The organism is Microbacterium sp. 22242 (assembly GCF_052045495.1).
GTDB lineage: Bacteria > Actinomycetota > Actinomycetes > Actinomycetales > Microbacteriaceae > Microbacterium.
The window spans coordinates 171,591-353,104 of the sequence record NZ_JBQEOZ010000003.1 but is presented as its reverse complement, the minus strand read 5'-3'; the positions used below and the strand labels follow the sequence as shown (position 1 = coordinate 353,104).

The following is a 181,514-nucleotide window of genomic DNA, read 5'->3' as shown; positions in this document are numbered from 1 at the left end:
TCCCCCTGCGGCGGGAGGGCGGCGATGAGGGGGTGGTCGAACGAGTAGACGCCGACCTTGGCGGCACCGCCGGGGGATCCGATCTCGTCGAAGAACTCCACGTTCGCCTTGTAGTAGTCCGCCCACTCCTCGGGCAGGTCGTCCTCGTAGTAGATCGCCTCGACCGGGCACACCGGCTCGCACGCCCCGCAGTCCACGCACTCGTCCGGGTGGATGTACAGCGAACGCTCACCCTCGTAGATGCAGTCCACCGGGCACTCGTCGATGCAGGCACGATCCTTCACATCGACACAGGGAAGAGCGATCACGTACGTCATCGTGCCGTCGCCCCGGTGTTCGAAAGGGCGGAGCTGCGCGAGATCTCGACCTGCTCCTCGCGCGGCACGACCTTGACGCGCTCGCGGGTGTGCCGGTGCGCGGCACCGAGGGCGCGCTCGTGCGCGTCCAGCTCGAGCCAGCCGTCCCAGGTCGTGACCTCGACGCCGCGCTCGGTGAGCAGGGCGATGACGTCGTCCGTCTCGGTCGGGGCGGCGAGCAGGCCGGCGTCGAGATCGGCGAGGAGGTTCCCGATGGTCTCGGTCGCATCCGACTTGGTGTGCCCGATGAGGCCGACCGGGCCGCGCTTGATCCAGCCGGTCGCATACAGTCCGGCCACGCCGTCGACGCGACCGCCCTCGTTCGGGACGACGCCGCGGCGCTCGTCGAACGGCACGTCCACGATGGGCGATCCGAAGTAGCCGACCGCGCGGTAGACGCCGGTGATCGGGTACTCGACGAACTCCCCGGTGCCTCGCACGGATCCGTCCGGGTTCGGGGCGGTGCGCTCGAAGCGGATCGACTCGACGCGCCCCGCGCCGGTGATCTCGACCGGGGCGTGCCAGAAGTGCAGGTGCAGACGGCGGGTCGCGCCGGTCGCCTCGCCATTGTTCTCCGGGCGGTCGCGCCACGAGTTCAGGGTGCGCAGCATGATCTTGAGCTGGTTGTTCGGGGCAGCGGCCGGATCCACGCCCTCGAAGTCGGCGTCGTCGAGCAGGATGTCGACGCCGGCGACCTCGCCGAGCTCGCGCAGCTCGATCGGGGTGAACTTGATGTCCGCGGGTCCGCGGCGGCCGAACACGTGCACGTCGGTGACGGCGGAGGCCTCGAGGCCGGCGAGCACGTTGTCGGGCACCTCGGTGCTGCGCAGGTTCTCCGGCAGCTTGGCGAGGATCCTCGCGACGTCGAGCGCGACGTTGCCGTTGCCGATCACGGCGACCTGCTCGTCGTCGAGCGCCCAGGTGCGCGGCACGTCGGGGTGCCCGTCGAACCACGACACGAAGTCGGCGGCGCCGTGCGAGCCGGGCAGGTCGATGCCGGGGATGTCGAGGGCGGCGTCGCGGATCGCGCCGGTCGCGAGGATCACCGCGTGGTAGCGCGCCTGCAGCTCGTCGATCGAGACATCCCGGCCGACCTCGATGTTGCCGAGGAAGCGGATGGTGCGCCGGTCCGCGTCGACGCCCTGCGCGTCGAGCATCTCGTGCAGCGAGTTCACGATGCCCTTGATGCGCGGGTGGTCGGGCGCGACGCCGTAGCGGATCAGGCCGTAGGGCGCGGGCAGCGATTCGAACAGGTCGATCTCGACGGCGCCGTACCGGGCGCCGGCGGCGTCGAGGGGAGAACCGTCTTCGCGTCCGGCGATCGCGTTGGCGAGGATGTTGCCGGCGTAGATGCCCGCGGGTCCGGCGCCGACGATCGCGACGCGGAGCGGGGAGGTGAGGGTGTCGGTCACGGCTGCAGGGTCTTTCGGTCGGATCGGGAGGAGGTGAGGGCTGGTTGCGGGAACACGATCGGGGACGAGAGGCCGTCGGCGTCCTCGTGCGATGGCCAGGAGGAGGACAGCCGCACCACGTCGCCGACGACGACGACCGCGGGGTTGCGCACCTGCCGGCTCGCGGCCAGGGCGGCGATCGTGCCGAGCGTGCCGAGGGTGACCCGCTCGGCGGATCCGTACCCGTCCTCGACGATCGCGACCGGGCAGTCCGCGCCGCGGGCGCCGCGGGCCAGGATCCGCGCGGTGTGCGCGAGAGTGCCGATGCCCATGAGCAGCACCACGGTGTGGTCGGATCCGCCGGGCAGCTGCTCGATCGGGTCGTGCGCGCTCGCGACCGTGAACGCCGTCGCGACGCCGCGGTGGGTGAGCGGGATGCCGGCGACGGCGGGCACCGAGATCGCGCTCGTCACGCCCGGGATCACCCGGACGGCGATGCCCTCGGCCTCGCAGTACAGCGACTCCTCGCGGCCGCGCCCGAGCACGAACGGGTCGCCGCCCTTGAGGCGGACGACCTCGCGGCCGGCCCGCGCGTGCCGCACGAGCAGGGCGTTGATCTCGTCCTGCGGCACCGGGTGGTGGCCGGGCAGCTTGCCGACGTCGACGACCTCGGCGTGCAGGTGAACGCCCTCCGCTGCGAGCTGGTCGAGCACGGCACGGGCGCCGAGGCGGTCGGCGACGATGACATCCGCCCGCTCCAGGGCGCGCAGGCCGTGCAGCGTGAGCAGGCCGGCGTCGCCGGGGCCTGCGCCGACGAGCGTGACGGTTCCGAAGCGGTTCATGCGGCACCCCCGGCGAGCAGTCCGCGCCGGCGCAGCACGGCGCGTTCGAGCGGCGCGAACAGCACCAGCTCGATGAGGATGCCGATCGCCAGGATCAGGATGATCGTCGCCAGCACCGCCGGCAGATCCGCGAGGTCGCGCGACTGCTGCAGGACCGCCCCGAGCCCCAGGCCGATGGATCCCCCGGTCGCGATGATCTCCGCGGCCATGAGCGAGCGCCAGGAGAAGGCCCAGCCCTGCTTGAGGCCGGCGAGGTAGCCGGGCAGGGCCGCCGGCAGCACGATCGCCGTGGCCGCCTGCCAGCGGTTCGCGCCCAGCACGGTGCCGACCCGGCGCAGCTGCGGCTGAACCTGGTCGATCCCGGCGAGCAGCCCGTTCACGATCGACGGGATGGCGCCCATCAGGATCACGAAGTACACGGTGGCATCCGACAGGCCGAACCAGATGATCGCGGCCGGCACCCAGGCCACGCTGGGCAGCACCTGCAGGCCGGAGATGAGCGGACCGGCGGCACGGCGCAGCGGCTTCCACTCCGCCAGCAGCAGCCCGAGCGGGGTGCCGATCGCGATCGCGATGAGGAAGCCGATGCCGCCGCGCTCGAGGCTGGTCAGCACCGACTCCTGCAGGCGCCCGGCCTGCCAGGAGTCGCCGAGGGCCGCCAGGACCTGCAACGGGCTCGGCGCCTTGTCGGGGCGCGGGTGCGCGATGACGATGTAGAGCTGCCAGGCGGCGATCAGGAGGATCAGCAGGATGACGGGCGGCAAGACCGCGCGCAGGCGCTCGCGGGTGCGCGAAGCAGGCGCGGGCGCCGCGGTCTGCAGGCGGTCGAGGCCCGCCTCGAGGCGGGAGAGGTCGTCGTCCGCGCGTCGTCCGCTCCCTGAGCTGGTCGACGGGGCCTGGCCCACTCCCGTGGACGTCGCTTCGACAGGCTCAGCGACCGGATCAGTGGTCTCAAGCGGCATTGCGGCGGATCTCCTTCCGCAGCTCGACGGTGATCTCGGCGGCCAGGGCCGACACCTCGGGCGATTCGATCCTTCGCCCGCGGGTGCGGGTGACCCGCCACTCCCGGGTGATCCGGCCGGGCCGGCTGCCCAGCAGCACCACGCGCTGGCCGAGGCGGGCGGCCTCGCGCACGTTGTGCGTGACGAACACGATCGTGCGGCCGGTCTCGCGCCACACGTTCTCCAGCACCTCGTGCAGCAGGTCGCGGGTGATCGCGTCGAGCGCCGCGAACGGCTCGTCCATCAGCAGCACCGGACGGTCCTGGGCGAGGGCGCGGGCGAGCGCCACGCGCTGCCGCATGCCGCCGGAGAGCTCGTGCGGGCGCTTCTCCGCGGCATCGGCGAGGTTCACGACGCCCAGCAGGCGCAGGGCCTCGGATTTGCGCTCGGCCCGCGGCACCCCGCGCAGACGCAGGGCCAGCTCGACGTTGCGGCGGGCGCTCAGCCACGGCATGAGCGCCGCGTCCTGGAACATCATGGATGCGCCCTCCGCGGGCGTGCCGAGCGTCCCGGCCGTCACCGGCTCGAGTCCCGCGATGAGGTTCAGCAGGGTGGACTTGCCGCAGCCGCTCGCGCCGAGCAGGCACACGAACTCTCCCGGCGCGATGTCGAGCGACACGTCGTCGAGCACGACCGGCCCGGATCCGTAGCGCTTCGTGACGTGCGTGAGACGCACGGCAGGATCCACCGGATCCGGCACCGGGAGGACGGGCGCCACCCCGTCGAAGCTCGGCGCGAACGGGGCGGTCATTTCTTCCCGCCCAGTCCGCCGTCGTCGACGGCCGGCTCGCTGCGGGCCTTGAGGGCCGTGTTCAGCGCGGTCAGGTCGAACAGGCCGTCGATCGAGCCCTTCGTCTGCGTGCCCGCGGTCACCCCGTTTTTCACGAGGGTCGCGAAGGCGGTGGCGTGCGGATCGGCGGAGAACGACACGTTGCCCAGCGCGCGGGTGAGCACGTCCTCGGCCAGGGCCTTGCCCGTCGCCTTCTGCAGCGCCGCGTTCACGGTGCCGGCGAGCTCGGTCGGGTGGGCCTTGATCCAGTCGAGCGCGTCGAGGTGACCTGCCACCAGCTCCTTCACCGCGTCGGGGTGCTGGTCGGCGAAGTCCTTGCCGACCAGCAGCACGGTGGTGGGGAATGCGCCGTCGGGCCAGAGGTCGCGCTCGTCCTGCAGCACGTGCGCTCCGGCCTCGACGACCAGACGCGAGGCCCAGGGTTCGGGGAGCCATGCTCCGTCGAGCTGGCCGTTCTTGAACAGCGTCAGGGTCTGCGCGTTGTCGGTCGGGGTGATCTTCACGTCGCCGCCGCCGGACACGGTCGTCTTCAGGTTCTTGGAGGCGAGCCAGGTGCGCAGCGCCACGTCCTGGGTGTTGCCGAGCTGCGGCGTGGCGAGCGTCTTGCCCTTCAGATCCGAGGCGCTCGTGATGCCGTCGCGCACCACGAGCGATGCGCCACCGCTGGTGGCCCCCGCGATCACCCGCACCGAGGCGCCACCCGACTTGATGAACGTGTTGATGGCCGGGTTGGGGCCGATGTAAGCGGCGTCGATCGCGCCGGCCGAGAGGGCCTCGACCGCGGCGGGACCGGCATTGAACACCTCGGTGTGCAGCTTCGTGGAGCCGAGCTCCTTCTGGAGCAGGCCCTTCTCCACGCCGACCAGCGCCGGCGCGTGCGTGACGGTGGCGAAGTAGCCGAGCCGGATCGTGTCGAGCCTCTCCGTGGAGGCGGGCGAGGCGGCCTGGGCGGAGGCGCAGCCGGCGAGCATCGCCATCGCGAGTCCGATGGTGGTGAGGGCCGTGCTGATACGTGCCGTGGTGCGGGTCTTGCGATTCACTGTCGCCTCCTTCGTGGCGTTCGGGGTGGTGCTGGTCTGCCGTCGGTCCCTGGGGCTGTCGAAGGGACGTGGGTGGGGTGGGTGTTGTCGGTCCCTGAGCCTGTCGAAGGGCCGGGGGTCAGGCGGGGGTGACGACCGTCGCCGCGGCGAGCGTCGCGCCGTCGACCGGGTGGATGAGCAGCAGCGCACCGCCCTCGCGGTCGTCGACGTACGGCTCCAGGGGCAGGGGGGATGCGAAGCGGATCCGCACGCGGCCGATCTCGTTCACGGCCAGCTCTGCGGCGGGCTCGAGCGCGAGGGTGTCCAGGTCGCGCCGGGAGAGCACCTCGCTCACGATCGCCTGCACCGTGGAGGTGCCGTGCTTCGCGAGCACGCGGGCGCCGGGCGTGATCGGCCGCACGTCGAGCTGGAAGATCTCGACCTCGGCCTCCTGGTGGCCCTCGGGCATGGTGCCGGCGGCGGCGATGAGCGCGCCGCGGGCGGCGTCCACCTCGTCGGCGAGCGTCACCGCGATCGACTGGGCGGTGTGCGCGAACTCGGCAGGGCGGCCCGCGACGCGGATCCCGGTCACGGTCGTCTCGTGCCCGCCGGGGAACACCTGCACACGGTCGCCGACGCGCACGGATCCGCTCGAGACCCGGCCGGCGAAGCCGCGGTAGTCGCGCAGCTCGGCGGCCTCGGCCTCGTCGATCAGCGCCGAGAGGCCGCCCTGCGGACGGATCACGGTCTGCACCGGGAGGCGGAACGCGGCGCCCTCCTCGGCCTGCCGCGCCGGCAGCGTCTCGAGCAGCTCGCGCAGCGTCGGGCCGACATACCAGGGGGTGCGGGCGGAGGGATCCACGATGTTGTCGCCCTCGAGCGCCGACACCGGGATGACGTGCGCGTCGATCAGGCCGAGCTCGGCCGCGACCCGGTTCGCCTGGTCCTCGACGGCGCGGTAGTTCTCCTCGTCGAAGCCGGTGAGGTCGATCTTGTTCACCGCGATGATCACGTGCGGCACGCGCAGCAGCGACACCACGGCGAGGTGCCGTCGGGTCTGCTCGACGACGCCCTTGCGCGCGTCGATGAGCACGACCACGGCGTCGGCGGTCGCGGATCCGGTGACCATGTTGCGGGTGTACTGCACGTGCCCGGGGCAGTCGGCGAGGATGAAGCTGCGGGCGTCGGTGGAGAAGTAGCGGTACGCGACGTCGATCGTGATGCCCTGCTCGCGCTCGGCGCGCAGCCCGTCGGTGAGCAACGCGAAGTCGAACTCGCCGTGCGCGAAGCCGCGGTCGGCCGAGGTGCGCGCGACCTGCTCGAGCTGGTCGGCGAGGATCGCCTTGGCGTCGTGCAGCAGCCGGCCGACGAGCGTGGACTTGCCGTCGTCGACGGATCCCGCCGTCGCGAACCGGAACAGCGTCGTGTCGCGGAGGAACGCGGCGCCGCCCTCTGACCGCGAGACCGAATCTGCGTCCCGAGACCGCAGATCCGAAACGCCGTCTCGCGACGCAGGTTCGGTTTCGCGGGTCAGGGTGGTCGTCGGGGTCGTGCTCATCAGAAGTATCCGTTCTTCTTGCGGTCCTCCATGGCGGCCTCGCTGATCCGGTCGTCGGCGCGCGTGGCGCCGCGCTCGGTGAGGGTGGAGCGGGCGACCTCGGCGACGACCTGGTCGACCGTCGCGGCGTCGGACTCGACGGCGCCCGTGCAGCTGGCGTCGCCGACCGTGCGGTAGCGGACGGTGCGGCGCTCGACCTGCTCGCCCTCGCGGGGCTGGGCATGCTCGTTGACGGCCCACCACATGTTGTCGCGGCGGAACACGTCGCGCTCGTGTGCGAGGTACAGCGGCGGCAGTGCGATCCGCTCGCGCGCGATGTAGCGCCACACGTCCAGCTCGGTCCAGTTCGAGATCGGGAACGCGCGCACGTGCTTGCCCGGGGTGTGCCGGCCGTTGTACAGGCTCCACAGCTCGGGGCGCTGGTTGCGCGGATCCCACTGCCCGAACTCGTCGCGCAGGGAGATGATGCGCTCCTTCGCGCGCGCCTTGTCCTCGTCGCGGCGGGCACCGCCGAACACCGCGTCGTGCTTGCCCGCGGCGATCGCGTCGAGCAGCGGCTGCGTCTGCAGCACGTTGCGGGTGCCGTCGGGGCGTTCGGACAGCCGGCCGTCGTCGAGGTAGTCCTGCACGCGGGCGACCTCGAGCGTGAGGCCCAGGCGCGCGACCGTCTCGTCGCGGAACCGGATCACCTCGTCGAAGTTGTGGCCGGTGTCGACGTGCAGCACCGGGAACGGGATCCGGCCCGGCGCGAACGCGCGCGCAGCGAGGTGCAGCACGAGCACGGAGTCCTTGCCGCCGGAGAACAGCAGCACGGGCCGCTCGAACTCGGCGACGACCTCGCGGATGATGTGGATCGCCTCGGCCTCGAGCAGGTCGAGGCCGGTCAGGGATCCGGCGTCGGCGACGGCCGGGGCGGGCAGGGTCTCGATGGTGCTCATAGGTGCAGTCCGCATTCGGTCTTGGCGAGTCCGGCCCAGCGGCCGGAGCGGGGGTCTTCGCCCGGGGCGACGGGCTTGGTGCACGGCGCGCAGCCGATCGACGGGTACCCGTTCGCGACCAGGGGGTTCACGACCACCTCGTGCGCGGTCGCGTAGTCGATGAGGTCGTCGAACGACCAGGCCGCCACGGGGTTGACCTTGATCAGGCCGTTGCGCTCGTCGAACGCGATCAGCGGCGTGTTCGCCCGGGTGGGCGCCTCGTCGCGGCGCACGCCGGTGAACCACACCTCGTAGCCGCCGAGGGCCTGGTGCAGCGGGGCGACCTTGCGCATCTCGCAGCACAGGGCGGGGTCCCGGGCGAACAGGTCCTTGCCGAACTCGGCGTCCTGCTCGCGCACGGTCTTCTCGGGTTTGACGTCGACGATCCGCACGTCCAGCGTGCGGGCGACCTCGTCGCGCGTGAAGGTGGTCTCGAGGAAGTGGTACCCGGTGTCGAGGAACAGCACGTCCACACCCGGGAGTGCTTCGGCGACGAGGTGCGGCAGCGCGGCGTCGGCCATCGAGCAGGCGACGGCGGCGAGGCGGGGGGAGACATTGGCGGCGACCCAGGCGACCACTTCGGCGGGCGAGGCCTCGTCGGGCGCTCCGCTGCGCAACTCCTCCGCACCGCGCTCGGCGAGGGCCCGCAGTTCGTCGAGCGAGCGGCGGGCGGGGCGCAGGTCGAGGTCGACGGTCGTGCTCACTGCAGTGCCTCCTCGTCGGCGCGATGCGCCCATTCGGCGAACGTCTCCGTGGCCTCGCGATCGGCGAGGAACCGGCGCACGACCCGCTCGGCGTAGTCGGCGATGCCGTCGGCGGCTACCTTCAGCCCGCGCACGGTGCGGCCGAGGCCGGCCTCTTCGCGCAGGGTGGACGCCAGTCCGCCGCCGAGGTGCACCTGGTAGCCGGGCACCTGCTCTCCGTCGATCGTGACGAGCTGGCCCTTCAGGCCGATGTCGGCGGTCTGGATCCGCGCGCACGAGTTGGGGCAGCCGTTCACGTGCAGCGAGATGGGGTGCGGCAGCTCGATCCCGGCGAGGCGCTCTTCGAGCTGCTCCACGGCGGCCGCCGCGTTCACCTTGGTCTCCACGATCGCGAGCTTGCAGAACTCGATGCCGGTGCACGCGATGGTGCTGCGGCGGAACAGGTCGGGGCGCGACGACAGTCCGAGCGCGTCGAGGCCGGCGATCAGCGAGGGGAGCCGGTCCTCCTCGATGTCCAGGATCACCAGCTTCTGGTGCGGGGTGGTGCGCAGTCGTGCCGAGCCGTGCGCCTCGATGAGGTCGGCCAGCTTCGCGAGGTTCGGGCCGGAGACGCGGCCCACGAGCGGCGTGACGCCGACGTAGAACCGGCCGTCCTTCTGCCGGTGGATGCCGACGTGGTCGCCCTGGCTGGTCGGCTTCGGGGCGGCGGGGCCGTCCGGGAGGGGCGCCTCGAGATACTCCGTCTCCAGGACCCGGCGGAACTTCTCCGTGCCCCACTCGGCCAGCAGGAACTTCAGCCGGGCCTTGTTGCGCAGCCGGCGGTAGCCGTAGTCGCGGAAGATCCTGGTCACCCCGTGCCACACGTCGGCGACGAGCTCGGGTGCGACGAACACGCCGAGGCGCTCGCCGAGGCGAGGCGTGGTCGACAGGGCGCCGCCGATCCAGAGGTCATAGCCCGCCCCGAGCTCGGGGTGCACGACGCCGACGAACGCGACGTCGTTGATCTCGTGCACGACGTCCTGGCTGGGGTGTCCTGTGATGGCGGTCTTGAACTTGCGCGGCAGGTTCGCGAGCTCAGGGTCGCCGATGAACCGGTCCGTGATCTCGTCGATCTGCGGGGTCGGGTCGATGATCTCGTCCGCGGAGATGCCCGCCACGGGAGAGCCGAGCACGACGCGCGGCACGTCGCCGCAGGCCTCGGTGGTCTGCAGGCCGACGGCCTCCAGTCGCCGCCAGATCTCCGGCACGTCCTCGACGCGGACCCAGTGCAGCTGGATGTTCTGCCGATCGGTGACGTCCGCGGTGTCCCGCGCGAAGTCGACCGAGATGCCTGCGATAACGCGCAGCTGTTCGGTGGTCAGCTGCCCGCCGTCGATGCGCACGCGCAGCATGAAGTACTCGTCCTCGAGCTCCTCCGGGGTGAGCGTCGCGGTGCGCCCGCCGTCGATGCCGGGCTTGCGCTGCGTGTACAGGCCCCAGACGCGGAAGCGGCCGTGCAGATCCGTCGGGTCGATGCTCGAGAAGCCGCCCTTCGAGTAGATCTGCTCGATGCGCTCGCGGACGCTCAGGCCGTTGTCGACCTGCTTCCACTCCTCATTGCCGTTGAGCGGCGCGGGGCCGTCGATCTTCCACTGACCGTTGGGCTTGGACGACGGGCGCGGCGGGCGGGCGCGTTCGGTCGTCGGTCGTGCGCCGCGCACGGCAGCGGTCGGTTCGGGAGACATGCCGACAAGCTACGTGCGGATCCGCACGGACGCTCGTCTGTGTCATGCCCTCCGACACGGAGCGTCATTGTTCGACATGGTGCAGATTCCTCCGGGTTGCATGCGCTTCAATAGGGCGCCGCCGCATGCGCCGTTGTGCCGCGATCCGCGCGTCCCTGGAGCACGGCGGCGGCACGGAATCCCTCCCGCGGAGGGCCCGTGCCGCCGGCCGATCGTCAGGTCAGTGCGCCGCGTAGGGCACGCGTTCCCAGCTGATCACGTGGTCCGCGCCGGGGCGGTTGACCGTCACCCGCAGCCAGTCCTTGTTGTTCGAGGATCCGTCCACGGTCACCCGGGTGAGGTTGTCGGCGGATCCGGTCACGCCGTAGGTGCTGAGCCAGTGCGACCCGGCGGCGAGGGGCTTGTCGGCGTTGTAGACGTGGCTGTCGCCGTTGACCAGGTACACCTCGCCGTCGAACGCGCTCGCCTCGTCGACGAGCGTCTGCACGAGCCCCTGGAACGCCGAGATGTCGGTCGGCGCAGGGGTGTAGGTCGGGTCGAACATGTCGGCCTGCAGCAGCACCATCACGGCGCGGTCGTGCTTCTGCTTCGCCGTGGCGAAGCTGTCGTGCACGACGGAGATCGCGTTGGCCATGCGCGCCTGCTCGGCCGCGATCTGTTCGGGGCGGGCGGTGCTGTCGCCGAGCCCGGTCCACGGCTGCAGACCGTCGTTGCTGCCGACGACGTGGATCGCGGCGAAGTCGACGCCGTCGCGGCGCAGCGTCACGTTCTCGGGGAAGCCGGCGGCGGCCTGCGAGTCGAGCTTCACCGGGTTCTGGCCGAGCGACTGGCCAGGGGTGGCGAAGAACACCGAGCGGTCGTAGGCGAGGCGCTCGAGCGGGTTGTACGCGCCGTTGTTCGGCCGGTGGCAGTCGGTCCACTCGTTGTCCCCTGGCGTGTAGATCAGCGGGTTGCGGAACGTGTCGAAATCGCTCTTGATCTGCTGATACAACGCGTCGTCGCAGCGGGTCGAGCCGTTCTTGATGTCTCCGACGTGGAACGTCATGGCCGGGTTCGCGGCGTTGATCTCCTGGATCCACTGCGGGAACAGCGCCTGCTGCGCGCTGCCGTAGGGCACGTCGCCGATGACGGCGAAGGAGTAGTGGCCCGCCTTGTCCTGCCCCGGTGCGTTCTGGCCCGGTGTCTCGGCGGCGAGGGCGGGGGAGGTGCCGGCGACGACGAGGGCGGTGACCGCCAGGGCGACGGTCGAGAGTGATCGGGCGGCGTGCATGCGGTGCTCCTTCGGGATGCGTGCCCGGGAGACGGGCGTCGAGTCCACCTTCCCGACATCTGTGAGCGGTGGAGTTGCCGTGGAGTGAACGGCCGGAGAACAGCGCAGGTCAGGGAGCGTCCGTGGCGGCTCGGGACAGTGCCGCCTCGCCCGCCAGGTAGCGGTCGACGACCAGGTCGACGAGTTCGGCCGGAGGTTCCCCGGCGTCCAGCAGCGGCTCGGTCACGGGTGAGGACCCGGCGTCGCGGCGGGTCACGTCGAAGAAGTAGCCGTGCGCCAGCAGGTAGGTCGAGACGGCCGCAGCGGGGTGCGCCAGCACGGCGTCCGCGAGGCTCGGCTCCCGGGCCGCGAGGTAGGCCGGCACGGTGTCGCGGCCGAGGCGAGCGGCCAGCAGTGCGGCCATGTCCTCCGCGTCGGGGAGCGAACGCGGATCCCGCGAGCCGGCGACCGCGAGCACGACCGCCGCCTCGGACCGATCCGGATCGGTCCCCGCGTGGGTGGGCGTATCCGTGCGGGACGCGTTCAGCCCCGCCTCCTCGAGCCGGCGCGCCAGCACCTCCGCCAGCCGCGCATCGGGTCCGAGCGGTTCCGTGACCACTGCGTCGGCCCGCGCGGCCGCCGCCCTGCCCAGGTCCACACGCACGTGGAAGCCCTGGGAGAGCAGCAGCGGCACGATCACGACCGGCCCCTCCACCGAGGCCAGTGCCGTGGGGGCGTCCGGCTGCTGCACGTCGACGAATCCTTCGTGCACGGCGACGTCGGGGAGGCGCTCCGCGACCCGTCGCACCAGGAGAGCGATCGCGGCGGCACCGGCGGCGTCGGACGTGCCGTGCGAAACGGCCAGCAGGGCGGGACGGCGCATGCCCCGAGTGTAGGCCGGAGCTCCGTCGCAGGCGTCCTCGCGCTGTCATCTGGAGAAAGACGACGTTCGCGAACTTTTGGGATCCCACCCTTGACGGAACGGCGTCCGCGACCTACTCTGATTGGGATCCCACTTTGGGATCCCAATCTCCGACAGTCACAATCAGCATGCCGCTCCTCTTGGCGGCCCCACCCTTCCCAACGAAGAGAAGGAGGACCCCGATGTCCCTTCAGAACGAGGCCACGGCGGCGGCGACCGCTTCGGACGGCGCGGCGCCCGCGAGCGCGCGCAAGCCCACCAGGGTGAGGTGGCGGCTCTTCGTGCTGCTCCTGATCCTGGTGTCCGTCAACTACGTCGACCGCGGATCGATCTCGGTCGCCCTGCCGATCATCCAGAAGGACTTCCACCTGCCGCCGGAGCTCGTCGGCCTGCTGCTCTCCGCGTTCTTCTGGACATACGCGCTCATGCAGGTCCCGGTCGGCTACCTCATCGACCGGTTCGGCCCGCGCAAGGTCGTCACCGCCTCCTGCATCGGCTGGGGTGCGGCGACCGCCGCCTCGGGCCTCGCGGGCGGGTTCCTCAGCATGTTCATCACCCGCTCGGCGATCGGCGTCACTGAGGCCGGCGTCATGCCGGCCGGCGGCAAGCTGAACGCCCTGTGGATGCACACCAAGGAGCGCGGCCGCGGCGCCACGATCCTCGACGCGGGCGCACCGCTCGGCGCAGGCATCGGCGGCATCCTGATCACCTGGCTGATCGCGAGCACCGGATCCTGGCGCTGGGCGTTCATCATCGCCGGCGCGGCGACCGTCGTGCTCGGCCTGGTCATCTGGTGGTACGTCCGCGACAACCCCCGCGCGCACCGGGCCGTCAACGAGGCTGAGGCCGAGTACATCGAGGCCTCGCACCGCGAGGAGAGCGCGGCCGCCCCGGCATCCGACCGCCGCGGCCTGCTGCAGTACCTGCGCTTCCGCTCCTTCTGGGCCATGTGCCTGGGCTGGCTCGGCTTCAACGGCGTCTTCTACGGCCTGCTCACCTGGGGCCCGCTGTACCTCTCCGAGGCCAAGCACTTCGACCTGAAGACCGTGGGGTGGTCGACCTTCGTGATCTTCGGCGCCGGTTTCGTCGGCGAGATCCTGGGCGGCACGATCGCCGACAAGCTGCGCTCGCGCGGCCACGGCACGAACCTCGTGATGCGCTCGATGCTCGGTGCCGCCGCGCTGATCGTCACCCTGGGCCTGGTCGGCGTGACGCTCGTCGGCGACCCGATCACCGCCGTCGTGCTGCTGTCGGTCGTGCTCTTCTTCCTGCGCTGGGTCGGACTGTTCTGGGCCGTTCCCGCGACCCTCGGCGGCCGTGAGAACGCGGGCGTGCTCGGCGGCGCGATGAACCTGAGCGGCAACGTCGCAGGGTTCATCACCCCGATCGCCGTCGGCCTGATCGTGGGCGCCACCGGCAGCTACACCTGGGCGCTGCTCTACTTCGTGGGGTCGGCGATCGTCATGGGCGTCTCGGTGCTGGCGCTCGACTACAGCAAGAGGCTCGTCCGCGCATGATCGCCGCCGTCCGCGAATCGGACCTCGACCCGGTTCGCGGGCGGGGTGCATCACTAGGCTGGGATCCCACGACCGCAGAAGGTGGAGGACGGCATCGTGATGCAGGCAGTCGAAGAGAATCAGCGCGCTCAGCCGCTGCGCGAGGTGATCAGGGACGCCGTGCGCAACAGGATCTTCGAGGGCCAGTACGCGCCGGGGGCCCGCCTGGTGGAGCGCGACCTGGCGGCCGAGTTCAAGGTGTCCCGGCTGCCGGTGCGGGAAGCGCTCCGGATGCTGCAGCAGGAGGGCCTGGTCACCGAGCCGGCGACCAGGGGCTCCGTGGTGGCGACGCTGGACGCGGACCAGGTCGACGACCTGTTCAGCGTGCGCAGCGCCCTGGAGGTGCTGGCCTGCCGGCTGGCGGCGGAGCGGGCGACCGACGACGACATCGCGCGGCTGACCGGACTGGTCGACCGAGCGAGGGACGCGCTCGCCCGGGGGAGCCTGGGCGAGACCCACTCGCTGAACAGCGAGTTCCACGACGAGGTCACCCGGATCGCCGACAACGCGTTCCTGCGCAGCGCGCTGGAGCCGCTGCAGGGCCGGATGCACTGGCTGTTCCGCCACGTGCGCGACCTGCCGGAGCTCGTCGATGAGCACCGTCAGCTGCTCGACGCCATCGCCAGCGGCGACCCGGATCGCGCGGCCGAGCAGTCCGCGCGGCACATCGCGAAGTACCGCGAACAGTATCCAGAAACCGTGTGAGCTGCCGGAGGCAGCCCCGACTGCCGACGAAAGAACACCATGAGACTCCTGGTCGTCAACCCCAACATCAGCTCGGACGTGACCGAGCTCATCCGCTCCGAGGCCCTGCGTTCGGCCTGCCCCGGCACCGAGCTGCTCGTGGAGACGGCTCCGCACGGGTTCGAGTACATCGAGACCCGCTTCGAGTCGCTGATCGCGGCCGGCGCCGTCGCCGAGGTCATCGCCGCGTATGCGGGATCCGTGGACGGCGTCGTCGTCGCCGCGTTCGGGGATCCCGGCATGCCCGCGCTGAAGGAGCTCGTGGACGTGCCGGTCATCGGCATCACCGAGGCGGCTCTCTGCGCCGCAGCGCTGCAGGGGCACCGGTTCTCGATCATCGCGATCTCGGACCGGATCACCGCCTGGTACCGGGAGTGCGTGGAGGGCTTCGGCCTCTCCGGCCGGCTCGCGTCGATCCGCTCGCTCTCGCAGGCGCTCGCCGGGATCGGCAGCGTGCAGCAGGACTTCGGTCCCGCGCTGGTCGCCCTCGCGCAGCAGGCTGTCGCCGAGGACGGCGCCGACGTCATCATCCTCGCCGGGGCGCCGCTGGCGGGGCTCGCGCGCGAGGTCGCGGGGCAGATCCCCGTCCCGGTCGTCGACGGGATCGGCGCCGGCGTCCGCCTCGCCGAGGCCGTCATCGGCCTCGGGTCGGGAACCCATCGCGCCGGCGCCTTCGCGGCGCCGCCCCGCAAACCCCGCAAGGGGCTCTCCTCCGCCCTCGAGCGGGCGCTCGCCCGCGTGCAGGACGCCGACATCACCACGGAAGGGGCCGAGTGATCATGAACGACCTCGTCATCGCCAACGCCAGGATCGTCAACGCGGACGGCACCTCGTCCGGACACATCGTCATCGCGGAGGGACGGATCCAGGCGATCCTCGACCTCGCCGATCCGCTGCCCTCAGCCGCGCGCAGCATCGACGCCCAGGGCCGCGCCGTGATCCCGGGCGGCGTCGACGGGCACTGCCACGTCGCGCAGATCACCGGTCCGCACCGCACCCTGGACGACTACGCGATCGCCAGCGCTGCGGCGCTGTGGGGCGGCACCACCACGATCATGGACTTCGGCATCCCGCGCGATGCGACCGAGACGCCGCTCGAGGCGGTGCGGAACAAGCGCGAGCTCGCCCGCGCCGCGCGCTGCGACGTCGCGCTGCACGGATCCGTCGTGACGTGGGACGAGACCGTGCCCGCGCAGCTGCAAGAGCTCGCCGCGTCCGGGATCCCGTCGGTCAAGATGTACATGACCAACCGCGGCTCCACGATGAGCGACGGCGACACCGTGCTCAAGGTGATGCGGGAGCTGAAGCGGCTTGGGGGGTTGGCCATCATCCACGCCGAGCACGACGCGATCATCGTGGACTGCACGCAGGAGCACGCCGACACCGGCGAGATCGGCATCGAGCACCTGCACCGCACCCGTCCCGAGCTCGCCGAGGAGGCCTCGGTGCGCGAGGTGCTCGCGATGGCGGAGTACGTCGGCGTCCCGGTCTACTTCGTGCACCAGTCCACCCCCGGCGCGGTCGACCTGGTCGTCGAGGCCCGCGCCCGCGGCGTCGAGGCGTACTCGGAGACCTGCCCGCACTACCTGCTGCTGGACGACGGGGTGTACGCCTCGCGGTTTCCGGAGTGGTTCGCCTGCTGCCCGCCGATGCGGGACGCCGCCACGGTCGCGGCGCTGCGGGAGCGGTTCGCGGACGGCTCCGTCGACACGGTCGCGAGCGATCACTCCTGCTATGACCTGAGCCAGAAGCGCGAGCACAGCGACGACATCCGGCAGATGCCGCACGGGCTGCCCGGCGTCGAGACCCGGATGCCGTCCGCGTTCACCGCGCTCACCGAAGGCCTGCCGATCACCGACGCGCTGCTCGAGCGGTTCGTCGGCCTGTTCGCGGCCGCTCCCGCCCGGATCAACGCCCTGCCCGGCAAGGGCAGGATCGAGGTCGGCTGCGACGCCGATCTGGTCGTGTTCGACCCAGCCGAGGAGCGCCGGGTCGACGGGACGGCCCTGCACATGGGCACCGACTTCTCGCCGTTCGACGGGAAGACGCTGCGCGGCTGGCCGCAGGTCGTGGTGGCCGCCGGGCGGACCGTGCTCGACGAGAACGGCTTCCACGACCCGGGCCCGGTGGGCCGCTTCCTCGCCCGAGGGCCGCTGTCCTCGAGCGCTCCGGACGCCCTGGAGCCGGCTCTCCCGGGGATCCGGACATGAGCGTCGCGCCGGATGTCCTCGCCGAGGCGCGACCGACCAGGATCGGCATGATCGTGCCTTCGTCGAACACCTGCCTGGAGCCGATGACCTACCGGCTGCTCGAGGGACGCGACGACGTCACCGTGCATTCCGCGCGGATCCCGGTGACCCGCATCGCGCTCGACGACGGATCCGACCAGCAGTTCGACGCGGCCGGAATGCGGGCCGCCGCCGAGCTGCTCGCGACGGCCGACGTGGACGTGATCGCCTGGAACGGCACGTCGGGATCCTGGCTCGGCGCCGATCACGATCGCGCGATCGTCGCGGAGATCACCCGCGCGACCGGCATTCCCGCGACCACGTCGACGCTCGCGTACTTCGAGGCGTTCGCGCGGTTCGGCCTCGCCGACATCGGCCTGCTCACGCCGTACACGAGCGATGTCAACGAGCAGGTGCGCGTGCGCTACGCCGCCCAGGGGATCGCCGTCAGCGGGCACGCCGCGCTCGGGCTCAGCGACAACGAGTCGTTCGGCCGGGTGCGCCCGGACGCCCTGGTGGCGCCGTCGATCGCGCTCGCCGAGGCCGGCCCTGATGCCCTGGTCTATCTGTGCACGAACCTGTACGGCGCGCCGATCGTCGCCGAGGTCGAGGGCCGCACCGGCGTGCCGGTGCTCGACTCGGTGGCGGTCACGCTCTGGCACTGCCTGGACCTGGCCGGATCCGCGCTGCTCGACCCGCGCTGGGGTCGGCTGCTCGCCTGAGGCATCGGCCGGGCGGGGCGCGGAAGACCCATCGAAAGGTGGAGTCCGGCGGAGGGCGGGCGCCGACCCGTCTTCCTACGCTGGAAGGGTCCCGACCCGAGGAGAGCCGTGTTCACCACTCCCGCCCGCCTGTTCCGCGTGCTCGCGATCGCCGAGGCCGTCACCTGGACGCTGCTGATCGCCGCGCTGATCGGCCGCGCCACCGGGCTGCCGCCGGTGATCGTCACCGTCGCCGGATCCGTCCACGGGTTCGTGTTCCTCTCCTACGGCGCGACCGCCGTGCTGCTCGCGTTCCACCAGCGCTGGGGTGCGGGCGTGGCCGTGCTCGCCATCGCGAGCGCGATCGTGCCCTACGCCACGGTGCCCGCCGAGATCTGGCTGCACCGCACCGGACGGCTCGCCGGGGACTGGCGCCTCGAGCGCACCGAGGACCCGCGCGACGCGGCCTGGTACGACCGCACGATGCGCTGGTTCCTGCACCGCCCGTGGGTGCTCGCCGTGCTGATCCTGGTCGCGGTCGCCGCGCTGTTCGCCGCGCTGCTGCTGATCGGGCCGCCCGGCGGATCGCACTGACGGGCGCGGCGCTCCGGTGCGCACCCAGGTCAGTGGATGAGGATCGTGTCCTCGTCGAGCACGTCGTACGCGACCGAGCTCGCGGAATCGTCCGTGCAGGTCACCGCGACGTAGAAGCCGATGCGGGCGTCGAGGAAGCCGCGCGCGGCGGCGTAGCCGCTGCCCTTGCTGTCGGAATAGGTCAGAGTGCGGCTGGCGATGTCGGACGTCTGGCTGGTCGCGTTCGTCAGCACGTCGTCGGTCGCCTGTGCCGAGACCTTGTCCGGCGTGGTGCCGAGCACGGCTGCGAGCACGGCGTCCGATGCGGCGCGGTCGTCGCTCTGGCCCTTCCACGTCATCGTGCCCTGCCAGAACTTCGCGGTGCAGATCCCGTCCTTGCGGGTGAAGCCCCAGTTGCCCTTGCCGTCGTCGGGGGTCGTGTAGTCCCAGTCGGAGTCGCTGATCAGGCCGTCGGACCACTCCGCGGTGGTCCCGGCGGGCAGGGTCGGGTCCTCGAAGTACAGGGATCCGGCGGCGGAGTCCGTCGACGTGTCGCTCGGCTCATCCGTGGTGGTGCCCGCGTCGGGGTCGGGCGCAGACGTGGTCGGATGCGGCTCCGGATTCTTCCGGATCAGATCGAACGGGTTCAGGCAGGCGCTCAGCGGCAGCGCGGCGGCCAGCAGGAGTGCGGCGGCGCCGAGGCGGATCGCGGCCGATGCGGTGCGTGAGGTCATGGCCCGATCCTAGGGATCCGCTGAAGACAACCGCGATGGGGCGAACTGCCCATCCCGCACCGATTGAAAACTTGAGCCGACCCATATCAAGTTTATTTGACAAGTCTTCACGAGAGGCATATCCTTGAGCCATCGCGGCTCAGGTTTCTCGAAAGGATCCCGGGATCGCGCAGACTTCCCGTACTTCCGACTGAAGGAGAAAACAAATGGCACGTGCTGTCGGTATCGACCTCGGTACGACGAACTCCGTCGTCAGCGTCCTCGAGGGCGGCGAGCCCAAGGTCATCGCCAACGCAGAAGGCTTCCGCACCACCCCCTCGGTGGTCGCCTTCACCAAGGACGGGGAGGTGCTCGTCGGCGAGACCGCGAAGCGCCAGGCCGTCACCAACGTCGACCGCACGATCGCCTCGGTCAAGCGCCACATGGGCACCGACTGGTCGTTCGACGTGGACGGCAAGAAGTGGACGCCGCAGGAGATCTCCGCGCGCATCCTGCAGAAGCTCAAGCGCGACGCCGAGGCGTACCTGGGCGACACCGTGACCGACGCGGTCATCACCGTCCCCGCGTACTTCAACGACGCCGAGCGCCAGGCCACCAAGGAGGCCGGCGAGATCTCGGGCCTCAACGTCCTGCGCATCATCAACGAGCCGACCGCGGCCGCCCTCGCCTACGGCCTGGACAAGGGCAAGGAGGACGAGCTCATCCTCGTCTTCGACCTCGGCGGCGGAACCTTCGACGTCTCCCTGCTCGAGGTGGGCAAGGACGACGACTTCTCCACCATCCAGGTGCGCGCCACCGCCGGCGACAACCGCCTCGGCGGCGACGACTGGGACCAGCGCATCGTCGACTACCTGATCACCCAGTTCAAGAACGAGACCGGCGTCGACGTCTCCGGCGACAAGATCGCGCTGCAGCGACTCAAGGAGGCCGCGGAGCAGGCGAAGAAGGAGCTCAGCTCCTCCACGTCGGCCAGCGTCAACCTGCCGTACCTCTCGCTCACCGCGAACGGCCCCGTCTCGCTTTCCGAGACGATCACCCGCGCCAAGTTCGAGGACCTCACCAAGGACCTCCTGGACCGCACCAAGAAGCCCTTCGAGGACGTCATCCGCGAGGCCGGCATCAAGGTCGGCGACATCGCGCACGTGGTGCTCGTCGGCGGTTCCACCCGCATGCCCGCCGTGGCCGAGCTCGTCAAGCGCGAGACCGGCAAGGAGGCCAACAAGGGCGTGAACCCGGACGAGGTCGTCGCCGTCGGCGCCGCGCTCCAGGCCGGTGTCCTGAAGGGCGAGCGCAAGGACGTCCTGCTCATCGACGTCACCCCGCTGAGCCTCGGCATCGAGACCAAGGGCGGCATGATGACCAAGCTCATCGAGCGGAACACGGCCATCCCGACCAAGCGCAGCGAGACCTTCACCACCGCCGACGACAACCAGCCGTCGGTCGCGATCCAGGTCTTCCAGGGCGAGCGCGAGTTCACCCGCGACAACAAGCCGCTCGGCACCTTCGAGCTGCAGGGCATCGCGCCGGCCCCCCGCGGCATCCCGCAGATCGAGGTCACCTTCGACATCGACGCCAACGGCATCGTGCACGTGTCCGCCAAGGACAAGGGCACCGGCAAGGAGCAGTCGATGACCATCACCGGCGGATCCTCGCTCTCCAAGGAGGACATCGACCGCATGGTGCGCGAGGCCGAGGAGCACGCCGCCGAGGACAAGAAGCGCCGCGAGTCCGCCGAGACCCGCAACCAGGCCGAGACCCTGTCCTACTCGATCGAGAAGCTCATCTCGGAGAACGAGGACAAGCTGCCGGAGGACGTCAAGACCGAGGTCAAGGCCGACGTCGACGCGCTCAAGACGGCGCTGGCCGGCGACGACGACGAGGCAGTGAAGACCGCGTTCGAGAAGCTGAACCAGTCGCAGACCAAGCTCGGCGAGGCGATCTACGCCCAGTCCCAGGCCGACGCCGCCTCCGCCCCGCAGGGCGAGCCGGCCGGTGAGGGCGCCGCGTCCGATGAGGACGTCGTGGACGCCGAGGTCGTGGACGACGAGGAAGAGAAGAAGTGATGACGGATCCCAAGGACTTCGAAGAGCCCGAAGAGGGCCGCGAGGTCGGCGGTCAGGGGCCGGACGCGAGCGCGTNCCCCCGGCCGGATCCGGGCACCGGATCCGACTCCGCCGATGAGCTCACGGTCGACGACATCCTGAACATCGCGCAGAACGACGACGCCCTCGCTGAGGACGCCGTGGAGGACGCGGCTCTCGCCGACGCCGAGCACACCCTGCTGATCGATCTCAAGCGACTGCAGGCCGAGTACGCGAACTACCGCCGCCGCACCGAGGAGCAGCGCGCCGTGGACGCCGCACGCGCGAAGGGCGAGGCCGCCAAGGGCCTCATCCCCGTGCTCGACGACCTCGACCGCGCCGCGCAGCACGGCGACCTGGTGGAGGGATCCCCCTTCGCCGCGATCGCCGACAAGGTGCGGGCTGTCGTGGAGCGCCTCGGAGTGGTCTCGTACGGCGAGAAGGGCGAGGATTTCGACCCGCAGCAGCACGAGGCGATCTTCCAGCAGCCCACGCCGGGCATCGAGAAGGCCGTCGTGCTCGAGGTCGTCGAGGTGGGCTACCGCCTGGGTGACGTCGAGCTGCGCCCCGCCAAGGTCGTCGTCGCCGTCCCCGCGGAGTAGACGATGCAGACGCAGCAGCCGAGACGATCCGACAGGGGGTGAGGGATGGCTAGCCAGGACTGGTTCGACAAGGACTTCTACAAGACGCTCGGCGTGTCCAAGGACGTGTCCGACGCGGACTTGAAGAAGACCTATCGCAAGCTCGCACGCAAGTACCACCCCGACTCCAACCCGGGCGATGCCGCGGCGGAGGCGAAGTTCAAGGAGATCAGCGAGGCGTACTCGGTGCTGTCCGACACGGAGCAGCGCGCCGAGTACGACCAGATCCGCGCGATGGGTGCCGGAGGTGCGCGCTTCACCGCGCCGGGCAGCGCCGGCAACGGCGGATTCGAGGACGTGTTCAGCGCGTTCAGCCGGGGCCGCGGCGGCCAGTCCGCCGACTTCGAAGACATCTTCGCGATGTTCAACCAGGGCGGCGGCGGATCGTTCGGATCCGGCCGTTTCGGCCAGCCCTCCGGGGGCTTCCGCGGCTTCGGCGGCCCGCAGAAGGGCGCCGATGTCACGGCCCGCACGACGCTGTCGTTCGCGACCGCCGTGCAGGGCGACACGGTCACGCTGCAGGGCGACGACGGGCGTCCGTTCAAGGTGAAGATCCCGGCGGGCGTCAAGGACGGGCAGAAGATCCGTCTGCGCGGCAAGGGACGACCGTCGCCGGACGGCGGCGATCCCGGCGATCTCGTGGTCGCCGTCACGGTCAAGCCGCACCCGGTCTTCACCCGTGACGGGCTGAACCTGCGCGTGATCGTGCCGGTCACCTTCACCGAGGCGGCGCTCGGCGCCACCATCGAGGTGCCGACCCTCGGCGGCGACCCGGTCAAGCTCAAGGTCGCTCCCGGCACGCCGTCGGGACGCGTGCTGCGGGTCAAGGGCCGCGGCGTCACCACGCCGAAGGGCACCGGCGACCTGCTCGCCGAGGTGCAGGTGGCGGTGCCGTCGCACCTCGACGACGCGGCCCGCGAGGCGCTGGAGCGCTTCCGCGCCGCCGAGCCCGAGGAGAACCCGCGCGCCGAGCTGCTGGCGAAGGCGCGGGCGTGATGAACGCCTGGTCGTCGAGCGCTCTTCGACAGGCTCAGGGACCGGCGCACCGCGCGATCGGGACGGGACGCGGTCTCCTTCCAGGCCACCGCGCTCCGTCCCGCTTCGCTCGCTCGACGACCCCGAGGCAGGCGCGCCATGGGCGATGAGCGCATGGACGCGGACACCCCGGTCTTCGCGATCGCCGCGGCAGCCGAGCTGTCCGGCATGCACCCGCAGACGCTCCGCCAGTACGACCGGATCGGACTGGTCGTGCCCGGTCGCACGCGCGGCGGATCCCGCCGCTACTCCCTCCGCAACATCGAGCAGCTGCGCGAGGTCGCCCAGCTCTCCAGTGAGGGCATGAGCCTTCCCGCGATCGCCCGGCTGCTGGACCTCGAGAACCAGAACCGGGCTCTCCGCCGCCGCGTGGTCGAGCTCGAGCACGACCTCCGCGAGGAGCGCGCGAGCCGCCCCGGCGTGCGCGTCTTCGCCGCCGGCACGAGCGGATCCGTCATGGCCGTCCCGTCCGGGCGCCGGATCCGCCGCTCCACCGAGGTCGTGCTGTGGCGCCCCTGGCTCGGCGGCGCAGCGGGCGCGTCCGAGGATCCGGACGACAGCGAGCGCTGACGCCGCGGCCCGGCACTCGCTCATTCCCGAGGTCCGCTCTTGAACCGGCCGCACGGTCAGGGGAGGATCGGGGTCATGGCGACGATCGAGGACGTCAGGGCGCTCGCGCTCGCCCTGCCCGGGGTCGAGGAGCGCGTCGGCGGGCACACGGGAGAGCCGGCGTGGCGGTGCCACGGCGGGCAGATCGCCTGGGTGCGCAGCCCTCGCCAGACGGATCTGGCGCAGCTCGCCGAGCTGGGCCGCTCGTGGCCGCACGGGACCGTGCTCGCGGTGCGGACCGAGTCGGTCGCGCTCGCCGGAGGGCTCGTCGCGTCGGACCCGGCGATCTTCTTCACCATCCCGCACTTCGCCGGCTACCCGGCGGTCCTGCTGCGCCTCGACGCGATCGGGCGCGATCACCTGGGTGAGCTGATCGCCGACGCCTGGCTGCTGCGCGCGCCGAAGACCGTCGCCCGGACGTGGCTGGACGAGCGCGGGCTGGACTGAGCCCCTGCCCCTGCGAGCGGCAGTGCGCGTCAGGCCGGCGGCAGCCGCAGCACCGGTCCCGATTCGCCGACCGAGAGGTCGTCCGCGCTGCGGAGGGTGCGTGCGATCTCGTCCACGGCGGAGATCACCGTGCCGAACCGCTCCCGGTCCGCGCACACCGCCTGCAGCGTGATGAGGTGCGTGCCGGTGTCCCAGGTGTAGGTCGCGAACGGGGGAGCGGGCGCCTGTCCCGCCGCACCCGGCGGCGGCAGCGGCACCACGAGTTTCTCGCCGGAGCCGAGGTAGGGGTTGCGGAACTCCTCGGTGTCGTCGTACTCCATCGGCATCATGGCCCGGGCGGTGCGCAGCTCGGGGGTGAGCTCCTGCGCGCTCGCCATCGCGACGATGAGCTCGGGCTCGGCCTTCCACGTCCACACGAGCACCCGGCCGTCGGCCTTGCGCATGAGGAAGGGCGCGGCCTGGCTCAGGGCCCAGGCGCCGAAGCCGGAGCCGGGACGCGGCCCCGAGCCCGTCGCCGGCGCGCCGAATGCCGCACCGGCCTGCCCGAGCAGCATCCGGATGGCCGCCTTGCGGTGACGGCGGCCGCGCAGGCCGAGGGATCCGGTCACGGGGATCCAGCGTGCGGGGTCGGCGTCGGCGAGCAGGCGCATGTCCCGAGCGTAGGGGCCGAAGGTGGGCGCGAGCCGTGCGTTCCCGGGCGTCGTCATTATGTACACCCGCTCTACTATTTCGATGGGAAAGCGTATACCGTGTTGGTCGAATCCTTCCCCGAACGACCTGGAGGCCGATGATGTCCCCCGTTGAGATGAACCGCCGTGCACTTCTCGGACTGCTGGGAGCAGGCGCCCTCGTCGCCGTCGCCGGCGAGTCCGCCAGCGCCCGCTCGCTGCCCGCCGCCGTCGCGGCCACGACCGGCGATCCGCTCGCCGCCCTCATCGAGCGCCGTCGCATCATGCTCGCCGGCGATGGCAGCGCGACCGCTGTGCCCGAGCTCGCCGGCGTGCTGAGCACGATGAGCGCCAACGCGACGGCGTCATGGAACGCCATGGCGCGCCCGGCGGCGTCACCCGGCATCTGGGCCGACCTCCCCCTCGCGGGTCAGAGCGGTTCGATCCTGTCAGGGAACATGGGCGTCACGTTCAACCGCATCTTCGATCTCGCGCTGGCCTACTCGACCGCGGGCTGCGCGCAGTTCGGCGACAGCGCGCTCGCCGCGGATCTCGTCGACGCGCTGGGCTACCTCAGCGCGAACATCTACGCGGTGGGCAAGCCGCCGGCCGGCAACTGGTGGTTCTGGGAGATCGGCGTGCCGCGCAAGGCCGCGGACATCATCGTGCTGCTGCACGACTCGGTGCCCCCCGATCTGCGCACGGTGCTGATGGCCGCGGTCCGCTACTTCACCCCCGACCCGAACTGGCGGGGGCGCGGGACCAGCTTCGCCGAGACCGGCGCGAACCGCACCGACAAGGCCCTGTCCTGCGCCCTGCGCGGCATGCTCGACGGCCGGCCCGACGAGATCGCCCTCGCGCGCGACGCGCTCAGCGACACGGTGGGAGGCGGCGCGCACAGCGTGTTCGGCTACGTCACGAGCGGTGACGGCTTCTACGCCGACGGATCCTTCGTGCAGCACACTTACCTGCCCTACGTCGGCACGTACGGCGTGGTGACGCTGGGCGGGATCGCGGAGATCCTCGGCCTGCTGGGCGGCAGCGAGTGGGAGGTGACGGATCCGAAGAAGTCGGTGATCCTGGACGCGGTCGAGGCGGCGTACGCGCCGTTCATCTGGAACGGCCGGATGATGGAGACCGTCCGGGGCAGGGCCGTCTCACGCCAGGCCGAGCCCGACTTCGCCGATGGCGCCTCCGCGATCTGCGCGATCCTGCTGCTCGCGCAGGGTGCCGGCGAGCCCTACCGCAGCCGCTACCTGTCGCTCGTGAAGGGCTGGCTCACGCGCTGCACAGACCAGAAGCTGTACGGGCTGCCCACGCAGACGGTGGCGAAATCGCTGCTCGTGACCTCGGTGCTCGCCGACTCCTCGGTGAGCGCGGCCGACGCCCCCGTCGTGACGACGGCGTTCGGGGATCAGGACCGCCTGGTGCATCACCGGCCCGGATTCAGCGCCGTGGTCAACGTCTCGTCGAAGCGGATCGGCCGCTACGAGTGGGGCAACCGCGAGAACAACCTCGGCTGGTACCAGGGCGACGGCATGACCTTCTTCTACAACCCGGCGGACCCGGACCAGTACAGTGCCGACTTCTGGCCGACGGTCGATCCGTACCGGCTGCCGGGCACCACCGTGACGGCCGCGCCGCGCGCGAACGGCGCCGCCGACGGCACCGGCATCCCGCGGGCTTTCCAGGCGTTCGGCGGCGGTCTCGCGCTCGACGGGCGCTGGGGGATCCAGGGCATGGATCACCTCAACTTCGACAGGTCCCTGAGCGCGCGGAAGTCGTGGTTCTTCCTCGACGACAAGGTCGTGTGCCTCGGATCCGCGATCGCCTCGGCCTCCGGGTTCGAGGTGATCACCACGATCGACAACCGGTCGTTCACCCCCGGAACGGTGCCGCACGTGCGCACCGACAACCGCGACAGGGTGCTCACCGCGTCCGACGGCGCGATCCGGGTCACGCGCAACGTGCACATCATGGGCCACGGCGGGTACGTGTTCCTGCCGGGGGAGAACGTCTCCGGCGACATCGACGTGCAGGTCGTGCGGCGCACCGGGGACTGGAAGACGATCAACTCGGGATCCGACACCGGTGGCACCGCCGACGTGAAGACACGCGACTTCGTGACGGTGACGCACCACCATGGCACGAACCCGTCCGCCGGCGGCTACGCGTACATGGTGCTGCCGAACGTCGAGCACTCGGTGACCTTCACCGAGTCGGACGCGCCCACGGTCGAGGTCGTCGCGAACAACGCCCAGGCGCAGCTGATCCGGGTGGAGGGTCAGGGTCTGACCCTCGCCAACTTCTTCGCAGCGACGCCGGCAGGGCAGGCACCCGTCCACGGGGTGACCGTCAGCGGTCCGTGCTCCCTCGCCGTGCGGACGGACGGAGGCCGGGCCACGGTCGTGCTGTCCGACCCGAGCCGCACCCAGAAGACAGCGCGTGTCGTGCTCGCCGGCGTCTCGGCGTCGGCCGTGGTCGAGGGCGATGACGGGGTCCGGGTCGTGGCGACCTCCCCGCTCACGCTCGAGTTCGATCTCGACGGTCACGGGCACGCCAAGCGGATCGTGCTCGGATCCTGACCCGCGCGGTCGCGGAGCGGCGCACGCGACGCCGCGACCGTTCTCAGGAGCGATTCGCGGGATCCGCGGAACGCCGACCCCGGTCGGGCCGGGAAGCAGAATCCCTCCTGAGAACGGTGCGCCGACGGCTCCTCGGGCAGCGGCCGGATCCGCCTCCCGAGGATGTCCAGGGCCCTCGGGTAGAGTGGCGTGCGCCCGATCCAGGCCACCTCCGCGGCGTTCGAGCGAGCGACCAGCGGCCGAGCAAAAGGCAGCAACCACGTGACATCCCCCGGCGATCATCGCCCCTCGGACGCCCCTGAGCCTTCGGAGAACGGCCCGTCTTCGGAGCGCGGCCCGTCTTCGGAGAGCGCCGCGGCTGCCGGGAGCACGCCGGCCGACGCCGCAACCCCGGTGCGCCGGCCGCTCACGATCCTGATGGGCGCCGACACCTTCTCGCCCGACGTGAACGGCGCCGCGCGCTTCACCGAGCGGCTCGCGGCCGGGCTCGTGCAGCGCGGGCACGACGTGCACGTCGTCGCGCCGAATCAGGCGTACCGCACCGCGAAGCCGCGCACCGAGGTGATCGAGGGCGAGGCGATGACCCTGCACCGTCTGCCGTCGGTGCGCTGGACGCCGCACGACTGGCTGCGGTTCGTCTGGCCGTGGCGCGCCAAGCACTACGCCCGGCAGGTACTCGACGAGGTCGAGCCGGACGTCGTGCACATCCAGTCGCACATCGTGATCGGCCGGGGTCTGGCTCGCATCGCGCATGAGCGGAAGATCCCCGTCATCGCGACGAACCACGTGATGGCCGAGAACATCCTCGACCACACGACCATGCCGAAGTTCGTCGACGACATCGTGCTGAAGTTCGCCTGGGCCGACGCCCGCCGCACCCTCGGCCTCACCCGCGCGGTGACCACGCCCACGCGGCGCGCGGCCGACTTCCTCGAGCGCACGATCAACATCGAGGGAGTGATCCCGGTCAGTTGCGGCATCGACCGCACCCAGTACACCCCCGTCATCGCGCCGCGCGAGAAGAACCGCATGGTGTTCGTGGGCCGGCTCACCGCCGAGAAGCAGGTGGAGGTGATCCTCAAGGCGATGGCGAAGCTGGATCCCGCGCTCGACGCGACGTTCGACATCGTCGGCGGCGGCGACCAGCGCAGGAGCCTGGAGCACCTCGCGCGCGAGCTCGGGATCGGCGATCGCGTCGTTTTCCACGGGCGCACCACCGACGAGCAGCTGCGAGCGCTGCTCAGCCGCGCCTCGCTGTTCGTGATCGCCTCGATCGCCGAGCTGCAGTCCATCGCGACCATGGAGGCGATGGCCTCGGCGCTGCCGGTCGTCGCGGCCGACGCCGTCGCGCTGCCGCATCTCGTGCACCACGGGGAGAACGGCTACCTGTTCGAGCCGGGCAACATCGCCGAGCTGGCCGCGCGCCTCACTGACGTGCTCACCGCGGACCCCGAGGAGTACGCCCGGATGCAGCAGGCCTCGCTCGACGGCGTCCTGGTGCATGACATCAACCGCACCCTGGACACCTTCGAGGCGCTGTACCGCGACGAGCCGCTGCCCGAGTAGCCGGATGCACATCGTCTTCTTCGGCGACCAGCACCCGTCGTCGCTCGGCGGGGCCCAGGTCTCGATGCGCCTGCAGCGGAAGTACCTCGAGCGGGCGGGCCACACCGTGACGATCGTCGCGCCGCGGATGCACTCGTCCCGGGCCGCGCTGCACGCGGTCGGTCCCGCCGACCCCGGCTGCCTCGACCTGCCGTCGATCCCGATCACGGCCGACCGGGAGTACGCAATGACCTGGCCGGGCCGGGGCACCGACCGGTACCTCGACCGCGCCCTCACCCGCCGGCCCCCCGTCGACCTGGTGCACGTGCAGGCCGACTTCTGGGGCGCCTTCATCGGGCACCGTTTCGCGCACCGGCACGGGATTCCGGCCGTGCACACCATGCACAACCGGGTGGACGTGGGCATCGCCGCGGTGACCCCGCTGCATCGGCCCGCGCTCGGCGCGCTGAACCTGTGGCGCCGTGCGGCGCTGCGCGGGATCGGGTCGCAGCCGCGCGGCGCCGACGGCTGGGCGTACCTGGCCGGGATCGCCGCGGAGTCGCGCGCGGTGACGGCGCCCTCCGGCCATTTCGCGCGGCGGCTCGAGCAGCACGGGATCTTCGGATCCGTGGACGTGATCTGGAACGGCATCGACGACGAGGTGCGCGAGGACGTGCTCGCCAGCGCTCCCGCGGAGCGCGCTCCGGGCCGCCCGCGGCTCATCTGGCTCGGCCGGATGAGCCCGGAGAAGCGCCTCCTGCCGTTCCTGGAGGCCGTCGTCGCGAGCGATGTGGACGCGGACGTCGAGATCGTCGGGGGCGGAGGAGAGCGGCGCGCCGCGGAGCGCATCGCCGCACGCGCGGGGCGACCCGGCATCCACTTCGCCGGGCGGATCGGCTATGCCGACGTGCTCGCGCGGATCGCCGCGGCGGATGCCGTCGTGCAGACCTCGATCGGCTTCGAGACGCAGGGGATGACCCCGTTCGAGGCGGCGACCCTCGGCACGCCGACGGTCGTGAGCGACCCGGACATCGCGGCGGAGCTGCGCGGCGGGCTGTGGGCCGTGCCTGCTGCCGCGGACGAGCCGGGTCGCGTCGCCGCCCTCGCCGAGACGCTGCGCCGCGCCGTCGCCGACATCGCGGCCGGGCGTGCGCCGACGCCGGATGCCCAGGTCGCCACCGACTTCCGGCAGTCCTCGCGCACCGCGGCGATGCTCGAGGTCTACGGGCGCGCGATCGCCGGCTGAGCCCGGCGCAACGCGGATCCGTTCTTAGCCGTAGAGCAGCGGCGTCAGTGTCGACAGCAGGAAGCCGACGACGAGGTTCACCACGCCCGCGCCGCCGACGCCGATCGCGATTCCCGCCATCAGTTTGCGCTCTCCGCGCGCGGCGACGATTCCCAGAGCGAGCGCAGCGGCGCAGCAGAGGAAGATAACGATGTTGGATCCGATGTTGAACCCTTCGACGACGTGCATCGACAGGTGGAACCGGTTTATCTGGGAGTACATGACGCCCCGGACGATCGATGTCACGGCTGAAAGCGCGACACTGACGATCGCCAGGATGAACGCGACGCGAGCGAGACCGCCGGGGCCACGGGTCGCCGGTGCTGCGGAGTAACCGGCTTGCGCGGCGCCTGCGGGGTCGGAGGGCCAGTTCTGCGCCTCGGCCGGGTGCCCGCTCTGCACCTCGGCGGGATAGCCGTGCTGCGCAGTGGCCCCGGGGTACGCCTGCTGGTAGGCGGGCGCGGATCCGTAGGGCGGCTGCGGGGGAGTCGACGCGGTCGCGGGCGGCTGCGCGCCGGATGCGGGCGGGAACTGCTGCTGGGGATCGCTCATGCCGCTGACGCTACCGGCACCGACGCATTCGCGACATGGGCAGTGCTGCCCATGTCGGTCAGGCGATCAGCGCCGCCGCCAGCGCGTCCTCGACCTCTTTGCGCGAGACCGTCGGTGCCTCGGCGCGCAGGGAGCCGAAGGTCTGCGGGTCCCACTCGAGCCCCAGTGCGGCGTTGGCGTCCGTGAGCACCGCGACGAAGCGGCCGACGCGACCGAACGCGAGCATGCCGCTGAGCAGGCGTGCGCCGCGCACACCGCGCTGCGAGGTGCCGACGAGCTTCACGGCGCCGCGGGCGTTGATGCTGTACTCGCCGGGACAGTACTCGCCGGCCACCTCGCCCAGCCGGGCGTCGACACCGAGCCTGCGCAGCACGTCGACGATCGTCCCGCCCGCCTGTGCGAACAGGGCGGTGGGGTCGGCATGCGACTCCTCGCGCTCGACGAGGTCGAAGACGAGGCAGGTCTCGTCGTAGGCAGCGGCGCGGCCCCCGGTCGGGCGGATCGCCGGCGTGAATCCGAGGCGCTCGGCCGCGGACACGGCGACGTCGTAGCCGGGCATGAGGCTCTCCCGCCGCGTCAGCGCGAGCGTCGGCGCCGGCGTGTACAGGCGGAGCAGCCGCTGAGGACCCTCTCCGGACGCGACCTGACGCAGCAGTTCGACCGACCGCTCGAGGTCGTCCGCGCGGGGGGACGCCTGCCGGATCACGTCCCCGGCAACGGGGACGAGGCGACCGGAGGATGCCGTCGGCATCGTCACGTCCAATGCGCCGGCGCCGGCAGGGCGTGGTCGCGCACCTCCACGCCGTCGGGGCCGACCGATGCCGTGCAGTAGAGCAGCGACTGCGTGGGGTAGCCGTGGGGACGGTTGTCCCGGATGATCGCGCGGTCGTCGGCCGGATCCAGCTCCGCCGTCGTCGCGAGCAGCCGGATCCAGGACTCCGGCCACTCCTCGTCGCGGGTCGGATGCGCGCGGAACTCCGGCAGCCAGCGCGCGATGCGCGCGGTCTCGGGATCGTCGAGGTCCGAGTGCGCGATCATATGCACGCCGGGCGGCACCGGGGTCTCGCGGAGCTCTGTGCCGTCCCAGGACAGCACGCGGGCGCCGTCGGGGGAGACCTCGAGGAGGTTGAAGCCGTGCATGCGCTCCGAGCCGGTGGGCGAGACGCCGGCCACGGACGCCAGCGCGAGGGTGCCGCGGGAGACGGCCAGGTCGTCGGGCAGGTCGAGCACGTCGGCGCGGTTCAGCAGCACGGCCAGCCGGTGCGACGCCGGGTCGACGGCGAGCCAGGCTCCGCCGGCGCGGCGGTCGCGGATCCCGATGACGCCGGGGTGCTCGGGCCACCACTCGCCGAGCGCATCCCACTCGCGCAGCGGATCCTCGTCCCGCACGGCCAGCAGCCGCACCATCGGTCCCTGCGCCCCTCCAAGGGCGTCGACCTCGATCACGACCGTGCACACGCGCCTCAGTCTAGGCACGTCGACGCCCCCTCGCGGCGTCCACGCCCCCTCGTGTGAACGGCCACCGAAGGGGGCGTCGATCGCGCGAGGGGGCGTCGACGTGGAGGGGACGCACGGCGACGGGCGCGCCCCTGCGCCCCGCTCCCCGCCCGCTCCCTCGGCATGTCGGGCAGAATCGAGGGATGGACATCGTGGTGGGGGTCTCCGGCGGCATCGCGGCGTACAAGTCCGTGCAGCTGGTGCGGCTTCTGATCAAGGCCGGTCATGACGTCACGGTCGTCCTCACCGAGGACGCGCTGCGCTTCGTCGGCGCACCCACGTGGGAGGCGATCAGCCGCAACCCCGTGACCACGAGCGTGCACGACGACGTCGCCCGCGTGCGGCACGTCGCGCTCGGCCAGGGCGCAGATCTCGTGGTCGTGGCGCCGGCCACCGCCAACACGATCGCCCGGATGGCCGCGGGGATCGCCGACAACCTGCTCGGCACGACGCTGCTGGCCACCACCGCTCCGGTGCTGATCGCCCCGGCCATGCACGCGGAGATGTGGGCGCATCCGGCGACCAGGGCGAACATCCGCACGCTCGTGGAGCGCGGCGTGCAGCTGATCGGCCCGGACGACGGCGAGCTCGCGGGCGGCGACAGCGGACCCGGCCGGATGAGCGAGCCGGAGAGCATCGCCCAGGCCGCGCTCCGCCTGCTCGCCCCCCAGGATCTGACCGGGATGCGCGTGGCGGTGTCGGCGGGCGGCACGCGCGAGCCGATCGATCCCGTGCGTTATCTCGGCAACCGCTCCAGCGGCCGGCAGGGTGTCGCGATCGCCCGCGCCGCCGCGGATCGCGGGGCCGAGGTCGAGCTTGTCGCCGCGGGCGTCGCGCGCGACGTGCTCGAGGCGGCGCGGCATCCGCGCATCGGGATCCGCCCTGTCGCGACCGCCGCGGAGCTCGCGGCCGCGATGAAGGATGCGGCCTCGGCCGCGGACGTCGTGGTCATGGCCGCCGCGGTCGCGGACTACCGGCCGGCGCAGGAGTCCCCGCACAAGCTCACCAAGGAGGACGGGATCCTCGAGCGGATCGAGCTCGTGGAGAACGAGGACGTGCTGGCAGCGCTCGCCGCGGCGCGCGCCGCCGGGCGGGCGCCGCAGGGGCAGATCCTCGTCGGCTTCGCTGCAGAGACCCTCGCGGATCCGGCCGCCCGGCGTGATCGCGCCCGCCGCAAGCGCGAGCGCAAGGGGGCCGATCTGCTCGCGGTGAACCTGGCCGACGCGGAGCACGGCTTCGAACGCGCCGAGAACGCGGTGGAGATCATCGGCCCCGAGGGCTCGGTCGTGGCCACGGCCGCCGGTACGAAGGGCGAAGTCGCTACTGCGCTGTGGGATGCGGTGGCAGCTGTGCGAGGCTGAGAACGGCCCTCGCCGAGGGCTGGCGACGGTTCGGATGCAGGAGTAGACTTTTCGGACTGTAGAATTCAAGTTCCATAGGATGGAAGAACATGAACGCTCCTCTGCCCACCCGTGGCCCGCGCGACATCGCGCCGGAGCTGGCGCGATCGTGGCTCCTCGTCGCGGCGACGCGGCCGGAGACGTTCGACGACGCCGCGCGCTCGCACGCTGACGCGATCGTGCTGGACGTGGAGGACGCCGTCGACGCGAGTCGCAAGGACTCGGCGCGTGAGGACGTGGTGCGCTGGCTGCACGGGAACAGCTCCGACTCCGAGAACGGCAACCGGGCCTGGGTGCGCATCAACGACGCCACCAGCGAGCACTGGTCGCCCGACCTGGACGGCCTGCGCGACGCGCCCGGTCTGCAGGGCGTGATGCTCGCGAAGACCGAGTTCGGCGGCCAGGTCATGGACACGTTCAACCGCCTCGGAGCGCGGGTGCCCGTGGTCGCGCTCGTCGAGTCCGCCGTCGGCATCGAGAACGCGACCGAGATCGCCCGGGCCAAGGGCGTGTTCCGGCTCGCCTTCGGCAGCGGCGACTTCCGCCGCGACACCGGCATGTCCGCCGACCGCGAGGCCATGGCGTACCCGCGGGCGCGTCTGGTCATCTCCAGCCGCGCGGGCGGGCTTCCCGGCCCGATCGACGGTCCGACGGTCGGATCCAGCCACCCGATCCTGCGCGAGCAGTCCGCGATCACGGTCGCGATGGGCATGACCGGCAAGCTCTGCCTGCAGGCGGACCAGACGCCGGTCGTGAACGAGGTCATCAGCCCCACCCGCACCGACGTGGAGTGGGCGTACGAGTTCCTCGCGGACTTCGACGCCCGCGGCCGCATCGTCCGCGACGGCAGCGACCTGCCGCGTCTCGGCCGTGCCCGCAAGATCATGCAGCTCGCCGAGGCCTTCGGCGTGCTCCCCGTCACCCCTTGACCCCCGGTCGCTGAGCTTGTCGAAGTGCCCGGCCCGTCCATCCGGCCCTTCGACAGGCTCAGGGACCGGATCCACCGAACCCCACTGAACGGAGACCCCATGAGCACGCGCCTGAGCCCCGGCGACACCGCCCCCGCCTTCACCCTCGAGGACGCCGACGGCGTCCGCACCTCGCTCGACGACTACCGCGGCAAGAACGTCGTCGTGTACTTCTACCCGAAGGCCGCGACGCCGGGCTGCACCACCGAGGCCTGCGACTTCCGCGACAACCTGTCGTCCCTGGACGCCGCCGGCTACTCCGTGATCGGCATCTCGCCCGACGAGGTCGCGGACATCCGCGCCTTCGCCGAGGCGGAGGGCCTCACCTTCCCGCTCCTCGCGGACACCGATGGCGCCACGGCGCGCGCCTGGGGCGTCTGGGGCGAGAAGACGATCGACGGGCGCACCTTCGAGGGCGTCATCCGCTCGACCTTCGTGCTGGACGGCGAGGGCGTGGTGCAGCGTGCGGAGTACGGCGTCGACGCCACCGGACACGTCGCACGCCTGCGCGAGGAGCTCGCCGTCTGACCACCGCTTTCCGGCCGCTCCGCCGGGAGCCGGAACGCACGCCCGAGAGGATCCGGGCGTGCGTTCTCGGCGTTCGGGGGGCAGGATCGGGGCAGGAGAGCGGGCGCGGACCGCACCGCTACGCGCCGGCCCTCCTTCCGCCGGGGAAGTTCGCCGGAGGGCTTGACATTCCCTGACCCGGCGGGCACACTACTTACACATGCTGAAATAACAGTTCCGGCATACGGAAGGCAAGTCTCTTTCTGAGAACGCAGCCGTATCGCTCTTACACGCCGGATGCCAGCCATGTTTGAGGATCGAAGATGTTGCTCGAGGAGTTCAACTCCACCGGCCGCACTGAGGCCGTCGCTGCGGTGAAGCCCGCACTGGACATCCCCCGCTGGATCGACGCGATCGTCGACGGGCGTCCCTACGCCTCCGTCGAGGAGCTCTCCGCCGCCGCGCTCGCCGCCGCCGCCCCGCTCTCCGAGGCGGAGCTCGACGGAGCGCTGGCGCACCACCCGCGGATCGGCGCCAAGGTCGACGGCACCAGCGCCGAGGCCGCGCACTCGCGCCGAGAGCAGCCGAGCGTCGATGACGCCACGGCGGCCGCGCTGGCCGAGGGCAACCGGGCCTATGAGGAGCGCTTCGACCGCGTCTTCCTCGTCCGCGCCGCCGGCCGCAGCGCCGAGGAGATCCTCGCACTGCTGCAGGAGCGGCTCGGCAACACCGAAGAAGAAGAGCTCGCCGTCGTCGACCAGCAGCTGCGCGAGATCGCGGCGCTGCGCCTGAAGGCGGCCATCGAAACCGAAGGAGCGAGCGCATGAGCGTCTCCCACGTGACCACCCACATCCTGGACACATCGATCGGGCGCCCCGCGCCCGGCGTCGCCGTCGTACTCGAGGCCCGAGTCGGCGACGGATGGTCGGGGATCGGTACGGGCCTCACCGATGCTGACGGGCGGGTGAAAGAGCTGGGCCCGGAGCGGCTGGAGAGCGGCGCATACCGCCTCCGGTTCGACACCGCGGCCTACTTCGCCGGCATCGAGACGGACACCTTCTTCCCGGAGGTGGTGCTGACCTTCCAGGTCGACGCCGAGCAGGCGCACTATCACGTGCCGCTTCTGCTCAGTCCGTTCGCCTATTCCACCTACCGAGGAAGCTAAGAGGAATCCGAAATGAGCAACATTATCCTGGGCAAGAACCAGTACGGCAAGGCCGAGGTGCGGGTCGTCCGCATCACGCGCGACTCCGCCCGCCACGAGATCGAGGATCTGAACGTCAGCTCGCAGCTGCGCGGTGACTTCGACAGCGCCCACTTCGACGGCAACAACGAGCACGTCGTCGCGACCGACACGCAGAAGAACACGGTCTACGCCTTCGCCAAGGACGGCGTCGGCAGCCCGGAGGAGTTCCTGGTGCGCCTCGGCGAGCACTTCACCGGCGAGTTCGACTGGGTCACCGGCGGGCGCTGGGAGGCCGAGCAGTACACCTGGCAGCGCATCGAGGGCGTCGACGGCACCGAGCACGACCACTCGTTCGTGCGAGGCGGCACCGAGACGCGCACCGCGCTCGTGCAGATCGAGGGCGACGAGACCACGATCATCGCGGGACTGCAGGACCTCAAGGTCCTCAAGTCCACCGCGAGCGGCTTCGTCGGCTACCCGAAGGACAAGTACACGACCCTCGGGGAGACCGAGGACCGCATCCTCGCGACCTCGGTGACCGCGAAGTGGCGCTACAACCGCAACGACCTCGACTTCAACGAGGTGTTCGCGGACGTCCGCCGCCTGCTGCTCGCAGGGTTCTCGAAGAACTACTCCTATGCCCTGCAGCACACGCTGAAGGAGATGGCCGAGGCCGTGCTCGAGGCGCACCCGGAGATCGACGAGATCCGCTTCTCCACCCCGAACAGCCACCACTTCGTCGTGGACCTGTCGCCGTTCGGCCTGGAGAACCCGAACGAGGTGTTCTACGCCGCCGACCGTCCGTACGGCCTGATCGAGGCGTCGTTCCTGCGCGAGGGCGCGGACGAGGACCACTGGGCGTGGGCCACCGCCGCCGGCTTCTGCTGAGGCGTTCCACCGGAGGGTGACGATGCGGGGTCCGGTGCGCCGGACCCCGCATTTTCGATCCCTCCGCGAAGCCGGCGGTGTCGTCAGCGTCTGCTTCCTTGACAAGTGCGCCTTCCGAGGAGCACACTTGAATTACACATACTGAAATAGTTCTTCCGCAATGCGAGAAGCAAGAGCACAGGGTGTCTCGGACCGACCGGCACGCCCGCCGGACGAGGAGGTCACGTGTCGCGGAGCACCCGCCTCGGATCAGCCCCGTCCTCCGAACGGCATCCCGCTCGCGGTGATCGTGAGCGCGGCGATGTTCGCCTCGGGCGGCAGATCCGCCATGAGCAGCACCGTGCGGGCCGCGGCCTCGACGTCGAACGTGGGCTCGATCTTCCGGCTGCCGTCGGGCTGCAGGGCGCCCGATCCCACGCCGAGCTCGTCCATGATCTCGGTGCGGGTGTTGCCGATGTCGATCTGGCCGCAGGAGATCCGGTAGGGCCGGCCGTCCAGGTCGATCGACTTCGTCAGCCCGGTGATCGCATGCTTGCTGACCGAGTACGCCACGGAGAGGGGGCGGGGCACATGGGCCGAGATGGATCCGTTGTTGATGATGCGGCCGCCCTGCGGGCTCTGCGCGCGCATCGCGCGCATCGCGCCGCGGGCGCACAGCAGCGCCCCGGTGACGTTCACGGCGAAGGTCTGCTCCCAGTCCTCGAGCGCGATGTCCGCCGCCGACACGGCGGGGCCGAACGCGCCGGCGTTGTTGAACAGCACGTCCACGCGACCCCACTCGCGCACCACCCGGTCGAAGAGGGCGTCCACCTCGGCCTCGACCGTCACGTCGGTCGGCACCACGAGGGCATCCGGACTCCCCGCGGCGGTCTCCCGCAGCGCCTCCTCGCGCCGCCCGGCCAGCGCCACCCGAAAACCCGCTTGCAGCATCGCGCGCGCCACGGCACGCCCGATCCCCGATCCGGCACCCGTCACCACGGCAGAGCGTGCGCTCATCGTCACTCCTCGACATTCCGACCCGCTGCCAGACCGGCAGCCCCCTACATCTAACAGACAACTCCGTCTTCTCACAGAAAGGCCGAAGATGCACGAACAGAGCAGCTCCGCCGCCACAGGATCCGAGACCCTGGATCACGACCCCGAAGAGACCGCCGAATGGCTCGAGTCGCTCGACGCCCTGGTCGCCCAGCGCGGGCCCGAGCGCGGTGAGCACATCGTGCGCTCGCTCGCCGCCCGCGCCGGCATCGTCGACGAGCCGAACGCGACGACGGACTACGTCAACACGATCGCCGCCGCCGACGAGCCCGCCTATCCGGGTGACGAGGAGCTGGAGCGCCGCTACCGCGCCTGGATGCGCTGGAACGCGGCGATCCTGGTGCACCGGGCGCAGCGGCCCGGGATCGGGGTCGGCGGTCACATCTCCACCTACGCCGGTGCGGCGACCCTGTACGAGGTCGGCTTCAACCACTTCTTCCGCGGCAAGGACCACCCCGGCGGCGGCGACCAGATCTACTTCCAGGGCCACGCCTCGCCCGGCATGTACGCGCGCGCCTTCATGGAGGGGCGCCTCAGCGAGGAGGACCTCGACGGCTTCCGCCAGGAGAAGTCCCGCGAGGGGCACGCCCTGAGCTCGTACCCGCACCCGCGGCTCATGCCGGAGTTCTGGGAGTTCCCGACCGTGTCGATGGGCATCGGCCCGATGAACGCGATCTACCAGGCCCAGTCCAACCGCTACCTGCACAACCGCGGCCTCAAGGACACCAGCGACCAGCACGTCTGGGCGTTCCTCGGCGACGGCGAGATGGACGAGCCGGAGAGCCGCGGCCTGCTGCAGCTCGCCGCCAACGACGGCCTGGACAACCTCACCTTCGTGATCAACTGCAACCTGCAGCGCCTCGACGGCCCGGTGCGCGGCAACGGCAAGATCATCCAGGAGCTCGAGGGCTTCTTCCGCGGCGCGGGCTGGAACGTCATCAAGGTCGTCTGGGGCCGGGAGTGGGACGACCTGCTCGAGCGCGACACCGAGGGCGCGCTGCTGAACGTCATGAACACGACGGTGGACGGCGACTACCAGACCTACAAGGGCGAGTCCGGCGGGTTCATCCGGGAGCACTTCTTCGGTCGCGACCCGCGGGCGCTCGCGCTCGCCGAGAACCTCACCGACGAGCAGATCTGGGGTCTCAAGCGCGGCGGCCACGACTACAAGAAGGTGTTCGCGGCCTATCAGAAGTCGATGGAGCACAACGGCAAGCCCACGGCCATCCTGGTCAAGACGGTCAAGGGCTACGGCCTGGGCCCCCGCTTCGAGGCGCGCAACGCCACGCACCAGATGAAGAAGCTCACGCTGCAGGACCTCAAGGACTTCCGCGACCACCTGCGCGTGCCGATCAGCGACGAGCAGCTCGAGGCGAACCCCTACGAGCCGCCGTACTACCACCCCGGCCAGGACGCCCCGGAGATCCAGTACCTGCAGGAGCGCCGCCGCGCCCTCGGCGGGTACCTGCCCGAGCGCCGCCCGAACGCGTCCGGCGAGATCGCCCTCCCCGACGCCAAGGCGTACGAGGTGGCGGCCCGAGGATCCGGCAAGCAGCAGGCCGCGACCACCATGGCGTTCGTGCGCGTGCTGAAGGACCTCATGCGCGACCCCGAGTTCGGCAAGCGGATCGTGCCGATCATCCCGGACGAGGCGCGCACGTTCGGCATGGACGCGTTCTTCCCGACCGCGAAGATCTACAACCCGAACGGGCAGAACTACCTCGCCGTCGACCGTGACATCGTGCTCTCGTACAAGGAGTCGACCGCAGGCCAGATCCTGCACGTCGGCATCAACGAGGCCGGATCCATCGCCGCGTTCACCGCGGCGGGCACCGCCTACGCCACGCACGGCGTGCCGCTCGTGCCGGTGTACGTGTTCTACTCGATGTTCGGCTTCCAGCGCACCGGCGACTCGCTGTGGGCCGCGGCCGACCAGATGACCCGGGGGTTCCTGATCTCGGCGACCGCTGGCCGCACCACGCTCACCGGTGAGGGGCTGCAGCACGCCGACGGGCACTCGCCGCTGCTCGCCGCGACGAACGCCGCCGTGGTCACCTACGACCCGGCGTTCGGCTATGAGATCGGCCACATCGTGCGCGCCGGCATCGAGCGCATGTACGGGCCGGACTCGACCGACCGCAACCACATCTACAACCTCATGGTCTACAACGAGCCGATCGTGCAGCCGGCCGAGCCGTCCGATGTGGATGTCGCGGGCATTCTCGGCGGCATCCACCGGATCGCCCCGGTCGAGGCCCCGAAGGCGCACCTTCTCGCGTCGGGCATCGGCGTGACCTGGGCGCAGGAGGCGCAGCAGCTGCTGCGCGACGACTGGGGCGTGGACGCCGACGTGTGGTCGGTCACCTCGTGGACCGAGCTGCGCCGTGACGCGGTCGCCGCCGAGGAGGACGAGTTCCTCGGGCGCGGATCCCGTACGCCGTTCGTGCGGCAGCAGCTCGCGGACGCGCACGGCCCGATCGTCGCCGTCAGCGACTACGCGAAGGACCTGCCGGACCAGATCCGCCAGTTCGTGCCGAACGACTGGGCCACCCTGGGCGCCGACGGCTTCGGCTTCTCCGACACCCGTGCGGCCGCCCGCCGGTACTTCAAGATCGACGGCCCCTCGGTCGTGGTGCGCACGCTGCAGCTGCTCGCCAAGCGCGGCGAGATCGACGCGTCGATCCCCGCGCAGGCCGCCGAGAAGTACCGCCTGCTCGACGTGAACGCCGGCACGAGCGGCACCGACGCGGAGTAGTCCACGGCCGGGCCGTCTTCCGGGCCATAGAGCCGGCCATAGAGCTGGAAAACGTCGCCCCCAACTCAGCGGGGGCGACGTTTTCCATCTCGTCGGTCGCGGTTCGAACTCGACAAGATGGATTTCGTCGCTCGGATGAGGCGGGGAGCGACGTTTTCCATCTCCCTGAGGCACGGACCGCGGTCGGGGCTTGGCGGCGTGCTTCGTCCTCCACCGCGAGGCCCTCGGACCTGCTGTCCACGGCATGCGCCGCAGGCGGCACCAGGGTCCGCGACATCGGCGAGCATCAGGAGGTGCACCACAGGATCCCGCTCCCGCCGTCGCTCGGAACGGCCTTCACCCTGCGCGAAGCAGCCGCGGCCGGGATCGGGCGCGCCCGGTCCGACGCGCGTGACCTGCACCGTCCGTTCTGCGGCGTCCGTGCCTCGTCGTCGCCGGAGAGCTTCGCGGATCTCGTGGCCTGCGGAGCCCGCCGGCTGAAGCCGCGGCAGCGCTTCGTCGGCGTGACCGCCGCACGGCTCTGGGGGTTGCCGCATCCCCGGCGGTGGGATCCGACAGAACCGCTCGAGATCGTCGTACCGCCGGACGCGACGCCGCCGAAGAGCCGGGGAATCCGAGGTCGTCGTCTGATCGAGGACCGTGCGCGCACCTGGCGGATCGGATCCCTGCCGGTCGTGGATCCCGTCGCCGCCGTGCTGAGCTGCGCCGAGGACCTCGACCTCATGCAGGCCGTGGTCCTGCTCGACGCACTGCTCACGCGGGCGGACGACTATCCCGGGCTGCTGACGGGGCGGCCGGTCATCAGCTGCGACGAGATCGACGACCGTGTGCGCCGGTGGGCGCGATTTCCCGGACGGTCCACGATGCTGTCGGCACTGCCGCTGGCGCGGGTCGGAGTGGAATCGCCGAAGGAGACCGAGAGTCGTCTGCTCCTGGTCGGCGCCGGGCTTCCCGAGCCCGTCGTCCAGCACGAGGTCCGCGACGGCCGGCGCCTTGTCGCACGCGTCGACCTGGCGTATCCGCAATGGAAGATCGCGATCGAGTACGAGGGCGACGGGCACCGCACCGATGTCATGCAGTGGCGGCGCGACATCCGACGCCAGCGGGATCTCGAAGATCGGGGGTGGCTGGTGATCCGGATCACTCAGCTCGATCTGACCGAGGGGCTCGGGGCGCTCGTCGCACGGATCCGTCGCGCCATCGCCCTCCGTCAGGCATGATCGCGTCCCGTCGCCACGGACGATGACGGCGTCCTGCGGCTCACCGTGTGTGTGGCCCTTCGCTTACCGGAAGATGGAAAACGTCGCTCCCGCCATCGTCGGGGCGACGTTTTCCATCTCGCGGAGGTGCGGGTGGGGCGTAGAAGATGGATCTCGTCGCTGCAGGTGGGCCCGGGGCGACGTTTTCCATCTCATAACCGCGTTGCACCGTGCTGCCGCTCCGCGCAGCGACTTCTCGCCGAGGTGCCCGCGGACGCGGATCCGACTACGCCTCGAGGTCGGCGGCGATGGCCGCGGCGGCCTCGCGCAGGCGGGGGACGGCGCGCGCGGCGAACTCCTCGGTGACGCGGGCGATCGGTCCGGAGACCGACACGGCGGTCGGTGTCGGCGCGTTCGGAACGGCCATCGCGTAGCAGCGCACCCCGATCTCCTGCTCCTGCTCGTCGATCGAGTAGCCGCGCTCGCGGATCCGGTCCAGCTCGGCGAGCAGGTCGTCGATCGTGCCGAGACTGAACGGAGTCGGGGTGGTCATGCCGGTACGGCCGATGATGCCGCGCACCGTGTCGTCGTCGAGCTGGGCGAGGATCGCCTTGCCCACGCCGGTGTCGTGCACGTTCGCGCGGCGGCCGACCTCGGTGAACATCCGCATCGAGTGCTGCGAGGGCACCTGGGCGACGTAGACGACCATGTCGCCGTCGAGGACCGCCATGTTGGCGCTCTCTCCGAGCGCGTCCACGAGGCTCTTCAGCTGCGGGCGGGCGAGCGCGCCGAACTGGCGGGACGCGCCCTCGCCGATGCGGATCAGCCGCGGGCCGAGTGCGTAGCGGCGGTTCGGCAGCTGGCGTGCATAGCCGAGCGAGACGAGCGTCCGCAGCAGACGGTGGATGGTCGGCAGCGGGAGATCGGTGGAGGCGGAGAGCTCGCTGAGCGTGACATCACCGCCGGCATCCGTCACCAGCTCGAGCAGCTCGAACACGCGCTCGACCGACTGCACGCCCGATCCTGCGCCCTTGGTGGTCTTCGTGATCTCCGCCATCTCAGCTCCCGTCGTTGTGGTAATTCCATCATGCGAGAGCCGCGCTCCGGAAATCCGAGTGGTTTTGAATCTCACCTTGCGCGAAACTTCCACGATAGAGATAATAGTGTCCACAATACGAAAGTTGTAAAGAGTTTCATCAAAAAGCAACCAGCGCCCGAGCCCTTCCGCCCGGACGCCTCGATGAGGAGGAATCATGGCGAACCCCGGCCCCGGGAATTCGATCACGCTGCGCATCGACGCGCCGTCCAACTTCAACGTCACCAGCGAGCTCGCCGCAGCGGCGGCCGCTGCCGGTGCCGCGGTGACCGCGCTCGACGTGGTGGAGTCGCACCCGACCACGATCGTCGTCGACCTCACCTGCAACACCACGGGCGAGGAGCACGCCGACCAGGTCCGCGACGCGATCGACGCCCTCGACGGGGTCACGGTCCGCCAGGTCAGCGACCGCACGTTCCTGATGCACCTGGGTGGCAAGCTCGAGGTCGTCCCGCGCGTTCCGCTGCGCAACCGCGACGACCTGTCCCGGGCGTACACGCCCGGCGTCGCGCGCGTCTGCATGGCGATCGCCGAGGACAAGAGCAAGGCTCGCAAGCTCACCGTCAAGCGCAACACGATCGCGGTCGTCACGGACGGCACCGCGGTGCTCGGCCTCGGCGACATCGGGCCCGAGGCCGCGCTCCCGGTCATGGAGGGCAAGGCCGCGCTGTTCAAGCAGTTCGCGAACGTCGACGCGTGGCCGGTCTGCCTCGACACCAAGGACACCGAGGAGATCATCTCGATCGTCAAGGCGATCGCCCCGGTCTACGGCGGAGTCAACCTCGAGGACATCGCCGCCCCGCGCTGCTTCGAGATCGAGGCCCGCCTGCGCGAGGAGCTCGACATCCCGGTCTTCCACGACGACCAGCACGGCACCGCGATCGTCACCCTCGCCGCCCTGCGCAACGCCCTCAAGGTCGTCGGCAAGGCGATCGGCGACGTCCGGATCGTCGTCTCGGGCGTGGGAGCTGCCGGCAACGCGATCGTGCAGCTGCTGCTCGCCGAGGGCGCCGTCGACATCGTGGCCTGCGGCCGCAACGGCGCGATCAACCGCGACGAGGAGTACACCGACGCGCACCGCATCGAGCTCGCGGCGACCACGAACCCGCGCAACGTCAAGGGCACCCTCAAGGAGGTGCTCGTCGGCGCCGACGTGTTCATCGGCGTGAGTGCTCCGAACGTGCTCGACGAGAACGACATCGCCGGCATGGCCGACGATGCGATCGTGTTCGCGATGGCGAACCCGACCCCCGAGATCGACCCGATCGTCGCGTCGAAGCACGCCGCGGTCGTCGCCACCGGGCGCAGCGACTTCCCGAACCAGATCAACAACGTGCTCGCCTTCCCGGGCTTCTTCCGCGGCCTGCTCGATGCGGGCGTGTCGGACATCACTCCGCCTATGCTGGTCGCAGCCGCTGAGGCGATCGCGAACCGCGTCGGAGATGACGAGCTCAACGCGAGCTTCATCATCCCGAGCGTCTTCGACCCGCTGGTGGCCGGTGCGGTCGCCGAGGCGATCGTGCGCGTGGTGGAGTCCAGCGCCTCGAGCAAGGAGTGAGCCCTATGGCCGCAGGCACCCTGGGCGAGGCCGACCTCGCCGACGTCGACGCGCGGCTCTCCGGCACGGACGAGCTGCTCGCCACCGAGTACCCGGGTGACGACGGCAGCCGCCAGCCGGTGCACACGCTGTACGTGCCGGCCGACCGGTACCGTCCCGACCTGCCGGCGTCGTTCGGCGCCACGGCGGGGGAGGCGGTGGCCGCGTTCGGCGGCACCGTCGCCCTCGCGCAGGCGGTCGGGCTGGGTCACCTCGCCGAGCAGCTCGCGCCCCTCGTGGACGCGAAGCTCGAGCGTGAGCCGATCGAGGACCTGCGGCTGGACTTCGAGGACGGCTACGGCGCCCGGCCGGACGACGAGGAGGACGCGGATGCGATCCTCGCCGCCGAACGGGTCGCCGCTGCCGTCGCGGAGGGCTCCGCGCCCCCGTTCATCGGCATCAGGTTCAAGTGCTTCGAGGCGCCCACGCGCCGGCGGGGGATCCGCACGCTCGATCTGTTCCTGACCACGCTCGCCGCTTCCGGCCCCCTGCCGGACGGCCTCGTGCTCACGCTGCCCAAGGTCACCACGGTCGCTCAGGTCGAGGCGATGGTCGCGCTCTGCGAGCGGTTCGAGGAGCGCCTCGGTCTCCCCGCGGGCCGGCTGCGCTTCGAGGTGCAGATGGAGACGCCGCAGCTCATCATCGCGGCCGACGGATCCGTCCCGGTCGCGACGCTGCTGCACAGTGCGCGTGGAAAGGGGGCAGTCGGGCGCATCTCCGCGCTGCACTACGGCACCTACGACTACAGCGCCTCGCTGCAGATCGCGGCGGCGTACCAGTCGATGGAGCACCCCGCGGCGGACTACGCCAAGCAGGTCATGCAGGTGGCCGTCGCCGAGACAGGCGTGCGGATCTCCGACGGATCCACGAACGTGATCCCCGTCGGCGAGGCCGACCACGTCCGCGAGGCGTGGCAGCTGCATGCCCGCCTGGTGCGACGCTCCCTCGAGCGCGGCTACTACCAGGGCTGGGACCTGCACGCCGCGCAGCTGCCGACCCGGTATCTGGCGACCTACGCGTTCTACCGCGAGGGCTTCGCCGCAGCGGCGAAGCGCCTGGACAACTACCTGCACGGCAGCGACGCCACGATCATGGACGAGCCGGCCACGGCCCGCGCTCTCGCCCGCTTCGTGGTGCGCGGCCTGGAGTGCGGCGCGCTCACTGCCGAGGAGGTCCGCTCCGCCACCGGCTCCGAGCCCGCGGAGCTCGTCCGTCTCGCCCATCCGAAACTCGCCCTCAAGGAGGCCGCTTCATGAACTCTGCCGCTCGCACCTACTACACCCCGGCCGGCGGCCTGCCCCCGCAGTCGGACCTGCTGACCGATCGCGCGGTCGTGAAGCTCGCGTACACGTTCATCCCGAAGGGCGTGATGCGCGACATCGTCACGAGCAGCCTCCCCGGATTCTCGAACACCCGCGCGTGGATCCTCGCGCGCCCGACCCCGAGCTCGGCGCAGACGTTCTCGCAGCTGATCGTCGAGATCTCCCCCGGGGGCTCGGCCGCGAAGCCCGAGCCCGAGGCCGGCGTGGAGAGCGTGCTCTTCGTCACGACCGGGGAGCTCACGCTGACCCTCGAGGGGGAGCGGCACGTGCTCGAGGCGGGCGGGTACGCGTTCATCACGCCGGGCGCCGAGTGGTCGCTCGCGAACGAGGGATCCGAGATCACCAGCTTCCACTGGATCCGCAAGGCGTACGAGTACCTCGAGGGCGTGGACGCCCCGGCGTCCTTCGTCACCAGCGACCAGGAGATCGAGCCGGTCTCCATGCCCGACACGGACGACGTGTGGGCGACCACGCGCTTCTCGGACGCGAGCGACATGGCGCACGACATGCAGGTGAACATCGTCACCTTCAAGCCGGGCGGATCCATCCCCTTCGCCGAGACGCACATCATGGAGCACGGCCTGTTCGTGCTGCAGGGCAAGGCGGTCTACCGCCTGAACGACGACTGGGTGGAGTGCGAGGCCGGCGACTACATGCTGCTGCGCGCGTTCTGCCCGCAGGCCTGCTACGCGGGCGGTCCCGAGGACTTCCGCTACCTCCTGTACAAGGACATGAACCGCCAGATCACGCTGACCTGACGCGGGTCCCGAGCCTGTCGCAGGGCCCCGATCGAACGCCGCTCACCCTTCGGGGTGGGCGGCGTTCGGCGTCCCCGCGAGAGGCCGGCCGAGCGGGGGAAGGAACCGCTTCCCCGCGGGCCCCTTTGAGGTCGAGGTCATGCGTCTCGCACCGATGGATCCGAACGCTGAGAGATGGAGAACGTCGCGGTGCGAGGGCTGTGGGCGACGTTTTCCATCTTCGTGCCGGCTGTGAGGGGACGGGGGCGAGGACGGATCCGGCCGCCGCGCCCGCACGCGGAAGCGGGGCCCGCCGTGTGGCGAGCCCCGCTTCGGGGGAGGAACGGACCGGATCCGGTCAGACCTTCAGGCCGGCGGCCCTGGCGGCCGCGCGCTCCTCGGGGGTCGGGATCTGCTCGATCCGGCCGAGCACCACGATGTAGAAGAACAGGCCGATCACCAGCATGATGCCGGCGGTGATGAACGCCCACGCGAAGCTGCCGGTGAACTGCACGATGAACCCGGTGACGATCGGAGCGGTCGTGCCGATGATGTTGTTCACCGTGTTCATGACGGCGCCGGTCGCGCCGACCGCGCCCTCGGGGGCGATCAGGGCGGGGAGGGAGTTCGTCACGCTGAAGGCGATCGTGATGCCGGTCGTTCCCAGCGTGATCCAGACGAGCGACCAGATCAGGTCGTGCGTGAACGCGGTCCCGACGATGGCGATCGCGAGGATCATGCCGGCGGTGATGAACACCCTCCGGACGAGCGTGCTGGACTTTCCGTTCCGGATCAGGCGATCCAGCCAGAACCCCGGCAGCAGGTACTGGACGATGACGGCGACGAGCCACGGCACCGCGGTGACGAGACCCGAGTTGGCGACGTTCATGTGCATCTGGGACTGCAGGAAGCCCGGAAGCCAGGTGAGCAGCATCCACTGCACGTAGCCGGCGCAGCCGAGGCCCAGGGACATGCCCCAGACCTTGCGCTGGCGCAGGATGTAGCCGAGGTTGGCGAACGGGTTCGGCCGCGGAGCGTCCTCGTGCTGCGCGCCTCCGGACAGGATGTGGTCCAGTTCCGCGTCGCCGAGCTTGCCCCTGCGGTTCATCTCCTTGGGGTCGCGATAGCGGATGAAGAAGACGATCGTGTAGATGACGCTGAGCACGCCGATGGTGATGAACGCTCCGCGCCATCCGAACACGGCGACGGCGGCGCCGACGATCGGGAAGCCGATCACGTTGGACAGCCGCTGGCCGCTGTCGAAGATCACCGTGGCGAGGCCTCGCTCCGAGCGCGGGAACCAGTAGCCGGTGACCTTCATCGCGCCGGGGAAGATCGGCGCCTCGGCGAAGCCGAGGATCAGCCGGGCGATGAGGAGCAGGCCCATGCCGCTGACCATCGCGGTGAGGAAGCAGGAGATCGCCCAGAGCGTGGTCGCGGCCCGCATCACCCACTTGATGCCGATCTTGTCCAGCAGCATTCCCATGGGGATCTGCATCAGGGCGTACGACCAGCCGAAGCTGCCCAGGATGATGCCCATCTCGCCCGGTGTGAGGCCGAACTCGGTCTGCATGCCGTGCTCGGCCACGGACATGGAGCTGCGGTCGATGTAGTTGATCAGCACCGCGAAGAAGAGCAGGATGCCGATTGACCAGCGTACCCACCCGACCTTCCCGGCGCGGGGGACGATGAGCCCAGTCTTGGGGATCAGGGCCGCATCCCCGGAGGGGGAGGCGGCGGGATCGGGGGAAGCAACGGACGACATGATGTGGAGACCTCTCTTGCTCGTCATCGAGTTGAGTCTGGACGCGTCTTCAGTGGAAGGGCGTGTTGAGACTCTAACTCCAGAGTGCTGAATTCCGCAATAGAAGATTAAATCTCCACATCGTGGAAGAGAGGGAGGATAGACCCCGAGGCGGAAGCCGTTGACAGGAGTCGTCATCTCTCGTATTCTTTCATCACAAGGAAATTGTCTTCCACAATCCGAAATCAAGGACGATCCCATGAGCTATACCGTCAACGCCTCGATCCTGCTGACCGACCTGCCGATCCTGCAGCGTCCGGCTGCCGCGAAGGCCGCCGGTTTCGACGCTGTGGAGTTCTGGTGGCCCTTCTCCGTCGCCGTCCCCGCCCAGGACGAGGTCGACGCCTTCGTGGCCGCGATCCAGGACGCGGGCGTGCAGCTCACCGGCCTGAACTTCTTCGCCGGCGACATGCCCGGCGGCGACCGCGGCCTGGTCTCGTGGGTCGGCCGCGAGGACGAGTTCGCCGGCAACATCGACGTCGTCGTCGAGATCGGCCGGCGTCTGGGCACCAAGGCCTTCAACGCGCTCTACGGCAACCGCCTCGAGGGCGTCGACCCGAAGGCGCAGGACGACCTCGCCGTGAAGAACCTCGCCGCCGCCGGACGCGCGGTCGCCGAGCTCGGCGGCGTCGTGCTGCTCGAGCCGGTGAGCGGCACCCCCGCCTACCCACTGAAGACCGCGGCCGACGCGCTCGCGATCATCGAGCGCGTGAAGGACGAGGAGGGCGTGGACAACGTCAAGCTCCTCGCCGACTTCTACCACCTCGCCGTCAACGGCGACGACGTCCCCGCGGTCATCGCGGGCCATGCGGCCGAGTTCGGCCACATCCAGATCGCCGACGCCCCTGGCCGCGGCGAGCCCGGCACCGGCGAGCTGCCGCTCGCGCAGTGGATCGCCGACGCGCAGGCCGGCGGCTACGACGGCGTCATCGGACTCGAGTACAAGGCGACCCAGGCCGACCCGTTCGCCTGGATCCGCCAGTCCACGGGCGCGAACGCCTGAACCTCACAGACATCCCGCGAAGGAGCGAAGACATGACCAGCATCGCATTCATCGGCCTCGGCATCATGGGCCTGCCGATGGCCACCAACCTCGTCAAGGCCGGCTACGACGTGACCGGCTTCAACCGCAGCCCCGAGGCGATCGAGAAGCTCGTCGCGGCGGGCGGCACCGGTGCGAAGAGCATCGCGGACGCCGTCAAGGACGCCGACGTCGTCATCACGATGGTGCCGGACTCCCCGGACGTCGCGGGCGTCGTGCAGGGCGAGGACGGCGTTTTCGCCCACGCCAAGGCCGGCGCGCTCTGGATCGACAACTCCTCGATCCGTCCCGACGTCGCCAAGGAGCTCGCCGAGGAGGCCGTGGCCGCGGGTCTGGGCGTCGTCGACGCCCCCGTCTCCGGCGGCGAGCAGGGCGCGATCGACGGCGTCCTCTCGATCATGGTCGGCGGATCCGCGGACGACTTCGCCAAGGCGGAGCCGGTCCTCAACGCGATCGGCAAGACCATCGTGCACGTCGGCCCCGCGGGCGCCGGTCAGACCGTGAAGGCGGCCAACCAGCTCATCGTCGCCGTGAACATCCAGGCGCTCGCCGAGGCCGTCACGTTCCTCGAGGCGTTCGGCGTCGACACCGACGCCGCCCTCAAGGTCCTCGGCGGCGGTCTCGCCGGATCCAAGGTCCTCGACCAGAAGGGCCAGAAGATGCTGAACCGCGACTTCGCGCCCGGCTTCCGTCTCGCCCTCCACAACAAGGATCTGGGCATCGTCACCTCCGCGGCGCGCTCGGTCGGGGTCACCGTCCCGCTCGGCGCCGCGGTCGCACAGCTCGTGAACGCCCTCGTCGCCCGCGGCGACGGCGGCCTGGACCACTCGGGCCTGTTCAAGCTCACCACCGAGCTCTCCGGCCGCGACTGACGCGGCACGCCGGCCGCTGAGCCTGTCGAAGCGCCCGGTTCGTATCCGGACCTTCGACGAGCTCGAGGACCGGATACCCCCTTCGAAACTTCTCTCCCAAGGAGCACTCCATGACCCGCATGCGCGCAGTTGACGCCATCGTCCAGATCCTGATCAAGGAAGGCGCGGACGAGGCGTTCGGCCTCCCCGGCGCCGCCATCAACCCCCTCTACTCCGCGATGCGCGCCCACGGCGGCATCCGGCACACCCTCGCCCGCCACGTCGAGGGCGCCTCGCACATGGCCGACGGCTACAGCCGCACCGGCGACGGCCGGATCGGCGTGTGCCTGGGCACCTCGGGCCCCGCCGGCACGGACATGATCACCGGCCTCTACGCCGCGATCGCCGACTCCATCCCGATGCTCTGCATCACCGGCCAGGCGCCGGTCGCGAAGCTCGACAAGGAGGACTTCCAGGCCGTCGACATCGCCTCCATCGCGAAGCCGGTCACGAAGTTCGCGAAGACCGTGCTCGAGGGCGCGCAGGTTCCCGGCGTCTTCCAGAGCGCGTTCCAGATCATGCGCTCCGGCCGTCCCGGCCCGGTCCTGATCGACCTGCCGTTCGACGTGCAGATGACGGAGATCGAGTTCGACATCGACACCTACGAGCCGCTCCCGGTGGCCAAGCCCGTCGCGACCCGCGCGCAGGCCGACAAGGTGCTCGACATGCTGGTCGCCTCGAAGCACCCGGCGATCATCGCCGGCGGCGGGATCGTGAACTCCGGAGCCTCCGCCAAGCTCGTCGAGCTCGCCGAGACCCTGGGCGTGCCCGTGTTCCCGACCCTGATGGGCTGGGGCGTGCTGCCCGACGACCACCCGCTCGCCGCGGGCCTGGTCGGGATCCAGACCTCGCAGCGCTACGGCAACGCGAGCTTCCTGGAGAGCGACTTCGTGCTGGGCATCGGCAACCGCTGGGCCAACCGCCACACCGGCGGCCTGGACACCTACCGCAAGGGCCGCACCTTCGTGCACGTCGACATCGAGCCCACCCAGATCGGCCGCGTGTTCGCGCCGGACTACGGCGTGGTGTCGGACGCCGGCGAGTTCATCGACGCCCTGCTGGAGGCCGCGCGCGAGCGCGTCGCCGAGCTGCCCGACTACAACACCTGGGCCCAGGAGTGCCGCGACCGCAAGGCGCGTCTGCAGCGCAAGACGAATTTCGACAACGTGCCGATGAAGCCGCACCGCGTCTACCAGGAGATGCTGACCGCGTTCGACCGCGACACCACCTACGTCACCACGATCGGCCTCTCGCAGATCGCCGGCGCGCAGCTGCTGCACGCCTACGGCCCGCGCAAGTGGATCAACGCCGGCCAGGCCGGCCCGCTGGGCTGGACCGGTCCCGCCGCCCTCGGCGTCGTGCGCGGCAAGCCGGGCGAGCAGGTGGTCGCGCTCTCCGGCGACTACGACTTCCAGTTCATGATCGAGGAGCTCGCCGTGGGCGCGCAGCACAAGCTGCCGTACATCCACGTCGTGGTGAACAACAGCTACCTGGGCCTGATCCGTCAGTCGCAGCGCGGCTTCGAGATGGACTACGAGGTGTCGCTGGCGTTCGACAACGTGAACACCCCGCAGGACTCGTCCAGCATCGCGACCGGCTACGGCGTGGACCACGTCAAGGTGGCGGAGGGCCTGGGCGCCAAGGCGCTGCGCGTCGAGCGCCCCGAGGACCTCGCTGCCGGCTTCGCCGAGGCGCAGCGCCTGCGCGACGAGTTCCAGGTGCCCGTGGTCGTCGAGGTCATCCTCGAGCGCGTCACCAACATCGCGATGGGTGCCGACCTCGACACCATGAACGAGTTCGAGGACCTCGCCACGTCGCCCGCCGACGCGCCCGAGGCGATCTACGCGCTCCTCGACTGAGTCGTCCGGCAGAGTAGAGCCATGCGCATCCTGATCGCCTCGGACAAGTTCAAGGGCTCCGCGACCGGCCCCGAGGTCGCCGCGGCGCTCGCAGAGGGGATCCGCTCCTCCGCGCCGGGGACCGTGATCGACACGGTCCCCGTCGCGGACGGCGGCGAGGGGACGGTCGACGCCGCCCTCGACGCCGGGTTCGAGGCGATCACGGCGACCGTGACCGGCCCCACCGGCCAGCCGGTCGAAGCCCGGTTCGCCGTGCGCGGCGACCAGGCGATCATCGAGATGGCCGCCGCGAGCGGCCTGGATGCGCTGCCGGGCGGCGTCAAGGACGCGCTCGGAGCCACGAGCCGGGGGACCGGGGAGCTGATCCTCGCCGCCCTGGACCGCGGCTGCACGCACATCGCTCTCGGCGTGGGCGGGAGCGCCAACACCGATGGCGGGGCGGGCATGCTGCAGGCGCTCGGCCTCGTGCTGCAGGACGCCGAGGGCCGCGACCTGGCCGGGGGCGGCGGAGCTCTCGCTTCCCTCGCGACCGTGGACGCCGCAGCCCTGGATCCGCGCCTGGCGGACACCGACATCGTGCTCGCGAGCGACGTCGACAATCCGCTGCTCGGCCGTCGCGGCGCCGCCGCCGTGTTCGGACCGCAGAAGGGCGCGAGCACCGAGGACGTCGGCGCGCTCGACGCGGCCCTCGCCCGCTTCGCCGCGCTCCTCGAGCAGCAGCCGGGGATCCGGCCCGCCGCGGACCTGCCCGGTGCGGGCGCCGCCGGTGGTGTCGGCTACGCGGCACTCGCCGCGCTCGGCGCCCACCGCGAGCCCGGGGTGGAGGTCGTGCAGCGCCTCACCGGCCTCGCTGAGCGCATCGCCGGCGCGGACCTCGTCATCACCGGCGAAGGCAGCCTCGACGACCAGAGCCTCGGCGGCAAGACGCCGCTCGGCGTCGCCGCCGCCGCCGGTGCGGCCGGCATTCCCGTCGTCGCCGTGTGCGGCCGCTCCACCCTCTCTCCCGAGGCGGCCAGGACCGCCGGGTTCGAGCGGGTCTACGCGCTGAGCGAGCTGGAACCGGATCCGGCGGCGAGCATGGCCAACGCGAAGACGCTGCTCGCCGAGGTGGGCCGTCGGCTCGGCGCCGATTTCGTCCCGCAGCCCTGATCTCGGCCCTCAGGAGCCAGTTCGTCAGACGGCCGAGCATCGTCGCTGTCGAGAGGGGTTCACATCACACATGGAACGCGTTCCTCCTGGTGCCGGCTCCACTCGCACTGGTGATCGCCGGCACGCTGTCGCTGCTGTTCACGTTCCTGCCCGTGTTCGCCGCGATCAGCGACTTCTCCTGGTTCGTCGCCGCCGGGTCCGGTGCCATCATCTACGCCATCATCGCGGACCGCCGCGGACCGTTCCACGACCTCGACGGCGCCGAGATCGCGGTCGACGCCACACATTGAGAGCAGGAGGACGAATCATGCGCATTCTCGTCGCGAACGTGAACACGACTCAGACCATGACGGACGGCATCGCCGAAGCCGCCAGGGCGGTGGCCTCGCCGGGCACCGAGATCGTCGGACTCACGCCCGACTTCGGCGCCGAATCCTGCGAGGGCAACTTCGAGAGCTACCTCGCGGCGATCGCCGTGATGGACAAGGTCGTCCGTTTCGAGGGCGAGTACGACGCGGTGATCCAGGCCGGCTACGGCGAACACGGCAGGGAGGGGCTGCAGGAGCTGCTCGCCGTCCCGGTCGTGGACATCACCGAGGCCGCGGCTTCGACCGCCATGTATCTGGGGCGGTCCTACTCGGTCGTCACCACGCTGGACCGCACGGTGCCGCTCATCGAGGATCGGCTGATCCTCGCCGGCCTGCATGACCGCTGCGCGTCGGTCCGCTCCTCGGGGCTGGGGGTGCTCGAGCTCGAGTCGGATCCCGAGCGCGCCATCGAGGCCATCGCCGCCGAGGCGCAGCGGGCCGTCGAGATCGACCGCGCCGAGGTCATCGTGCTCGGCTGCGGCGGCATGGCCGAGCTGAAGGATCGCGTCGTCGAGCTCTGCGGCGTGCCGGTCGTGGACGGGGTGCAGGCGGCGGTGGCTGTCGCCGAAGGACTCGTCCGCCTCGGTCTGACCACCTCCAAGGTGCGCACGTACGCGACGCCACGGCCGAAGCGGGTCACCGGCTTCGGCGGCACGCGCTGAGGTCGGCGCACAATCGAATCACTGCCCGATAACACTGAACAGCCGGCCAGGCAGCCGGCAGAAGGGAACCGCGACATGTCGCAGGAGACCGAACAGCACTACGACCTGGTCCTGCGCGGCGAGCGCGTGCTGACCCCCGAGGGCGTCGCGGCCCGCGAGGTGGGCGTGCGCGACGGCGCGATCGTCGCCGTCGAGCCGCTCGGCGCGGGCTTGACGGCCGAGCGCATCGTGGAGATCGGATCCGACGAGATCCTGCTCCCCGGGCTCGTCGACTCGCACGTGCACGTGAACGAGCCCGGTCGCACGGAGTGGGAGGGCTTCGCTTCTGCCACCCGCGCCGCCGCAGCAGGCGGCGTCACGACGATCGTCGACATGCCCCTGAACAGCATCCCGCCCACGGTCGACGTGGACGCCCTGGAGGTCAAGCGGAGCGTCGCCCGCGACCAGGCGCACGTCGACGTGGGCTTCTGGGGCGGTGCCGTGCCCGGCAACACGGCCCAGCTGCGCCCGCTGCACGAGGCCGGCGTGTTCGGCTTCAAGTGCTTCCTGCTGGACAGCGGGGTGCCGGAGTTCCCGCCGCTCGGCCTCGACGAGATCGAGACCGACCTCGCCGAGCTCAAGACGTTCGACTCGCTGCTCATCGTGCACGCCGAGGACCCGCATGTGATCGAAGACGCACCGCACCGGGAGGGACCGGTCTATGCGGACTTCCTCGCGTCCCGGCCGCGGGCCGCGGAGGACATCGGGATCAAGGATGTGATCGATCGCGCCCGCCGCACGGGAGCGCGGGCGCACATCCTGCACCTGTCCTCGGCCGACGCGCTCCCGGAGATCCGCGACGCCAAGGCGGAGGGCGTTCGCCTCACGGTGGAGACCTGCCCGCACTACCTGGTGGTCAACGCGGAGGAGATCCCCGACGGTGCCACCGCGTTCAAGTGCTGCCCGCCGATCCGCGAGGCGTACAACCAGGACCGGCTCTGGGACGCCGTCGCCGACGGCACGATCGACCTGATCGTGTCCGACCACTCCCCGGCCACCGTCGAGCTCAAGAAGCCGGAAGGCGGCGGCTTCGACGTGGCCTGGGGCGGGATCTCCTCGCTGCAGCTGGGGCTGTCGCTGGTGTGGACCGAGGCGCGCGAGCGCGGGATCGCGCTGGAGCGGATCGTCGAGCTGATGTCGGCGAAGCCGGCCGCGCTCGTCGGCCTGCAGCGCAAGGGCAGCGTCGCGGTCGGCCAGGACGCGGACTTCGCCGTGTTCGCCCCCGACGAGACGTTCACCGTCGACGTCGCGAACCTGCGCCACAAGAACCCGGTCTCGGCCTACGCCGGCCGTGAGCTGACCGGGGCGGTGCGCGCGGCGTACCTGCGCGGGGAGATCGTCGACGGCGAGCAGCCGCGCGGGCGCCTGCTCTCGCACGGCGTCGACTGACAGGCGCCGTCGGATCCGATCGCGAGAACTGCCGCTCCGACTGGTTCGNTCGGAGCGGCAGTTCTGGCACCGGGCCTCGTCCGGCGCGCGACGGCGCCATACTCAGGTCTCGTGCTGGTCCGGACCTTGTTCTGAGGGGAAGTTGCTGGTGATGGCCTCGCGGGTGCGGCGCACATGCGAGGCGGCCAGCGTCGCCGCGAGATCCGGGTCATGACCGGCGACCGCATCCAGCAGCGCCTGGTGCTCCGAGAGCACGGCCAGCGGATCCCGATCCTGCGAGAAGTGCCAGCGGAGCCGGACGCCGATCGGTTCGAGCATCGACATGAGCGCGGGATTCGACGCGGCACGGGCGATCTCGAGATGGAACGAATGGTTCAGCTCCATGGCGGCCTCGTGATCGGACGCGTCGAAGGCGAATCGCACCTCGTCGAGGAGGGCTTGGATCCGGCGGGCTTCTCGTGGGGTCACCCTCGTCGCTGCGAGCCGGGCGACCAGGGCCTCCAGGGCCTCGCGGATATCGAAGAGGTCATGCACGTCCTTCAGGCTGAGGCTGGTGACCATGACACCTCCTCGGGGGGCCGCGGAGACGGTCCCCTCGGCCTCGAGCATCCGGATCGCCTCTCGCACCGGCACCCGGGACACCCCCAGCTGCTTCGCGAGATCGCCTTCATGGAGCCGGACGCCTGCCGCGAGCCGTCCCGAGACGATCCACGCTCTCAGCGTCTCGCGCACCTGATCGCGCAAGGGCCGCAGATCGCCGTCGGCCAGGCCTGTCCGCTCGTCAGTCACGAATTCTCCCTCTTCAGCACCCACGACCGCGTTCGGCGGAAAGCACTTGACGCTCCGATCAGTGTATGCGAGTATCCACGGAGCAACGTGTATACACGTATACGAAGGGATCGAAGATGAACCCATCCGTCGGCAGGGATCTTCTGGGATACGGGAAGAACCCGCCGCGCGTCGAGTGGCCGGGTTCGGCCCGTCTCGCGGTGAACATCGCCATCAACTACGAAGAGGGCACCGAAGGCAGCCCGCTGATGGGCGATGAGGTCCGGGACGAACGCGCGTGGGTTCCGTCGAAGCTGCCCGCCCACGAGCGGGATCTGCTGCAGGAAGCCGAGTTCGAGTACGGAAGCCGGGTAGGGATGTGGCGGCTGCTGCGCCTCCTCCAGGACCGCGGCATGAAGTTCAGCGCGTTCGTCTCCGCCCAGGCGCTGGAACTGCATCCGGAGCTGACACGCGTTCTGGCGGAGGCGGACTGCGATTTCGTGGGGCACAGCTACCGCTCGGTGGCCCGGCTCGCCAAGACGCCCGACGACGAGCGCGAGGACATTCGCAGGGTGCGAGAGACAGTCCGGAGGTTGACCGGCAAGGAGGTGCGGGGGAGCTTCCCGCGGCCGCCGATCACGGTGCACACCCGCCGGATCCTGGCGGAAGAGGGCCTCCTCTACGACTCCGGGACGACGAACGACGACCTCCCGTACTACGCCCCGGTCGACGGACGGCCCATGCTCGTGCTCCCCTACGCCACGGACACCAATGACGCACGCTTCTGGGGCGGCTCGTCCGGCCCCGGGTTCAGCACCGGAGCGCAGTTCTTCGAGTACCTCCGGGACGCCTTCGACCTGCTGTACGAGGAGTCGGCCACCACTCCGCGCATGATGTCGGTCGGGATCCACCCCCGCATCATGAGGCCGGGCCGGGCGATGGGGCTGGTCCGCTTCCTCGACTACATCCAGAGCTTCGACGACGTCTGGATCGCCCGGCGCGACGAGATCGCCCACTGCTTCGCCGGCCAGTTCGCCCCTGACGACGCGTGGAACTGGTCGCCAGCCGAATCGCACCTCTCATGACTCTCTGGCCCATCCCTCCGCACCCGACTCACCATCTCGCCCACTGAAAGGCATCTCGTGAAGACATCGCTCAAGGCCGCCCTCGGGGCCGCCGCTGTCCTCTCTCTCGGACTGTCGCTCGCCGGCTGCTCCGAACCGGTGTCCGGCGGAGGCCAGGCCTCCTCGACCCCCAAGGCCAGCTCCACCATCAGCGTCGCGTTCGATCAGAAGCTGCACGACATGCTGCCGAAGGCGATGCAGGACGCCAAGGTCGTCAAGGTCGGCACCACCGCCTACACTCCTCCGATCGTCTACCTCGACACCAACAACAAGGACATCATCGGAATCGACGCGGACCTGATGTCGGCGATGAGCACGATGTTCGGGGTGCGCTTCGAGATGACGGACCTCGGCACGTTCGACGCGCTGATCCCCAGCATGCAGTCGAACCGGTTTGACATGTCGATCTCCGGAATGGGGGACACCGTCGAGCGCGAGAAGATCATGGACCTGATCGACTACATGTACGACGGAAAGACGATCATGGTGCAGAAGGGCAACCCGAAGCACGTCAAGACCATGAAGGACCTGTGCGGCCTCAAGGTCGCCGTCGCCGTCGGCACGGCGCAGGAGGCCCTGGTACAGGCGCAGTCGGCCAAGTGCGTCACGCCGATCGACGTCATGAGCATCCCCAAGCAGCCCGATGTCCTCGTCGCCGTGCAGACCGGGCGAGCGGACGCGACCGTCGGAGGCTACGCCACCGGCGTCTACACCACCCAGCACCAGATCGGCAACGGGGTGGGCCTGGAGGCTATCGCCAGCGTCCGCGAGCAGGTCGGCTACAACAGCATCGCTTTCACGAAGACCAACGCCCAGCTCCGGGATGCGGTGCTCAAGGGCTTCCAGAAGCTCATCGACTCCGGCAAGTACAAGGAGATCATGACGCGCTACGAACTGGGAAACCTGGCCGTCACCTCCGCGAAGCTCAATGACGCGGCCAACGTAGCGAAGTCCGGAAGCTAGACATGTCCATCGCGCTTTCGGCACAAGGTCCCCCTCGAACCGACGTGGATCGTCTGCCCGAGGTGGTGCCCGCCCGGCACCCCGGGCGGATCATCGGCGGCGCCGCAGCCCTTCTGGTCCTGGCTGCGATCGCGTACGTGATCGGCAGCAGCCAGCACGTCAAGTGGGAGGTGATCATCCCGTACGTCTTCACGGCCACGCTGATCAGCGGACTGCTGGAGACGATCAAGCTCACCGTGCTGTCCATGGTGCTGGGGGTCTCGCTCGGGACCGTCCTCGCCGTGATGCGGATGAGTCAGAACCCGGTGCTGCGCGCGATCAGCAGCGCGTACGTCTGGTTCTTCCGAGCCACTCCGCTGATGGTGCAGATCTTCTTCTGGTTCAACATCGCCCTGTTCCTGCCGCGGGTGGATCTGGGCTTCGTCAGCATCGACACGAACACCATCGTGACGGTCGAGGTCGCAGCTCTCTTGGCACTGGTCCTGCACGAGGCCGCGAACATGGCGGAGATCGTCCGCGGCGGCATCATGTCCGTCGATCCCGGTCAGTCCGAGGCGGCGACGGCGCTCGGTCTGCGAAGGATCCAGGCGCTGCGCCGGGTGATCCTGCCCCAGGCGGTCCGCGTGATCATCCCCGCCACGGGCAACCAGACCATCGGCATGCTCAAGGCAACGGCAATGGTGTCGGTCATCGGGGCCCATGACCTGCTGACACAGGCGCAGAACATCTACGCGCGGAACTTCCTCGTCGTGGAGCTTCTGATGTCCGCGACCATCTGGTACCTCGTCCTCACCACCGTGGCGACATGGGGGCAGCAGCGACTCGAGAAGCACTACAGCAAGGGTTTCGACCGCGGCTACGGAACGCGGAGGCGGGCGCGCGTCAAGGATGCGACCGGCGGCCCGTCGGGCAGCGGCCGCGCGTCGGATCGAGAGGAAACGTCATGAACCAGCCCGTGGTGCACGCGCGCGGCGTCTGGAAGAGCTTCGGCGAGAACTCGGTGCTGCGCGGCATCGACTTCGAGGTCGGAAAAGGGGAGGTGGTCTGCATCATCGGCCCCAGTGGTTCAGGCAAGAGCACCTTCCTGCGCTGCATCAACCACCTGGAGCGAATCGACCAGGGAGTCATCCAGGTCGAAGGCGATTACGTCGGCTACGAGGAGAAGAACGGCAAGCTCTACGAGGCCAAGGAGAAGTACCTGGCGGCGAAGCGATCCACGATCGGCATGGTCTTCCAGCGCTTCAACCTATTCCCGCACATGACCGTGCTGGAGAACATCACGGAGGCTCCGGTCCTGCTGCGCCGGCTCACCAAGGTCCAGGCCCGGCAGGAAGCCAACCGTCTGCTCGAATCCGTCGGGCTCGCGGAGAAGGCGGACGCCTACCCGGCCATGCTCTCCGGGGGGCAACAGCAGCGCGTTGCCATCGCGCGGGCGCTGGCGATGTCTCCCGCCCTGCTGCTCTTCGACGAGCCCACCTCGGCTCTGGATCCCGAACTGGTCGGAGAAGTCCTCGCGGTCATGAAGACGCTGGCCAAAGAGGGCCGGACCATGATCGTGGTCACGCACGAGATCGGCTTCGCCCAGGAGGTGGCGGACACCCTCGTGGTCATGGACGGCGGCGTGATCGTCGAGACCGGCCCGCCGCGGGAACTGGTCAGAAACCCCCAGCACGAACGCACGGCTGCCTTCGTCAGCAGCCTGCGCTCGGACAACTCTCATCAAGGAACCCCATGACACTGGCCGTCCGCCTGACCGAGTCCTCCACCGCACTGAAGTTCGCGCCGCAGTACATCGCGCGCGAACTCGGGATGTTCGCCGACCACGGCATCGGCATCAGCGAGGAGGTCGACGCCGGCCCCGCCGGCTCCTGGCTCGTGCGCAACCTGCATCGCGAGGCCGCCGATGTCGCCCTCGGCGGCGTGTGGCTGCCCTACGTCTACAACGAGGTCAGCGAGGTGCCGCTACGGCCGTTCCTTGTCGGATGCCGGATCAACCCGGCCGTGATCCTGGCCCGCCCGGGCAGCGTCTCCGGCCCGTTCCAGTGGGAGCACTTCTACGAGAAGCGGGTGCTGCTCTCTCTCGCGGCGACCAGTCAGTGGATGTTCCTGGAGGGTGTGCTGAAGGAGCATCAGCTGGATCTGAATCGGATCCGGTTCGTCCGCGACCTGCATACCCTCACCATTCAGGACCTCTGGCGATCCGGTTACGGGGACTACCTCCTTGCGGAAGCGGCTACGGCCCTGTCTCTCGTTGAAGAAGGCGCGGCGCAGATCGCATCGACGATGGCCGAAGCTGCGGGGCCCGTCCCGTGGAGCGTCTACTACGCGCGGGAAGACTTCATCCGGGCCAACCCTGCCGCGATCGATGGATTCCGCGCGGCCATCTCCCAAGCGGTCCGCTGGCTCTACGCGCAGTCCTCCGACGAGTCCGCGAAAGTGCTGCAGCCCTACTTCGCAGGCATGCCGGAGAGCCGGATGGTCACGAGTATCGATCTCCTGAAGGCCATCGGAACCTGGCCGGAGGACGGGGAGTTCGAGTCGGCCGCCCTCGACCGCTACCAGCGGATCATGGTCGACTACGGGCTCCTGGACGCGATACCCGAACCGCTCGACGGGCCGGTCAGTCCCTGTTGCGGGTGATCATGTGCAGATCGGGCTGCCGAGGTCGATGCTCTGGCCGTCGAGGGTCATCGAGCCCACGGCGCATAGCCGGGTCTGCGGTGACGGGCGTACGACGAGCGTCGTGTAGGCGCTCTGCACTCCCGGCTCGGTCGCGCTCTGCCGGTCCGGCCCGTAGGGGGCCGTCTCCGGATAGATCGCGATCGTCACGGAGTTGCCTTCGGCCTTGCCGTCGTACCGGGTCACGCGGCCCCAGCCGGCATAGCACTTGTTCGACCAGATGATCTCGAGCTTCGTGTTGTCGGGGCGGTTCTCCGCGGCCACCACCTTGGCGTCGTTCACGCACGGAGTCTGTGCCGGATCCACTCCGTTCGTGACGTTGATCTGCGCATGCGGGCTGGCCGGCGCGTCGAGGATCTCCTTCTTCGTCTGCGCGACCGCGTCGGCGCGGACCTCGCTCATGAGAGTGCCGGCGATGGCGTAGCTGATTCCGCCGCTGAGGAGAATTCCGAGGAGGAAGGTGGACGCTGCGAGCAGGATCACGGTGCGTGGTCGGATCCGTCGGCCGGCCGCGGCCGCCACAGAGGAGTCGTGATCCTCCGTCGACGTCTCGGCGATCGGCCCCATCAGGTGCGCGAGGCGATCCCGTCGCGCGACCCACGCGGCGGGGTCGTCGTCGAGCGCCCGGACGATCCTGTTCACGGTGCGGGCGGTCGGCAGCCGCTGGCCTCGGAGCGCGTCGGAGATCACTGTCTTCGATATCGATGTCGCGTGCTGAAGGCTGAACAGCGTCGGGCTCCCGGCGCGGAGCCGCAGCGATCGAAGGTCTGCAGCGAGCCGCTCGGCGGAGTCGGGTTCGGCCTGCCGGCCCGTCTCGTCGGCTGCGGGCGAGGCGTCTGAGTCGTGAGTTCTGGTCATCGAACTCTCCTGGGGAAGGTGCGGGAAGCGGCCGGGGGCGCGGGGAAGAGCGGATAACCATGTTGTACCACTCGTGCGCGGAGGCGTTCTGTCTCGTTTCACGCCCGATGCCCCGGATATCAGGGGCTTGCATTCTGCCGCGTGGTCGATGACGGATGACGCGCCGTCGTCCTCAGTGGCCAGGTCATGCGTTCCGGAGGCTCCGATCCGGATGTTCCGGATCGGAAATTCCGCGTGTTTCCGCACATTCTTCGCGGTCGCGGGGCACCCGCGTGCGGATAGTCTGCGGCGCAGAAGTACCGGGGACGCGATTCGGCGCCAAAGGGATGGGGACGCGTGCGCTTCGCGCATGGGGGATATTCCCCATCGCGGTCGAACGGCCGTTCCGGTTCTGTCAGAGGGGACGAGCCGCATGCGCGGCGTCGCAGGAAGATCGGAGCGTGGGATGGCATCGTTGCCGAAGTTGTTCGGTGCGCTCCGTGAGCGTCGTGCTGCCTTGGCGTCCGGTGCGACCCTCACTGTGGCGGCCGTCACGATCTCGGCACTCGCAGTGCTCTACCAGGGCATTCCGACAGCGGACCTGAAGCTCGACGATGGCGGCGTCTGGGTGACCAAGTCGAACGACCTGCTGGTCGGTCACCTGAACTACCCCTCGCGCCTGCTCGACGGCGCGCTGCGCACGACCGCGCCCGACTACGACGTGCTGCAGGACGGCGATCGGGTCGTCGTGTTCGACCAGGCGAACGGGGTGCTCGCGCCGATCGATCCGGCCTCGAACGAGTTCACCGGCCAGCAGGCGCTGCCGGCCGGGGCGAAAGCCGTGCTCGGCGGCGGGGAGATGGGCGTGCTCGGCGGAGGACGGCTCTACGCCGTGCCGAGCGATCGGATCGTCGGCGCGCGGTTCGAGAAGAAGGGTGCGCTCGCGACCGTCGGCCAAGGCGGCGCGGTCGCGATCTCGCGCGACGGATCGACGCTGTTCGCGGTCTCGCCGGCCAAGAAGAAGCTCATCAGCGTCGACACGGCGTCCGGCGCCGTGCGCACCGACGCGCTGGACGGCCTGGCCTCGGATCCCCAGGTGCAGCTCGCCGCGGTGGGCGGTACCCCGGTGGTGTTCGACAGCCGCAACGGCGTGCTCATCGCGAACGGACGGACGATCACGATTCCGCGGGCGTCCGGCGCGCGCCTGCAGCAGACGTCCGCCGATGGCGACGCGGCGTACCTGACGGCGGGATCCGCGCTGATCCGGCAGCCGCTCGACGGCTCCGCGGCCCAGACCGTCCGTGCCGCAGACGCGGGCGGCGCACCCGCGCAGCCGGTATGGCTGAACGGGTGCGCCTACGCGGTGTGGAGCAACGGTGCCTACCTGCGCCGCTGCGACGGGCAGGCGACCGTGCAGGCCAAGCTCGACGTGCCGGCGAACGCGACCCCCGTGCTGCGAGTCAACCGACGCGTCGTCGTCGTGAACGACACCCGCGGCGGCATGGTCTGGGTCGTCACGAACAAGGCCGAGATCGTGCAGAACTGGGACGACGTCATCCCGCCGCCGGACGAGACGCAGCAGCAGGACCAGAGCGACCAGCAGCAGCAACAGCTGGAGCTGCCGAAGCGCGACGCCGAGGACCACAAGCCGATCGCGGTCGACGACTCGTACGGCGTGCGGCCCGGTCGCGCCTCCGTGCTGCGCGTCACCGAGAACGACAGCGATCCGGACGGCGATCTGCTCTCCGCGTCGCTCGTCGGCGATCCGCCCGCCGGCATGACGGTGACCCCGGTCCTCGGCGGCGCCGCCCTCCAGGTCGCGGTCCCCGCGGCAGCCACGGGCACCGCCGGCTTCCGATACCAGGTCGACGACGGCCGAGGCGGGACCGCTCAGGCGACCGTGACCCTCACGATCCACCCCCTCTCCGAGAACTCCGCGCCGGTCCTCGAGCGCTCGCAGACCATCCAGGTCGAGACCGGTGCGAGCATCACGTACGACGCGCTGCAGGGCTGGAAGGACCCGGACGGCGACGACCTGTTCCTGCAGCACGCCGAGGTCGCCGGCGGCGACGTCGTCACCACGCGCACCAACGGCATGATGGAGTTCCGGGCTGCGAGCGGGGCGACCGGGATCAAGGACGTCTCGCTCACCGTGTCGGACGGCCAAGCCACGGCGACGGGCGTGCTCAAGGTCGACGTGCGCCCCAAAGGCTCCCTCGCCCCGGTCGCGAACGCCGACCACTACTCGGCCACCGCGGGAGTGCCGATCACGCTCTCCCCGCTCGAGAACGACATCAGCCGGTCGGGGGAGCCGCTGCGCCTCGCCCGCAACGACTATGCGCCCGGCGCGAAGATCACTCCCAACTACAGCGCGAACACCCTGTCGTTCGAGGCGGACGCGCCTGACACGTATTACGTGCAGTACCTGGTCACCTCGGGAGCACAGTCCGCCGCGGGCCTCATCCGCATCGACGTCGCGCCCGCGAGCGGGAACGGGCACCCGCCGATCGCGGTCCGGGACACGGCTCTGCTGCCCACGGGGCGCAACGTGCTCGTCGACGTGCTCGCGAATGACGAGGATCCGGGCGGCGGGGTGCTCGTGGTGCAGAGCGTGCACCTGCCGCAGGGCTCGCCGGTGTCCGCCGAGGTGCTCGACCACTCCGTCGTGCGGGTGACCGACGTCGGCGGGCTGCGCCAGCCGATCACGATCGGCTACACGGTCTCGGACGGTCTGCAGAGTGCGGACGGCGAGATCCTCGTCGTGCCCGTGCCGCTGCCCGCCACCCTGCGTCCGCCGGTGACCGTGCCCGACACCGCGGTGGTCCGGGTCGGCGACGTGGTCTCGGTCGACGTGCTCGCCAACGACTACTCGCCCGACAACGACACGCTCAACCTGCTGCCGGACCTCGTCGACGCGAAGATCGGCGACGGAGCCGCGTTCGTCGACGGCAGCCGGGTGCGCTTCCAGGCCGGATCCAAGCCCGGCCCCGCTTACATCACCTACGAGGTGACGGACAGCCAGGGCAACCGGGTCGCCGGCTACCTGACGATCCAGGTGCTCGCGGTCGACGCCGCGGCGAACTCCGCACCGCTCCCCAAACCGGTGATCGCCCGCGTGATCGCCGGGACGACGACGAGGATCCCGATCCCGCTCGACGGCATCGATCCGGACGGAGACTCCGTCGAACTCGTCGGCACGTCGTCGAGTCCTGCCCTCGGACGAGTGGCCGTCGGCGATGCCTGGCTGACCTACACCGCCTATGACACCTCGGAGGGAAGGGACACGTTCACGTACGTGGTGCGCGACCGGCTGGGCGCCACGGCGGAGAGCACGGTCACCGTGGGTGTCGCTCCTCCGGGCGCCGACAACCAGGCGCCGTACGCCGTGAAGGACATCGTGCAGGTGCGCCCCGGGCGAACGGTCGCGGTTCCCGTGACGGCGAACGACAGCGATCCCGACGGCGACCAGATCGCCCTCGTGAAGAGCGGACTCACCGTCCCTGTGGGGATCAAGGCCTCGGTGAGCGGCGGCCGCGTGGTCGTCACCACGCCGGACAAGCCGGGGCAGTACACACTGACCTACACGATCGCCGACACCTACGGGGCGACGGCGCAAGCGCCGCTGCTGGTGGACGTCTCGAACGACGCACCGCTCAAGGCCCCGATCGCCCGCGACGACCACGTGCCGGCCTCGGCCGTGGCCCGCACGGACAGCGTCAAGGTCTCGGTGCTCGAGAACGACGAGGATCCCGACGGGACGACCGGCCGGCTGACGGTCAAGACGTTCTCGCCGAACGCGAAGGTGCTCGCCGGCGGGATGGTGCAGGTGAAGGTCACGCCGGATCCGCAGGTGATCCGCTACGAGGACACCGACCCGGACGGCCTCACCGCGCAGGCGTTCCTCTTCGTGCCCGGCACGAAGGATGCGGTGCCGAGCGTCGTCGACACGACTCCGATCGTCGTGAAGAGCGGCGAGAGCGTGTCGATCGCGCTCGCCGACCACGTCGTCGTGCGCGGCGGGCGGACCCCGCGCATCGCGGTCGCCGACTCGCTCCGTGCCGGGCACGCGGACGGGGCGCCGCTCATGAAGGACGCGGAGCACCTGCAGTACACCTCCGCGAAGGGTTACTTCGGCCCCGACGCCGTGGGCGTCCGCGTCACGGACGGCACGGGCCCCGACGACCCGCAGGGGCTGTCGGCGTACGTGACGATCCCGATCCTGGTGCAGCCGCTGGAGAACCAGTCGCCGGCGCTGCGCAACGCGGCGATCAGTCTGGCTCCGGGCGAGGCGGGCGTGACGCTCGACCTGAAGCGGCTGACGACCGATCCCGACGAGGGCGATCTCGATCGCATGCGCTATGCGGTGGACGGTTCGGCGCCGAACGGCATCGACGTCTCGATCTCGGGCGGCTCGCTGACCGTGAAGGCGGCCTCCGACCTGAAGCCCGGCGCGACGCTGTCGCTCAAGGTCAGCGCCGACGACGGCAAGAGCAAGCCCGGCCAGGGACTGGTGACGATCTCGATCATCACCACGCAGAGGCCGATGCCGGTGGCGAACGACGACCTCGTGCCCGACGCCAAGCAGGGCGTCGCGAGCGTCGTGGACGTGCTCGCGAACGACGTCAACCCGTTCCAGGGCGAGAAGCCGCTGAAGGTCGTCTCGGTGCACGTCGACACCCCTGGATCCCACCAGGCGGTGATCCAGGGCGACAAGGTGTCGGTGACCCCCGCGTCCGACTTCTTCGGCACGCTCATCGTCACCTACCGGATCGCCGACGCGACGAACTCCCCGGACCGGCAGGCCGAGGCGAAGATCGTGCTCACGGTGCGCGGCAAGCCGGGCGTGCCCGGCGTGCCGACGGTCACCTCGATCCAGGACCGCACGGTCGTGCTGTCGTGGACCCCGCCGTCGAACAACGGCTCGCCGATCACCGGCTACGAGGTGACCTCGCAGAACGGGTACTCGAAGCAGTGCGCCTCGACGACCTGCACGCTCGACGGGCTCACGAACAACGTCGTCTACCGGTTCCAGGTGGTCTCGGTGAACGCGATCGGGAAGTCGGATCCCTCTCCGATGTCCGCGGACGCCCGGCCCGATGCCAGGCCCGACATGCCGGCGGCGCCGAACCTCGTCTTCGGTGACAAGAAGCTCATGGTCTCGTGGGCGACGCCGAACTCGAACGGCTCGCCCGTCACGAACTACGACCTGCAGATCACTCCGCAACTGGGCGCGGCCGCGGACAAGCTCGGCGTCTCCGGGAACAGCCTCACCTGGGACGGCCTGCAGAACGGGGTCTCGTACCAGGTGCGGATCCGCGCGCACAACCTCGCACCCGATCCGTCGGACTGGAGCGCCTGGTCGGCGCCGATGGTGCCGGCCGGCGTGCCGGACGCGCCGGGTCAGCCGCAGACGTCGCCTGCCACACCTGTGGGCTCCCAGGCGCAGATCGCAGTCAGCTGGGCCGTGCCCGCGAACAACAACGGCGATGCGGTTTCGGGCTACACCCTGACCGTCAAACAGGGCGGATCCGTCGTGCAGACCATCTCGGTATCCGGCACCTCGCAGAATGTCGTCGTAGACACGAGTCAGACCGACTACACGTTCTCCGTGACTGCACACAACAAGGCCGGTGACTCGGTGCCGAGCACTGACTCGAGCCCGCGGCGCGCCGCGAACGCTCCTGGCGCCCCGACCGGGGTGACGCTCAGCCCGGCCGACAGCAGCGCCGTGCTCGCCTTCACTCCGGGCGCGCTGAACGGCAACCGCGACTCGGAGATCACCTACAACTACCGGGTGAACCAGACGGGCGCCGTCGGCACCGTGCCTGCGGGCGGCGGGACCATCGGCGGGCTCTCGAACGGTACGTCGTACACGGTGAACGTCTGGGAGACATCGTCAGTGCAGGGCGTCTCACCGGGCCCGGAGGCGACGTCGACTGCGGCGGTGCCGTTCGGCAAGCCGATCGTGAACTTCACCCAGGTCTCGAGCCAGGACAACGCCGTGTACTTCGTCTGGACGGTGAACTCGAACGGCCGCCCGATCACCTCGGCGTCTGCGCCCGACGGCAACAGCACCGCCGACGGCACGCATACGTATACACAGGGCGGACTCGCACCGAACCAGAGCACGACCATCAACGTCAGTTACACGAATGCTGCGGGCACGACCTCCGCTTCTGTGAGCGGCACTGCCAACCCGCCGCCGCAGGCACATTACTGGGTCACGCGCAACGGTGACGCCCTCACTTATCACTGGGATAACCAGGTCAGGAACAACTTCCCGCAGGTATCCAAGTTCCGCGCCTACACGCGCAGCTCGTCGCCTATTGGCAACAGCGGCCCGTGGGCGACGTACGGATGCGGGGCTGAAGTCGCCGGCGACTTCAGCCAGCCATCAGGTTCGATCACCATCACGTGTCCAGGCGCAACAGATGCGTACTCCATCGAACCGTGGGCATACGGACCATGGCTCCAAGTCGGAACCGAACAGTACGTCGCTCAGTGAGCAGAAAGAACGCAACATGACACTCACTCAAGAACAGGCCACCTGGTTCTCCCAGACGTTCGCGCAGCTCGCGGAGAACGTCGGGCAGGCCGTGCTCGGCAAGCAGGAGGTGATCCGGCTCGTGCTGACCGCGCTCGCCGCCGAAGGGCACGTGCTCCTCGAGGACGCCCCCGGCACGGGCAAGACCCAGCTTGCGAAGGCGCTCGCGGCGACCGTGCAGGGCACGCACGCGCGGATCCAGTTCACCCCCGACCTGCTGCCCAGCGACGTGACCGGCATCACGATCTACGACCAGCAGCAGCACCGGTTCGAGTTCCACAAGGGCCCGATCTTCGCATCGATCGTGCTCGCGGACGAGATCAACCGAGCCTCGCCGAAGACGCAGTCGGCGCTGCTCGAGGTGATGGAGGAGGGGCGGATCACGGTCGACGGCACCTCGCACGAGGTCGGCCGGCCGTTCATGGTGATCGCGACGCAGAACCCGATCGAGCAGGCGGGCACCTACAAGCTGCCCGAGGCGCAGCTCGACCGCTTCCTGATCAAGACCTCGATCGGCTACCCCGATCTCGCGGCGGCCGCCGAGGTGCTGCGCGGATCCTCCACGAAGAACCGGGCCGCCGCGCTCAAGCCGATGATCACCACGAGCGCGATCACTGACCTCGCCGAGCTGCTGTCGACCGTGCATGTCGACGACGCCGTGCTGCACTACGTCGCCCAGCTCGCCGAGGAGACCCGGCGCGACCCGAACACCCGCCTCGGTGTCTCGGTGCGCGGCGCCGTCGCCATGATGCGTGCAGCCAAGGTCTGGGCCGCCGCCGAGGGCCGCACGTACGTCATCCCCGACGACATCAAGGCACTCGCCGCGCCGGTGTGGGCTCACCGCATCGTGATGGATCCCGACGCCGAGTTCGCGGGGGCGAGCGCGGGAGAGGTCATCGCACGGGTGCTCGCCGACGTCGCCGCTCCGCAGTCCCGGGCGACTGCGGCATGATCGCCGACGCTCCCGCCGCCCTGGGGACGGCGCACCCCGGCACCAGGGGAGGCCGGGTGATCGCGCGTGCGCTCTCCCTGGCGGGGGCGTCGGCCGGGCCGATCCGCGCGGTGCTCGCCGGCATCGGCCGACGGCTGCGCGTCGTGACCGCGCTGGGGGCGGCGCTCGTGGTCGTCGCCGTCGTCGCGCTCGCCGCGGGTCTCGTCTGGGGCTGGGCGGAGCTCATCGCCGTGGGTGTCGCCGCCGCGCTCGTGCTCGTGCTCGCGATTACGTTCGTCGTCGTCCGGCCGCAGTACGCCGTCGCCGTCGAACTGGCCTCGTCGCGTGTGGTGGTGGGGGAGGCCGCGGTCGGCCGGGTCGTCGTGCGCGGCGCCGCCCGGCGCGGATCCCCCTCGGCCTGGATCGTACTGCCGGTGGGGCAGGCGAAGGCGCAGTTCCGGGTTCCGCGGCTGGCGGCCGGCGCCGTGCACGACGAGCTCTTCCAGATCCCGACCCAGCGCCGCGCGGTGCTCACCCTCGGCCCGGTCTCCTCGGAGCGCACGGATCCGGTCGGCGTCCTCCGTCGCGAGGTCGCCTGGACCGAGCCGACCGAGTTGTACGTGCACCCGCGGACGGTGACGCTGGGCGGCGACACGACCGGTCTGCTGCGCGACCTGGAGGGACTGCCGACGCGCGACCTCGCGGACGACGACGTGTCGTTCCACGCACTGCGCGAGTACGTGCCCGGCGACGACCTGCGCTACGTGCACTGGAAGTCGACCGCCCGCACCCAGAAGCTGATGATCCGCCAGTTCGAGCAGACCCGGCGCTCGCAGCTCGTGATCGCGCTCTCGACCCGTGCCGACGAATACGCCGACGACGACGAGTTCGAGCTCGCCGTGTCGATCGCCGGATCCGTCGCGGTCAGCGCGATGCGGGACGGGAAGGACGTGCGCGTCGCCGTGTCCGAGCGGCTGCTGCACGCGCCCACCCCCACCGCCCTGCTCGACCTGCTCTCCGGCGTCGAGCGGAGCCCGGACTCCGCCGCGGTCGCCGCGACCGCGCGCACCGTCGCGACCAAGGCGCCGGCCGTGTCGGTCGTCGCCTTCGTCGCCGGATCCCCGGTACTGCTGCAGCAGCTGCGTCAGGCCGCGACCCGGATCCCCCCGGCGGCGCAGGCGCTCGCACTGCGGGCGACCTCGGGCGAGGGCGTCGCGCGCCACGTCGTGGGAGACCTCGTGACCGTGGATGTGCCGGGCCTCGGCGACCTGCGCCGTGCGATGACGGCGGTGGCGGCGTGAAGCCCCGGGCGTGGGTCGACCTCGCGGTCGTGGTCGCCCTGCTCGGCCTCTCCCTGATGCCGCTGTCCTCGGCATTCCAGAGCGCGGAGTTCTGGGTGGCCGGGGGCGCGGGGATCCTGCTGGGCGCCCTGATCGCGGCGCTCGGCGCCTGGCGTCGCTGGGGCGTGCTCGTCGTCGCGGCCGTGGTGGTGGTCGCGTACTTCCTCGTCGGCGGGGCGATCGGGCACCGCGACATCGCCCTGTTCGGGGTCGTCCCCACTCTGGACGTGCTCAGCGCGCTCGCGACCGACGCCGTACAGGTGTGGCGGCAGCTGCTCACCCTGCCCGCACCGTTCGAGGGCTTCGCCTCGCTCGTGGTCGGGCCGTTCCTCGCCGCGCTCGTCGCATCGACGGTCGCGGTCGGCCTGGTGCTGCGGGCGCGCCGACCCCTGTTCGCGCTGATCCCTGCCGGGCTGCTGCTCGTGTTCGCGATCGTGTTCGGCACCTACCTGGGGGCATTCCCGATCGCGGTCGGGGTCGCGTTCGCGGTGCTCTCCGTCGGCTGGGCGGCGTGGTGCGTGCAGCGCGCCCGGCGAACCAATCAGCTGGCGGTCGGGGGCGGCGACGCCGTGCCATGGGCCGGACGCGCGGCGGCGGCCGTCCTCGCCGGCGCGATCGTGGTCGCGGCAGCGGCCGGCGGCGGCGCCGTGGCCGCGATCGCCGCGCCGAGCCGCGACGTGCTGCGCGATCACGTCGTCCCGCCGCTCGAGCTCCATGACTACGCCTCGCCGCTGATGAGCTTCCGCAAGTGGACGAGGGACGGATCCGACTCCACCCTCTTCGACGTCACCGGGCTGCCTGAAGGGACTCCCGTGCGCTTGGCGACCCTCGACCTGTACGACGGGATCGTCTACAAGGTCTCCGGCAGCGGGGGACCCGGATCCGGTGTGTTCAGCCGCCTCGGACGCTCCGTCGACGATCCTCTCCAGGGAACCCGTGCACGGATCGGGATCACGGTCGACGACCTCGGCGGCGTGTGGATGCCGACGGTGGGCTATCTCGACGACTTCACGGCCGCGCGGAAGGTCGACGCCGAGGCGGTGAACTACAACGCGGCGACCGGCACCGCGGTCGTGACCACGGGGCTGAGCCGGGGGTCGCACTACACGCTCGACGTGACCGTTCCCACGGCGCCCACCGACGCGCAGCTCGCGAAGGCCCAGATCGCGAAGATCAGCATGCCGGCGCCGGCCAAGATCCCTGACGCGATCGCGGGGATCATCGGCGACGCCGTGCCGTCGACCGGAACTCCGATCGAGCAGGTCAAGGCGCTGGAGGCCTTCTTCCGGAAGGGATACTTCAGCCACGGTCTGGCCGGACAGGCCGCGTCGCGTTCCGGGCACTCGCTCAATCGTGAGCAGGCGCTCGTCGGGCAGCAGCAGATGATCGGCGACGACGAGCAGTACTCCGTCGCGATGGCGCTGGCGCTCGCGCAGATGAGCGTGCCCTCGCGCGTCGTGCTGGGCTTCACGCCCGAGGCGGGCAGGACCGCCGTGACGGGCAAGGACGTGCACGCGTGGGTCGAGGTGCCCTTCGACGGCATCGGCTGGGTGGCCTTCCACCCGACCCCGCCTGAGGATCGGATCCCCACCGAGCAGACGCCCAAGCCCCGGCAGAAGCCGCGCGCGGTGGTCGCCCAGCCGCCGCAGCAGCCGCAGGAGCCGGCTCAGCTGCCGCCCGCCCCGCCAGTCGAGGACTCGAAGAAGGGCGACCAGCCCCTCGACCTCGGCTGGCTGTGGACCTCGCTTCAGATCGCAGGGCTGTCGCTGCTCGTGCTGCTGGTGCTGTGCGGCCCGTCGCTCACCCTGGTGACCCTGCGGGCGCGTCGCCGCCGCGAGCGGGGCGAGAGCGGAAGCAGCGTGGGTCGCGTCGACGGAGGGTGGGCGGAGCTCGTCGACGCCGCCGGCGACGTCGGATACGCCCTGCCGAGAGGAGGGACCCGCCGTGAGCAGGGCCATGCGCTCGACGCGCTCGTGCCCGTGGCCGGCGCCGTGGCCCTCGCACAGCGGGCCGATGCGGCCGTGTTCGGTGCGGGCGAGCCAGCAGAGGCCGAGGCCCGGCAGTACTGGGCCGATGCGGAGCACGCCCGTGCACTCCTCGCCCGCGCGATGCCGTGGCATCGTCGCCTGCGCGCGCGTCTCTTCCCGGCCTCTGTGCTGAGGGGGATCCGGCTTCGCGGGCTGGTCGGGCGGCTGCGGCTGCGGCGACGTCTGCGGCCTCCCCGGCGATCGGAGCGGCCATGATCCGGGTGGACGGCGTCGAGCTCACCTGGGGCGCCGCGTCGGATCGAGGGCTTCGTCGTCAGAAGAACGAGGACTCCCACCTCGCCGACGCGCCACTGTTCCTCGTGGCCGACGGGATGGGAGGACACGAGGGCGGCGCGGAGGCGAGCGCCCGCGCGATCGACGAGTTCCGCCGACTCGTCGGCCTGTCCCTGAATCCCGACGCCGTGCACGAGGCCTTCGCGCGCGCCGTCCGCAGTGTCGATGAACTGGGTATCGGGTCCTTCCCTCCCGGTACGACGCTCTCCGGTGCCGTGCTCTGCGCACAGGCGGGAGAACCGTACTGGGTGATCCTCAACGTCGGCGACTCCCGCACCTACCGCCTGTACGGCGGCGCGCTCGCCCAGATCAGCGTCGACCACTCCTCGGTGCAGCAGCTCGTCGACAGCGGCACGATCTCACCCGCCGAGGCCGAGCGGCATCCGCAGCGGAGCGTCATCACCCGTGCTCTGGGCGCCGGATCCACCGCGATGCCGGACTACTGGCTGCTGCCGGTCGCAGCGGGGGAGCGACTGCTGGTCTGCTCCGACGGTCTCACCAAGGAGCTCGCCGCCGACGACATCGCGCGCGTGCTGCGTACCGAGCTGTCCCCGCAGGCCGCCGCGACCCGGCTCGTCCACGAGGCCTTGCTCCACGGCGGCCGCGACAACGTGACGGTCGTCGTCGTGGACGTGGTCGGAGCGGTCGTCGACCGCGACGACGAGGAAGACACCGCGGGGGCGACCCTACCCCGGGCGGGTGAGACGGAGAGGGATGCGCATGGTCACCTATAGCAGGGGGGATTGGAACGCGGTCGTCGGTGTGGACGTCGCCGGGCTGTTCTCGGCCGAGCTGCCCGCCGAATCGGTGCGCGCGATGTGGGATGCGCTGTCGGCCGAACCCGGCCCGGGCGCGGTGATCCAGGTGCTCGTGGGCTCCTTCGGCTCGTCGCTCGGTGCGCTGCCATCATTCGCCGTGGCATTCCGCGATCCGGACATAGGCGAGGTCAGGCTCATGGTGCGCGGCACCGCACGTGCCCGGCTGACCCGCGCCGACGGGGCGATCGATGAGGTCGCCGGTCTGGGCGTCGCCACGTGGAGCGAGCGCACGGCGACCGGGGTGGTGGCGGTCGAGCTCGCCGGTGCCGGGGTCGAGCCGCTGCTCTACCCGCTCGCCGACGGTGTCGCCGGGGCCGGCCGGGTGCTCTGGGAACTCACGCCGAGCGCCGTGCGCGACGCCCTCCGGCCGACCGAGGACGCCGCGGAGAGCCTCCTCTCGTCCACGACGCCGGACCCCGCCGAGTTGAGCGCCTTCCCGAAGTCGGCGGAGGACGCGGAAGTCGTTCTCCCGGGGCCGTTGCGCGACGATGCCCCCGGCGACCGAAACGGATCTCCGCAGTCGGAAGAGGCCGATGTCTCGTCTCGTTCCGCCTCCTCGGCATCGTCATCCACGTTCCGCGCGGACGAGACTCTCGGCTCAGCGCTGGGTGAGACCTACGTCGCCGCACTGGACGAGACGTTCGCGGAGGACGTGGAAGCCGATCCTGCCGAAGAAGCGGATGATCCCGAGCTGACCAGGGGGTACGACCATCTGCTCTGGGGTGAGACCCGGATCCAGTCGGTCGAGGCGGCGGCGGTGCGCTCGGAGAATGGTGCGTCCGGCCCCGTGATGATCACCGGCATCCCTGCAGCCTCTTCCGGAACGTCGGCGCCGCCGTCTCCGGGGAGTCCTGTCGGCGAGCGGCACGGCGACCATGACGGCGAGACGGTGCTCGGCGAGCACGTGACCGCGCTGCGGGAGCGGCTGGCACAGGGAGGCGCCGCGATGCAGGAGACCCGCACGGAAGGCGCCGCGCGCGCCGCGGCGGTGCTCGTGGTGTCGAGCGGGGAGCGGGTCGTGCTGGACCGGAGTGCCGTCGTCGGCCGCCGTCCGCGCGCCGTGCGCGCGACCGGACTCATCCCGCATCTGGTCACGGTCGACAGTCCGGATCACGACATCTCCCGCAGCCACGTCGAGCTGCGGGTGGAAGGATCCGACGTCGTCGCGACCGATCTCAATACGACGAACGGAACCCGGCTGTTGCGCGTCGGCGCAGAACCGGTGCGGCTGCATCCCGGCGAGGCGACCCTGCTGGTCGGCGGCGACCGGCTCGACCTGGGCGACGACATCGTGCTCTCTTTCGAGGGGCTGTGATGGCGACTCGACCCCCCTCCGCGCCGCCCGTGATCGCGGGCTTCGAGAGCATCCGGCTGCTCGGCTCCGGCGGCTTCGCCGACGTGTTCCTGTACCAGCAGTCGCATCCGCGTCGGCAGGTCGCGGTGAAAGTGCTCCTCAAGGAGCACCTGGCCGCGTCGACGATCGCCGGGTTCGCGGAAGAGGCGAACCTGATGGCGCAGTTCGCGAACCACCCGTCGATCGTCGCCGTGTACCAGGCAGGCGTCGCGGACGACGGTCGTCCGTACCTCGTGATGGAGTACTGCTCGAAGCCGAACCTGCAATTGCGCCATCGGGCGGAGAGGTTCAGCGAAGCGGACACGCTCCGCATCGGGATCCAGATCGCGGGAGCGATCGAGACCACGCACAAGGCCGGGATCCTGCATCGCGACATCAAGCCCGCGAACATCCTCGTCACGGAGTACGGCAAACCCAAGCTCACCGACTTCGGCATCTCCGCCGCGACCGGCGGGAAAGAGCTGGTCGGGATGAGCATCCCGTGGTCGCCGCCGGAGTCGCTCGCGGTGCCGCCGACCGGCACGGCGGCGTCGGACGTGTACTCGCTCGCGGCGACCCTGTACACGCTCCTCGTGAACCGCACCCCGTTCCAGATCCCCGGTGGCTCGAACACGGAGATCGACGTGATGTCGCGCATCCAGAACGCGCCGTTGCCGCCGCTCGGACGCCCCGGCGTGTCCGAGGAGTTCGAGGCCGTGCTCCGCCGAGCGATGGCCAAGCGCCCTGAGGATCGCTATGCGAGCGCTCTCGAGTTCGCGCGCGCCCTGCAGCGTGTGCAGATCGGTCTGGGCATGCAGCCGACCACGATCGACGTGGTCGAGGAGGAGCTCTCCTCTGCGCTGCACGACGACGGCGAGGAGGAGACGCGCTTCCGCGGCATCGTCCGGATCGACGCACAGACCGGCCCGACCGCGCCGACTCCGGTGCTCGCCCCGACCGGCACCACGATCCCGCAGGATCCGACGGTCCCCGACCGGCACCTGACCGTCTCCGCCTCCGCCGTGCCGGGCACCGACGACACGTTGCGACGCCCGACCGGATCCGTCTCCGGGTCGGGATCGAGCCCGAGCCGGTCGCCGCTCGGCGATCCGGCGGCGTTCGCTGCGCCGGCCGCTCCCGCGGTCGACGAGACGATCGTGAGGGAGGCCGCCCCGGAGCTCGTGCCCCCGCCCGAGACCGCGCCGAAACGAGGCCGCGGCCTGCGCATCGGCCTGTTGGCCGGCGGCATAGCGCTGCTCGCCGCGGTGGTCACGACCGCGCTGGTGCTCGTGCCGCCCGGGTCCGCTGCGCCGAAGGCGACCTCCTCGCCCGATCCGATCGACGTCGGCAGCGACCAGCCGGTCGACGTCAAGGACCTCAGGGGCGTCGTGACAGGCGATCAGGTCGTCTTCACCTGGACGGATCCGGATCCGGAGAAGGGCGACACGTACCGCTGGCGTCCGGTGGTCGCGGGGCAGGAGAGCACGTTCCAGACCGCGACCGACTCGACCGTCTCGGTGCCCGCGGCGGCAGGGGGGCGCACCTGCATCCAGGTGCTGCTCGTCCGCGCGTCCGGTGTGGCCTCATCCGACGGCGTGCAGGGGTGCGCGCCATGACCGGTCCGATCGCCGTCGTCGCCGGCATCGCCCCCGATCCGGACGAACCCGCGCTGCACGTCGAATACTGCGGGGAGTGGCACGCGCTGCGCCAGGGCGGCAGCATGAGCATCGGCCGCGAGGCCGACCTCGTCATCGACGACAATCCGTTCCTGCACCGGCATCTGCTCGACGTGCGTCAGGTCGAGGGGCTGTGGGTGCTGTCGAACGTCGGATCCCGGCTCGCCGTGACGGTCACCGACGGCGCCGGCCGGCTGCAGTCGTGGCTCGGCCCCGGTGCACGGCTGCCGCTCGTGTTCGGGCTGACCACGATCGTCTTCACGGCGGGTCCCACGACCTATGAGCTCTCGGTGCACATGACCGAGCCGGCGTTCGCAGAGGCGGCGCCGAGCGCTCTGCACGGCATCACCACGGTCGGCGACGTCACGCTCACGCCGTCGCAGAAACTCGTGATCCTCGCACTCGCCGAGTCGATGCTGCTTCGCGACGGTGTCGGGATGGGCGAGATCCCCACGGGCGCCAGGGCCGCGGCACGCCTCGGCTGGAGTGTCACCCGCTTCAATCGCAAGCTCGACAACGTCTGCGACAAGTTCGACAGGCTCGGCGTACGGGGCCTGCGCGGCGGCATGCGCTCCTACGCGACCAACCGGAGGATCCGTCTCGTCGAGTATGCGATCGCGGCCCGGATCGTCACCCGCGCCGACCTTCCGCTCCTCGACCTGACCCCGGAGGACACGGAATGAAGCTGAAGGTCACGCTGCATTCGGGCGGGACCCGGACCGATCTGGCGATCACGGTCGACGCCACGGCGACCGTCGGCGACGTCGCCGACTGCCTGGTTCGTTCGGATCCCCGGGGGCCTCGAACCGCGTCGGCAGGGGAGATGTCGCTCCGGATCCTCGATGCAGCAGCGCCGCAGGGGGCGCGGCCGCTGCCGGCCGAAACCACGATCGCGGAGGCCGGGCTGCTCTCCGGCATGCACGTCGAAGCGGTGCCGGTGCCGGGACAGGATCGCTTCGCCCTCCGGGACCGCGGTCCGGCGACGGCGCGGCTGCGGGTTCTGGCGGGTCCTGACGCCGGTGCCGAGTTCGCGATCCCGGAGGGCGCGACGGTGGTCGGGCGCGACCGCGACGTCGACGTGCGCCTCGGCGATCCGCTCGTCTCGAAGCGTCACGCGAGGATCAACGTCTCCGACCAGATCGAGATCGTCGACCTCGGCTCGGCGAACGGCGTCATCGTGCAGGGCGCGCGCGTCGGCCGGGTCGCGGTCGGACCGACGGACACGGTCACGGTCGGCGACTCGGTGCTGTCGCTCTCCCGTCTGCAGCAGAGCGGAGCCGCGACCGCCCCGCAGATCGACCACATCCGCTCCCCCCGGGTGGTTCCGCGGTTCCCGGGCGAGAAGGTGGCTGCGCCTGCGCCGCCCCAACTGCCGCCGCGGCAGCGCTTCCCGTACATCGCGCTGGCCGCTCCGCTCGTGATGGGTGCGGTGATGTGGGCGCTGACCGGGCAGCTGCTCGGTGTCATCATGATGGCGATGAGCCCGCTCCTGCTCGTGGGCGCGTTCATCGACCAGGCGCTCGTCGGCCGGCGCACGCTCAAAGGGCAGAAGAAGGCGTTCGCGGGGGCGATGCAGCTCACCCGAGAGCGGCTCGACGAGCTGCAGACGCGCGAACGGGCCGTGCGCGAGGACGAACTGCCGCCGCTGTCCGCTCTGCAGCAGGATGCGCTGCGGCTCGGTCCGCTGCTGTGGACCGAACGGGCGGAGTCCGGTACGTTCCTCGCGGTGCGCACCGGCACGGGTTCCGACCGCTCCCGCACCGAGGTCGAGCTGCCACCCGTGCAGCAGACGCTGCCGGAGAGCATCCGCGAGCTGCACGACCTCCGCGACCGCTACGCGACGATCGCCGACGTGCCCGTGCCGGTGGCTCTTCGCGAGTCGGGATCCCTCGGGGTCGCCGGATCCCTCGCCCGCGACGTCGCGCGCGGGCTTCTGGCGCAGCTCGCGATCCGGCACGCCCCGACCGAAGTGGCGATCGCCGCGCTCGTCTCTCCGAACGCGGCGCCGGAGTGGCAGTGGCTGGCGTGGCTGCCGCACACCAGCACGGCGCACAGCCCCCTCGCGGGTGTGCATCTGGCCGACAACCGGGGGGCGCTCGGCGGCGTGCTCTCGCGGATCGAGGAGGCCATCGACGCGCGGATCGAGCAGGTCGCACTGCGCGGCGCGATCGACGAGTCGAAGCAGTCCGAGCTGCCCGAGCCCCGTGTGCCGGCGCTGGTCGTGTTCGTCGAGCACGGGGTCCCCGCCGACCGGGCGCGGCTGACGCGCATCGCCGAGCGCGGCCCGGACGCCGGGGTGCACCTGGTGTGGTGCGCACCGCGGGCCGAGCAGCTGCCGGCCGCCTGCCGGGCGGTGCTGCTCGTCGACGACCACGGCACCGCGGCGACCGGGCAGGTGCGTCGCGGCGCGTTCGCGGCATCGATCGTCCCGGAGCGGCTCGACATCGCCGGCGCCGAGTACCTCGCCCGCCAGCTCGCCCCCGTGGTCGACATCGGCACGCCCGACGTCGACGACTCCGACCTGCCGCGATCCATCGGCCTGCCCGCGCTGCTCGGCGACGACGTGCTCGACGAGGCCGACGCGGTCATCGACCGCTGGCGCCAGAGCGGATCCATCACCGTCCGCGACGCGCCACCGGTGCCGCGCCGGCGGGAGGGCACGCTGCGGGCGGTGTTCGGGCACGCCGGATCCGAGCCGTTCTCGCTCGACCTGCGCGGCGACGGTCCGCACGCGCTCGTCGGTGGCACGACGGGTGCGGGCAAGAGCGAGTTCCTGCAGTCGTGGGTGCTCGCGATGGCCGCGGCGCACAGCCCCGACCGGCTCACGTTCCTGTTCGTCGACTACAAGGGCGGCGCCGCGTTCGCCGACTGCGTGCAATTGCCGCACACGGTGGGCCTCGTGACGGACCTGTCACCGCACCTCGTGCGCCGGGCGCTCGAATCCCTGCGCGCGGAGCTGCGGCACCGCGAGCACGTGCTGAACGCGGCCGGCGCGAAGGATCTCGCGACGATGGAGAAGAGCGGGGATCCGGCATGCCCGCCGAGTCTCGTGATCGTCGTCGACGAGTTCGCCGCGCTCGTGCAGGAGGTGCCGGAGTTCGTCGACGGGATGGTCGACGTCGCCCAGCGCGGACGCTCGCTCGGCCTGCATCTGGTGCTCGCGACCCAACGACCGGCGGGGGTGATCAAAGACAACCTGCGGGCCAACACGAACCTGCGTATCGCGCTGCGGATGGCCGACGCCGAGGATTCGACCGACATCCTCGGCGACAGGATGGCGGCGTTCTTCGATCCGTCGGTCCCCGGCCGCGGGGCGGCGAAGATCGGCCCGGGGAGGCTCATCCCGTTCCAGACCGGATACGCGGGCGGGCACACGAGCGGCGAGCCGCCGAAGCCGCGGATCGACGTGGCGGGGCTCGGCTTCGGCGTGCACGCCGAGTGGGAGGAGCCGCAGGTCGAGCAGGTCGTGGTGGACCGGGGGCCGAGCGACATCGCCCGGATCGTGCGCACGACCGGCGAGGCCGCCGCCCGCGCCGGCATCCCCGCGCCGCGGCGGCCCTGGCTCGACGAGCTCGCGGCGGTGTACCGCTTCGACCGGCTGCCGAACCCGCGCACCGACACGACACTGCCCCTCGGAGTGATCGACGAGCCGGCGCGGCAGGCGCAGCCCGCGTTCTTCTTCGAGCCCGACGACGGCAACCTCGTCATCTTCGGCGCGGGCGGATCCGGCAAGAGCACCGCGCTGCGCACGATCGCGGTCGCGGCCGCGGCCACCGCCCGGCACGGCGGCCCGACGCACGTCTACGGCCTCGACTTCGGCTCGCGCGGCCTCAGCATGCTCGACGGGCTCCCGCACGTCGGCGCGGTCATCCAGGGCGACGACGAGGAGCGGGTCGTGCGCCTGCTGCGGCTCCTCCGCGACGTGGTGGACGAGCGCGCCACCCGGTACGCGGCGGTGAACGCCGGATCCGTGTCCGAGTACCGCACCCTCAAGCAGGCGCCAGAGGAGCCGCGGATCCTGCTGATCGTCGACGGGATCGGCGCGTTCAAGGAGCAGTACGAGTTCGGGCCCGCGCACCTGAGCCCGTGGTTCAGCGCCTTCGCGCAGATCGCCTCGGACGGTCGCGCCCTCGGCGTGCACGTCGTGGCCACCGCCGACCGGCCCAATGCGCTGCCCACCTCGATCGCCTCGACCATGCAGCAGCGCATCGTGCTGCGGCTCGCCCACGAGGACGACTACCTCATGCTGGGCGCGCCCCGTGACGTGCTGAGCCCCGTCTCGCCGCCAGGCCGGGGGATCGTCCGCGGGCTCGAGGTGCAGATCGCCGTGCTCGGCGCGAGCGGGAACATCGCCGAACAGGCCCGCGAGATGGAGCGGCTGGGCCGCAGCCTCGGCCGCAGCACCGGGCCCCGGCCCACGGCGGTCGGAAGGCTCCCGGAGCACGTGCTGCTGGCGGATCTTCCGGTGGGGCCGGCTGAGACTCCTGTGATCGGGATCGACGATGTCACTCTCGCCGCCGCCGTCGTGCGGGCGAACGGGCTGCTGCTGCTCGCCGGTCCTCCTGGCAGCGGACGCACCACCGCTGTCGCGACGCTGGGTGCGGCGGTGCGCCGCGCGGCCCCGTCCTTGCCGACGGTGTTGCTGTCGGCTCGGCGCAGCGCGCTGGCCGGCGCCGGCTGGAGTCGCCAGGTGGAGGGTGCGGAGGCGGTATCCGCGCTGGCGTCCGAGCTCGTCCCGCGGATCGAGGCGGGGGAGCGCTTCGCCTTGTTCGTCGAGGGACTGCCCGAGTTCACCGGCACGGAGGCGGAGTACGAGCTGGATCGACTGGTGAAGGCCGCGGCTCGCGAGGAGCTGTTCGTGGTCGGCGAGGGCGAGTCGTCCACCTGGTCTCAGGCGTACACGCTCGGCCAGCCGTTCAAGGCATCGCGACGGGGCCTGATCCTGGTCCCGGGGGAGATGGACGGGGACATGCTGCTGGGCACGCCCCTGGGGCGGATCCGTCGTGCGGATTTCCCCGCGGGCCGGGGATTCCTCATTGCGGGTGGCCGCGCGGCGAAGGTGCAGGTTGCGCATGTCTAGGGCGCTGCGGATGGGGGATGTTCTCCATCGACAGCCTCGCCGAGCCGCCCCTAGCTTGTGGGTATCGCAGGAGCGAGAGGACGTCGGATCGGGATCCTCCGGTCCGCAGACACCGCAGATCTCTGGATCCGCAGACGAAAGGAAATGATCATGGCCGTATGGGGTCTTGACGTACAGCAGGTCCGGCAGCTGAGCACCCAGCTCAGCCAGAAGGCGTCGGACATCGACGGGATCCTGAGCACCCTCACCGGCGCGCTCAGCAACACCCAGTGGGAGGGTCCCGATGCGACCAAGTTCCGCAACGACTGGTCGGGGCAGCACACCTCGGCGCTGAAGCAGGTCGCCCAGGCACTTCGCGAGGCGTCTCAGAACGCCCAGCAGAATGCCGCCCAGCAGGAGAGCGCCTCCCAGTAGTCCGCCGTCCCCGGCCCGTCGAGTCTGATCCCGGTAGGCCGGACCCGAGAGAAAGGAACGCCCATGGGCACGTACGGCGCCGACGTCGCGCAGCTGCGCTCGCTGGCCGCCCAGTTCGATCGCCAGGCGAGCCAGCTTGACGCGCATCGGATGACGGTGGGCAACGCGATCCGGATCTCCGCATGGATGGGCCCGGTCGCCGTGCGGTTCCGCGCGCAGTGGGACTCGGACTACAGTCGGCGTGTTCACGGAGCGGCCGGGCGCCTGCGGGCCGCAGCGATCGATCTCCGCCGGAACGCCGACGAGCAGGACAGGGCGAGTGCGGTGGGCGGAGGAGCGGCGGGCGGGCTCAGCGGATGGGTGGGCGCGACGCCGGAGCCGTCGGCACGGACAATGCCGGCGTTCGTGGAGCCTTCCTGGCAGCTTGACCCGCATTCGCTGATCGACGGAGTCGAGAACATTGTCAGCGGTGCCGGCGCTGTCGACGCGTTGAACGAGGTCTACAAATGGGGGGTGAAGGTACCTAAAATTCTTGGGCCGATCGGTGTGATGTTCGACACGGCCACCGCCGTGGATGCGCTGAACGACCGCGACAGCGTGGGTGCGTTCCTGAATGGGACCTCTGCGGTGTTCGGCGGCATCGGCGTCGTCGCCTCGAAGGTCAGCCCGCTCGCTTTCGGCGTCAGCGTTGCCAAGACCTTCGTGGACTGGACGATTCCGTACAACGAGCACTCGCAGGACGAAACGTACGCGAAAGGCGTGGAGAACGTGTTCGGCCGCGACGTCGACCCGTCGAACCTCACGGGGGAGCAGAGTCAGGTCATGACGAAGCGATACGACGGCGTGCTCGGCGTCATGAATATGATCAGCGATCGCATGGACGCGACCGCGGATCAGATCTTTCCCTGGAACTGGGGGAAGAAGAAATGACCATCTCGAGAGAGCTGACCGCGCCTGAAGTAGTCGCGGCGTGGGACGGACTCGTCGAGCAACAGGATGTCTCTCCCCTTGCAGAACAGAAGCTGGAGTTCGACCGGTTTCGACGCAGCTCGGAGTATCTGGACCTGGGGTGGCGGTTCCTCGCTGTCCGCGCCGCGGTCGTCGGGGACGATGATCTCTTCAACGACCTCGCCGCGATCTTCTCGACCATATCGTCCAGCCTGACCGCGACCACTCTCTATAGAGACGGAGCGGGCACGCGGAAGCAGATCCTCTTTACATCTGAGCTCGCTTGTGTGGCCGCCGATGTCAAGGAGACCGGCTTCGAATTCGTCCAGACTCCGAATCTGGATGCGGACAGCCGGGCGCGAGAGTTCTTCGCCGGGCTGGTCACTACCGATCGTGCATTCATCGAAACAGCCGGGATAGACGGCACCCGGGCGGGCTTGGCCTGGTCAGGGGGAAACATCCGGGTGCTCATCGATGGCGAATGGTGCGACGATGACAGCGCCGCCGCCGCGGCGACTGTCGCCGGGTTGTGCGGTGAAGTCGGAATCCGAGAGCCGGGATGAGCGGCATATACGGCGCGGACGTCGCGCAGCTGCGCGCGCTGGCGCACCAGCTCGACCAGCATGCGCAGGAGCTCGACGCGCATCGGATGACCGTGGGGAACGGGATCCGGATCTCGGCCTGGATCGGCCCGGTCGCGGTGCGGTTCCGGCACCAGTGGGACTCCGACTACAGCCGACGCGTGCACACCGCAGCGGCGACGCTGCGCGCTGCGGCCCGAGCGCTCCGCCGTGACGCCGATGAGCAGGACCGGGCGAGCGCGGCCGAGGGGGGAGCTACCGTCGGCCGCGCAACTTCACACGGCGCCGGGACGGCCAGTTCCCTGCAGGCCAAGTGGGAGGCCATGACGCCGGAGCAACGGCGGGCACTCCCGACGGCGCAGTTGCGGGATGTCTACGGCTATACGCCGACGCTGCCCGGCGCGGTCAGGGACGAGGCGAACCGGATCCTCCTCGAGCGCTATCTGAGTCAGCCCTGCCCGGCAGGTCCGCCGGACGCCGTGGCGGAGTATGCCCGCAAGGAGCAGGCGTACGTGCAGATCGAGCAGACTCTGAGGAATCATCCCGACGCGCAGTTGCTCGTGCTCGATCCCGACTCGGGTTCGAGCGTGCACGTCGCGCTCAGCCTCGGCGATGTCGACCATGCCGACCATGTCGCGGTCTACACACAGGGCTGGACCTCGCGCGCAGACAAGCCCGGCGGCCTGTCCGACCCGGTTGCGGAGATGAGCAATCTGCGGGCGGCAACGCATGGCGACTTGCAGGCTCGCGGTGCCGCCGGCTCCTCCACGGCATTCGTGACCTGGATGGACTACGACGCGCCTCAGGGCGAGTGGAACAAGGAGTGGATCCTGAATGCGACGCAGCGCCAATACGCGGAGGCGGGTTCCTCAAAGCTCGCGGCGTTCGCGGACGGGATCCGTGCGAACAACCCTGGCGCAGACATCATCGGGATCGCACATTCCTACGGGTCGACCGTGCTCGGACTTGCAGCCCAGCAGAGCTCGGCCTTCGACTCTCTGGTCGTGCTCGGATCTCCGGGGCTCGGCACTGACGACCTTTCGCAGCTTAACGTCGGTGGGAATGTGTTCGTCGGGGCGGCGCCGGGCGATCTGGTCGCGATCAGCGGACAGTTCGGAACCCGGCCTCAAGATCTGCCGGGCGTTCACCACCTTGATACCGGAACCATGCCGCGCGTCGACGCGCACACGAGCTATCTGGTCGATGGCAGTACGGGCCAGCGGAGCGTCGCTGACGTGATCGCGAGCACTCAGCACGGCGGTTCTGGTGGTGAGGGATGGTGAGTGCTGCGGTGCGTTCAGTCGATCCCGAGAACTGCCAGGATCTGAGGGAAGCGCGAGGCGAGCACTTCCCAGAGGACCTCGTCGTCGGTGCCCTGGTAGTCATGCGCGATCACGTTCCGCAGACCTCGCACACCACGCCAGTTGATCTCGGGGTGGGCGTCGCGGAATGTCTCGGGGAGACGGTCGGCGGCGGTCGAGAGATCGACGGCGAGGGATCGGGCGATCCGGCGCTGATCGTCGTCGTCGGGGTCGAAGAAGGGCTCCCGGCCTCGGGCGACGACGCGAGCGGCGGACACGCCGAAGCGGGCGATGTCGTCCAGGATCGCAAGGATCCGCTCGGGGTCTTCCCGTCTCACAGCGGCACGGCTTCCTCCGCGATCTGGCTCACGGCCGGCGCCGTGCTCCGATCGGAGACCACGTCGACCCTGACGCCGAGGATCTCACCGACTTCGGCGGCGAACGCCGCGAACTCGATGAGCGAGGCTCCGTGCAGTGGGCGCACGAGCAGATCGAGATCGGAGTCCTCATCGGCGTCGCCGCGGGCAACGGATCCGAACACCCGCACGTTCTCGACCATGCCGCGTTCGGCGGCGGCGAGGATGGCGTCGCGCTCGTGCCGCACACGTGCCAGAGTCGGAACGCGCAGCGCTCGCCGCAATCGTTCCTCCGTGATCACACTCGGCATGCGGCGTCCGCTCTCGTATGCGGCGATGTTCGGCTGCGAGATGCCCGTCCGCGCCGCGAGCGCGCGCTGCGACAGGCCGGAGGCGTTCCGCAGTCGACGCAGCTCGTCGGCGGGAACCATCGTCTTTTCCATGTCTGTGATGATATCGCTGCGCTATCGCCCGGAGGGCGATGTCGGGATGTCCGGCGGGCGCCGAGCACGAACCGTCTCCACCACAGCACCCAGACCGCGCCTCAGCGACCAAGGAAGCTCCGAATGACAACGCAACGCTTCGCCTCCGAGCCGCCGCTCGATCAGCCGTACTACGGGATACCGTTCCTGAAGGCCGGCCAGCGCATGGTGCAGAAGGCCTTCGTGTACACCGGGCGGGCGAGTCCGTCGGAGTACTGGTTCGGAGTGCTCTGGTTCGTCGCCGGCTATTTCGCAGGATTGATCCTGCTGGGGCTGATGAGTGTCCTGCTGACGCAGGTCGCCGATTCCTCGACATACGGGATCATCAGCCTGATCATCGGATTCCTGTACCTCGTGTTCTGGGTCGCGGTCCTCGCGTTCAGCCTCGCGACCATCGCGCTCTCCGTGCGCCGCCTGCACGACGCCGGGGATCCGGGCACCTATTACCTCTTCTCGTTGATCCCGTTCGCGGGCGGGATCGTCCTGCTGGTGTTCCTGCTGAAGGCTCCGAGCCCGCTCGGCCTGAGGTTCGATCTGCCGCCGGGTATCACCCGCGGCTACCTGTTCGTGCCTGCGGGTACCAACTCGTCCCCGGGCGCGGCGCCGGGATCTGGCTTCACGGCGCCGACGGCACTCGGGTATCCGGCACCCGATGCCGGTTTCGTGACGACGGCCGCCCCCGGCTACGCGGCCCCTGTCTCCGGTTTCGCTGCTCCGACGATTCCCGGCTACGCCGCTCCGTCCGCGCCGGGAAAGCCTGCATCGGCCCCGGGCTTCGCACCCGGCGCGGTGCCTGCGGTTCCTGCCATGCCCGCCGCCCCTGTCGTCGTGCCCCCGGTGCCAGCCGCACCTGCCCTCTCCGTTCCGCCCGTCCCCGCGGCCCCGGTTCCGCCCGTGCCCGCAGCCCCGGTTCCGCCCGTCCCCGCCGTGGGACCGATCCAGTCCATCCCGGGGGCTGTTCTGAGCGTGCCGCCTGTGCCCTCGGTCGCTCCGGCTGCTGTCGTGGTCCCGGCGAACGTCGCCGCGACCCTCCCGTCCGCGGCGGACGATGACCTCGACTCGACACGTCTCACCGCGCGCCCGACGGGATCCTGGCGGGTCCTGCTTGCCGACGGACGGCAGATCGCGCTCGGATCCTCGGCGCGGCTCGGGCGCGATCCCGCGGCTGATCCGGCCGACCCCTCCGCGTTGCTGATCCCGGTGGACGACCCGGCCAAATCCATCTCGAAGACGCATGTCGCTCTGTCGGTCGCGTCCGACGGGATCCTGATCACCGACGTGCACTCGACGAACGGCTCGGTGGTGCGCACTGCGGACGGCGCTCAGACGGTCCTGACGCCTGACGCGCCGTACCGGGTCTCCGCCGATGCGGAGCTGCGCATCGGCGATTACGTGATGCACCTGCAGCGCAAGGGGGACTGATGGCCAAGCAGCACAAGCTCGCGAACGCGCGGATCGAGATCGATACCGCTCTCTCGATCGGCCGGGTCATCGAGGTGGCGGTGCACGCTGTCGGCACGCAGCGGAGCCTCCGTGTCATCGGGGAGAGCGAGAACGGCATCCGCGTCGCTCTGAACGGCCTGCTCGGCGGTGCGCTCATGCATTTCACAGTGACCGCCGACATCGTCGACGGTCGCACCCACGCCGTCAGCGAGATCGAGCAGTACCGCACCTCGCAGACCACCGTGTACTTCATTCCCGTCGGCCCGAAGTCGATGGAGGGGATCGGGATCTACCGGCGATTCATGGCGACCTTCGGACAGGCGATGCAGGCCGCGGATCCGTCGGCGAAGATCCGGATGATCGAGCGCGAAGACAGGGCTCCGGCCGTCTCGGCGGTCGCGGGCGAGTCGTCGAGTTCGTCAGCAACCGCCGTGCCTGCTGTGCCTGCTGTGGTCGAGGTGCCCGCGGCACCCGCCTCCGCTGCGGTGCCCGCGCTGCCTGCCGCGCCGGCCGTCCCTGAACCGGTGGCGCCGATGCCCCCGGCCGAGAGCGCCGCCGCGTCGCTGAACACCGCAGTGGCGTACCCGGATCCAGCGCCCCCGGCAGATCTTGCGCCGTCGGATGCCCCGCCCGCCGCCCCGAAGGCGTACCCGAGTCAGTCGGCGGGAGCGACCACTCCGGGAGGCGTCAGTGAATCGACGGCCCGGACGGTGCAGATCGTCGGCGGAGTCGTCGTCGCCGGAGGCCTGATCTTCTGGTACACGACGCCCAGCAACGTCACGGTCGGCCCGATCATGGTCATCGTGCTGGGGGCTGTCATCGCGGGCGTCGGGTTCCTTCTCGGGCGCAGGGCGAACTCGGCAGCCGCCGACGAGCTGGCCGCCAAGCTCCGCCGGGAGCGTGCGCTGAACGCCGCGGATGTACCCGCGACGGCCGCTCCGCACGGCGTCGAGGTGCCGGCCGCCCCGACGTCGCCGTCGGCGGTTCCTCCCGTCCCCGCTGCGCCTGCCGGGTTCGCACCTTCGACGTCCGCGGACACGGTGCCTCCGATGCCCGCTCCCACGGGAGCACCTGCCGCCTTCCCGGTGAGCTCGATCCCGCCCGTCCCGCTGCCGCCGGTTTCAGCGGGTCCGACCCCAGAGGGCCCGGTGTTGCGGGTGCCGGCGGAGGCGGGTCCGGTGGTTCCACTGCCTCCGATGTCGCAGCCGGCCGTTCCCGTCGTGCTCCCGCCGATCGGGTCAGCGCCGCCGACCCCTGTGCCGCCATCGTCCGAGGTTCCGGAGGGGACGCCGATCGCCTCCGTCCCCGGGTTCGTCCCGTCCGCGCCGACCGCGGATGCTGTGCCGGTCCCCGAACCTGCAACGACAGATGCAGATGCAGATGCGGACGACGACCTCGACGTCACCAGGGTCGCTCCTGCCGGCGGGCGCAGCGGCTGGCAGGTCGTTCTCAACGACGGGCGCACATTGACCGTCGATTCCGCTCTGCGCTTCGGCCGCGACCCCCTTGTGGACGCGACGGATCCGACCGTCGTGCTGGTTTCCCTCCAGGATCCGGCCAAGTCGATCTCCAAGACGCACGCGCAGGTGCAGTTCCGCGATGGCGAGCTGTTCGTGATCGATCTCCGCTCCACCAACGGCACGGTTGTCATCGCCGACGGCTCGCGGATCCAGGTCTCCCCCGAGCGACCGCAGGTCGTGAGCGGCGATGCCGAGCTTCATCTGGGCGACTGCGTCGTCCGGATACGGAGGTCCGCAGCGGGCGAGAGCTCGCGATGACGAACGTTCCCTGCAATGGGCCCGCGACGACGCAGGAAACGGCGACTGAGGAGGTCGGAGATGCCGATGGAGCGTGAGGCGGCCTGGGCCGCCCTGCATGACCCGGCGACGGGCGGGGGCGTACTCGCGGAAATCGCCCAGCAGCACCCCGAGTTCGCGGACGCGATCCGTCGTCACCCGAACTGTTACGACGAGTTGCGGAACTGGGTCGACGTGTACGCGGCCTCTACCGCGCAGCCCGCGTCGTCGCCCATGACGGCTGATGTCCTCTCCGCTGCGCAGGCGGTGTCGGCGCCGACGCCGGCTGCCGTGGCATCCACCGCTCCGGCGGACTCGGGCGCTCTTGCCGGGCACGGCTCGCCATCGGTGAGGCGGCCGATCCCGGGCACCCGGAGGAACATCGTGATCGCGGCCGCGATCGCCGGGGTGCTGATCCTCGGCGGCGGAGCATGGGCGATCGCGGCGGCTTCGGGCGGAACGACGGGGCAGGCCACAGGATCTGCTCCGGGCGCTTCCGTCCCGAAGACGACGCCGACGCCGACGGACGCTCCGATCGTGTGCCCTACGATGGCGCCGGACCCAGGCGCGGGGAGCAGTTCCGCGGCGACGACCTCGCCGGCGGTGGTCGCGATCTCGTCCACCACGTCTCGCGCAGACATGATCCAGATCCTGGGTTCGCTGTCGCCGCAGGGCGCGGGACTCGCGACGAAGGCCGGTGCGCTGCCAGCCGGAATCACGGGGGGCCTCGATGCCCTGCGCGCGACCGTGTTCACCGCGCCCGACGCCGCAAAGGCACTGCGCACCCTCGACCGTGGGCTCGTTGCGCAGTGCGGCGGGCGCCTCATCGCGGATCCGGAGGCGCTGATCGCGCAGGTCCCGACGAAGACCGGCGACCGGATCACGCACGCAGACGACACGTTCGACGCGTGCGGCACGGCGTCGCCGCGGGAGCTCGGCTGGACCGGGGCCGTCCGCGTGGTGTCCTGCGGCGACGCCCTGATCTCCTTCGACTACGGGAAGGGCGCCGTGTCGACCACCCCGATCTCAACGAGCGGCGACGCGGACGGTGAGACCCCGCCGTACCCGTATCTCACGGGCGACCACATCGTGTGGACCCAGACCACGGAGAAGAAGCAGGCGGGCCTCACCCAGCCGCTGTTCACCGGCACGCTCTTCTCGGTCGACGCGACGCTGTCGCACGTGCAGACGACGGTGGTGTTCGCGGACCAGCCGGCCGCGGCGACGCCGGAGTTCATGGCGATGGCCGCCGGGGGCGGGTTCGCCGTCGTAGGCGGAAGGGCTTCCGGCTCGCAGTTCTACACAAACAGTGCAACCGCGCCCAGCGTGCTCTACGACCTTCGCGGTGACAAGCCCAAGAAGGCGGACACCGTGCTGCCCCCGTATGTCGACGGACTCGGTCGCACGCCCGATTTCGATTCGGCTCTCGCCCCGCTCTGGCAGACGACCGAGGGCAAGCCGGTCTATCTCGACCTGCTCAGCGGATCGCTCACGGCAGGGTATCCCGGTGATTTCAGGTATGACGACGGCGGGTGCCAGGCGGTGTCAGCCGGAGAGGATCCCGCTCATTCGGGCGACTTCAGCCTCAGTGACACGTCGACCGCGTACTACATCGTCGCCGTGCGGGGGGCGTCCGGACTGACGACGGGCAATCTGTCCGTCCAGGAGTCCCGCTCGATGGATGTGCAAGGGTTCGGCTCCTCCGGGATCCTCTACAGCGACGACGGCGGCCTCACCCTGATCGGCTACGACGGCGGGAAGAAGTGGAACATCCCGGGCACCGTCGCCAAGATGAACGCACGACTGCTCGGCCGGCTCCTGATGACGAACGCGTCGGGCCAGGCGGTGGTCGTGAGCGAAGCGACCGGCAAGGAGATCACGGATCCGAAGGATGAGGTCGCGGGCCTGATGACCTCGATCGTCGCCGAGACGCAGAGCACCGACGGGGATCGCTTCTCCGTGATCCAGGACGGCGATCACGTGATCTTCACGGGACGCAGCGACAAGGACGGTCAGGTGGCGCTGCTGCTCGACCGCAGCTCCGCGTGCCAGAACGTGACGGTACCGGGGGCGACCGCGTCGTTCGACCAGCAGTATCCGGTGACGCCGTGAGGCTCGAGTTCGATGGACGCGATGGGTCCCGATATGCAGCCGACCGAGGACTGTCCGTTCGGCCGATGGAAATGTGATGTGTCCCCGAGCGTGCGGACCGCGGTGCCCCGAGCTGGTGCACCGTGCTGTGGAACGCACCGTGAGCGACGCATCCGCGATGGAGGATTTTCCCCATCGCGCGACTCGTGCGGGTGCGATGGGATCAAAGCGGAACCGCGCGGAACCGTTCGGCGGCATCATGAGCTTCGGGAGGCGGACGCATGGCCTTGACGCGCAAGGCATGGATCTGGACGTTGTCGGTGGTGATCACCGCGGGCGCGGTTGCGACCGCGGGCGCCGCCTGGGCGATCACGGCTTCGCACAACGCCGCCGCGCCCGGTGGGCAGACCGGCTCGGGAGCGGCCGAGAGCACCCCGAGGACGGTCCCGGCGCTCTACACGGGCGACGAGCTCACCTGGCTGATGCTGCCCGACGACACGCTCTCGACCTTGCTCGGGGCGAGCGACATCCAGCCCGTGAAGGCGGAGTACCACACGGTCGGCGAGAGCGAGGGCGTCCACGCGGAACCGGAGCAGTGCACTGACGTCGCATACCGCGATGACGACGGCATGATCGGGATACGCGCGACCTCCTGGTCGCAGGGCGGGCTCGGCGGGAGCATGACGGTGCGGCAGTTCGCCAGCGCCGAGCAGGCGTCGGCAAACTTCGACAAGGTGCCCGCCGCGCTCCCATCGTGCTCCGCATTCGAGATCAAGCAGATCGACAGGCTGCAATCATCCGAGACGATCTCCGAGCCGGTCAGCAAGGAGAGCGCCGAGGCGAAGGTCGTGGTCTTCGACGACACTACTGCGCCGCACGACCAGTACAACCACGATCACCTGCAGGCCGTGCTGCTGCACGGCAACCTCGTGCTGAACCTGTACGTCGGCCACGATGGCCCGCTCCCTCTCGACCAGGGCAAGCTGGTTGAGGCCCTGCTCGACCAGGCCCGCACGGCGCAGGAGAAACTCACCCAGGAACTCGGCTGACGCCGTGCAGCGCCCTGCATTCTGCCCCCGAACTCGCGCGGCGGATCCGTCGGCTACTTCGGCGATCTCGTCCATCGGTCACCAGACAGGGCGTAGCGGAACCAGCCCGAGATCGCGGCGGCGTCTGAGGGATCGACGTCTCCATAGACCGGCACCTCGTAGGTCACGATCGTCCCGCTGTCGAGTTCCACCGGGTGCTTCCCCTCCGCGATCGCGAGCGGTTCGCTGCCCTTGGACGTTCGCCCTTCTCCCCCGAAGATCGGCTCACCGATCCGTTGCGGAGTCCCGGTGCTGAGGTCCAGGACGACGACGGCGTATGCCACGGCCCCGGCCCCGGCGCAGCACAGTTCCTTCGGTGTGCCGGTGCAATCGATCACCATGACCGCGTCATCGATTCCGTCGCCGTTGAAATCGTTCACGCCGACCAGTCGGCTGTCGAGGACCCCGGCCCCCTTGCCATCGGCGTCGAAGCTCTCGCCGGCTCCGCCGGACAGCTGGATCGAGGCAGGTTGATCCCAGCCGGCAGCGTTGGGGAGACCGCAGGAGCCCGCAGGGATCAGCAGCTGCGCGGCGGAGTCCGCCGTGATCTCGACCTTCTTCTGCTTCGCAGGCGACGAGGGGGTCGGCTTCGCGGCGGGTGCTGCCTTCTTCGCCGGCGTGTTCCACGGGTAGTCCAGCGTGGTCGAGTCGGTCAGTGTGAATCCCGAGATCACGCCGCCGGACGACCCAGAGCTGCTCGAGCCGCGCCCCGCCCCGCGGAACGTCAGGGTGGCGCCTTCACGGGTCGCGATGACGTAGTCGTGGATGCCACCGGCTCTGTTGTCGTAGGTTGTGCCCTGCGGCATGATGTTGACCGCCGTCGCCCCGGTATCGCCGAGCCGGATGCCGCGCAGCTGAGGCATCCGACTCCCGAGCGCGGCGAGCTGCTCGGCTGTCAGCGGGGACCAGCTGCTGTCGCTTCCGACCTGGATCGACGCGATCTTCCCCCGATAGATCAGCACGCTCAGATCCTTGACGTCCGGCAGCGGGTTCACCGTGGCGGGCTTGTCGTTCCCGGGATCGGATCCCGTGACGGATCCGGGAAGCGCGGCGAGCATCTCCTTGGTCGTCATACCGAGGCGCAGCGGGCCGACGCCCGCGAAGGTGATCTCCCAGTCTGCGAGGGAGGCGGATGCGGCGATGCCCGTGCAACGGCACAATACGATGCGCTTGATCGTGCCGTCGCCGTAGACCGCGTAGCCGTAAGGGCTGCCGGCCGAGACGGCGTAGACCTGGTAGTTGCCGAGGTCGTCCTTGCCGTGAGCGACGGGCTCGCCGTAGACCTCCGCCGCGTGCGAGGTCTTGTCGCCGACCGCCAGACCGTCGAGCGTGGGTGCCTCGCCGGAGGGGCGGATCGCGGAGGCGAGCCCGCCCCGGAACTCGATCGTGCCCCACCCGCAGTCGACGTAGACGATCTCCATGCCGTCCACGGTCTGCCGCTTGGTGACCTTGAAATCGGTGGAGCGGGCGCGCACCTCGTCCAGGGTCATGCCCAGGCGCACGTCGTGGAAGCCGTCGGCCGAGATCGTCTTCGCGGTGTCGGTGCCGTTGGTCGCGGCGGTGATGCGCGAGCCCAGCTGCGTGACGTTGCTCGCGGGAAGATAGCTACCGCCGCCGACCCGGCCGATGCACTCCAGCTGCTGCTGCGCCTGCTCGTCCTTGTCGACGCCGAACCCGACGGCGTGGATCGCGAGGGCGTCGTTCGCGCCGTGCAGCTCGGACGCGACCTCGCAGGCCGGCGGCGGCGAGCACGTGTCGACGCCGTCGGAGACCAGCACGATCGTGCCGGCGCCATGCTCCGGCAGCATCTTGGCAGCCGTGCGCAGCGCCGGGCCGATCGGAGTGTATCCGGAGGCCTTGACGCCCCTGATGCTGTTACCGAGCGCGGTGCGGTCGATCGGACCCAGCGCTGCCACCGTCTTCACGTCGGTGCATCCGGCGGCCCGCTCGGCGTCGGAGTTGCCGGTGCCAGTGCCGAACACCAACAGGGCCACCTGAGCGTTGTCGGGCAGCTCGCCGACGGCCTTGAGCATGGCATCGCGGGCATCGTCCATCCGGGTGCGACCTTTGGTCGTCTCGCGGACCATGGATCCGGAGGCGTCCAGGATCAGCACGACCGGCGCAGGGCCGTCGCCCTTCGAGACCACCGGGGCCTTGCCGGTGTCCTCGGTGGGAGCGGCCGATCCGCTCCCCGTCGGGCCCGTCGCGGCGGGGCCCGACCCGGATCCGGTCGCCGCCGATCCGCTATTCGAGGGGGCTGACCCGGAGTGCGGGCCCGATGCCGAGGCAGGATCCGCAGCGCGGTCGGCCGAGTCGGCTGCGGACTGCGCCGCGGACTTCACCTGGTTCGCCTGCGTCACGGCGACGACGGTGGTGATGCCCGCGGTGACCAGCAGGAGCGCAGCGACGCCCGCGAGCACGGGGAGGAGCAGGCGGCGGCCCGGGCCGGCATTCGCGGCAGTAGGGTGCGAGGGGACCGTTCCCGCCGAGGCGGCGGGTGCCGGCTGAGCGGCGCCGATCGCGGATCCGGCGGCACGGGGAGCGGCGGCGCGCAACGACTCCTGCACGCGGTGCAGGGTGAGGGCCTCGGCGTACTGTTCGATCCAGGCGACAAGCTCGGGATAGGCGTTCGGGTGTGCGGCGGCCTCCGGCCCGAGCTGCGGGAACGCCTGCGTGATATGCGCGAGCGTGGTCGGATCGGTACGCGGATCGGCGAGCGCCCGGCGTGCGGCATCGAGGTCGTCGGTCATGGAACCCTCCTCAGCCCAGCTTATGGATCCGCTGAATCCCCGCGATGGGGGATATTGCCCATCGCGCGCATCGGCCGGGTGCGATGAGATTCGGGCACGGACGGCACGATGCGGAGGACGGACATGACCACGATCGACGACGCAGCCCGCGAGGCGGCGGATCCGGCGACTCCGCCGGCGCGGCTCGCGGAGCTGCTGACGGCCAGACCGGATCTGGGCGCGATGATCGCGCGGCATCCGCAGGCGTACCCGGAGATGCTGGCGTGGATAGGCCGGCACGGCGACACGGCCGCCCAGGCGGCCGTGCTCGAGCGGCTGGCTCCTCCGACGCAGAGCGCCACGGCGGCGGCGTTCGTTCCCGCGGCGCCCGTGGTTCCACCGCCGGCGGCGCCCGTGGGTGCGACGCCCGCGCTCCCGGGCGCGCCGATCGTGCCCGCTGTCGTGCTTGCGGCCTCCGCGCCGGCGCGCCGTAAGCTCAAGCGCCCGGCGATCGTCGGCATCGTCGCAGGCGTTGCGGCGCTCGCCCTCGCGGGCGGCGCGTTCGCGGTGGTCAAGACGCTGACCGGCGGCGCCCCGTCGCCGGAAGCCGCCGCGCAGCGTCTTGTCGACGGCGTGCTCGGCGGCAACCTGCTTTCGCTCGCCACCGCCTTCGCTCCGAGCGAGGCGGCCTACGTGACGCCGTTGATCGACGCGGCATCCAAGATCCCCGTGGATGGCAAGGACAACGGAGCGGCCGATGCCGTCGCGCGCCTGCATGACGCCCTGAAGATCACGACGAAGGACGTCGAGTTCACGAGTGAGAAGATCGCCGAGGGTGTGGCGATCGTGGAACTGGCATCCGGATCCGTGCACATCGACGGCGACGCTCAGAAGGTGGCCGATGCATCGGTCGACCTCACCTATGCGTCGAATCCCTACCTCGCATACGGACGCACCAGCGCGGACCTCGAGCAGGCCAAGGCCGACGCGAAACGGTCGATGGCGGAGTCGCTGAAGTTCCCGATCGACTGGAAGGCGAAGGATCAGATCGCGCAGGCGACGCAAGCCGGGCGGGACAACCCGTTCCGCATCGTCACCGTCGACGAAGGCGGGTGGTATGTGAGCCCGCTCATGAGCACGGCCGAGCTCGGATTCATCGCCGGACGCCCAGGTCCGCAGAGCGCCCTGCAGCGGGGCAGCACGATCGTTCCCGCGGTCCACTTCGACACCCCGGAGGCGGCGCTCGACGGCACCGCACAGGCCGTGGCGCAAGCATACGAGACGGGCAGATGGCAGCCGCTGGCGGCGACGCTTCCGCTCCCGGAGCGGCGTGTGCTGTCGATCTACGGGCCTGCGCTGCCCGCGACGATGGAGCAGCAGGCGCTGCAGCAGCAGGGCACGGCGAAGATCACGGTGCAGGCGCACCACGAGAGCGAGAACGGCGACACCGTCGTCATCCCCGACAAGCTCTCCGTGGCTGTGACCGGATCGGGCCGGCCGTTGTTCGACGCGACCATGACCGACGAGTGCATGGCGAGCCGCGTCACCGGGTACACCTCGGGTTACGACTCCAGCAATGGCTCCAACGGATCCTCCTCGTTCTGCCCGAAGAGCATCCCCGCGCTGAGCAAGCTCGGACTGACGCGGTTCCAGCTGGTGGCCGTGCAGGAGAACGGCGGCTGGCTGATCGACCCGCTCGCCAGCGTGACGCACGAGGGCGTCATCGCGCTCCGCGGTTACGCCCATTACGCGAAGGACGGCAAGCTCGACGAGCTGTTCGGCACGAGCGGCGGTGAATGAGGTGGCAGAGGGGGACAGGATCCCTTCCTGCGCTCTCCGTCGCCGCGCAGCCGAGCAGACCGGCTTCGCTCACGGCGGACCGCTTCGAAAGCGAAGCCGCGACGATCGTGACCCCGGCGAACACCCGGGTCGGATGCACGCCGCCGCCGAAGCGGGTCTCGTTCGCGTTCTCCGGCAGCATCTCATGGCGGGGCGGTGAGCCGGAGGTCTCGTTCGACGCGCAGTGAGGAGGGCCGGCGAAGACGGTTGCGATGGACACTGGGGATGCGGGCGCCGGGGTGGACGGATCACCCGGCGCCCTTTTTCGTGTGCTTGTCTCCCGGGAGTGGATCCGCTAAACTTGAGTCTAATCAACTCAACTTTGGGACGCGGACCGGATCCGATCGTCCCGCGACGGACGCAAGGAGACCCCAGGAGGACGAATGGCCACCCCCCAGACGGCACAGCAGGACGAGCAGCAGAGCGCGCTCGAGCAGTTCGGCATCAACCTCACCGACCGCGCCCGGCAGGGCAAGCTCGACCCGGTGATCGGACGGGACAGCGAGATCCGCCGCGTGAGCCAGGTGCTCACCCGGCGCACCAAGAACAACCCGGTGCTGATCGGCGAGCCCGGCGTCGGCAAGACCGCCGTCGTGGAGGGCCTCGCACAGCGCATCGTCGCGGGAGACGTGGCCGAGTCGCTCAAGGACAAGGAGCTGGTCGCCCTCGACATCTCCGCCCTCGTCGCGGGTGCGATGTACCGCGGCCAGTTCGAGGAGCGCCTGAAGAGCGTCCTGAAGGAGATCACCGAGTCGGACGGGCGGGTCATCACCTTCATCGACGAGCTGCACGTGCTCATGGGCGCGGGCGGGGGAGAGGGATCCGTCGCCGCCTCCAACATGCTCAAGCCGATGCTCGCCCGTGGCGAGCTGCGGCTCATCGGCGCGACCACGCTCAACGAGTACCGCGAGTTCATCGAGAAGGACGCGGCGCTCGAGCGCCGGTTCCAGCAGGTCTACGTGGGCGAGCCCTCGGTCGAGGACACCATCGCGATCCTGCGCGGCCTCAAGGGGCGCTACGAGGCGCACCACGGGGTGACCATCAGCGACTCCGCGCTCGTCGCCGCCGCATCGCTCTCGAACCGCTACCTGCCCAGCCGTCAGCTGCCGGACAAGGCCATCGACCTCATCGACGAGGCCATGAGCCGGCTCAAGATGGAGATCGACTCGAGCCCCGTCGAGATCGACCAGCTCAAGCGCTCGGTCGATCGGATGCGGCTCGAGGAGCTCGCGCTGAAGAAGGAGAAGGACGCCGCCTCGAAGGAGCGCCTCGCGAAGCTGCGCGAGCAGATGGGCGAGGCGGAAGCCGAGCTGGCGGGCCTCGAGGCGCGCTGGGAGCGCGAGCGCAGCGGCCTGAACCGGGTCGGCGAGCTGAAGAAGCGCCTCGACGAGGCCATCACGGAGCGCGACCGGGCCCTCCGCGACGCCGACTACACGAAGGCGTCGAGGCTCGAGTACGAGACGATCAAGCAGCTGCAGGCGCAGCTCGCCGACGCGGAGCGGCAGGCGGAGGAGCAGGGCGACGAACCCCGCATGGTGAACGAGCAGGTCACCGACGAGGACATCGCCGGCGTCATCGCGGCGTGGACCGGCATCCCGGTCGGCCGCCTGCTGCAGGGCGAGACCGAGAAGCTGCTGCACCTCGAGCGCGAGCTCGGCAAGCGACTGATCGGCCAGAGGGAGGCGGTCGCCGCGGTCTCCGACGCCGTGCGCCGCTCCCGCGCCGGGATCAGCGACCCCGGCCGTCCGACCGGATCGTTCCTGTTCGTCGGCCCGACCGGCGTCGGCAAGACCGAGCTCGCCAAGGCGCTCGCCGAGTTCCTCTTCGACGACGAGCACGCCATGGTGCGCATCGACATGTCGGAGTACGGCGAGAAGCACTCGGTCTCCCGGCTCGTCGGCGCCCCTCCGGGCTACATCGGCTACGAGCAGGGCGGCCAGCTCACCGAGGCCGTGCGCCGGCGTCCGTACAGCGTGGTGCTGCTGGACGAGGTCGAGAAGGCGCATCCCGAGGTGTTCGACGTGCTGCTGCAGGTCATGGACGACGGCCGGCTCACCGACGGCCAGGGCCGCACGGTGGACTTCTCGAACGTGATCCTTATCCTGACCAGCAACATCGGCTCGCCGATCCTGATCGACCCCACCCTCTCGGCGGACGACAAGCGCGACGCCGTCATGGCATTGGTGCGGCAGGCGTTCAAGCCGGAGTTCGTGAACCGTCTCGACGACATCGTGATGTTCCAGGCGCTCACCGAGGACGACCTCGCGCAGATCGTCGAGCTCGCGATCGACCAGCTGCAGCGCCGCCTCGCCGAGCGCCGGCTGACCCTCGCGGTCACCCCGGACGCGCGGTCCTGGCTCGCCGAGCGCGGCTACGACCCGGTGTTCGGCGCGCGGCCGCTGCGCCGCCTCATCCAGACCGAGGTGCAGAACAGGCTCGCGACCGCCCTGCTGAGCGGCCGGGTGCGCGACGGCGACGTGGTGCGGGCGGACGTGTCCGCGGACGGATCCGGTCTCGTGCTGACCAGCGACGGGCCGGCGTCGGCGGGGCGCGAATCGGCCGACGACGCCGCCGATGACGTGATCGAGGCGGAGCTGCTCGACGACTGATCGCGCGGGTCGCTCGCGCACGGAGACGAGGCGCCTCTCCTGGCTTTCGAGCCCGGGGAGGCGCCTCTCCCGTTGCAGCTATATCCGTATTGCGGAAGCATCCGTCCGAGATTCGGAAAAAATCCTTGACTCCCCCCCTGACCTCTGGCTACCCTGAAGGTGTCTCCAGAGCCGGAGATGTCCGCTGGATCAGCAGACGGGTCGACACCGAGCCGACCGGCAGGGCCGCTTCCGGCTCGCCGATCCGGCTCCCTCCGCCGGTCCGCCACCACCCCGATCCACCACCGGTCGAGAGACCCCGATCCAATCCCGACGAAGAGGTCGAAATGACGAGCAAGACCAGAGAGAAGAAGAAGGCCGCACGGCCGGAGGATGAGCGCCTCCCGATCGGCGCCACCATCGGCTACGGCATCCAGCACGTGCTCACGATGTACGGCGGCATCATCGCCCCGCCGCTCATCGTCGGGCAGATCGCGGGCCTCAAGCCGGGCGAGATCGGCGTTCTGATCGCCGCCTGCCTGTTCATGGGCGGTCTCGCCACGATCCTGCAGACCGTCGGCGTGCCGTTCTTCGGCTCGCAGCTGCCCCTCGTGCAGGGCGTGTCGTTCGCCGGCGTCGCGACCATGGGCGCGATCGTGACGAGCGGCGGCGGACTGCCTGCCGTGTTCGGATCCGTGATCGCAGCCTCCGTCATCGGTCTGCTCATCGCCCCGGTGTTCGCCACCGTCATCCGGTTCTTCCCGCCGGTCGTGACCGGAACGGTGATCACGACCATCGGACTCACGCTCCTCCCGGTCGCCGCCGGCTGGATCATCGGCACGGGCGAAGGCGGGGACGCCGCGAAGGGCGCCCCGGCGGGCAACCTGCTGCTTGCGGCGATCACCCTCGTGATCGTGCTGGTCCTCAGCAAGGTGCCGGTGGGAGCCATCTCGCGCCTCGCGATCCTGCTCTCCATCGTGCTCGGCACGATCATCTCGATCTTCCTCGGCATGGCCGACTTCAGCAAGGTGGGCGACGGCCCGATCTTCGCCTTCCCGACCCCGTTCGCCTTCGGAATGCCCACGTTCCAGATCGCCGGCATCATCTCGATGTTCATCGTGATCCTGGTCACCCTGACCGAGACCACGGCCGACATCCTCGCGGTGAGCGAGATCGTCGGCACCAAGGTCGACTCGAAGCGGATCGCCGCGGGTCTGCGCGCCGACATGCTCTCCAGCGCGGTCTCGCCGATCTTCGGCAGCTTCACCCAGTCCGCGTTCGCGCAGAACGTCGGCCTGGTCGCCATCACCGGCGTGAAGAGCCGCTTCGTGGTCACCGCCGGCGGTGGCGTGCTCGTCGTCCTCGGTCTGCTGCCGGTGCTCGGCCGCGTCGTCGGTGCGATCCCGTCGCCGGTCCTCGGCGGCGCCGGCCTGGTGCTGTTCGGTTCGGTCGCGGCGTCCGGTATCCGCACCCTGTCCAAGGTCGACTACAAGGACAACATGAACCTGGTGATCGTCGCCTCGTCGATCGCGATCGGCATGCTGCCCATCGCCGTGCCGAACATCTACGCGCAGATGCCGGCCTGGTTCGTGACGATCTTCCACTCGGGCATCAGCTCGGCTGCGGTCAGCGCGATCCTGCTGAACCTGCTGTTCAACCACCTGGGCAACGCGAACCGCAAGAACGCCTTCGTGTCGGCGCCGACGCGCAGCATCCCGGTGGCGTACCTCGACGCGTTCGAGGACGGCGACTCGGTCGTCGACGGCAAGATCGTCGACCGCGACGGCAACGAGGTGCCGGTCGTACCGCACCACGAGCACTGACCCGGATCCTCATCGAAAGGACGCCGTCCCGTCTCCGGGGCGGCGTCCTTTCGCGTGCGCGGGCCTGCTCGGAGCGGCGTCGGCTCATTCCGCATCTCGGAAACCAGTCCCCGTCTCTCGGAAAATCATTGACGGCCACGGGCGGTCCGTGGTAGATCTGGGATGACCTCCCGCGGGGAGGCGCGCCTGGATCAGCAGACAGGTCAACACTGAGCTGGCCCCACGGGGCCGCCTTCCGGCTCCGCACGTCGAACGAGGGAGTCTGCTCAATGTCCGAATCAGCGCGCACCGTCTGGCTGAAGAACCCGCTCGGAATCCACACCGGCGACGACGCCGACGCCCGAGGCGGGCTCGTCGTCGCGGGCAGCCGGATCCTCGAGGCAGTGCCGGGCGGCGGCGCTCCGTCGAGGCCCGTCGACGAGGTCTTCGACGCGTCGCGGCACGTGATCATCCCCGGCCTGATCAACACGCACCACCACTTCTACCAGACCCTCACCCGAGCCTGGAGGCCCGTGGTCAGCGCAGAGCTGTTCCCGTGGCTGAAGGGCCTGTACGGGGTCTGGGCGGGGCTCACCCCGCGCGACCTCGAGCTGGCGACCACCGCGGCGCTCGCCGAGCTGCTGCTGAGCGGGTGCACCACCGCCGCCGACCACCACTATCTGTTCCCGAACGGGCTGGAGGAGGGGATCGACGTGCAGGTCGAGGTCGCCAGGCGGCTCGGCATGCGCGTGACCCTGACCCGCGGATCCATGTCGCTCGGCGAGAAGGACGGCGGCCTGCCGCCGCAGAGCACGGTGCAGGACGCGGACGTGATCCTCGCGGACAGCGAGCGCCTCGTCGGCAGCTACCACGAGCGCGGCGAAGGGGCCTTCGTGCAGATCGGGCTCGCGCCCTGCTCGCCGTTCTCGGTCACCACCGGCCTCATGCGCGACACCGCAGGCCTCGCCGAGCGCCTCGACGTCCGGCTGCACACGCATCTCGCCGAGACCATCGACGAGGAGGACTTCTGCCGGGAGATGTTCGGGCTGCGCACCGTCGACTACCTGGAGAGCGTCGGCTGGCTGAGCGACCGCACCTGGCTCGCCCACGGCATCCACTTCGACGACGCCGAGATCGCCCGCCTGGGCGCCGCCGGCACCGCGGTCTCGCACTGCGCCACCTCGAACATGCGGCTCGCCAGCGGCATCGCCCGCGCCGTGGAGCTGCAGGAGGCCGGCGTCCCGGTCGGACTGGGGGTGGACGGATCCGCGTCGAACGACGGGTCCAACATGATGATGGAGGTGCGCCAGGCCCTGTATCTGCAGCGCCTGCGCTACGGCGCCTCGGCGGTCACCCCCGAGCGGGCCCTCGACTGGGCCACCCAGGGATCCGCCCGCGCCCTCGGACGCGCCGACATCGGCGTGCTGAGCCCGGGCAAGCAGGCGGACCTCGCGATGTTCACCCTCGACGAGCTGCGCTTCTCCGGCAGCCACGACCCGATCGCCGCCCTGCTGCTGTGCGGCGCCGAGCGGGCGGATCGGGTCATGGTCGCCGGCGACTGGCGCGTGCGGGACGGGCAGATCGTCGGGCTCGACGTGCCGCAGCTCATCGCCGAGCACAGCGAGGCGGCCCGCCGCCTGCTCTCCCGGCACGGCTGACGGCTGACGTCGCAGGGGTTCAGACCGACGTCGCCCAGTCCACGGGCCCCAGGGATCCCGCCGGGTACTCCTCGAGCGGCACGTCGCCGCGGTGCCAGGCGTCCAGGGCGGGCTGGATGATCCGCCAGCACTGCTCGGCGGCGTCGCAGCGCACCGACAGCGCGACATCGCCGTCCAGGATCTCGCTGAGCACCTCGGTGTAGGCCAGCAGCGTGCCCTTGCCGAGCGGGGTGGAGAGCACGTCGCGGCGCAGGGCGAAGGGGTCGTCCCCGCCGTTCACGTTCAGCTCGAGATCGATCTGGTCGGGCCCGAGAGTGAAGCGCAGCACCCCTCCGTCGGCGGGCTTGCCGGTGAGGCCCTCGGGGATGTGCCGCACCGGACGGAACGTGACCACGATCTCCGCATGCCGGGCGGCGAGGGCCTTGCCGCTGCGCAGCGTGAACGGCACGCCGGCCCACCGCGCGGTCTGCACCTCGCAGGTGATCTCGGCGAGGGTCTCGGTGTCGCGGGACGGATCCACGCCCTCCTCGTCGGTGTATGACGGCACAGGGCGCTCGCCGCTCGTCCCCGCCGTGTAGCGCGCGCGGCGGGTCGAGCGGACCGGGTCGTCGCCGGCGATCCGGGTGGCGCGCAGGGCGGCCGCCATCGCGTCGCGCAGATCGACCTCGTCGAGGTCCGCTGGCTGCTCCATCGCGAGGATCGCGAGCACCTGCAGCAGGTGGCTCTGGATCATGTCGACCAGCGCCCCGGCCTTGTCGTAGTACCGGGCGCGGTTCTCGAGCGCCAGCGCCTCGTCATAGCGCACCAGCACGGACTCCACGTGGTCGGCCGACCAGACCGGCTCGACCAGGCGGTTCGCGAACCGCACGCCCATGATGTTCAGGATCGTGGAGCGGCCGAGGAAGTGGTCGACGCGGAACACCCGGTTCTCCGGCACGATCCGGCTCAGCAGGACGTTGAGCGCCGCCGCGCTCTTCTCGTCGTTGCCGAACGGCTTCTCCAGGGCGAGGACGGTGTTCTCCGGCAGCGGGATGTCGACGAGCTTCTCGCACGCCGCGACCGTCACCGCGGGTGGCAGCGCGAAGTAGATCACGAGCGGGCCTTCGACCCCGGTCACCAGAGCGGCCAGGGCGTCATGATCGGTGACGTCGGCCTTCACATAGCTCGTCCCCTCGATCCTCGGGATCTCGTCCTCCGCGTCGACCGTCGCGAAGGCCGTGCGCACGGCCTCGTGCCAGTGCTCGTCCGTCCAGTCGTCGGATCCCGCCCCGTGCAGCACGAGCTCGCGCTCCGGCTGCCGTTGCAGCAGCTGGGCGATCGCGGGCAGCAGGAGCCGGGAGGTGAGGTCGCCGGAAGCACCGAGGATGAGCAGCGTCGTCGGGGTCGTCATGTGCCCACGATAGGCCGCGTTCCCGTCGCGGAGCGAGTGCCCTTCCGGCCCCTGAGCCTGTCGGCGCGGCGGAAGGGGCGGGACGGTGCGAGACTGCGGAGGATGAGTGTTCCGATCGAGGATTACGCGCTGCTGAGCGATGGGCGGACGGCCGCCCTCGTCTCGCGCGAGGGGAGCATCGACTGGCTCTGCGCGCCGCGACTGGACTCGGCGTCGCTGTTCGGGGCGCTGCTCGGGGACGTCGAACACGGGCACTGGAGCGTGCGGCCGGCGGATCCGGAGGCGACCGCGACCCGCCATTACGACGGCGACACGTTCTGCCTGATCACCCGGTGGGAGACCGCGGACGGCGTCGCCGAGGTGCGCGACTGGCTGTCCGTCGAGCCCGTGCTCAGGAAGCACCCGGGGCCGGGGCCGGGCGCGGCGGCCGGCGTCGAGCGCACCGACCTGATCCGCCGGGTCACCGGCATCAGCGGCACGGTGACGTTCGAGCAGCGGCTGCGGATGCGCTTCGACTACGCCAGGGCCGTGCCCTGGGTGCGCCAGACCGGCACGGCGCAGGAGCCCGAGCTGACCGCCACCGCGGGCCCCGACGCCCTGGTCATCCGCGGCGACGGTGCGCTGCGCCCGCAGGGGAGGAGCCACGGCGGCACCTTCGACGTGGTCGCGGAACAGACCGTCGACCTGACGCTCACCTGGTTCCCGTCCTATCGTCCCGTGCCCGGGCCGCTCGACGTCGACGCCTCCGACCGCGCGACGACGAAGTGGTGGCAGGACTGGGCCGACGGGATCGCGCACGAGGGACCGCAGCAGGACGCGGTGCGGCGGTCGCTGATGATCCTCCGCGCGCTCACGAACCGCGAGACGGGCGGGATCGCGGCCGCGGCGACGACCTCGCTGCCCGAGGACTTCGGCGGCGAGCGCAACTGGGACTACCGCTACGTGTGGCTGCGCGACGCCGCGCTCACCCTCGAGGCGCTGATCGCGCACGGTCTCGCCGATGAGGCGGAGGCGTGGCGGGACTGGCTGCTGCGGGCCGTCGCCGGGGATCCGGCCGACCTGCAGATCATGTACGGGCTGGCGGGCGAGCGCGACCTCCTCGAGCGCGAGATGCGATCTCTGCCCGGCTATGCCGGATCCGCCCCCGTGCGCATCGGCAACGGTGCGTCCGAGCAGTTCCAGGCAGACGTGTTCGGCGAGGTGATGGTGACGCTGGCCGCGGCGCGCCGGGCTGGACTGGCGGAGTCGTCGCGTTCCTGGTCGCTGCAGCGCGTGCTGCTCAGCCAGGCCGAGGAGCAGCTGGACAAGCCCGACAACGGCATGTGGGAGATCCGCGGCGAACCGCAGTTCTTCACGCACTCGCGGGTCATGCTGTGGGCCGCGTTCGACCGCGGCGTGCGCGCGATCGAGGAGGACGGCCTGCACGGCGGACCGGTGGACCGCTGGCGCGAGGTGCGCGACCGGCTGCGCGCCGAGATCGACGGGCGCGGCGTCCGCGGCGGGCACTTCGTGCAGCACCAGGGCACGGACGAGGTCGATGCGTCTCTCCTGCTCATCCCGCGCACCGGGTTCTGCGCGCCGGACGATCCGCGGATGCTCGCGACCGTCGAGCAGATCGAGCGCACGCTGATGCACGACGGCCTGGTGAACCGATACCGGACCGCGACCGGCGTCGACGGGCTGCCCGGCGGCGAGCACACCTTCCTGGCCTGCTCGTTCTGGCTCGTCGAGCAGTACGCGGTGACCGGACGCGTCGCCGAGGCGCGGAGGCTGATGGACCGGCTGTGCGGGCTGCGCAACGACGTCGGCATGCTGAGCGAGGAGTACGACCCGGTCGGCCGCCGCCATGTCGGCAACACCCCGCAGGCGTTCTCGCACCTGTCGCTCGTGCGTGCCGCGGACGCGCTCGCCGCCCGCCGTCACCGGAAGCGCTGACTGCCGCGCGCACGAGGACGCCCTCCCCGCCGGTGGCGGGAAGGGCGTCCGGAGCCGTGCGGGATCAGTCGTTCACGATCACGGTGTCGGCGATCGGGCGACGCACGCGCGGCGCGTTCTCGCGCTGCTGCATCTCCTCGGAGGCGGTGCGGATGTCGCCGAGCTCGCCCACGGCCATGACGGAGATCGGGGTGAAGTCGCTGCTCAGCTCGAACGCGCTGGCGATGGCGTCGCGATCGAAGCCGCCCATCTGGTGGGTGGACAGGCCGTTCGCGTGCGCCTGCACGGTGAAGTGCGCGGCGGCCTGGCCGGTGTCGTACAGGGCCCACGTCATCGGCTCGCCGTCGCGGGTGGTCTCCGCGACGAACACGACGAGCACGGCGGCATCGCCGGCCCACGCCGCGTTGAAGCCCATCAGGGTGGAGAGGATCTTGGCGTGCGACTCGGTTCCGCGGCGGGCCACGATCGCGCGCCAGGGCTGGGTGTTCGCGGCGGTCGGCGCCCAGCGGGCGGCCTCGAGCGCGCTGGCGAGGGCGGCCTCGTCGATCGTCGCGGCGGGGTCGAAGATCCGCGTGCTCCAGCGCTCGGCGAGGATGTCGAGGATCGGGGCGTCGGTGATCGCGGTGCGGTCGAGGGCGGGAATGCTCATCGTGATGAGGCCTTTCGGATCGGTTCGTGTGCTGCCGGACCTCATCGTCCGTACGACAGGCGCAACCGTTCCATGCGCGTGAATATTCCCACCGAGTCGGAGAAAGCACGAGGGCCGGTCCCGAGCGGGACCGGCCCTCCGGCGTCGAGCCGGGATCCTGCGCTGATCAGCCGCGCAGAGCCTCCCGCAGCTTGACGCGCGCCCCCATGCGCAGCAGGGAGTTCTCGTAGATCTTCGACGCGACCAGGATCGCGGCGACGCACGAGACGAGCAGGATCACGAGCGACAGCAGCGGCTCCCACCACTGCGCGGCGCCGACGAACAGGCGCACCGGCATCGCGACCGGTGCGGAGAACGGCACGTACGACAGGATCGTCATCGCGAGCGGGTTGTCGTTGAAGACGATCACCAGGATGTACGGCGCCATCACCAGCATCGTGATCGGCATGGTGGTGGATCCGATGTCCTCCTGCCGGGAGACCATCGCGGCGGCCGCGGCGAACAGCGAGGCGAGCAGCACGAATCCGAACAGGAAGAACACGGCGAACCACACCAGCGGTGATCCCAGTCCCTCCAGCACCGCGTTCTGCCCCGTCACGATCAGGCCGACCACGGCGATCGCGGCGAGCAGCAGTATCTGCGCCATGGCCAGCACGGTGTTGCCGATGACCTTGCCGGCGAGCAGCACGCGGGCCGGGATGGCGGCCAGCAGCAGCTCGACCACGCCGGTCTGCTTCTCCTCGACCACGCTCTGCGCCATGGTCGCGCCGAACGTCGACGCGGCCATGAGGAACACCACGCCGAAGCCGATGGCGACGAGATACCGCAGCAGCGGGTTGGTCGCGTCGGGCTCGAGGATCGTGACCTTCGGCGTCTTCGCGAGCATGCTCTGCAGGCCGCTCGGCGCGCTGTGCAGGGCGACGACCGTGTACCCGAAGGCGGTGTCGGCGGGGGCGGGGACCAGGGCGGCCTCGACCGTTCCGTCGCGCACGAGCTTCTCCGCGGCCGTGCGGTCGGCGGCCTCGGTCACGGCGAACCCGGGGATCCCGTGCACGGCCTGGGCGGTCTCCGCGGTGACCGCGATCTTCGTCTCGGAGGCGTGCTTGCTCATGAACCCGCCGACGAGCACGCCGACGAGTGCGATCAGCAGCAGGATCCCGGTCGAGACCAGGAAGGCCTTGCTGCGCAGCTTGGACCCGATCTCGCGCTCGGCGACGAGGAAGATGCCGTTGCCGACGGAGAGTCCGGTCGCGGTCCGGTCGGGGGCGCTGGTGCTCACTGGATGACCTCCTTGAAGATCTGGGCGAGGGAGGGGCGCTGCGGCGTGAACGAGCGCACAGCGCCGTGGCCGAGCGCGGTGCGCAGCACGCGCTGCGCATCCTCCGCGGAGCCGGCGTCGAACACGGCCGTGCCGCCCTCGAAGTCGACCACCGAGATGCCGGGTTCGGCGCGGATCCAGCCGGCGTCCGCGTCGGAGACGAGCTCGTACCGCGGGCTGGAGTACCTCTCGCGCAGCTCCTCGCGGGATCCGCAGGCGCGGATCGTGCCCCCGGCGATGATCACGAGGTCGTCGCAGAGGCGCTCCACGACGTCGAGCTGATGCGACGAGAACAGGATCGAGCAGCCCTGCGCCGCCCTGGCCTGCAGCACGCCGGCCACGACGTCGACGGCGAGGGGGTCGAGACCGGAGAACGGCTCGTCGAGGATGAGCACCTCGGGGTCGTGCACCAGGGCCGCCGCGATCTGCGCGCGCTGCTGGTTGCCGAGCGACAGCGATTCGATCGTGTCGTGCAGGCGCTCGCCGAGGCCGAGCTCGGTGAGCAGCGCCTCGCCCCGCAGGGCGGCGTCGGCCTTGCCGAACCCGTGCAGCCGGGCCAGGTAGCTCACCTGCTCGAGCACCTTCATCTTCGGGTAGAGCCCGCGCTCCTCGGGCATGTAGCCGAAGTGCCGGCGGTCGGCGTCGGACACGGGGCTGCCGTCGAGCCGCACGGTGCCGCCGTCCGAGGCGAGCACACCGAGCACGATCCGCATCGTGGTGGTCTTGCCTGCGCCGTTGCCGCCGACGAAGCCGGTGAGCCGGCCGGGGGCGACCCGGAACGAGACGTCGTCGAGGACGCGCCGCGAGCCGTAGCTCTTGGTGACGCCGGAGAGGTCCAGCAGGCCCGTGGTCCTGGTCTCGGAGAGGATGGCGGTCACTTTCGTCTCACTTCGTCCGGTCGGTGCATGGCATGCTTCCACGCTAGGGATCCGCCGGGCAGCGAGCATCCCCCGCGCGGCGGATCCTGCCTCGTACAGGATGTCCGTCCGGCGCCGGACCCGGATCGGCGCGGTCAGCGCCTGCCGAGGTGCAGCACGCCGCGCACGAGGAGGCCGCCGAGCAGCGCCCAGAAGGCGGCGCTCACGCCCCAGAACGTGACGCCCGACGCGGCGACGAGGAAGGTGGCGACGGCCGGGGTGCGCTCGCCCGGGTCGTCGATCGCCTGCTGCACCGCGGATCCGAACGCGCCGAGCAGCGCGAGACCGGCGACCGCGGGGATCACCGCGGCGGGCGCGAGGACCACGAGGGCGGCGAACGCGGCGGAGAAGCCGCCGAGCACGAGATACGAGACGCCGGTGGAGACGCCGGCGACCCAGCGCCGTTTCGGATCCGGTTCCGCGTCGGGCGACGCGGCGAGGGCGGCGCTGATCGCGGCGAGGTTGATCGCGTGCCCGCCGGCGACGGCGCCGAGCGCGGTGCCGGCTCCGGTCACGAGCATCGCCGGCCGCCACGGGACCTCGTAGCCGAAGCTGCGCATCACGGCGACGCCCGGCACGTTCTGCGACGCCATCGTGACGATGAACAGCGGCAGCGCGATCCCGACCAGGGATCCCACGGTGATCGTGGGCGCGGTGAGCTCGATGTGCGGGATCAGGAGCGATGCGTCCACCGCGGCGCCGCTCGTCACCAGGCCGGCGACGATCACGATCGTGGCCGCGGCGAACGCGAGCGGCACCGCCCAGCGCGGCGCGAGCCGGGCGAACACGAGCCAGGTGAGCACGACCGGGATCACCGCCCACGGGTTCTTGGCGAGGCCGGTGACCGGCGCGAGGCAGAGCGGCAGCAGCACGCCGGCGAGCATCGCCTGCGCGATCGAGGGCGGGATGGCCGCGATCACGGATCCGATCCAGGGCACCAGGGCGGTGAGCAGGATCAGCGCGGCGACGACGAGGAACGCGCCGACGGCCGCAGACCAGCCCCCCGCCGAGTGACCGGCTCCGCTCGTGGCGGCGAGCAGGGCCGCCCCCGGGGTCGACCAGGCCGCGGTGATCGGCATGCGGTAGCGCCAGGCGAGCACGATGCACGCGACGCCCATCGTGAGGCTGAGCGCGAGCAGACCGCTCGCCGCCTGTGCGTGCGAGGCGCCGACCGCCGCGAGCCCGGTGAGCACCACGGCGAACGAGCTCGTGAATCCGACGAGGGCCGTGACCACGCCCGCCATGATCGGGCGGGACGGTGACGCTCGACGGGTCGCGATTTCGGCCATGAGGAAGAGGCTAGTGGGCGGCCGGCATAGTGCCCCGCGCATGCCCGCCCGCCGCCGGCTAGGTCAGCCCGAGCCGGTGCGCGAGCACGACCGCCTGCACGCGGTCGCGGGCGCCGAGCTTCTGCAGGATCCGGGACACGTGCGTCTTCACGGTCGCCTCGCCGATGAACAGCTCGGTCGCGATCTCGGCATTGCTCCAGGCCTCGGCGACCAGCCGCAGCACCTCCGTCTCCCTGTCGGTGAGCGGCTCGGGGAGGTCCGCCCGGGGGAGCGGGGCGGGCGCCGTGCGCTCCGCCGCCTCAGAGCCGGTCGCTGCGACCACGGCCCGCGTGGCGACGAAGCGCTGGAGCACGCGCCGGGTCACCTCGGGGGCGAGCATCCCGTCGCCCGCGGCGAGGGCGCGCACCGCGGCCACCAGTTCCTCCGGACCCGCGTTCTTCAGCAGGAAGCCGCTCGCGCCGGCGTCGAGGGCGGCGAACAGGTAGTCGTCGCGGTCGAAGGTCGTCACGATGGCGATGGATGCCAGGATCCGCTCGTCCGCGCGGATCCTGCGGGTCGCCTCGAGCCCGTCCATGTCGGGCATCTGCACGTCCATCGTGATGACGTCGGGCCGCAGCGATCCCGCCAGCTCGACCGCTTCGGCGCCGTTCGCGGCCTCGCCGACGACCGTGATGTCCGGCTGCATGTCGAGGATCGTGCGGAAGCCGGCGCGGAGCATGGCGTGATCGTCGACGAGGAGCACGCGGATCGGGCCGGTCACGGCATGGCCCCCGGCGGGAGCGGCAGCGTGGCCCGCACCCGGAACCCGCCGGCGGAGCGCGGCACGAGTTCGACGGTCCCGCCCGAGGCGGCGGCGCGCTCGCGCATCCCGAGCTGTCCCAGACCCGGACGCGTCGCGGGAACGATCCGGCCCGAGTTCACGACCTCGAGCTCCACCGCGCCCTGCCCGTGCGGGTCGCGCCGGTAGCGGATCCGCACGTCCGCCTCGGCGTCGGGGCCGGCGTGCCGGCGGGCGTTGGTGAGCGCCTCCTGGGCGATGCGGTACAGATTCACGGCGGTCACGCGGGGCACCGGCAAGGGCTCGCCGACGACGTGCAGGCGCGCGGGCAGTCCCGCGGCCGCGGACGCCTCGACGAGGTCGGCGATGTCGTCCACGCCGACGGTCGACGCCACGTCCTCACTGTCGCCGGGCGCGCGCAGGGTGTCGAGCAGCTGGCGGAAGTCACGGATCGCCTCGCGCGCCGCCGTCTCGATTCCCGCCACGATCGCGGCCGCGGCCTGCGGATCCTGCGGGATCATCATCCGTGCGGCCCCGGCCTGCACGCCCATCACCGACACGTGATGCGCGACCACGTCGTGCAGCTCTCGCGCGATCCTGACCCGGTCCAGGGCGACGGCCTGGGCGCCGCTGAGCTCGCGCTCGCGCTCGAGCTCGGCGGTGCGCTGCTCGAGCGCTGCGCGCTGCGCGGCGGCGTTCCAGCTGCGCTCGCCGAAGTAGTAGGCGCCGCCGAAGTACAGCACGTTCAGCAGCACCTGCAGCATGAGGAACGCGACGAGCGGCGAGAAAGCGCCGGCCGCCACGTGCGCCTTCGCAGACTGCTCGATCGCCTGGCGGTACATCTCGACGACGAGCCAGACGGCCATCACCGCGATGATGCCGGCGCGGACCGCGAAGGCCCTGCGTCGCGAATTCGTCCAGGCGCCGACCGTGTACAGCGCGATGAACATCGCGATGTTGCCGGCGTAGATCTCGGGGACCTTCAGCGAGGCGGCGGCCACGAACGCGAGGGACACGACGATCGCGACCGACGCGGGCCGGCGCCGGCGCACCGCGAGCGCCGCGGAGATCACGACGACGTACGGGATCGCCGTCCACAGCTCGTTCTGCTCGGCGCCGTAGACCTTCGCGATCGAGGACAGCGCGGCGCTGAGGATCCCGCCGACCAGCAGGACGCCCGCCAGCAGCACGTCCTGACGCAGATCGCGCGGCGTCGGGGTGCGGGTGAACGGCATCCCCCCACCGTAGGACGGAGGATCCGCGGCGGCATCCCCCGTGCGGCGGATCCGAGTTTCTACTTGCTATTGACAAGCTTGGTTGCTTTTTGCAAGTCTTGGTGTGAGGATCCGGCCATCGGATCCGGTCCGGCGGCAGGCCGACGGACCGTCACCACCGCCGAAGGAGTCATCGTGACCAGTACCAACGTCTTCATCAGCCTCCCCAGCACCGATCTCGAGCGCAGCAAGGAGTTCTACACCGCGCTCGGCTGCGAGCTCCGGCCCGAGTTGTCCGACGCGAACGGCACCTGTTTCGCGTGGGACGAGAACATCTTCCTCATGCTGATCACCCGCGAGTTCTTCGCGACCTTCACGGACAAGCCGATCGCGGATCCGAAGACCGTGGTGCAGGTGTCGCTCAACTTCAGCAGGGACTCCCGCGAGGAGGTCGACGCCGTCGTCGCCAAGGGCCTCGCGGCCGGCGGTGCCGAGCCCCAGCCCGCGCAGGACTACGGCTTCATGTACATGCGCGACCTCGAGGATCCGGACGGCAACTCCCTCGGCTTCCTCTACTCGGTGCCGGATGGCGCGGAGCAGGATCCCCGGACCGACCGGTCGGCCGACTCGGTCGGGGCCTGATGCGGATCGGCTTCTGACATGGCTGCGCGCAGCTACGGCCAGTACTGCGGCGTCACCACCGCCGTCGAGCTGATCGGGGAGCGCTGGGCGATGCTGATCGTGCGCGATCTGCTCGTCGGCCCGCGCCGGTACACGGATCTCAAGCAGGGGCTGCCGCGGATCCCGACGAACATCCTCTCCGGCAGACTCAAGGAGCTGCAGGAGGGCGGAGTGGTGCGCCGGGTCCCGATCCGCAACTGCGGCCTGGTCTACGAGCTCACGCCGTACGGGCGGGCGCTGGAGCCGATCCTGCTCGCACTCGGCCGTTGGGGGTTCCAGGCCATGGGCGATCCGGACGAGGGGGACGTCGTCACGCCGGACTCGCTCACGATGGCGCTGCGCACCTCGTTCCAGCCTGCGACCCGCGAGGCGCTCGACATCGAGCTGCACGTCGGCGAGGTGGCGCTGCGGGCGATCGTCCGCGACGGCGTGCTGGCGGTCGCCCAGCTCGCCCCGGCTGCCCCGCCCGTGGGCGGGGCGCTCCCGCCCGGCGAGCCGGACGCCGTGATCGTCGCCGGTCCCGGGATCCGTCGCCTCATCGGCGGCGAGGTCACCCCCGCGGAAGCGATCGCTCAGGATCTCGCCGCCGTCGTGCGCGGGGACGTGGGGATCCTCGACGTCTTCGCCCGCACATTCCACATCGATCCGGTCGCCCCGGCTGTCGAGGCGCCGGAATACGCAGACACCGCAACAACACGAAGGAGTGCATCATGACCGGACGCATCATCATCGACCTGTTCACCACGCTCGACGGCGTCGCCCAGGCGCCGGGCGGTCCCGAGGAGGACACCAGCGACGGCTTCCGCTTCGGCGGCTGGCAGGCGCCGCTGTCGAGCGAGGCCGTCATGCGCAGCGTGATGGCGGGCATGGAGACGCTCGACGCCCTGCTGCTGGGGCGGCGCACCTACGACATCTTCGCCCGGTATTGGCCGCACCACACGACCGGGCCGGAGGGGCCGATCGGGCAGCTCTTCGACCGGGTGCCGAAGTACGTCGCGTCGCGCGACGCCGACATCGAGCTGGGCTGGCAGGGCAGCACCAGGGTCGGCGCGGACCTCGCCGCCGAGCTCGCGGGGCTTCGCGAGAAGCACCAGGACGTGCATGTGATCGGCAGCGTCGACTTCGTGCAGACGCTGCTCGCCGAGCAGCTCTACGACGAGCTGCAGCTGTGGGTGTATCCGATCGTGCTCGGCCAGGGCAAGAAGGTGTTCCCCGACGGTGCCACGCCGCACAACCTGCGCCTCGTGCACGCCGAATCCGGCGACGGCGGGACGCTGCTGCTGCGCTACGCGCCGCTGCCCGGTGAGCCGGCCACCGGGACGATGTGACGGCTGGGAACAGGCGGATCGGGACCGTGGCGAATCCGTGACCGGAATATCGCGGATGGCCCTACCTGGGGGTTCGCTGGATAACTAGAGTCATCCCTGACGCCTGGGGACGTCATCGTGAACGGCCGCACTTCTGCTGGGGACAGAACAGAAGGGCGGCCGTTCCGCGTGCCGGGGGCTCGGAGTCGTCCGGGCGCGATTCAGAGACTCCAGATCGCGCTCAGAGGCATCGCCACCTTCTGTCCGCCGAACGGGAGCGTGTTCTCGCCGAGATACAGCACGATGCCGGCAACGAGGTCGACACCGAGGCGGGCGGCAAGGTGATCGATTCCGCGGAAGTGCTCGGCTTTCGCCGTGGCGGATGCCTTCACTTCGATCGCGATGACCTCGCCTCGACGGTTCTCCAGCACGATGTCGACCTCGACACCGTCCTTGGTGCGGTAATGGGACAAGTCGGCAGAGGTCTGCGACCACGTCAGCTGGCGAGCCAGCTCCATCATGGTGAACCCCTCCAGCAGATTTCCGAGGGCGTCGTCGCGGCGTCGGAGTCCCGCGGCATCCTGCCCCAGCAGGTTCGCAGCGATTCCGGAGTCCACCATCGCAACCTTTGCCGTCGCCACCGCGCGACTGCTGAGATTACGGGACCAGGCCGGAATGCGTTTGATGAGGAAGACCTCCTCGAGCAGGCCGAGATACCGGGAGATCGTCGATTGCGGCAGTCCGAGTTCACCGGCGAGCCGTCCCGGTACGAGCAACTGCCCGGATCTTGCGGCGAGCATCCGGATCAAGGCGCGCAGCTGCGGCACGCGTTCGATCTCGGACAGCTGAATGACGTCGCGATTCACGATGTCGCTCACGTAGTTGTCCAGGAAGGCCGACCGGCGTCGTCCTGCCCGCGCAACGGCTTCGGGGAAGCCCCCGCGCACGATCCGTTCGATGTAGTCGACTCGGCGGTCGGCGCTGGAATGACGCGCGGCTGCTCCTTCAGCGAAGACGGTGTCGATGAAGCCGTCAGAGGTGCCGTCGATCTCTCCCTGTGACAGCGGCCACAACTCGATCGTCTCCATTCGTCCGGGAAGCGCATCGGGAACCGCTCGCATGCTCAAGAGGCGCGCAGAACCCGTCAGCAGGAACTGCCCCGGATGGGGATCGACGTCGACTGCTTCTTTGATCGCGAGCATGAGCTCTGGCGCGCGCTGGACCTCGTCGATGATGGTCAGCGGTCGGTCACGGTCCACGAAGCCCGTGGGGTCGGCGAGCGCGGACTGGCGGGTCGTCCCGTTGTCGAGGCTCAGCCACTCGGCGTCCCGTTCGCGACCGACTTGGGAGACGAGGGTGCTCTTGCCGCACTGGCGAGCGCCGTTCACGAGTACCACTCGGGTGTCATCGAGTGCCTCGTCGATCGAGCGCCGCGCCCGGCGAGGGTAGAGTCCTCGGGCTTCCGACATGCTCCGATGATGTCATGGATGCAAGTTTGGTCGCAACGCGTGTGCAAGTCTGGCCGCTGATCGTGCGCAAGTTCAGACGCTAGTCAGACGCAAGTTTCGTCGCTCGGAACGCGGTCGATGTCCCGGCGGCCGCGACACCCGGCCTCGCCGTCCATCAGCCGGCGAGCATCCGCTCCAGGAGCATCGCCACGCCGTCCTCCGTGTTCGACGCGGTGATCTCGTCGGCGGCGGCGAGGGCCTCGGGCTCTGCGTTCGCCATGGCAACACCGCGGCCGGCCCAGCGCAGCATCTCCACGTCGTTGAGGGCGTCGCCGAAGGCGAGCACCTCGGTGCGGTCGATGCCGAGCCCGGCACACAGTCGTGCGAGGCCCGTCGCCTTGGTCACGCCCTCGGCCATGACCTCGACGAACGGCGCGCCCGACAGCGTCGCCGCGAACCCCGCCTGATCCAGGGTGCCCAGCACGGCGAAGACGTCGGCGGGCGGCATGGCGGCGTGCCGGATCACGAGCTTCAGACTCGGCGCCGCGAGCACCTCGGCGAGCGGGAACGCGCCCATCGTCGCGGGATCGCGCTTGTGGTCGCCGTGCACAGCGACCACGGCGTAGCCGGCCTGGGCGACGAACACCTCACCGGCCGCACGCACGCTCGCGAACAGCGGCTCCGGGATCCGCTCGCCCAACTCGTGCGCGATCCGACGCTGCACCGCAGGATCGATCTCCGTGGCGAAGAGCTGCTCACTCGTGGTGAGGTGCACCCCGTAGGCGCCGTTCCCGCACAGCGCCCAGCCGTCGAATCCGGCCTGCGCCGCGATCGCGCGCAACCCGATCGGCTGGCGCGCCGTGACCGGCACCACGACGATCCCCGCCGCCCGTGCCGCGTCGAGGGCGGCGCGGGTGCGTGCGCTGACGCGGCCGGTGGGATCCAGCAGGGTGCCGTCGAGATCGGTGGCGATCAGGCGGATCCGGGAAGGGGTCGCGGTGCCCGCCGGGGAGCCGAGGGCGCTCGAAGGCCCCGGTACCGGGGTTCCCGCCGAGACGCCCGTCACCATCAGGCGAAGATCATCGGGAGGTCGTCGTCCTCCTCGGCGGCACCGAGATCGAGATCGACGACCACGGGGACGTGATCGCTGGGCTGCTCACCCTTGCGCTCGTTGCGGTGGATCGCGGCGCCGGACACCTTGTCGGCGAAGGCGGCGGATCCGAGCACGAAGTCGATCCGGATCCCCTCGTTGCGCGGGAACTTCAGCCGCTGGTAGTCCCAGTAGGTGTAGCCCTCGGGCAGGATCGGACGCACCACGTCCTGCACGCCCGCGGACTCGAGGGCGAAGAACGCGGCGCGCTCCTCGGGCGAGACATGGGTCGAGCGCCCGACGACGATGTCCGGATCCCCGTTGTCGTGGTCGAACGGGATGATGTTGAAGTCGCCGACCAGCGCGAGCGGCAGATCGGGCGTGGCAGCGATCTCGGCGGCGGTCGCGGCGCGCAGCGCGTCGAGCCACTGCAGTTTGTAGTCCAGGTGCGGGTCGGCGAGGGAGCGGCCGTTCGGTACGTACAGGCTCCACACGCGCACGCCGTTCACGATCGCGCCGAGGGCTCGCGCCTCGAGCGGTGCGTCCGTGCCGATGTGCACCGGCGCGGTTGCGGTGGCCTTCGCGAAACCGGGCATGCCGTCGAAGCCGGTGCGGACGTCGGTCATCGGCTCACGGCTCGCGATCGCGACGCCGTTCCACTGGTTCAGGCCGTGCACCTCGACGTGGTAGCCGGCGTCCTCGAACGGCGCGTACGGGAACTGCTCCGGCTTGCACTTGACCTCCTGCATCGCGAGCACGTCGATGTCCTCGCGCACGGCGAACTCGACCGTGCGGGCGACGCGGGTGCGGATGGAGTTGACGTTCCAGGTGGCCAGGCGCATGGATCCAGCCTACGGGCGGGCACGGACACCTCCGACCCCAGGGCCGAGCCTCGACGGATCCGCTTCGAGGGACGCAAATGGCTGCATCCACGGTGGGAATGCAGCCATTTGCGTACTTCGAAACGGGAGGCAGCCCCTCCCGGGCGAACGAGAGCCGGGTCAGGCGCGCGCGGCCTGCTCGGCCTTCTTCTCGCGGCGCAGGCCGTGCAGCAGCGGCTCGGTGTAGCCGCTGGGCTGTGCGGCGCCCTCGGTGATGAGGCGGCGGGCGGCAGTGAACGCGATGCCGGGCTCCTCGCCGTCGGCGAACGCGAGCGGCTCGTAGTTCGGGTCCCCGGCGTTCTGCGCGTCCACGACCACCGCGAGGCGGCGCAGGCTGTCATCGACCTGCTCCTCGGTGATCACGCCGTGCAGCAGCCAGTTCGCCAGTAGCTGGCTCGAGATGCGCAGCGTCGCGCGGTCCTCCATGAGGCCGATGTCGTGGATGTCGGGCACCTTCGAGACGCCGACGCCCTGGTCGATCCAGCGCACCACGTAGCCGAGGATGGACTGCACGTTGTTGTCGACCTCGGTCGCGACGACCTCGTCCGTCAGCACGCCCTCGGGGGCGAGCGGCGGCACCAGCAGGCGCTCCAGGGCGCTGTCGTCGACCGGCGGCAGAGCGGCCCGCGCGGCGAACGCGTCGACCTGGTGGTAGTGCAGGGCGTGCAGCGTGGCGGCTGTGGGCGAGGGCACCCACGCGGTCGACGCACCGGCGCGCGGGTGCGCGATCTTCTTCTTCAGCATGTCGTGCATGAGATCCGGCTCGGCCCACATGCCCTTGCCGATCTGAGCGTGGCCGGTCAGGCCGCTTGCGACGCCGATCGCCACGTTGCGGTCCTCGTACGCCTGCATGAACGGCTGCGCCTTGATCTCCGCCTTCGGCAGGAACGGTCCCGCATGCATCGACGTGTGGATCTCATCGCCGGTGCGGTCGAGGAAGCCGGTGTTGATGAACACGACCCGGTCGCTCGCGGCGGCGATCGCGGCGGCGAGGTTCGCCGAGGTGCGGCGCTCCTCGTCCATGATGCCGACCTTCATGGTGCGCGCGGGCAGGCCCAGCAGCTGCTCGACGCGGCCGAACAGCTCGGCCGCGAACGCGACCTCCTCCGGGCCGTGCATCTTCGGCTTCACGATGTACATCGATCCGGTACGCGAGTTCGTGCCCTTGTTCGGCCCCTCGAGCTCGGGGAGGGATCCGAGGGCTGTCATGATCGCGTCCACGATGCCCTCGAAGACCTCGTCGCCGTTGCGGTCGAGCACGGCGGGGGTGCGCATGAGGTGGCCGACGTTGCGGACGAACAGCACGGCGCGGCCGGGCAGGGTCACCTCGCCGCCGTCGGCCGTGCGATAGGTGCGGTCGGGGTTCAGCGCACGGGTGAAGGTCTTGCCGCCCTTGGTCACGGTCTCGGTGAGCGTGCCGTCCATGAAGCCGCGCCAGTTGCGGTAGCCGAGGGCCTTGTCCTCGCCGTCGACCGCGGCGACGGAGTCCTCGAGGTCGAGGATCGTGGTGACCGCCGATTCCAGGATGATGTCCTGCACGCCGGCGGCGTCGGTGCGGCCGATGGGGCCTTCGCGGTCGATCAGGATCTCCGCGTGCAGGCCGTTCTGCACGAGCAGCACGGTGGCGGGGGCGTCGGCCTCCCCGGTGTAGCCGACGAAGCGGCCGGCGTCCGCCAGGCGGCGCTCGCCGGTCGCGGTCGAGACCACCAGGCGGTCGGCGTCGACGCGGTAGCCGGTGGCGTCGCGGTGCGAGCCCTCGGCGAGCGGGGCGATCTCGTCGAGCAGCTCGCGTCCGAAGGCCACCACGGCCTCGGCACGCTTCGGGTTGAACTCCTTGCCCGGGGCGAGGTCGCCGGTGCGGTCGATCGCGTCGGTGCCGTAGAGCGCGTCGTACAGCGAACCCCAGCGGGCGTTCGCCGCGTTCAGGGCGAAGCGCGCGTTCAGCAGCGGCACCACGAGCTGCGGACCGGCCATGGTGGCGATCTCGGGGTCGACGTTCTCGGTGGTCACGGCGACCGACTCGGGCACGGGGACCAGGTAGCCGATCTCGGTGAGCAGTGCGCGGTAGGCGGCCGGATCCGGCTGGCCCGGGTTCTGGCGGTGGAACTCGTCGATCTTCTGCTGCAGCTCGTCGCGCTTCGCGAGCAGCGCGGCGTTGCGGGGCACGAGGTCGTGCACGATCGCGCTCACGCCGCTCCAGAACGCCGTGGCGTCGCGGCCGGAATCGGCAAGCGACGCTTCAGCGAACTCGACGATCGGCGCGGCGACCGACAGGTCTGCGCGGGTGAGGTACGAGGTCATAGTTCCATTCCTTCTGTGCGGGCGCCGAGGCGCTTCAGGGTCTCGAGGGCGATCTCGGCGTCCAGCCCGGGCGGGCCGCCGGCGATGCCGAGGCCGCCGACGTGGAGGTCGCCGAAGACGATCGGCACGCCTCCGTCGATCGTGGTCATGGTCCCGCCCGTGCCGAGCGGGAGGGTCGCGGCGAGCGCCTCGGGGATCTGGCCGGTGCGGCGGCGGATCGAGGCGCTGCTCTTCGCCTTGCGCTGGGCGGTCTCCGCGCTGTGCGGGGTGGAGCCGTCGGCCATGCCGTAGGCGATGAGCGTCATCGACGGGTCGGCGACGGCGGCGACCGTGGGCAGGCCGCGTTCCGCGCCGATCTCGAGGGCCAGCGCCACGGCGCGCGCGGCCGTCTCGTAGGTGATCGTGACGGTCTGTCGGTGCGTGGACATCGGCGTCTCCTCGGCGTGATTTATCTCGATGTCGAGATTACCCTCGCAGGGAGATTACCACAATGTGAAGCTTAAGTTCCACATCTCGAAAGTAGTTGATTCGAGGATCCGCGAGCGCACGCATCCGCTCAGCGCTCCGCCGGATCCGCCGTACCGACGAGGATCCCCCGCGCGAGCACGTGGAAGTGCCGGTTGAAACCGAGGTACGCCGGCGTCTCATCGCCGTCGAGGGCGATCTCCTCGATGTCCAGGGCGTCGACCGTGAAGAAGTAGCGGTGCACGCCCGTGCCCGCGGGCGGGGCGGCGCCGATGTAGCGCTGCAGCCGGGCCTCGTTCGGCAGCGTGATCGCCGCCGCCGGCAGCGAGCCGGGCTCCCCGTCGCCCGCGCCCGCGGGCAGGGAGCGCACGTCGGCCGGGAGGTTCGCGACCGCCCAGTGCCAGAAGCCGGATCCCGTCGGCGCGTCCGGATCGAACACGCTCAGCGCGAAGCTCTTGGTGCCTGCAGGCGGCTCTCCCCAGATCAGTGCCGGGGAGCGGTCGTCGCCACCACGGGACTCGGACCACGCCCAGGCGGGGAGGGGGCCGCCGGCGTCGAAGTCGGGGCTGGCGAGCTCCAGCGGCGGGACCGGCTTCAGCCGGGCCAGGGCGGCGTACGGGTCGAGGTCGAGCATGGCATCCTCCTTCGTCGCGGACCCCGCCAGTCTCGCACCGGGCCGCGCGGCGGGCCAGACCCGCCTCGCCCTCGACCCTTCGACGGCTCGGACGGCATCGTGCGCTCGATCCGATGCCCCCAGCCGGCCGTCGGGGACGCGGATCCGCCGTCCTAGACTGAAGCCGTGACGCTCAGCACCCCCGAACTCGAAGCCGACCGCCAGGCGCTCATCGCCCTCATCAAGGACGAGGCGGTGTTCCACGGAGACTTCACGCTGTCCAGCGGCAAGAAGGCGACCTACTACGTCGACATGCGCAAGCTCACGCTCGACCACCGCGCCGCGCCCGCGATCGGCCGCATCGTGCTCGACCTCATGCAGGGCCTGGATGGCATCGAGGCCGTCGGCGGCCTCACCCTGGGCGCCGATCCGATCGCCAACGCCGTCATGCACGAGTCCGTGCGCGCGGGCACCCCGGTCGACGCGTTCGTCGTCCGCAAGGAGCCGAAGGATCACGGGCGCGGGCGCCAGATCGAGGGCGCCGACGTCACGGGCAAGCGCGTCGTCGTCGTCGAGGACACGTCGACGACGGGCGGATCGCCGCTGAAGGCCGTCGAGGTGCTGCGCAAGGCCGGCGCCGAGCCGGTCGCCGTGATCTCGATCGTCGACCGCAAGACCGGCGCGCAGGCCGCGATCGAGGCGGAGGGCCTGCAGTGGCTCGCCGCGATCGACCTCGCCGACCTCGGCCTCGCCCCGCAGTGAGCGGCACGGAAGCCCCCGTGAGCGGATCCGCGGAACGCATGATCGCGCTCGCCGTCGACGTCGGCGGCACCAAGCTCGAGGCCGCTCTCGTGCGCGCCGACGGGACCGTCGTCGCCGGCACCCGCAGCCGCCGCGACACCGGACCGTCGGCGACCTTCGGGTCGCTGCGCGCGGCGATCGGCGAGGTCGTCGCGCACGCCCTGGCCGGCCGCGGCGCCGACGACCAGGTGATCGGCGCCGGCATCGGCAGCGCGGGCCCGGTCGACCGGGAGCAGGGCACCATCGCCCCGGTGAACATGCCGGACGCGCGCGGATTCGACCTGCGCGGCGCGGTCCGCGAGGCGGCGTCGGCCGCCCTCGGCGCGCCGGTGCCCACCGTGCTCGCGCACGACGGCGGTTGTCTCGCGCTCGCCGAGTCGTGGCTCGGCGCCACCCGCGGGGCGGCGGCGTCGCTGTCGATCGTGGTGTCGACCGGCGTCGGCGGAGGCTTCGTCGTAGGGGGCAGCTACCTACCCGGATCCTCGGGCAACGCCGGGCATCTCGGCCAGGTGCACGCGACTCCCGAGCTGACCGTCGAGCAGGTCGCGTCGGGGCCGGCGAGCGTCGCCTGGGCGCGCGAGCAGGGCTGGTCGGGGGAGCGCGGGGAGGACCTCGCGCGGGACGCCGCTGCGGGAGACGGGATCGCGCGCGCTGCGATCGAGCGCTCCGCCCGCACCGTCGGCGCGGCTCTCGCGGACGCCTCGACCCTGGTCGATCTGGAGGTCGTCGCGATCGGCGGCGGCTTCTCCCGCGTCGCCGAGGACTACATCGAGCTGGTGCAGGCCGCGCTGACCGAGACCGCGGCGCACGACTACTCCCGCCGCACCCGGGTGGTGCGCTCGGGGCTCGGCGACGAAGGGCCGCTCATCGGCGCCGCCGCCCTCGTGCTCCGGTAGGGGGAGAGCGCCCCCGGGTCGCCCGGCGCCGACGTGGAGATGGAAAACGCCGCTCCCGCGGGCCTGGGAGCGGCGAAATCCATCTCCGCGAGGTCGGAGTTCGAGGCTGGAGATGGAAAACGTCGCTCGCGCGGGCCTGGGAGCAGCGAAATCCATCTCTGCGAGGCCGACGTTCGAGGCTGGAGATGGAAAACGTCGCTCCCGCGGGCCTGGGAGCAGCGAAATCCATCTCCGACGCGCGGGCACCACGGCTCTCAGCGATCCCGGGGAGGATCGTCGTCCTCGTCCCACGGGCCTTCCCACCAGGCGCCGCGATCGCGGGCGGAGCCGCCACCGCGGCGGCTCTGCAGGAACCGCACGATCCAGACGACGAGCGCCGTCACCGCGATCAGCAGCAACACCCACAGCAGCAGCTGGTTCTGGCTCATGGCCGCTTTCCCACGGCGGCATCGGCGACGATCTTCGCGATGCGGGCCGCCCGGGTCTCCGGCCGCTTCGCCATCGCGATCCGGGTCAGGCCGACCTTCTTCGCCGACGGCGGGAAGGCGTCCCAGCCGGCGCGGCCCGCGGGCGAGGCCTCGAGGGCAGCGGTGAGGTCCTCGGGCTCGATGCCGGCCTCCGGACCGTCCAGCACGGTCCAGGCGCCGTTCGTCTTGGCGATCTCGATCGCCCGGATCCCGGCCTCCTCGAGCAGCCCGGCGGCCTCGAGCGCGGCGACCCTGGCCTTGTTCGTGGCGGCCCAGCCGCTCGCGGAGCGGCGCGGCGCGAACCACAGACCGCCGATCCGCTCGTCGAAGCTGCGCACCGGGCCATCGATCCAGCCGAAGCAGAGGGCCTGCAGGATCGCGTCCTCATAGCCGACGTGCACGTCGTCGTTGCCGGGGCGCGGACGCACGAGCCAGGCGCCCGCGGCGGTCGCATGGTTCGCCTGCAGCCACGCGCGCCAGGTGGCGGCATCGGCCGCGGTGACCCGCTCGCCCTCGTCGAGTGCGCCCATCGATCAGCCCTTCGCGGTCTTCGGCGCCTTCTGCGGGATCGTACGGATCGTCTCGGTGATGCGCGGCAGCAGATCCGCGACCGACTGCACGACCTCATCCGGCCGGAAGGGATACTTCTCGATCTCGGCGGTGTCGCTGATCCCGGTGAGGACGAGGATCGTGTGCAGCCCGGCTTCGATCCCGGCGACGACGTCGGTGTCCATCCGGTCGCCGATCATGCCGGTGCGCTTGGAGTGCGCGCCGATCTTGTTCAGCGCCGAGCGGAACATCATCGGGTTCGGCTTCCCGACGACGTACGGCTCCTTGCCGGTCGCCTTCGTGATGAGGGCGGCGATCGCACCGGTCGCGGGCAGCGGGCCGTCGGCGCTCGGCCCCGTGGCGTCCGGGTTGGTGACGATGAACCGCGCGCCGTCGTTGATCAGGCGGATGGCCTTCGTGATCGCCTCGAAGGAGTAGTTGCGCGTCTCGCCGACCACGACGAAGTCGGGGTTGGTCTCGGTCATGATGAAGCCGGAATCGTGCAGCGCCGTGAGGATCCCCGCCTCGCCGATGACGAAGGCAGATCCGCCAGGGAGCTGCTGCTTGAGGAAGTCCGCGGTCGCGAGTGCGGAGGTCCAGATGCGCTCTTCGGGAACGTTCAGGCCGCTCGTGCGCAGCCGCGCGGACAGGTCGCGCGCCGTGAAGATCGAGTTGTTCGTGAGCACGAGGTACGGGATCCCGCTGCTCTCCCACCCGGCGAGCAGCTCGGAGGCTCCGGGGATGGCGTCGTTCTCATGAACCAGCACGCCGTCCATGTCGGTCAGCCAGCATTCGATGTCATCGCGTTGTGCCATGCGCTCAGCCTAGGACCGCGGGGTTACGGCCGCATGACGAAGGCCGGCGGCATCGCGCGCACCGTTCTCAGGCTGGAAATGAATCAGAGACCCCGAATCGACCGTGTTCACGTCATCACGCGCATTCGATCCTGAGAACGGTCGGATCGGCCGCTGTGCGCGGTCAGGCCGAGAGCCAGATCACGTCGGCGGCGCCATCCGGCAGTGCGGTGTCGAGGCCGCCGATCCGCAGACCGTGCGGCACCACCACGACCTCGCCTCCGATCGCCACGCCGGCCGACTCGAGCGAGCGCAGCAGCTCCGGATCGCGGTCGTCCACCCGCAGCACGCGGCCGCTGTGCCCCGGATCCGCATCCGCCAGCAGCACGAACGGATCGCGCGCCACGGAGCCGGACGCATCCGGGATCGCGTCGCCGTGCGGGTCGAACCGGGGACGGCCGAGGCGCTCGTCGATGCCCTCCAGCAGCCGGTCGCTGATCGTGTGCTCGAGGATCTCCGCCTCGTCGTGCACCTCGTCCCAGGCGTAGCCGAACTCGCGCACCAGCCAGGTCTCGATGAGGCGGTGCCGGCGCAGCATGGCCAGAGCGCGGTGCTCGCCCTGCTCGGTCAGGCGCACCGCGCCGTACGGCACGTGCGAGACCAGGCCGGACGCGGCGAGCTTCTTCACCATCTCGGTCACGCTGGAGGGCGCGATGCCGAGCTTCGCCGCCAGCTGAGACGGGGTGATCGGGTTCGGCTGCCACTCCGTGTGCGCGTACACCGTCTTCAGGTAGTCGTCGGCTGCGGGGGATGCCACAGAGTCAGCCTAGCCGGGCGTCGCAGCGGCTCAGTGGCCGAGTGCGGAGATCACTGAGAACGCGGCCTGACCCGCGAAGAACATGATCCCGAAGCCGGCCAGGGCGCCGAGCAGCGACAGCCGGCCGTCGAAGTCCTCGACGCCTCGCATGCCGATCGCGCGGGCGCGGAACGACAGGATCAGCGTGAGCGCGCCGAGCACGAGCTGCACCCACGGGCCGCCGAACGGCAGCAGCTTCGGCACGGCGAGCAGCAGGATCCCGAGCACGGCGGTGACGAGCGACGCCCACGTGCAGATCCGCACGCCCCGGCGGGCTGCGGCCTGCGCCTCGGCCTTCTCGGCGGCGCGCTGCGCGGCGGACGGGCGGCGTGATCGGGCCATCCCTCGAGCCTACCCGCGACGGTTGTGCCTCAGCCTCCGCAGGGATGCAGCCGGCAGGATCCGAGGCCGCGCTCGAACCGCGAGCCGTCGCGATGCGGCACTCGTGGGCGGGAGACTGGAGGCAGCCGGCCGCTTCGCGATGGCGGCTGCATGACGGGAGCAGACGATGTCCACAGAGAGCTTCGACGCGTTCCTCCACCGCCTGCCGTCGGGCAGCGCCCGGCCGTCTCCCGAAGGCACGTGGCATCAGCGCGCCCGCGGGCAGCTCACGCTCGGGGAGCGCTCGGCCGACCGGTTGCGCAACGTGATGGGCAGCTGGGGGTTCGTCGGCGGGTTCCTCGTCTTCATGGCGGGCTGGTGGCTTCTCAATTCCGTCAAGACCACGACCTGGGATCCGTATCCGTTCATCCTGCTGAACCTGTTCCTCAGCATGCTGGCGGGGTTGCAGTGCGCGATCCTGCTCATCGCGGCCAAGCGGCAGGACTCGATCTCGGAGGCGCTCGCCCAGCACGACTTCGACACGAACGTCGCGGCGAAGGTCGACATCGAGGCGCTGCTGGAGATCAACAGGCGTCAGCTCGAGATGATCGCCGAGCTGCAGGGCATCGCCCGGGCGGTGCTGCCCGCGCAGACCAGGCGGGATCTGGAAGTGCAGGAGGTCGACGCGCAGCGGGTCGAGGAGCGCGTGTCCGAAGCGCACGCGGAGGTCCGCACGATCGAGGAGCAGCTGATGGAGCAGAGCGAGTCCGCATCGCTGGACGCCGACCCTCCGGAAGCGTCGTAGCGGGCCGGATCAAGATCCGGTGAGCAGCAGCCAGAGGAGCACGGCGTTGAGCGCGATGAGCAGCGCGGCGGCGACGACGCCGGCCGCGGTCGTCCAGAGCCGGTTCGCGTGCCGCCCCAGCGTGCTGCGCTGGGCGGTGAGCACGACCAGCGGGATGAGCGCGAACGGGATCCCGAACGACAGCGCCACCTGGCTGAGCACCAGCGCGAACGTCGGGTCGACGCCGAGCCCGAGGACGACCAGCGCGGGGATCAGCGTGACCAGCCGCCGCACCGGCATCGCGATCCGCACCCGCAGCAGGCCCTGCATGATCTCGGCGCCCGCGTAGGCCCCGACCGCGGTGGAGGCGAGCCCGGAGGCGAGCAGGCCCACCGCGAACAGCGTGCCGATCAGCGGGCCGAGCTGGGCGCTGATCGCCGCGTGCGCTCCCTCGAGAGAATCGGTGCCGGAGACGCCGGGCAGCGTCCTCGCGGCCAGCAGCAGCATGCCCAGGTTCACCGCCCCGGCGATGACCATCGCGAGGGTCACGTCCCAGCGGGTGACCGTGAGCAGTCGCGCGATCGGCGTCCTCGTCCGCGGCTCGGGATCCCCGCCGAGGCGGAGCGGCGCGGATCCGAAGCGGTCGCGGGCGAGCGCGGAGTGCGCGTAGATCGCGTGCGGCATGATCGTCGCGCCCAGGATCGACGCGGCCAGCAGCACGGAGCCGGAGCCGGTGAAGCGCGGAACCAGGCCGCCGAGAGCGGCGGAGGGATCCGGCGGCGCGACGAGGAGCCCGGCGAGGAACCCGACCGTGACGAGCAGGAGGAGGCCGATCACGAGGAACTCGAACGGCCTCGCGCCGCGCCGCCCCTGCACGGCCAGCAGCACCATCGAGACCGCGCCGGTGAGCAGGCCGCCGAGCACCAGCGGCACGCCGAACAGCAGCTGCAGCGCGACCGCGCCGCCGATGACCTCGGCGATGTCGGTGGCCATCGCGACCAGCTCCGCCTGCAGCCAGTACGCGCGACGGGCCGCGCGGTGCTGCAGCCGGTCTCCGAGCAGCTCGGGGAGGCTGCGGCCCGTGACCACGCCGAGCTTGGCGGACAGGTACTGCACCAGCCAGGCGATCACGTTCGCCATCACGACCACCCACACGAGCAGGTATCCGTACCCGGCGCCGGCGGTCATGTTGCTGGCGACGTTGCCCGGATCGACGTAGGCGACGCCGGCCACGAGGGCGGGTCCGAGCAGTGCCACGCCGCGGGTCGAGCCCGCCGCGCGGGAGCGCGGAGGGCTGACCGGCAGCGAGGTTTTCGGCATGCCGAAAAATCTACTCCTTCTTTCGGGTCACCGAAATATCCGAGCCGGGGATCGTGCCGAGTCCGGAGCCGGGAGCCGAGAGCCGGGAGCCGGGAGCCGGGAGCCGAGGCCGGAGCCGGACCCGGATCCCGTGGCCGGATACGCTGGCGGGATGCAGGATCCGCCCTCGCCCGCAGAGCCGAACCCGATCGCCGCGGAGGCGTCAGGGGCATCCGCCGGCGCCGACGGCGGCCTCCCGGCCGGGTCGCCCGCTCCCGCCGGCGCCGCGGCCGAACCGGTCCCGCACGGCGTCGGACCCTGGGCCGGGGCGTGGCCGACGGATCCGCGCTACGACCCCGAACTGCTCGCGCACGGCGACACCCGCAACGTGATCGACCGCTACCGCTACTGGCGGATGGAGGAGATCGTCGCCGATCTCGACACCCGCCGGCATCCGTTCCACGTCGCCATCGAGAACTGGCAGCACGACATGAACATCGGCTCGATCGTGCGCAGCGCCAACGCGTTCCTCGCCGACACCGTGCACATCGTCGGACGGCGGCGGTGGAACCGGCGCGGCGCGATGGTCACCGATCGCTATCAGCACGTGGTGCATCACGAGACGGTCGAGGCGTTCGCCGTGTGGGCGCACGAGGCAGGGATCCCGATCATCGCGGTGGACAACGTGCCCGGTGCGGTGCCGGTCGATCGCGCCGAGCTGCCGGAGCGCTGCGTGCTGCTGTTCGGTCAGGAGGGGCCGGGGCTCTCCGCGGAGGCGATCGCCGCGGCTGCGGGGCACGTGGAGATCACGCAGTACGGATCCACCCGCTCGATCAACGCCAGCGCCGCCGCCGCCGTGATCATGTACGAGTGGTGCCGCAGGCACGCGGCCTGAGAGCCGCCGGTTCCCGTCGTCGAGGGGCCCGGCAGGAACCGTCCCGCGCTCAGCCGAGCCGGGCGGACACCGAGATCTCCTCGCCCGCCGTCACCCGGACATCGCGCAGTCTCGGGAGAGCGGCGTCCTTCGCGAGGTCGCCGTTCAGGTCGTAACTGCGGCCCTCGGCGTCGCGGAGCTCGGCGCGGGCGAAGCGCAGCAGCACGGCCACCAGGATGTTGCGGCTGGAGACGTGCAGTCGTTCCACCGTCACGACCGCGTCCGGCGCGACGCGTACGGTGATCCCGGCTCTGACCCTCGCCGCCAGGAGCTTCCACCGCGCCGAGCCGCGCAGGTCGATGAGGATCCGGCCCTCGGCGTCCTGCGACGCGGCGATGTCGAGCCGGTGCAGCCGGAGACCCTGGGCGGCGACCGCCGGTCTCATCATGGTCAGCAGCAGCGGGCCGACGTCGGACGTGCGCATCGTCGCGGACAGAGAGCCGACGGTGTCGCGCGCGGGGTCCGAGGCGTCGATGGTGAACGCGGTCTCGGGGCGATGAGGGTCGAGGGGGCGCTCGTAGCGGACCCACGCGATCGGCAGGCGGTCCAGTGTCGCGTCGATCCGGATCGGGATCCGGTGCACGCGCACGGGATCGGCGGAGAGCCGTCCGTGACGGAGCACGGCCGGCCGGCGCTCGATCTCCGCCGGCTTCGAGGGGCGAGCCGCCCCGTCGCCCGGGGACGAGGACTCGTCGACGAGCTCGGGGCGCAGGTTCACCCTGGTCGCGATCAGGTCGAGCGTCTCGATGTCGTCGCCGTCGAGGGCGACGTCGATGCGGATCCGGTCCGACCCGTCCATGCGGAAGCCGTCACCCGCGCTGAGCATCGCCCGCAGCCAGCGCTCGACCGTGCTCGCGTCACCGGGCCAGGAGCTGAGGATCATCGTGTCAGTCACAGGAAGGGGGTTCAGACGCCGACGCTCAGCCAGCGTCCGGTGCGCACGCGCAGGCCGAGCGTCGCGAGCCGGGCGCAGAGGTAGATGCCGAAGAAGGCGACCGCGAGCCAGACCAGCCCGGGCAGCCCGCTGACCCCGGTGACCGAGATGACGGCCAGGGCGGGCAGGAACGGCACCAGGTTCAGCCCGCCGGCGATCGCGAGATAGCGGGCGTCGCCGGCGCCCATCAGCACGCCGTCGAGCACGAACACGACGCCCGCGACCGGCTGGGCCACGGCCAGCACGATCAGCGCCGGCTGGATCAGCGCGGCCAGCGTCGGATCGCCCGTGAAAGCGAGCCCGATCACCCCGGAGAGCGCGGCGATGAGGACGCCGACGATCACGCCGAACCACGCGCCCCACGCGACGGTGCGGGCGAGCACGTGGCGTGCGCCGTCCGCATCCTGGGCCCCCAGGTTCTTGCCGATCAGCGCCTGCGCGGCGATCGCGAGGGCGTCGAGCGCGAAGGCCGCCGCGGAGAAGACGGTGAACACGACCTGCCAGCCGGCCAGCTCGCGCGTGCCGATCCCGGTCGCGACGCCGACCGTGGTCAGCAGAGCGATGCGCAGGCTCACCGTGCGCAGGAACAGCCACCCTCCCGAGCGGGCGGATCCGCGGATCCCGGACAGCTCCGGGGCGACGGATGCCTCGTGGCGCTTCGCCAGCCGGCCGATCACGAGCGCGTAGGCGCCCACCATGGCCCACTGTGCGACCACGGTGCCGAAGGCGGAGCCGGCGATGCCCCAGCCGAAGCCGTAGATGAACAGCGCGTTCAGCAGCGCGTTCGCCGCGAAGCCGGCGCCGGCGATCCACAGCGGCGTCACGGTGTCCTGCATGCCGCGCAGCAGGCCCGTCGCCGCGTAGACGACGAGCATCGCCGGGAGGCCCCACATCGAGGGCGTGAGATACGCGGAGGCCTGGGCGGCGACGGCCTCGCTCGCGCCGAACAGCGGGATGACGACGGGGGTGAGGAAGGATCCGATGACCGCGAGCACCGCGCCGAGCCCGAGGGCGAGCCACATCCCGTCGATCCCGACCGAGACCGCGCCGCCGTGCTCGCCGGCCCCGAACCGCCGGGCGACGGCGGGGGTCGTGGAGTAGGCCAGGAAGATCATCAGCCCGACGACGGTCTGCAGGATCGCGGACGCGATCCCGAGCCCCGCGAGCGGCACCGTGCCGAGGTGCCCGACGAGAGCCGCGTCGACCATGAGGAACGCCGGCTCCGCGACGAGCGCGCCGAGCGCCGGCACGGCGAGCCGGACGATCTCGCGGTTCAGGGTCGAGGCGGAGGCAGACACCCCACCGAGCCTAGAGGCGGGCGGGGACATGCCCGACCCGGCTCCGGTTCATCAGGCGACGCCGCCGGGAGCCGCGCCGCGGGGAGCGGGGTGAACCAGAGAGTGTGCCGTGCGGGCACCCCGGCTTAGGCTGGAGAAGACCCGACGTGAACGTGACGAACGGGAGGAGACGTCATGACGGATCCGGACAGGATGCGCCGAGCACGCGACGCCGCGCACCGCGCGCACGAGATCGCGCAGGAGGCTCGGCACGGCGGGCGCTCCGACGGCCAGGCGCGGCTGGACGAGGCGCAGCCCATCGCACCGCCCGCGGTCCTGAACGCCGAGACCATGCCCGCGATCGTCGAGACCGCGATCCAGGTGGCGATCCGTCGCGGCGACTTCGACGATCTGCCCGGCGCGGGCAGGCCGATCCCCGGCCTCGGCGCTCATCACGACCCGGACTGGTGGATCCGCCGAAAGATCGAGCGGGAGAGCCTGACCGGCCTCGGACCGCCCGCGCTCATGCTGCGGGTCGAGGATCGCGAGCTCGACGGGCAGCTCGACGCGATCCCGCGCGAGAGCGACGTGCGCGCCGTGCTGGAGGACTTCAACCGCCGGGTCATCGAGGCGCGGCGGCAACTGCTCGGCGGGCCTCCCGTCGTCACCCGGCCCCGTGACGTCGAGGCCGAGATCGAGGCCTGGCGGGCGCGGAGGGCGGCCGCGCAGCCGGCTGCGGCGGATCCTCCCGCTGAGCCTCGCCGCCGCTGGCTGCGCCGCCGCTGAGCCGAGAGCACTGAGCCGAGAGCACTGAGCCGGGAGCGCTGAGCCGACGGCGCCCGTCGACTTCGCGTGTGCGGAGGAGACGGGCGCTCGCGGGGTGGTCAGCGCTCGAATCGCTCCGACCGGCGCTTCCGCCACGACGACCACCCGGCCACCCCGATCCATCCCGATCGCGGCAGCGCGAGGACCAGCGCCGACAGCAGCACCAGGATCGGATACTGTGCGATGAGCTGATCCGACGACCAGTACAGCATCAGCGTCGCGACGGATCCGAGCGCCACCAGCGTGGTCAGCGTCCGGCCGAGGCCGAGCACGAGCAGCACGCCGAGCGTCACCTCGAGCGCCGGGATCGCGATGCCGAACAGCGCCGGCGCGCCCTGCATGAGCGCACCCAGTGGACGGAAGTAGAACGGCACCCGGCTGTTGCCCGCGGTGCCCTGCGCCACGAGCAGGATGTCGGCGGAGCCGAACCCCGCACGGTACTTCAGGATCCCCTCGGCGAGCCAGAGCACTCCTGCGGCGACCCGTGCAGACCCGCCCAGCAGAGCCGAGGCGAGGAGCCATCGTTGCGGAGACCCCACCAGGGCCGACGTGACGCCGCCGGCCCTCGCACTGATGGCGGTCATGACAGCGCAGCGGCGCCGAAGACCGCCTTGGCCTTGTCGCAGTGGATCACGACGTCGGTGTAGGTGGACGCGTCGACGCCGTTCAGCATGAACGACTGCGTGTCCTTGTCGAACGCGACGGGGTCGATCTGCTTTCCGGCCGCGACGGCGGCCTCGTCTGTGCCGTTGGTCAGGTAGACGTGCAGGTCGGGTCCCTCGTCCGAGGAGAACCCGGTGAGCTTGAGGTCGGATCCGGAGATGGTCACGGTGCCCTTGACGTTCTTGCCGTTCAGGCCCATGAACGTGCCGGTCTTCTGCATGTCCGAGTGCATCGTGTCGGACGGCATCGGCGACGACGAGCTGGTCGGCATCGCGTCGGAGGAGGATGCGGATCCGGCGGGGGTCGAGCTGCACCCGGCGAGGGTCAGGCCCAGGGCGAGGACGGCGACGCCGACGGACGTGGGGATGAGTGCGGTCTTGCGCATGATTGCTCCATTTCCGGCGAGGATCCGCCGTGGGTTTCGAGGACACTGGCGACGCTAGGTCGGCCCGGATCCGTGCGGTGGAGTTCTTTCGAGGCCGTAAGGAACTCGGGTCGGTCCGGGCGCCGGGGCTAGCCTCTGAGCATGGAGAAGCCCGGAGCCGTCGAGGACGCGAACACCCTCGACGGGCGCGCCGAGACGGTCGAGCCCCGCGTCGTGATCGTCGAGGACGATCCGACCGTGCGCGCCGCCGTCGAGCGCTATCTCGGCGCGAGCGGGTACCGCGTCGAGGGCTTCGGCGACGGCGTCTCGGCCCAGCGGGCCGTGCGGGCGGATCCGCCTGATCTGCTCATCCTCGATCGGATGCTGCCCGGCCTCAGCGGCGACGAGCTGGCGCGCGACGCGCGGGCGCGATCGGCCGTGCCGATCATCATGCTGACCGCGCTCGGCGAGGTGGAGCAGCGGATCGAGGGGCTCGAGACCGGCGCCGACGACTACCTCGTGAAGCCGTTCGCGCTGCGCGAGCTGCTGCTGCGGGTCGGGGCGCTGCTGCGTCGCTCCCGTGCGGCGGCGGCTCCGACCCGGGAGGTCACCCGCGGCGACTTCCGGCTGGATCCCGCGCGTCGCCGCGTGCACGTGCGCGGCGAGGAGGTGGTGCTGGCGGCGCGCGAGTACGAGCTTCTCGCCCACCTGGTGCAGCACGACGGCGAGGTGCTCTCCCGCGACGACATCCTGCGCGAGGTGTGGGGCTGGTCGTTCGGCGAGGCGAGCACCGTCACCGTGCACGTGCGCCGGCTGCGGGAGAAGATCGAGCAGGATCCGCGTCACCCGAGGCACCTGCTCACGGAGTGGGGCGCCGGGTACCGGTTCTCGGCGGACGGATCCGGCTCGTGATGCCCCTCGGCGCGCTCGACGTGCTGCTGATCGTGCTCACGGTGCTCGGCTGCGCGGGCGTGGTGACGCTCGTCGCGCTGCTCGTGCTGCGGCGCGCGCGCCGCGCCGGGCTGACCTTCCGGCTCGTCGTCGTGGGGGCGGCGTCGGTGCTCGCGCTCGCGACGGGCGTGCTCGCGATATCCGCGGAGATGTATCTCTCCGTGCACGATTTCACCGTGCTGATCTGGGTGCTCGGTGCGGCTCTGCTGTGCGCGCTCGCGACGGCGTGGATCACGGCGAGGGCGGCCAGGGCGTCCGTGCGGGAGCTCACGGCCTCGGTGCGCCGCGTCGGCGAGGGCGACGTCGTGGACGGCGGGCGCAGCGGCTGGCGCGAGTTCGACGAGCTGTCGGCCGAGCTGGCCGAGGTGTCGGCCCGGCTCAGCGAGGCACGGGCCGAGCTGGAGCGGGCGGATTCGGACCGGCGCCGGTTCCTGGCCTGGATGTCGCACGACCTGCGCACGCCGCTCACCGCGATCCGCGCCCTCGCCGAGTCGGCGGAGGCGGGCCTGGCGGATCCCGAGGAGCTCCCCGGGCAGGTGCGCGCTCACATCGAGACGATGAGCCGCATGGTCGACGACCTGTTCGAGCTGTCCCGCATCACGTCCGGCTCGCTGCGGCTGCGCACCGAGCAGGTCGAGCTGCTCGACATCGTCTCCGATGCGGTGGCCGACGTCATCGCGGCGGTGGGCGATCACCGGGTGCGGATCGTGCAGCGCGACATCGACGGGCATGTGCTGTGGGCGGATCCGCATCAGCTCACCCGGGTGATCGTCAACCTGCTCACCAACGCCGTGCGGCACGCGCCGGAGGGATCAGAGGTGCTGGTGTTCGCGGAGTCGCCGTCGCCGCATCGGCTCGTGCTCGCGGTGCTGGACCACGGCAGCGGCGTGGCGGTCGAGGATCTGGGCCGCATGTTCGAGGTGGGCTGGCGGTCGGATCCGGCCCGTGGCGCGGCGGCACCGGACGCGGTGGCCTCGGGTGCCGGGCTGGGACTGGCGATCGCGCGCGGACTGGCGAGGGCGCACGGCGGCGACGTCTTCGCCGAGCACACCGACGACGGCTTCTGCGTGAAGGTGGAGCTCCCCGTGGGCGGACGTGATGCGGCTTAGAGCGCCGAGAGCAGCGCGGTGACGAGCGCGGCGAACGACGGGGGAATCGTCGGATCGTCTTGGGCGGCCGTTGCGGCGAGCCGCACGATAGAGCCTCCGGGCGATGCGGCATGTTCTCGATAAATCTCGATGGCTTCGGCGGAGACGGCGCGAGCCTCGCTCTCGACTTGATGCGAGGCGAACCCTGCGACCAGGTCGTTCGTCTCGATCGCCTGGAAGAGCCGGAATGCGTCGAGAGCGTCTTTTGCTTGCAGTCGCCCGGGCTGTCGCTCAGCCTGTTGCAGTCGTTCGCTGATCTTCACTGCTTTCGCGGTGAGCAGCGCTGCCGGGCCGGCGACTCTGAGCCTGAACTCACGATCATCGTTCGGGTCGAGGGCGCTGATAGACACGTATGCGTTGTCGATGAGCGCGGGTTCCAGGCCTCGCGCGATCCGTGCGGTCAGCTTCTCGTGCGGCGGCATCCGTGCCGCGCGAGCGGTCGAGCTGGTCGTTCCCGCCTGATGCGGAACGACCATGAGGTCGACAGCGATGTCTCCGGTGTTCACCCAGTGCCCAGGATTGACCCCGGGGGTGAACCCTGCGCGGCGCAGGAGGCTGCCGATCTCGGGAGAGTCCTGGAGGTTTGCCGTGTTGACGGCGAAGTCGGCATCAGTGGTCAGCAGCGGCACGTTCAGATCAGCATCACCGGTGTGGTGATAGACCGCTTGAGCGCCGACGAGCACCAGGGTGTCGCGATGCTCACCCAGCGCAGCGACGGCGTCGAGAAGCACTCGACGGGCTGCGACGTATTCGGGTGAGATGCTCATCAGCGGCTCCAAGCGTCGTCGGCGCGGGCGAATGCGTCCATGAGTTGCTCGGCTTCCGCATCGCCTCGACCAGGCAGGGTCAGCAGGTCCGCGAGTACTAGTGCGTCGGGGGCGATGTCGTTCTCCAAGATGGCTGCGTCTTGAGGCGCAGCGATCACGACATTCCCCGTGACGGCGTCAGCGGGAATCAGTTCGAGGTGTTCGGCGAGCACTGCGGGACGAGCCGCATAGAGCGCGACGACGCGCAGAGGAACCACGGGGACGACTCCGTCAGGAAGAAGCCGACGAGCGGCCGCGGCCCCTGTCATCGTCACGTTCTCCTCGGAATCGACGAGTCGTGCGAGCATGCGATCGACTCCACGAGGGGCTATGAAGAAGGCGTTGGGGCGATTGGCTCGCGTGAAGGAATAGTCCCTGACCCAGCGGCGGATCAGTTCCCGCCGACGCACTGCGGTCACCTGGCCGGCATCGTTACGGTCCACGATGCCCTCGGTTGTCAATGTCGGAAGCAACTTGGAAACGGAGCCGGGCGACACGTCCGCTCGTTCTGCCAGTGCGCGGACCCCCAGCGGAAGCTCGGTGGTGCACAGCGCACGGATGATCCGGCTCGCGGCGACTCCATTGAGCCTGGCAACGGCACTTGTACCCGTCGTCCGCGGCGCCCGGTCTGCCCCATGTCCGGTCACGAGCACGAGCGGAGATTCAGACGTGAGGCGGACCCATCCGGTTGCGTCGGCGTAACTGACCCCTTCCGCCGTGAGCTGTGACCGCAACCCGGCACCGATGTAGTCGGAGACGTAGAGGAGCGGCACTTCGACTTGGCGTGACATGTCGCGAAGGAAGGCCATCAGCACGTTGTGCGGAGTCCCGGAGCGTTTGGCCTCGACGGCGAAGGTTGTCCGCTCCTTGTTGGGACCGATGAGCGCGACGAGCGCGTCGATTGCACGGTCGGGCCGGTTCGTTCCGTGCGCGGATTCCAAGCGCCACGACCGGGGCAATAGCCGCTCGATGCTGGCGAGCGCATCGTTCAGCAGCGTCGTTTCTCGAATCTCCTCGTTTCCCATGATGGGAAACAGCCTATTTTAGGAAACGCGGGAAGGCAAGCCTGAGCGTTGTTCAGGAGGATGACCGGAGGTCGCTTCCGCGTCGTTCGTCGGCGACACCGGACGCGGGACGATGCCGTGCCGCGCGGCGGAGCGGACCGCGCGATTAAGCCGGCGCTGCGCGCGCTCGGCACGACAGACCCGGCGAGTTGCACGATCGCGTTCACGACGACGAGCACGGCGAGTGTGAGCAGCGCGCCGAGCACCGCTCCGGCGTACTAGCCGGCTTCGGCCCGTGCGGAGAACTCCCCAGAAGACCATGAGGAGCACCTAACGGGAAGTGGCGGCGGGCGCGCTCCTCGAGGTCCGCGGTGACCCGAGGAGCGATCGTCGGTATCCCGGAATGGCGGTTTCAACATTTCTCTTGCGCGGAGGTGAAGTTAGGTCCATCCTGATCCCAGGATGAGAGCTCTGGGACAGCTCGACTCCGAATCTGGGGACCGGAACCATCCGGCTTTTTGGCGCAGGGGACGCGCCGGTTCGCAGAGTGCGTTTTCACCCGAAACGACTCTCTGAAATGGGGACATGTAATGCTCAATATTCGTCGCGCCCTCGAGGCGAAAAAGGCGGCACGCGAGAACGGCGACGAAGCCGGTTTCTCACTGATCGAACTGATCATCGTGGTCGTGATCATCGGAATCCTGGTGGCGATCGCCATCCCGCTATTCGGCTTCATTCAGAAGACGTCCGTCGACGGCGCTACGCAGTCGAGCACAAAGAATGCATCAACCACTGCGGTAGCGGATTTCGCTTCGGCCGCGACCGCGGCCGCGGGCGCGACTAAGGCAAACACTGACCTCGGGACGATGATGAGCGGAAACTTCGTGCTGAAGCTGGAAACGGGCGGTACGGCCGGCGTTGGGGACTCGAGTTCTGCGGCGTCAGTTTGCGTCTCCGGTTATGACCCTGACGGCCAGAAGTACATCGCGGCTGCCAGTGCGTTCTTCTCTGGCCCGGGGGCAAAGACCGACGGCAGCGGTTGTAGGTAAACCCGGGGGCTTCGCGCGTCCGGGGCTGTCTGAGTCGGCCCCGGACGGAGTGCGCGCCGACGGCCTAATCATGGGAAGGAACGCCGATGCGTGACCTGCCTGGTGTACACGATCAAGGCTTCGGCCTCGTCGAACTCATCATCGCGATGTTCCTGCTTGCGATCATCACGGTTGCGTTGATCCCCGCGCTATACAACGGCATCGTTTACTCGTCGCAACAGTCCACCACCGCGACCGCGACTCGTGCCATCAACGGACTTGTCGAACAGGTCAGGCAGTCGCCGAACTGCGCCACCATCGCCGCGGCGGTCGGCGCCCACTCGTATTCGGACGGTGTTGGCAAGCCGATCGCGACGTCCGGCGTCTCGGCTGTTGCGCCCCAATCTCCCTTCTTCACCGATTCGACTGGTGCAAACGTCGCGTGCGGGACCGGCACCCTCGCGACGCTCGTCCTGACGGCGAAGGACTCCAGCGGAGTTCTCCTAGCTACCGTCACAGCAAAGGTCTATCTCCCATGAACAGTTCAACGGACCGTGCTGAGGATGGATTCTCGCTGATCGAGCTCATCTTCTTCGTGGTGATCCTCGGGTTGATCACCACAGGGATCGCGGTGGTGTTCTTCAACATGTGGAAGGCGCAGGCGAGCGTCAGCGGCCAGGTCGATGCGACGGAACGAGGCCAACTGATTGCGTCGCAGGTCGAGCGTGCGATGCGCGATGGTATTGCGTTCTCGGTGCCATCCGGATCGACGCTCTTGGTGGCCACATCTTCGGCCTCCAACGCGTGCATGGGCTTCTCCTTCGTCGACGGGACTATGACGCCGCCCGGCACCGCGAATCTCGCGATCACGTCGGGGACATCGCTGAGCACCGCCTCGTGGCCGGCTTGGCAATCCGGAATCGTTGCGCACCCGCTCAGCGGCGGCGGATTCGATCCGTTCTTCGCCATTGTGAGCCCCAACACGATCCGATACTCGTTCGACGTGAAGAGCGCGAACGGCCCGACCGTGCATTTCGAAGGAACGGGCTATCTCCGCAGCGCCTCGGCGCCCACGGACGCGAATTGGGGCGTCCGCCCGGGAGGGGGTGCGCAGACATGCTTCTGATTCATGAACTGGCCGAGCGCTGGAGGAAGCATCCTGGAGACGATCAGGGCGTTGCGCTCGTTCTCGTGGTCTTTGTAGCGCTCGTCGGCGCTATAGCCACGGCAACGATTGCAGCCGCGGTGTTCTTCGTCATCAACGGGAACGCGTCGAACAAGAGCAACACTCAGTCGTACGTGGCAGCCGAGTCCGGGCGAGATGTGGCTCTGAGCACGATCATCGCGGGTATCAAGGCGGGCGACGGCACGTTGGCTTGCAGCAGCGGTATCGCGGTGACGCCGGACACCACCGTTGCGCACGGTTACGCGGCAACCATCCGGTGGGCCACATCCACGAGCGCACCCCGTGCGTGGTCCTCCATCGCCAGTGGTGCCGATTCCTACTCCGCGTGCCCCACCGCGTCATCCACCGCTGTTGTGATCCACGCCGTCGGTACGGCGAACGGGCAGACGAGCACGATCGACTCGGCATACGCGTGGTCTATCTCGCCAGACACCCGGCCGGCGGGAACTCTGGCTTATTTCGATACCCAGTTCACTGCCACCAAGTCCACGTATCAGGGTGACCTGGTCATCCGTGGCTCAGGAAACTATTCCTGCAACAACGGGGCGAGCAACGAGATTCAGGGTGACCTCTGGGTCACGAACGCGAGCGTCGATGTCACGGGCGACTGCTATGTGACCGGGAGTATCTACGCGTACGGATACGTCAATGCCAGTAACAAGAACCTGCATGTCGGTGGAAGCATCATCACCCAGACCGGCGACGTGAGTCTCACCACGGCATCTTCGGGAACGGTGATCGTAGGCGGACAGATCTACGCGGGCAACAATGTCTCACTGACAAAGACCGGAACTGTCGGGCACCTCGGCACCGCTGCAGAGTGCGGCGCCCTCACTCCGGCCCAGCCAGCCGGGTGCCCTATCGGAGGAACGGTCAAAGCAGTTGGAACCGTGCCCTCACCGATGCCGGTCGGGTGGAAGGACGCCAACGGTGCGACTCTCGTCGGGCAGGGCGGACAGCCGGCACCTACGATCTCGCCGACCCTTCAAGCAGTCCATGATGCGACGGCGTGGCTCGAACTCGACGCGTCCAAGAACCTGTCTCAGAGCTCAATCACCTATCCCAATGCGGCGACCCCTGACGTCTGCAGCGGTGGGACGTTGGCGTCCATCCTGGCGACGACTGGGACGCGCGCGTACATCGATATGAGCGGATGCGTCTCGGGTAACGCGGTCACGGTCCAGCCCGACACAGCCAGCGTCGCGAGGGACGCTCTGATCTATGTGCCTCCGACGACCAAGATGAACTTGAACTTGACCAACAACCTATCCAATGGAAATGCGGCCCTGAACAGCGGTGCAGGACCCGAATTGCTCATCATCCACGGCGACGCGAATGTTGCCGACAGTCAGCCGACGTGCCGATCCGACGGCAGCACTCCGGCGGACAGCATCAGCGTCACAGGCACAGACTCGGTGCGGACCATGATGTACAGCGCCTGCGGGATCAACAACACGATCGCCCTGACGATGACGGGCCAGATCTATGCCGGCGTCAACGGAGTGCACCTAAATGGCGGAACATTCACCTGCGCGCCGATGGGATGGGATCCCGCTTTCAAGAACCTGGCATGCGGCGTCAGCGGCAACGGGGGGATATTCGACCCGAACAAGACGACCCAGACGATCGGCACCACGGTGTCGGCGCAGAGCGAACAATGATCGTGCTGGAGGAAGGCATCGTGCTCGTCTTTTCCGGCGTCTTCGGACTGGTCATCGGATCCTTCCTCAACGTCGTCGCCTACCGCGTCCCGGCGGGAGTCTCGCTCCTGCGGGAGAGCCGGTGCCCGGAGTGCGATGCTCCGATCCGGTGGTGGCAGAACGTTCCGGTGGTGTCGTGGCTGGCGTTGCGGGGACGATGTGCGAACTGCTCCGTCCCGATCAGCGGACGGTATCCCTTGGTCGAGGCGGTCACCGGGGTTTCGTTCGTGGCGGTCACGTCGTGGGCATTGACCGCGGCGGCACCGCGCTTCATCTCCGGTGGTCTTCCTCCCGGAGCTACGGTGCCCGGCCCGACGGCGTATCGGGTGTTCTGGGTCGTGCTGGTCGCCTTCCTGTACTTCGCTGCCGTGTCGGTCGTGCTCACGCTGATCGATCTCGACACGAAACGGCTGCCGGATGCGATCGTGCTGCCGAGCATCGTCGTGGGAATGGTGCTGCTCGCCCTTGCGGCGGAAGCGGGGGAATCAGCCGGCTCCATGACGGGCTGGATGACGTTCCTTCGCGCCGCGGCTGGAGCGGCGATCCTCTACGCCTTCTACTGGATCGTGCGCTTCATCAGCCCGCGAGGGATGGGCGGCGGCGACGTCAAGCTGGCCGCCCTCGCGGGCCTGTATCTCGGCTGGTGCGGCTGGGCGACGCTGGCCGTCGGCGCGTTCGCCGCGTTCGTGTTCGGCGGGCTGTACAGCCTCGCCCTGGTCCTGTTGCGCCGAGCGAAACGCAAGACGGCGATCCCGTTCGGGCCGTGGATGATCCTGGGTGCCTGGGCTGGGATCGCGGTGGGCGAGCCGGTCGGGCGCTGGTATGTCGGAATTCTGGGACTGAACTGAACCCGCCTGGGGCGGGTAAGGGGGACGTGGGGAGAGAACATGGCGAGATCGCATGTCGGTGTGGAGATCACCGAAGAGAGCGTGCGCGCGGTAGAGGTGTCCGTCGAGCGTCAACCGCAGGTCGTCGCGTACGGCGAGGTGGCACTGCCGCCGGATGCAGCACACGACTCCGAAGTGCTCGATCAGGGCGCAGTCGCCACCGCGATCCGCGACCTGTGGAGCACGGCGAAGATCCGTGCCAAGTCGGCGACTCTCGGCATCGCCAATCGGCGCGTGCTCGTGCGGGAGCACAGCACGGTGGCGATCGCGCCCGAACTGCTGCGCCAGGCGCTGCCGTTCCAGGTGCAGGATCTGCTGCCGGTGCCCGTCGCCCAGGCTGTGCTCGACTACTACCCGACCGCACAGCACGGCGACCAGCTGCACGGGCTGCTCGTGGCTGCCGTCTCCTCGACGATCGAGGACATGATCACCGCGTTCGGGCGGGCCAAGATCCGCATCGATGGCGTCGACCTCGCCACGTTCGGGCTCGCCCGTGCCGCCGCGCTCGTCGCGCCCGAAGGAACCGCGGCGGTGATCCATATCGGCGACCACACGACGCAGATCGTCATCCTGCGCAACGGCATCCCCGACTTCGTGCGGATCACGCCGGTCGACCTGGAGACCGTCGCCGTGCGTCGCCGCAACACCCGGATCGCCCCGGAGGACGGCACGTTCGCCGCGGCCCGGGTGGATCCGACCCGCGTCGCCGCGGCCGAACTCGTCGGCGCCGCGGGCATCGTGCCGATGGGTGCGCTGCGCTCCGATGCGAGCACCAGGCCGGTCGCGGACGTGATCGGGCGGATCCGCAGCACCTTGGCCTTCTACCTGAACAAGGACGGCGTGCCGCCGATCACCCAGGTGCTGATCACCGGCGCAGGCGCCGCCGTGGACGGCGTCGCCCCGGGACTCGCGGCAACCCTCGACGCCCCGCTCCGGACCGTCGTGCTGCACGATGTGCTGCCGCTTCATGTCGCCGATCCGACCGGTGATCTCGCCCTCAACCTGGTGAGCACTGCGGGGCTCGCCCTCGGAAAGGACCGCTGATGACACGCATCACCGTCGCGACCCCCGGCGGTACGCCGCGGGTCGATCTGCTGCCCCGCTCCGAGGTCGAGCGTCGCGAACGCGACGCGCTCGGGCGCACGTGGGTGCGGGCGGGACTGCTCGCGATCCTGCTCGCCATCGTGCTCATCGCCGCGGCGTTCGCCGTGAACCTGTTCGCGCAGCAGCGCCTCGCCGCCGAGCAGGCCCGCTCGAGCCAGCTGATCGGACAGATCGCGGGCCTCTCCGACGTCAGCAACGCGCTGAAGACGGAGGCCGACCTCACCCGGTTCCGTGCCGACGCGATGGGATCCGATCTGTCGTGGACGGCGATCCTGAACCGGATCCGCGGCACGTTGCCGGCTGGCACGAGCCTGGTCGGCTTCGAGCTCACGACCGGCGCCGCTCCTGCGACCGCCGGCGATGGGAAAGCCGACGAGAAGGCCGCGAAGACCGCCGTCGGACTCACCGGAACACTCACGCTCGACAGCGGCACCGCGCTCGATCTCGGTGCCTACGTGCGGAGCCTGCGCACCGTCGACGGCGTGCTCACCGCCGATGCCAACTCCACCACGTCGGGTGCGACGGCGGCCGGCCGATTCACCTACAAGGTGGACATCACCTTCGATCAGACCGTCTATTCCGGCAGCTACACCAAGGCGGTGGAGAAGTGACCAAGTCGCTCATCAATCTCATCGGTGCTCTCATCACCGTCGCCGTCGTGGCGCTCGCCGTCGTCTTCGGGGCCCTGCCCCTGCTCGGGCAGACGTTCACCGCGTTCGGCGACACCGCTCAGGCGGGCGCCACCAACACGGCCTACGAGGCGCAGATCTCGACCCTGCAGAAGCAGAAGGCGCGCAAGGGCGAGATCGACGCGGCGGTGCAGGACTTGCGGGCGCAGATCCCCGCGGTGCCGGACCTGGATCGCGCGTTCGACCTCATTGCCGAATCGGCCCAGGGCTCCGGAGTGGTGATCACCTCGATCGTCCGGGAAGGACTCGCACCCTACGCGCCGCGGACCGCTCCCGTGCCGGCCGGACCGGCGGCCGCAGCAGCCAAGGCGCAGACCGCCCCGCAGCCCACGCCGCAGCCGACGAGCGGGTCGGATCCGGTGGGGCAGGCGAAGAGCACGGCCGCGCAGGCGAGTGCCGACGCGAGCCAGGCTTCGCCGGCTGCGGGTGCCAACGGGGGCAGCGCCGCCGGTGGCTCCGCCGGGTCGGGCGCAACCGCGGTCGACGGGCGGGAGCAGATCCCCCTGACCGTCACGGCCACGGCCGCCGACCTGACTGCCGTGCAGAGCTTCCTCGACGGACTCCGCGGATCCGGTCGCCTCCTCGGCGTCGACAAGGTGACGGTGCAGGGTGCGAACGGCAGCCTCACCGTCAACCTGGCGCTGCTCGCCTTCGTCGCCCCAGGGCCCGCGACGGGACCGGCGAAATGAGCGCCGCGGAGCTCACGGGCATCCTCGGGGTCGGGGCCCGCGCGGGGGCGAGCGACGTGCACGTCACCGCCGGCTTCCCACCTCTCATGCGCGTCGACGGCGACCTCGTCGAGGTGCCGGGACACGCGGGGCGGCTCAGCCACGACTGGGTCGAGCAGGCCGCGTACGACCTCATGACCGACCCGCAGCGCGAGGAGTTCGCCACGAACCACGAGGTCGACCTCGCACACGCGGTCGACGGGATCGGACGCTTCCGCGTGAACGTGTTCCGTCAGCTGGGCGACATCGCCATGGCGCTGCGGTACATCCCCGACCGGGTGTTCACGCTCGAGGAGCTCGGCGCCCCGGCGATCGCCCGCGACCTGGCCCTGCGCCCGCGCGGCCTCGTGCTGCTCACCGGCCCGACCGGATCCGGCAAGTCCACCACCCTCACCGCCATGGTCGACATCGTCAACAACACGCGGCCGGTGCACATCGTCACGATCGAGGATCCGATCGAGTTCCACCACACCAGCAGTCGCGCGCTCATCCATCAGCGCGAGGTCGGATCCGACACCGCCTCGTTCGCCGAGGCTCTGCGCCGGGTGCTGCGGCAGGACCCCGACGTGATCCTGGTCGGCGAGCTGCGGGATCCGGAATCCATCTCCACCGCCCTGTCGGCTGCGGAGACCGGCCACCTCGTGCTGTCCACTCTGCACACCCAAGGCGCGGCCAAGTCGGTGAACCGCATCGTCGACGTGTTCCCCGCCGATCAGCAGCACCAGATCCGCACCCAGCTGGGCGACACCCTGCAGGGCATCATCAGCCAGACGCTGCTGCCGCGCGCGCAGACCGCGGGCCGCACGATCGCGACCGAGGTGCTCATCAACACCCCCGCGGTCGCGAATCTCATCCGGGAGGGCCAGGTGTCGCAGCTCTACTCCACGATGCAGGCGAGCCAGTCGGCCGGCATGCACACCCTCGACCAGGACCTGCGCCGGCTCGTCGGGGAGGGCCTCATCGCGCCGCACGTGGCGCGCACGTTCGCCGTCGACCCGAAGTCGATCGACGGCGTGCACGTGCAGCCCCGCGACATCGACGCCGAATCGTGGTCGACGTTCGCCGCAGGAGCGCAGCTCGAGGAGTGGGGATCGTGATGGCCGGCGTGCAGGAATACGAGTACCAGGCGCTGAATCCGGCGACGGCGCAGACGGTCAAGGGGTCGATGGACGCGTCCAGCGACAGCGTCGTCGCCGCCAAGCTCAAGGCACAGGGCCTCACCCCGCTGCGGGTGGCGCCCGTCGCGAAGACGGGCCTCCATCGCGAGATCACCCTGCCGTCGTTCCGTCGCGGAGTGTCGGCGAAGACGCTGGCGATCTTCTCGAGGCAGATGGCGGCGCTCATCAACGCAGGCCTGCCGTTGCTGCGCACCCTCACCGTGCTCGCCGAGCAGGCCGATGACAAGAAGCTGCAGCAGGTGCTCGTGACCGTGCAGACCGACGTCGAGTCGGGATCCTCGTTGTCGGCCTCGATGGCACGGCACCCGCAGGTGTTCCCGCCGCTCATGGTGTCGATCATCCGGGTCGGCGAGGCCGGCGGCTTCCTCGGCAAGGCGCTCACCTCGATCGCCGAGACCTATCAGAAGCAGGCCGACCTGCATGCCAAGATCCGCGCCGCCACGACCTATCCGCTCGTGGTGCTGATCATCGCGATCCTCGGCGTCACCGCGATGCTGATCTTCGTCGTGCCGGTGTTCAAGAGCATGTTCGAAGGCCTCGGCACCGGCCTGCCGCTGCCGACGCAGATCCTCGTCACGGTCTCCGAGAACATGAGATGGATCGCTCCTGTCGTCGCCGTCATCGTGATCATCGTGTGGATCTGGTGGGCGCGCAATCGCTACACCGACGCCTACCGCAAGGTGGTGGATCCGTTCCTGCTGAAGCTTCCGATCTTCGGCAAGCTGCTGACCAAGATGGCCGTGGCGCGCTTCACCCGGAATCTGTCGATGATGCTCGACGCCGGCGTTCCGATCATCCAGGCGCTGTCGATCGTGGGGCAGGCGTCGAACAACTGGAAGATCGAACAGACGGTGCGCGACATCCAGGAGTCGATCCGCAGCGGCCGCTCGTTCGCCGCCCCGCTCGCCAAGGCCGCGGTGTTCCCGTCGATGGTGTCGCAGATGGTCGCGGTGGGCGAGGAGTCCGGCACCCTCGCGGCGATGCTCGCCAGCATCGCCGACTTCTACGAGGACGAGGTGGAGACCGCGACCGAGCAGCTGTCGTCGCTCATCGAGCCCGTGCTGATCGTCGGCCTCGGCGTGGTCATCGGCGCCATGGTGATCTCGCTCTACCTGCCGATCTTCACGCTCTACGGCGATCTCGCGAAGCAGCACTGAGGCGTCGAGCGCGGACCGTACCCGATCAGGGCGGCCCTGGACAAGGACCGTGCGGGCGTCGTCGGAGAGGTCCACAGTCCCGCGGAGGAAGCGCGTTGCAGGGACCCGCGTAATGAACTCGCGACTCCCGCGTCTCATCGACAGGTCCATCTTCAACGCCGCAGATAGTCCAGGAGGAAGACAATGCAACTCTCCACAGGTTCGATCGACTGGCTGTCGATCGGTTTGAAGGTACTCATCGCCATCGTGATCCTGCTGGTCACGTGGTTGATCGCCTGGGTCGTGCGCTGGGTCTTCGCGCGTCTCGTGGGCAGGATCGGCTTCCTGCGCAGACAGGGAGCGGACGGAGCACAGGTCGGTGAATCGATCGGGAAGATCGCGAGCCTACTGGTCTGGCTCCTCGGCCTCATCGCCGTGCTGCAGGTGTTCTCGCTCACTCAGGTGCTCGCCCCGCTGCAGGGACTCGTGGACGGCGTCCTCGGCTACCTGCCGAACATCATCGGCGCCGGTGTGGTGTTCTTCATCGGCTTCGTGCTCGCGAAGATCGCCCGGCAGCTGGTGGTGACCGCCCTCGGGACGGTGGACTTCAGCAGGCTCGGCCACCGCATCCGCACCTCGGCCGACTCGGCGACCGGAACCGCCGACGCGTCGTCGGCCACGGCTCCGCTGGCCGAGAACAAGGGCAGGATCGTCCCGCTCGTCGGCAACCTGGTCTTCGGCGTCATCGTGATCGTCGTCTCCATCGCGGCCTTGCAGGTGCTCGGCATCGCCGCCATCTCGCGGCCCGCCGAGCAGATGCTGACGATGTTCCTTGCGGCGCTGCCGTCCATCATCGCGGCCCTGATCCTGCTCGGGATCGGGTACGTGATCGCGCGCTTCCTCGGCGAGCTCCTCGAAGGGGTGCTGCGCGCAGGCGGCACCGACAGGGCGCTGACGAGTGCAGGCGTGGTGCCGGAGGGCACCAGCGCGTCGACGATCATCACGCGCATCGTGCAGACCGCGATCATGATCTTCTTCGCGATCATGGCGACGCGGCTGCTCGGCTTCCCGGAGGTGACGCGGATCCTCGACCAGGTGCTCTCGATCGGCGGGAAGGTGCTGATGGGCGGGATCGTGATCGCCGCCGGCTTCCTGATCGCGTCGGTGCTCGCACGCGTCCTCGGCGACGGGACCATGGTGAAGGTTCTGCGCTACGCCACGATCGCCCTGTTCGCGGCCATGGGGCTCAAGGCCATGGGGATCGCGGACTCGATCATCAACCTCGCCTTCGGCGCGATCGTGATCGCCGCCGGCCTGGCGGCCGCGCTCGCCTTCGGCCTGGGCGGTCGCGAGGCGGCCGGCCGCACGCTGAACCGCCTCGCCGCGCAGGCCGAGACGGCGATGCCGCCGCACCCGGAGCCTCCCGCGCCCGCGGCGGCGACGCCGCGTCGCCCGGCTGCAGGCACCACGCCCCCCACGACGGACGGGGACGGGACCGGCGCCCAGAGCTGAGCTCGGCCGAACCCGCGACCGCGTCGCACCAGGCTCATCGGCCGGTGCGACGCGGTCTTTTGGGCGCCGACCGGTCACACTGTGACGCGCAGCACCTCTTCGATCGTGGTGATGCCCTGCGCGACCTTCGCCCAGCCGTCGTCGCGCAGCGGGATCATGCCCTGCTCCAGGGCGATCTCGCGCAGCTCGCCGCCGGTCGCGCGGCCCACGAGCGACTGCTCGATCCGGTCCGTGACCTCCATGGCCTCGTGCAGCGCGATGCGTCCGCGGTAGCCGGTGTTCGAGCAGGCCGAGCAGCCCACCGCACGGTGAACCTCCGCCCCGTCGATCAGGGGTTGCGGCATGCCGACCGCCTCGAGCATCGCGCGGTCGTCGTCGATCGGCAGGCGGCACTTCACGCACAGCCGCCTGGCCAGCCGCTGCGCGACCACGGCGCTCAGCGCGGTCGCCACCAGAAACGGCTCCGTGCCGATCTCGACCAGACGGGTCAGTGCGCTGGGCGCGTCGTTCGTGTGCAGCGTCGACAGCACCAGGTGGCCGGTCAGCGCGGCCTCGATCGAGATCAGCGCGGTCTCGCGGTCGCGGATCTCGCCGACCAGCACCACGTCCGGATCCGCCCGCAGGATCGAGCGCAGCGCGGTCGCGAAGGTCAGGCCCGCACGCGGGTTCACCTGGATCTGGTTGACGTCCGCGATCCGGTACTCCACGGGATCCTCGACCGTGATCACATTCACCCGCGGGTTCGCCACCGTGCGCAGCGCCGTGTAGAGCGTCGTCGACTTGCCGGATCCGGTCGGGCCCGTCACCAGCACCATGCCGTGCGGGCGTGTGATCGCCTGGGTGAAACGCAGCTCGTTGGGCTCCGAGAACCGCAGATCGGACATCGCCATGAGCTGGCCGCTGTTGTCCAGGATCCGCATGACGATCTTCTCGCCCCACACGGTCGGCAGGGTCGCCACCCGCAGGTCGATGCTGCGCCCCTCGTGCAGTACCGAGATGCGGCCGTCCTGCGGTACGCGCTTCTCGGCGATGTCGATCGACGACATGATCTTCAGGCGCGAGATCACGCCGTCCTGGATGCTCCGGTCCGCACGCTGCATCTCGTGCAGCACGCCGTCGATGCGGAACCGCACCGCGAGGCGGTGCTCCCCGGGCTCGATGTGGATGTCGCTCGCGCGGTCGTTGATCGCCTGCGTGATCAGCAGGTTCACGAACCGCACCACGGGAGCGTCCGCATCCTGGTCGTCGAGCTGCTCGGTGAACACGATCGTCGAGCTCGACGACGACTCGCCGATCTGCTCGGACAGGTCGGTGAGCTCCTCGTCCGACCGCAGGAACCGCTCGAACGCCTGGTCCAGCGCCTCGCCGGTGACCACCACGGGCGACACCCGCAGGTCGGTGATGCTGGCGATGTCGTCGAGCGCGATGATGTCGGTCGGGTCGAGCATCGCGACGGTGAGCTGGTCGCGCATCCGGCGCAGCGGCAGCAGCCGGTACCGCCGACACAGGTTGCCGGGCACGAGCGAGATCACCTCGGGATCCAGCGGGTAGCCGGTGAGGTCGACGTACGGCATCCCGGTGCTGACCGACACCGCCTCGGCGAGGCCGGCCTCCGTGACGAGCCCCTGCCGCAGAAGATACGGCGAGAGCTGGTCGCCGTCTCCGACGACGCCGATCGCCGCCGTGACGTCGTCGGCGCGCGCCGCGCCGGTCAGCACGAGCATCTGCCCCAAGCCGCGCATGGGATCCCCATCCCGCGGCGCCCCACACGCCGCTCCACTGCTCATCCTAGATCCGCGCGGGCCGTCGTGGACGATCGATATTCCGGTCGCCGGACGCCCCGTCCCGCCCGCGCGAGGGGAATCCCGCCCGAACCTTCTTCCGCGGCGCACTGAGCGGGATAATCGCGTCATGCCCACCGCATCCCGGACGATCCGGATCGCCGCGCCCATCGAGTCGGTCTTCGCGTTCTTCACCGACCCCGCTAACGATCCGAAGTGGAGGAGCGGCATCATCGAGATGCGCGCGAACGGCGAGTCCGCCGTCGGCGCGACCGTGCATCAGGTGATCGCCGGTCCCGGCGGGCGCTCGATCGACGCGGACATCCGGATCACCGAGCGCTCCGCGCCGACCCGTTACGCCTTCGCCACGATCAGCGGCCCCGTGCGGCCTATCGGCGGCTACACGTTCGCTCCGGACGAGGGCGGCACGACGGTCGAGTTCGTGCTGTCCGCAGAGCTGAGCGGTGTGAAGAAGCTGCTGAGCGGGCCGGTGCAGAAGAGCATGACGGCCGAGATGGCCGCGCTCGACAAGGCGAAGGCGCTGCTGGAGCGGTGAGGCCCGGCGGTCGGCTGATCCTCGGCGCGGCGCGGCGTCCGGAGACCCTGCGATGCCCGGTACGGCCGCATAGGCTGAGCGCATGACCGACGTTCTCCCCTCCGGACTCGCCATCGGCGACTTCGACCCCGCGATCCGCCCCCAGGACGACCTCTACCGGCACGTGAACCACACGTTCCTCGAGAACACCGAGATCCCCGCCGACAAAGCGCGCTGGGGATCCTTCCACATGCTCGCCGAGCAGGCCGAGAAGGACGTCCGCGCGATCATCGAGGACTCGCAGGGCGCGGATCCGGGCACCGAGACCCGGAAGATCGGCGACCTGTTCGCGAGCTTCATGGACACCGAGCGCATCGCCGCGCTCGGCACGGCCCCGCTCGCCGACCCGCTTGCCGCGGTCGACGCCGTCCAGTCCATCCCGGAGTTCCTGGCGCTCACCGGGGCTCTCGACCGGCAGGGGATCGCGGCGCTGATCGGGGTGTTCGTGGAGCCGGATCCGGGCGACCCGGAGCGCTACGTGCCGTTCGTCGTGCAGGCCGGGCTGTCCCTGCCGGACGAGAGCTACTACCGCCTGGACAACTTCGCGGGCACCCGCGCCGCCTACCGTGCGCACGCGGAGCGGATCCTCACCCTCGCCGGTGTCGTGGACGCCGCAGACCAGGCGGAGCGGGCGTTCGCGCTCGAGCACGAGATCGCCGGATACCACTGGGACAACGTGGCCAGCCGCGACGCGGTGAAGACGTACAACCTGAAGAGCTGGGCCGAGCTGCAGGAGCTCGTCGGCGTCGACCTCGCGCCGTGGCGCGACACGGTGGCCGCCGTGCACCCCGAGGCCTTCGCCGAGGTCGTCGTCTACCAGCCGAGCTTCTTCGAGGGGCTGGGCTCGCTGCTCGTGCCCGAGCGGCTGGACGACTGGAAGGCCTGGCTGCGCGCGAAGGTCGTGCACGGCCTCGCCGCCTACCTCACCGACGACATCGTCCAGGAGAACTTCTCGTTCTACGGCACCGAGCTCACCGGCGTCCCCACGATCCGCGAGCGCTGGAAGCGCGGCGTCGCGTTCGTCGAGGGATCGCTCGGCGACGCGGTCGGCAAGGTCTACGTCGAGCGGCACTACCCGCCGGAGGCGCAAGCCGCGATGGACGAGCTGATCGGCAACCTGCTCGAGGCGTACCGGCAGAGCATCGCCACACTCGAGTGGATGAGCCCCGCGACCCGCGAGCGCGCCCTGGAGAAGCTGGCGACCTTCACGCCCAAGATCGGGCATCCGAAGGTGTGGCGCGACTACTCCACGGTCACCGTCGACGCCGCCGACCTGGTCGGCAATGCCGGGCGGGCCGCCGAGTTCGAGCACGACCGCACGATCCGCAAGGTCGGCCGGCCGATCGACCGGGAGGAGTGGTTCATGTCGCCGCAGATGGTGAACGCCTACTACAACCCGCTCATGAACGAGATCGTGTTCCCCGCGGCGATCCTGCAGTACCCGTTCTTCGATGCGGGGCGCGACGCCGCCGCGAACTACGGCGGGATCGGCTCCGTGATCGGTCATGAGATCGGGCACGGCTTCGACGACCAGGGCAGCCGCTACGACGGCGACGGCAAGCTGCAGGACTGGTGGACCGACGAGGACCGCGCCGCCTTCGAGCAGCGCACCGCATCGCTCATCGCGCAGTACGACGTGCTCGTCCCGGAGGGGCTGTCTCCCGAGCATCACGTGAACGGCGCCCTCACGATCGGCGAGAACATCGGCGACCTGGGCGGCCTCGGCATCGCGCTGAAGGCGTACGAGATCGCGCTCCGCTCCGACCCGTCGGTTCCCGAGCCTGTCGAAGGACCCGAGATCGACGGCTACACCGGCGTGCAGCGCCTCCTCCTGTCGTGGGCACAGGTGTGGCAGCAGAAGAGCCGCGAGGCCGAGACGATCCGCCTGCTCACGATCGACCCGCACGCGCCGAACGAGTTCCGCTGCAACCAGATCCTGCGCAACATCGACGCGTTCTACGAGGCGTTCCACGTGACCGAGTCGGATCGCCTGTGGCTGGCCCCCGAGGAGCGCGTCACGATCTGGTGACGCCGTGACCTCACGCCCGCCCCGGCTCACCCCGGGGCGGGCGTTCGCCGTCTCCCGGGGTCGTTGAGCGAGCCGCAGGCGAGGCGATCCGCGACGCCCCGCGGAGATGGATTTCGCTGCTGCGGCGCGCTGCTGGGCGGCGTTTTCCATCTCTGAGGGAGGGTCGGCCGGGAGTGGAGATGGATTTCGCTGCTGCGGGGCGCTTCCCGGCGACGTTTTCCATCTCTGAGGACCGATGGCGGCGCTGGGTCGTGCCGGGCGTCCTCGCTCGACGACCCCGGCGGGTTAGGCTCGCGGGATGATCCCCGCAGACTGGACGCCGCATCGCCGGGACGACCGAGAGCTCCTCGGCTGGATCCGCCCTGAGGGCGACGACTGGCTGGCCGTCGACGTGCTCGGGCGCGAGCTGACCGGACCGATCGACTGGCTCGACGCCGAGGCGGCACTCGAAGAGCACGGCATCGGCTGGCTCGCGGATCCGTGGATCCTCGAAGGCGAGGGGGATCCGCTGCGCGTGCGGATCGTGGAGGTCGTGCCGGAGGGCGACGGCCGGATCACCGTGAAGGTCGACGACTTCGGCGACATGCAGCGCCCGCCCGCGCAACGTCACGACCTGACCTGGCCGCTGCCCGCGCGCCTGCGTCCGCTCGCTCCCGGCGATCCCGACGGGCGCACCATCACGCGGTAGCGTCCGCCGTCGTCGCATCAGGACGGACCCGCCGCGCGGAACGTCCGCGGGAATACCGGCACGGATCCGGCGTTCGCGAAAGGCATGAAGGTTCTTCTCACCGGCGCGACCGGTTACATCGGCACATCCGTCCTGGCTCGTCTTCTCGCGGAGGGCCACAGCGTGACCGCGCTCGTCCGCGATACGGCGAAGGCTCGCAGCGTCGAGGAGGCGGGCGCGACCGCGCTCGTCGGCGAGGTCGGCGACACCGCGCTCGTGGCCGAAGCGGCTGCAGCCGCCGACGGGGTGATCCACACCGCGTCCACCGCCGAGGGCGATGCGGCGTTCATCGACGCCGTGCTCGGTGCGCTCGACGGCACCGGCAAGCCGTTCGTGCACACCGGCGGCATCTGGAGCTACGGGTCGTCCGACGACATCACCGAGCAGAGCCCGATCGCCCGGCCGGCGCTCACCGCATGGCGCGGAGCGGGCGAGGACAGGGTGCTGGGCGCGGCCGGTGTGCGCGGCATCGTCGTGGCGCCCGCCGTGGTGCACGGGCGCGGCGCCGGCCTGGTGCGGCTGCTCACGGACCAGACCGACGGCGGTGTGCGCTTGATCGGCGACGGCAGCCAGCACTGGACCACCGTGGACGTCGACGACCTCGCGGCGCTCTACGTGCTCGCGCTCGAGAAGGGCCGCGCCGGCCAGACCTACATCGGCGCCTCCGGGCAGAACCCCACGGTGCGCGAGCTCGGCGAGGCGATCGCGAGCGGATACGGCGTCCCCGAGGGCGTCCGGCCCGAGAGCGCGCAGGAGACCCGCGCCCGCCTCGGTGAGGCGTTCGCCGACGCGCTGCTGCTCGACGAGCAGGCAACCGGGGCGAAGGCGCGCACCGAGCTGGGCTGGGAGCCGATCGGGCGACCGCTCGTGGAGCAGCTCGCCGCCGGCGTGTACCTCGGCGAGGCTGCGACGACGCGGGCCTGAGGAAGCAGGCCGGATCCGCTCGGCACCCTCCGCAGCGGATCCGGCCGCACGCCGTCGGCCGCACCGGGCCCGCGGTGTCGCACCGACGGCACGCCGGCACGGAGCATCCCGCCCTGGATCCGATCAAGCGTGCGGCGCCGCGCCGATAGGATTGTCGGGTGCGTGATCACGCACGGATCCCCGCATCATCGCGACCATTGGAGCCACCGTGGCCGAACAGTCCCGTCTTGACAAGGTCATCGCCCTCGCCCGCCACCGCGGGTTCGTGTTCCAAGCGGGTGAGATCTACGGCGGTTCCCGGTCGGCCTGGGACTACGGCCCCCTCGGCACCGAGCTGAAGGAGAACATCCGCCGGCAGTGGTGGCAGACCTTCGTGCGCGGCCGCGGCGACATGGTCGGCCTGGACTCCTCGATCATCCTGCCCAAGCGCGTGTGGGAGGCGTCCGGTCACGTCGCGACGTTCACGGATCCGCTCGTCGAGTGCCTGCAGTGCCATAAGCGGTTCCGTGCCGACAACCTCATCGAGGACTTCGAGGCGCGCAAGGGCCGCCCCGCAGAGAACGGCCTGGCCGACGTGCCCTGCCCGAACTGCGGCACCAAGGGCCAGTACACCGAGCCGAAGGCGTTCTCGGGCCTCGTGAAGACCTACCTCGGCGTCGTCGACGACGAGTCCGGCCTGTACTACCTGCGTCCGGAGACCGCGCAGGGCATCTTCGTGAACTTCTCGAACGTGCTCACCGCCAGCCGTAAGAAGCCGCCGTTCGGCATCGGCCAGGTCGGCAAGGCGTTCCGCAACGAGATCACCCCCGGCAACTTCATCTTCCGCACCCGCGAGTTCGAGCAGATGGAGATCGAGTACTTCACGCCGCCCGCCGAGGCGCAGGAGTGGTTCGAGCACTGGGTCGAGGAGTGCTGGAACTGGTTCATCGACCTCGGGATCCACCCCGACAACATGCGCCGCTTCGACGTTCCGGAGGAGGACCGTGCGCACTACTCCGCCGGCACCATCGACGTGGAGTACCGCTTCGGCTTCCCGGGCAAGGAGTGGGGCGAGCTCATGGGCGTCGCCAACCGCACCGACTACGACCTGTCCAGCCACACCGAGGCGTCGGGGCAGAGCCTGAGCTACTTCGACCAGGCCTCGGGCGAGCGCTACACGCCGTACGTGATCGAGCCCTCGTTCGGACTCACCCGCTCGATGATGGCGTTCCTCGTCGACGCGTACGTCGAGGAGGAGGTGCCGAACGCAAAGGGCGGCACCGACGTGCGCACCGTGCTGCGCCTCGACCCTCGCCTCGCCCCGGTCAAGGTGGCGGTGCTGCCGCTCAGCCGGAACGAGCGACTGTCGCCGCTCGCCCGCAAGGTCGCCGACGATCTGCGCGGCCACTGGGCGATCGACTTCGACGACGCCGGCGCGATCGGCCGCCGCTACCGCCGTCAGGACGAGATCGGCACGCCGTTCTGCGTCACGATCGACTTCGACTCGCTCGAGGACGACGCCGTGACCGTGCGCGACCGCGACACCATGGCGCAGGAGCGCGTGCCGCTGGCCGAGCTCGACGCCTACCTGTCCGAGCGGCTCAAGGGCGCCTGAGACCCCTGTCGCCGAAGCGCGGTTCCCTTCCGGGAGCCGCGCTTCGTGCTTCCCGGATCCGATAGCGTGCCGGTTCCGGATCCCGTCCGCTACCGGGCGAGGGGTGCCTCGGCGTCGAGAGCGGCGAGCTTGCCGGGGTTCGCGACCGAGAACACCTGCACGATCCGGCCGTCCTCGACCGCGAAGCTCACCGCCGCGAGCAGCACGCCGCCGACCCGGACGCCCGCGGCGAGGGTGCCGTTGACCCGCATCGGGACCACCGCGAAGGCCGTGTCGAGCTTGGCGATGCTGCCCTGCAGGAACGCCACGACCCGGCCGGCGCCGTGCAGCGGCCGCCGCGCCGCGTGCCGCACGAGACCGCCGCTGTCGGTGACCGACACCACGTCGGGAGCCAGCACGTCCATGAGCCCCTGCACATCGCCCGAGTTCATCACGGCGATGAAGCGCTCCACGACGCGGTCGTGCTCCGAGGCGTCGACCGGGATGCGGGGCCGCCGGGCGGCGACGTGGTCACGGGCGCGGTGCGCGATCTGGCGCACGGCGGCGGGGGTCTTGCCCACCGCGGCGGCGATCTCGTCGAACGGCACGTCGAACACCTCGCGCAGCACGAACACCGCGCGCTCGGTCGGGCCCAGGGTCTCGAGCACCGTGAGCATCGCGACGGACACGCTCTCCGCGAGCACCACGTCGTCGGCGACGTCCGCCGCCGTCAGCAGCGGTTCGGGCAGCCACGGCCCGACGTACTCCTCGCGTCGGCGGGAGACCGTCCGCAGCTGGTTCAGCGCCTGCCGCGTGATGATCCGCACGAGGTAGGCGCGCGGATCGCGCACGTCGTCGCGATCCGCCGCCGCCCAGCGCAGCCAGGATTCCTGCAGCACGTCCTCGGCGTCGGCCGCGGATCCGAGCATCTCGTACGCGACCGTGAACAGCAGGCCGCGATGCGCGACGAAGGGATCCTCCGGCTCCGGTTCGTTCGCGTCGCTCACGAGTCCGACGCTACGCGGGTCGCGGCCGGGGTTGCCAGCGGCGCCAGTCCGCAGGCGTCCGCGAAGCCGTCCGAGTGGATCCCGAGGGCGATGTTCATGCGGGCGGTCGCGTTGAGGTAGCCGACCTTCGCGGCGAGCTCCAGCAGCGCAGGTGCCCCGATCTCCTCGCGCAGGTCGTCGGAAAGGTCGTCGGTGACGGCGGGCGGCGTCTGGCTCATCGCCTCCGCGTACTCCATCACCAGGCGCTCCAGGTGCGTGAACCGGGTCGACTCCCGCCAGATCGGCACCTCGCGGGCCTTCCCCTCGTCGAGGCCGTGGTCGTGCGCCATGAAGTAGTGCAGGTCGAGGCAGAAGCTGCACCCGACCGTCGCGGCCGCCGCCATGGTCGCCAGCGTCGACAGGCTCTTGTCGAGCTCGCCCCACTTCTCGGTCTTCCCGCCGAAGCGCATCATGTCCATCATCACGGGTCGGTGCTGCCACATCACGCCGAGCGAGTCGGGAACGAGGCCGAGCTTGCGCCGCGCCACGGTCTTCACGACGGCGCCGAGCGGGCCGGTGACCTCGACGGCGGGGATCCTGGTCTGGTTCGTCATGATCTGCTCCTTCTGCGGCACGGTTCTCGTGCCTTCGACATGGAGACACCGCCCGGGGCGGATCCGTGACATCCGGATCCGAAGGCGGCTCATGGGACGATGGATCCGTGCAGACGACGACCTTCGCCGCGACCGACGGCTTCCCGCACACCGCCCTGGTCGGGGTCACCGGCCCCGATGCGACGCGGGCCGTGCAGGGGGATCCGCAGGCGGTGCTGCCGCTCGCCTCGGTCACCAAGCCGCTCACGGCATGGGGCGCGCTCGTCGCCGTCGAGCGCGGGCTCATCGATCTGGACGAGCCGGCCGGGCCCCCGGGGGCGACGGTGCTGAACCTGCTCGACCACACGAGCGGGCTGCCGATGGAGGGATCCGAGCCGCAGAAGGCTCCGGGCGAGCGCCGCGTCTACTCGAACGCCGGCTTCGACGCCCTTGCGGAACACGTCGCCGATGCGGTCGGGATGGACTTCGCGGACTGGATGCTGCGCGAGGTCATCCTCCCGCTCGGCATGGAGCACACCGACGTCACCGGCCGCCCGTCGGCGGGCGCGCTCTCCTCGGTCGAGGACCTGCTGCGCTTCGGTCGCGAGGTGCTCCGCCCCGTGCTCATCCCGGTCGCCCTGCGCGATCTCGCGCTCACCGTCTCGCGGCCGGGCCTGCGCGGCCTCGTGCCCGGCTACGGCTCGTACCTCGATAACCAGTGGGGCCTGGGCTTCGAGCTCAAGGGCGCCAAGAGCCCGCACTGGCTGAGCGACACGTTCCCGCCCGAGACCGCCGGCCATTTCGGCGCGCTCGGCAGCTTCCTGTTCATCGACCGGTCGCGGGACATCGCCGCGGCGTTCCTCTCCGGCGTCCCCTTCGGCGAAGAGCACAAGCGGATCTGGCCCGCCCTCACCGAGGAGATCGCGGCCCGCTACGGGTCCTGACCCCCGGGCGTGCGTCGCGGCGCGGGTGGCGCGGAGCGGTGCGGTGGCGCGGTGCGGGTGAGGGATGGTGCGGCGGTGCGGGGCAGGCCCGGAGCGAGATGAAAAACGTTGCCGCGGACGCCCTCGCAGCGTCGTTTTCCATCTTCTGGACGCGTGCCGTGGCGGTGGGAGATGGAAAACGCCGCCGGGGCCGTGCGCGCCGCGACGTTTTCCATCTTCAGGACGCGCCATGCCCGTGGGAGATGGAAAACGTTGCCGGGGCCGTGTGCGCGCGACGTTTCCATCTTCAGGACGCGCCATGCCCGCGGGGATGGAAAACGCCGCTGGGAACGCGCGCGCGGCGTCGTTTTCCATCTTCAGGACGCGCCACGCCATGGGAGATGGAAAACGTTGCCGGGAACGTGCGCGCAGCGTCGTTATCCATCTTCAGGATCCCGGCCCTCGGATCCCCGCCGCCCGGATCCCAGCCCCCGTATCCCGGCCCCGCCCCAGCAGAACCCGTCCGTGTTGCAGACTTCGGCGTATTGCGGGCTCGGGCCCTCGTCGGCGGCGAGCGGAGTACCCTCGGATCCGGGCCGGATCCGGCCTGCCATTCATCGCCCACCGAAGGAGATCCGCCATGGCCGAGGTCGAGAGCTTCACCCTGGACCACACCGCCGTCAAGGCGCCCTATGTGCGCCTGATCGGCGTCGAGCGGGGGCCCCGCGGCGACGAGATCTCGAACTTCGACGTGCGCTTCGTGCAGCCCAACGAGGGCGAGATCCCCACCGCCGGCCTGCACACGGTCGAGCATCTGCTGGCCTCGCTGCTGCGCGACCGCGTGGACGGCGTCATCGACGTCTCGCCGTTCGGCTGCCGCACCGGCTTCCACCTCATCATGTGGGGCCGGCCCGAGGTGCCCGCGCTCGTGGACGCGATCACGGACAGCCTGCGCTTCATCGCCGAGAAGGCGGAGTGGAGCGACGTGCCCGGCGTCAGCGCCGTGGAGTGCGGCAACTACCGCGACCACAGCCTGCACAGCGCGCGGGAGTGGTCCGCGCGGATCCTGGAGCAGGGCATCAGCCGCGACGCCTTCGCCCGCGTCCTGGGCTGAGCCGCACTGCTTGCGCCCCCGCAACCATCGACGCCCCCTCTGCGCATCGACGCCCCCTCTGGGGTGCGTCAGCGGGAGGGGGCGTCGGTGCTGCGAGGGGGCCTCGGTGGGAGTGGGCTCGCTGGGCGCCGCGCGCGAGCCGACCCGCGCGAGCCGACCCGCACGAGCCGACCCGCGCGAGCCGACCCGCGCGAGCCGACCCGTACGTGCCGGAGCGCGTCAGGCCCGGGCGATGCGGAGCGTGCGCACCTCGAACGGGCGCAGCGACAGGGTCTCGCCGGTGCGGGGCGCGTCCAGCTCGTCCTCGATGAGCGACACTTCGCGGATTCCGGCGTGCTCGAAACCGACGGAGAGCGTTCCGGTCGTGCGGCGGCCGAGGGCCTCATAGAGGCGCACGATCACGTCGCCCGAGCGGTCGTCGGCGAGCTTCACGCTCGACACCACGATGCCTTCGCCGGACACGGCGACCAGCGGCTCGACCTCGTTCGCGCCCCGGACGACGCTCGCCGGGGCGTTCAGCGCGATGCCCTCCGCCGTGGCGATCGCGGCATCGGCGCCGATCACGAGACCGACGGCGATCTCGTGCACGCCGTGGTCGGTCTCCGGATCCGGGAAGCGGGGGGCGCGCAGCAGTGAGAGCCGCACGGTCGTCGAGGCCTCATCCCCGGTCGACTCCCGGCTGGTGTCGTAGCCGTAGACCGAGTCGTTGACGAGGGCGACGCCGAACCCGTCGTCCTCGGCTGCGAGCACGAAACGGTGCATCGACGTCTCGAACTTGGCCGCCTCCCAGCTCGTGTTCACGTGGGTGACGCGGCGCTGGAAGCCGAACTGGGTCTCGGCGAGCGTCTCGCGGGCGAAGACGTCCAGCGGGAAGGCGAGCTTGAGCAGCTTCTCCGCCTCGTTCCAGTCGATCCGGTTGTGCAGCATCACGGTGCGTGAGCCGGGAGCCAGGGAGATCGTCTGGCGGATCGAGGAGACCGAGAAGGACCGCTCCACGACGATGCTCGCCACGCCGTTCTCGATCGATGCCGCGATCGACGAGACCGCCGTGAGATCGTCCACCCGGTTGCGGTAGTACCGGTCGATGTCCCACGCGTCCCACATGTTCGGGAAGTCCTGGTGCAGCTGGAACAGATTCGCGGGCTTCCCGGCCGGGATCGCCTCACGGCCCGAGGCCTTGTCCACAGCGGAGACGATGAGGCCTTCGGGAGAGACCACGACGGCGATGAGGTCGTTCTCCAGGCGGAAGCCGGAGGCGGTCTCTTCCAGGTCGACGGATCCGGTCGATGAGCTCGTCGAAGCGCCCGGGCCTGTGGCAGTCCCTTCGACAAGCTCAGGGACCGGGCGCAGCGCCGTCGCACCGAGCGCCTGGGCGCCGGATCCGACGCCGACCGACGTCGGCGTGAACACGAGCTCCACGTCTCCGGATCCCGCGAGCGCCGCGCGGGCCTCAGCCGCGAGCGCGGACGCGTCCGCGACGACGCCGGACAGCACGGCCACGGCCTCGCGGTGCACCCACGCGATCGAGGTGCCGGGAAGGATGTCGTGGAACTCGTGCAGCAGCACCTGCTGCCAGAGCTCCTCCAGCTCGTCGTAGGGGTACTCGGCGCCGAGACGCACGGACGCGGTCGCGGTCCACAGCTCGGCTTCGAGCAGCGCCTGCTCCGCCCGGCGGTGCGTGGCCTTGGTCGCGTGCTGGCTGGTCAGAGTGCCTCGGTGCAGCTCGAGGTAGAGCTCGCCGACCCAGACCGCCGGGTCCGGCAGCTCGGCCTTCGCCGCGTCGAAGAACTCGTCGGGATGGATCCACTCCACCTGGGCGGATCCCTCGAGCGACGCGAGACGCGACGCCTTGCCCGTCATCTCGCGCGTCGTGCCGCCACCGCCGTCGCCCCAGCCGACCGGTGCGATCGAGCGGGTGGCGAGGCGGTTCTCCTTGAACTGGCGGGACGCCTTGGCGACCTCCATGCCGGACAGCTGCGAGTTGTAGGTGTCCATCGGCGGGAAGTGCGTGAAGATGCGGGATCCGTCGATGCCCTCCCAGTCGAACGTGTGGTGCGGGAAGACGTTGCGCTGGTTCCACGAGATCTTCTGCGTGAAGAACCACTCGAAGCCGGCCCGGCGCATGAGCTGGGGCAGGGCGGGGGAGTAGCCGAAGCTGTCCGGCAGCCAGACGCCCTTCGAGCGGATCCCGAACTCGCGCTCGAAGAACCGCTGCCCGTGCGAGAACTGCCGCACGAGCGACTCCCCGGTGGGCATCACGGTGTCGGACTCCACCCACATCCCGCCGAGCGGCAGGAACCGGCCCTCGGCGACGGCGGCCTTGATCCGCTCCCACACCTCCGGACGGTGCTCCTTCATCCACGCGTACTGCTGCGCGCTGGACATGCCGTAGCGGAACTGAGGCTGCTCCTCGAGCAGCGTGGTCATCGACGAGGTGGTGCGGGCGACCTTGCGGATCGTCTCGCGCACGGGCCACAGCCAGGCGGAGTCGATGTGCGCGTGGCCGACGGCGGCGATCCGGTGCGCGCTCGCGTCGGCGGGTGCGGCGAGCACCTCGGCCAGCTCGGCGCGGGCGTCGGCGGCGGTCTCGACGATCCGCTGCAGGTCGAGCACGTCGAGCGCGTCATCGAGCGCCTGCAGGATCCGCATCCGCCGCGGGCTGGTCTCGGGCAGCTCTGCCTGCAGCTCGAGCAGCACCTCGAGATCGAGGGAGAGGTCGAACACCTCCGGCTCGAAGACCGCGAGGTCCATGTGCCGCACGCGGTACAACGGCTCGGGCGAGGCGGTGAGGATGTCCCCCTCCTGCGTGGGCAGGAACGGGTGGTAGTCGAGCAGCACCGGGTTGGAGGCGCCCTCGAGGTAGAACTCCACGGCGCCGCCCGCCGCGACGTCGACCGGCAGCCACTGGTTGCGCGGGTTCAGGCTCTTCACCGGGATCGGCTCGGATCCGCCGGCGCCGGCCCGGTAGGCGAGCGCCTCGCACTGGAAGCCCGTCATGTTCACGTCGAAGCCGAGGTCGATGAGCGCCTCGACCTGCTTGCCCGCCCAGGCCGCGGGCACCTCGCCGCGGATCCGGAACCAGGTGGTGCCCCAGGCGGGACCCCACGCCTGCCCCGCCTGGAACGGGGAGTACTCCAGGGCGAGCCCTTCGGCGGCCGGGATCGGCTCGCCGGGCAGCGCGTGCACCCCGATCTCGAGCGGGATCCGGGCGGAATGGACGGCGGGACGGACGCGCTCGCCGAGCACGCGGGCGACGCGGCCGAGGGTGAGGGAGGTCTCTTCGTGCACGGGGCGCTCCTTCGCGGTGCGAAAATCAGAGGATGCATCTGTCGCGCTCGGCGAGATGCTCAACTAAAACGATCTAGTACGGTGAGTCTATGTCACAGGCGAAGCGCACCACCATCGCCGATATCGCCCGGCTCGCGGGCGTGTCACCCGGGGCGGTGTCCTTCGCGCTGAACGGACGGCCCGGCGTCAGCGAGCAGACCCGGCAGCGCATCCTCGAGATCGCCGAAGAGCATCAGTGGCAGCCCAGTTCCGCGGCACGCGCCCTGGTCGGATCCCGTGCCGGCGTGGTCGGCTTCGCGGTGAACCGGCCCGCCCGCACCCTCGGCACCGAGGCGTTCTTCACCGACCTGATCGCCGGCGTGCAGTCGGCGCTCGCCGGGCACGGGATCGCCCTGCAGCTCGTGGTCGTCTCGTCGATCGAGGAGGAGATCGCGACCTATCGCCGCTGGCGCAGCGCCAACCAGGTCGACGGCGTCATCGTGATCGACCCCCGTGACGAGGATCCCCGGCTGTCGCTGCTGCCGTCGCTGCCGCTGCCCGCCGTGGTCATCGGCAGCCAGGAGTCGGCCGGCGATCCGCCCTCGATCTGGCTCGACGACGAGGCGGCGGCGCACTCGCTGTTCGACTACCTCGCCGCGATCGGCCACCGCGAGATCGCCTACGTCTCGGGCCCCGCCGAGTTCCAGCACACCCGGATCCGTGCCGACGTGCTCTCCGCTCTCGCGCCGCGTGCGGTCCTCGGCGAGACGCTCGTCACGGACTTCTCGCCGGCCGCGGCCACGGCGGCCACGCGCGCTCTGCTGAGCCGGGCCGCCCGGCCGAGCGCGATCGTGTACGACAACGACGTGATGGCGATCGCAGGTCTCAGGGTCGCGCAGGAGATGGGCGTGCCGGTGCCAGCGGCGCTGTCCGTCGCGTCCTTCGACGACTCCGTGGTGACCGGCCTGGTGCACCCCTCGATCACCTGCCTGACCCGCGACACCTTCGCGCTCGGCGAGCAGGCGGCGGTCTTCCTGCTCGAAGCGATCGATGATCCCGGCCCGCTGCCGGCGCGGCGGGGTCCCACGCCCGTGCTGACCATCAGGGAGAGCACGGCGGCGCCGCGGACGTGACCGGGAACGGGCCGCTCTCTGCGGTCCGCAACCGAAATACTGCTTGCCTCGTCCCATCGGCCGGGTGATGATGGGCGAGGTCGCCGAGCGGCCGTCCGGAACAATTTCGTCCCAGGAAGGTCGCGATGAGACTTCGTGCAATCGGCGCCACACTGCTGGCCCTCGGAGGACTCACCGTCCTCCCTGCTCAGGCTGCCGCTGCGGCTGCTCAGGACTGCGGCGCGCCGGTCCTCTCGATCCTCGGCGTGGAGGCGGGGTGCGTCGCCGATTCGGGCAGCGTCCAGCTCCCGGACGGGCGCGAGTTCCCCATCCCGCAACCGGGCGAGTCCGTCGTCGCGACCTCCTCGGACGACGGCAGCGGGGCGTCTCTCGCCGACGTGTCGATCCGCAACTTCGGCGCGGCGGGCCTCGCCGTCGGCCTCGACGGCGTCTGGCACGGCTCACCGGGCGCGCTCCAGGCGCAGAGCGACTCCGCCCCGGCGGCCGCGAGCGGTCAGGCCGACGGCGCGCAGCTGCTCGGTCTCGACCTGGCCGGTCTCGGTCTCGGCGGGCTGAACCTGGGCGGCCTCTTCGGATCCGCGCCGACCGCTCCCGCCCCTGCTCCCGCGCCGACCGCTCCCGCGCCCGCGAAGTGCTCGGACTCGTCCTACACGCTGATGGGCTACGCCTGGGCGAAGCCGATCGACTGGAGCTACGACCCGGCGGGGGAGCGCGCCGACGCGTCGGCGGCCATCGAGCGCGCCGCGTCCGCCTGGACCGGCGATATCACGGCCTGCGGGACGTCCGTGCACACCACCGCGCAGCAGTCGTATCTCGGCACGACGCCCGCCGCACCCGCCGTCACCGATGCCGGATCGTGCGGATCCAGCGACGGCGCGAACGTGGTCGGATGGGGATCGCTGCCCACGGGAACGCTCGCGGTCACCTGCACGTGGTCCACGAACGCGGGTGAGGCGATCTCCTCGGACATCCGCCTCTCGACGTCGTACGCGTGGAGCGCAGCCGACACCTGCACCGGTTCGGCCTTCGACGTCCAGGGCGTCGCGACCCACGAGTTCGGCCACGTCTTCGGGCTGAACCACGTCGCGCAGTCGAGCGGTCAGGTGATGAAGCCCTCATCCCTCGCGTGCGAGACCAGTCAGCGGTCGCTCGGGCTCGGTGATCTGACCGGGATCCACCACCTGTACTGAGGGCTGGGGAGCGCGAGCAGCGCGTCGGACGGCGTGACTCCGGCTTCCTGACGGCCCGATCAGGGTCGGCCTTCCGGCGTTCGATAGAGTCGTTCCGGCTCACGAGAGGAACGCCGATGACGTTGGAAGCAGTGACGAAGCATCAGGACTACAACCCGGGACCGCGGGTGGGAATCACCTTCTCCACCTTCGATCTGCTGCACGCGGGGCACATCATGATGCTCGCCGAGGCCAAGCGGCAGTGCGACTACCTGATCTGCGGGCTGCAGATGGACCCCACGCTGGACCGCCCGGAGAAGAACGCCCCGACCCAGACGGTCGTCGAGCGCTACATCCAGCTGCGCGGCTGCTCCTACGTCGACGAGATCGTGCCGTACTCGACCGAGCAGGACCTGGAAGACATCCTCCGCTCGTTCAAGCTCGACGTCCGCATCGTCGGCGACGAGTACGAGCACCGGGACTTCACGGGACGCTCGTACTGCGAGGAGGCGGGCATCGAGCTGTACTTCAACAGCCGCGACCACCGTTTCTCCAGCTCCGGCCTGCGCAAGATCGTCGCGGCCAAGGAGGCCGAACGGGTCAACGGCCTGGCCTGAGTCCCGACCGGCTGGCGGACGGGATCAGTCCACGACGGTGTTGCTCGACGAGTAGACCCCGATGCCGCGGCTGAGATCGGGGCGGATCAGGTCGGCGATCCCGCGGGCGGCGAGGGCGGCGGGATCGTCCGCCGTCAGCGAGGTCGCGAACGCCACGTCGGCGCCGCTCTCGCAGGCGTCGACCCAGGCCTGGAAGATCGCTCCGCCGGGGCTCATCGCCGCACGGCTGACCGGGATCTCGTCCCGGTCGACCTCGATCACGATCGCGGTGGTGCGCGCGGGCACCGGCCGGCGGACGCGCAGCTCGGGGACGATCTCGGCGAAGCGGCGGCCGATCGGCTTGGCGGATCCGCTCTGGTCGATCAGGCCCAGCGAGTACTCCAGCTCCGGGAAGTCCGCGAGCTCGCGGCTGACGTCGTGCGAGCACCACCAGGTCACCCCCCAGAGGCTCTCCGTGCGGGCGGCGGCGCGGACCGTCGCCTCCAGGAAGCCCGGAGTCTGCTCCGGCTCGAGGCAGTTCGACGGCGCGCCGACCTCCTGCAGCCAGACCGGACGGGCCGGATCCGCCGCGAACGCGCGCGACAGTTCGATCATGTACTCGGCGTGCCGGTCGCTCGCGACGCTCCGGCCGCCGTAACGCTGCGCCGTGCCGTTGAAGATCCAGGAGTGCACGGTCGTCATCGCGCCGATCCGGCTGGCGTGCGCCGGCACGAAGCCGTGACCGTCCATGTACCAGGCGGCGTCGTACTCGCTGTGCACGTGCGGCCGGCCGGGAGCGGAACGGTCGGCGGCGTCGAGCAGCGTGGTCAGCCAGGTGGCCGCCTCGCCGGGGGTGACCGGCCAGGGCGAGGGGTGCACGGCCGCCGAGAACTGGTTCACCTCGTTGCCCAGCGTGAAGCCGAGGAAGTTCGGCGCCTCCCGCAGCGCTGCCCCGAGCCGCTCGATGAGCGCGACCTGACCGCTCAGGGCCTGCGGGTGCGTGAACATGCTCTTGTCGTGCCAGGTGGACAGCCACGAGGGGATGAAGTCGAAGCTGGAGAGGTGCCCCTGGATCACGTCGACGCTCGCGTCCATCCCGAACTCCGCGGCCACGTCCACCACCGCGCGCACGTCGGCGAGCGCGCTGTCGCGGATCAGCGTGCGGTTCGGCTGCAGCACCGGCCACAGCGGGAAGATCCGCACATGGTCCAGCCCGAGGGCCGCGAGGCCCGCGAAGTCGCGGCGCACGTCGTCGAGGTCCAGGTCGAGCCAGGCGTGCATCCACCCCCGCGACGGGGTGTAGTTCGCGCCGAACCGCAGCGGTGCGTCCTGGCTGAGGGTCATCGGGTACGTCCTTCCGGAACGGGCTGGCGCGGGTGGGGCGGGTCGCCGAGCTCCTGCGGGAGATCCCACGGCGTCGGGATCGGCTCGCTCCGGTTGCCGGCGTACGCGGGATCGAGCTGCACGCGGGTGAGCTCGTCCGGATCCTTCCCCGGATCGAACAGCTCCCACTCCGGAGGATAGGTCGTGTCGCCGGTGTCCGGGAATCCCCTCGCGTCGGCGCCGCCGGCGTTCGAGCCGCGGTCGTCGGCCGGTGCGAACGCGACGTTCGGGCGACGGGGGCTGCTCATCGCGTTCCTCCTGGAGTCGCTGAAGGGATTTGGTGGATCCGTCGGCGGTCTGCGGCGCTGTTGGACGAGATCGGGCCGGTGTGGCATGCTTGGCACACTATATCGTTTTAGTGACGGGATGCGAGCGCCGGCCGGCGATGCGCCCTGGACCACTTCGAAGGAGAAAGTCCATGAAATTCCGAGCAACCATGGCCGTCGGCATCGCCGCGGCCGCAGCCCTCGCCCTCACCGCGTGCACGGGCGGCGGTGGCGGAGGCGCCGCGAGCGGGGGCGCCGTCGACACCTCGGGCGAACTCAGCGGCACGATCAAGTTCCAGACCTGGTCGCTGAAGAACGAGAAGTTCACGCCGTACTTCGAGAACCTCATCAAGGACTTCGAGAAGGAGCACCCGAAGGTGAAGGTCGAGTGGCTCGACCAGCCCGGGGACGGCTACCAGGACAAGATCCTCAGCCAGGCCAACTCGAACACCCTGCCCGACGTGCTGAACCTGCCGCCGGACATCGGCTATCCGCTGGTCGCCGCGCACAAGCTCCTCGATCTCGCCGAGGCGGATCCGAAGCTCGAGACCCAGTACAACAAGGGCGGCTGGGAGGCCTACAGCAGCTACACCGGGATCAAAGGCACCTACGGCCTGCCCTGGTACATCGGCAGCGACGAGTCCTGGTGGAACCTCGACCAGCTGAAGCCCTACGGCGTCACCAAGGAGAACCTCCCCACCACGACCGACGCCTGGCTGGACCTGGCCAAGAAGGTCGCGACCGACTCGCAGGGCAAGGTCATGCTGGTCTCCTCGATGCCGGGGCTGGACACCTTCGTCTCGGCGGGCATCAAGATCATGGACGACAAGGGCGACTTCACGTTCAACACCCCCGAGGCGGAGAAGATCGTGCAGAAGTACGCCGACGCGTACAAGGCCGGGGCCATGCCGCCGGAGGCGCTGAGCGGCACCTACTCGGGCAACGCCGAGATGTATCTGCAGGGCAAGGTCGCCTACTCCACCGGCGGATCCGGGTTCGCGGGCGACCTGCGCACCAAGGCCCCGACGCTGGTCGACGTGACCGCCGCATCGGCCCGCCCCGGGGTCCCGCCGCTGTTCGTGCAGGGCCTGAACGTCTCGGCCGACTCGAAGAACAAGGCCGCGGCGCTCGCGTTCGCGGAGTTCGCCACGAACGAGAAGAACCAGGTCGCGTTCGTCAAGCTCGCGATCGGCTTCGCGCCGGGCACCGCGAACGGCGCGGACGAGGTCGTCAAGGCCGTCGAGAGCGACCCGAACGTGCCGCCGTCGCAGGCCGAGGCCATGAAGATCATGTTCGACGCGCTCCCCAAGGCCAAGGCGACGCCGTACCAGTGGACCGGCGCCGACACCACGTTCCTCAACCAGCAGATGGCGCTCGCCGTGCGCGGCGACATCACGCCCAAAGCGGCGCTGGACAAGATCGTGAAGAACGCCAATGACAACCGCATCGACAAGTGAGCGCGCGCTGACATCGAAGGGGGCCGGCGTCGNGTCGCGAACGCCGGCCCCCGGGGGCGCGGGCCGGTGCAGTCGCACCGCTGGTACACACCCTGGCTGCTGGTCGGCCCGGCCGTGGTCTGGGTGGCCGTGTTCTCGCTGTGGCCGTTCCTGAACACGGTCGTGCTGAGCTTCACGAACGCCAAGCCCCTGCGCACGCCGCAGTTCGTCGGACTCGCGCAGTACACGAAGCTGCTCGGAGACGACCAGTTCAAGTACGCGCTGCTCACCTGCCTGATCTACGTGGTCGTCTGCGTCCCGCTGCTGACGATCCTGCCGCTGCTGCTGGCGCTGCTCGTGGAGAAGACGATCCCCGGCATCGCGCTGTTCCGCACCACGTTCTACTTCCCCGTGATCGCCTCGGTCGTCGTCGTCGCGCTCATCTGGAGCTGGCTGTTCGACAGCAAGGGGATCATCAACCAGGCGCTGCAGTTCATGGGCGTCGCCGACAAGCCGATCGCCTTCCTCGTCGATCGCTGGTGGCTGCTGGCCTGTGCGATCCTGTTGACGGTCTGGAAGGGCCTGGGGTACTACATGGTCGTGTACCTCGCCGCTCTGGGCAACGTCGGCAAAGACCTGCACGAGGCGGCCATGCTCGACGGAGCGGGTGCGTTCCGTCGCTTCCTGAGCGTCACGATCCCGAGCGTGCGCGGAGCGATGCTGCTCATCGCCGTGCTCATCGCGGTCTCCGCCATGAGGATCTTCACCGAGCTCGACGTGCTCTCCCACCACACCGGCGGACCGGGCGGCTACGACATGTCGATCGTCATGCTGATCCGCCAGGCCGGAGCCGGGCTGAACGGCAACCTCGGCTACGCGGCCGCGGTCTCCGTCGCGCTGTTCCTGCTCACCCTGATCCCGCTCGTCGGAATCGCGCTGCTGAACCGCGAGAAGAAGGTGAAGTCATGAGCGCCACCGCAGCCATCGTGCAGGAGGGTTCTCGGAAGCCGGCGAAGGAGAAGCTGTTCCGCAGCGGCGGAGCGGGCGACATCAGCAAGCCGACCGTCGGCGGACTGGTCTTCCGCTACATCCTGCTCGTGATCGTGCTGATCCTCGTGATCGGGCCGTTCCTGTGGCAGCTCTCCACCTCGTTCAAGGGGCCCGGCGAGAACCTCTACACGTTCCCGCCGAACCTGATCCCGACCCAGCCGACGCTGGAGAACTACACGAAGGTCACCGACTTCATCCCGGTGTACCAGTATGCGTGGCACTCTCTCTTCGTCGCCGTGGTGCAGGTCGTCACGAACGTGATCTTCGCGGTCTTCGGAGGCTACGCGCTGGCCTGCATGAAGTTCCGCGGCAAGGGGATCGCGCTGGGCATCCTGTTCTCCACGATGCTGCTGCCCGGCGAGGTCACGGTCACGTCCAACCTGCTCACGATCAACGGCCTCGGGCTCGCCAACACGCTCTGGGGCGTGATCCTGCCCGGCGCGATCGGGGCGATGAACGTGCTGCTTGTCGCCACGGCGTGCCGGATGATCCCCTCGGAAGTGCTGGATGCGGCGACCGTGGACGGAGCCACGACCTGGCAGCGGATCCGGCACATCGTCTGGCCGAACGTGCGGGGCATGGTCAGCGTGGTCGCGATCTTCACCTTCATCGGCGCCTGGGACGACTACCTCTGGCCGCTCATGGTGATCACGGATCCGAACAACTACACGCTGACGGTGGGCATGGCATACCTGAACAGCAACTTCTCGCCGGATCCGCGACTCATCGCCGCCGGGACCATCATCGCGCTGGTGCCGATCATCGTCCTGTTCTCCGTGACGCAGCGGTTCTTCTTCTCCGGCGTGCAGGAGGGCGCCGTCAAGGGATGAGCAGCCCCGCACTGGCGGCGGCCGCCGGACCCGCCGATCCCCCCTCGTCCCGTCCGTTCGCGGGGGTGCTCGGGGGCGAGGTCCTCGCCTACCGGTTCGAGGCGGGGCAGGGCGAGCAGNCCTGCCCCGCCTCGGCGACGTCGCCGTCACCGCGGACACGATCGTGCACTGGGCGTTCTACGCGGACGGCGAGGACGCGGTCCGCACGCCGCACGCCGCGCTCGCGGTGACCGTGGATGCGGTGTTCGACGACGGATCCCGGCTGAGCGAGGATCCGCGCGTGCGGGACCGGTACGGCTTCGGTCTCGGCGCCGCCGCGCAGTTCGCGGCGCGCTGGTCGATGCCCGAGCAGTGGAACGCGGACTCCGTGTCGCTCGCACCGTGGCGGGGCCGGACGGCCGCTCTCGAGGTGGTCCTCGGAGCGCCATCCTTGCACGGGGTGTCCGGCACGGCTTCGGGGTTCGTCGAGGTGGTCGTCGCGGAGGGCGCCGACGGCGGCAGGGAAGGGGCCGAGACCCCGACCGCCGCGGACCGGGTGGACACGCGCCGCGGCAGCCACGCGGGCCCGCGCTTCTCCCGCGGGAACACGATCCCGATCGTGGCCGTGCCGCACGGCTTCTGCTTCCTCACACCGGCGACCGACGCGGCGGAGTCGCGCTGGCCGTACCGCTGGTCCGTCCACGACGACGAGGAGGGACGGGCCCTGGAGGCGCTGCAGTTCTCGCATCAGCCGAGTCCGTGGATCGGCGACCGCGGCGTGCTGCAGGTGATGCCGTTCCTGGGCGCGCCGGCGTCGGATCACGCGGCACGCAGGATGCGGATCCTGCCCGGCGGGGAGACCGCCCGCCCGTTCGAGTATCGCGCGCAGCTGCGCGAAGGGCTGCGCGTGGAGATGACAGCGACCTCGCACGGCGGGGCCTTCCGGGTGACGGCGGAGGATCCGCACGCCGTCGTCGGATTCGTCATCGACCAGCTCGCGAACGAGGGCAGGCTCCGGTTGTCGCCCGAAGGCGCTTTCGAGGGCTGGATCCCCGAGGGGCCCGCGCACGGCGGCGACCTCGGCTGGGGCAGCGCCCCGCGCACGTTCTTCGCGGGGTGCGTCGTCGGATCGGTGCAGGACGCCGGCATGCTCGCCGACGCCGGCAGGGACCGCGTGGCGGGGCACCTCACGGGCCGGGGCGCGCTGGAGATCCGGATCGCGCAGTCTTTCCTCTCCGTCGCGCAGGCGGGGCGGAACCTGGCGGAGGAGCTCGGCCCCGAGCGCGGCTTCGCGGCGATCCGAGCCGGGCTGCGCGACGAGTGGAACGGCCTCCTCGAGGCCGTCGAGCTCCCGCCGCTCCCCGACGAGGATCGCGCGTATCACGGGCTTGCGGACCGGGAGGCGAGGGAACAGATCGCGAGCGCCCTGTACCGCCTGCACCTCTATCCGAACACGGCGTCCGAGCAGACCGGTTCCGGGCGGCGCTTCGCGGATCCGATGACGGCTCCCGCACCGCACGGGGAGGAGCGCACCGGCGCGCCGGTCGGCGACGGCGAGCTGTTCGTGAACAACGGCTACTGGGACACCTACCGCACGGCGTGGCCCGCGCTCGCACTGCTCGACCCAGCGGGCACCGGCTCCCTGCTCGACGGGCTGCTGCAGCAGTGGCGGCGCGGCGGGTGGATGGCGCGCTGGAGCGCCCCCGGCTACGTCGACTCGATGGTCGGCACCTCCAGCGACCAGATCTTCGCGGACGGCGAGCGCTGGGGGATCCCGTTCGACCACGCCGCCGCGTTCGGGAGCGCGTGGCGCAACGCCTGCGAGCCCGCTCCAGATCCGCGCACGGGCAGGAAGGGCATCGCGCGGGGGCGCTTCGCGGGCTACGTCTCGACCGATACGCACGAGGGCATGAGCTGGAGCCTGGAGAACGCGATCGCCGATGCGGGGATCGCACACCTGGCCCAGCGGCTGGCGGAGCGCAGCGCCGGCCGCGACGCGGAGCCGGCGGCGCGCTACCGGGCGCTCGCGCGATACTTCCGCAACAGGTCCCTGTCGTACCGGCAGCTCTTCGACGCCGGCCACGGCTTCTTCCGGGGGAGGGATGCGGACGGATCCTTCCGCCGTGAGCACTTCGAGCCGAGGACCTGGGGCGGCGACTACGTCGAGACGAACGCCTGGGGGATGTCGGTCAGCGCCGTGCACGACGGCGCCGGCGTCGCCGCGCTGTACGGCGGACCCTCCGGCCTCGGGGCGCACCTGGACCGGCTGATCGCCGAGCCGGAGACCGCCGACGAGCGCTTCGGCGGCGCATACGGCACGGTGATCCACGAGCAGCGCGAGGCCCGCGCGCTGCGCAGCGGCATGTGCGCGATCTCCAACCAGCCCGCGCACCACATCCCGTGGATGTACGTGCACAGCGATCGCCCCTGGCTGGCCGGCGCGACCGTGCATGCGCTGGCGGAGCGGCTGTTCGCCGGCGGGATGATCGGCCAGGGATTCCCCGGCGACGAGGACAACGGCGAGATGAGCATGTGGTGGCTGTGGGCGGCGCTCGGCCTCTACCCGCTCGAACCGGCCTCGGGAGAGCTGCGGATCGGATCCCCGCTGCAGGACGACATCGTCGTGCGGAGGTCGGGCGGATCGCTGCTGCGGATCCGGTCCATCCGTGCGGGCGCGGGAGCCCGGCTGCTCGTGCGCGCGACCCTGAACGGCGTCGAGCTGGAGCGGCCGGTGCTGCCGATCGACGCGCTCGCGGCCGACGCGGAGCTGGAGCTGCGGTTCAGCGCCGACCCTGTCGAGGCGGCGCAGAGCCGGCTCTGGCGGCGCTCGCGCCGCGTCCCCGGGGAGCATCGTCCGGACCTGACGTCGGCACAGCGCGGGGCCCCGTTCCTGCTCCGGCCGGATGAGCGCATGCCGCACGCCCTGCCCGGCGGCGGAGTCCGCGGCTCGGGCGCGGCTGGGATCTTCGACGACGGCCGATCGGCCCAGGACCTGCCCCTCGTTCCTGGCGCCGGCGTCGGCTGGTGCTTCGACGCGCCGCGGATCGTGACCGATGTCACGATCACGGCGGCGGACCCCGCACCGGCAGGAGGCTGGGTCTGGGAGGCGAGCGATGACGGATCCGTCTGGATCCCCGCTCCGACGACCCACGCGGAGCCGCTCCTCGCGGACCGCACGACGCCGTTCTCGTTCTCCGGTCCGGTGCGGGCGCGGATGCTGCGCCTGCGCGCGCTCGCGCCGCTCTCGCTGCGCCAGCTGGAGCTCTTCGATCTCACAGACCTCGATGATCTCCCGATCGTCGGGCAGGGCGCGCCGGCCGGCGCCGCCTGAACGCAAGGACACGGAGGAAACACATGAGCAGCAGTCATCGTCGCCGCGCTGCCGGGGGCGTCGTCGCGCTGGGGCTGGCCCTGGCCGGATCCCTCGTCGCCGGAACCGCCGCGCACGCGACAGCCCCGGACGCGCACAGCGACCCGAAACGGGTGGTCTACGTCGAGGTGAACGGCAACGACCTGTCCCACGTCGCCGACTACACCCTGGCGGGCACGGATCGGCCGGCCTTCGACGCGGCGATGATCTTCGCCGCCAACATCGACTACGACACGGAGAAGGCACAGGCCTATCTGTCTCTGAACGACCGGGTCACCTGGACACTGCAGAACGCGGACACGCAGATCCGGCCGCTGCAGAAGCGTGGCACCAAGGTGCTGCTGTCGATCCTCGGCAACCACCAGGGGGCGGGACTGGCGAACTTCGGGTCGCGGAAGGAGGCCGGCGCCTTCGCGCAGCAGCTCGCCGACGTCGTGCAGAAGTACGGGCTCGACGGGATCGACTTCGACGACGAGTGGTCGGAGTACGGCAAGAACGGCACGGGACAGCCGAACGCGAGTTCGTTCCCGTACCTGGTCAAGGAGCTGAGGACGAAGATGGGTCCGCACAAGCTCATCACCCTCTACAACATCGGCCCGGCGTCCGAGACCACCGAGTACCAGGGGATCAGCGTCGGCCAGCTCGTCGACTACGTGCTCAACCCCTGGTACGGATCGTGGGAGGTGCCGCAGCTCAGCCGTATCGACGCGTCGAAGCTCGGTCCGGCCGCGGTCGATCTGAACCGCACGCCGGTGGACACCGCGGCGGAGTTCGCCGTGCGCACCAAGGCGGAAGGCTACGGCGCGTACGTCACCTACGACCTCCGCGCGGGCGACCACTCCGCGTACGTCTCGGCGATCACCGAACCGCTGACCGGGTTGGCGACGGTCTACACACCGGTGCCGTGAGCGGCAGCGAGGGGGCGGGCCGGCCGCGCTGGCTCGCCCTCCCGCAGCCCACGCGGTTCGCGCCCTCTCCGGGGCGGTGGAAGCCGCAGCGGGTGCGCGTGATCGCGGCGAGCCCAGGGCTGCACCGCGAGGCCGTGCGGCTCGAGACCGAGCTCCGGGCGTATGGGATCGCGGGGACCGGCGACGCCGCGGATCCGGCGATCCGGCTGCGGCTGCGTCCGCCGAGCATTCCGGGCCCGCCGGCCCCGGGGGCATCGGGCGGGCACGGACGCGGCGGGAGCGAGACCGGACGCGGCGCCCGCACCGACCCGGCCCGGCCGGACGAGTCGTTCACGATCGACGTCGCCGACGACATCGTCGTCACCGCGGCCTCTGCGGCCGGGGTGTTCCGGGCCACACGGCAGCTGCTGCACAACCTGCGCGCGCAGGGCGCCATCCCGCGGGGGAGCGTGCGGTCTGCGCCGGCGGTCGCCGAGCGCGGCCTGCATCTCGACGCGGCGCGCAAGCACTATCCGGCGGAGTGGATCCGCGCGCAGCTGCACGCCGCGGCGGATGTCGGCGTCAACGTCTTCCAGTGGCACTTCTCCGAGAACGAGGGATTCCGGCTCGAGTCGGAGGTCTTCCCCGAGATCGTTTCGGACGAGCGGATCAGCCGGGCCGAGGCCGCGCTGATCGTCGCGACCGCGCGGGATCTGCACATCGACCTGGTCCCGTCGCTGGACATGCCGGGCCACCTTCGGCACGCGCTGGGCGCACGCCCGGAGCTGCGCCTGCCGGTGTCGCCCGGACTCGCGACCGACCACGCGCTGGACATCACGCGGGAGGATCCGATCCGCTTCGCCCTCGCGCTCGTGGACGACATGATCCCGGTGTTCCCGCACAGCACCCGCTGGAACCTGGGCGGCGACGAGTTCGTCGACTTCGACCGGATCGACGCCTTCCCGGCGCTGGCGGCCGCGGCGGCCGAGCGGTACGGGGCAGAGGGAACCGGTTTCGATCTGCTCACCGCGTTCGTGAACCGCGTCGCCGCGCATCTCCGGGCCCGCGGCTTCGAGGCCAGGGCCTGGAACGACGGACTGCTCCGCAGCATGCACGAACGGCTGGATCCTGAGGTCGTGCTGACCTGGTGGACCAACTGGAACGCCGCCATGCGGCCGGTCGCCGAGGCCGTCGCCGCGGGCCACCGGCTGGTCAACGTCAACGACGCGCTGTTCTACTACGTGCTCGGCGAGAACGCGGGCTACCGCTACCCGACGGCGGCGCGGATCTGGGACGCCGATTGGCACCCGGGTCTGTTCCCCGCCCTGTGGGGTCCCGAGGGGCAGAGCACCGTGCGGCAGGAGCTGTCGCGGCCATACCCGGCGCTGCTGCTCGGCGCGTGCTTCGCCGTGTGGGCGGACCGGCCAGAGGCGCAGACGCCCGCCGAGGTCGCGGCGGGGATCCGTGCGCCGCTACGGGCGATGGCAGAGCGGGCCTGGAACGCGGGATCCGCCCTGACGCTTTCGGAGTTCGAGGAGCTGGACGCCGCGATCGGGGAAGTCCTGACCTGAATCGACGCGACCGTATTCAGGACGGATTCGCTGAGAAGCGCCTCAGCGGGTCGATTCGACGGGCTTCCCCGGAATTCATCCTGAATTGCGAACGGTCGGAGCCGGTGAGCGCCCTTCCTCGGTGCACCCCGGTCAGCCCTTGGCGGCGGCCTTCATCGCGCGCTTGTGCTCACGGACCTTGGCGAGCGACTCGGGCGAGACGATGTCGGCGACCGAGCGGAAGGACCCCTCCTCGCCGTACGGGGCCGAAGCCTCGCGCCAGCCGGCGCCGGTGAAGCCGCACTGCTTGCCGAGCAGCGCCAGGAAGATCTTCGCCTTCTGCTCGCCGAAGCCAGGGAGCTTCTTCAGCCGGCGCAGCACCTCGGCCCCGTCCGGAGCGGATCCGGTCGCATCGGGCGCCGTCCACAGCTGCGCGGCGTCGCCGTCCCAGTCGTCCACGAGCGTCTGGCAGAGCGCCTGCACCCGTGCGGCCATCGAGCCCGGGAACCGGTGCACCGACGGCGACTGCTGGAACGCCGCGATGAACTCGTCGGGGTCGTAGGACGCGATCCGGGCCGCATCGACCGCGCCGGTGCGCTGCTCGATCTTGAGCGGGCCGGCGAACGCGGTCTCCATCGCGACCTGCTGATCCAGCAGCATGCCCACCAGCAGCGCCAGCGGGTTGTCGGACAGCAGGGCGTCGGCGGCGGTGTCTCCGGTGATGTGCAGGGCCATGGGACCAGTGTGGCATCCGAGCCGATGCCGCGGGAATGGTGGCCCAGGATCGTTCGATGCACTGCACATGCAGAATGCATGTGGTATATGCTTGTTGCATGACGACGATCCAGGTTCGAAATGTCTCCGACGAGACGAGTCGTGCACTCAAGGCGAAGGCTGCACTCGAGGGTCGCTCGCTGAGTGACTACCTGCTGCGCGAGCTCGACCGCCTCGCGACGCGTCCGAGTCGGGCTGAATTGCTGGAACGGATCGCGAGTCGTGGCGTCACCACGCTCGAACCTGCAGCACAGGTGCTCGCCGAGCAGCGGCCCGGTCGATGACACTCGTCATCGACGCATCCGCGGTCGCCGAGATCCTGTTCGGCACCGAGGCAGGCCGAAGGGCGGCCGCGTTGATCGACGGGCATGAGCTGCTGGCGCCGCAGCACCTCACGGCTGAAGTCGCCTCCGTCATCCGGGGATGGTCTCTCAGCCAACAGATCACGGATGAGCAGGCGCTGCGCGCGTTCGGTGAGTTCGACGCGCTCGGAGTCGAGCAGATGCCGATGATGTCGATGCTCCCAGCCGTCTACGCGCTGCGGCACAACGTCAGCGCGTATGACGCGATGTACGTCGTGCTCGCACGCGCGGCGCAGTGCTCGTTGCTGACTCTCGATGCTCGTCTCGCGGCATCCGCTCCGGACTGCGCACTGCTGCCGTAGTTCTTCGTGCATGACTGGCGTCGCTGCCCTCCGGCTGAGCGGTTACACGCTGAGGTGCTCGTGGAGCATGAACCACTGACCGCCCCTGCTCACCGCGACGTTCGTTCCGCGCCCGCTTCCCGACCGTGGGGATCCTTCCACGAGACCCGACCAGTGGAACGTATAGCGGAGAACGGCGAGTTCCGGCCCTTCCGCGATGACTTCGACGTCCGCGATCGAATACGCCTCATCCTGGATGGTCTCAAAGGTCTCGCCGATCGCAGCCAGGATCGCTGCTCGTCCGACGTGCGAGCCGTCCGAGAACCAGTACGTCGCATCCTCCGCGATGAGCGGGGCGAGCTGTTCGAGATCATGACTGTTCGTACGGCGCTCATACTCGCGGATGAAGTGGAGAGCCGTTGATCCGCCCTCGCCCATAGTCAACGCGCTCGCTGGTCCAGCAGCATGCCCACCAGCGGCGCCAGCGGGTTGTCGGTGAGGAGGGCGTCGTCGGCGGTGTCTCCGGTGATGTGCAGGGCCATGGGACCAGTGTGGCACCGGGCGGACTGCGCCACCACGCGCCCGGAGCGCCGCGCTCGGAGAGCTCAGTTGATGATCTCGCCGCGTTCGTCGGCGCGGAGGGCGGCGAGGCGATCGCGCCACTCCTGCAGGGCTTCCGGCGTGAGACGCGTCCAGTCGTGGTCTTCCTCGATCACGCGCAGCGGATCCGTGCTGCGGTAGGAGCGGGTCGGGTTGCCGGGGAACTTCTTGTCGGTGACGTTCGGGTCGTCCTCGTACGCGCCGGTCGGCTCGACGAGGTACACGTGCGGGGATCCGTCCCCGGCGGCGAGTTCGGCCGCGAGCCCGGCGCCGTCGCGCAGGGCGGTGAAGTAGATGTGGTTCATCACGACCTCCGGCCGGTAGTTGGACCGGAACCCGGCGCTGAGGAGGTCCCCCGGCTGCAGGGCGGCCTTGGTGCCGTGGAAGAACGGGCCGGCGTCGTCCGCATCGCTCACCCCCTCAGACTAGCCGGGGAGCACTGTGGCTCCGCCCGCCCAGAAAGATGGAAAACGCCGCCCGGCAAGGCCGGAGAGCGGCGAAATGCATCTCTGGAGACCCGGGCGGGGGCGGGGGAGATGGATAACGCTGCTCCCGGCCCGTCCGGAGCGGCGGAATCCATCCCGCAGAAGCGGGCCACGCACGACGCACCGTGCGCGACGGACCATGCGCGACGACGGGACTTGCACGAGGGCTGTGCATGAGGGCCGTGCACCCAGGGACCGTGCACGACGCACCGTGCGCGCCGGGCCGAGGCTCAGGCCGAGGCGGCGTCCGGTTCCTGGGCGGCGGGAGTCTCGGCCGTCAGGCCGTACAGGGTCTCGACGGCGGCGATGAACTCGGACCCGCGTCCCTGCGCGGCGAGCTCGTGCGCGCGGCTCGTGGGGGTGTGCAGCAGCACGCCGGCGAGGTGGCGCATCGCCTGCTCGACCTGGCCGTCGTCGCCGCGGCGGCGGGCGCGGTCGATCTCGGACTCGAGCAGCTCGAAGATGTGCGCGCGCAGGGCGACGACCGCCGGCGTGACGCTCTCGCGGGCGCCGACCTCGTGGAAGGTGGCCGCGGCGGCGCGCACGATCGACCGCGCGGCATCGGTCGCCTGCAGCTCCTCGAGCGGCGCGTGCAGGCGGATCGTCTCCAGGTCGAGCAGCGCGACCCCTTCGACGCCTGCGACGTCGGGGGAGACGTTGCGGGGCATGCCCAGATCGATGATGAGCTGCGAGGGTGCGGATCCGGAGCCGGCCGCATGGCCGGGAACGGGGCACCCCGCGGTCTCGACGGGTGCGAGCGCGGGGCCGCGCCCTGCACGCAGGATCGCCGCGTCGAGCACCTCCTCGGCGCTCGTGCAGGTGATCACGATCGAGGCGTTCGCGGCTGCGCGCGGGTACTCGGCGGCAGGCAGCGAACGGATCCCGTGCTTGGCGGCGAAGGCGGCGCCCCGGCCGGAGGGGGAGTGCACGCTGACGTCCTGCGCGCCGCGCTCGCGGAGCGTGGCCAGGGTGACCGCGGCGTACGCGCCGGTGCCGACGAGCAGCACGCGGGCGGCGCTCCAGTCGGCGATCCGACTGTCCGCGAGCTCGAGGGCCAGCCGCACCAGCGAGCGCCCCGCGCGTCCTAGTGCGGTGTCGTTCTTGACCTTGCGCTGCGCCTCGCTCGCGCGCTGGAAGAGGCGCTCGAGCTCGGGGGAGGTGGTGCCGTGCTTCCGGGCAGAGGACAGCGCGCGGCGCACCTGGCCGGCGATCTCGCCCTCGCCCGAGACGACCGACTCGAGGCCGGACGCGACGGAGAAGAGATGCTCGACGACCCGGGGGCCGGAGTGCACCGTCGAAGAGGCGTGCAGGATGTCCGCCTCGATGCCGCTGCGCTCGGCGACGATGTCGAGGATCCGCCGCACGTCGGCGTCGGCTGAGGGACCGTCCACGTCGACGTAGGCCTCGAAGCGATTGCAGGTCGCGAGCACGACGGCACCGCGGGAGGTCTCGGACAGGGATCCGGCGAGGTCCTCCGGGGTGCGGCTGAGTCGCTCGAGGAGGTCGAAGGGGGCGGTCTTGTGGTTCGCCGTGACGCAGAGCAGCACTCTGGAAGTTTACGCGCGCCGGGCTTTGCGGATCCTGGAAGCCGTCACGAGCCGACACGCCGTCGAGATCCGCCGATCGGCGCCGCCTCGGCTCGCATCCGTCGCAGAGCTTCGTCGGCGAGAATGGACCCATGCCCCTCATCGATGCCCCCCTGCTGCGCGCCCTCGCCGGCGACCGTCCCGACCGCACCCCGGTCTGGTTCATGCGTCAGGCCGGGCGCTCGCTGCCCGAGTACCGCGAGCTGCGGGTGGGCACGCGCATGCTGGACGCCTGCCTCACGCCCGACCTCGCGGCCGAGATCACGCTGCAGCCGGTGCGTCGCCACGGGGTCGACGCGGGCATCTTCTTCAGCGACATCGTGGTGCCGCTGCGCCTCGCGGGCGTCGACGTGCATATCGAGCCCGGCCGCGGCCCGGTGTTCGCCGAGCCGGTGCGCACCGCCGCCGACGTCGACCGGATCACCGCGATCGACCCCTCATCCCTCGACACGACGGCGATCGCGGAGGCCGTGCGGCTCGTGGTCTCCGAGCTCGGCGACACCACGCCGCTGATCGGCTTCGCGGGCGCGCCGTTCACGCTCGCCGCCTACCTCGTCGAAGGCGGGCCGTCCAAGGAGCACCTGCGCGCCAGGGCCATGATGCACACGGATCCGGACTCGTGGAACCGGCTCGCAGGCTGGCTCGCGCGCATCTCGCGCACGTTCCTCGACGCCCAGCGCACGGCCGGCGCGAGCGCCGTGCAGCTGTTCG

161 protein-coding genes (1 of these 161 only partly in view) are annotated in these 181,514 nt (G+C 70.4%); 100 read left to right on the top strand and 61 right to left on the bottom strand.

The window, feature by feature from the left end; translation table 11 throughout:
* The 12 genes from fdxA to ACTJJZ_RS04850 all read right to left on the bottom strand — a co-directional run.
* The coding region (fdxA, locus tag ACTJJZ_RS04905) for a ferredoxin (protein ID WP_440720057.1) at positions 1-317 on the bottom strand (317 nt) is incomplete at its 3' end.
* The gene (locus ACTJJZ_RS04900; RefSeq protein WP_440720056.1) at positions 314-1,768 is read right to left on the bottom strand and encodes an FAD-dependent oxidoreductase; all 1,455 of its coding nucleotides are present in this window, start codon (positions 1,766-1,768) and stop codon (positions 314-316) included. The genes ACTJJZ_RS04900 and fdxA, both read right to left, overlap by 4 nt.
* Positions 1,765-2,589 carry a uroporphyrinogen-III C-methyltransferase gene (gene cobA / locus ACTJJZ_RS04895; protein WP_440720055.1) on the bottom strand — a complete coding sequence of 275 codons (825 nt, stop codon included), beginning with the start codon at positions 2,587-2,589 and terminating at the stop codon, positions 1,765-1,767. Before cobA ends, ACTJJZ_RS04900 begins: the two co-directional genes overlap by 4 nt.
* On the bottom strand, positions 2,586-3,551 hold the full coding sequence (locus tag ACTJJZ_RS04890) for an ABC transporter permease (RefSeq protein WP_440720054.1): 966 nt from the start codon (positions 3,549-3,551) through the stop codon (positions 2,586-2,588). Before ACTJJZ_RS04890 ends, cobA begins: the two co-directional genes overlap by 4 nt.
* The gene (locus tag ACTJJZ_RS04885; protein WP_440720053.1) at positions 3,541-4,341 is read right to left on the bottom strand and encodes an ABC transporter ATP-binding protein; all 801 of its coding nucleotides are present in this window, start codon (positions 4,339-4,341) and stop codon (positions 3,541-3,543) included. Before ACTJJZ_RS04885 ends, ACTJJZ_RS04890 begins: the two co-directional genes overlap by 11 nt.
* Entirely contained in the window at positions 4,338-5,420 is a 1,083-nt protein-coding gene (locus ACTJJZ_RS04880) for an ABC transporter substrate-binding protein (protein WP_440720052.1), read from the bottom strand. Before ACTJJZ_RS04880 ends, ACTJJZ_RS04885 begins: the two co-directional genes overlap by 4 nt.
* A gap of 118 nt (positions 5,421-5,538) precedes the next feature.
* The gene (locus ACTJJZ_RS04875) at positions 5,539-6,957 is read right to left on the bottom strand and encodes a sulfate adenylyltransferase subunit 1 (RefSeq protein WP_440720051.1); all 1,419 of its coding nucleotides are present in this window, start codon (positions 6,955-6,957) and stop codon (positions 5,539-5,541) included.
* Positions 6,957-7,895: a sulfate adenylyltransferase subunit CysD gene (cysD, locus tag ACTJJZ_RS04870; protein WP_440720050.1), complete on the bottom strand. Its 939-nt coding sequence runs from the start codon at positions 7,893-7,895 to the stop codon at positions 6,957-6,959. The genes ACTJJZ_RS04875 and cysD overlap by 1 nt, the downstream gene beginning before the upstream one ends.
* Complete coding sequence (locus ACTJJZ_RS04865; RefSeq protein ID WP_440720049.1) at positions 7,892-8,671, bottom strand: phosphoadenylyl-sulfate reductase; 780 nt, start codon at positions 8,669-8,671, stop codon at positions 7,892-7,894. Before ACTJJZ_RS04865 ends, cysD begins: the two co-directional genes overlap by 4 nt.
* Entirely contained in the window at positions 8,635-10,362 is a 1,728-nt protein-coding gene (locus ACTJJZ_RS04860; RefSeq protein WP_440720048.1) for a nitrite/sulfite reductase, read from the bottom strand. Before ACTJJZ_RS04860 ends, ACTJJZ_RS04865 begins: the two co-directional genes overlap by 37 nt.
* 220 nt (positions 10,363-10,582) lie before the next feature.
* Positions 10,583-11,632 (bottom strand): hypothetical protein, encoded by a 1,050-nt coding sequence (locus ACTJJZ_RS04855; RefSeq protein ID WP_440720047.1) that lies wholly within the window; start codon positions 11,630-11,632, stop codon positions 10,583-10,585.
* 109 nt (positions 11,633-11,741) lie between these two features.
* Positions 11,742-12,494, bottom strand: coding sequence for a sirohydrochlorin chelatase (locus tag ACTJJZ_RS04850; protein ID WP_440720046.1), 753 nt, complete (start codon positions 12,492-12,494; stop codon positions 11,742-11,744).
* A gap of 221 nt (positions 12,495-12,715) precedes the next feature.
* Between ACTJJZ_RS04850 and ACTJJZ_RS04845 the strand changes: the two genes are divergently transcribed.
* The 6 genes from ACTJJZ_RS04845 (at position 12,716) to ACTJJZ_RS04820 (ending at position 18,356) form a co-directional block, all read left to right on the top strand.
* Positions 12,716-14,050, top strand: coding sequence for an MFS transporter (locus tag ACTJJZ_RS04845; protein ID WP_440720045.1), 1,335 nt, complete (start codon positions 12,716-12,718; stop codon positions 14,048-14,050).
* 99 nt (positions 14,051-14,149) lie between these two features.
* Positions 14,150-14,794, top strand: coding sequence for a GntR family transcriptional regulator (locus tag ACTJJZ_RS04840; protein ID WP_440720069.1), 645 nt, complete (start codon positions 14,150-14,152; stop codon positions 14,792-14,794).
* 39 nt (positions 14,795-14,833) lie between these two features.
* Positions 14,834-15,610, top strand: a complete 777-nt coding sequence (locus ACTJJZ_RS04835; RefSeq protein ID WP_440720044.1) for an aspartate/glutamate racemase family protein — start codon at positions 14,834-14,836, stop codon at positions 15,608-15,610.
* Positions 15,611-15,612: 2 nt separating this feature from the next.
* A complete protein-coding gene (locus tag ACTJJZ_RS04830; protein ID WP_440720043.1) occupies positions 15,613-17,043 on the top strand; it encodes a dihydroorotase in 1,431 nt (476 codons plus the stop codon).
* Positions 17,040-17,783 carry a maleate cis-trans isomerase family protein gene (locus ACTJJZ_RS04825; protein ID WP_440720042.1) on the top strand — a complete coding sequence of 248 codons (744 nt, stop codon included), beginning with the start codon at positions 17,040-17,042 and terminating at the stop codon, positions 17,781-17,783. The genes ACTJJZ_RS04830 and ACTJJZ_RS04825 overlap by 4 nt, the downstream gene beginning before the upstream one ends.
* A gap of 108 nt (positions 17,784-17,891) precedes the next feature.
* Positions 17,892-18,356 (top strand): DUF3817 domain-containing protein, encoded by a 465-nt coding sequence (locus ACTJJZ_RS04820; protein ID WP_440720041.1) that lies wholly within the window; start codon positions 17,892-17,894, stop codon positions 18,354-18,356.
* A 29-nt stretch (positions 18,357-18,385) separates the two neighbouring features.
* On the opposite strand, the gene ACTJJZ_RS04815 is transcribed toward ACTJJZ_RS04820, so the two are convergent.
* The gene (locus ACTJJZ_RS04815) at positions 18,386-19,069 is read right to left on the bottom strand and encodes a hypothetical protein (RefSeq protein WP_440720040.1); all 684 of its coding nucleotides are present in this window, start codon (positions 19,067-19,069) and stop codon (positions 18,386-18,388) included.
* 206 nt (positions 19,070-19,275) lie between these two features.
* Here ACTJJZ_RS04815 and dnaK point away from each other — a divergent pair, with 206 nt between their 5' ends.
* From dnaK to ACTJJZ_RS04790, 5 genes are all read left to right on the top strand, one after another.
* On the top strand, positions 19,276-21,132 hold the full coding sequence (gene dnaK, locus ACTJJZ_RS04810; protein WP_440720039.1) for a molecular chaperone DnaK: 1,857 nt from the start codon (positions 19,276-19,278) through the stop codon (positions 21,130-21,132).
* Positions 21,132-21,752 (top strand): nucleotide exchange factor GrpE, encoded by a 621-nt coding sequence (locus tag ACTJJZ_RS04805; RefSeq protein ID WP_440720038.1) that lies wholly within the window; start codon positions 21,132-21,134, stop codon positions 21,750-21,752. Before dnaK ends, ACTJJZ_RS04805 begins: the two co-directional genes overlap by 1 nt.
* Positions 21,753-21,797: 45 nt before the next feature.
* Complete coding sequence (locus ACTJJZ_RS04800; protein ID WP_440720037.1) at positions 21,798-22,787, top strand: DnaJ C-terminal domain-containing protein; 990 nt, start codon at positions 21,798-21,800, stop codon at positions 22,785-22,787.
* Positions 22,788-22,925: 138 nt separating this feature from the next.
* Positions 22,926-23,396, top strand: coding sequence for a heat shock protein transcriptional repressor HspR (locus tag ACTJJZ_RS04795; protein WP_440720036.1), 471 nt, complete (start codon positions 22,926-22,928; stop codon positions 23,394-23,396).
* A gap of 75 nt (positions 23,397-23,471) precedes the next feature.
* Positions 23,472-23,882 carry an MmcQ/YjbR family DNA-binding protein gene (locus tag ACTJJZ_RS04790; RefSeq protein ID WP_440720035.1) on the top strand — a complete coding sequence of 137 codons (411 nt, stop codon included), beginning with the start codon at positions 23,472-23,474 and terminating at the stop codon, positions 23,880-23,882.
* A 29-nt stretch (positions 23,883-23,911) separates the two neighbouring features.
* On the opposite strand, the gene ACTJJZ_RS04785 is transcribed toward ACTJJZ_RS04790, so the two are convergent.
* Positions 23,912-24,532 (bottom strand): hypothetical protein, encoded by a 621-nt coding sequence (locus ACTJJZ_RS04785; protein WP_440720034.1) that lies wholly within the window; start codon positions 24,530-24,532, stop codon positions 23,912-23,914.
* Positions 24,533-24,687: 155 nt separating this feature from the next.
* On the opposite strand from ACTJJZ_RS04785, the gene ACTJJZ_RS04780 reads away from it, so the two are divergent.
* From ACTJJZ_RS04780 to ACTJJZ_RS04770, 3 genes are all read left to right on the top strand, one after another.
* Positions 24,688-27,135 (top strand): polysaccharide lyase 8 family protein, encoded by a 2,448-nt coding sequence (locus tag ACTJJZ_RS04780; protein ID WP_440720033.1) that lies wholly within the window; start codon positions 24,688-24,690, stop codon positions 27,133-27,135.
* A gap of 417 nt (positions 27,136-27,552) precedes the next feature.
* Positions 27,553-28,701, top strand: a complete 1,149-nt coding sequence (locus ACTJJZ_RS04775) for a glycosyltransferase (RefSeq protein ID WP_440720068.1) — start codon at positions 27,553-27,555, stop codon at positions 28,699-28,701.
* A 4-nt stretch (positions 28,702-28,705) separates the two neighbouring features.
* Complete coding sequence (locus ACTJJZ_RS04770) at positions 28,706-29,926, top strand: glycosyltransferase family 4 protein (protein ID WP_440720032.1); 1,221 nt, start codon at positions 28,706-28,708, stop codon at positions 29,924-29,926.
* Positions 29,927-29,950: 24 nt separating this feature from the next.
* On the opposite strand, the gene ACTJJZ_RS04765 is transcribed toward ACTJJZ_RS04770, so the two are convergent.
* Genes ACTJJZ_RS04765 through ACTJJZ_RS04755 form a run of 3 tightly spaced genes read right to left on the bottom strand, consistent with a single transcriptional unit; the run spans position 29,951 to position 31,975 of the window.
* The gene (locus ACTJJZ_RS04765) at positions 29,951-30,517 is read right to left on the bottom strand and encodes a hypothetical protein (RefSeq protein WP_440720031.1); all 567 of its coding nucleotides are present in this window, start codon (positions 30,515-30,517) and stop codon (positions 29,951-29,953) included.
* Positions 30,518-30,575: 58 nt separating this feature from the next.
* A complete protein-coding gene (locus ACTJJZ_RS04760; RefSeq protein ID WP_440720030.1) occupies positions 30,576-31,268 on the bottom strand; it encodes a lipoate--protein ligase family protein in 693 nt (230 codons plus the stop codon).
* A gap of 2 nt (positions 31,269-31,270) precedes the next feature.
* Entirely contained in the window at positions 31,271-31,975 is a 705-nt protein-coding gene (locus tag ACTJJZ_RS04755; protein ID WP_440720029.1) for an NRDE family protein, read from the bottom strand.
* Between the two features lie 182 nt (positions 31,976-32,157).
* Here ACTJJZ_RS04755 and coaBC point away from each other — a divergent pair, with 182 nt between their 5' ends.
* From coaBC to pucL, 6 genes are all read left to right on the top strand, one after another.
* Positions 32,158-33,375 carry a bifunctional phosphopantothenoylcysteine decarboxylase/phosphopantothenate--cysteine ligase CoaBC gene (gene coaBC / locus ACTJJZ_RS04750; protein ID WP_440720028.1) on the top strand — a complete coding sequence of 406 codons (1,218 nt, stop codon included), beginning with the start codon at positions 32,158-32,160 and terminating at the stop codon, positions 33,373-33,375.
* An 89-nt stretch (positions 33,376-33,464) separates the two neighbouring features.
* Positions 33,465-34,343 carry an HpcH/HpaI aldolase/citrate lyase family protein gene (locus ACTJJZ_RS04745; RefSeq protein ID WP_440720027.1) on the top strand — a complete coding sequence of 293 codons (879 nt, stop codon included), beginning with the start codon at positions 33,465-33,467 and terminating at the stop codon, positions 34,341-34,343.
* A 99-nt stretch (positions 34,344-34,442) separates the two neighbouring features.
* Positions 34,443-34,910: a thioredoxin-dependent thiol peroxidase gene (gene bcp / locus ACTJJZ_RS04740; protein WP_440720026.1), complete on the top strand. Its 468-nt coding sequence runs from the start codon at positions 34,443-34,445 to the stop codon at positions 34,908-34,910.
* A 302-nt stretch (positions 34,911-35,212) separates the two neighbouring features.
* Positions 35,213-35,716, top strand: coding sequence for a 2-oxo-4-hydroxy-4-carboxy-5-ureidoimidazoline decarboxylase (gene uraD, locus ACTJJZ_RS04735; protein ID WP_440720025.1), 504 nt, complete (start codon positions 35,213-35,215; stop codon positions 35,714-35,716).
* The gene (gene uraH / locus ACTJJZ_RS04730; RefSeq protein ID WP_440720024.1) at positions 35,713-36,054 is read left to right on the top strand and encodes a hydroxyisourate hydrolase; all 342 of its coding nucleotides are present in this window, start codon (positions 35,713-35,715) and stop codon (positions 36,052-36,054) included. The genes uraD and uraH overlap by 4 nt, the downstream gene beginning before the upstream one ends.
* A gap of 12 nt (positions 36,055-36,066) precedes the next feature.
* Positions 36,067-36,963, top strand: coding sequence for a factor-independent urate hydroxylase (gene pucL, locus ACTJJZ_RS04725; protein ID WP_440720023.1), 897 nt, complete (start codon positions 36,067-36,069; stop codon positions 36,961-36,963).
* A gap of 249 nt (positions 36,964-37,212) precedes the next feature.
* Here the strand turns inward: pucL and ACTJJZ_RS04720 are convergent, their stop codons facing one another.
* The gene (locus ACTJJZ_RS04720; RefSeq protein ID WP_440720022.1) at positions 37,213-37,959 is read right to left on the bottom strand and encodes an SDR family oxidoreductase; all 747 of its coding nucleotides are present in this window, start codon (positions 37,957-37,959) and stop codon (positions 37,213-37,215) included.
* 88 nt (positions 37,960-38,047) lie between these two features.
* Here ACTJJZ_RS04720 and aceE point away from each other — a divergent pair, with 88 nt between their 5' ends.
* Both aceE and ACTJJZ_RS04710 read left to right on the top strand, forming a co-directional pair.
* Positions 38,048-40,753 (top strand): pyruvate dehydrogenase (acetyl-transferring), homodimeric type, encoded by a 2,706-nt coding sequence (gene aceE / locus ACTJJZ_RS04715; protein WP_440720021.1) that lies wholly within the window; start codon positions 38,048-38,050, stop codon positions 40,751-40,753.
* A gap of 293 nt (positions 40,754-41,046) precedes the next feature.
* Complete coding sequence (locus tag ACTJJZ_RS04710) at positions 41,047-41,973, top strand: endonuclease domain-containing protein (RefSeq protein WP_440720020.1); 927 nt, start codon at positions 41,047-41,049, stop codon at positions 41,971-41,973.
* 265 nt (positions 41,974-42,238) lie between these two features.
* On the opposite strand, the gene ACTJJZ_RS04705 is transcribed toward ACTJJZ_RS04710, so the two are convergent.
* Positions 42,239-43,009 carry an IclR family transcriptional regulator gene (locus tag ACTJJZ_RS04705; RefSeq protein WP_440720019.1) on the bottom strand — a complete coding sequence of 257 codons (771 nt, stop codon included), beginning with the start codon at positions 43,007-43,009 and terminating at the stop codon, positions 42,239-42,241.
* Between the two features lie 196 nt (positions 43,010-43,205).
* Here ACTJJZ_RS04705 and ACTJJZ_RS04700 point away from each other — a divergent pair, with 196 nt between their 5' ends.
* The 3 genes from ACTJJZ_RS04700 to ACTJJZ_RS04690 are packed head-to-tail and all read left to right on the top strand — an operon-like array spanning position 43,206 to position 46,725.
* Complete coding sequence (locus ACTJJZ_RS04700; protein WP_440720018.1) at positions 43,206-44,606, top strand: NAD-dependent malic enzyme; 1,401 nt, start codon at positions 43,206-43,208, stop codon at positions 44,604-44,606.
* A 5-nt stretch (positions 44,607-44,611) separates the two neighbouring features.
* Positions 44,612-45,901: a DUF6986 family protein gene (locus ACTJJZ_RS04695; protein ID WP_440720017.1), complete on the top strand. Its 1,290-nt coding sequence runs from the start codon at positions 44,612-44,614 to the stop codon at positions 45,899-45,901.
* Positions 45,898-46,725, top strand: a complete 828-nt coding sequence (locus ACTJJZ_RS04690; RefSeq protein WP_440720016.1) for a bifunctional allantoicase/(S)-ureidoglycine aminohydrolase — start codon at positions 45,898-45,900, stop codon at positions 46,723-46,725. The genes ACTJJZ_RS04695 and ACTJJZ_RS04690 overlap by 4 nt, the downstream gene beginning before the upstream one ends.
* A 337-nt stretch (positions 46,726-47,062) precedes the next feature.
* On the opposite strand, the gene ACTJJZ_RS04685 is transcribed toward ACTJJZ_RS04690, so the two are convergent.
* Entirely contained in the window at positions 47,063-48,496 is a 1,434-nt protein-coding gene (locus tag ACTJJZ_RS04685; RefSeq protein ID WP_440720015.1) for an MFS transporter, read from the bottom strand.
* Positions 48,497-48,707: 211 nt separating this feature from the next.
* On the opposite strand from ACTJJZ_RS04685, the gene ACTJJZ_RS04680 reads away from it, so the two are divergent.
* From ACTJJZ_RS04680 to allB, 7 genes are all read left to right on the top strand, one after another.
* Positions 48,708-49,511 (top strand): hydroxypyruvate isomerase family protein, encoded by an 804-nt coding sequence (locus ACTJJZ_RS04680; RefSeq protein ID WP_440720014.1) that lies wholly within the window; start codon positions 48,708-48,710, stop codon positions 49,509-49,511.
* Between the two features lie 32 nt (positions 49,512-49,543).
* Positions 49,544-50,422, top strand: a complete 879-nt coding sequence (locus ACTJJZ_RS04675) for a 2-hydroxy-3-oxopropionate reductase (RefSeq protein WP_440720013.1) — start codon at positions 49,544-49,546, stop codon at positions 50,420-50,422.
* Between the two features lie 110 nt (positions 50,423-50,532).
* A complete protein-coding gene (gene gcl, locus ACTJJZ_RS04670) occupies positions 50,533-52,320 on the top strand; it encodes a glyoxylate carboligase (RefSeq protein WP_440720012.1) in 1,788 nt (595 codons plus the stop codon).
* A 21-nt stretch (positions 52,321-52,341) separates the two neighbouring features.
* Positions 52,342-53,469, top strand: a complete 1,128-nt coding sequence (locus ACTJJZ_RS04665; RefSeq protein ID WP_440720011.1) for a glycerate kinase — start codon at positions 52,342-52,344, stop codon at positions 53,467-53,469.
* A gap of 110 nt (positions 53,470-53,579) precedes the next feature.
* Positions 53,580-53,759 (top strand): hypothetical protein, encoded by a 180-nt coding sequence (locus tag ACTJJZ_RS04660; RefSeq protein WP_440720010.1) that lies wholly within the window; start codon positions 53,580-53,582, stop codon positions 53,757-53,759.
* A 17-nt stretch (positions 53,760-53,776) separates the two neighbouring features.
* A complete protein-coding gene (locus ACTJJZ_RS04655) occupies positions 53,777-54,499 on the top strand; it encodes an aspartate/glutamate racemase family protein (protein ID WP_440720009.1) in 723 nt (240 codons plus the stop codon).
* A gap of 75 nt (positions 54,500-54,574) precedes the next feature.
* A complete protein-coding gene (gene allB, locus ACTJJZ_RS04650) occupies positions 54,575-55,927 on the top strand; it encodes an allantoinase AllB (RefSeq protein WP_440720008.1) in 1,353 nt (450 codons plus the stop codon).
* 102 nt (positions 55,928-56,029) lie between these two features.
* Here allB and ACTJJZ_RS04645 read toward each other — a convergent pair whose 3' ends face one another.
* Positions 56,030-56,716 (bottom strand): GntR family transcriptional regulator, encoded by a 687-nt coding sequence (locus ACTJJZ_RS04645; RefSeq protein WP_440720007.1) that lies wholly within the window; start codon positions 56,714-56,716, stop codon positions 56,030-56,032.
* A 116-nt stretch (positions 56,717-56,832) separates the two neighbouring features.
* Between ACTJJZ_RS04645 and ACTJJZ_RS04640 the strand changes: the two genes are divergently transcribed.
* Genes ACTJJZ_RS04640 through ACTJJZ_RS04620 form a run of 5 tightly spaced genes read left to right on the top strand, consistent with a single transcriptional unit; the run spans position 56,833 to position 61,422 of the window.
* Positions 56,833-57,780: a polysaccharide deacetylase family protein gene (locus tag ACTJJZ_RS04640; protein WP_440720006.1), complete on the top strand. Its 948-nt coding sequence runs from the start codon at positions 56,833-56,835 to the stop codon at positions 57,778-57,780.
* 57 nt (positions 57,781-57,837) lie between these two features.
* Positions 57,838-58,782 (top strand): ABC transporter substrate-binding protein, encoded by a 945-nt coding sequence (locus ACTJJZ_RS04635; RefSeq protein ID WP_440720005.1) that lies wholly within the window; start codon positions 57,838-57,840, stop codon positions 58,780-58,782.
* Positions 58,783-58,826: 44 nt separating this feature from the next.
* Positions 58,827-59,729 carry an amino acid ABC transporter permease gene (locus ACTJJZ_RS04630; RefSeq protein ID WP_440720004.1) on the top strand — a complete coding sequence of 301 codons (903 nt, stop codon included), beginning with the start codon at positions 58,827-58,829 and terminating at the stop codon, positions 59,727-59,729.
* A complete protein-coding gene (locus tag ACTJJZ_RS04625) occupies positions 59,726-60,517 on the top strand; it encodes an amino acid ABC transporter ATP-binding protein (protein ID WP_440720003.1) in 792 nt (263 codons plus the stop codon). Before ACTJJZ_RS04630 ends, ACTJJZ_RS04625 begins: the two co-directional genes overlap by 4 nt.
* Entirely contained in the window at positions 60,514-61,422 is a 909-nt protein-coding gene (locus ACTJJZ_RS04620; protein ID WP_440720002.1) for an ABC transporter substrate-binding protein, read from the top strand. Before ACTJJZ_RS04625 ends, ACTJJZ_RS04620 begins: the two co-directional genes overlap by 4 nt.
* Here the strand turns inward: ACTJJZ_RS04620 and ACTJJZ_RS04615 are convergent, their stop codons facing one another.
* Positions 61,423-62,319, bottom strand: a complete 897-nt coding sequence (locus tag ACTJJZ_RS04615) for a DUF2690 domain-containing protein (protein WP_440720001.1) — start codon at positions 62,317-62,319, stop codon at positions 61,423-61,425.
* A 445-nt stretch (positions 62,320-62,764) separates the two neighbouring features.
* Here ACTJJZ_RS04615 and ACTJJZ_RS04610 point away from each other — a divergent pair, with 445 nt between their 5' ends.
* The 13 genes from ACTJJZ_RS04610 (at position 62,765) to ACTJJZ_RS04550 (ending at position 85,567) form a co-directional block, all read left to right on the top strand.
* Positions 62,765-68,803 (top strand): Ig-like domain-containing protein, encoded by a 6,039-nt coding sequence (locus ACTJJZ_RS04610; RefSeq protein WP_440720000.1) that lies wholly within the window; start codon positions 62,765-62,767, stop codon positions 68,801-68,803.
* Positions 68,804-68,819: 16 nt separating this feature from the next.
* On the top strand, positions 68,820-69,794 hold the full coding sequence (locus tag ACTJJZ_RS04605; RefSeq protein WP_440719999.1) for an AAA family ATPase: 975 nt from the start codon (positions 68,820-68,822) through the stop codon (positions 69,792-69,794).
* The gene (locus ACTJJZ_RS04600) at positions 69,791-71,074 is read left to right on the top strand and encodes a DUF58 domain-containing protein (RefSeq protein WP_440719998.1); all 1,284 of its coding nucleotides are present in this window, start codon (positions 69,791-69,793) and stop codon (positions 71,072-71,074) included. Before ACTJJZ_RS04605 ends, ACTJJZ_RS04600 begins: the two co-directional genes overlap by 4 nt.
* Positions 71,071-73,356: a transglutaminase family protein gene (locus ACTJJZ_RS04595; protein WP_440719997.1), complete on the top strand. Its 2,286-nt coding sequence runs from the start codon at positions 71,071-71,073 to the stop codon at positions 73,354-73,356. The genes ACTJJZ_RS04600 and ACTJJZ_RS04595 overlap by 4 nt, the downstream gene beginning before the upstream one ends.
* Positions 73,353-74,168 (top strand): PP2C family protein-serine/threonine phosphatase, encoded by an 816-nt coding sequence (locus tag ACTJJZ_RS04590; protein ID WP_440719996.1) that lies wholly within the window; start codon positions 73,353-73,355, stop codon positions 74,166-74,168. Before ACTJJZ_RS04595 ends, ACTJJZ_RS04590 begins: the two co-directional genes overlap by 4 nt.
* Positions 74,149-75,567: an FHA domain-containing protein gene (locus ACTJJZ_RS04585; protein ID WP_440719995.1), complete on the top strand. Its 1,419-nt coding sequence runs from the start codon at positions 74,149-74,151 to the stop codon at positions 75,565-75,567. Before ACTJJZ_RS04590 ends, ACTJJZ_RS04585 begins: the two co-directional genes overlap by 20 nt.
* Entirely contained in the window at positions 75,567-77,201 is a 1,635-nt protein-coding gene (locus tag ACTJJZ_RS04580; protein WP_440719994.1) for a serine/threonine-protein kinase, read from the top strand. Before ACTJJZ_RS04585 ends, ACTJJZ_RS04580 begins: the two co-directional genes overlap by 1 nt.
* Positions 77,198-77,944, top strand: a complete 747-nt coding sequence (locus ACTJJZ_RS04575; RefSeq protein ID WP_440719993.1) for a hypothetical protein — start codon at positions 77,198-77,200, stop codon at positions 77,942-77,944. Before ACTJJZ_RS04580 ends, ACTJJZ_RS04575 begins: the two co-directional genes overlap by 4 nt.
* Positions 77,941-82,341 (top strand): FtsK/SpoIIIE domain-containing protein, encoded by a 4,401-nt coding sequence (locus tag ACTJJZ_RS04570; protein ID WP_440719992.1) that lies wholly within the window; start codon positions 77,941-77,943, stop codon positions 82,339-82,341. Before ACTJJZ_RS04575 ends, ACTJJZ_RS04570 begins: the two co-directional genes overlap by 4 nt.
* A gap of 150 nt (positions 82,342-82,491) precedes the next feature.
* Positions 82,492-82,755, top strand: coding sequence for a WXG100 family type VII secretion target (locus ACTJJZ_RS04565; protein ID WP_440719991.1), 264 nt, complete (start codon positions 82,492-82,494; stop codon positions 82,753-82,755).
* A 63-nt stretch (positions 82,756-82,818) separates the two neighbouring features.
* A complete protein-coding gene (locus ACTJJZ_RS04560; protein WP_440719990.1) occupies positions 82,819-83,685 on the top strand; it encodes a hypothetical protein in 867 nt (288 codons plus the stop codon).
* A complete protein-coding gene (locus ACTJJZ_RS04555; protein ID WP_440719989.1) occupies positions 83,682-84,266 on the top strand; it encodes a hypothetical protein in 585 nt (194 codons plus the stop codon). Before ACTJJZ_RS04560 ends, ACTJJZ_RS04555 begins: the two co-directional genes overlap by 4 nt.
* A complete protein-coding gene (locus ACTJJZ_RS04550; RefSeq protein ID WP_440719988.1) occupies positions 84,263-85,567 on the top strand; it encodes an alpha/beta hydrolase in 1,305 nt (434 codons plus the stop codon). Before ACTJJZ_RS04555 ends, ACTJJZ_RS04550 begins: the two co-directional genes overlap by 4 nt.
* Positions 85,568-85,581: 14 nt before the next feature.
* Here the strand turns inward: ACTJJZ_RS04550 and ACTJJZ_RS04545 are convergent, their stop codons facing one another.
* Together ACTJJZ_RS04545 and ACTJJZ_RS04540 are read right to left on the bottom strand one after the other, a co-directional pair.
* The gene (locus tag ACTJJZ_RS04545; protein WP_440719987.1) at positions 85,582-85,923 is read right to left on the bottom strand and encodes a HepT-like ribonuclease domain-containing protein; all 342 of its coding nucleotides are present in this window, start codon (positions 85,921-85,923) and stop codon (positions 85,582-85,584) included.
* Positions 85,920-86,384 carry a helix-turn-helix domain-containing protein gene (locus tag ACTJJZ_RS04540; protein ID WP_440719986.1) on the bottom strand — a complete coding sequence of 155 codons (465 nt, stop codon included), beginning with the start codon at positions 86,382-86,384 and terminating at the stop codon, positions 85,920-85,922. Before ACTJJZ_RS04540 ends, ACTJJZ_RS04545 begins: the two co-directional genes overlap by 4 nt.
* Positions 86,385-86,507: 123 nt before the next feature.
* On the opposite strand from ACTJJZ_RS04540, the gene ACTJJZ_RS04535 reads away from it, so the two are divergent.
* Positions 86,508-87,845, top strand: a complete 1,338-nt coding sequence (locus ACTJJZ_RS04535) for a DUF805 domain-containing protein (protein WP_440719985.1) — start codon at positions 86,508-86,510, stop codon at positions 87,843-87,845.
* Positions 87,845-89,644, top strand: coding sequence for an FHA domain-containing protein (locus ACTJJZ_RS04530; RefSeq protein ID WP_440719984.1), 1,800 nt, complete (start codon positions 87,845-87,847; stop codon positions 89,642-89,644). The genes ACTJJZ_RS04535 and ACTJJZ_RS04530 overlap by 1 nt, the downstream gene beginning before the upstream one ends.
* A gap of 185 nt (positions 89,645-89,829) precedes the next feature.
* Here the strand turns inward: ACTJJZ_RS04530 and ACTJJZ_RS04525 are convergent, their stop codons facing one another.
* The gene (locus ACTJJZ_RS04525; protein ID WP_440719983.1) at positions 89,830-90,303 is read right to left on the bottom strand and encodes a hypothetical protein; all 474 of its coding nucleotides are present in this window, start codon (positions 90,301-90,303) and stop codon (positions 89,830-89,832) included.
* On the opposite strand from ACTJJZ_RS04525, the gene ACTJJZ_RS04520 reads away from it, so the two are divergent.
* Both ACTJJZ_RS04520 and ACTJJZ_RS04515 read left to right on the top strand, forming a co-directional pair.
* Positions 90,302-91,774 carry a hypothetical protein gene (locus ACTJJZ_RS04520; protein WP_440719982.1) on the top strand — a complete coding sequence of 491 codons (1,473 nt, stop codon included), beginning with the start codon at positions 90,302-90,304 and terminating at the stop codon, positions 91,772-91,774. The genes ACTJJZ_RS04525 and ACTJJZ_RS04520 overlap by 2 nt on opposite strands.
* A 260-nt stretch (positions 91,775-92,034) precedes the next feature.
* On the top strand, positions 92,035-92,802 hold the full coding sequence (locus ACTJJZ_RS04515; RefSeq protein ID WP_440719981.1) for a sensor domain-containing protein: 768 nt from the start codon (positions 92,035-92,037) through the stop codon (positions 92,800-92,802).
* A gap of 53 nt (positions 92,803-92,855) precedes the next feature.
* Here the strand turns inward: ACTJJZ_RS04515 and ACTJJZ_RS04510 are convergent, their stop codons facing one another.
* Positions 92,856-95,591 carry a vWA domain-containing protein gene (locus ACTJJZ_RS04510; RefSeq protein WP_440719980.1) on the bottom strand — a complete coding sequence of 912 codons (2,736 nt, stop codon included), beginning with the start codon at positions 95,589-95,591 and terminating at the stop codon, positions 92,856-92,858.
* 123 nt (positions 95,592-95,714) lie between these two features.
* On the opposite strand from ACTJJZ_RS04510, the gene ACTJJZ_RS04505 reads away from it, so the two are divergent.
* The 5 genes from ACTJJZ_RS04505 (at position 95,715) to ACTJJZ_RS04485 (ending at position 103,457) form a co-directional block, all read left to right on the top strand.
* Positions 95,715-97,370: a hypothetical protein gene (locus ACTJJZ_RS04505; protein ID WP_440719979.1), complete on the top strand. Its 1,656-nt coding sequence runs from the start codon at positions 95,715-95,717 to the stop codon at positions 97,368-97,370.
* On the top strand, positions 97,367-97,597 hold the full coding sequence (locus tag ACTJJZ_RS04500; protein ID WP_440719978.1) for a hypothetical protein: 231 nt from the start codon (positions 97,367-97,369) through the stop codon (positions 97,595-97,597). The genes ACTJJZ_RS04505 and ACTJJZ_RS04500 overlap by 4 nt, the downstream gene beginning before the upstream one ends.
* Positions 97,598-97,792: 195 nt before the next feature.
* Positions 97,793-100,018, top strand: coding sequence for an ATP-dependent Clp protease ATP-binding subunit (locus ACTJJZ_RS04495; protein ID WP_440719977.1), 2,226 nt, complete (start codon positions 97,793-97,795; stop codon positions 100,016-100,018).
* A gap of 326 nt (positions 100,019-100,344) precedes the next feature.
* Complete coding sequence (locus ACTJJZ_RS04490) at positions 100,345-101,820, top strand: nucleobase:cation symporter-2 family protein (RefSeq protein WP_440719976.1); 1,476 nt, start codon at positions 100,345-100,347, stop codon at positions 101,818-101,820.
* A gap of 269 nt (positions 101,821-102,089) precedes the next feature.
* On the top strand, positions 102,090-103,457 hold the full coding sequence (locus tag ACTJJZ_RS04485; RefSeq protein WP_440719975.1) for an 8-oxoguanine deaminase: 1,368 nt from the start codon (positions 102,090-102,092) through the stop codon (positions 103,455-103,457).
* A gap of 19 nt (positions 103,458-103,476) precedes the next feature.
* On the opposite strand, the gene ACTJJZ_RS04480 is transcribed toward ACTJJZ_RS04485, so the two are convergent.
* Entirely contained in the window at positions 103,477-104,847 is a 1,371-nt protein-coding gene (locus ACTJJZ_RS04480; RefSeq protein ID WP_440719974.1) for a glucose-6-phosphate dehydrogenase, read from the bottom strand.
* A gap of 102 nt (positions 104,848-104,949) precedes the next feature.
* On the opposite strand from ACTJJZ_RS04480, the gene ACTJJZ_RS04475 reads away from it, so the two are divergent.
* Positions 104,950-106,782 (top strand): glycoside hydrolase family 15 protein, encoded by a 1,833-nt coding sequence (locus ACTJJZ_RS04475; protein WP_440719973.1) that lies wholly within the window; start codon positions 104,950-104,952, stop codon positions 106,780-106,782.
* Positions 106,783-106,846: 64 nt separating this feature from the next.
* Here the strand turns inward: ACTJJZ_RS04475 and ACTJJZ_RS04470 are convergent, their stop codons facing one another.
* The 6 genes from ACTJJZ_RS04470 to ACTJJZ_RS04445 form a co-directional block, all read right to left on the bottom strand.
* Positions 106,847-107,431, bottom strand: a complete 585-nt coding sequence (locus ACTJJZ_RS04470) for a nitroreductase family protein (RefSeq protein WP_440719972.1) — start codon at positions 107,429-107,431, stop codon at positions 106,847-106,849.
* A 166-nt stretch (positions 107,432-107,597) separates the two neighbouring features.
* Positions 107,598-108,710 (bottom strand): ABC transporter permease, encoded by a 1,113-nt coding sequence (locus tag ACTJJZ_RS04465; RefSeq protein WP_440719971.1) that lies wholly within the window; start codon positions 108,708-108,710, stop codon positions 107,598-107,600.
* Positions 108,707-109,591, bottom strand: a complete 885-nt coding sequence (locus ACTJJZ_RS04460) for an ABC transporter ATP-binding protein (RefSeq protein ID WP_440720067.1) — start codon at positions 109,589-109,591, stop codon at positions 108,707-108,709. Before ACTJJZ_RS04460 ends, ACTJJZ_RS04465 begins: the two co-directional genes overlap by 4 nt.
* Before the next feature lie 170 nt (positions 109,592-109,761).
* Complete coding sequence (locus tag ACTJJZ_RS04455) at positions 109,762-110,955, bottom strand: benzoate/H(+) symporter BenE family transporter (RefSeq protein ID WP_440719970.1); 1,194 nt, start codon at positions 110,953-110,955, stop codon at positions 109,762-109,764.
* Positions 110,956-111,013: 58 nt separating this feature from the next.
* Entirely contained in the window at positions 111,014-111,715 is a 702-nt protein-coding gene (locus ACTJJZ_RS04450) for a response regulator (RefSeq protein ID WP_440719969.1), read from the bottom strand.
* Complete coding sequence (locus ACTJJZ_RS04445; protein ID WP_440719968.1) at positions 111,712-112,968, bottom strand: sensor histidine kinase; 1,257 nt, start codon at positions 112,966-112,968, stop codon at positions 111,712-111,714. Before ACTJJZ_RS04445 ends, ACTJJZ_RS04450 begins: the two co-directional genes overlap by 4 nt.
* A 174-nt stretch (positions 112,969-113,142) precedes the next feature.
* Here ACTJJZ_RS04445 and ACTJJZ_RS04440 point away from each other — a divergent pair, with 174 nt between their 5' ends.
* Genes ACTJJZ_RS04440 through ACTJJZ_RS04430 form a run of 3 tightly spaced genes read left to right on the top strand, consistent with a single transcriptional unit; the run spans position 113,143 to position 114,956 of the window.
* A complete protein-coding gene (locus ACTJJZ_RS04440) occupies positions 113,143-113,589 on the top strand; it encodes a VOC family protein (RefSeq protein WP_440719967.1) in 447 nt (148 codons plus the stop codon).
* A gap of 18 nt (positions 113,590-113,607) precedes the next feature.
* The gene (locus tag ACTJJZ_RS04435) at positions 113,608-114,342 is read left to right on the top strand and encodes a winged helix-turn-helix transcriptional regulator (protein ID WP_440719966.1); all 735 of its coding nucleotides are present in this window, start codon (positions 113,608-113,610) and stop codon (positions 114,340-114,342) included.
* Positions 114,339-114,956, top strand: coding sequence for a dihydrofolate reductase family protein (locus tag ACTJJZ_RS04430; protein ID WP_440719965.1), 618 nt, complete (start codon positions 114,339-114,341; stop codon positions 114,954-114,956). The genes ACTJJZ_RS04435 and ACTJJZ_RS04430 overlap by 4 nt, the downstream gene beginning before the upstream one ends.
* Before the next feature lie 200 nt (positions 114,957-115,156).
* Here ACTJJZ_RS04430 and ACTJJZ_RS04425 read toward each other — a convergent pair whose 3' ends face one another.
* The 6 genes from ACTJJZ_RS04425 to ACTJJZ_RS04400 all read right to left on the bottom strand — a co-directional run bounded on the left by ACTJJZ_RS04425 (position 115,157) and on the right by ACTJJZ_RS04400 (position 121,754).
* The gene (locus ACTJJZ_RS04425) at positions 115,157-116,404 is read right to left on the bottom strand and encodes an ATP-binding protein (protein WP_440719964.1); all 1,248 of its coding nucleotides are present in this window, start codon (positions 116,402-116,404) and stop codon (positions 115,157-115,159) included.
* A gap of 154 nt (positions 116,405-116,558) precedes the next feature.
* Entirely contained in the window at positions 116,559-117,452 is an 894-nt protein-coding gene (locus ACTJJZ_RS04420; RefSeq protein WP_440719963.1) for a Cof-type HAD-IIB family hydrolase, read from the bottom strand.
* Positions 117,452-118,315, bottom strand: a complete 864-nt coding sequence (locus ACTJJZ_RS04415) for an exodeoxyribonuclease III (protein WP_440719962.1) — start codon at positions 118,313-118,315, stop codon at positions 117,452-117,454. Before ACTJJZ_RS04415 ends, ACTJJZ_RS04420 begins: the two co-directional genes overlap by 1 nt.
* A 159-nt stretch (positions 118,316-118,474) precedes the next feature.
* Positions 118,475-120,655: a malate synthase G gene (locus tag ACTJJZ_RS04410; protein WP_440719961.1), complete on the bottom strand. Its 2,181-nt coding sequence runs from the start codon at positions 120,653-120,655 to the stop codon at positions 118,475-118,477.
* Entirely contained in the window at positions 120,652-121,083 is a 432-nt protein-coding gene (locus ACTJJZ_RS04405; RefSeq protein ID WP_440719960.1) for a GlcG/HbpS family heme-binding protein, read from the bottom strand. The genes ACTJJZ_RS04410 and ACTJJZ_RS04405 overlap by 4 nt, the downstream gene beginning before the upstream one ends.
* Before the next feature lie 128 nt (positions 121,084-121,211).
* Positions 121,212-121,754 carry a YbhB/YbcL family Raf kinase inhibitor-like protein gene (locus ACTJJZ_RS04400; RefSeq protein ID WP_440719959.1) on the bottom strand — a complete coding sequence of 181 codons (543 nt, stop codon included), beginning with the start codon at positions 121,752-121,754 and terminating at the stop codon, positions 121,212-121,214.
* A gap of 165 nt (positions 121,755-121,919) precedes the next feature.
* Here ACTJJZ_RS04400 and pyrE point away from each other — a divergent pair, with 165 nt between their 5' ends.
* Positions 121,920-122,495: an orotate phosphoribosyltransferase gene (gene pyrE, locus ACTJJZ_RS04395; RefSeq protein ID WP_440719958.1), complete on the top strand. Its 576-nt coding sequence runs from the start codon at positions 121,920-121,922 to the stop codon at positions 122,493-122,495.
* Positions 122,496-122,512: 17 nt separating this feature from the next.
* Positions 122,513-123,430: an ROK family protein gene (locus tag ACTJJZ_RS04390; RefSeq protein WP_440719957.1), complete on the top strand. Its 918-nt coding sequence runs from the start codon at positions 122,513-122,515 to the stop codon at positions 123,428-123,430.
* A gap of 254 nt (positions 123,431-123,684) precedes the next feature.
* On the opposite strand, the gene ACTJJZ_RS04385 is transcribed toward ACTJJZ_RS04390, so the two are convergent.
* From ACTJJZ_RS04385 to ACTJJZ_RS04365, 5 genes are all read right to left on the bottom strand, one after another.
* Positions 123,685-123,858 (bottom strand): hypothetical protein, encoded by a 174-nt coding sequence (locus tag ACTJJZ_RS04385; RefSeq protein WP_440719956.1) that lies wholly within the window; start codon positions 123,856-123,858, stop codon positions 123,685-123,687.
* Positions 123,855-124,427, bottom strand: coding sequence for a YdeI/OmpD-associated family protein (locus tag ACTJJZ_RS04380; RefSeq protein ID WP_440719955.1), 573 nt, complete (start codon positions 124,425-124,427; stop codon positions 123,855-123,857). The genes ACTJJZ_RS04385 and ACTJJZ_RS04380 overlap by 4 nt, the downstream gene beginning before the upstream one ends.
* 3 nt (positions 124,428-124,430) lie before the next feature.
* Positions 124,431-125,261: an HAD-IIA family hydrolase gene (locus tag ACTJJZ_RS04375; protein WP_440719954.1), complete on the bottom strand. Its 831-nt coding sequence runs from the start codon at positions 125,259-125,261 to the stop codon at positions 124,431-124,433.
* A gap of 163 nt (positions 125,262-125,424) precedes the next feature.
* Positions 125,425-126,057, bottom strand: a complete 633-nt coding sequence (locus tag ACTJJZ_RS04370; RefSeq protein WP_440719953.1) for a metal-dependent transcriptional regulator — start codon at positions 126,055-126,057, stop codon at positions 125,425-125,427.
* Positions 126,058-126,087: 30 nt separating this feature from the next.
* On the bottom strand, positions 126,088-126,438 hold the full coding sequence (locus tag ACTJJZ_RS04365) for a hypothetical protein (RefSeq protein WP_440719952.1): 351 nt from the start codon (positions 126,436-126,438) through the stop codon (positions 126,088-126,090).
* A 166-nt stretch (positions 126,439-126,604) separates the two neighbouring features.
* On the opposite strand from ACTJJZ_RS04365, the gene ACTJJZ_RS04360 reads away from it, so the two are divergent.
* Positions 126,605-127,222, top strand: a complete 618-nt coding sequence (locus ACTJJZ_RS04360; protein ID WP_440719951.1) for a DUF1003 domain-containing protein — start codon at positions 126,605-126,607, stop codon at positions 127,220-127,222.
* A 9-nt stretch (positions 127,223-127,231) separates the two neighbouring features.
* Here the strand turns inward: ACTJJZ_RS04360 and ACTJJZ_RS04355 are convergent, their stop codons facing one another.
* The gene (locus tag ACTJJZ_RS04355; RefSeq protein WP_440719950.1) at positions 127,232-128,521 is read right to left on the bottom strand and encodes an Nramp family divalent metal transporter; all 1,290 of its coding nucleotides are present in this window, start codon (positions 128,519-128,521) and stop codon (positions 127,232-127,234) included.
* A 151-nt stretch (positions 128,522-128,672) separates the two neighbouring features.
* Between ACTJJZ_RS04355 and ACTJJZ_RS04350 the strand changes: the two genes are divergently transcribed.
* Positions 128,673-129,395: a TrmH family RNA methyltransferase gene (locus tag ACTJJZ_RS04350; RefSeq protein WP_440719949.1), complete on the top strand. Its 723-nt coding sequence runs from the start codon at positions 128,673-128,675 to the stop codon at positions 129,393-129,395.
* 49 nt (positions 129,396-129,444) lie between these two features.
* Here the strand turns inward: ACTJJZ_RS04350 and ACTJJZ_RS04345 are convergent, their stop codons facing one another.
* Together ACTJJZ_RS04345 and ACTJJZ_RS04340 are read right to left on the bottom strand one after the other, a co-directional pair.
* Positions 129,445-130,317 (bottom strand): hypothetical protein, encoded by an 873-nt coding sequence (locus ACTJJZ_RS04345; RefSeq protein ID WP_440719948.1) that lies wholly within the window; start codon positions 130,315-130,317, stop codon positions 129,445-129,447.
* 23 nt (positions 130,318-130,340) lie between these two features.
* Positions 130,341-131,696 (bottom strand): MATE family efflux transporter, encoded by a 1,356-nt coding sequence (locus tag ACTJJZ_RS04340; RefSeq protein WP_440719947.1) that lies wholly within the window; start codon positions 131,694-131,696, stop codon positions 130,341-130,343.
* 144 nt (positions 131,697-131,840) lie between these two features.
* Between ACTJJZ_RS04340 and ACTJJZ_RS04335 the strand changes: the two genes are divergently transcribed.
* Positions 131,841-132,431 (top strand): DUF1992 domain-containing protein, encoded by a 591-nt coding sequence (locus ACTJJZ_RS04335; RefSeq protein WP_440719946.1) that lies wholly within the window; start codon positions 131,841-131,843, stop codon positions 132,429-132,431.
* A 98-nt stretch (positions 132,432-132,529) separates the two neighbouring features.
* Here ACTJJZ_RS04335 and ACTJJZ_RS04330 read toward each other — a convergent pair whose 3' ends face one another.
* Both ACTJJZ_RS04330 and ACTJJZ_RS04325 read right to left on the bottom strand, forming a co-directional pair.
* Positions 132,530-133,054, bottom strand: coding sequence for a hypothetical protein (locus ACTJJZ_RS04330; protein WP_440719945.1), 525 nt, complete (start codon positions 133,052-133,054; stop codon positions 132,530-132,532).
* Positions 133,051-133,518: a DM13 domain-containing protein gene (locus ACTJJZ_RS04325; RefSeq protein WP_440719944.1), complete on the bottom strand. Its 468-nt coding sequence runs from the start codon at positions 133,516-133,518 to the stop codon at positions 133,051-133,053. The genes ACTJJZ_RS04330 and ACTJJZ_RS04325 overlap by 4 nt, the downstream gene beginning before the upstream one ends.
* 141 nt (positions 133,519-133,659) lie before the next feature.
* On the opposite strand from ACTJJZ_RS04325, the gene ACTJJZ_RS04320 reads away from it, so the two are divergent.
* Positions 133,660-134,409, top strand: a complete 750-nt coding sequence (locus tag ACTJJZ_RS04320; protein ID WP_440719943.1) for a response regulator transcription factor — start codon at positions 133,660-133,662, stop codon at positions 134,407-134,409.
* Positions 134,409-135,557: a sensor histidine kinase gene (locus ACTJJZ_RS04315; RefSeq protein ID WP_440720066.1), complete on the top strand. Its 1,149-nt coding sequence runs from the start codon at positions 134,409-134,411 to the stop codon at positions 135,555-135,557. Before ACTJJZ_RS04320 ends, ACTJJZ_RS04315 begins: the two co-directional genes overlap by 1 nt.
* Here the strand turns inward: ACTJJZ_RS04315 and ACTJJZ_RS04310 are convergent.
* Positions 135,554-136,363, bottom strand: coding sequence for a GSU2403 family nucleotidyltransferase fold protein (locus ACTJJZ_RS04310; protein WP_440719942.1), 810 nt, complete (start codon positions 136,361-136,363; stop codon positions 135,554-135,556). The two genes, ACTJJZ_RS04315 and ACTJJZ_RS04310, sit on opposite strands and share 4 nt — an antisense overlap.
* Positions 136,363-137,427 carry a helix-turn-helix domain-containing protein gene (locus ACTJJZ_RS04305; RefSeq protein WP_440719941.1) on the bottom strand — a complete coding sequence of 355 codons (1,065 nt, stop codon included), beginning with the start codon at positions 137,425-137,427 and terminating at the stop codon, positions 136,363-136,365. Before ACTJJZ_RS04305 ends, ACTJJZ_RS04310 begins: the two co-directional genes overlap by 1 nt.
* 569 nt (positions 137,428-137,996) lie before the next feature.
* Here ACTJJZ_RS04305 and ACTJJZ_RS04300 point away from each other — a divergent pair.
* The 11 genes from ACTJJZ_RS04300 (at position 137,997) to ACTJJZ_RS04250 (ending at position 148,554) form a co-directional block, all read left to right on the top strand.
* Positions 137,997-138,455 (top strand): prepilin-type N-terminal cleavage/methylation domain-containing protein, encoded by a 459-nt coding sequence (locus tag ACTJJZ_RS04300; protein WP_440719940.1) that lies wholly within the window; start codon positions 137,997-137,999, stop codon positions 138,453-138,455.
* 86 nt (positions 138,456-138,541) lie between these two features.
* Positions 138,542-138,973: a type IV pilus modification PilV family protein gene (locus tag ACTJJZ_RS04295; RefSeq protein ID WP_440719939.1), complete on the top strand. Its 432-nt coding sequence runs from the start codon at positions 138,542-138,544 to the stop codon at positions 138,971-138,973.
* Positions 138,970-139,560 (top strand): type II secretion system protein, encoded by a 591-nt coding sequence (locus ACTJJZ_RS04290; RefSeq protein WP_440719938.1) that lies wholly within the window; start codon positions 138,970-138,972, stop codon positions 139,558-139,560. The genes ACTJJZ_RS04295 and ACTJJZ_RS04290 overlap by 4 nt, the downstream gene beginning before the upstream one ends.
* Positions 139,551-141,281 (top strand): hypothetical protein, encoded by a 1,731-nt coding sequence (locus tag ACTJJZ_RS04285; RefSeq protein WP_440719937.1) that lies wholly within the window; start codon positions 139,551-139,553, stop codon positions 141,279-141,281. The genes ACTJJZ_RS04290 and ACTJJZ_RS04285 overlap by 10 nt, the downstream gene beginning before the upstream one ends.
* On the top strand, positions 141,278-142,168 hold the full coding sequence (locus tag ACTJJZ_RS04280; protein WP_440719936.1) for a prepilin peptidase: 891 nt from the start codon (positions 141,278-141,280) through the stop codon (positions 142,166-142,168). Before ACTJJZ_RS04285 ends, ACTJJZ_RS04280 begins: the two co-directional genes overlap by 4 nt.
* 39 nt (positions 142,169-142,207) lie before the next feature.
* The gene (gene pilM / locus ACTJJZ_RS04275; RefSeq protein ID WP_440719935.1) at positions 142,208-143,251 is read left to right on the top strand and encodes a pilus assembly protein PilM; all 1,044 of its coding nucleotides are present in this window, start codon (positions 142,208-142,210) and stop codon (positions 143,249-143,251) included.
* Entirely contained in the window at positions 143,251-143,922 is a 672-nt protein-coding gene (locus ACTJJZ_RS04270) for a hypothetical protein (protein ID WP_440719934.1), read from the top strand. The genes pilM and ACTJJZ_RS04270 overlap by 1 nt, the downstream gene beginning before the upstream one ends.
* A complete protein-coding gene (locus tag ACTJJZ_RS04265) occupies positions 143,919-144,689 on the top strand; it encodes a hypothetical protein (RefSeq protein WP_440719933.1) in 771 nt (256 codons plus the stop codon). Before ACTJJZ_RS04270 ends, ACTJJZ_RS04265 begins: the two co-directional genes overlap by 4 nt.
* Entirely contained in the window at positions 144,686-145,825 is a 1,140-nt protein-coding gene (locus ACTJJZ_RS04260; protein WP_440719932.1) for a type IV pilus twitching motility protein PilT, read from the top strand. The genes ACTJJZ_RS04265 and ACTJJZ_RS04260 overlap by 4 nt, the downstream gene beginning before the upstream one ends.
* Positions 145,825-147,063, top strand: coding sequence for a type II secretion system F family protein (locus ACTJJZ_RS04255; RefSeq protein WP_440719931.1), 1,239 nt, complete (start codon positions 145,825-145,827; stop codon positions 147,061-147,063). The genes ACTJJZ_RS04260 and ACTJJZ_RS04255 overlap by 1 nt, the downstream gene beginning before the upstream one ends.
* 183 nt (positions 147,064-147,246) lie before the next feature.
* On the top strand, positions 147,247-148,554 hold the full coding sequence (locus ACTJJZ_RS04250) for a mechanosensitive ion channel (RefSeq protein WP_440719930.1): 1,308 nt from the start codon (positions 147,247-147,249) through the stop codon (positions 148,552-148,554).
* Positions 148,555-148,628: 74 nt separating this feature from the next.
* On the opposite strand, the gene ACTJJZ_RS04245 is transcribed toward ACTJJZ_RS04250, so the two are convergent.
* Positions 148,629-150,296 (bottom strand): GspE/PulE family protein, encoded by a 1,668-nt coding sequence (locus tag ACTJJZ_RS04245; protein ID WP_440719929.1) that lies wholly within the window; start codon positions 150,294-150,296, stop codon positions 148,629-148,631.
* A 169-nt stretch (positions 150,297-150,465) separates the two neighbouring features.
* Between ACTJJZ_RS04245 and ACTJJZ_RS04240 the strand changes: the two genes are divergently transcribed.
* The 5 genes from ACTJJZ_RS04240 to ACTJJZ_RS04220 all read left to right on the top strand — a co-directional run bounded on the left by ACTJJZ_RS04240 (position 150,466) and on the right by ACTJJZ_RS04220 (position 156,204).
* The gene (locus tag ACTJJZ_RS04240) at positions 150,466-150,891 is read left to right on the top strand and encodes an SRPBCC family protein (protein WP_440719928.1); all 426 of its coding nucleotides are present in this window, start codon (positions 150,466-150,468) and stop codon (positions 150,889-150,891) included.
* Between the two features lie 82 nt (positions 150,892-150,973).
* Positions 150,974-152,959, top strand: coding sequence for a M13 family metallopeptidase (locus ACTJJZ_RS04235; protein WP_440719927.1), 1,986 nt, complete (start codon positions 150,974-150,976; stop codon positions 152,957-152,959).
* Positions 152,960-153,257: 298 nt separating this feature from the next.
* A complete protein-coding gene (locus ACTJJZ_RS04230; RefSeq protein WP_440719926.1) occupies positions 153,258-153,647 on the top strand; it encodes a hypothetical protein in 390 nt (129 codons plus the stop codon).
* Positions 153,648-153,731: 84 nt separating this feature from the next.
* Positions 153,732-154,610: an NAD-dependent epimerase/dehydratase family protein gene (locus ACTJJZ_RS04225; RefSeq protein ID WP_440719925.1), complete on the top strand. Its 879-nt coding sequence runs from the start codon at positions 153,732-153,734 to the stop codon at positions 154,608-154,610.
* 208 nt (positions 154,611-154,818) lie between these two features.
* A complete protein-coding gene (locus tag ACTJJZ_RS04220) occupies positions 154,819-156,204 on the top strand; it encodes a glycine--tRNA ligase (protein ID WP_440719924.1) in 1,386 nt (461 codons plus the stop codon).
* A gap of 89 nt (positions 156,205-156,293) precedes the next feature.
* On the opposite strand, the gene ACTJJZ_RS04215 is transcribed toward ACTJJZ_RS04220, so the two are convergent.
* Entirely contained in the window at positions 156,294-157,190 is an 897-nt protein-coding gene (locus tag ACTJJZ_RS04215; protein WP_440719923.1) for an RNA polymerase sigma-70 factor, read from the bottom strand.
* Positions 157,187-157,783, bottom strand: coding sequence for a carboxymuconolactone decarboxylase family protein (locus ACTJJZ_RS04210; RefSeq protein WP_440719922.1), 597 nt, complete (start codon positions 157,781-157,783; stop codon positions 157,187-157,189). The genes ACTJJZ_RS04215 and ACTJJZ_RS04210 overlap by 4 nt, the downstream gene beginning before the upstream one ends.
* A 107-nt stretch (positions 157,784-157,890) precedes the next feature.
* Between ACTJJZ_RS04210 and ACTJJZ_RS04205 the strand changes: the two genes are divergently transcribed.
* Together ACTJJZ_RS04205 and ACTJJZ_RS04200 are read left to right on the top strand one after the other, a co-directional pair.
* The gene (locus tag ACTJJZ_RS04205) at positions 157,891-158,706 is read left to right on the top strand and encodes a serine hydrolase domain-containing protein (protein ID WP_440719921.1); all 816 of its coding nucleotides are present in this window, start codon (positions 157,891-157,893) and stop codon (positions 158,704-158,706) included.
* 619 nt (positions 158,707-159,325) lie between these two features.
* Positions 159,326-159,799, top strand: coding sequence for an S-ribosylhomocysteine lyase (locus tag ACTJJZ_RS04200; protein WP_440719920.1), 474 nt, complete (start codon positions 159,326-159,328; stop codon positions 159,797-159,799).
* Between the two features lie 219 nt (positions 159,800-160,018).
* Here the strand turns inward: ACTJJZ_RS04200 and ACTJJZ_RS04195 are convergent, their stop codons facing one another.
* On the bottom strand, positions 160,019-163,087 hold the full coding sequence (locus tag ACTJJZ_RS04195) for an alpha-mannosidase (RefSeq protein WP_440719919.1): 3,069 nt from the start codon (positions 163,085-163,087) through the stop codon (positions 160,019-160,021).
* An 89-nt stretch (positions 163,088-163,176) separates the two neighbouring features.
* Between ACTJJZ_RS04195 and ACTJJZ_RS04190 the strand changes: the two genes are divergently transcribed.
* The 3 genes from ACTJJZ_RS04190 to ACTJJZ_RS04180 all read left to right on the top strand — a co-directional run bounded on the left by ACTJJZ_RS04190 (position 163,177) and on the right by ACTJJZ_RS04180 (position 165,985).
* Positions 163,177-164,199, top strand: coding sequence for a LacI family DNA-binding transcriptional regulator (locus ACTJJZ_RS04190; protein ID WP_440719918.1), 1,023 nt, complete (start codon positions 163,177-163,179; stop codon positions 164,197-164,199).
* Positions 164,200-164,324: 125 nt separating this feature from the next.
* Positions 164,325-165,389: a matrixin family metalloprotease gene (locus ACTJJZ_RS04185; protein ID WP_440719917.1), complete on the top strand. Its 1,065-nt coding sequence runs from the start codon at positions 164,325-164,327 to the stop codon at positions 165,387-165,389.
* Between the two features lie 116 nt (positions 165,390-165,505).
* Positions 165,506-165,985, top strand: a complete 480-nt coding sequence (locus ACTJJZ_RS04180) for an adenylyltransferase/cytidyltransferase family protein (RefSeq protein WP_440719916.1) — start codon at positions 165,506-165,508, stop codon at positions 165,983-165,985.
* A 24-nt stretch (positions 165,986-166,009) separates the two neighbouring features.
* Here the strand turns inward: ACTJJZ_RS04180 and ACTJJZ_RS04175 are convergent, their stop codons facing one another.
* Both ACTJJZ_RS04175 and ACTJJZ_RS04170 read right to left on the bottom strand, forming a co-directional pair.
* On the bottom strand, positions 166,010-167,308 hold the full coding sequence (locus ACTJJZ_RS04175; protein WP_440719915.1) for a glycoside hydrolase 5 family protein: 1,299 nt from the start codon (positions 167,306-167,308) through the stop codon (positions 166,010-166,012).
* Positions 167,305-167,595: a hypothetical protein gene (locus ACTJJZ_RS04170; protein WP_440719914.1), complete on the bottom strand. Its 291-nt coding sequence runs from the start codon at positions 167,593-167,595 to the stop codon at positions 167,305-167,307. Before ACTJJZ_RS04170 ends, ACTJJZ_RS04175 begins: the two co-directional genes overlap by 4 nt.
* A gap of 170 nt (positions 167,596-167,765) precedes the next feature.
* Here ACTJJZ_RS04170 and ACTJJZ_RS04165 point away from each other — a divergent pair, with 170 nt between their 5' ends.
* The 6 genes from ACTJJZ_RS04165 to ACTJJZ_RS04140 all read left to right on the top strand — a co-directional run bounded on the left by ACTJJZ_RS04165 (position 167,766) and on the right by ACTJJZ_RS04140 (position 176,736).
* Positions 167,766-169,070, top strand: a complete 1,305-nt coding sequence (locus tag ACTJJZ_RS04165) for an extracellular solute-binding protein (RefSeq protein WP_440719913.1) — start codon at positions 167,766-167,768, stop codon at positions 169,068-169,070.
* 66 nt (positions 169,071-169,136) lie between these two features.
* Positions 169,137-170,018 carry a carbohydrate ABC transporter permease gene (locus ACTJJZ_RS04160; RefSeq protein WP_440719912.1) on the top strand — a complete coding sequence of 294 codons (882 nt, stop codon included), beginning with the start codon at positions 169,137-169,139 and terminating at the stop codon, positions 170,016-170,018.
* Positions 170,015-170,929: a carbohydrate ABC transporter permease gene (locus ACTJJZ_RS04155; protein WP_440719911.1), complete on the top strand. Its 915-nt coding sequence runs from the start codon at positions 170,015-170,017 to the stop codon at positions 170,927-170,929. The genes ACTJJZ_RS04160 and ACTJJZ_RS04155 overlap by 4 nt, the downstream gene beginning before the upstream one ends.
* 163 nt (positions 170,930-171,092) lie before the next feature.
* Positions 171,093-174,239 (top strand): glycoside hydrolase domain-containing protein, encoded by a 3,147-nt coding sequence (locus ACTJJZ_RS04150; protein WP_440719910.1) that lies wholly within the window; start codon positions 171,093-171,095, stop codon positions 174,237-174,239.
* 23 nt (positions 174,240-174,262) lie between these two features.
* Complete coding sequence (locus ACTJJZ_RS04145; protein ID WP_440719909.1) at positions 174,263-175,186, top strand: endo-beta-N-acetylglucosaminidase H; 924 nt, start codon at positions 174,263-174,265, stop codon at positions 175,184-175,186.
* Positions 175,183-176,736 carry a family 20 glycosylhydrolase gene (locus ACTJJZ_RS04140; RefSeq protein ID WP_440719908.1) on the top strand — a complete coding sequence of 518 codons (1,554 nt, stop codon included), beginning with the start codon at positions 175,183-175,185 and terminating at the stop codon, positions 176,734-176,736. The genes ACTJJZ_RS04145 and ACTJJZ_RS04140 overlap by 4 nt, the downstream gene beginning before the upstream one ends.
* A 132-nt stretch (positions 176,737-176,868) precedes the next feature.
* Here ACTJJZ_RS04140 and ACTJJZ_RS04135 read toward each other — a convergent pair whose 3' ends face one another.
* A complete protein-coding gene (locus ACTJJZ_RS04135) occupies positions 176,869-177,450 on the bottom strand; it encodes an HhH-GPD-type base excision DNA repair protein (RefSeq protein ID WP_440719907.1) in 582 nt (193 codons plus the stop codon).
* 98 nt (positions 177,451-177,548) lie between these two features.
* Here ACTJJZ_RS04135 and ACTJJZ_RS04130 point away from each other — a divergent pair, with 98 nt between their 5' ends.
* Positions 177,549-177,773: a FitA-like ribbon-helix-helix domain-containing protein gene (locus ACTJJZ_RS04130; protein ID WP_205812683.1), complete on the top strand. Its 225-nt coding sequence runs from the start codon at positions 177,549-177,551 to the stop codon at positions 177,771-177,773.
* Positions 177,770-178,153 (top strand): type II toxin-antitoxin system VapC family toxin, encoded by a 384-nt coding sequence (locus ACTJJZ_RS04125; protein WP_440719906.1) that lies wholly within the window; start codon positions 177,770-177,772, stop codon positions 178,151-178,153. Before ACTJJZ_RS04130 ends, ACTJJZ_RS04125 begins: the two co-directional genes overlap by 4 nt.
* A gap of 42 nt (positions 178,154-178,195) precedes the next feature.
* Here ACTJJZ_RS04125 and ACTJJZ_RS04120 read toward each other — a convergent pair whose 3' ends face one another.
* The 3 genes from ACTJJZ_RS04120 to ACTJJZ_RS04110 form a co-directional block, all read right to left on the bottom strand.
* Positions 178,196-178,570, bottom strand: coding sequence for a YybH family protein (locus ACTJJZ_RS04120; protein ID WP_440720065.1), 375 nt, complete (start codon positions 178,568-178,570; stop codon positions 178,196-178,198).
* A gap of 167 nt (positions 178,571-178,737) precedes the next feature.
* Complete coding sequence (gene arr / locus ACTJJZ_RS04115; protein WP_440719905.1) at positions 178,738-179,148, bottom strand: NAD(+)--rifampin ADP-ribosyltransferase; 411 nt, start codon at positions 179,146-179,148, stop codon at positions 178,738-178,740.
* A 299-nt stretch (positions 179,149-179,447) separates the two neighbouring features.
* Complete coding sequence (locus ACTJJZ_RS04110; protein WP_440719904.1) at positions 179,448-180,764, bottom strand: glutamyl-tRNA reductase; 1,317 nt, start codon at positions 180,762-180,764, stop codon at positions 179,448-179,450.
* 131 nt (positions 180,765-180,895) lie between these two features.
* Here ACTJJZ_RS04110 and hemE point away from each other — a divergent pair, with 131 nt between their 5' ends.
* A protein-coding gene (hemE, locus tag ACTJJZ_RS04105; protein ID WP_440719903.1) for a uroporphyrinogen decarboxylase crosses the window boundary here: on the top strand, positions 180,896-181,514 show its 5' portion. It continues 440 nt past the right edge of the window; 619 of the gene's 1,059 nt are visible here — the first part of the coding sequence; it begins with the start codon at positions 180,896-180,898; the stop codon falls past the right edge of the window.

What these genes read in the sequence shown, in the direction of transcription:
- allB (WP_440720008.1), top strand. Translation starts at nt 54,575, where the DNA reads ATGTCGCAGGAGACCGAACAGCACTACGACCTGGTCCTGCGCGGCGAG.
- ACTJJZ_RS04200 (WP_440719920.1), top strand. Translation starts at nt 159,326, where the DNA reads ATGGCCGAGGTCGAGAGCTTCACCCTGGACCACACCGCCGTCAAGGCG.
- ACTJJZ_RS04415 (WP_440719962.1), bottom strand. Translation starts at nt 118,315, where the DNA reads ATGCGCCTGGCCACCTGGAACGTCAACTCCATCCGCACCCGCGTCGCC.
- ACTJJZ_RS04745 (WP_440720027.1), top strand. Translation starts at nt 33,465, where the DNA reads ATGAACGCTCCTCTGCCCACCCGTGGCCCGCGCGACATCGCGCCGGAG.
- ACTJJZ_RS04535 (WP_440719985.1), top strand. Translation starts at nt 86,508, where the DNA reads ATGACAACGCAACGCTTCGCCTCCGAGCCGCCGCTCGATCAGCCGTAC.
- ACTJJZ_RS04225 (WP_440719925.1), top strand. Translation starts at nt 153,732, where the DNA reads ATGAAGGTTCTTCTCACCGGCGCGACCGGTTACATCGGCACATCCGTC.
- ACTJJZ_RS04890 (WP_440720054.1), bottom strand. Translation starts at nt 3,551, where the DNA reads ATGCCGCTTGAGACCACTGATCCGGTCGCTGAGCCTGTCGAAGCGACG.
- ACTJJZ_RS04625 (WP_440720003.1), top strand. Translation starts at nt 59,726, where the DNA reads ATGAACCAGCCCGTGGTGCACGCGCGCGGCGTCTGGAAGAGCTTCGGC.
- ACTJJZ_RS04485 (WP_440719975.1), top strand. Translation starts at nt 102,090, where the DNA reads ATGTCCGAATCAGCGCGCACCGTCTGGCTGAAGAACCCGCTCGGAATC.
- ACTJJZ_RS04315 (WP_440720066.1), top strand. Translation starts at nt 134,409, where the DNA reads ATGCCCCTCGGCGCGCTCGACGTGCTGCTGATCGTGCTCACGGTGCTC.
- ACTJJZ_RS04185 (WP_440719917.1), top strand. Translation starts at nt 164,325, where the DNA reads ATGAGACTTCGTGCAATCGGCGCCACACTGCTGGCCCTCGGAGGACTC.
- ACTJJZ_RS04305 (WP_440719941.1), bottom strand. Translation starts at nt 137,427, where the DNA reads ATGGGAAACGAGGAGATTCGAGAAACGACGCTGCTGAACGATGCGCTC.
- ACTJJZ_RS04180 (WP_440719916.1), top strand. Translation starts at nt 165,506, where the DNA reads ATGACGTTGGAAGCAGTGACGAAGCATCAGGACTACAACCCGGGACCG.
- ACTJJZ_RS04345 (WP_440719948.1), bottom strand. Translation starts at nt 130,317, where the DNA reads ATGATCCTCAGCTCCTGGCCCGGTGACGCGAGCACGGTCGAGCGCTGG.
- ACTJJZ_RS04230 (WP_440719926.1), top strand. Translation starts at nt 153,258, where the DNA reads ATGATCCCCGCAGACTGGACGCCGCATCGCCGGGACGACCGAGAGCTC.
- ACTJJZ_RS04335 (WP_440719946.1), top strand. Translation starts at nt 131,841, where the DNA reads ATGACGGATCCGGACAGGATGCGCCGAGCACGCGACGCCGCGCACCGC.
- ACTJJZ_RS04210 (WP_440719922.1), bottom strand. Translation starts at nt 157,783, where the DNA reads ATGACGAACCAGACCAGGATCCCCGCCGTCGAGGTCACCGGCCCGCTC.
- ACTJJZ_RS04795 (WP_440720036.1), top strand. Translation starts at nt 22,926, where the DNA reads ATGGGCGATGAGCGCATGGACGCGGACACCCCGGTCTTCGCGATCGCC.
- ACTJJZ_RS04540 (WP_440719986.1), bottom strand. Translation starts at nt 86,384, where the DNA reads ATGGAAAAGACGATGGTTCCCGCCGACGAGCTGCGTCGACTGCGGAAC.
- ACTJJZ_RS04455 (WP_440719970.1), bottom strand. Translation starts at nt 110,955, where the DNA reads ATGGCCGAAATCGCGACCCGTCGAGCGTCACCGTCCCGCCCGATCATG.
- ACTJJZ_RS04380 (WP_440719955.1), bottom strand. Translation starts at nt 124,427, where the DNA reads ATGGGCGCACTCGACGAGGGCGAGCGGGTCACCGCGGCCGATGCCGCC.
- ACTJJZ_RS04885 (WP_440720053.1), bottom strand. Translation starts at nt 4,341, where the DNA reads ATGACCGCCCCGTTCGCGCCGAGCTTCGACGGGGTGGCGCCCGTCCTC.
- ACTJJZ_RS04290 (WP_440719938.1), top strand. Translation starts at nt 138,970, where the DNA reads ATGAACAGTTCAACGGACCGTGCTGAGGATGGATTCTCGCTGATCGAG.
- ACTJJZ_RS04375 (WP_440719954.1), bottom strand. Translation starts at nt 125,261, where the DNA reads ATGGCACAACGCGATGACATCGAATGCTGGCTGACCGACATGGACGGC.
- ACTJJZ_RS04480 (WP_440719974.1), bottom strand. Translation starts at nt 104,847, where the DNA reads ATGACGACCCCGACGACGCTGCTCATCCTCGGTGCTTCCGGCGACCTC.
- ACTJJZ_RS04500 (WP_440719978.1), top strand. Translation starts at nt 97,367, where the DNA reads ATGAGGTGGCAGAGGGGGACAGGATCCCTTCCTGCGCTCTCCGTCGCC.
- ACTJJZ_RS04360 (WP_440719951.1), top strand. Translation starts at nt 126,605, where the DNA reads ATGTCCACAGAGAGCTTCGACGCGTTCCTCCACCGCCTGCCGTCGGGC.
- ACTJJZ_RS04365 (WP_440719952.1), bottom strand. Translation starts at nt 126,438, where the DNA reads ATGGCCCGATCACGCCGCCCGTCCGCCGCGCAGCGCGCCGCCGAGAAG.
- ACTJJZ_RS04175 (WP_440719915.1), bottom strand. Translation starts at nt 167,308, where the DNA reads ATGACCCTCAGCCAGGACGCACCGCTGCGGTTCGGCGCGAACTACACC.
- ACTJJZ_RS04790 (WP_440720035.1), top strand. Translation starts at nt 23,472, where the DNA reads ATGGCGACGATCGAGGACGTCAGGGCGCTCGCGCTCGCCCTGCCCGGG.
- ACTJJZ_RS04850 (WP_440720046.1), bottom strand. Translation starts at nt 12,494, where the DNA reads ATGCGCCGTCCCGCCCTGCTGGCCGTTTCGCACGGCACGTCCGACGCC.
- ACTJJZ_RS04505 (WP_440719979.1), top strand. Translation starts at nt 95,715, where the DNA reads ATGACCACGATCGACGACGCAGCCCGCGAGGCGGCGGATCCGGCGACT.
- ACTJJZ_RS04145 (WP_440719909.1), top strand. Translation starts at nt 174,263, where the DNA reads ATGAGCAGCAGTCATCGTCGCCGCGCTGCCGGGGGCGTCGTCGCGCTG.
- aceE (WP_440720021.1), top strand. Translation starts at nt 38,048, where the DNA reads ATGCACGAACAGAGCAGCTCCGCCGCCACAGGATCCGAGACCCTGGAT.
- ACTJJZ_RS04130 (WP_205812683.1), top strand. Translation starts at nt 177,549, where the DNA reads ATGACGACGATCCAGGTTCGAAATGTCTCCGACGAGACGAGTCGTGCA.
- ACTJJZ_RS04575 (WP_440719993.1), top strand. Translation starts at nt 77,198, where the DNA reads ATGACCGGTCCGATCGCCGTCGTCGCCGGCATCGCCCCCGATCCGGAC.
- ACTJJZ_RS04840 (WP_440720069.1), top strand. Translation starts at nt 14,150, where the DNA reads ATGCAGGCAGTCGAAGAGAATCAGCGCGCTCAGCCGCTGCGCGAGGTG.
- ACTJJZ_RS04155 (WP_440719911.1), top strand. Translation starts at nt 170,015, where the DNA reads ATGAGCGCCACCGCAGCCATCGTGCAGGAGGGTTCTCGGAAGCCGGCG.
- ACTJJZ_RS04445 (WP_440719968.1), bottom strand. Translation starts at nt 112,968, where the DNA reads ATGCCGTTCACCCGCACCCCGACGCCGCGCGATCTGCGTCAGGACGTG.
- ACTJJZ_RS04860 (WP_440720048.1), bottom strand. Translation starts at nt 10,362, where the DNA reads ATGTCTCCCGAACCGACCGCTGCCGTGCGCGGCGCACGACCGACGACC.
- ACTJJZ_RS04405 (WP_440719960.1), bottom strand. Translation starts at nt 121,083, where the DNA reads ATGTCCACGCACCGACAGACCGTCACGATCACCTACGAGACGGCCGCG.
- ACTJJZ_RS04845 (WP_440720045.1), top strand. Translation starts at nt 12,716, where the DNA reads ATGTCCCTTCAGAACGAGGCCACGGCGGCGGCGACCGCTTCGGACGGC.
- ACTJJZ_RS04550 (WP_440719988.1), top strand. Translation starts at nt 84,263, where the DNA reads ATGAGCGGCATATACGGCGCGGACGTCGCGCAGCTGCGCGCGCTGGCG.
- ACTJJZ_RS04430 (WP_440719965.1), top strand. Translation starts at nt 114,339, where the DNA reads ATGACCGGACGCATCATCATCGACCTGTTCACCACGCTCGACGGCGTC.
- uraD (WP_440720025.1), top strand. Translation starts at nt 35,213, where the DNA reads ATGTTGCTCGAGGAGTTCAACTCCACCGGCCGCACTGAGGCCGTCGCT.
- ACTJJZ_RS04120 (WP_440720065.1), bottom strand. Translation starts at nt 178,570, where the DNA reads ATGGGCGAGGGCGGATCAACGGCTCTCCACTTCATCCGCGAGTATGAG.
- ACTJJZ_RS04815 (WP_440720040.1), bottom strand. Translation starts at nt 19,069, where the DNA reads ATGACCTCACGCACCGCATCGGCCGCGATCCGCCTCGGCGCCGCCGCA.
- dnaK (WP_440720039.1), top strand. Translation starts at nt 19,276, where the DNA reads ATGGCACGTGCTGTCGGTATCGACCTCGGTACGACGAACTCCGTCGTC.
- ACTJJZ_RS04690 (WP_440720016.1), top strand. Translation starts at nt 45,898, where the DNA reads ATGAACTCTGCCGCTCGCACCTACTACACCCCGGCCGGCGGCCTGCCC.
- ACTJJZ_RS04355 (WP_440719950.1), bottom strand. Translation starts at nt 128,521, where the DNA reads ATGCCGAAAACCTCGCTGCCGGTCAGCCCTCCGCGCTCCCGCGCGGCG.
- ACTJJZ_RS04555 (WP_440719989.1), top strand. Translation starts at nt 83,682, where the DNA reads ATGACCATCTCGAGAGAGCTGACCGCGCCTGAAGTAGTCGCGGCGTGG.
- ACTJJZ_RS04165 (WP_440719913.1), top strand. Translation starts at nt 167,766, where the DNA reads ATGAAATTCCGAGCAACCATGGCCGTCGGCATCGCCGCGGCCGCAGCC.
- ACTJJZ_RS04435 (WP_440719966.1), top strand. Translation starts at nt 113,608, where the DNA reads ATGGCTGCGCGCAGCTACGGCCAGTACTGCGGCGTCACCACCGCCGTC.
- ACTJJZ_RS04340 (WP_440719947.1), bottom strand. Translation starts at nt 131,696, where the DNA reads ATGTCCCCGCCCGCCTCTAGGCTCGGTGGGGTGTCTGCCTCCGCCTCG.
- ACTJJZ_RS04655 (WP_440720009.1), top strand. Translation starts at nt 53,777, where the DNA reads ATGCGCATTCTCGTCGCGAACGTGAACACGACTCAGACCATGACGGAC.
- ACTJJZ_RS04475 (WP_440719973.1), top strand. Translation starts at nt 104,950, where the DNA reads ATGAGTGTTCCGATCGAGGATTACGCGCTGCTGAGCGATGGGCGGACG.
- cysD (WP_440720050.1), bottom strand. Translation starts at nt 7,895, where the DNA reads ATGAGCACCATCGAGACCCTGCCCGCCCCGGCCGTCGCCGACGCCGGA.
- ACTJJZ_RS04605 (WP_440719999.1), top strand. Translation starts at nt 68,820, where the DNA reads ATGACACTCACTCAAGAACAGGCCACCTGGTTCTCCCAGACGTTCGCG.
- ACTJJZ_RS04610 (WP_440720000.1), top strand. Translation starts at nt 62,765, where the DNA reads ATGGCATCGTTGCCGAAGTTGTTCGGTGCGCTCCGTGAGCGTCGTGCT.
- ACTJJZ_RS04495 (WP_440719977.1), top strand. Translation starts at nt 97,793, where the DNA reads ATGGCCACCCCCCAGACGGCACAGCAGGACGAGCAGCAGAGCGCGCTC.
- ACTJJZ_RS04560 (WP_440719990.1), top strand. Translation starts at nt 82,819, where the DNA reads ATGGGCACGTACGGCGCCGACGTCGCGCAGCTGCGCTCGCTGGCCGCC.
- ACTJJZ_RS04510 (WP_440719980.1), bottom strand. Translation starts at nt 95,591, where the DNA reads ATGACCGACGACCTCGATGCCGCACGCCGGGCGCTCGCCGATCCGCGT.
- ACTJJZ_RS04570 (WP_440719992.1), top strand. Translation starts at nt 77,941, where the DNA reads ATGAAGCTGAAGGTCACGCTGCATTCGGGCGGGACCCGGACCGATCTG.
- ACTJJZ_RS04190 (WP_440719918.1), top strand. Translation starts at nt 163,177, where the DNA reads ATGTCACAGGCGAAGCGCACCACCATCGCCGATATCGCCCGGCTCGCG.
- ACTJJZ_RS04600 (WP_440719998.1), top strand. Translation starts at nt 69,791, where the DNA reads ATGATCGCCGACGCTCCCGCCGCCCTGGGGACGGCGCACCCCGGCACC.
- ACTJJZ_RS04270 (WP_440719934.1), top strand. Translation starts at nt 143,251, where the DNA reads ATGACACGCATCACCGTCGCGACCCCCGGCGGTACGCCGCGGGTCGAT.
- cobA (WP_440720055.1), bottom strand. Translation starts at nt 2,589, where the DNA reads ATGAACCGCTTCGGAACCGTCACGCTCGTCGGCGCAGGCCCCGGCGAC.
- ACTJJZ_RS04515 (WP_440719981.1), top strand. Translation starts at nt 92,035, where the DNA reads ATGGCCTTGACGCGCAAGGCATGGATCTGGACGTTGTCGGTGGTGATC.
- ACTJJZ_RS04720 (WP_440720022.1), bottom strand. Translation starts at nt 37,959, where the DNA reads ATGAGCGCACGCTCTGCCGTGGTGACGGGTGCCGGATCGGGGATCGGG.
- ACTJJZ_RS04300 (WP_440719940.1), top strand. Translation starts at nt 137,997, where the DNA reads ATGCTCAATATTCGTCGCGCCCTCGAGGCGAAAAAGGCGGCACGCGAG.
- ACTJJZ_RS04705 (WP_440720019.1), bottom strand. Translation starts at nt 43,009, where the DNA reads ATGGCGGAGATCACGAAGACCACCAAGGGCGCAGGATCGGGCGTGCAG.
- ACTJJZ_RS04170 (WP_440719914.1), bottom strand. Translation starts at nt 167,595, where the DNA reads ATGAGCAGCCCCCGTCGCCCGAACGTCGCGTTCGCACCGGCCGACGAC.
- ACTJJZ_RS04330 (WP_440719945.1), bottom strand. Translation starts at nt 133,054, where the DNA reads ATGACCGCCATCAGTGCGAGGGCCGGCGGCGTCACGTCGGCCCTGGTG.
- bcp (WP_440720026.1), top strand. Translation starts at nt 34,443, where the DNA reads ATGAGCACGCGCCTGAGCCCCGGCGACACCGCCCCCGCCTTCACCCTC.
- coaBC (WP_440720028.1), top strand. Translation starts at nt 32,158, where the DNA reads ATGGACATCGTGGTGGGGGTCTCCGGCGGCATCGCGGCGTACAAGTCC.
- ACTJJZ_RS04760 (WP_440720030.1), bottom strand. Translation starts at nt 31,268, where the DNA reads ATGCCGACGGCATCCTCCGGTCGCCTCGTCCCCGTTGCCGGGGACGTG.
- ACTJJZ_RS04125 (WP_440719906.1), top strand. Translation starts at nt 177,770, where the DNA reads ATGACACTCGTCATCGACGCATCCGCGGTCGCCGAGATCCTGTTCGGC.
- ACTJJZ_RS04855 (WP_440720047.1), bottom strand. Translation starts at nt 11,632, where the DNA reads ATGCACGCCGCCCGATCACTCTCGACCGTCGCCCTGGCGGTCACCGCC.
- ACTJJZ_RS04240 (WP_440719928.1), top strand. Translation starts at nt 150,466, where the DNA reads ATGCCCACCGCATCCCGGACGATCCGGATCGCCGCGCCCATCGAGTCG.
- ACTJJZ_RS04695 (WP_440720017.1), top strand. Translation starts at nt 44,612, where the DNA reads ATGGCCGCAGGCACCCTGGGCGAGGCCGACCTCGCCGACGTCGACGCG.
- ACTJJZ_RS04255 (WP_440719931.1), top strand. Translation starts at nt 145,825, where the DNA reads ATGGCCGGCGTGCAGGAATACGAGTACCAGGCGCTGAATCCGGCGACG.
- ACTJJZ_RS04765 (WP_440720031.1), bottom strand. Translation starts at nt 30,517, where the DNA reads ATGAGCGATCCCCAGCAGCAGTTCCCGCCCGCATCCGGCGCGCAGCCG.
- ACTJJZ_RS04250 (WP_440719930.1), top strand. Translation starts at nt 147,247, where the DNA reads ATGCAACTCTCCACAGGTTCGATCGACTGGCTGTCGATCGGTTTGAAG.
- ACTJJZ_RS04640 (WP_440720006.1), top strand. Translation starts at nt 56,833, where the DNA reads ATGAACCCATCCGTCGGCAGGGATCTTCTGGGATACGGGAAGAACCCG.
- ACTJJZ_RS04780 (WP_440720033.1), top strand. Translation starts at nt 24,688, where the DNA reads ATGAACCGCCGTGCACTTCTCGGACTGCTGGGAGCAGGCGCCCTCGTC.
- ACTJJZ_RS04410 (WP_440719961.1), bottom strand. Translation starts at nt 120,655, where the DNA reads ATGACCTCGTACCTCACCCGCGCAGACCTGTCGGTCGCCGCGCCGATC.
- ACTJJZ_RS04590 (WP_440719996.1), top strand. Translation starts at nt 73,353, where the DNA reads ATGATCCGGGTGGACGGCGTCGAGCTCACCTGGGGCGCCGCGTCGGAT.
- ACTJJZ_RS04400 (WP_440719959.1), bottom strand. Translation starts at nt 121,754, where the DNA reads ATGCTCGACCTCGACCCGTACGCCGCCCTGGCCCGGCTGAAGCCGGTC.
- ACTJJZ_RS04835 (WP_440720044.1), top strand. Translation starts at nt 14,834, where the DNA reads ATGAGACTCCTGGTCGTCAACCCCAACATCAGCTCGGACGTGACCGAG.
- ACTJJZ_RS04310 (WP_440719942.1), bottom strand. Translation starts at nt 136,363, where the DNA reads ATGAGCATCTCACCCGAATACGTCGCAGCCCGTCGAGTGCTTCTCGAC.
- ACTJJZ_RS04420 (WP_440719963.1), bottom strand. Translation starts at nt 117,452, where the DNA reads ATGGTGACGGGCGTCTCGGCGGGAACCCCGGTACCGGGGCCTTCGAGC.
- uraH (WP_440720024.1), top strand. Translation starts at nt 35,713, where the DNA reads ATGAGCGTCTCCCACGTGACCACCCACATCCTGGACACATCGATCGGG.
- ACTJJZ_RS04235 (WP_440719927.1), top strand. Translation starts at nt 150,974, where the DNA reads ATGACCGACGTTCTCCCCTCCGGACTCGCCATCGGCGACTTCGACCCC.
- ACTJJZ_RS04770 (WP_440720032.1), top strand. Translation starts at nt 28,706, where the DNA reads ATGCACATCGTCTTCTTCGGCGACCAGCACCCGTCGTCGCTCGGCGGG.
- ACTJJZ_RS04700 (WP_440720018.1), top strand. Translation starts at nt 43,206, where the DNA reads ATGGCGAACCCCGGCCCCGGGAATTCGATCACGCTGCGCATCGACGCG.
- ACTJJZ_RS04615 (WP_440720001.1), bottom strand. Translation starts at nt 62,319, where the DNA reads ATGACCAGAACTCACGACTCAGACGCCTCGCCCGCAGCCGACGAGACG.
- ACTJJZ_RS04325 (WP_440719944.1), bottom strand. Translation starts at nt 133,518, where the DNA reads ATGCGCAAGACCGCACTCATCCCCACGTCCGTCGGCGTCGCCGTCCTC.
- ACTJJZ_RS04135 (WP_440719907.1), bottom strand. Translation starts at nt 177,450, where the DNA reads ATGGCCCTGCACATCACCGGAGACACCGCCGCCGACGCCCTGCTGTCC.
- pilM (WP_440719935.1), top strand. Translation starts at nt 142,208, where the DNA reads ATGGCGAGATCGCATGTCGGTGTGGAGATCACCGAAGAGAGCGTGCGC.
- ACTJJZ_RS04350 (WP_440719949.1), top strand. Translation starts at nt 128,673, where the DNA reads ATGCAGGATCCGCCCTCGCCCGCAGAGCCGAACCCGATCGCCGCGGAG.
- ACTJJZ_RS04665 (WP_440720011.1), top strand. Translation starts at nt 52,342, where the DNA reads ATGCGCATCCTGATCGCCTCGGACAAGTTCAAGGGCTCCGCGACCGGC.
- ACTJJZ_RS04320 (WP_440719943.1), top strand. Translation starts at nt 133,660, where the DNA reads ATGGAGAAGCCCGGAGCCGTCGAGGACGCGAACACCCTCGACGGGCGC.
- ACTJJZ_RS04490 (WP_440719976.1), top strand. Translation starts at nt 100,345, where the DNA reads ATGACGAGCAAGACCAGAGAGAAGAAGAAGGCCGCACGGCCGGAGGAT.
- ACTJJZ_RS04285 (WP_440719937.1), top strand. Translation starts at nt 139,551, where the DNA reads ATGCTTCTGATTCATGAACTGGCCGAGCGCTGGAGGAAGCATCCTGGA.
- pucL (WP_440720023.1), top strand. Translation starts at nt 36,067, where the DNA reads ATGAGCAACATTATCCTGGGCAAGAACCAGTACGGCAAGGCCGAGGTG.
- ACTJJZ_RS04470 (WP_440719972.1), bottom strand. Translation starts at nt 107,431, where the DNA reads ATGAGCATTCCCGCCCTCGACCGCACCGCGATCACCGACGCCCCGATC.
- ACTJJZ_RS04675 (WP_440720013.1), top strand. Translation starts at nt 49,544, where the DNA reads ATGACCAGCATCGCATTCATCGGCCTCGGCATCATGGGCCTGCCGATG.
- ACTJJZ_RS04260 (WP_440719932.1), top strand. Translation starts at nt 144,686, where the DNA reads ATGAGCGCCGCGGAGCTCACGGGCATCCTCGGGGTCGGGGCCCGCGCG.
- ACTJJZ_RS04385 (WP_440719956.1), bottom strand. Translation starts at nt 123,858, where the DNA reads ATGAGCCAGAACCAGCTGCTGCTGTGGGTGTTGCTGCTGATCGCGGTG.
- ACTJJZ_RS04525 (WP_440719983.1), bottom strand. Translation starts at nt 90,303, where the DNA reads ATGTCTGCGCGAGACGTGGTGGACGAGATCGCGACCACCGCCGGCGAG.
- ACTJJZ_RS04425 (WP_440719964.1), bottom strand. Translation starts at nt 116,404, where the DNA reads ATGTCGGAAGCCCGAGGACTCTACCCTCGCCGGGCGCGGCGCTCGATC.
- ACTJJZ_RS04785 (WP_440720034.1), bottom strand. Translation starts at nt 24,532, where the DNA reads ATGCGCCTGCTCGCCGACGCCGACCCCGCACGCTGGATCCCCGTGACC.
- ACTJJZ_RS04245 (WP_440719929.1), bottom strand. Translation starts at nt 150,296, where the DNA reads ATGCGCGGCTTGGGGCAGATGCTCGTGCTGACCGGCGCGGCGCGCGCC.
- ACTJJZ_RS04875 (WP_440720051.1), bottom strand. Translation starts at nt 6,957, where the DNA reads ATGAGCACGACCCCGACGACCACCCTGACCCGCGAAACCGAACCTGCG.
- ACTJJZ_RS04565 (WP_440719991.1), top strand. Translation starts at nt 82,492, where the DNA reads ATGGCCGTATGGGGTCTTGACGTACAGCAGGTCCGGCAGCTGAGCACC.
- ACTJJZ_RS04620 (WP_440720002.1), top strand. Translation starts at nt 60,514, where the DNA reads ATGACACTGGCCGTCCGCCTGACCGAGTCCTCCACCGCACTGAAGTTC.
- ACTJJZ_RS04680 (WP_440720014.1), top strand. Translation starts at nt 48,708, where the DNA reads ATGAGCTATACCGTCAACGCCTCGATCCTGCTGACCGACCTGCCGATC.
- gcl (WP_440720012.1), top strand. Translation starts at nt 50,533, where the DNA reads ATGACCCGCATGCGCGCAGTTGACGCCATCGTCCAGATCCTGATCAAG.
- ACTJJZ_RS04530 (WP_440719984.1), top strand. Translation starts at nt 87,845, where the DNA reads ATGGCCAAGCAGCACAAGCTCGCGAACGCGCGGATCGAGATCGATACC.
- ACTJJZ_RS04585 (WP_440719995.1), top strand. Translation starts at nt 74,149, where the DNA reads ATGCGCATGGTCACCTATAGCAGGGGGGATTGGAACGCGGTCGTCGGT.
- ACTJJZ_RS04580 (WP_440719994.1), top strand. Translation starts at nt 75,567, where the DNA reads ATGGCGACTCGACCCCCCTCCGCGCCGCCCGTGATCGCGGGCTTCGAG.
- ACTJJZ_RS04280 (WP_440719936.1), top strand. Translation starts at nt 141,278, where the DNA reads ATGATCGTGCTGGAGGAAGGCATCGTGCTCGTCTTTTCCGGCGTCTTC.
- ACTJJZ_RS04825 (WP_440720042.1), top strand. Translation starts at nt 17,040, where the DNA reads ATGAGCGTCGCGCCGGATGTCCTCGCCGAGGCGCGACCGACCAGGATC.
- ACTJJZ_RS04865 (WP_440720049.1), bottom strand. Translation starts at nt 8,671, where the DNA reads ATGGGCGCATCGCGCCGACGAGGAGGCACTGCAGTGAGCACGACCGTC.
- ACTJJZ_RS04775 (WP_440720068.1), top strand. Translation starts at nt 27,553, where the DNA reads ATGGGCGCCGACACCTTCTCGCCCGACGTGAACGGCGCCGCGCGCTTC.
- ACTJJZ_RS04295 (WP_440719939.1), top strand. Translation starts at nt 138,542, where the DNA reads ATGCGTGACCTGCCTGGTGTACACGATCAAGGCTTCGGCCTCGTCGAA.
- ACTJJZ_RS04830 (WP_440720043.1), top strand. Translation starts at nt 15,613, where the DNA reads ATGAACGACCTCGTCATCGCCAACGCCAGGATCGTCAACGCGGACGGC.
- ACTJJZ_RS04685 (WP_440720015.1), bottom strand. Translation starts at nt 48,496, where the DNA reads ATGACGAGCAAGAGAGGTCTCCACATCATGTCGTCCGTTGCTTCCCCC.
- ACTJJZ_RS04800 (WP_440720037.1), top strand. Translation starts at nt 21,798, where the DNA reads ATGGCTAGCCAGGACTGGTTCGACAAGGACTTCTACAAGACGCTCGGC.
- ACTJJZ_RS04520 (WP_440719982.1), top strand. Translation starts at nt 90,302, where the DNA reads ATGATCCAGATCCTGGGTTCGCTGTCGCCGCAGGGCGCGGGACTCGCG.